Annotated in this window: 181 protein-coding genes, 1 pseudogene, 4 riboswitches and 1 other annotated feature (1 of these 187 only partly in view); of the genes and pseudogenes, 131 read left to right on the top strand and 51 right to left on the bottom strand. The window is 44.8% G+C overall.

All coding sequences use genetic code 11. The features are described 5' to 3' along the window. Positions 1 to 571 precede the first annotated feature (571 nt). Positions 572 to 2,170: a peptide chain release factor 3 gene (locus ACQKMP_RS22695; RefSeq protein ID WP_076285313.1), complete on the top strand. Its 1,599-nt coding sequence runs from the start codon at positions 572 to 574 to the stop codon at positions 2,168 to 2,170. 98 nt (positions 2,171 to 2,268) lie between these two features. Here the strand turns inward: ACQKMP_RS22695 and ACQKMP_RS22690 are convergent, their stop codons facing one another. Beyond that, a complete protein-coding gene (locus ACQKMP_RS22690) occupies positions 2,269 to 2,505 on the bottom strand; it encodes a small acid-soluble spore protein SspI (protein WP_042191747.1) in 237 nt (78 codons plus the stop codon). 136 nt (positions 2,506 to 2,641) lie between these two features. Here ACQKMP_RS22690 and ACQKMP_RS22685 point away from each other — a divergent pair, with 136 nt between their 5' ends. After that, positions 2,642 to 3,301 carry a potassium channel family protein gene (locus tag ACQKMP_RS22685; RefSeq protein WP_076285312.1) on the top strand — a complete coding sequence of 220 codons (660 nt, stop codon included), beginning with the start codon at positions 2,642 to 2,644 and terminating at the stop codon, positions 3,299 to 3,301. Between the two features lie 98 nt (positions 3,302 to 3,399). Beyond that, positions 3,400 to 4,188, top strand: coding sequence for a TrmH family RNA methyltransferase (locus ACQKMP_RS22680; protein ID WP_042194519.1), 789 nt, complete (start codon positions 3,400 to 3,402; stop codon positions 4,186 to 4,188). Between the two features lie 72 nt (positions 4,189 to 4,260). On the opposite strand, the gene ACQKMP_RS22675 is transcribed toward ACQKMP_RS22680, so the two are convergent. From ACQKMP_RS22675 to ACQKMP_RS22655, 5 genes are all read right to left on the bottom strand, one after another. Beyond that, positions 4,261 to 6,021 carry an ABC transporter ATP-binding protein gene (locus tag ACQKMP_RS22675; protein ID WP_427471175.1) on the bottom strand — a complete coding sequence of 587 codons (1,761 nt, stop codon included), beginning with the start codon at positions 6,019 to 6,021 and terminating at the stop codon, positions 4,261 to 4,263. Beyond that, positions 6,021 to 7,778 carry an ABC transporter ATP-binding protein gene (locus tag ACQKMP_RS22670; RefSeq protein ID WP_427471173.1) on the bottom strand — a complete coding sequence of 586 codons (1,758 nt, stop codon included), beginning with the start codon at positions 7,776 to 7,778 and terminating at the stop codon, positions 6,021 to 6,023. The genes ACQKMP_RS22675 and ACQKMP_RS22670 overlap by 1 nt, the downstream gene beginning before the upstream one ends. Before the next feature lie 376 nt (positions 7,779 to 8,154). Then, the gene (locus ACQKMP_RS22665) at positions 8,155 to 9,234 is read right to left on the bottom strand and encodes a HAMP domain-containing sensor histidine kinase (RefSeq protein WP_427471171.1); all 1,080 of its coding nucleotides are present in this window, start codon (positions 9,232 to 9,234) and stop codon (positions 8,155 to 8,157) included. Next, positions 9,231 to 9,902, bottom strand: a complete 672-nt coding sequence (locus tag ACQKMP_RS22660; RefSeq protein WP_042191734.1) for a response regulator transcription factor — start codon at positions 9,900 to 9,902, stop codon at positions 9,231 to 9,233. The genes ACQKMP_RS22665 and ACQKMP_RS22660 overlap by 4 nt, the downstream gene beginning before the upstream one ends. A 78-nt stretch (positions 9,903 to 9,980) precedes the next feature. Then, positions 9,981 to 10,964 (bottom strand): LacI family DNA-binding transcriptional regulator, encoded by a 984-nt coding sequence (locus tag ACQKMP_RS22655; protein ID WP_427471208.1) that lies wholly within the window; start codon positions 10,962 to 10,964, stop codon positions 9,981 to 9,983. Positions 10,965 to 11,077: 113 nt separating this feature from the next. On the opposite strand from ACQKMP_RS22655, the gene ACQKMP_RS22650 reads away from it, so the two are divergent. The 23 genes from ACQKMP_RS22650 (at position 11,078) to ACQKMP_RS22540 (ending at position 42,585) form a co-directional block, all read left to right on the top strand. Next, complete coding sequence (locus tag ACQKMP_RS22650) at positions 11,078 to 12,490, top strand: glycoside hydrolase family 1 protein (RefSeq protein ID WP_427471168.1); 1,413 nt, start codon at positions 11,078 to 11,080, stop codon at positions 12,488 to 12,490. 207 nt (positions 12,491 to 12,697) lie between these two features. Beyond that, the gene (locus ACQKMP_RS22645; RefSeq protein WP_427471166.1) at positions 12,698 to 14,563 is read left to right on the top strand and encodes a beta-glucoside-specific PTS transporter subunit IIABC; all 1,866 of its coding nucleotides are present in this window, start codon (positions 12,698 to 12,700) and stop codon (positions 14,561 to 14,563) included. A 278-nt stretch (positions 14,564 to 14,841) separates the two neighbouring features. After that, the gene (gene licT / locus ACQKMP_RS22640; RefSeq protein ID WP_042191726.1) at positions 14,842 to 15,681 is read left to right on the top strand and encodes a BglG family transcription antiterminator LicT; all 840 of its coding nucleotides are present in this window, start codon (positions 14,842 to 14,844) and stop codon (positions 15,679 to 15,681) included. Positions 15,682 to 15,886: 205 nt separating this feature from the next. After that, positions 15,887 to 16,909: an ABC transporter substrate-binding protein gene (locus ACQKMP_RS22635; protein ID WP_427471165.1), complete on the top strand. Its 1,023-nt coding sequence runs from the start codon at positions 15,887 to 15,889 to the stop codon at positions 16,907 to 16,909. Positions 16,910 to 16,917: 8 nt separating this feature from the next. Then, entirely contained in the window at positions 16,918 to 18,975 is a 2,058-nt protein-coding gene (locus ACQKMP_RS22630) for an iron ABC transporter permease (protein ID WP_427471163.1), read from the top strand. 229 nt (positions 18,976 to 19,204) lie between these two features. Continuing rightward, positions 19,205 to 21,862, top strand: coding sequence for a stalk domain-containing protein (locus tag ACQKMP_RS22625; protein ID WP_427471162.1), 2,658 nt, complete (start codon positions 19,205 to 19,207; stop codon positions 21,860 to 21,862). Positions 21,863 to 22,105: 243 nt separating this feature from the next. Next, the gene (locus ACQKMP_RS22620) at positions 22,106 to 23,032 is read left to right on the top strand and encodes an EamA family transporter (RefSeq protein WP_427471206.1); all 927 of its coding nucleotides are present in this window, start codon (positions 22,106 to 22,108) and stop codon (positions 23,030 to 23,032) included. Positions 23,033 to 23,191: 159 nt separating this feature from the next. Next, entirely contained in the window at positions 23,192 to 23,980 is a 789-nt protein-coding gene (locus ACQKMP_RS22615; RefSeq protein WP_379425255.1) for an isocitrate lyase/PEP mutase family protein, read from the top strand. 7 nt (positions 23,981 to 23,987) lie between these two features. Further along, positions 23,988 to 25,052 (top strand): bifunctional transcriptional activator/DNA repair enzyme AdaA, encoded by a 1,065-nt coding sequence (locus tag ACQKMP_RS22610; RefSeq protein WP_427471159.1) that lies wholly within the window; start codon positions 23,988 to 23,990, stop codon positions 25,050 to 25,052. A gap of 193 nt (positions 25,053 to 25,245) precedes the next feature. Then, positions 25,246 to 26,778 carry a response regulator transcription factor gene (locus ACQKMP_RS22605; protein ID WP_427471205.1) on the top strand — a complete coding sequence of 511 codons (1,533 nt, stop codon included), beginning with the start codon at positions 25,246 to 25,248 and terminating at the stop codon, positions 26,776 to 26,778. Positions 26,779 to 26,803: 25 nt separating this feature from the next. Beyond that, positions 26,804 to 28,609 carry a sensor histidine kinase gene (locus ACQKMP_RS22600; protein WP_042194513.1) on the top strand — a complete coding sequence of 602 codons (1,806 nt, stop codon included), beginning with the start codon at positions 26,804 to 26,806 and terminating at the stop codon, positions 28,607 to 28,609. 15 nt (positions 28,610 to 28,624) lie between these two features. Beyond that, positions 28,625 to 30,163, top strand: a complete 1,539-nt coding sequence (locus ACQKMP_RS22595; protein ID WP_427471157.1) for a response regulator transcription factor — start codon at positions 28,625 to 28,627, stop codon at positions 30,161 to 30,163. A 115-nt stretch (positions 30,164 to 30,278) separates the two neighbouring features. Further along, entirely contained in the window at positions 30,279 to 31,982 is a 1,704-nt protein-coding gene (locus tag ACQKMP_RS22590) for a sugar ABC transporter substrate-binding protein (RefSeq protein ID WP_042191712.1), read from the top strand. Between the two features lie 84 nt (positions 31,983 to 32,066). Further along, positions 32,067 to 33,035: an ABC transporter permease gene (locus tag ACQKMP_RS22585; RefSeq protein WP_042191710.1), complete on the top strand. Its 969-nt coding sequence runs from the start codon at positions 32,067 to 32,069 to the stop codon at positions 33,033 to 33,035. Between the two features lie 59 nt (positions 33,036 to 33,094). After that, positions 33,095 to 33,997 (top strand): carbohydrate ABC transporter permease, encoded by a 903-nt coding sequence (locus ACQKMP_RS22580; protein ID WP_143759544.1) that lies wholly within the window; start codon positions 33,095 to 33,097, stop codon positions 33,995 to 33,997. Positions 33,998 to 34,044: 47 nt separating this feature from the next. Next, positions 34,045 to 35,577 (top strand): glycoside hydrolase family 43 protein, encoded by a 1,533-nt coding sequence (locus ACQKMP_RS22575; protein ID WP_339798550.1) that lies wholly within the window; start codon positions 34,045 to 34,047, stop codon positions 35,575 to 35,577. Positions 35,578 to 35,605: 28 nt separating this feature from the next. Further along, a complete protein-coding gene (locus ACQKMP_RS22570; RefSeq protein ID WP_427471153.1) occupies positions 35,606 to 36,625 on the top strand; it encodes an endo-1,4-beta-xylanase in 1,020 nt (339 codons plus the stop codon). A 111-nt stretch (positions 36,626 to 36,736) separates the two neighbouring features. Beyond that, positions 36,737 to 37,531: a Nif3-like dinuclear metal center hexameric protein gene (locus ACQKMP_RS22565; RefSeq protein WP_339267117.1), complete on the top strand. Its 795-nt coding sequence runs from the start codon at positions 36,737 to 36,739 to the stop codon at positions 37,529 to 37,531. Between the two features lie 84 nt (positions 37,532 to 37,615). Then, a complete protein-coding gene (locus tag ACQKMP_RS22560) occupies positions 37,616 to 37,789 on the top strand; it encodes a hypothetical protein (protein WP_170880375.1) in 174 nt (57 codons plus the stop codon). A gap of 221 nt (positions 37,790 to 38,010) precedes the next feature. Further along, positions 38,011 to 38,195, top strand: a riboswitch (cyclic di-AMP (ydaO/yuaA leader). Positions 38,196 to 38,301: 106 nt separating this feature from the next. Further along, positions 38,302 to 39,111, top strand: a complete 810-nt coding sequence (locus ACQKMP_RS22555) for an alpha/beta fold hydrolase (RefSeq protein ID WP_379425244.1) — start codon at positions 38,302 to 38,304, stop codon at positions 39,109 to 39,111. Between the two features lie 153 nt (positions 39,112 to 39,264). Further along, complete coding sequence (gene selD / locus ACQKMP_RS22550; protein ID WP_427471151.1) at positions 39,265 to 40,326, top strand: selenide, water dikinase SelD; 1,062 nt, start codon at positions 39,265 to 39,267, stop codon at positions 40,324 to 40,326. Between the two features lie 57 nt (positions 40,327 to 40,383). Next, positions 40,384 to 41,421, top strand: coding sequence for a tRNA 2-selenouridine(34) synthase MnmH (gene mnmH, locus ACQKMP_RS22545; RefSeq protein ID WP_427471149.1), 1,038 nt, complete (start codon positions 40,384 to 40,386; stop codon positions 41,419 to 41,421). 51 nt (positions 41,422 to 41,472) lie between these two features. Beyond that, positions 41,473 to 42,585, top strand: a complete 1,113-nt coding sequence (locus ACQKMP_RS22540) for a cysteine desulfurase family protein (RefSeq protein ID WP_379425242.1) — start codon at positions 41,473 to 41,475, stop codon at positions 42,583 to 42,585. Between the two features lie 140 nt (positions 42,586 to 42,725). Here the strand turns inward: ACQKMP_RS22540 and ACQKMP_RS22535 are convergent, their stop codons facing one another. Beyond that, positions 42,726 to 44,711 carry an exosporium glycoprotein BclB-related protein gene (locus ACQKMP_RS22535; protein ID WP_427471147.1) on the bottom strand — a complete coding sequence of 662 codons (1,986 nt, stop codon included), beginning with the start codon at positions 44,709 to 44,711 and terminating at the stop codon, positions 42,726 to 42,728. Positions 44,712 to 44,950: 239 nt separating this feature from the next. Beyond that, positions 44,951 to 47,185: an AraC family transcriptional regulator gene (locus ACQKMP_RS22530; protein ID WP_427471146.1), complete on the bottom strand. Its 2,235-nt coding sequence runs from the start codon at positions 47,183 to 47,185 to the stop codon at positions 44,951 to 44,953. Positions 47,186 to 47,685: 500 nt separating this feature from the next. Here ACQKMP_RS22530 and ACQKMP_RS22525 point away from each other — a divergent pair, with 500 nt between their 5' ends. The 3 genes from ACQKMP_RS22525 (at position 47,686) to ACQKMP_RS22515 (ending at position 51,146) form a co-directional block, all read left to right on the top strand. Beyond that, on the top strand, positions 47,686 to 48,564 hold the full coding sequence (locus ACQKMP_RS22525; protein ID WP_143759548.1) for an ABC transporter permease: 879 nt from the start codon (positions 47,686 to 47,688) through the stop codon (positions 48,562 to 48,564). Positions 48,565 to 48,575: 11 nt separating this feature from the next. After that, positions 48,576 to 49,469: a carbohydrate ABC transporter permease gene (locus ACQKMP_RS22520; RefSeq protein WP_042191692.1), complete on the top strand. Its 894-nt coding sequence runs from the start codon at positions 48,576 to 48,578 to the stop codon at positions 49,467 to 49,469. Between the two features lie 75 nt (positions 49,470 to 49,544). Then, positions 49,545 to 51,146 carry an extracellular solute-binding protein gene (locus tag ACQKMP_RS22515; RefSeq protein ID WP_042191689.1) on the top strand — a complete coding sequence of 534 codons (1,602 nt, stop codon included), beginning with the start codon at positions 49,545 to 49,547 and terminating at the stop codon, positions 51,144 to 51,146. A gap of 73 nt (positions 51,147 to 51,219) precedes the next feature. Here ACQKMP_RS22515 and ACQKMP_RS22510 read toward each other — a convergent pair whose 3' ends face one another. After that, positions 51,220 to 52,101: a helix-turn-helix transcriptional regulator gene (locus tag ACQKMP_RS22510; RefSeq protein ID WP_042191687.1), complete on the bottom strand. Its 882-nt coding sequence runs from the start codon at positions 52,099 to 52,101 to the stop codon at positions 51,220 to 51,222. Positions 52,102 to 52,261: 160 nt separating this feature from the next. Here ACQKMP_RS22510 and ACQKMP_RS22505 point away from each other — a divergent pair, with 160 nt between their 5' ends. The 4 genes from ACQKMP_RS22505 (at position 52,262) to ACQKMP_RS22490 (ending at position 63,970) form a co-directional block, all read left to right on the top strand. Continuing rightward, positions 52,262 to 53,659, top strand: coding sequence for an MATE family efflux transporter (locus ACQKMP_RS22505; protein ID WP_042191684.1), 1,398 nt, complete (start codon positions 52,262 to 52,264; stop codon positions 53,657 to 53,659). A 470-nt stretch (positions 53,660 to 54,129) separates the two neighbouring features. Continuing rightward, positions 54,130 to 54,843 (top strand): DUF3153 domain-containing protein, encoded by a 714-nt coding sequence (locus ACQKMP_RS22500; protein ID WP_052404417.1) that lies wholly within the window; start codon positions 54,130 to 54,132, stop codon positions 54,841 to 54,843. 132 nt (positions 54,844 to 54,975) lie between these two features. Further along, entirely contained in the window at positions 54,976 to 55,986 is a 1,011-nt protein-coding gene (locus tag ACQKMP_RS22495) for a ketoacyl-ACP synthase III (RefSeq protein ID WP_042191683.1), read from the top strand. A 463-nt stretch (positions 55,987 to 56,449) separates the two neighbouring features. After that, complete coding sequence (locus tag ACQKMP_RS22490) at positions 56,450 to 63,970, top strand: S-layer homology domain-containing protein (protein ID WP_427471142.1); 7,521 nt, start codon at positions 56,450 to 56,452, stop codon at positions 63,968 to 63,970. A gap of 113 nt (positions 63,971 to 64,083) precedes the next feature. On the opposite strand, the gene ACQKMP_RS22485 is transcribed toward ACQKMP_RS22490, so the two are convergent. Continuing rightward, positions 64,084 to 65,100 (bottom strand): LacI family DNA-binding transcriptional regulator, encoded by a 1,017-nt coding sequence (locus ACQKMP_RS22485; protein WP_339798534.1) that lies wholly within the window; start codon positions 65,098 to 65,100, stop codon positions 64,084 to 64,086. 307 nt (positions 65,101 to 65,407) lie between these two features. On the opposite strand from ACQKMP_RS22485, the gene ACQKMP_RS22480 reads away from it, so the two are divergent. Beyond that, positions 65,408 to 70,663 (top strand): carbohydrate binding domain-containing protein, encoded by a 5,256-nt coding sequence (locus ACQKMP_RS22480; protein ID WP_427471139.1) that lies wholly within the window; start codon positions 65,408 to 65,410, stop codon positions 70,661 to 70,663. Positions 70,664 to 70,722: 59 nt separating this feature from the next. Here ACQKMP_RS22480 and ACQKMP_RS22475 read toward each other — a convergent pair whose 3' ends face one another. Further along, the gene (locus ACQKMP_RS22475; protein ID WP_042191677.1) at positions 70,723 to 71,283 is read right to left on the bottom strand and encodes a GbsR/MarR family transcriptional regulator; all 561 of its coding nucleotides are present in this window, start codon (positions 71,281 to 71,283) and stop codon (positions 70,723 to 70,725) included. A gap of 259 nt (positions 71,284 to 71,542) precedes the next feature. Between ACQKMP_RS22475 and ACQKMP_RS22470 the strand changes: the two genes are divergently transcribed. The 8 genes from ACQKMP_RS22470 (at position 71,543) to ACQKMP_RS22435 (ending at position 80,012) form a co-directional block, all read left to right on the top strand. Further along, entirely contained in the window at positions 71,543 to 72,739 is a 1,197-nt protein-coding gene (locus tag ACQKMP_RS22470) for a quaternary amine ABC transporter ATP-binding protein (protein ID WP_042191675.1), read from the top strand. Further along, the gene (locus ACQKMP_RS22465) at positions 72,739 to 73,572 is read left to right on the top strand and encodes an ABC transporter permease (protein WP_042191673.1); all 834 of its coding nucleotides are present in this window, start codon (positions 72,739 to 72,741) and stop codon (positions 73,570 to 73,572) included. The genes ACQKMP_RS22470 and ACQKMP_RS22465 overlap by 1 nt, the downstream gene beginning before the upstream one ends. 15 nt (positions 73,573 to 73,587) lie before the next feature. Beyond that, positions 73,588 to 74,457, top strand: coding sequence for a glycine betaine ABC transporter substrate-binding protein (locus ACQKMP_RS22460; protein ID WP_042191671.1), 870 nt, complete (start codon positions 73,588 to 73,590; stop codon positions 74,455 to 74,457). Between the two features lie 264 nt (positions 74,458 to 74,721). After that, the gene (locus tag ACQKMP_RS22455) at positions 74,722 to 75,333 is read left to right on the top strand and encodes a TVP38/TMEM64 family protein (RefSeq protein ID WP_427471136.1); all 612 of its coding nucleotides are present in this window, start codon (positions 74,722 to 74,724) and stop codon (positions 75,331 to 75,333) included. A 145-nt stretch (positions 75,334 to 75,478) separates the two neighbouring features. Then, positions 75,479 to 76,561, top strand: a complete 1,083-nt coding sequence (yunB, locus tag ACQKMP_RS22450; RefSeq protein WP_427471134.1) for a sporulation protein YunB — start codon at positions 75,479 to 75,481, stop codon at positions 76,559 to 76,561. Between the two features lie 69 nt (positions 76,562 to 76,630). Beyond that, positions 76,631 to 78,085, top strand: coding sequence for a hypothetical protein (locus ACQKMP_RS22445; RefSeq protein WP_427471132.1), 1,455 nt, complete (start codon positions 76,631 to 76,633; stop codon positions 78,083 to 78,085). Further along, positions 78,082 to 79,284 (top strand): hypothetical protein, encoded by a 1,203-nt coding sequence (locus tag ACQKMP_RS22440; RefSeq protein ID WP_427471130.1) that lies wholly within the window; start codon positions 78,082 to 78,084, stop codon positions 79,282 to 79,284. The genes ACQKMP_RS22445 and ACQKMP_RS22440 overlap by 4 nt, the downstream gene beginning before the upstream one ends. Further along, positions 79,281 to 80,012 (top strand): glycosyltransferase, encoded by a 732-nt coding sequence (locus ACQKMP_RS22435; RefSeq protein ID WP_042191661.1) that lies wholly within the window; start codon positions 79,281 to 79,283, stop codon positions 80,010 to 80,012. Before ACQKMP_RS22440 ends, ACQKMP_RS22435 begins: the two co-directional genes overlap by 4 nt. Before the next feature lie 26 nt (positions 80,013 to 80,038). On the opposite strand, the gene ACQKMP_RS22430 is transcribed toward ACQKMP_RS22435, so the two are convergent. The 4 genes from ACQKMP_RS22430 to ACQKMP_RS22415 all read right to left on the bottom strand — a co-directional run bounded on the left by ACQKMP_RS22430 (position 80,039) and on the right by ACQKMP_RS22415 (position 87,437). Then, a complete protein-coding gene (locus ACQKMP_RS22430; RefSeq protein WP_427471128.1) occupies positions 80,039 to 81,988 on the bottom strand; it encodes a glycosyltransferase in 1,950 nt (649 codons plus the stop codon). Positions 81,989 to 82,002: 14 nt separating this feature from the next. Continuing rightward, positions 82,003 to 83,424, bottom strand: coding sequence for a tetratricopeptide repeat-containing glycosyltransferase family 2 protein (locus ACQKMP_RS22425; protein ID WP_427471126.1), 1,422 nt, complete (start codon positions 83,422 to 83,424; stop codon positions 82,003 to 82,005). Then, entirely contained in the window at positions 83,421 to 85,463 is a 2,043-nt protein-coding gene (locus ACQKMP_RS22420; protein ID WP_427471125.1) for a glycosyltransferase, read from the bottom strand. Before ACQKMP_RS22420 ends, ACQKMP_RS22425 begins: the two co-directional genes overlap by 4 nt. A 153-nt stretch (positions 85,464 to 85,616) precedes the next feature. Further along, the gene (locus tag ACQKMP_RS22415) at positions 85,617 to 87,437 is read right to left on the bottom strand and encodes a DUF6385 domain-containing protein (RefSeq protein ID WP_339798518.1); all 1,821 of its coding nucleotides are present in this window, start codon (positions 87,435 to 87,437) and stop codon (positions 85,617 to 85,619) included. A 481-nt stretch (positions 87,438 to 87,918) separates the two neighbouring features. On the opposite strand from ACQKMP_RS22415, the gene ACQKMP_RS22410 reads away from it, so the two are divergent. From ACQKMP_RS22410 to ACQKMP_RS22395, 4 genes are all read left to right on the top strand, one after another. Next, complete coding sequence (locus ACQKMP_RS22410; protein WP_339798516.1) at positions 87,919 to 88,455, top strand: hypothetical protein; 537 nt, start codon at positions 87,919 to 87,921, stop codon at positions 88,453 to 88,455. Between the two features lie 18 nt (positions 88,456 to 88,473). Then, entirely contained in the window at positions 88,474 to 89,055 is a 582-nt protein-coding gene (locus tag ACQKMP_RS22405; RefSeq protein ID WP_042191651.1) for a hypothetical protein, read from the top strand. 151 nt (positions 89,056 to 89,206) lie between these two features. Beyond that, on the top strand, positions 89,207 to 89,872 hold the full coding sequence (locus ACQKMP_RS22400; RefSeq protein ID WP_427471122.1) for an alpha/beta hydrolase: 666 nt from the start codon (positions 89,207 to 89,209) through the stop codon (positions 89,870 to 89,872). A gap of 263 nt (positions 89,873 to 90,135) precedes the next feature. Further along, complete coding sequence (locus tag ACQKMP_RS22395; RefSeq protein ID WP_427471120.1) at positions 90,136 to 93,123, top strand: carbohydrate binding domain-containing protein; 2,988 nt, start codon at positions 90,136 to 90,138, stop codon at positions 93,121 to 93,123. 125 nt (positions 93,124 to 93,248) lie between these two features. On the opposite strand, the gene ACQKMP_RS22390 is transcribed toward ACQKMP_RS22395, so the two are convergent. Further along, positions 93,249 to 94,280, bottom strand: coding sequence for a LacI family DNA-binding transcriptional regulator (locus ACQKMP_RS22390; protein ID WP_076285269.1), 1,032 nt, complete (start codon positions 94,278 to 94,280; stop codon positions 93,249 to 93,251). Positions 94,281 to 94,401: 121 nt separating this feature from the next. Between ACQKMP_RS22390 and ACQKMP_RS22385 the strand changes: the two genes are divergently transcribed. Next, positions 94,402 to 96,102 (top strand): alpha amylase N-terminal ig-like domain-containing protein, encoded by a 1,701-nt coding sequence (locus ACQKMP_RS22385; protein ID WP_427471118.1) that lies wholly within the window; start codon positions 94,402 to 94,404, stop codon positions 96,100 to 96,102. Positions 96,103 to 96,272: 170 nt separating this feature from the next. On the opposite strand, the gene ACQKMP_RS22380 is transcribed toward ACQKMP_RS22385, so the two are convergent. Continuing rightward, the gene (locus ACQKMP_RS22380) at positions 96,273 to 97,346 is read right to left on the bottom strand and encodes a M23 family metallopeptidase (RefSeq protein WP_042194496.1); all 1,074 of its coding nucleotides are present in this window, start codon (positions 97,344 to 97,346) and stop codon (positions 96,273 to 96,275) included. Positions 97,347 to 97,640: 294 nt separating this feature from the next. On the opposite strand from ACQKMP_RS22380, the gene lipA reads away from it, so the two are divergent. Then, positions 97,641 to 98,546 carry a lipoyl synthase gene (gene lipA, locus ACQKMP_RS22375; protein WP_042191639.1) on the top strand — a complete coding sequence of 302 codons (906 nt, stop codon included), beginning with the start codon at positions 97,641 to 97,643 and terminating at the stop codon, positions 98,544 to 98,546. Between the two features lie 351 nt (positions 98,547 to 98,897). After that, positions 98,898 to 99,524: a YutD family protein gene (locus ACQKMP_RS22370; protein WP_081383019.1), complete on the top strand. Its 627-nt coding sequence runs from the start codon at positions 98,898 to 98,900 to the stop codon at positions 99,522 to 99,524. A 127-nt stretch (positions 99,525 to 99,651) separates the two neighbouring features. Here ACQKMP_RS22370 and ACQKMP_RS22365 read toward each other — a convergent pair whose 3' ends face one another. The 4 genes from ACQKMP_RS22365 to ylbJ all read right to left on the bottom strand — a co-directional run bounded on the left by ACQKMP_RS22365 (position 99,652) and on the right by ylbJ (position 104,596). After that, the gene (locus ACQKMP_RS22365; protein ID WP_076285267.1) at positions 99,652 to 101,091 is read right to left on the bottom strand and encodes a S41 family peptidase; all 1,440 of its coding nucleotides are present in this window, start codon (positions 101,089 to 101,091) and stop codon (positions 99,652 to 99,654) included. Positions 101,092 to 101,111: 20 nt separating this feature from the next. Further along, positions 101,112 to 102,296 carry a stalk domain-containing protein gene (locus ACQKMP_RS22360; RefSeq protein WP_427471115.1) on the bottom strand — a complete coding sequence of 395 codons (1,185 nt, stop codon included), beginning with the start codon at positions 102,294 to 102,296 and terminating at the stop codon, positions 101,112 to 101,114. 157 nt (positions 102,297 to 102,453) lie between these two features. Then, entirely contained in the window at positions 102,454 to 103,257 is an 804-nt protein-coding gene (locus ACQKMP_RS22355; RefSeq protein ID WP_042191633.1) for an NAD kinase, read from the bottom strand. Between the two features lie 76 nt (positions 103,258 to 103,333). Next, positions 103,334 to 104,596 (bottom strand): sporulation integral membrane protein YlbJ, encoded by a 1,263-nt coding sequence (gene ylbJ, locus ACQKMP_RS22350; protein ID WP_427471113.1) that lies wholly within the window; start codon positions 104,594 to 104,596, stop codon positions 103,334 to 103,336. A 412-nt stretch (positions 104,597 to 105,008) separates the two neighbouring features. On the opposite strand from ylbJ, the gene ACQKMP_RS22345 reads away from it, so the two are divergent. Next, positions 105,009 to 105,392: a globin gene (locus tag ACQKMP_RS22345; protein WP_042191628.1), complete on the top strand. Its 384-nt coding sequence runs from the start codon at positions 105,009 to 105,011 to the stop codon at positions 105,390 to 105,392. A 36-nt stretch (positions 105,393 to 105,428) separates the two neighbouring features. Further along, a complete protein-coding gene (locus tag ACQKMP_RS22340) occupies positions 105,429 to 106,139 on the top strand; it encodes a DUF2225 domain-containing protein (RefSeq protein ID WP_076285264.1) in 711 nt (236 codons plus the stop codon). Between the two features lie 92 nt (positions 106,140 to 106,231). Here ACQKMP_RS22340 and ACQKMP_RS22335 read toward each other — a convergent pair whose 3' ends face one another. Further along, positions 106,232 to 106,462, bottom strand: coding sequence for a hypothetical protein (locus tag ACQKMP_RS22335; RefSeq protein ID WP_042130921.1), 231 nt, complete (start codon positions 106,460 to 106,462; stop codon positions 106,232 to 106,234). Continuing rightward, on the bottom strand, positions 106,459 to 106,650 hold the full coding sequence (locus ACQKMP_RS22330; RefSeq protein WP_042130920.1) for a YycC family protein: 192 nt from the start codon (positions 106,648 to 106,650) through the stop codon (positions 106,459 to 106,461). Before ACQKMP_RS22330 ends, ACQKMP_RS22335 begins: the two co-directional genes overlap by 4 nt. 118 nt (positions 106,651 to 106,768) lie before the next feature. Between ACQKMP_RS22330 and ACQKMP_RS22325 the strand changes: the two genes are divergently transcribed. Continuing rightward, positions 106,769 to 108,568, top strand: coding sequence for a M3 family oligoendopeptidase (locus tag ACQKMP_RS22325; protein ID WP_042191623.1), 1,800 nt, complete (start codon positions 106,769 to 106,771; stop codon positions 108,566 to 108,568). A 361-nt stretch (positions 108,569 to 108,929) separates the two neighbouring features. Continuing rightward, positions 108,930 to 109,340 carry a hypothetical protein gene (locus tag ACQKMP_RS22320; protein WP_042191621.1) on the top strand — a complete coding sequence of 137 codons (411 nt, stop codon included), beginning with the start codon at positions 108,930 to 108,932 and terminating at the stop codon, positions 109,338 to 109,340. A 149-nt stretch (positions 109,341 to 109,489) separates the two neighbouring features. On the opposite strand, the gene ACQKMP_RS22315 is transcribed toward ACQKMP_RS22320, so the two are convergent. Then, complete coding sequence (locus ACQKMP_RS22315) at positions 109,490 to 109,720, bottom strand: alpha/beta-type small acid-soluble spore protein (RefSeq protein WP_042130917.1); 231 nt, start codon at positions 109,718 to 109,720, stop codon at positions 109,490 to 109,492. 202 nt (positions 109,721 to 109,922) lie between these two features. After that, positions 109,923 to 110,897 (bottom strand): aldose 1-epimerase, encoded by a 975-nt coding sequence (locus ACQKMP_RS22310; protein ID WP_042191618.1) that lies wholly within the window; start codon positions 110,895 to 110,897, stop codon positions 109,923 to 109,925. 134 nt (positions 110,898 to 111,031) lie between these two features. Next, positions 111,032 to 111,271 (top strand) — a binding site (T-box leader). A gap of 61 nt (positions 111,272 to 111,332) precedes the next feature. On the opposite strand from ACQKMP_RS22310, the gene trpS reads away from it, so the two are divergent. Further along, positions 111,333 to 112,319, top strand: coding sequence for a tryptophan--tRNA ligase (gene trpS / locus ACQKMP_RS22305; protein WP_042191616.1), 987 nt, complete (start codon positions 111,333 to 111,335; stop codon positions 112,317 to 112,319). 1 nt (position 112,320) lies between these two features. On the opposite strand, the gene ACQKMP_RS22300 is transcribed toward trpS, so the two are convergent. Together ACQKMP_RS22300 and ACQKMP_RS22295 are read right to left on the bottom strand one after the other, a co-directional pair. Beyond that, on the bottom strand, positions 112,321 to 112,509 hold the full coding sequence (locus ACQKMP_RS22300; protein WP_042130914.1) for a hypothetical protein: 189 nt from the start codon (positions 112,507 to 112,509) through the stop codon (positions 112,321 to 112,323). Between the two features lie 108 nt (positions 112,510 to 112,617). Next, complete coding sequence (locus ACQKMP_RS22295) at positions 112,618 to 113,619, bottom strand: metal-dependent hydrolase (RefSeq protein WP_042191614.1); 1,002 nt, start codon at positions 113,617 to 113,619, stop codon at positions 112,618 to 112,620. Between the two features lie 241 nt (positions 113,620 to 113,860). Between ACQKMP_RS22295 and cyoE the strand changes: the two genes are divergently transcribed. Together cyoE and ACQKMP_RS22285 are read left to right on the top strand one after the other, a co-directional pair. Next, entirely contained in the window at positions 113,861 to 114,793 is a 933-nt protein-coding gene (gene cyoE, locus ACQKMP_RS22290; RefSeq protein WP_042191612.1) for a heme o synthase, read from the top strand. Between the two features lie 17 nt (positions 114,794 to 114,810). Continuing rightward, the gene (locus ACQKMP_RS22285) at positions 114,811 to 115,434 is read left to right on the top strand and encodes an SCO family protein (RefSeq protein WP_427471108.1); all 624 of its coding nucleotides are present in this window, start codon (positions 114,811 to 114,813) and stop codon (positions 115,432 to 115,434) included. 124 nt (positions 115,435 to 115,558) lie between these two features. On the opposite strand, the gene ACQKMP_RS22280 is transcribed toward ACQKMP_RS22285, so the two are convergent. After that, positions 115,559 to 115,906: a DNA primase gene (locus tag ACQKMP_RS22280; protein ID WP_042191609.1), complete on the bottom strand. Its 348-nt coding sequence runs from the start codon at positions 115,904 to 115,906 to the stop codon at positions 115,559 to 115,561. A gap of 130 nt (positions 115,907 to 116,036) precedes the next feature. Beyond that, complete coding sequence (locus ACQKMP_RS22275; RefSeq protein ID WP_427471106.1) at positions 116,037 to 117,224, bottom strand: MFS transporter; 1,188 nt, start codon at positions 117,222 to 117,224, stop codon at positions 116,037 to 116,039. 270 nt (positions 117,225 to 117,494) lie between these two features. Between ACQKMP_RS22275 and ACQKMP_RS22270 the strand changes: the two genes are divergently transcribed. The 13 genes from ACQKMP_RS22270 to ACQKMP_RS22210 all read left to right on the top strand — a co-directional run bounded on the left by ACQKMP_RS22270 (position 117,495) and on the right by ACQKMP_RS22210 (position 131,881). After that, positions 117,495 to 117,932, top strand: a complete 438-nt coding sequence (locus tag ACQKMP_RS22270; protein WP_042191604.1) for a hypothetical protein — start codon at positions 117,495 to 117,497, stop codon at positions 117,930 to 117,932. Between the two features lie 60 nt (positions 117,933 to 117,992). After that, the gene (locus ACQKMP_RS22265) at positions 117,993 to 119,138 is read left to right on the top strand and encodes a transglutaminase-like domain-containing protein (RefSeq protein WP_339243427.1); all 1,146 of its coding nucleotides are present in this window, start codon (positions 117,993 to 117,995) and stop codon (positions 119,136 to 119,138) included. A 266-nt stretch (positions 119,139 to 119,404) separates the two neighbouring features. Next, entirely contained in the window at positions 119,405 to 121,480 is a 2,076-nt protein-coding gene (locus tag ACQKMP_RS22260; protein WP_427471104.1) for a peptidoglycan D,D-transpeptidase FtsI family protein, read from the top strand. Between the two features lie 26 nt (positions 121,481 to 121,506). After that, positions 121,507 to 123,612, top strand: a complete 2,106-nt coding sequence (locus ACQKMP_RS22255) for a peptidoglycan D,D-transpeptidase FtsI family protein (RefSeq protein ID WP_427471102.1) — start codon at positions 121,507 to 121,509, stop codon at positions 123,610 to 123,612. Positions 123,613 to 123,687: 75 nt separating this feature from the next. Continuing rightward, positions 123,688 to 124,443 (top strand): Cof-type HAD-IIB family hydrolase, encoded by a 756-nt coding sequence (locus ACQKMP_RS22250; protein WP_427471100.1) that lies wholly within the window; start codon positions 123,688 to 123,690, stop codon positions 124,441 to 124,443. Between the two features lie 36 nt (positions 124,444 to 124,479). Next, a complete protein-coding gene (locus ACQKMP_RS22245; RefSeq protein ID WP_042191598.1) occupies positions 124,480 to 124,965 on the top strand; it encodes a DUF456 domain-containing protein in 486 nt (161 codons plus the stop codon). Between the two features lie 27 nt (positions 124,966 to 124,992). Further along, a complete protein-coding gene (locus tag ACQKMP_RS22240; RefSeq protein WP_042191597.1) occupies positions 124,993 to 126,621 on the top strand; it encodes a putative polysaccharide biosynthesis protein in 1,629 nt (542 codons plus the stop codon). Positions 126,622 to 126,699: 78 nt separating this feature from the next. After that, positions 126,700 to 127,044, top strand: a complete 345-nt coding sequence (locus tag ACQKMP_RS22235; protein ID WP_042194485.1) for a thioredoxin family protein — start codon at positions 126,700 to 126,702, stop codon at positions 127,042 to 127,044. Positions 127,045 to 127,133: 89 nt separating this feature from the next. Beyond that, the gene (locus ACQKMP_RS22230; RefSeq protein WP_042191594.1) at positions 127,134 to 128,111 is read left to right on the top strand and encodes a COX15/CtaA family protein; all 978 of its coding nucleotides are present in this window, start codon (positions 127,134 to 127,136) and stop codon (positions 128,109 to 128,111) included. Between the two features lie 109 nt (positions 128,112 to 128,220). After that, positions 128,221 to 128,955 carry a Cthe_2314 family HEPN domain-containing protein gene (locus ACQKMP_RS22225; RefSeq protein WP_042191592.1) on the top strand — a complete coding sequence of 245 codons (735 nt, stop codon included), beginning with the start codon at positions 128,221 to 128,223 and terminating at the stop codon, positions 128,953 to 128,955. A 100-nt stretch (positions 128,956 to 129,055) separates the two neighbouring features. Next, positions 129,056 to 129,195: riboswitch (SAM riboswitch) on the top strand. A gap of 100 nt (positions 129,196 to 129,295) precedes the next feature. Beyond that, positions 129,296 to 130,312 carry a methionine ABC transporter ATP-binding protein gene (locus ACQKMP_RS22220; RefSeq protein ID WP_076300346.1) on the top strand — a complete coding sequence of 339 codons (1,017 nt, stop codon included), beginning with the start codon at positions 129,296 to 129,298 and terminating at the stop codon, positions 130,310 to 130,312. Continuing rightward, the gene (locus ACQKMP_RS22215; protein ID WP_427471095.1) at positions 130,312 to 130,971 is read left to right on the top strand and encodes a methionine ABC transporter permease; all 660 of its coding nucleotides are present in this window, start codon (positions 130,312 to 130,314) and stop codon (positions 130,969 to 130,971) included. Before ACQKMP_RS22220 ends, ACQKMP_RS22215 begins: the two co-directional genes overlap by 1 nt. Before the next feature lie 58 nt (positions 130,972 to 131,029). Next, entirely contained in the window at positions 131,030 to 131,881 is an 852-nt protein-coding gene (locus ACQKMP_RS22210) for a MetQ/NlpA family ABC transporter substrate-binding protein (RefSeq protein WP_427471093.1), read from the top strand. Between the two features lie 156 nt (positions 131,882 to 132,037). Here the strand turns inward: ACQKMP_RS22210 and ACQKMP_RS22205 are convergent, their stop codons facing one another. Next, a complete protein-coding gene (locus tag ACQKMP_RS22205; RefSeq protein WP_042130899.1) occupies positions 132,038 to 132,286 on the bottom strand; it encodes a NifU family protein in 249 nt (82 codons plus the stop codon). An 81-nt stretch (positions 132,287 to 132,367) separates the two neighbouring features. Here ACQKMP_RS22205 and ACQKMP_RS22200 point away from each other — a divergent pair, with 81 nt between their 5' ends. Continuing rightward, a complete protein-coding gene (locus ACQKMP_RS22200) occupies positions 132,368 to 132,622 on the top strand; it encodes a YuzB family protein (RefSeq protein ID WP_427471091.1) in 255 nt (84 codons plus the stop codon). Between the two features lie 68 nt (positions 132,623 to 132,690). Here the strand turns inward: ACQKMP_RS22200 and ACQKMP_RS22195 are convergent, their stop codons facing one another. Then, on the bottom strand, positions 132,691 to 133,752 hold the full coding sequence (locus ACQKMP_RS22195) for an NAD(P)/FAD-dependent oxidoreductase (protein WP_427471089.1): 1,062 nt from the start codon (positions 133,750 to 133,752) through the stop codon (positions 132,691 to 132,693). Between the two features lie 49 nt (positions 133,753 to 133,801). Further along, a complete protein-coding gene (gene mqnE / locus ACQKMP_RS22190) occupies positions 133,802 to 134,908 on the bottom strand; it encodes an aminofutalosine synthase MqnE (protein ID WP_076285245.1) in 1,107 nt (368 codons plus the stop codon). A 372-nt stretch (positions 134,909 to 135,280) separates the two neighbouring features. On the opposite strand from mqnE, the gene ACQKMP_RS22185 reads away from it, so the two are divergent. From ACQKMP_RS22185 to ACQKMP_RS22160, 6 genes are all read left to right on the top strand, one after another. Then, entirely contained in the window at positions 135,281 to 135,640 is a 360-nt protein-coding gene (locus tag ACQKMP_RS22185; protein WP_042191575.1) for a HesB/IscA family protein, read from the top strand. Positions 135,641 to 136,029: 389 nt separating this feature from the next. Continuing rightward, positions 136,030 to 136,887, top strand: a complete 858-nt coding sequence (locus ACQKMP_RS22180; RefSeq protein ID WP_427471087.1) for a tyrosine-type recombinase/integrase — start codon at positions 136,030 to 136,032, stop codon at positions 136,885 to 136,887. 97 nt (positions 136,888 to 136,984) lie between these two features. Then, the gene (locus ACQKMP_RS22175) at positions 136,985 to 137,173 is read left to right on the top strand and encodes a hypothetical protein (RefSeq protein WP_427471086.1); all 189 of its coding nucleotides are present in this window, start codon (positions 136,985 to 136,987) and stop codon (positions 137,171 to 137,173) included. A gap of 51 nt (positions 137,174 to 137,224) precedes the next feature. After that, the gene (locus tag ACQKMP_RS22170; RefSeq protein ID WP_427471084.1) at positions 137,225 to 137,677 is read left to right on the top strand and encodes a tyrosine-type recombinase/integrase; all 453 of its coding nucleotides are present in this window, start codon (positions 137,225 to 137,227) and stop codon (positions 137,675 to 137,677) included. A gap of 302 nt (positions 137,678 to 137,979) precedes the next feature. Continuing rightward, positions 137,980 to 138,540 carry a hypothetical protein gene (locus ACQKMP_RS22165; protein WP_427471083.1) on the top strand — a complete coding sequence of 187 codons (561 nt, stop codon included), beginning with the start codon at positions 137,980 to 137,982 and terminating at the stop codon, positions 138,538 to 138,540. A 75-nt stretch (positions 138,541 to 138,615) separates the two neighbouring features. Then, a complete protein-coding gene (locus tag ACQKMP_RS22160; protein ID WP_427471081.1) occupies positions 138,616 to 139,683 on the top strand; it encodes an acyltransferase family protein in 1,068 nt (355 codons plus the stop codon). Positions 139,684 to 139,837: 154 nt separating this feature from the next. Here ACQKMP_RS22160 and ACQKMP_RS22155 read toward each other — a convergent pair whose 3' ends face one another. After that, positions 139,838 to 140,041, bottom strand: coding sequence for a hypothetical protein (locus tag ACQKMP_RS22155; protein WP_427471079.1), 204 nt, complete (start codon positions 140,039 to 140,041; stop codon positions 139,838 to 139,840). Between the two features lie 126 nt (positions 140,042 to 140,167). On the opposite strand from ACQKMP_RS22155, the gene ACQKMP_RS22150 reads away from it, so the two are divergent. The 8 genes from ACQKMP_RS22150 (at position 140,168) to ACQKMP_RS22115 (ending at position 144,414) form a co-directional block, all read left to right on the top strand. Continuing rightward, entirely contained in the window at positions 140,168 to 140,290 is a 123-nt protein-coding gene (locus ACQKMP_RS22150; RefSeq protein ID WP_427471077.1) for a hypothetical protein, read from the top strand. Beyond that, positions 140,287 to 140,781 carry a prophage endopeptidase tail family protein gene (locus ACQKMP_RS22145; RefSeq protein ID WP_427471075.1) on the top strand — a complete coding sequence of 165 codons (495 nt, stop codon included), beginning with the start codon at positions 140,287 to 140,289 and terminating at the stop codon, positions 140,779 to 140,781. Before ACQKMP_RS22150 ends, ACQKMP_RS22145 begins: the two co-directional genes overlap by 4 nt. After that, positions 140,759 to 142,285 (top strand): phage tail protein, encoded by a 1,527-nt coding sequence (locus ACQKMP_RS22140; RefSeq protein ID WP_427471073.1) that lies wholly within the window; start codon positions 140,759 to 140,761, stop codon positions 142,283 to 142,285. Before ACQKMP_RS22145 ends, ACQKMP_RS22140 begins: the two co-directional genes overlap by 23 nt. Positions 142,286 to 142,740: 455 nt before the next feature. Next, positions 142,741 to 143,043, top strand: coding sequence for a hypothetical protein (locus ACQKMP_RS22135; RefSeq protein WP_427471071.1), 303 nt, complete (start codon positions 142,741 to 142,743; stop codon positions 143,041 to 143,043). 66 nt (positions 143,044 to 143,109) lie between these two features. Then, the gene (locus ACQKMP_RS22130) at positions 143,110 to 143,286 is read left to right on the top strand and encodes a hypothetical protein (RefSeq protein WP_427471069.1); all 177 of its coding nucleotides are present in this window, start codon (positions 143,110 to 143,112) and stop codon (positions 143,284 to 143,286) included. 18 nt (positions 143,287 to 143,304) lie between these two features. Continuing rightward, on the top strand, positions 143,305 to 143,619 hold the full coding sequence (locus tag ACQKMP_RS22125; RefSeq protein WP_427471068.1) for a hypothetical protein: 315 nt from the start codon (positions 143,305 to 143,307) through the stop codon (positions 143,617 to 143,619). Positions 143,620 to 143,660: 41 nt separating this feature from the next. Then, a complete protein-coding gene (locus tag ACQKMP_RS22120) occupies positions 143,661 to 143,966 on the top strand; it encodes a M15 family metallopeptidase (protein ID WP_427471066.1) in 306 nt (101 codons plus the stop codon). A 193-nt stretch (positions 143,967 to 144,159) separates the two neighbouring features. Beyond that, positions 144,160 to 144,414 (top strand): hypothetical protein, encoded by a 255-nt coding sequence (locus tag ACQKMP_RS22115; RefSeq protein WP_427471064.1) that lies wholly within the window; start codon positions 144,160 to 144,162, stop codon positions 144,412 to 144,414. A gap of 318 nt (positions 144,415 to 144,732) precedes the next feature. On the opposite strand, the gene ACQKMP_RS22110 is transcribed toward ACQKMP_RS22115, so the two are convergent. Together ACQKMP_RS22110 and ACQKMP_RS22105 are read right to left on the bottom strand one after the other, a co-directional pair. Beyond that, the gene (locus ACQKMP_RS22110; RefSeq protein ID WP_427471062.1) at positions 144,733 to 145,047 is read right to left on the bottom strand and encodes a hypothetical protein; all 315 of its coding nucleotides are present in this window, start codon (positions 145,045 to 145,047) and stop codon (positions 144,733 to 144,735) included. A 5-nt stretch (positions 145,048 to 145,052) separates the two neighbouring features. Then, on the bottom strand, positions 145,053 to 145,472 hold the full coding sequence (locus ACQKMP_RS22105; RefSeq protein ID WP_427471060.1) for a hypothetical protein: 420 nt from the start codon (positions 145,470 to 145,472) through the stop codon (positions 145,053 to 145,055). Positions 145,473 to 145,837: 365 nt separating this feature from the next. On the opposite strand from ACQKMP_RS22105, the pseudogene ACQKMP_RS22100 reads away from it, so the two are divergent. Both ACQKMP_RS22100 and ACQKMP_RS22095 read left to right on the top strand, forming a co-directional pair. Continuing rightward, positions 145,838 to 145,936: pseudogene (locus tag ACQKMP_RS22100) on the top strand (iron-sulfur cluster assembly accessory protein); the annotation flags it as partial. A gap of 101 nt (positions 145,937 to 146,037) precedes the next feature. Further along, a complete protein-coding gene (locus ACQKMP_RS22095) occupies positions 146,038 to 146,490 on the top strand; it encodes a GNAT family N-acetyltransferase (protein WP_076285244.1) in 453 nt (150 codons plus the stop codon). A 67-nt stretch (positions 146,491 to 146,557) separates the two neighbouring features. Here the strand turns inward: ACQKMP_RS22095 and ACQKMP_RS22090 are convergent, their stop codons facing one another. Then, the gene (locus ACQKMP_RS22090; RefSeq protein ID WP_042191571.1) at positions 146,558 to 146,767 is read right to left on the bottom strand and encodes a hypothetical protein; all 210 of its coding nucleotides are present in this window, start codon (positions 146,765 to 146,767) and stop codon (positions 146,558 to 146,560) included. 330 nt (positions 146,768 to 147,097) lie between these two features. Here ACQKMP_RS22090 and ACQKMP_RS22085 point away from each other — a divergent pair, with 330 nt between their 5' ends. Both ACQKMP_RS22085 and ACQKMP_RS22080 read left to right on the top strand, forming a co-directional pair. Beyond that, positions 147,098 to 147,760 carry a YheC/YheD family protein gene (locus ACQKMP_RS22085; RefSeq protein WP_042191569.1) on the top strand — a complete coding sequence of 221 codons (663 nt, stop codon included), beginning with the start codon at positions 147,098 to 147,100 and terminating at the stop codon, positions 147,758 to 147,760. A gap of 314 nt (positions 147,761 to 148,074) precedes the next feature. After that, positions 148,075 to 148,218 carry a sporulation histidine kinase inhibitor Sda gene (locus ACQKMP_RS22080; RefSeq protein ID WP_036685584.1) on the top strand — a complete coding sequence of 48 codons (144 nt, stop codon included), beginning with the start codon at positions 148,075 to 148,077 and terminating at the stop codon, positions 148,216 to 148,218. Positions 148,219 to 148,349: 131 nt separating this feature from the next. Here ACQKMP_RS22080 and ACQKMP_RS22075 read toward each other — a convergent pair whose 3' ends face one another. Beyond that, complete coding sequence (locus ACQKMP_RS22075; protein ID WP_094877850.1) at positions 148,350 to 149,324, bottom strand: NAD(P)/FAD-dependent oxidoreductase; 975 nt, start codon at positions 149,322 to 149,324, stop codon at positions 148,350 to 148,352. A 331-nt stretch (positions 149,325 to 149,655) separates the two neighbouring features. On the opposite strand from ACQKMP_RS22075, the gene ACQKMP_RS22070 reads away from it, so the two are divergent. Together ACQKMP_RS22070 and ACQKMP_RS22065 are read left to right on the top strand one after the other, a co-directional pair. Beyond that, entirely contained in the window at positions 149,656 to 150,849 is a 1,194-nt protein-coding gene (locus ACQKMP_RS22070) for an NAD(P)/FAD-dependent oxidoreductase (protein WP_042130890.1), read from the top strand. Between the two features lies 1 nt (position 150,850). Further along, positions 150,851 to 151,129, top strand: coding sequence for a hypothetical protein (locus ACQKMP_RS22065; protein WP_042191567.1), 279 nt, complete (start codon positions 150,851 to 150,853; stop codon positions 151,127 to 151,129). A gap of 57 nt (positions 151,130 to 151,186) precedes the next feature. Here the strand turns inward: ACQKMP_RS22065 and hemQ are convergent, their stop codons facing one another. Beyond that, positions 151,187 to 151,939, bottom strand: coding sequence for a hydrogen peroxide-dependent heme synthase (gene hemQ, locus ACQKMP_RS22060; protein WP_042191564.1), 753 nt, complete (start codon positions 151,937 to 151,939; stop codon positions 151,187 to 151,189). 415 nt (positions 151,940 to 152,354) lie between these two features. On the opposite strand from hemQ, the gene ACQKMP_RS22055 reads away from it, so the two are divergent. The 3 genes from ACQKMP_RS22055 to dnaI all read left to right on the top strand — a co-directional run bounded on the left by ACQKMP_RS22055 (position 152,355) and on the right by dnaI (position 155,454). After that, entirely contained in the window at positions 152,355 to 152,651 is a 297-nt protein-coding gene (locus ACQKMP_RS22055; protein ID WP_042130887.1) for a YuiB family protein, read from the top strand. Between the two features lie 289 nt (positions 152,652 to 152,940). Continuing rightward, the gene (locus tag ACQKMP_RS22050; protein WP_042191562.1) at positions 152,941 to 154,479 is read left to right on the top strand and encodes a DnaD domain protein; all 1,539 of its coding nucleotides are present in this window, start codon (positions 152,941 to 152,943) and stop codon (positions 154,477 to 154,479) included. 18 nt (positions 154,480 to 154,497) lie between these two features. Beyond that, entirely contained in the window at positions 154,498 to 155,454 is a 957-nt protein-coding gene (gene dnaI, locus ACQKMP_RS22045) for a primosomal protein DnaI (RefSeq protein ID WP_042191560.1), read from the top strand. Positions 155,455 to 155,620: 166 nt separating this feature from the next. Here the strand turns inward: dnaI and ACQKMP_RS22040 are convergent, their stop codons facing one another. After that, positions 155,621 to 155,776: a YqzM family protein gene (locus tag ACQKMP_RS22040; RefSeq protein WP_143759540.1), complete on the bottom strand. Its 156-nt coding sequence runs from the start codon at positions 155,774 to 155,776 to the stop codon at positions 155,621 to 155,623. A gap of 358 nt (positions 155,777 to 156,134) precedes the next feature. Here ACQKMP_RS22040 and trxA point away from each other — a divergent pair, with 358 nt between their 5' ends. Together trxA and uvrC are read left to right on the top strand one after the other, a co-directional pair. Continuing rightward, positions 156,135 to 156,452: a thioredoxin gene (trxA, locus tag ACQKMP_RS22035; RefSeq protein WP_042130884.1), complete on the top strand. Its 318-nt coding sequence runs from the start codon at positions 156,135 to 156,137 to the stop codon at positions 156,450 to 156,452. Positions 156,453 to 156,573: 121 nt separating this feature from the next. Then, positions 156,574 to 158,526, top strand: coding sequence for an excinuclease ABC subunit UvrC (uvrC, locus tag ACQKMP_RS22030; protein WP_427471055.1), 1,953 nt, complete (start codon positions 156,574 to 156,576; stop codon positions 158,524 to 158,526). A 106-nt stretch (positions 158,527 to 158,632) separates the two neighbouring features. On the opposite strand, the gene ACQKMP_RS22025 is transcribed toward uvrC, so the two are convergent. After that, the gene (locus ACQKMP_RS22025; protein ID WP_339243419.1) at positions 158,633 to 160,318 is read right to left on the bottom strand and encodes a CPBP family intramembrane glutamic endopeptidase; all 1,686 of its coding nucleotides are present in this window, start codon (positions 160,316 to 160,318) and stop codon (positions 158,633 to 158,635) included. A gap of 314 nt (positions 160,319 to 160,632) precedes the next feature. Continuing rightward, positions 160,633 to 160,814: riboswitch (cyclic di-AMP (ydaO/yuaA leader) on the top strand. 134 nt (positions 160,815 to 160,948) lie between these two features. Here ACQKMP_RS22025 and ACQKMP_RS22020 point away from each other — a divergent pair. Next, on the top strand, positions 160,949 to 162,244 hold the full coding sequence (locus ACQKMP_RS22020) for a TrkH family potassium uptake protein (RefSeq protein WP_339271789.1): 1,296 nt from the start codon (positions 160,949 to 160,951) through the stop codon (positions 162,242 to 162,244). A gap of 13 nt (positions 162,245 to 162,257) precedes the next feature. Beyond that, positions 162,258 to 162,926, top strand: a complete 669-nt coding sequence (locus ACQKMP_RS22015; protein WP_042191554.1) for a potassium channel family protein — start codon at positions 162,258 to 162,260, stop codon at positions 162,924 to 162,926. 72 nt (positions 162,927 to 162,998) lie between these two features. On the opposite strand, the gene ACQKMP_RS22010 is transcribed toward ACQKMP_RS22015, so the two are convergent. Next, positions 162,999 to 163,901, bottom strand: coding sequence for a LysR family transcriptional regulator (locus ACQKMP_RS22010; RefSeq protein WP_427471053.1), 903 nt, complete (start codon positions 163,899 to 163,901; stop codon positions 162,999 to 163,001). 401 nt (positions 163,902 to 164,302) lie between these two features. On the opposite strand from ACQKMP_RS22010, the gene ACQKMP_RS22005 reads away from it, so the two are divergent. The 8 genes from ACQKMP_RS22005 (at position 164,303) to ACQKMP_RS21970 (ending at position 171,012) form a co-directional block, all read left to right on the top strand. Next, positions 164,303 to 164,968, top strand: coding sequence for a succinate dehydrogenase cytochrome b558 subunit (locus tag ACQKMP_RS22005; RefSeq protein ID WP_042130879.1), 666 nt, complete (start codon positions 164,303 to 164,305; stop codon positions 164,966 to 164,968). A 68-nt stretch (positions 164,969 to 165,036) separates the two neighbouring features. After that, a complete protein-coding gene (gene sdhA / locus ACQKMP_RS22000; RefSeq protein ID WP_042191550.1) occupies positions 165,037 to 166,779 on the top strand; it encodes a succinate dehydrogenase flavoprotein subunit in 1,743 nt (580 codons plus the stop codon). Between the two features lie 75 nt (positions 166,780 to 166,854). Then, positions 166,855 to 167,619: a succinate dehydrogenase iron-sulfur subunit gene (gene sdhB, locus ACQKMP_RS21995; protein WP_427471050.1), complete on the top strand. Its 765-nt coding sequence runs from the start codon at positions 166,855 to 166,857 to the stop codon at positions 167,617 to 167,619. Between the two features lie 188 nt (positions 167,620 to 167,807). Next, a complete protein-coding gene (locus tag ACQKMP_RS21990) occupies positions 167,808 to 168,599 on the top strand; it encodes a DUF3891 family protein (RefSeq protein WP_076300337.1) in 792 nt (263 codons plus the stop codon). A 19-nt stretch (positions 168,600 to 168,618) separates the two neighbouring features. Continuing rightward, positions 168,619 to 169,563 (top strand): metallophosphoesterase, encoded by a 945-nt coding sequence (locus tag ACQKMP_RS21985; protein ID WP_427471048.1) that lies wholly within the window; start codon positions 168,619 to 168,621, stop codon positions 169,561 to 169,563. A gap of 31 nt (positions 169,564 to 169,594) precedes the next feature. Continuing rightward, complete coding sequence (locus ACQKMP_RS21980) at positions 169,595 to 170,137, top strand: GNAT family N-acetyltransferase (protein ID WP_339243413.1); 543 nt, start codon at positions 169,595 to 169,597, stop codon at positions 170,135 to 170,137. A 174-nt stretch (positions 170,138 to 170,311) separates the two neighbouring features. Beyond that, complete coding sequence (locus ACQKMP_RS21975) at positions 170,312 to 170,536, top strand: nitroreductase family protein (protein WP_427471046.1); 225 nt, start codon at positions 170,312 to 170,314, stop codon at positions 170,534 to 170,536. Continuing rightward, positions 170,512 to 171,012 carry a nitroreductase family protein gene (locus tag ACQKMP_RS21970; RefSeq protein WP_427471044.1) on the top strand — a complete coding sequence of 167 codons (501 nt, stop codon included), beginning with the start codon at positions 170,512 to 170,514 and terminating at the stop codon, positions 171,010 to 171,012. Before ACQKMP_RS21975 ends, ACQKMP_RS21970 begins: the two co-directional genes overlap by 25 nt. A gap of 99 nt (positions 171,013 to 171,111) precedes the next feature. Here the strand turns inward: ACQKMP_RS21970 and ACQKMP_RS21965 are convergent, their stop codons facing one another. Both ACQKMP_RS21965 and ACQKMP_RS21960 read right to left on the bottom strand, forming a co-directional pair. Continuing rightward, on the bottom strand, positions 171,112 to 171,921 hold the full coding sequence (locus ACQKMP_RS21965; RefSeq protein ID WP_042191541.1) for a histidinol-phosphatase: 810 nt from the start codon (positions 171,919 to 171,921) through the stop codon (positions 171,112 to 171,114). 69 nt (positions 171,922 to 171,990) lie between these two features. Continuing rightward, a complete protein-coding gene (locus ACQKMP_RS21960; protein ID WP_042191539.1) occupies positions 171,991 to 172,893 on the bottom strand; it encodes a LysR family transcriptional regulator in 903 nt (300 codons plus the stop codon). Between the two features lie 252 nt (positions 172,894 to 173,145). Between ACQKMP_RS21960 and ACQKMP_RS21955 the strand changes: the two genes are divergently transcribed. From ACQKMP_RS21955 to ACQKMP_RS21935, 5 genes are all read left to right on the top strand, one after another. Further along, positions 173,146 to 173,601, top strand: a complete 456-nt coding sequence (locus ACQKMP_RS21955) for a chemotaxis protein CheX (RefSeq protein WP_042130872.1) — start codon at positions 173,146 to 173,148, stop codon at positions 173,599 to 173,601. A 28-nt stretch (positions 173,602 to 173,629) separates the two neighbouring features. After that, complete coding sequence (locus ACQKMP_RS21950) at positions 173,630 to 174,406, top strand: SDR family NAD(P)-dependent oxidoreductase (protein WP_076300333.1); 777 nt, start codon at positions 173,630 to 173,632, stop codon at positions 174,404 to 174,406. 97 nt (positions 174,407 to 174,503) lie between these two features. After that, positions 174,504 to 176,006, top strand: a complete 1,503-nt coding sequence (locus ACQKMP_RS21945) for a DEAD/DEAH box helicase (RefSeq protein WP_427471041.1) — start codon at positions 174,504 to 174,506, stop codon at positions 176,004 to 176,006. Beyond that, positions 176,003 to 176,749: an ABC transporter ATP-binding protein gene (locus ACQKMP_RS21940; RefSeq protein WP_042191531.1), complete on the top strand. Its 747-nt coding sequence runs from the start codon at positions 176,003 to 176,005 to the stop codon at positions 176,747 to 176,749. Before ACQKMP_RS21945 ends, ACQKMP_RS21940 begins: the two co-directional genes overlap by 4 nt. Before the next feature lies 1 nt (position 176,750). Continuing rightward, a complete protein-coding gene (locus ACQKMP_RS21935) occupies positions 176,751 to 177,971 on the top strand; it encodes an ABC transporter permease (protein ID WP_339243410.1) in 1,221 nt (406 codons plus the stop codon). Between the two features lie 142 nt (positions 177,972 to 178,113). Here ACQKMP_RS21935 and ACQKMP_RS21930 read toward each other — a convergent pair whose 3' ends face one another. From ACQKMP_RS21930 to ACQKMP_RS21920, 3 genes are all read right to left on the bottom strand, one after another. Next, a complete protein-coding gene (locus ACQKMP_RS21930) occupies positions 178,114 to 178,233 on the bottom strand; it encodes a YjcZ family sporulation protein (protein ID WP_212567871.1) in 120 nt (39 codons plus the stop codon). A gap of 148 nt (positions 178,234 to 178,381) precedes the next feature. Then, positions 178,382 to 179,683, bottom strand: a complete 1,302-nt coding sequence (locus ACQKMP_RS21925; protein ID WP_427471039.1) for an aminotransferase class I/II-fold pyridoxal phosphate-dependent enzyme — start codon at positions 179,681 to 179,683, stop codon at positions 178,382 to 178,384. Positions 179,684 to 179,861: 178 nt separating this feature from the next. Then, positions 179,862 to 180,479: a pyridoxamine 5'-phosphate oxidase family protein gene (locus ACQKMP_RS21920; protein ID WP_042191524.1), complete on the bottom strand. Its 618-nt coding sequence runs from the start codon at positions 180,477 to 180,479 to the stop codon at positions 179,862 to 179,864. Between the two features lie 143 nt (positions 180,480 to 180,622). Here ACQKMP_RS21920 and ACQKMP_RS21915 point away from each other — a divergent pair, with 143 nt between their 5' ends. From ACQKMP_RS21915 to ACQKMP_RS21895, 5 genes are all read left to right on the top strand, one after another. Then, positions 180,623 to 182,128, top strand: a complete 1,506-nt coding sequence (locus ACQKMP_RS21915) for a PLP-dependent aminotransferase family protein (RefSeq protein WP_427471037.1) — start codon at positions 180,623 to 180,625, stop codon at positions 182,126 to 182,128. 171 nt (positions 182,129 to 182,299) lie between these two features. Then, positions 182,300 to 183,085, top strand: a complete 786-nt coding sequence (locus ACQKMP_RS21910; RefSeq protein WP_042191520.1) for a helix-turn-helix domain-containing protein — start codon at positions 182,300 to 182,302, stop codon at positions 183,083 to 183,085. Between the two features lie 547 nt (positions 183,086 to 183,632). Continuing rightward, positions 183,633 to 184,376, top strand: coding sequence for a 2,3-diphosphoglycerate-dependent phosphoglycerate mutase (gpmA, locus tag ACQKMP_RS21905; RefSeq protein WP_042191518.1), 744 nt, complete (start codon positions 183,633 to 183,635; stop codon positions 184,374 to 184,376). A gap of 202 nt (positions 184,377 to 184,578) precedes the next feature. Then, a complete protein-coding gene (locus ACQKMP_RS21900) occupies positions 184,579 to 185,574 on the top strand; it encodes an ABC transporter substrate-binding protein (RefSeq protein WP_340972722.1) in 996 nt (331 codons plus the stop codon). A 695-nt stretch (positions 185,575 to 186,269) separates the two neighbouring features. Beyond that, positions 186,270 to 193,106 carry a glycoside hydrolase family 3 N-terminal domain-containing protein gene (locus ACQKMP_RS21895; RefSeq protein WP_427471034.1) on the top strand — a complete coding sequence of 2,279 codons (6,837 nt, stop codon included), beginning with the start codon at positions 186,270 to 186,272 and terminating at the stop codon, positions 193,104 to 193,106. A 73-nt stretch (positions 193,107 to 193,179) separates the two neighbouring features. On the opposite strand, the gene asd is transcribed toward ACQKMP_RS21895, so the two are convergent. Continuing rightward, positions 193,180 to 193,971, bottom strand: a complete 792-nt coding sequence (asd, locus tag ACQKMP_RS21890; protein WP_042191516.1) for an archaetidylserine decarboxylase — start codon at positions 193,969 to 193,971, stop codon at positions 193,180 to 193,182. 86 nt (positions 193,972 to 194,057) lie between these two features. Beyond that, positions 194,058 to 195,152, bottom strand: coding sequence for a YheC/YheD family protein (locus ACQKMP_RS21885; RefSeq protein WP_427471032.1), 1,095 nt, complete (start codon positions 195,150 to 195,152; stop codon positions 194,058 to 194,060). Between the two features lie 239 nt (positions 195,153 to 195,391). Here ACQKMP_RS21885 and ACQKMP_RS21880 point away from each other — a divergent pair, with 239 nt between their 5' ends. From ACQKMP_RS21880 to ACQKMP_RS21860, 5 genes are all read left to right on the top strand, one after another. Continuing rightward, on the top strand, positions 195,392 to 200,809 hold the full coding sequence (locus ACQKMP_RS21880) for a WIAG-tail domain (RefSeq protein WP_427471030.1): 5,418 nt from the start codon (positions 195,392 to 195,394) through the stop codon (positions 200,807 to 200,809). A gap of 207 nt (positions 200,810 to 201,016) precedes the next feature. Beyond that, a complete protein-coding gene (locus tag ACQKMP_RS21875; RefSeq protein ID WP_331281393.1) occupies positions 201,017 to 201,859 on the top strand; it encodes a glycosyltransferase family 2 protein in 843 nt (280 codons plus the stop codon). Beyond that, the gene (locus tag ACQKMP_RS21870; RefSeq protein WP_427471028.1) at positions 201,856 to 202,839 is read left to right on the top strand and encodes a glycosyltransferase family 2 protein; all 984 of its coding nucleotides are present in this window, start codon (positions 201,856 to 201,858) and stop codon (positions 202,837 to 202,839) included. Before ACQKMP_RS21875 ends, ACQKMP_RS21870 begins: the two co-directional genes overlap by 4 nt. Beyond that, entirely contained in the window at positions 202,836 to 203,573 is a 738-nt protein-coding gene (locus ACQKMP_RS21865; protein ID WP_042191509.1) for a glycosyltransferase family 2 protein, read from the top strand. The genes ACQKMP_RS21870 and ACQKMP_RS21865 overlap by 4 nt, the downstream gene beginning before the upstream one ends. Before the next feature lie 47 nt (positions 203,574 to 203,620). Next, complete coding sequence (locus tag ACQKMP_RS21860) at positions 203,621 to 204,352, top strand: sugar phosphate nucleotidyltransferase (RefSeq protein WP_042191506.1); 732 nt, start codon at positions 203,621 to 203,623, stop codon at positions 204,350 to 204,352. Positions 204,353 to 204,529: 177 nt separating this feature from the next. On the opposite strand, the gene ACQKMP_RS21855 is transcribed toward ACQKMP_RS21860, so the two are convergent. Beyond that, positions 204,530 to 205,408, bottom strand: a complete 879-nt coding sequence (locus ACQKMP_RS21855; protein WP_042194468.1) for an AraC family transcriptional regulator — start codon at positions 205,406 to 205,408, stop codon at positions 204,530 to 204,532. Positions 205,409 to 205,678: 270 nt separating this feature from the next. On the opposite strand from ACQKMP_RS21855, the gene ACQKMP_RS21850 reads away from it, so the two are divergent. The 6 genes from ACQKMP_RS21850 to ACQKMP_RS21825 all read left to right on the top strand — a co-directional run bounded on the left by ACQKMP_RS21850 (position 205,679) and on the right by ACQKMP_RS21825 (position 213,153). Further along, positions 205,679 to 210,838: a glycosyl hydrolase family 8 gene (locus ACQKMP_RS21850; RefSeq protein WP_427471025.1), complete on the top strand. Its 5,160-nt coding sequence runs from the start codon at positions 205,679 to 205,681 to the stop codon at positions 210,836 to 210,838. 204 nt (positions 210,839 to 211,042) lie between these two features. Beyond that, complete coding sequence (locus ACQKMP_RS21845; protein WP_427471023.1) at positions 211,043 to 211,330, top strand: nucleoside-diphosphate sugar epimerase; 288 nt, start codon at positions 211,043 to 211,045, stop codon at positions 211,328 to 211,330. Between the two features lie 24 nt (positions 211,331 to 211,354). Further along, the gene (locus ACQKMP_RS21840; RefSeq protein WP_042191502.1) at positions 211,355 to 211,699 is read left to right on the top strand and encodes a hypothetical protein; all 345 of its coding nucleotides are present in this window, start codon (positions 211,355 to 211,357) and stop codon (positions 211,697 to 211,699) included. Continuing rightward, entirely contained in the window at positions 211,696 to 211,998 is a 303-nt protein-coding gene (locus tag ACQKMP_RS21835; protein ID WP_339243398.1) for a hypothetical protein, read from the top strand. Before ACQKMP_RS21840 ends, ACQKMP_RS21835 begins: the two co-directional genes overlap by 4 nt. Before the next feature lie 4 nt (positions 211,999 to 212,002). Continuing rightward, positions 212,003 to 212,419, top strand: a complete 417-nt coding sequence (locus ACQKMP_RS21830; RefSeq protein ID WP_076285968.1) for a hypothetical protein — start codon at positions 212,003 to 212,005, stop codon at positions 212,417 to 212,419. A gap of 206 nt (positions 212,420 to 212,625) precedes the next feature. Beyond that, positions 212,626 to 213,153 carry a GNAT family N-acetyltransferase gene (locus ACQKMP_RS21825; RefSeq protein ID WP_042191497.1) on the top strand — a complete coding sequence of 176 codons (528 nt, stop codon included), beginning with the start codon at positions 212,626 to 212,628 and terminating at the stop codon, positions 213,151 to 213,153. 61 nt (positions 213,154 to 213,214) lie between these two features. Here ACQKMP_RS21825 and ACQKMP_RS21820 read toward each other — a convergent pair whose 3' ends face one another. Next, positions 213,215 to 213,694: a DL-endopeptidase inhibitor IseA family protein gene (locus ACQKMP_RS21820; protein WP_427471020.1), complete on the bottom strand. Its 480-nt coding sequence runs from the start codon at positions 213,692 to 213,694 to the stop codon at positions 213,215 to 213,217. Between the two features lie 258 nt (positions 213,695 to 213,952). Further along, positions 213,953 to 214,051: riboswitch (purine riboswitch) on the top strand. 67 nt (positions 214,052 to 214,118) lie between these two features. Between ACQKMP_RS21820 and ACQKMP_RS21815 the strand changes: the two genes are divergently transcribed. The 3 genes from ACQKMP_RS21815 to ACQKMP_RS21805 all read left to right on the top strand — a co-directional run bounded on the left by ACQKMP_RS21815 (position 214,119) and on the right by ACQKMP_RS21805 (position 218,971). Beyond that, positions 214,119 to 215,456, top strand: a complete 1,338-nt coding sequence (locus ACQKMP_RS21815; RefSeq protein WP_339243393.1) for a 5'-deoxyadenosine deaminase — start codon at positions 214,119 to 214,121, stop codon at positions 215,454 to 215,456. Positions 215,457 to 215,654: 198 nt separating this feature from the next. Further along, on the top strand, positions 215,655 to 217,547 hold the full coding sequence (locus tag ACQKMP_RS21810; RefSeq protein ID WP_427471018.1) for an LTA synthase family protein: 1,893 nt from the start codon (positions 215,655 to 215,657) through the stop codon (positions 217,545 to 217,547). Between the two features lie 8 nt (positions 217,548 to 217,555). Further along, positions 217,556 to 218,971, top strand: coding sequence for a hypothetical protein (locus tag ACQKMP_RS21805; protein ID WP_149644976.1), 1,416 nt, complete (start codon positions 217,556 to 217,558; stop codon positions 218,969 to 218,971). Between the two features lie 147 nt (positions 218,972 to 219,118). Here ACQKMP_RS21805 and ACQKMP_RS21800 read toward each other — a convergent pair whose 3' ends face one another. Next, positions 219,119 to 219,880 carry an AAA family ATPase gene (locus ACQKMP_RS21800; RefSeq protein ID WP_149644975.1) on the bottom strand — a complete coding sequence of 254 codons (762 nt, stop codon included), beginning with the start codon at positions 219,878 to 219,880 and terminating at the stop codon, positions 219,119 to 219,121. Between the two features lie 514 nt (positions 219,881 to 220,394). Here ACQKMP_RS21800 and ACQKMP_RS21795 point away from each other — a divergent pair. Together ACQKMP_RS21795 and ACQKMP_RS21790 are read left to right on the top strand one after the other, a co-directional pair. After that, a complete protein-coding gene (locus ACQKMP_RS21795) occupies positions 220,395 to 221,411 on the top strand; it encodes a CgeB family protein (protein ID WP_081383023.1) in 1,017 nt (338 codons plus the stop codon). 51 nt (positions 221,412 to 221,462) lie between these two features. Further along, a protein-coding gene (locus ACQKMP_RS21790; protein WP_042194464.1) for a CgeB family protein crosses the window boundary here: on the top strand, positions 221,463 to 221,632 show its beginning. The gene runs 946 nt beyond the window's last position; the window shows 170 of its 1,116 coding nt (coding positions 1-170); the start codon lies at positions 221,463 to 221,465; the stop codon falls past the right edge of the window.

Genomic DNA, 221,632 nt, shown 5'->3' with positions numbered 1-221,632 from the left:
AACGTAAACGAGCCAAATGTATGCGAAAAACCGAATACAATGTGCCGCCAGTAACGTAAACGAGCCAAATGTATGCGAAAAACCGAATACAATGTGCCGCCAGTAACGTAAACGAGCCAAATGTATGCGAAAAACCGAATACAATGTGCCTCCGGTAACGTAAACGAGCCAAATATATGCGAAAAACCGAATACAATGTGCCGCCGGTAACGTAAACGAGCTAGCGCTGTTATCTGCCCTGAATCACCCGGGAATGGGCTTGTTATTAGGGAATAAGTGCAATAAGGACGCAGTTCAGGCGTTTTTCTTCTTGAACTATGGGAACTGGTGAACAGGATATAGACCTGATTTGGGAGATATTTTGCTGCAAAAGCTTTTTAGTAGATAATGTCTGCCGGATTTTGATATACTTTAGAGGATGCTTTCACTTGAAGCGGACTGGAGCTAGACCTAAGATAGCTATTCATTCAGAAATGAAGGGGTATGAACGATGAGCAGAGCACCGATTTGAAGATAACCCCAGTGTAATTGAAGCAGAAGCAGGAATTTTATATATGAAGGGATATGTGTAATGAACAAAGCAATAGATCAGAAGCTGCAAAAGGAAGTGGACAGACGCAGAACCTTTGCGATCATTTCCCACCCGGATGCGGGTAAAACAACTTTAACGGAAAAACTACTGTTATTCGGTGGTGCTATCCGTCTGGCGGGAACGGTTAAGGCCCGTAAGGCGAACAAGCATGCAACGAGTGACTGGATGGAAATTGAAAAGCAACGGGGGATTTCTGTTACTTCCTCTGTGATGCAATTTGATTATTTGAATCACCGCGTGAATATTTTGGATACACCGGGTCACCAAGACTTTAGTGAGGACACCTACCGTACACTAACAGCAGCGGATAGTGCGGTCATGCTTATCGACGTGGCAAAAGGTGTGGAAACCCAAACGACCAAGCTGTTTCAGGTATGTGCTAAACGTGGGATTCCAATCTTTACTTTTATCAATAAGCTGGACCGTGAAGGACGCAGTCCGTTTGATCTAATGGAAGAGCTGGAGCAGGTACTGGGTATTCGCTCTGTGCCTATGAACTGGCCGATTGGTAGTGGACGTGAGCTGTGCGGCGTATATGACCGGATGAAGAATCAGGTGGAGCTGTTCCAAGGTGACGATCACTCCGTAATCAAGGTGCAAAAGGTTGACGGATATCGTGATCCAATCATTCGTGAAATGGCTGGGGAATATCTGCATGATCAACTGTGTCAGGATCTGGAGCTGCTGGATGTAGCAGGCGATGCTTTTGACTATGAAAAAGTACTAAGTGGTGAACTCACACCTGTGTTCTTTGGTAGTGCAATCAACAATTTCGGCGTACAGACTTTCCTCGATAATTTCTTGGATCTGGCACCGAAGCCTGAACCACGCCGTAGTACTACAGGTTTGGTAGAACCAATGAACGAGAAGTTTACTGGCTATGTGTTCAAAATCCAAGCCAATATGAACCCGGCTCACCGTGACCGGATTGCTTTCCTGCGTATTGTGTCCGGGAAGTTCGAACGAGGTATGAGCGTGAAGCATGTACGTGCGGGTAAGGACATTAAGCTGGCCCAGCCGCAACAATTCTTAGCGCAAGACCGTGATATCGTAGAGGAAGCTTATCCGGGAGATATTATCGGGTTGTTTGATCCAGGTATTTTTAGAATTGGAGATACACTGAGTCAGGCCGGAGATTTGGAATTCGATGAGCTGCCAACATTCTCACCAGAGATTTTTGCTAAAGTGAGTATTAAAAATGCTTTGAAATCGAAGCAGTTCCAAAAGGGTGTCGATCAGCTGACTGAAGAGGGTATGATTCAAGTATTCCGTACGGTTAACTTTGACGATATTCTGCTCGGTGTAGTTGGACAGCTGCAGTTTGAGGTGTTCGAGTACCGCATGAAGGGTGAATATGGTGTGGATGTTCAGTTGCAGCGTATGCCATACCAGTTCGCGCGTTGGATCGTAGATGATGCTAAACCGGATGCGAGTAAGTTCCGAATTAACTCTACGCTCGTTACAGATAAGAAGGGCAATTTTGTCGTGTTGTTCGAGAATGAATATGCTATGCGGACAGCGATGGATAAGAACCCGACAGCTACGTTCCTAGAGATGGCTCCAAAAGCATTGCTATAGTAAGGAAGCTACAACTTTCTGATTGTTAATAAAAACCTCCGCCTTCAGCGTGCAATTGCACAATGAGAAAGCGGAGGTTTTTGACTAGTTGCGGCTAGTTATGACGTGATATTCCCGGGAGTAATCGTCTCCAGGTGATCATGGAGCATAGAAACCAAATTATCTTGCTTAGCGGTGTCTAAGTCCTTCCATATCATTTCAAACACGGCGCCAAGTCCCGGGAGTGCTGCTTCCGGTCCGTCTACCGAGCCTTCGATCATATGCCGCAAATCTTCTTCAGATTGACCATGCACTTTATGAATAATCGCCTGGCGTAAGTCAATAGTAACCGACATAAAGTACCTCCTTTTTGAAATATAGTGATATTCACTTCGTTTTAATGTACCCTGTATAGGTGCTGGAAATTCAAGTTTTTGTTCGTGTATGCTATACTGTTTTAGATATAGAAATGCTACGGGAGGTACATAAGACATGGCCAAAAAACAATATGCCATCATTGGCATGGGGCGTTTCGGATCCAGTGTTGCGAGAGCACTCAGCGGTATGGGGTTTGACGTACTTGCGATTGATGCGGACGAGCAGCGGACACAGGAAATTTCAAATATAGTAACACACGCAGTATCTGCAGATTCAACGGATGAAGAAGCGCTACGCGCACTTGGTATTCGCAATTTTGATGTGGTGGTTGTGGCTATTGGAGAGGACATTCAGGCAAGCATTCTTACAACTTTAATCCTGAAGGACCTTGGTGTACCAGCAATTATCGCAAAAGCAAAAAGTGAGCTGCACGGCAAAGTATTAGGGAAAATCGGTGCAGACAAGGTGATTTATCCTGAACGGGATATGGGAATGCGGGTTGCGCATCATTTGGCTTCGCCTAATATATTAGATTATATCGAGCTGTCGCCTGACTATAGTATTTTGGACATGAAGGTATCCGGATCAATGCTCGGGAAAAATCTACAAGAGCTCGATATCCGTGCAAAATATGGATGTAACGTAATGGCTATTCGCCAAGGTGAAGAGATGAACATCTCCCCTCGCGCAGAGGATCGCTTGATCGATGGGGATATCCTTGTAATCGTTGGGCATAAAGATAACCTGACGAAGCTGGAGATCGCGTATCAGTAGGTGGTAACGTAATCATCAGGTTTATAGGGGAGTAGAAGAACAAATAGCAAAGATATAAGAGCAAGAATAACTGGCAAGGCATAAGAAAGGAAGACTTTATGGAAATCATGTCTCCGCAAAATACGCGGGTTAAAGAGTGGGCCGGGCTGCAAGAAAAAAAGCACCGTGACAAGGCTCGTAAATATATCGTAGAAGGCGTTCATCTGGTACAGGAAGCGCTGCTGGCTGAAGCAGATGTGGAATGCCTTGCTTATGACCTGGACAAGGGAATGCCCGCTGAACTGAAGGGGCTTCTTCAGTCCGTTCAGGGCATGGATGTGATCGGCGTAACAGCGGCGATCATCTCGAAATGCAGCAGCACTAATACACCGCAGCCGGTGTTCGCCATCGTGCGGAAGGAACAGCAGGCGGTAGAGGCTATCCTAGCGAAGAAGGACAGCCTGGTAGTTGTCCTGGACGGTGTCCAGGACCCCGGTAATGTCGGCACCATCATCCGCAGCGCGGATGCAGCGGGAGCAGACGGAGTGATCCTCGGCCAAGGCTGTGCCGACCTCTACAATCCGAAGACCATTCGTTCCACGATGGGCTCGATGTTTCATCTCCCGGTGGTGGAGGGAGATTTAAGTGAGATTTTGCCACAGGCCCGGGAACGCGGGGCATTGCTGGTAAGTACTTCGCTGCAGGGAGAAGAATCGTGCTATCAGCATGATTTTCACGGCAGTCAGTGGCTGTTGATTGGCAGTGAGGGCAAAGGCATTTCGCCGGAAACTGCGCGACTCGTGGACAAGAGTATCATCATCCCGATGGCAGGCCGCGCTGAATCACTAAATGCGGCGATGGCCGCGACGATTTTGCTGTTTGAGGGAATGAGACAGCGAGAGGCTTAAGTTGTTTCTAAAAAAGGAACGGACGATAAAAAACTGCAAGCTCATGATTGAGTTGCAGTTTTTTTGTCGTTTTTAAGAAGCCTGCTCAAACTGGCTATTGTAGAGCTCTGCATAGAATCCGTTCTGAGCCAGCAATTCTGCGTGGCTGCCGCTTTCCAGGATATCGCCGTCCTTCAGGACCAGAATCACATCAGCATTCTTAATCGTTGAGAGCCGGTGTGCGATAACGAAAGAGGTTCTGCCTTCCATAAGCTTATCCATTGCCTGCTGAATCAGCAGCTCTGTACGGGTATCCACTGAGCTTGTAGCTTCATCAAGAATGAGCATTGGCGCATCTTTCAGCATCGCACGAGCGATGGTCAGCTGCTGCTTTTGTCCGGCGGACAGATTAACTTTATCGTTCAGTACGGTGTTGTATCCGTCACTTAAGGATTTAATGAAGCGGTGCAGGCCAACGGACTTGCAAGCCTCTATAAGCTTCTCGTCTGTAATGTTCTGCTGATTGTAAATCAGGTTCTCTTTGATGGTACCCTCAAACAGCCAGGTATCCTGCAGGACCATACAGAACAGATCATGAATGTTCTCTCTCGTAAGGCTGCTGATCGGCGTATCATCGATGTAGATTTCTCCACCCGTTAATTCGTTGAACCGGATGAGCAGATTGACCAACGTAGTTTTGCCTGCGCCGGTAGGACCAACGATCGCCACTTTTTGCCCAGGTTTTACATCTGTCGAGAAGTTATTGATAATCAGTTTTTCTGAAGTCTCATACGCAAATTGTACTTGGTCAAATTTCACTTTACCTTTAGCAGTTGGCAGTGTGTTCTCTTTGTGACTCTCGTCTTCCATTTCCTCAGCCTCCAGAAATTCGAACACGCGTCCGCCAGCTGCAGATGCAGCTTGCAGGCTCTGCGCGGCCTGGGCAATCTGAGACAACGGCTGGGTAAAGTAACGTACATACATAATGAAGGCGACGATAACCCCAAATGAAATCGTACCGTTCATGGCGAGTACACCTCCAACGATACAGACGGCAACGAATCCAAGATTACCAATAAAGCCCATCAGGGGTGGCATCAGCCCAGAGAGGAATTGTGCTTTGAAGGCGCTGTTCTTCAGTCCCTGATTTAATTCCTGGAAGGTAGTGCGCATCTGCGCTTCGCCATTATACGCTTTAACTACATTATGTCCTGTGTACACTTCTTCGACATGACCGTTGATTTTACCTAAATACTCCTGCTGGCTAGCAAAATATTTCTGCGATTTCTTCATAATGACCACCATAAGGCCAAAGCCGATGATCGTTGCCACGATAGCGGTAAGGGTCATAATTACATTGGTCTTCAGCATCATGACAATCGAACCGACGAACATAGCTATGGCGGTTACGACATTACCAATACTCTGATTCATCGATTGCCCGATGGTATCTACATCATTCGTTACCCGGGATAAAATATCACCTGTGGCCGATTTATTATAGTAGGAGATTGGAAGTTTGTTCATTTTATGAGCCAGATCAGTTCTTAATTTCTTCGAGACCTTCTGGGTAATAATCGACATGATCAAGCCTTGCAAGAGTGACAACAACGCACCGACGCCGTAAATTACGACGAGGGTAATACCAATGGTAGTAATGCCGTCCATATCGATACTGCTGGCAAGACCAGCTGTAATTTTGTCGGTGATCTCGGAGAGTTTGTCCGGACCGAATAACGTGAGCACCGTTCCAGCTGCCGCACAGATTAGCGCAATCACTATAACCGGAACATATTTACGGCAGTAGCGGAGCAGCTTGCTCCATGTATTCTGGCCTTTATTTTTGGTTTTCATTATGCAAGCTCCTCCTTCGTAAGCTGAGAATAAGCGATTTCCTGATAGACGTCGCAGGACTGCATTAGTTCGTCATGGGTTCCCATACCTGCGATTCGTCCAGATTCCAGCACAATGATCTTGTCGGCATCTTTAATCGTACCAATACGCTGTGCAACGATCAGCATCGTTGAATCATTCGCGTCTTTCTTAAGCTCACTGCGTAGTTTGCGGTCAGTCTTATAGTCAAGCGCGGAGAAAGAATCGTCAAAGATTAATATTTCTGGACGCCGGGCAATCGCTCTGGCAATCGACAGCCGCTGTTTTTGTCCGCCAGACAGATTCGTTCCGCCTTGGGCGATATGGGCGTCATAGTTCCCCTCTAGCTTTTCTACAAATTCAGAGGATTGGGAAGTGTACACCGCATCTACAATATCTGAACTGAGGACCTGACCGGATCCGTTCTCACCAAATGCAATATTGGAGGACACTGTTCCGCCAAATAGAACAGCCTTCTGAGAGACATAGCCCATTTTATTCCGCAGCGCTTGCTGGTCGTATTCTCTGACATTGATACCATTTACCAGCACTTCGCCTTCTGTAGCATCATAGAAACGGGGAATGAGGTTAACAAGTGTACTTTTCCCGCAGCCTGTAGATCCGATAAAAGCAACCGTCTCCCCCTGCTTCGCCGTGAAGCTGATGTTCTCCAACACATATTCCTCTGCATCTGGATATTTGAAGCTAACCCCCTTGAATTCAATCTCATCTTCTCTCTTCACAGGGAATTGAGTTACTGATCCATTCTTCAAGCTAGGTACTGTGTCTAGCACTTCATTGATACGTTTAGCCGATACTTGAGCACGGGGCAGTAGAATAAAGATCATAATCAGCATCATAAAGGCCATAACCACTTGCATGGCATAAGATGAGAATACGATCATATCTGAGAACAAGCCCATCTTGGCAGTACCCTCAGCTGCTTGAATGAGCACTGCACCCACCCAATAGATGGAGAGACTGAGTCCACTCATAATCAAAGTAATACTCGGCATCAATAGGGTCATCACATTGTTAGCAAATAGGTTGGTACTGGTAAGCTCGTTGTTAGCTACAGCGAACTTCTGTTCTTGATATTCCTCGGCATTATACGCCCGGATGACACGAAGACCGTTAAGATTCTCTCTGGATACACGATTCAGATTATCTGTAAGCAGCTGCAGCTTTTTAAATTTCGGCAGGACGAGCACGATACAGACTGCGACAATAACTACTAGCAATGCGACCGCGGCACCTGTCGTAAGAGTCCACTCCCAGCTTTTGCCCGAAATCTTGAGTATCGCCCACACTGCGAGGATGGGTGCTTTCACAAGTAGCTGTAAGCCGATCACAATCAGCATTTGTACTTGCGTGATGTCATTCGTGGAACGGGTAATTAGACTGGCTGTTGAGAAGTTACTGATCTCCTCCATCGAAAAGGATTGTACCTTATCGAACAATTTGGAACGCAATCTTGCAGACAAATCGGCTGCTATTCTTGCAGCAATGCCCGCTACAACAACCGAGGTCGCCAGACTGCCAAGAGCACAGAGTAGCATCCAACCTCCTGCGACAAGGATTTCATTCATTTCGCTTCCTGGTGTCTGGATCAGCCGGGTAATATCACTCATGTAGTCAGGCAGTTCTAAATCCAGCCAGACTTGAGCGATAATGAACATGAGACTGATACCGAATAAGAACCATTCTTTGGGTTCCAGATTCTTGAGTAATTTCAACATAAGAATGACTCCTTTGCATTATCGTTGCTATGATCTTAACGGAGAATGATAAACTGAAAGTTAACTTTTGCTATGAAAAGAAAGAAGAGACCGTCCCTTAAGCCATAGAATGACTGCTTGGGGTGATCTCTTCTGTTTGAGCAGATATACTTGAACACATTAGCATTTTATAAAAAAAACACATAATCTATGAATTCTTCAATAAAGTCTGCGCCAGTTTCACTTTTCCTTTTTTGATACATTGTGAATCCAACACTTTCATACATCCGTGGAGCAGGGTTTAAATCGTCATTCGTGGTTACAATAATTTTTGTTACATCATTCTATTCAAGGAGAATTCCCCGGTTAAAGCCGCTCAGTTTTTTGAATTGTACACTCATTTACTGGTAACCCCCAATTCTTTATTTACCTTTTTAAAATCGGGGAGCAGCACGGTAAAAGTGGTTCCTTGCATTGGAACACTGTCGCAGGTGACGGTTCCGCCGTGCAGCTCAATGATTTTTCGGACAATCGTAAGCCCCAGGCCATTACCGGCAGTAGAGTGAGAGGTATCTTGCTGATAGAACTTGTCGAATACCTTGGGAAGTGCACTTGGACTGATGCCTGCTCCATTATCACGGAACGTAATTTCAACCTGATCTTTCATCTTCCTCATAGTAACTTCGATTTCGCCGTGCTCGGGAGTGAATTTAATCGCATTGTCCAATAAATTCAGCCAGACCTGGTTCAGCATCACTTTATTCCCAGGTACCATATAGTCCTGTACGTTGGCTTTGAAGGAAATATGCTTTTTCGTAAGTTTAGTATGCAGTAGCAGGACACATTGGCGAATTTGTTCTCCGACATTGAAGGGCTGCCGGTCGGTTAATATGGCCTGTGCTTCCACTTTGGAGAGGTTCAATACATTGGAGGCCAGTGTAGCCAGACGGGTAGATTCCTCGATAACAATATCCAGATATTCATTCCGTTCATCCTTACTCAGCTCGTCATCCTTCAGGATTTCAGCGAACCCTTTAATCGACACAATTGGAGTACGAAATTCATGGGAGAAATTGTTTACAAAGTCTGTTCGCAGAATTTCAATGCCACCCAGTTCCTCGGCCATCCGGTTAATATTCTCGGAAAGAATCTTGAATTCCGGAGGGTGCTTGAGCTGCAGCCGCATGGAGAAATCGCCTCCGGCCAGTTGGTCAATGGCATCAATAAATGTGCGGATTGATTTCAGCATTCTGCGACTGGTAATTACTGATGTGACGGTGCCGATAATAATGCAGGCGATCAGTATAATCAAGGTGAGAATTTTTTTGTCCTGAAGAATCCGCTCATCAAGTAGGCCGAAGGCCAAGGACAAGTAGGTCAGAATTCCGGTGATTAACACTGTAATGAGGAAAATAATGAATACAGCAAGCGAGAAGTAGATTGGCAGACTGATTTTGCTGCTTAGCTTTTTGATCATTTTCTCACCGCCTTGTATCCGAGACCGCGGACGGACACAAGTTCGAATTCCGGATAGTTTTCAAACCGTTTCCGCAAGCGGTTGATATGTACATTAACCGTAGTGTCCGTAGTCTCGCTGTCCATCCCCCAGATTTCGTCCATCAGCTGGATTCGAGTGAAAATGCGCTCCGGATAGGATAAAAGCTTATAAAGGAGATGGAATTCCTTCTGGGGAAGTGTCTGTTTTTCATTGTCTCGAGTTACTGTTAACGTATCGAAATCAAGAATAATTTTACCGACTACAAGCTTACGGGCGCTTACAATCTGCGAGCGGCGTAGAAGGGCTTGTATTCTCAACAGCATTTCTTCTGTATCTACAGGTTTGGTCATATAATCGTCGGTTCCGAGGCGAAAGCCTTTTTTCTTATCTTCTGGGAGCTGTTTGGCCGTGGCCATGAGGATCGGGATCATGTTGTTCGCATTCCTTAGCTCCTCGGCAAATTCATAACCATCCATCCCCGGCATCATGATATCGAGAATAATTAGATCAATATGCTGGATTTCAAGAACTTCCAGTGCCTGGATTCCATTCTCGGCGGTTAACACTTCATAACCTTCCCGTTTCAGGACAGCGTTCATCAACTTTCTGACATGCTTATCGTCTTCCACAACGAGGATCTTAATCATGGTTTCACTCCAATAGGTTCTGGTTTTGACCGCTTGTTCCCATAATTCTAATTGATAAAAGTGCTAAAGACAAAATCCTTAGCGGTTGGGCAAACTAGTTGTCTCCCGTTGAATTAGTTGAAACGACAGCGGCTGCAGCTCCATGTCCCTACCAAGCAGCGCTGGAGCCAACAGAAGAAAAGCATTCTCCGCTTGTCCCGCAATCGGATTCAGAATGGTCGTGATTCCAAGAGTTCGCGACAGCTCTGAATTATCAAAACCAACGATGGCGAGATCCCCGGGTACGTCCAATTTGTGCCTGCGTGCTTCGTTGAGAATACCTGCTGCCACCAAATCATTGGAGCACAGAATCGCATCTGGCCGGTCTGTTTCATCCATAAGGGAGCGCAGCAACTGCTCTCCGTCGTGGATACTGTAAATCGTAGAGTAATACCATTTCTCCATAACGGGCAGATTATATTTGGTCATGCTTTGCTCATAGGCCAGGCGTCTACTGTGGGTATTAATGCTGCTGGGACGGCCAAAAGCATTGGCGATGCGCTTATACCCTCGCTCTATCAAATGCTCCAAAGCGAGTGTGTATCCATCATGTTGGTTCATGGCAACGGACGGTATTTCAGGATGGTCCATACGCTGCCAGGACACGATGGGTCCGTATTTGCAGTAGGAAGAGATAACATTCTGTTCATTGACGGAGGTCAGGATGAGCAGGGCGTCGACCCGTTTCATTTTGAGATCTTCAAAAGCCTGAAGCTCCTTCTGCTTATCCCCGCCGGTAGTATAAATAATCGTCTGGTATCCGTAACGACCTGAAATTTCGACGAAGCTGTTCATAAAACTCAGAATAAGCTCGTTTAGGTCCATGGTGATCATGCCGATTTGTTGTGTTTGACCTTTGGATAAAGAAATGGCATTTCGGTTAGGAACATAGTCCGTTTCTTTCATGATGGCGAGAATTTTCGCACGAGTCTGCTTGCTAACATGAGGCGATTGGTTCAGGACGCGGGACACCGTGGCTTTGGAAAAGCCCGACAGCTTAGCGATTTCGTCAAGAGTGGACATCGGTTTGTTCTCCTTCACATGATTAGTACTTGACATGTAACGCGTTCCAAGGTTTAGGATTCGAATTAGAGCAGTAATCCTATACTATCACAATAGCAAAGGCGGGAAAAAATATGGAATTGCAATTTCCAAAAGGATTCTTATGGGGCGGTGCTGTAGCAGCCAACCAGCTTGAAGGGGCGTATCAGGAGGATGGTAAAGGATGGTCCACCCAAGATGTTATGCCGAAGGGGATTAAGTCTGCGCCTACAGAGGTTCCCACCGACGATAATATGAAGCTGGTGGGAATCGATTTCTATCACCGATATAAAGAAGATATTAAGCTGTTCGCGGAAATGGGCTTTAAAGTATTCCGGACGTCCATTGCCTGGTCCCGGATTTTTCCAAAAGGGGACGAGCTGGAGCCCAATGAAAAAGGTCTGCAGTTTTACGACGACCTATTCGATGAGTGTCATAAATACGGCATCGAGCCACTGGTGACTATCTCCCATTATGAAACTCCGCTGCATCTGGCAAGAGAATATGATGGATGGGTTAACCGTAAGATGGTGGATTTTTATGAGCGCTATGTGAGAACGATATATAATCGTTACAAGAACAAGGTTAAATATTGGCTGACCTTTAACGAGATTAACTCCATTCTTGAGTTCCCATTTATGAGTGGCGGGATCAATACGCCGTTAGAGAAATTGAGTAAGCAGGATCTGTATCAAGCTATTCATCATGAGTTCGTAGCAAGTGCTCTGGCTGTGCAGATCGGACATGAGATTAATCCAGACTTCCAAATCGGGTGTATGGTGCTTAGCATGCCGATTTATCCGCTCACTCCGCATCCGGACGATTTGATCAAGGCGATGCAAAGTGATCACAAAAATATGTTCTTTGCGGATGTTCATGCTAGAGGGTATTACCCCGGCTATATGAAGCGGTTCTTCAAAGAAAATGGGATTCACATTCATTTTGAGCCAGGGGACGAAGAGATTCTGAAGCATACTGTGGATTTCATATCGTTCAGTTACTATATGAGCACTTGTGAAACGGCTGATCCAGAGAAACAGATCAGAGGAGAAGGGAACCTGCTGGGTGGGGTGCCTAATCCGTATCTGGAAGCGAGCGAATGGGGCTGGCAGATCGACCCGCAAGGCTTGCGTTATGTTATGAATATGTTCTACGACCGATATCAGAAACCGCTGTTTATCGTGGAAAATGGTCTTGGCGCTGTCGATCAGCTGGTATTAGATGGGAACGGCGAAAAGGTAATAAACGACGACTATCGGATCAATTATTTACGAGATCATCTGGTTCAGGTCGCGGAGGCTATTGCCGACGGAGTGGAAGTCATGGGCTATACAAGCTGGGGCTGCATCGACTTGGTTAGCGCAACGAGCGCCGAACTAAAGAAACGTTATGGCTTCATTTATGTGGACCGTCATGACGATAGCTCGGGCACTCTTGAGAGATTCCGGAAAAAGTCCTTCCACTGGTACAAAGAAGTGATTGAATCCAACGGGCAGAACCTGTTCTAGTATGCCGGTTGACATCATGAATTGAACATGTTAATTTGTAAGTAACAATTAATCGGATATAGGATTGCTACTGCATAGCAGGCAAAACCTAAGTTTCATTTATGTTTACGGGAGATTTCTCTCTCGTGCATGAATGTGATTTAGGTTTTTTTGCGTTCATTCCTTCTCGATTGATTAATATATCGGTTACCAAAGGGGTGTAGGATAATGAGTTATGAACAGCTGGGTAAAGACATCATTCAATCTGTCGGTGGAGAGAAAAATATTAACAACGTAATTCACTGTGCTACTCGACTAAGATTCACGCTTAATGATGAACAGAAAGTTGATAAAGAAAAGCTGGATAAAATGGAAGGGATTATTGGTGCAGTTAGCAAAGGGGGACAATTCCAAGTCATTGTGGGTACCCATGTTGCTGATGTTTATAAAGAGATAAGCAAATCCATATCTCCTAATAGTAATTCTGGCGATAATACGGTTAAGAAACCTATAGGAACCTTGATTTTTGATGTGATTTCTAGAAGCTTCTCGCCTTTAATTGGTGCCTTAGCGGGTGCGGGTATGTTGAAAGCGCTATTAACTGTACTGACTTCGTTAAATGTTTTAGCGGCAGATGGAGAGACTTACAAAGTATTAGCCGGCGCTAGTAATGCTGTGTTTTACTTTCTGCCAATTTTCCTAGGCATTACGTTATCGATTAGACTTGGTGTAAATGCTTATGTAGGGGGCGCTATCGGTGCGGCTTTACTCGAACCTAATATTACGGGATTAGCCAGTGTTGAATCTCCACATTTTCTAGGTATTCCTTTAGTAATGTCGGATTATTCATCGAGCGTTTTTCCGATTTTCATCGCCATCTGTATATATGCTTTACTAGATAAGCAACTAAGAAAATTTATACACAAGGATTTACAATTGTTCCTGGTACCTATGTTATGTTTGATGTTGATTGTTCCTTTGACCATTTTGGTTTTCGGACCGTTTGGAGTAAATGTAGGGAATCTAATCGGAGACGCTATTGTGTTCCTCAGTAGTAAGAGTGGTATTATTACGGGTGCAATTGTGGGGATTTCCTGGACGTACCTGACCGTGCTCGGTTTGCACTGGGGACTCGTTCCGATTATTCTTGAAAACATTGCTAAGGGTGGAGATCCGATCTATGCAATGGCAGGTATGGCTATTTTCGCCCAACTTGGTGTAGCCTTAGGGATTTTCTTGAAAACAAAAGACAAAAAGTTGAAAACATTGGCCGGAAGTACCTTTTTACCTGGCGCGCTCTCAGGGGTAACTGAACCTATTATTTACGGATTGTTGACACGTTACAAACGGACTTTTATTTATGTATCTATTGCCGGTGGTCTAGGTGGAGCGATGTCAGGTCTTGCTGGTGTAAAAATGGAAGTATTCGCATTTGTGAGCGTATTAAGTCTTCCTGCATTCTCACCTTTGGCTATTCAAGCGATCATAGCTCTTGGGACGATTATATTGGCTACGGTGATTACGATGTTCTTTGGTTTTGAAGACAAAAAGAAAGCGAATGCTGTGGAAGAAACATCGAATGGTGTAGAAGAAAAGACGAATACTGAAAAGAGCGAAGTTATTCTCCCACACGCTGTGAAAAGTACAACTATTGTAAGTCCTCTAGCTGGTAACGTAATCCCTTTATCCTCAGTAGATGATGCTGCATTTGCTTCTGAAGCAATGGGCAAAGGGATGGCAATCGAACCTTCAGAAGGTAAGCTGTACTCCCCGGTAAGTGGGGTTGTATCCACCATTTTCAGAACAGGTCATTGTATTGCAGTCGTATCGGATGATGGCGTTGAAGTTCTGATCCATATCGGTATAGAAACTGTGAAGTTAAAAGGGAAATACTTTGATGTGAAAGTGGAAGAAGGAGCAACGGTTAAACAGGGTGACCTACTGATTGAATTTGATCTCGAACAAATAAAAAATGAAGGCTATCAAAGCACAACGCCAATCATTATTACCAATACAGCTAACTATAGTGATGTCATTGGCACCAAGAAAGCGGCCATCAAACCGGGCGAAGATTTGATGACGGTTGTAGTTTGATTTAGTGGCTGGCCATAAGAATTAAAATGAAATCGATCTCTTAGTATGGATGCTGAGAGGTCGATTTTTTATGAAAAACATAATAAAAATATAGCTAGCTGCGCATAATGGAAAGGATTGTTAGATGCTTGTCGATTAAATAAGTCCATGGTATGATTTTTATAAATTAATAATTGTGGATTGTTACTGGTCGTGCAGGCAAAACCCGAAGTTTAGCCATTTGTTAATGGTTACTTTTGGTTTTGCCTTTTTTAATTTCTGGTACAAGGGGTTGCCGTATGCGGATCGAAAAAGTGTTAAACAACAATGTTGTTACTGTCATAGATGATCTTAATTTTGAACTGGTAGTCATGGGAAGAGGACTTGCCTTTAAGAAAAAACAAGGGGACTATCTAGAAGAAGACAAAATTGAAAAGATCTTCACTTTAAGCAATCAAAAGCTTTCAGATAAGCTAAAAACACTGCTTTCTGAGATTCCAATAGAGCATATGGAGCTTTCAGAAGAGATCATCAATTTCGCCAAGCTGCAACTAGGTAAAATGCTGGATGATAGTATCTACATCAGTCTGACCGATCATATCAGCTTTGCGTTAGAGCGATTCTCAAAAGGGATGAAGATTAAAAACGCCATGCTATGGGAGATCAAAAAGTTCTATAAGGAAGAATATGAGGTTGGGAAAGCAGCACTTCAAATTATTCATTCAAAGTTTGGCATTATGCTTCCCGAGGATGAGGCTGGACATATTGCTCTCCATCTGGTGAATGCTGAACTGAATGAAGAGATGCCGAATATGGTCAATATTACGAAGATTATGAATGACATCTTAAATATAGTGAAGCATCATTTTAGACTAGAGTATGATGAGGAGTCCCTCGCTTATTATCGGTTTATCACTCACTTGAAATTTTTTGCCCAACGTCTCATCAACGGCACTCCACCGCCGGATAATGAGAATGGCTTATTTAATTTAGTGAAGGAGCAATACAAAGAAGCTTTCGCCAGCGTTGAAAAAATAAAAATCTATATTGATAAAACATACAATCGTGAATTAACAAATGATGAAATGCTGTATCTCACCATACACATTGAAAGAATTACAAACCAAAAAATGGAGTAGCAAACATCCTAATGATCAAGGAAGCCCTTGATTTATTAGGATTTTTTTTAGAAAAAAGTCCAGCTATATTAAATTTTAACTTTGACTTTCGGTGGAATCACGTATAAGATAACTATTATGTTATCTATGATAATCATTATCAATAGAATGATAACAATTATCATAGAATATAACTTCGAGCGTTATATACAGGGGGATAAAGAGAATGCACAAAAGGTTAATTAGTTTATTTATGGTTATTGCTATCATATTGGTAGTATCGGGCTGTGGTACTAACCAAAAGAATAATTCAACATCAAACACGGGAGCAAATGACAAACCAGCTTCTGAAAACGCAAGTAGTGAATCTACAAACGGTCCGATCGTATTAAAAGATTCTAAAGGCGAGGTTAAGCTGGATAAGCCTGCGCAAAAGGTTGTAGTTCTGGAGTGGACATTTACGGAAGATATTATTGCGCTCGGAATGCAGCCGGTGGGGAATGCCGATAACGAGAACTACAAGTTATATGTAACTTCTGAAGTGCCACTCGATGCAGGCGTAACGGATGTTGGTTCACGTGACGAGCCGGATCTAGAGACCATTGCTTCATTAAAGCCAGATTTGATTATTGCGAATACGGGCGGACACGAAGGAATTTATGATCAATTAAAAGGCATCGCTCCAACACTGATTTTCGGTCTGTATCCGGAAGAAGGACAAGGCAATCAGTATACGTTGATGGAAGATACTTTCAAAACGATTGCAGCGGCTGTAGGTAAAACCGCGGAAGGCGACAAGGTTCTTGCTGACCTGGATGCACATTATGCGGAAGCGAAGGCAAAGCTGGCTGAAGCAGGTAAAGAAGGCTTGAATTACGTGCTGACGCAAGCTTACAGCTATCAGAATGCGGCAACATTGCGTCTTTTTACAGATAACTCACTTGCTGTACAAACATTGGAACGGATTGGTTTGAAGAACGACTGGAAACCCGAAAAATTCGAAGCTTACGGATTCACTACATCAACGGTTGAAGCATTGCCGGCTGTTCAGGATACTAACCTGATGTATATCGTTCAGAAGGATGATAATATTTTTACGAAAGAACTGAAGGATAACTCCGTGTGGAACGGCCTTAACTTTGTGAAAGAAAATCGTACCTTCGGATTGAGCAGTACTACTTGGGTGTTCGGCGGTCCGATATCCTCTAAAGTTATCGTGGATGAAGTTATAAATACATTAACGAAATGAGTGCTTTTATGAACGGGAAGAGCAGCAAAGAAGCCTCAAGCGGAATGACTTGGCGAATCATTGGAATATTTGGGGGCGGCCTTGCCGTCCTCTTTGTTCTGTCCATTCTAAGCCTAGGCTTCGGGGAAGCCAAAATTCCTGCAGCTACGGTATTGAAGGGATTGCTAAATCGCCAGGATGTGATGGAACATAATCTGCTATGGGATATCCGGATGCCGCGTACGGTGATTGGCCTACTGGCTGGGGCCGCACTAGCTGCGGCTGGAGCATTATTGCAAACGATAACGAAGAATCCGCTTGCTTCCTCAGATACATTGGGGATTAATGCTGGAGCTTATTTTATGGTTGTCCTAGGTATGGTTACTTTTCCAGCTTTGCAGCATGAGTTCCCATTTTTGCTTGCAGTAGCAGGGGGGCTGCTTGCTGCACTGGCTGCCTATTTGTTGAGTGGTGGTAAGGGGGCCACGCCTGTCCGATTAGCTTTGTCAGGTATGATCGTGTCTATGGTTCTCGGCGCGTTTACATCGGCCCTACATATTTTTAACAAGAACGAAACGCAAAACCTATTTTTATGGGGCTCCGGCTCACTGATTCAGCTAGATTGGGACGGTGTTAAGTATGCCTGGCCTTTTGTTATTCCATTGCTAATAGCAGCTATGCTCGCAGGTAGGCAGTTTGACGCGTTGGAGCTTGATGAGTCCACTGCTCGTTCACTCGGGCAACGTGTTGGATTGGCACGGGGGTTAGGTCTAGGTTTATCTGTATTGTTGGCTGCGGTCGTGGTCAGCGTGGTCGGTCCGATCGGATTTGTGGGTCTGGTGGCTCCTCATCTGGTTCGGCTTAGCGGTATTCGAAAGCATCACCTGCTCATTCCTGCAAGTGCGCTGTGGGGAGCACTGCTCATTACGGCAGCGGATACGCTTGCGCGTATGGTTCGTAGCAGTGTAGGTGAGATGCCAGTTGGGGCGGTTATGGCGATTATTGGAGCGCCTTGGCTCATATGGCTGGTGCTCACCAAGATGAAAAATATATCGGGTTCAGGCTCAGGTCAGTCATCTATGAATATAGGTGGAACTGCGCTTCGGATGCGCTTTGTTCCGGCGGTGATAACCATGACCGTACTGCTCGTTGCGGTTATCCTTGTGAGTTTGTCACTTGGGGGAACGAGAATACCGATTAGTGAGCTACTGAGCAGTCTTATCCACAGCAGAGATGGATCTTATTCCGTCCTGCTGAATTTACGGCTTCCGCGTACACTCGTTGCGGCTGGAGGCGGTATCGCGCTTGCCATTAGCGGTGTCTTGATTCAAAGCGCTGTCCGAAATCCGCTGGCTGACGCCTCCATTATTGGTGTGACCTCGGGTGCTGGATTGGGGGCGTTAACCGTAATGGTCGTTTTTCCGGCATTGACGGTATTAGCAGTCCCTATTGCAGCAATTGCGGGTGGTGCTTTGGCTGCAGCCTTTGTGTTTGTTATGGCATGGCGTAGAGCCTTGAATCCATCGGTCCTTATTCTGCTTGGAATTGCAGTATCGGCAATTGCTTCTGCGGGAATACAGGTCATGATCGTCAAGGGCAGTTTATGGAGCAGCAGCTCCTTAATTTGGTTAACGGGTTCGACTTACGGACGAAGCTGGAATCAATTTAATAGCTTGTTTATCTTCCTGATAGTACTCGTTCCTTTTGCTTATTATTTGGGACGTAGATTCGATTTACTAGCATTTGGCGATGAGAGTTCAACAGGTCTGGGCCTGCCCGTTCGCGGAACTCGGCTTTGGGCGATGATTATCGGTGTGATGCTTGCAGCGGGAGCCGTTGCAAGTGTAGGAACCATTGGGTTTCTCGGACTTATGGCGCCGCATGCGGTACGGATGATGATTGGGCATCACACAAGACGATCTATTGTTCTGTCAGGATTACTTGGCGGATTGATGCTCGTGATTGCGGATACGCTGGGAAGAACCATTATGGCGCCGAAAGAAATTCCATCGGGTCTTATAATAATGTTGATCGGAGCTCCGTATTTCTTGTTCTTGATGTACCGATCTCAGGCTAGAAAAGTGTAATACCCTTGGGACGCTACAGAATATGATGATTCGATAAACGTAAGGAGAGAGAGTGGTAATACCACTCTTTCTCCTTTTTTTTCTCCGGGTGCTTAGCTCTTCTTTTATCAAGGTTTGATTGAAGTTTAGATTATTTTTTTGTAACCTATAAATCATGAAACTTTTATATACTTAGAAGCGTCAGATGAGTAGGTAAAAAATGTATTCGTCATTCCAGGAGGGTGGATCTGTGAAGAAGTTATGGATTTCAATTTTAGTAGTTTTAGTAGTCTTTCCGATGATGTTTCAATCCTCTGTAAAGGCTGCTACTCCGATCAGTATTATTATTGATGGGGTTCGATTGTCTACAGATCAAGCACCGGTGATGGTGAATGGACGGACGATGGTGCCGCTGCGGGCTATTTTTGAAGCCTTTAATGCCACCATCAAGTGGAATCAAAAAGCACAAACTGTAACGGCAACTAAAGATGATACAACGATTATGTTAAAGATTGGCTCAAAGACCGCCACCATTAACAATAAGGTTGTAACTCTAGACGTGCCTGGTTTGAATCTGAAGGGGAGAACGATGGTCCCAACAAGGTTCGTCAGTGAAGCACTGGGCCATGAAGTAGGATGGAACCCCAAGACGCAAGTTGTAACTATAACAACTTCAGCCTCTAACGTTGGAAATGCAGGCCCAGTATCCAACGTAGTAGCGCAGGATGTGAGTGATTTCGGTGATGGTCGTGATCTTCAGGTTAGTTTCACTCGAGCGGCAAATGAGTCACTAGTGGATCATTACCGTGTTTTGATTGTGAAATCAGGGAATATTCTCAACTTGTCGTCCGCACAAACGATAACCTCTTACAATTATTCTACGGTATTACCAACAGGTACTAATCCTTCGATTCAATTGACTTCTGCTTCGAGGACTGTTGATGGTGATTCAATTAAGAGTAATCAAGCGTATGTGGCTTATGTCTTGACGGTTGGCAAAGGAAGTAATGCCAGTGCACTTTCTAGTGGATCCTCCACTATGACTCTAGTGAATAAGACTGTAGCGGCAATAAATAATGTACAAGTAAATGATATAAGCGATTATGGGGATGGAAGAGATTTATCGGTAAGCTTCAATAAGCTGTCAGATGAGTCGAAGGTAAGTTCTTATCGGATATTTGTTGTCAAAGCTACTAATTATTCGAATTTTAATTTAGCTACAGCAAATAATGTGACCAGTGCTAATTACACGTTAGTCAGCAAGACCGGTAATAATATCACGCAAATTTTATCTTCAGGAGCCAGAGATGTGGACGGAGCTCTTGTTAAAACTGGCGTGAGCTACAGAGTGTTTGTCATGGCAATTGATAGCAGTAATGCAGCAAATAATGTGTTGTCTTCTGTTTCATCTGCAATTACGCTGTCCAACATAGGGGTTTCTAACTTAAGTGTTAGCGACGTTAACAACTATAATGATGGCCGAGATTTGAGGGTATCATTTACTCATGCGACGGACGAAACCTATATTAGCCAGTATCGTATCCTGGTAGTTCCGACGTCATATTACAGTAGCTTTAGTTTAGCTGAAGCCAATAATATATCCAGTGCCTACTATACAGCAGTGAGTACAACAGGTACTACAACCAATCAAGTATTGACTTCATCAACCAGAGATGTACGTGGAGCTTTGATAAAGAATGGAGTCAACTATAAAGTATATATTTTATCTATTGGAAGCAGTAATACTGGCAATGTGCTTTCGTCACCTTCATCGGTCATTACGTTGTTGAATGATTCTAGTGTGAGTATCGTCTCAAACTTGAGTGTCAGTGACGTTAACGACTATGGTGATGGCCGAGATTTGAGAGTGTCCTTCACTCATCCGACGGACGAAACCTATATTAGCCAGTATCGGATTATGGTAGTACCCACATCCTATTACAGCAGCTTTAGTTTAGCTGAAGCGAATAATGTATCAAGTAGCAACTATACATCGGTGAGTACATCTGGATCTTCTACCAGTCAAGTATTGAATTCGTCAACTAGAGACGTTCTCGGAGCTTCGATAAAGAATGGAACTAGCTATAGAGTATATGTGTTATCCATCGGAAGCGGGATTTATTGGGATTCGAATGTGCTCTCCTCCGCTTCATCGGTCATTACTTTGTTGAATGATTCTAGCGTAAAAGCCGTTACAAACTTGAGTGTCAGCGATGTAAATGACTATGGTGATGGACGGGATTTAAAGGTGTCGTTTAGCCATGCCACAGATGAAACGTACATTAACCAATACCGGATTATGGTGGTGCCTACGTCCTATTACAGCAGCTTTAGCCTATCCGAAGCGAATAATGTATCCAGTTCTAACTACACTTCGGTAAGTACATCAGGTAACAGTACCAGTCAAGTATTAGAATCCTCAGCCAGAGACGTACGAGGCAATTTGATTAAAGATGGAACCAGCTATAAAGTATATGTGCTATCTATTGGTAGTGGAAATTATGCCGGTCCCAATGCATTATCCTGGGAGTCATCGGTCATTACGTTGTCTACGACTAAGAGCCCAGTGATCTCTGTAACCAATGTAACGTATAAAGAGGACAATGGGAGAATCCTGATTAGTTTCGTAAAATCAGCCAATGAGTCCAATATTTCAGAATATCGAGTATTGGTGGTTCCTTCCAAACAAGGTTTTGGTTCTGCGGATGCTATTGAGGTGAGGTCCTCGTATTATACGTCAGTAACCCCTAACGGGACGAATCCTTCCATATTCACTGCGACAAGGGATGTAAACGGAGATTCAATTGTTAAAGGTGTCAAATATAAGGTGTATGTTCTTGCTGTAGCCAATAATAGTGGTGTACAGAATGGTGGTCTTTCAAATTCTACAGAAGAATTTGAAATATAACCGAAATAAAGTTATTGTAAACATTTCAAGTTGACACCCTGTGTGATTTATCATATTATAATTCGTATTGTTATAAGTAAATAAACCAAACTCTATCCAGTGGATGGAGTGGCGGAATTTTGTCAAAGATGTATTCTTTGGTTTCAGTCGCCCCTTGTCATTTCGATGACAAGGGGCTTTATTATGTGATTTGGACGGTTCAATAGGATGGTTCAACAGAAAGGAAAGAAGATTACGATGAATATGAAGTTACTCAAATATGCTTTACTAGTATTTATAGGAGCATGTAGTTATGGATCGCTGTCAACGATCGTCAAGCTTGGAATGAACGATGGATTTAGAATGCAGCAACTGGTCGGGTCGCAATACTTTTTTGGATGGTGCATGCTGCTCTTGTTAGTTGTATTATTTTCCCGAAAAAAACTCGGGTTAAAAGTAGGTGCTTCGTTATTAGGCGCCGGGATTACCATTAGTATGACGGGGATTTTCTATGGATTTGCCGTTGAACAATTACCTGCTTCGATTGCGATCGTTCTCTTATTCCAATTTACTTGGATTGGTGTGATTCTGGAGGCTGTTGTAGATAGAAAATGGCCTAGTCGTGAGAAAATAATTTCGATGGTTATCCTTCTGATAGGAACAATTTTAGCTGGGGGGATTCTAGAACCTAGTGTAGGCGAAATGACTACGAGTGGTATTGTTTTCGGTTTGATGTCTGCGGTGTCGTTTGCCTTGTATATTTTTGTTAGTGGAAGAGTAGCTACTCAGGTACCTGCTGTGAATAAAAGCTTGTATATGACTACAAGTGCAATGATTATTATTATGGTTGTTTTTTCCCCTTCCTTTATTTATGACGGAGCACTTACAGATGGACTTTGGAAGTATGGTCTTCCTTTAGGGTTGCTTGGCATAGTTATTCCTGTGCTTTTCTTTTCTATTGGTGTTCCGAAACTGGGATCAGGTCTGGGAACGATTCTTGGTGCGGCGGAGTTGCCGGCAGCTGTAGTAGCCTCCGTGTTAGTCCTGCAAGAAGAAGTATCCCTACTTCGCTGGGTTGGAATTTTCGTTGTTCTGATCGGAATTGCTGCACCACAAATCATACCGATGCGAACAGGGGAAAAGTCACCCAAACCATCCTCCAAACCATCACTTCGTAAGGTAGAACTTTAAACTGTATACTAACATCGATGGTATGATCAGGTCCTTATAGGATGAGATCATCAATCGGTGTTTTTTTTTGCGAAAAAAGATTGGTGTTAATTTTTCTGGTATGGCGAATCATTGTCTATTATATAGTGGTGCTATTCTATTTAATGGAGATGACCACTGATGAACAGAAATGACTATGACTATTTTAAGTCTTTGCACGATCAAAAAGATCCGCTAATGCTATATAACTGCTGGGATGTAGCTTCGGCTAAAGCGATAGAAAAAGCCGGTTCAAAGGCTATAGCCACAAGCAGCTTCGCTATGGCGGATTCATGGGGGTATTCGGATGGTGAACAGCTCTCATTTGAGCAGCTACTGTGGGCTGTTACGAGAATAGCAGAACATGTATCTGTGCCATTGACGGTAGATATTGAAGGTGGGTATGCTGTAAATGAAGAGTCCTTAGCCAATAACATAGAACAATTATTCCAGCTAGACATCTGTGGGATTAATTTTGAGGATCAAAAGGTGAATCATCCGGACGATGAATTATGGGCAATCGAGGAACAAATTCATCGTATTCGAACTATACAGCAAGTGGCAGCCAAACTTCAGAAGAAGGTGTTTATTAACGCCAGAACCGATCTCTTTTTCAAAAATGGGAAGCATTCTTTGGATTTAGTGAATGAAGCAATTGAGCGTACCTGTGCTTACGCTGCTGCTGGAGCGGATGGAATTTTTATACCAGGACTCACCGATCGAAACTTGATTGAATATTTTGTGCAGCAGTCGCCACTGCCTGTAAATGTTATGGTGATGGATGGTATGATTTCAAATGCTGAATTGCAGGAGCTTGGCGTAAAAAGAATTAGCTATGGTCCATATAGTTACTTTCAAGCACTGCATCATCTTCAAGACGATACCCGGTCCATTCTGCAGCCACCCGCACATTATTTAGAAATGAGCTAACGACACTATGATCACGAATAAACAGCAAATCGATAAATATTATGAGATGTTAGTCGAAAAAAACTCCAATTATGAAGGTGTATTTTTTGTCGGCGTAAAAACAACAGGCATCATGTGCAGGCCAACTTGTCCGGCTAAAAAGCCATATAAAGAAAACTGTGAGTTTTTCGCAACAGCCAAAGAAGCCTTGTTAGCTTCATATAGACCGTGTAAAAGATGCCAGCCTTTGTCCAATCCGACAAAAATGTCCTCAGAAGTAAAGCTTCTTGTTGAAGCTATAGAGCGTAATCCGGAAAGGAAATGGACAGATAAAGATTTTGATGAGCTGTCGATTAGTGCAAATACTGCACGCAGACAATTTAAGAAGCAATTCGGAATGACCTTTATTGAATATGCACGTTCCAGACGATTAGGACTGGCATTCAAACATATCAGGAATGGGGATTCTATCATTAACGCACAACTGGATAGCGGGTACGATTCGAGTAATGGATTTAGGGATGCTTTTTCAAGAACGATGGGAACGGTCCCGAATCACTCTAAGCAGGTTAAAGTGCTCTACTGTACCTGGATAGAAACGATATTAGGGTCTATGCTTGCGATCTCAGATGAAGAGTGCCTTTTACTGCTGGAATTTGTGGATCGAAAGGGACTTGAGAACGAAATTAAGAAATTACGTACTCGCTTGAATGCAACTATTTTGCCTGAAAAGGTTCCTGTGCTAGAGCAAATTGAAGAGGAATTAAGTCTTTATTTCGAAGGACAACTTACAGAATTCAGAACACCGATTCGTTATTTAGGTTCTGATTTTCAGCAAAAGGTATGGAATGAACTTCGAAGAATTCCTATAGGCCAGACGGTCTCTTACAAGGAGCTTGCAGAGAACATAAACAACCCTTCAGCTTGTCGAGCTGTAGCCAGAGCTAATGGAGCGAATCAATTATCGATCTTGGTTCCGTGTCATCGCGTGATCAATAGTAATGGTGAATTAGGGGGCTATGGCGGCGGCATTGCAAGAAAAGAATGGTTGATCAATCACGAGAACAGCCTTAGTTCGAAGGTAGCTTATTAACTAAAACCATACTGAACTCGATGTGTCTGAAAGTCTGGATACGTCGTTTTTTTATGCTTTTGCCAGATTTAAAAGTACTGTTTTAAGCAAAAGAAGGAAAAATTATGAATTCACAACAATATCCAATTGTGTTAGCATAATATATATTTTCATAAGAAAGCGAGCCTTATCTTAGGAGATTGGAGTGAACATCATGCTGAAGGTTCTGATCGTGGATGATGAGCCCTGGGTGCTTGAAGGGCTGAGAACGATGATTAACTGGGAAAAATACGGCTTTGAAGTGTGCGGGGAAGCCCGTAATGGTTCAGAAGCGATGAGACTTATCCAAGAATATAAACCGGAATTGGTCCTAACGGACATTAATATGCCGGTTATTAACGGTCTCGAGCTTATCGCAAAATTGAATGAAGTGATGACAAAGCCTCCGAAATTTGTGGTATTGACTGGGTATGATGACTTTAAATATGCACGTACGGCATTGCAGCAACGAGTGAATGACTATTTATTAAAACCTATTGATGATGAAGAAATAGAGTCCTTATTAAGCAGGATTACGCCTATGATTCAAAATGAAATCGCTTCCAATGAGGAGCTTGATAAGAAGCAATTCTTTGTCGTAAACAATATCGTCAACCGCCTAATACAAGGCGAGTATAACGAAAATTTAGAGCTTCTAACCCAGAGCACGTTGAAGCTTCAAGCGAATGCAGAGTTAATGTGTATTCTTATCGAACCAGCCACATCTTTGAATCCATTTCTTCCACGAACCGTCGACTACTTTCCTCAGGAAAGTATACATTTCTTTCAAGATCGATCGGGAAGAACAGGGATCATTCTTGAGTCTGCTTCTATTGGGAATGAGAGTCTGGACGCTATCGTCAACCAGATTCGTTCGGATTTCGCTGAACAATTATATGAACCGGTACTTCTAGCGATTAGCACTAGAATGGTAGGCATATGTTCGATTCGAGAAATCTATATGCAAGCACTTGATGTATGGAAACGCAAGACACATCAGCAGAAGAAGGGGGTTTTTCATTATTGTGAGCTTAGGGCTCTAAAGAAGAATGAACACCATGAGGATCACTTCAAACTGCTGCTGGATAAGGTTCTGGCAAACGATATAGAACAGATACAGCCATGTGTAAAAGAAACGTTTGCTTTTTTCGTAGAGAATCTATTGACGATTGAAATCGTGCAAGCCCAAGTGGCTCATTTGGAGCTTACAATTTGTACACTTATAGCCCAAATGAATGGTACTCCAGATACGATGATGATAAAGATTCAGCAAGAATATGGAAATTTAGGGGAGTTAAATGATTATTTTGCATTAAGCCGTTATGTTCAAAGTCTATCTATGCTGGCGACGGTCTATTTATCTGAATTAGAGCAGCAGAATGAACAAAATACGATTTACAAGGTGATTCAGTATGTGGATCGTGAATTTCGGAATAAATTGAAGCTTCAGGATTTAGCGCGGCAATTTCATATCAATTCTACCTATTTGGGACAGCTTTTCAGGAAACAAACGGGTCAGGGCTTTAGTGAATATTTAAATGCCAAAAGGATTGAGGAAGCCAAAAGTCTGCTTAAGCGAACGCAGCTGAAAATATCGGATATTGCGGTGCAGGTGGGATTTTCAAATACAGACTATTTTATAGACAAGTTCAAGCTGATTGTAGGGGTAGTCCCATCCGTCTATAAAAATGAAAATAAAAACCAATAGCTCTAGGGGAAGCAAGGTGTTTCGTATGGAGAGAAAAAAATTTAGATTTAGAAAAGTAGTCAATGACATTCCACTGAACTATAAATTTTCCCTCATTTATATTATTGGTGTGCTTCTCCCTATCATTATTATCAACCTTGTTTTTTTGGATCGGATTTCCGATTTGATCAAATCCAGAGAACAGCAAAACTTAGAAATCTCTTTAGAGAGGGCCAGAAAGGATATTCAGGATTTCATTGAGGGTGGAGTAGCAGTTAGCTATACGCTGTCCTCCGATAAGAATCTGTATGAATTGCTAGAGCGGAGGTATGGGAACATGATTGAATTTTATGACACCTTCGACGAACAGCTTCGAGATCGGATGAACAGTTATATGCCAGTTAACAATCAGCTTGAACGAATTACTGTATTTACGAATAATGACTCTATTGTTTCCGGGAGTAACTATCAGGTCATCACGGACAAGGTAAGGGAGAGTGAGTGGTATAAGCAGTTCAGTGCTGCGAATAAACATATGTTTCTTGCTGCTTATCAAATGAGCTCAGCGCCTAATGTGGCTTCTAATGCCCCGTATTTAAGTGTAATTGAACGAATGGATGTATACAGCTCACTGAATACCTATGAGAAGCTGCTTAGAATTGACCTGGATATCAGTAAAATATATGACATTATAATTAGAGAAAAGGATTATTTGAGTCTTTACCTGGTTAACGGGCAGGATGAAATCATTATGTCTGCTCAGAGCGGGTATCAGAGAGGTACGAAGGATCCTTATCCTGTATTCGAGCTTCAGGATGATGAGCGCAAGGAAGACATACATATTGTACCCGTTGGCGGGGCTAGTTATATAAAAAGCTGGCGAATTATAGGGGTTACGCAGGGGGAGCGTATTGCTCAGGCCATTCTGGAGATTCGAATTTATGCGGGTATTTTGGCGTCCATTGTCACCTTGCTCACAACCGCCTTTCTATATGTGATGTTAAGATCCTACAATTATCGGGTGAAACGGTTGTCTAGGCATATGCAGAAAGTAACGAATGAGAAATTCGATCTTATTCAAATCGATGAAGGACAAGATGAGATTGGTGACTTGATTCATAACTTTAATAGAATGACCACTAAAATTAATTCTCTAATTAACGATGTATACAAACTAGAGATTCAAAAGAATAACCTGGAGATGGAAAGAGTAAGGGCTGAACTGAATTTTTTGCAAAGTCAGATGAATCCCCATTTTCTCTTCAATACTTTAAATGCCATTTTAGTGGTCTGTACCAAAAATAATTATTCAGACGTTACAGACATCATTAAGAGTTTATCCAAGTTGCTCAGAAGACTACTTAGCTGGAAAGAAGATCTCGTTACATTGGAAGAAGAAATGACGTTCATTGAGATGTATCTGAAAATAGAAAAATTCCGGTTCAGAGATAAATTTGATTATCAATTTGAGATCGATGAGCAGTCGCTGCAATATAAAATTCCAAAGCTAAGCATGCAGCCTTTAGTAGAAAACTCCTGTAAGCATGGTCTGCAGGCCATAGAAGGACTCGGTATCATTAAAGTAAAGACGGAAATCGAGGATAGTCGTTTGCAAGTTACAATTTCAGATAACGGTAAAGGGATCGAACCAAGCCAGCTTAAAGAAATTTTATTTAATGTTCAAAATGAAGAAGCCTCCTCAGGAACGAATATCGGAATCCGCAACGTGTATCGCAGACTGGAGCTATATTATGAAGATCAGGTTCGCTTTGAAATCAGCAGTGTCCCAAATGAAGGGACCGTTGTCACGTTTGGCATTCCGCTAAAGCTCCTGGAACGAAAAAATAGCTAGAAGGTGAGGGAGCCTATGAAATACAAAGTATTGTTGATCGATGATGAGCCTAGTGCTCTTGAGGGGATGCAGCTATGGATAGACTGGCAGGCGCTTGGATTTGAAGTATGTGGAACCTCCAGTAATGGCAAAGAGGGCTTACAGTTAATAAAGCAGCTACTGCCGGATCTTGTCATTACCGATGTAAATATGCCGCTAATGAATGGTCTGGAAATGGTTTCCGCCTGGCAGCAAGAGGAGACTAAACCGATTAAGTTTGCCATACTAAGCGGTTATAGTGAGTTTGAATATGCTAAGACAGCTATACGTTATGGCATTAACCATTATCTGATGAAGCCGCTTTTCGAAGAAGAGGCGTCAGAAGAATTGAAGGAGATATATCGGGAATTAGAACAGGAGACTCAGAAGCGAAGCTTAAATCAAATGGCAAACTCAGAGGAGGTTGTCTCTCTTCTTAAGAGCATTCTGAATGAGAAGGCAGAAGATAAGTCAGACTTTACAGTACTTACACGTCTATCGGAAGGCAAAAGCCTTTGGAATATTTGTTTACTGCAGACAGACCCGACGATGTATACGGAAATTAGAGAGAAAGCAGTAGCTCTCCTAACGAATACGGAATCGATGTTTCTGATCGATCTGGAGGCTTATTGCTTTGGAATCGTATACGGCTATCCTTCGGAGTCTGATGAGGGTGCTGTAATATATCATGCAGTAGCTCCCTTGCTGAATGAACACCCTAAGCAAGCCATGTATATTGCAGTAGGGGATAGCGAGGGCTCTTTGCTTCAAATTGCGAATAGCTACCGAACGGCGAAAGAAGCGCTAATGTATTATTTTTATAATTCGGATCATTCAGGATTCTTGACCTATCAGGGAACCAAAGATAGTCAATTCAGCTATCACTATGATCAAATTCAACTGATGGATGACTTAATGAGACCCATTAACACACTGGACATAAAAGGCTTTAAACAAGCTGTGGGCTTGGCCTCTCGTAGTTTTCGTGAGATGCGCATCGCTCCAGAGGTTGTGAAGAAGATCGTTATTCATATTATGTATAAGATCGTTGAGTTTACTTCGAAAGCTAGTGAAGTTCAAGTATCCTCCTTGTTAACCCAAATAACAATCCCCGAAATGCGGGACTCGATGATGAAATTGAACGATTTAATGCGTAATCTTTTATCATGTGGTGAGGCGAGTATTGATATTCTTATAAAAGAACAAAGCCAAAAATCACAGGGGATTGTACAGGAAATCAACAACTATATTGAAGCGCATTATCACGAAAATCTTACAATTAAAAAGCTGTCGGAGGTATTCTTCCTGCATCCAGTATATCTGGGACAATTATTGATCAAGAAGAATGGCATTCATTTTAATGAGCAGCTGCATGACCTCCGGATTAAGGAATCAGCACGTTTACTTCAACACAATAAGTTGAAAAACAGTGAGATCGCAGAGAAGGTAGGATATTCCAACTATAGTCAGTTTCTCAAACAATTTGAAAAGAAGATGCATATGAGCCCTAATGAATTTAAACATACGAATACCTAAACTTTTTGGGGGTATACCTTTAGTTCTGGCGTATTATCAGTGGCATCATCACCTCTATAATTTAACTTGTAAGGGCTTACAATATGGTTTCACCAACAAAATATGGAGGTGCTTTATGGGGGGCAAGTCAATATCAAAGTTCAAACTTAGTCTGATTGCTGTGTTATCCCTAAGTTTTGCTCTAGCAGGGTGCGGTGGAAATAACAGCGGTAATACTGCTAAGGGGGAAAACAAACCGGCAGAAACAACAGCTGCAACTGCAGCTGGAACCGATGACAAGAAGGTAGAGCCTTTTGAAGTTAGTATCTTTCTTGGAGAAGCAGGTCAGCAACCCACACCAGATAACAAAATTTACAAGATGATCAAAGAAAAAACAGGCGCATCATTCAATTTTGAATTCTTGGCTGGAGACCTTAAACAGAAGCTTGGCGTTATGATTGCCGGTTCGGATTATCCAGATCTGATGAGTTCCAATACCCAACTGACTGCAGCAGGTGCATTTATTCCTCTCGAGGACTTAATTGAAGAACACGCTCCGAATTTGAAAGCGCATTACGCAGCTTACTGGAACATGATGAAGGATCCCAATGATGGACACATTTATACACTTCCAAACTATGGTGCGTACAATGGTGAGATGAATACAACCTATTACTCTGGCCCAGCTTTCTGGATTCAGAAAGCTGTACTTAAAGATGCCGGTTATCCAACGGTTAAAACTTTGGACGAGTATTTCGATCTTATCGTGAAATATAAAGAGAAAAATCCAACCATTGATGGTCAACCAACAATTGGGTTTGAGATTCATAACAAAGACTGGAGAAACTGGGGATTGTTTAACGCTCCTCAGCATCTGATCGGTCATCCTAATGATGGCGGAGTAGTAGTTAAGGATAACGTAGCAGAAATCTTTGCGGATAAAGACTATGCAAAGCAGTACTATAAAAAACTTAATGATATGAATGCGTTGGGTATTATTGATAAAGAAGCATTTGTAATGGATTATGACCAATATTTAGCTAAATTGTCTAGCGGAGCCGTACTGGGAATGTTTGATCAGCACTGGAACTTTGGTAAAGCAGAAGATTCACTCAAGACACAAGGGAAAGATATGAGCACTTATGTAGGTCTGCCTCTTGTGTATGATACTAACACCAAAGATTATTATCTGGATCGTCCTGCTCTTAACTTGAATAATGGATTCGGGATTACTGTCAATGCTAAGGATCCAGTGAGAATCCTTAAACTTATGGACACATTGATTCAAGAAGATTGGCAAAGAACCCTCACTTGGGGGATTGAAGGCGAAGATTATCAAGTGGTAGACGGTCGCTTTATAAGAAACCAGGAGCAACGGGATAACGCAGTTGATGCTACATGGAAGCTAAGTAACAAAGCAGAAGCTTGGTATGCTACCGCTCCGAAAATGCAAGGGTACTTTGCAGACGGTAACTCAACGGATGCGGCAGCCCAACCAGAAGAATATAAAGCAGGGTTGGAAGCGTATGACAAGGAAGTTCTTGACGCATATGGATTCAACAGTTATGTAGATTTCTTCAGTAAGCCTGGACCGAACCCAGTGGCTTATCCTGCTTGGTCGATAGATCTTGTTGAAAATTCTCCAGCAAAAATTGCCGATACGAAGATGGGAGAAGTTAAGACCAAGTATCTGCCAAAAGCAATCTTGGCTAGCCCTTCCGATTTCGATAAAGTTTGGACTGAATTTGTTGGAGAACTTCATAAAGCGGATATTAAAGCTTACGAAGACAGAATCAATGAACAGCTTAAATGGAGATTTGATACTTGGAGTGTTAAATAGTTAGAGCTTGCTTAAAAATCAGAAAGTGGTGGCTTATTAGCCAACCACTTTCTGAAATATATGGATGATGTGGGGAGAAAATATATGGATGAGATTTTAACGGGAAAAAAAGTTAACCGGCATCCTAAAAGAAAAAAGAAGCAACCGATTACTCTGACCTTGATTAAGAATCAGAAACAGCTGATTTGGATGTCAGTTCCATTGCTGCTGTATATTGTACTATTTGCGTACGTACCTGTTTGGGGATGGACAATGGCTTTTCAGGATTATAAACCAGCTAAGGCATTTGGCGAACAGACATGGGTCGGCTTGAAACACTTCAAGTTTCTATTTACGGATGATACCTTTTTAAGGGTACTACGAAACACACTGGCTATGGGATTAATTAATTTCTTTCTAGGATTTATAACCGCGATAACATTGGCCTTACTTCTTAATGAAATCAAAAATGTATTTTGGAAAAGAACCGTGCAGACCATATCCTACCTACCTCACTTTCTTTCCTGGATTATTGTAACAGGGATTGTAGGTGTCTCCCTCTCGGTTAACGACGGGATTATCAACATCGTGCTCATGAAATTACATCTTATCGATTCACCAATCCTTTGGTTGAGTGAAGGGAAGTATTTCTGGGGTATTGTGGGTGCTTCAACCGTCTGGAAAGAGGTTGGATGGAGTACAATCATCTACTTGGCTGCTATGGCTTCTATAGATCCAGCTTTATATGAGGCTGCTGAGATTGATGGGGCTAACCGGTACAAAAAAATGTTCAATGTAACATTGCCGGGAATTAAACCAACCATTGTAATCCTGATGATAATGTCCATAGGACATGTATTGGATGTCGGATTTGAGGTTCCGTACTTGTTAGGGAACGGGCTTACTGTAGACTGGTCGGATACGATTGATATATTTGTATTGAAATACGGGATTGGGCAAGGGAATTACTCCTTAGCCACTGCGGGAGGCATATTTAAAACAGTCGTAAGTGTAACGTTACTGCTTTTAGCTAACTGGACGTCGAAGCGGCTAGGGGAAGAGAGGCTGTTATAATCATGGAAAAAACTCAATTAATACCTCAGAAATCTCCAAAAAGTAATAGTAGAAAACGTATGAGAATTATAGGGATCGAACCAGTAGTGTTCGGTACCTTCAATACTATCTTTATGATATGTCTAGTCATTGTTACCTTGTATCCATTCTTGAATACTATAGCAGTTTCCTTAAATGAGGGAAATGATACCATCCGCGGCGGCATTTATCTATTGCCTAGGGAGTGGACTATACAGAACTACAAAGCTGTTTTTGCCTCTGGTACAATTATTCCTGCTTTTTGGATTTCGGTAGCACGAACAGTGATATCTACGATCCTGAATCTATTTTTAACCACAATGCTTGCTTATACTTTAAGCCGGAAAGAATATGTTTTCCGCAAGCAGATTACCTTTGTTTTCGTCCTAACCATGTATTTTAATGCGGGTCTGATTCCAAATTATTTTCTAATTAAGGATCTTCATTTGCTTAATACATTTTGGGTATATGTAATACCGACTATGATAAGTGCATTTAATATGATCGTCATCCGTACTTATATTGGTAGCATACATGAAAGTCTTATGGAATCCGCGAGAATCGACGGTGCCGGGGAATTTAAGATTTTCATGAAAGTAGTCTTCCCTTTATGTAAACCTGTTCTGGCTACCATCGCCCTTTTTGTCGCGGTAGGTGCATGGAACTCATGGTTTGATGCTTTTATCTACACCTCTTCCCGCCAGCACTTGAGTACATTGCAGTATGAATTAATGAAACTAATACAATCTAGTATGAATGCGAACAGTAGCGCAAGTGTAGCTAACGGGGCAGGGGTAACTGCGGAGTCAGCGGGGTCAATGGTAACTCCAAAGTCCATTCGTGCAGCCGTTACTATCGTTGCTTCGGTTCCGATTCTGCTAGTCTATCCATTCATGCAAAAGTACTTTGTAGTTGGAATGAACGTAGGAAGCGTGAAGGAATAAGTAGCTTGCACCCACTATTAAATAATAGGAAGGTTGTTTGTTGAATTATGACTCCATCTCCAATCACATACACGAACCCAATACTTCCAGGTTTTTATCCAGATCCTAGCATCACTCGAGCAGGGGATGATTTCTACTTGGTGTGTAGCTCCTTCGAATATTTTCCTGGGGTGCCTATCTTTCACAGCCAGGACTTGATTCACTGGACACAAATTGGTCATGTATTAGATCGTGTAAGTCAGCTAGATACACGTAAGAGCAAAAGCTCTGGAGGTATATTTGCTCCAACCATCCGGTATCATGAAGGAACGTTTTACATGATAACGACCGAAATACACGGGAAGGGGAATTTCTATGTTACGGCTACGGACCCAGCGGGTCCGTGGTCAGACCCGATTAGTATTCCTTATGGAGGAATTGACCCTTCCCTAATGTTTGATGAGGATGGAAAGGTATATGTAACCACCCAGCAGGGAGCAGATTATGATTCCCACGCTATTCAATATGAGATAGACATTGCTACAGGAGCAGCATTAACAGAACCTGTTGTCATCTGGACTGGGGATGGTGGACCTTGGACGGAAGGACCACATTTGTACAAAATTAACGGAATGTATTATATCATGTCTGCTTCAGGCGGCACGGCAAAGGAACACCGAGAAATTATCGGTCGTTCTTCCTCCCCTTACGGTCCTTTTGAAAGATTAGAGCAACCGATATTGACCCATCGCGGGACTGATAGTCCCATTCAGTATCTAGGACATGCTGATCTGATCGAAGATCGTAACGGGGATTGGTGGGCCGTATTCCTTGGAGTACGTCTAGTAGATTCCAAGTATACAGTGCTAGGAAGAGAGACCTTTCTTGCCCCTGTAACGTGGAATGAAGACGGATGGCCGATGATTGATAATAATGAGGACACTGTCGGGCTGGAGATGAAGGTTCCGCGTGTACCGGGTCATTCGCCAAAACCTGAGACTAGCGGAAGATATGATTTTGATGACCCTGTATTGCCGTTGGGATTATCCTTTCTGCGGAATCCGGCAGAGGGAAGCTGGTCACTAAGCCAACGTCCGGGTTTTCTAGCTCTTCGAGGGCAATCGAAAGACCTTAATGAAGTGGGTCAGGTAGCCTTTATAGGCAGAAGACAGCAGCATACTTCAGCTGAATGGAGTACATTACTGGATTTTAACCCTACCGTGGACGGTGAAGAGGCTGGACTCTGTGCTAGATTGGACGAGAATGCACATTATGAAATTGCACTATCGCAAAGAAATGGACATAGAGTGATTACAGCTTATTTAACTGTTGATGGAACAACACATGTGGCTGCAGAGATTCCAACGATTGCTGGATGTTTATATCTGAAAATTCGGGCGGAGCTAACGGAATACACTTTACTTTATTCTTTGGATGGTCAGGAATGGATCGAGCTATCTAGGGCTCTAGCCTATCCATTATCCCCTCAAGCTGTCAAAGGAAACGGATTTACCGGTGTTCTTGTTGGCTTATATGCGACAGGTCATGGTAAAGTAGCTGAGGTACCTGCCCACTTTGATTGGTTCGATTATCGGTCATAATGAATAGCGTTTGTTAGGAGGGAACTTGTTGAGACAAGCTAGTGATTTTACAGAGCCTGCACTAAAGACAGTGTTCGCAGAGGATTTCAAGATTGGCGCAGCCGTCAACCCATTAACTATCCAATCACAGGAGCATTTGCTTGCTTATCATTTCAACAGTATTACCGCTGAGAACGAGATGAAATTTGAAAGTCTGCATCCACTTGAGGACACTTATAACTTTAGGGCAGCAGACCAGCTGGTTGCCTTCGCCAGGGAACATCATATGGCGATGCGCGGACATACCTTGATTTGGCACAACCAGACAACGGACTGGCTGTTTGAGGATAAGGGCGGAGGACCTGAAAGCAAAGAGATTCTGCTTGCACGAGTCAAATCACATATTCAGACCGTTGTAGGACGTTATAAGGATGATATTTATGCTTGGGATGTTGTCAATGAAGTTATAGCCGATGAAGGAGAAGAGCTTCTTCGCCATTCGAAGTGGCTCGACATTGTTGGCCCGGATTTTATCGCCAAAGCGTTTGAATTCGCCAATGAAGCTGACCCTAAGGCATTATTATTCTACAATGACTATAACGAATCCCATCCATTAAAGCGTGACAAAATCTATAAAATGGTGAAGTCGCTATTGGAACAAGGCGTGCCGATCCATGGCATCGGATTGCAGGCACACTGGAATTTATACGATCCTAGTCTGGATGATATTCGTGCAGCGATCGAAAAATATGCATCGTTAGGACTTCAGCTCCAACTGACAGAGCTGGATGTATCCATGTTCCGTTTCGATGACAAACGAATGGACTTAAAGACAGTACCTGCTGAGCTGCTCGAGCTTCAAGCAGATCGATATGAAGCGATGTTCGCACTGCTGAGAGAATACCGGGACGTGATTAGTTCGGTCACGTTCTGGGGAGCAGCGGATGACTATACCTGGCTGGATGATTTCCCTGTTCGTGGGCGGAAGAACTGGCCGTTCCTATTCGATGAAGGGCATAAGCCGAAGCCAGCTTTCCATCGAATTATCACCTCTGCCACGAAATCATAGAGTGGGCAAGCTGCTCAAATAATGAACTGTGAACCCGTCCTTATATCGATTAAGGGCGGGTTATTTATACGTTGATAGATTAGTAGAATAGATCTCAAAGGGCGGATTAAAGTGAGCGTGACAATTAGAAGGATTCTGGAAGATTTAATAGGAGCCATGGAACAGATAGATGGGACTGTGGATACTCTTAAGCCGGGGAATCCAGAAATGGTGATTACAGGGATGGTTACGGCATTTTGCGCTACGCAATATGTTGTGGAGCGAGCGGTTGCTATGAACGCCAATTTGTTGATCACACATGAAGGTGTGTTTTACAGTCATCATGAGACGAGTGAGTGGTTAGAGGATGACCCTATTTATCTTGCGAAACTGAGTTTAATCGAGCGTTCTGAACTGGCTATTTTTCGTTATCATGATTATTGGCATAGGCATCAACCAGACGGGATCATGGTGGGCTTGCTACGAGAGCTTGAATGGTCAGCCTATGTGGTTGAGCAGCAATCGACTGCTACAATCCTATCGATTCCAGCTATGACGGTAAGTGAAGCGGCACAGTATATAAAAAGAAAGCTAGGTATCTCCTATTTACGTGCTGCCGGAGACGTATCCCAGATATGCAGACATGTGGGGATATTAGTAGGTTACAGAGGAGGTGGGACGATGGCTATTCCTCTTTTTAATCAGCACAATCTTGATTTAATTATTGCTGGCGAGGGCCCCGAATGGGAAACTCCAGAATATGTGAGGGATGCTGTCCACCAAGGCAGATCAAAAGCGCTGATTATGTTAGGTCATGCGGAAAGTGAAGCTCCAGGAATGAAATATTTAGCTGAAGTTCTGGCACAGAAATACCCAATGATTCCTACTTATTTTATTGCTGAACAACCGGTCTATCAGCTGGTTTAATTCGTATAAACCGAAATGAAGAATAAATTTGCATATTATGGAGAAAATGATTGGAAACTAGGTCACTGAGAAAGGAGTGTTTCAATGGAAATTCCTTTGGAGGCTGATGAAGTGTTAAGTCGTATCAAAAAGCTTCAAACCGATGGAAGCTCGATCAGCAAAAAACAAGTGAAGCAAAGCGATCCTGATCTTATGAGAAGTGCGCTGTTCTTTTTTCCGAGCTGGGAGCATGCATTGAAAAACGCCGATCTGTTGTAGCCATATGATTGTATAACGAAGCCGAGTGGTTCAGGGATTGATCTCTGATGGCCGCTCGGCTTTTTTTAGATATATTGAGTAAACAAGAGCAAAAGAAAGAGAAAACGAAGTGTATGCTCAATATGAAATGAAAAGCATGGCTTTCAACATTATTTTGCCCACGGCTCAACTTTACAAGAAACCTTACACGGAGTATGATTCATCACATAACTGACAATTACATAAGAAGTCCGCTTAATTTCCGTTAAGGAAAGCGGGGGAACCAACAACTGGGAACCAGTGTAACAATCGGTACTAGTTATGGGGTGAATCCTGTTCCAGGTGCATAAATGCATCCATGCAGGTAGGGCAACTCTCACTGCCCGAATCCGACAGCTAACCTCGTAAGCGTATGGAGAGAGGATGAATGGCGTATTTGATGATGAATAGCCACAGAGAATCCCTCTGTGGTTTTTTGCTGCGTTAAAAAGCAGATATAGTTGTAGAACCTATCTATGAAAGAGGTGTTAACTTTGCCTATTGCTAAACTGAATGGAACTTCGCTCTATTACGAAATCAATGGAACAGGGGCTCCGGTTGTGTTTATCCATGGACATGGATTAACACATAGTATGTTCAAGCCACAATTGGAGTATTTTTCTGATAAATATAAAGTGATTCTGTGTGATTTACGGGGGAATGGCAAATCAGGTGAATTACTGCAGGCCCCAAACGAGATTATTGAAACCCAATGTCTAGATATAATAATGCTATTGAATGATTTGGGTATTCGTGAGGCTGTTTTTGTTGGGAGTGCCTATGGGGGGCTCGTCGTTCAGCATATTGCGAAACAATATCCAGAGCGAGTAAAAGCGATTGTTGTCGCGGATAGCTTTTGTAGAAGTCATGCGTCAACGATAATCGGTAAAATCCAGCTTATGGCTGCTTATTGTAGTTGGTTAATGTATTACGCTCCAAGTGAGCTTGTACTGCCTTCGATTCGTATGATGTACCGGGAACGCTGGAATCTGGCTTATAACGAGATTAGAAGAGGACTTCTCGATAAACGTCCACGGGAATTGTATCGGCAAAGGCTGGCTACGAGCCATGTGGATTACACTAGATGCTTAAAGTCTTTTAAGCGTCCCGCCTTATGTATTGTAGGTGACTTTAGTGAATTTGGAGTTAATTGTATGAAGGATATGGTGTCTCAGCTGCCACATGCTCAGTTAGTGATCATCCCTAACGCATTAGATCCTAGTAATCTGTGTCAGCCGGAGAAATTTAATGCTATACTTCAGCGGTTTTTGGAGAAACAGCAGGAAACTCAGCAGATTAGTTGATCTTAGTGGTAAGTGAGAAATGAGAGGCGTCCCATAGCCGGGGAGTATGTACTGGCTACGGGGCGTTCTTCTGTATGTCTGTATTTTGTACAATGCTGTCTACTGATGTAAGATTAAAGATATTCGATATTAACTATCTAAAGGAGCTGAGTCATGATGTCTCAAGCCGAAACCATAAAATTGACCTCATTATCTTCAAAAGGGGGCTGCGGCTGCAAAATCGGTCCCGCCGATCTCATGCAGGTTATTCGCAGTCTACCACTAACCGTTCCTAATCCGGATCTACTTGTAGGTCTGGATACCAGTGATGACGCTGGGGTATATCGATTAAGTGATGATCTAGCGTTAGTGCAAACTGTTGATTTTTTCACGCCGATCGTGGACGACCCTTATTCCTTTGGGCAAATTGCAGCAGCTAATGCGTTAAGTGATATTTATGCTATGGGCGGCAAGCCGCTTACAGTGCTTAATATTGTGGCCTTCCCTATTTCTGTTTTGGACAAAAGCATTCTCGGTGACATTTTGCGCGGTGCAGCAGATAAAGTGCAGGAAGCAGGAGCAACGCTTGTGGGCGGACATTCCATCGACGATAAAGAGCCTAAATTTGGATTGGCCGTTACGGGCCTTGTGCATCCGGACAAAGTAAGAACGAATGCAGGTGCGCAGGTAGGAGACAAGCTGATTTTGACCAAACCTATCGGTGTGGGCATCTTAACGACTTCTATTAAAAAGGATCAGCTATCCCCAGAAGAAACTACACGCCTTACGACAGTCATGTCTACACTGAATAAAAAAGCGGCTGAAATCATGGAGCCCTATGATGTACATGCTTGTACAGATGTTACCGGATTCGGGTTGCTTGGACATGCCTCGGAAATGGCAAAGGGGAGTAATCACGGACTGATTATTCGTCAAGGCGATGTACCGATGCTGCCAAGAGTAAGAGAGCTCGCGGAGCAGGGCTTTGTTCCAGGCGGCACTAAGAATAACTTTGCCCATTTGGAGGGCAGTATTCTTTATCCGGAAGAGATGGACCAATTAAGCCGCTATATTCTGTGTGATGCTGTGACTTCCGGTGGATTGCTGATCTCTGTTGCTCCTGAACAAAGTGAGGATTTGCTAAAAGAGTTAGTAGATGCAGGTGTAGAAGCAGCATTGATCGGAGAGGTAACGGAAGAACATCCGGGTCAGATTGCAGTTATAGCTGCGCAATAACGCTGGAGTTCAGCTTAGAGGCGACCTAAGAAGTTAGCCACCAGAGGAGAGAGCGCATTGTTTCAGGATATTACATTGGAAGAACTAAGAGTGTTAAAGAATAAGAAGCAGATCACCGTTATCGACGTTCGATCTCCTTCTGAATATAAAGATGCAACGCTGCCGGATAGCTTGAATATTCCCTTTTTTGATGATGAGGAACGGGCTGAAGTAGGTACGTTGTATAAACAGACAAGTGTGCAGGCTGCGAAAGAACGCGGTTTGGAGATTGCTGCTGCGAAGCTACCTTCCTTTGTCAAAGAATTTGCTGCGATTCAAGGGGACAAGGCTGTATTCTGCTGGAGGGGAGGTATGCGCAGCCGTACAACTGCGACCGTACTTTCTTTAATGGATATTCACGCTTACCGATTGATTGGCGGCTATAAAGCTTACCGTAAATGGGTACTCGATGAACTGGAGTCCTATGAATTCAAGGCGAAGCCTTATGTCGTTCATGGAAATACGGGTACAGGTAAAACAAACCTGCTGCACCGCCTGAAGGCACAGAGCTATCCTGTTTTGGATTTGGAAGGAATGGCAGGTCACCGCGGTTCTATCTTTGGCGAGATCGGACTTCATGCAAACAATCAAAAAACGTTCGATAGTCTTCTTATGGAGGAATTAATTAAGCTTGGGGATGCTCCTTATGTACTGTTTGAAGCGGAGAGCAAAAAGATTGGGAAGGTCGTAATGCCCCCATTCATGGCCGAGCAGAAGGGGATTGGAACACAAATTTGGATTGAGATGCCACTACAAGCCAGAGTGCAGCAAATCCTTGAGGATTATCGACCAGAAGAATATAAAGAACAGTGCATTTCAGCATTTCGAAGTATCAAATCGCGAATTCATATCCCCATTGCGGCGGAAATCGAGCGATGCTTGCAAGCTGATATGTTCGGAGAGGCTGTTGCGCTGCTGTTAGAATACTACTATGATCCTAAATACGATTATACGTCTACTCAGTATGAAGGCATTGAGAGAGTTACCTTTAAGGTGAACAATTTGGATGAAGCTGAGGCTGCGGTAATCTCTTTTTTAAGTAATCAGAAGGTATAAGCTTTAGGTATCGTAAAGTATGAGGGGTTTAGAGGAGGCTCGGCTTAACAAATGATCTATTTAGACTATAACGCTACAACACCTGTAGATAAGGAAGTAGCAGAGGTTATGATTCCTTATCTTTATGGTCATTTTGGCAATCCTTCAAGCAGTCATTCTTTGGGACAAGAAGCTAAAGTCGGAATCGAGCGAGCAAGAACACAGGTGGCTAATTTCCTGAATTGTACGCCGGGTGAGGTGCTTTTTACAAGCGGGGGCAGCGAGTCGAATAATACCGTCATCAAGGGCGTCGCCCAAACATATCGACATAAAGGCAATCACATTATTGTGTCTGCTGTGGAGCATCCTGCGGTAATTAAACCGTGTCAGTATCTGGAGCAGTTGGGCTACACGATTACTTATGTACCTGTTGACGCGTATGGAATGGTGCAGGTAGATGATGTGAAAAATCAGCTTACAGACCAAACTATACTAGTCTCCATTATGCACTCTAACAACGAAACGGGCACGATTCAGCCGATCAAAGAAATAGCTGAGGTCTGCCATGAACGGGGTGTCCTTGTACATACCGATGCTTCGCAGTCCGCTGGAAAAGTAGAGCTTGATGTGGCTGAGTTAGGGGTGGATTTTCTAACGCTGGCAGGCCATAAATTATATGCGCCAAAAGGGATTGGAGCATTGTACATCCGAGAGGGCATTCACATCGAGCCATTAATTCACGGAGCTGGTCATGAGCAGGGGAGACGTGCCGGAACGGAAAACACCCCTTATATTATTGGATTAGGAAAAGCCTGTGAGCTTGCTTCGGACTCTCCATCCAGAGAGCGTGTGAAAGAAGTAGCGGATTATTTCTACGATAGATTGCAGAAGGCATTTGGCGACAGAATTCACCTGAATGGTCATAGGCATAAGCGATTGCCCAACACGCTTAACGTTAGTTTTCTTGGAGCGGTGGGTCACGAAGTGATTGCTTCGCTGGAAGATGTGGCTGCCTCAACAGGCTCAGCTTGTCATTCTGGAGAAACATTGATTTCACCTGTTCTAAAGGCAATGAATGTCTCAGCAAGTATTGGGCAGGGAGCGGTTCGTTTTAGTGTGGGACGGTATACGACTAAAGCGGAGATCGATGAGGTTATCGGTAAGCTGAAAGAGTATTTGTTGTGAGTGGATTGCCAGGGATAGCTAAGTTTGCTCAATAGCGTCTCTCCGGATCGAAAGATTAAGAAATTTTAATCGAATAATATAACAAAAGCATCTGTTACTCCTTTAGTGGGGAGGGCAGATGCTTTTGTTTGTGTTAGTGATTATACAATAGTAAAGCCTGCACTTGCATAACCAGTGACTGTATTTACAAGGGTAAGACCTGTAGCAGTGGCTGAGAATACCATAAGAAGACGTGTCTGCGGTGTTACAGCAAAATTGATACCATTCGTAATTCCGCTGACAAAAGTTCCTAAATTAATAGTACCAGTGATAGATGGAAGTGGTACTATTGCACCTGGAATAGGAGTAAATGTGTTATTTGGTGTGGCCGATTGGTACAATTGCGCTGTTACATTTATCGTAGTACCAAGAAGCGATAAAGCAATGGTATTACTGAAGTATGCAGCAATAGATGTTATCACTCCTGAACGAGGAACGGACATTGCAAAGTTGATAAGAGGTCCAAGAACAGTACCTGTCAAATCTATATTTCCACCAACAAGAGAAATGCCTGTGGCTGAACTTCCGAAGCCTATAAGGCTTGTTGTTCCCACCAAACCACCTAAAACCGTGGTCATAATAATTGGTCCACCAGATGCCAGTGGAATGATTGCGCCATCACCGGTTGCCCCAGTAACTCCTGTAACTCCGGTAACCCCCGTCGCACCAGTCGGACCAGCAAGCCCGGCAGTACCCGTAGCCCCCGTCGGTCCAGCAAGTCCGGCAGTACCTGTAGCGCCTGTCGGTCCAGCAAGTCCGGCAGTACCTGTAGCGCCCGTCGGTCCAGCAAGCCCGGCAGTACCTGTAGCCCCTGTCGGACCAGCAAGCCCGGCAGTACCCGTCGCACCAGTCGGCCCCGCAAGCCCGGCGGTGCCTGTAGCCCCTGTCGGACCAGCAAGCCCGGCAGTACCTGTAGCGCCTGTCGGTCCAGCAATTCCAGCTGTACCTGTAGCGCCTGTCGGTCCAGCAAGTCCGGCAGTACCTGTAGCGCCCGTTGCGCCAGCCAGCCCCGCAGTACCAGTAGCGCCTGTCGGTCCAGCAATTCCAGCTGTACCTGTAGCGCCCGTTGCGCCAGCCAGCCCGGCAGTACCCGTCGCACCAGTCGGCCCCGCAAGCCCGGCGGTGCCTGTAGCCCCTGTCGGACCAGCAAGCCCGGCGATGCCTGTAGCCCCTGTCGGACCAGCAAGCCCGGCGATGCCTGTAGCCCCTGTCGGACCAGTTGCCCCTGCTCCAGGTCCTGTCGGTCCCTGTATTCCTTGCGCGCCTTGAGGACCCTGAGGACCTTGGAGTCCTTGGAGTCCTTGAAGTCCTTGAAGTCCTTGAAGTCCTTGAAGACCTTGAGGACCCTGCGCCCCTTGAGGTCCTTGCGCTCCAGTCGCGCCTGTCGCTCCACCAGCAATTAGTAAATAATCTGACGAACTACCTGGTGTTCCTTTGGGTCCGGCAACAGTAGCTATATAAGTGCTGCCATTAAAGGTTACTACTTGACCCGCTGGATACAATGGGCTTTGTGCCGGATTAAAGACTACAATACCTTGCAGCCCTGCACCAGTGGCTCCTTGAGGTCCTTGAGGCCCTTGAGTTCCTTGAGTTCCTTGGGGTCCCTGAGGACCTTGTGGCCCCGTCGCACCCTTAATAGGTAAGCCGAGCGCTTGTGAAATAGAAGCTTGAATATGTCTGATTTGAATTACCAACTGATCTTTGCAATGAGAGTCAATCTTCGTGGCGAGGATAAAAGATAATAACTCGGCTAACAGCTGTTGAAGATTAGTACCCACGCTCACGACGGAGAAGGGACTGACCTCAGTAGATACAATAGTTATTTCTACTACAGAAAGAAGCTCCGTTCTAAAAGGGCTGCATATCCTAGCCTCATGCAAGAATTCCATGAGCTCTCTTAACACTCTTTGAAGATTGGAAATATGAAGTGTAGTGGGATTCGTAAGTGCGGGAGGTACCACTGTAGCAAGCTCTGTGACTATTTTTAATAGTGCAGCACACTCTCTTTTTCTGACAGGACTGCTTATTCTTCCTTGTTTGTTTAGGATAGCGTCACCTTTGAATGGTCTATGATAATGATCTGACATCCTTCTGTATCTCCTCCTTGAGCTTCTCCTTTTCATACCTTTAAAAATTGGGAACCTGCCCAATCAGCATATTCAGAGAAGCTGAAGTTGTTACAGTAATCGCTCTGGAAGTCGATACACATGAACCTACATTAAAAAGGCAAGCCACCGCTAATACAGTAGCCTGCCTTTTTTTGATAGAGTAGTTTAGTAGTGTTATTGATCTGTACTCCGTTCGCATTCTCACTCAGCCTTCAGTTTTATGAACGAGTATTAGAACGCCTGTATTCCATCGGCGTGATGCTGAAGTTGCGTTTGAACATCCGATGGAGATAAGAACTGCTCGTGAAACCGGTCATTTCAGCAATATCCGATACGGACAGATCGCTCTCTTTCAAGAGGCGACATACTTCCTGCATTCGTACATCCATGATGACATCCACAATAGCTGTCATTGTTTGCTGCTTATAAAGACGGCTGACATATATAGGTGACAGGTTAAGCTCATCAGCAATCTGGTTCAGGCTCAGGCTGGGGTCCATATAAGATTGATTGATTTTTTGGTTAATTTGACGGATCAGATCACTTTGCTTAGAGCTACGTTTATCGACCTGTAATTCCTGAATATCATCGAAGAGTTGGTAAAAAGCTTCTTCAAGCTCCTTCATCGTCTCGTAATTCTCAAGTGAAGGTATCTTGAGGATATCTTCCATAGATGTAGAGCTGAGCTTTTTGATATTATCGATGATTCTCTTAATTGTTAGCGTCACCCTGGATAGCGTTAGTTCTAGTATATAGTAGGGGTATTGGTCCAATTCGCGCACGATGTCAGAGAAATGACTATGGGCTTCGTCTGTTCTACCACTGGTGAGGGCATCGACCAGCTTTTTCTCGTTATCCGCAGGGTAAGAGTATAGGTTATTCTGCAATTCGTTAATCTTCTCTGCGTTGATTAGGCAGCCATGCCCATAAAAAAGTCTATGTTTAGAAGCTTCTTTGGCCTGGCTATATAGGTGGTTCAATCGATCTGGATTATCACTAACGGGACTGTACACTAGCGATAATCCTATTTTCAGATAATCGCAACAAGCCACACGGATTTGTCGTAGCAGCACTTCGATCAATTCCGAATCGAGATGTTCAGTGGACGTCATACTGCTAAGCAGCATAACAACACTATCGTCGTTCATATCTACGCTTTCCACTTGATAAGTCTGACCGCAAATTTCCGAAGCAATATTCATGATCGCGAACTTGTATGCAAGTAGATAAGCACCTCGCTCTTGTCGCAGGGTATTGTATTCATCAATACGCAGCAATACTAGCCGATAGCTCTCGTTTAAGCCGAAGGCAATACTCAGCTGCTCCAAATCAGTTGGCCGGCTGCTGTGGGGTGATTTAATACCGAGAACAAGATTACGTAAAGAATTCTGTCTAATCGTAAACATACTGTTGCGCTTGTCAGCTTCAAGGCTATTCATTCGGCTTACAATGGAATCAATAGGAAGGTAGAGGCGTTTGGATAGCATTCTAGAAATGATAAGTCCGAATATTAAAATAATCAAAGAAATCAGTAGTGTTGTATTACGGATTTGGTTGGTCTGTTCTGTGATCACATTATATGGAGTAATGCGAACATACTGCCAACCAAGAGAATCTGGTGAAGTATAGGACACTAATGATTTCTGGCCTTTAAAAGGAGCTGTGAAATAACCTGCGGAGCGGTCTTTAACTTTATGCTCTACCCAGCTGCTTTCATCCCCTGAGAGCTTCTCCAATGTCAGCTTGTTCCCCGATAGAAACCGATCTTGGTCATCAAGAAGATAAGTGTTACCACTACCGGCCGTATTGCTGTTAGCCAACTCCTTGTTTATCCAAGCTGCTGATATATTAACAATAACTGCAGAATTGATGGCGCGGTCCCAGTTGATCGCATCATAGCAGAGATAAGTATAGACAGCGATAGCTTCTGATTTGGGTTCGCCGATGGAATAGGTGCGTGGGATCGGAGTGAATGTTTTGTAATCCTGATAATGATTCAACATCTGTATGATTTCAGTGTCCTCTAACTCTCCTGTGGAGTACACACCATTCTGCCCTTGCGCCGCTGAGATATATATAGTGTCATTATTCGGATTATAAACATAGATGGATTCAATGTATGGCATGGAGTTCAGATAGTTTCCGAGATCCGACATTGCAGCCGTAACCTCGTAAATGGAAGGTTTGTTGTAGAACAACAGATGGGAAATAGTGGAGGTCCTGTATAGCTGAAATGAAAGCGTTTGAGCTACTTCAGCCATGTTGACTACTTTTTTGCCAGTCTGAGTTAGATCTTTTAGATCGGAACGGAAGGTCTGAGTCTTTTCGACGCCGATGTAGTATGTATAGTACACGATTGTAGAGACCAGAAGAGTTAACGAAATACATAGTGTAATCGTTGTTAGCAGCTTGCCATACAGCAGTCTTTTTCTCCGTATATCATTATTCTTCATAATAGCCCTCCCCCAAAATATATGCGGCTTATTGGATAAGGCTCTGGATGAACTCTAGATATGAAGTCCTCTTATTATAATTGCCCTAGAGTGAACAGAACAGTGGAGTAACACTAGAATGTTGTATTTTACCAATATATAGCTGTGAAGAAAATAAATATTTGTGCACTTATCATCATTATTTTCGGGATATTCGAGTGCATTCCCCTATGTACACTGGCATTAACACTATTCATCGTTTCTTCATAAACATCCTTATTGTTCAACAGCGATTTCTCCAGTTTGTGCAGGAAAGCTATGAAGCTTCACTTCTGTGTTCAAAAGAACCACCCTATAGTGGAATTATGCAGTTTCTACATTAAAGGGAGTGAGAGACCTTGAGCCAAACCTCATCCAAAGGAATCTCAACCGTCGAACTTGGCATCCAGGCCGATGGAAGAGCACGCTTACGGACGACAAGAAAGAAGAAGGGATTTATTTATGAACTGATACACAATCGGATGATGTTTCTGATGCTGCTGCCCACCTTGATCTTTTTCTTAGTGAATTCTTATTTTCCAATGGTAGGTATCTATTATGCGTTCACTCAATTTGACTTCAACAGCAGTATGTTTAATTCCAAGTTCGTCGGCTTGCAGAATTTCGAGTTTCTCTGGAGATCCGGCACACTGGTGAAGCTGACGATGAACACGATAGGTTACAACATCGCTTTTATTGTACTTGGGAATGTGCTGGCGATTGCTTGTGCGATTCTCTTAAGTGAACTGAATGGGAAATGGTTTAAAAAGATTAGCCAATCGATAATGTTTCTACCATATTTCGTATCCTTCGTCATTCTAAGTGTTATTGTCTACAACCTGTTCAATTATGACAGCGGTTTCTTAAATACAATGCTTACACAATTTGGGCTTGATCCGGTGGACGTTTACAGCAAACCCTGGGCTTGGATTTTTCTAATTATTATCTTCTATCTATGGAAGAATCTCGGTTATAGCATGGTTATCTATCTAGCAGCGATTACAGGGATCAGTGATGAATATTATGAAGCGGCTAAGATCGATGGCGCTAATATTTTTCAGCGGATTTGGTATATTACAGTGCCAATGCTGAAATCAACCTTTGTGGTGCTGCTGCTCTTTGCGCTCGGAAGTATTATGAAAGGGCAGTTTGATCTGTTCTATCAATTAATAGGAAACAACGGGCTTCTCTATAATACGACGGATATTCTCGATACCTACGTCTATCGCTCGCTTAAAGTAACGTTTGATGTGGGCATGGCTACTGCTGCCGGGGTCTATCAGTCCTTGTTCGGTTTTGTCCTCATCATGACGGTTAACTATATTATTCGCAAAATAAATGATGACTACGCCCTGTTCTAGGAGGACAAGAAATGAAAATTCAAAAGGATAAATATACACGGATGCTTCATGCAATCGCCTATGTGGTCATCATTGGACTGTCGGTTGCTTGCCTGCTGCCCTTTCTGCTAATTATATCCGCATCATTAACCAGCAATGAATCTATTATCCGGGATGGCTATCATCTGATTCCGGGGCAGTTCTCTCTTGAAGGCTACAAGACGGTGTTCATTTTCCCGGATGAAGTACTGCGTGCTTACACGGTCACCATCGTCACCACTGTAGTGGGAACGACATTAGGACTCTTCTTCATGACGATGGCTGGTTATGTGCTGGCCCGCAAGGATTTCAAATACCGCAATACCTTTTCCTTCTATATATACTTTACGACCTTGTTTGGTGGAGGACTTGTTCCTTGGTACATCATGATTACTAAATACCTCGGTCTGCTGGATTCCTATGCTGTATTGGTGCTACCAGGCCTGATGACACCGTTCTTAATTATTTTAATGAAGAATTTCGTTAAATCAGCAGTCCCTGAGGAGCTATTTGATTCTGGGAAAATCGATGGGGCCGGTGATTTCAGAATCTACTGGCAGATCGTCCTCAAGCTCTCCATGCCAGGGATTGCTACAGTCGGATTGTTCCTTGCATTGTATTACTGGAATGACTGGTTCACATCTTCACTGTTCATTAATGATACCCATAAATATCAACTGCAGTTCTATCTGTACAATGTTATCAATTCAGCGCAGTTCATTGCACAGATGGGCGCTGGAACTGGGGTGTCTCTGGCTACAGAAGTCCCTGCTGAGTCTACCAAAATGGCCATGGCGATTGTTGTGACTGGACCAATTCTATTTCTGTATCCATTCGTTCAGCGTTACTTCGTCAAAGGGTTGACCATCGGAGCTGTAAAAGGTTAGAACCGTAACCTTACCCCTACCCGGGTTTAGGTAAAGTCGGCTAACATAGAAGCATAGTGAAAAGGGAGGATTCAGATGAATAAGCTACGGGGCAAAAGCATGTCTATTCTGCTCACGTCAGTACTGAGCTTGGCTCTACTGGCAGGCTGTGGGGGGAATTCTAGTTCCACGAACGGGGAAAATGCAGCGGTAAAAGAGAGTAATAGCGGCGGGAATACGGCTCAGAGTACCAATGCTGAGACTGAGGAGAAGTCGGGGCTGGATACATCGAAGAAGGTCGAGCTGCAGTTTTATATGCTGGGCGATGCTCCGAAAGATCTTTCAAGTATTGAATCGCAAATTAACAAGATGGCTGAAGAAGATCTGAATGCAACCGTTAAATTCAACTATACAACTTGGACAGACTGGGATCAGAAGTACAAATTGCTACTATCTTCTGGACAATCGATTGATTTGATTTTTACTGCGGATTGGACACAGTATCAAGCTTATGCTAAAAAAGGAGCTTTTTTGGCTATAGATGATTTGCTGCCGACGGCTGCTCCAGCGCTCCAGCAATTTGTACCGCAGGATATGTGGGATGCAGTTAAGATTGATGGCAAGATTTACACTGTACCCGCGACCTATAAGGAATATGTAACTAACGGTTTCGTATGGCGTGAGGATCTGCGTAAGAAATACAATCTGCCTGAGCCAACAGATCTGGCCAGCTATGAGGCTTATATGGAAGGGATCAAGAAGAATGAACCGAAGATGTCGCCGGCATCCTTTAACAGTGATGTGAGGGGCAATCTGCATGATGTCTACACTACACTTACCGCGATGGTCGGAAGTCCGCTGCCTTATGGTATCGGAATCAAGTACAGCGATCCTTCGAAGGCTTATCTTTACTGGGGCTCGGAGGAACATAAAGAAGAACTGCTGACCATGAGACGTTGGCAGGAAAAAGGCCTAATCTCCAAAAATGTATTGAACGTGAAGGACACTCTTCAGGCTCCGGTTATTGCGGGTAAAGCGGCATCCATCTTCGGTGATAACCCGACTCGCTTCAACGATACGCTGATGAAAGTTAAAGCAGCTCATCCAGATTGGGAGTTGGGTTACTATCCTTATGGTCAAACGATCGGTTACGCAACACCGGTGCATCCTATTCATAATGGATTTGCTATTCCGAAGGGCAGCAAGAACCCGGAACGTGCATTAGCCTTTTATGAGAAGATGGTTTTGGATAAACGTTATAACCAGCTGACACAATACGGTGTTGAGGGAAAAAATTATAAGGTTGATGCAAACGGCTATTATGAGCTTATTGGAGATGCTTCTACGAACGGCTTCACTCGTGAAGGGATGAACGGCTGGGCATGGCGGAACCCGGAATTTATGTTATTCGACAAATCCTATGATGGCGTCAAAGAGATTTTCGCTGAGCTTGATAAGATTCAGAAGCCGGATATCTTCACAGGATTTGCTGAAGATTACACCTCTTATCAGGCTGAAAAAGCGGCGCTGGAACAGGTAGAAAAGCAATACCTGTATCCGCTGCAAGCCGGATTGGTAGAGGATGTTGATGCGGGTCTAGCTACCTTCATGGAGAAGGCTAAACAAGCCGGCCTTGAGAAAATTCAGGCGGAATATATCAAGCAATGGAATGCTTACGTACAGGAGAAGGGTTTGTAATAAAGAAGAGCAAGGGATGTTCCTTAAGCCATAAAGGCGGGGGAATATCCCTTTTTTTTTGTATTCTAGGAGACTACGAGAAGCGCTGGCGGAATTCCCGCGGAGTGGTTCCCTCAATGCGGACGAAGCTGGAGCTGAAGTAAGGCGCTTGATTGAAGCCGACCTCCTCGGCGATCCGGGCAATCGTGTAACTGGTCTGCATCAGCAATAGCTTACTCTGCTGAATTCGGTAGTGCAGCAGATAATCCATAGGTGCACAGCCGTATTCCTTTTTCATGCAACGAGCGATATATACAGGATGAAAGTTCAGGTTCTCCCCTAGCTGCTGTGCTGTGATGCGCTCACGGAAATGACTGCGCAAATAGGAGGCAGCTTGCTCTGCACATATTTTGGAGGGAGAGGGACGCTCATGGCGCAGAGAGGCAGATAATTGCTGGAGAACCTCTTGGAATAGCAGCTGCTGCTGAAATGGAGTATCGCTCAAATGGGAATTAGGCGCTAGTTGATTCAGCTGCGAGAGCAGTTCCTCCATCTTGGACGGTTGCAGCAGAGAGGTATATTGGGGCAGCTGTAAGGTAAAAGTGCGTATATTAAATTCGTCTGAATGAAGAGGATGCTCCACTCTGTTGTGTTCTGTCTCTGGTGCTGTAGCCATAGCCTCGGAGATATTCCAATCGCCCACTGTCTGAAAATGCAGCCAATAATAAGAGGTGTGTTCCTTGCAGCTGTCCGTACTGAAATGATGGCTATCTGGACGAAGAAGCAGTGCCTGACCTGCACGTACCTGAAAGGTGAGACCTCCTTCATTCATATATAGGCAGCCCTGCTTGACTACAAGCAAATCAAATACCTTGATATTGTGGCGGCTCATGTGGTAATGCCCTGGTGAGAAGGTATGCAATCCACTTACGATATAATAGGGCATTGGCGGGACGGTAAAATTAATAATGTTCATGGAGAGATCTCCTTTTATGAGGTTGAAATAATGAAATTATTGGTTTGAAATCTGTACCATCACCAAAAGTATATCATCTATAATTTAGTCTGACCTAAAGAAAAAATATGCTGTTTCTTAGGTCCAGTATGCATGTTTGGTTTAAGGGGAGGTTTATTTAGTGAAAAAAGAAAGACAGGGCTTTGGACTATGGGTATTGGCTTGGCCTATATTTATAGAGGTGTTTCTACAGACCCTGCTAGGTACGGTGGATACGCTCATGGTCAGCCGTATTTCAGACGATGCAGTCGCCGTAGTCGGCATTTCCAATCAATTGTTTGGTGCGTTGACCACACTTTTTACCACCTTTGCGGGCGGAGCGGGGATCCTGATCGCGCAAAGAATGGGTTCAAAACGTTTCAGCGAAGCGCGTACGATTGCAATTATGGGCGTATCGGTTAGTCTCATTCTTGGTATTGTCGTGAGTATCATCCTGTTCTTCTATGCGGGTCCAATAGCGGGGATTCTAAATATATCGCCTGAGCTATTATCACTGTCCAATATCTATATCTCGTATGTCGGTGGCGGTCTGTTTTTGGTGGGGATGATTGCTTCCCTTGGAACAGCGATTCGTAATACAGGGAACACCAGAGGACCAATGTACACAGGGGTCATCATAAATGTCATTCACATTATTCTGAACTATACCTTTATATTCGGGATGTTCGGTCTGCCACAGCTAGGGCTTGCGGGAATCGCAATCTCAAGTATTATCAGTAGACTGGTCGGTGTGATCATGCTGTATACCATGTTTAGAGGTTCCTTCGAGATTAAGATTAGACTTAGGGATTTCCGTATATTCAACGGCAAGCTATTCAAGGAAATTATAAGGATTGCTTGGCCTCTAGGGATTAATTCTTCCTGCTGGGTGTTCTCTCAGTTGATTGTCTATTCCTTTCTAGCCGCACTGGGCGCAGAAGCGTTAGCCGCACGGACTTATCTCAATACCTTAGAGTCCTTTTGCTTCACGTTAGGGTATGCAATCGCGCTGGCTGGACAGATACAGATCGCGCATTTGTTCGGGGCAGGGAAGCTGAAAGAGGCTTATCGTAGTGCATATCGCACGCTGTATATCGGCTTGGCTATTGTATCAGCGAACATGTTACTGCTATTTCTTTTCGGCAGGAATCTGCTAGGTTATTTTACTTCCGACCCGCGGATTATTGCGATTGGGATTTCCCTACTGGCCCTAAATCTCCTACTGCAACCTTGCAAAATGCTGAATATGGGCATGGGTAATGCGCTGAACGCCATCGGCGATACCCGTTATACGATGTATACTTCCATCGTGTCTATGTCCATTATTGGCGTGGGATGTTCTTACTGGTTTGGAATCAGCTTAGGCTGGGGGCTCACAGGGATCTACTGCTGTATGATTGCTGATGAATTTGTGCGGGGGATGCTTGTTCTAATGCGCTGGAGAGGGAGGAAAGTTATCCGTCAGGCGGATATCGGTTTGAGTGAAGGGAATGCCTCACTACATGGAGCCGGGAAAAGAAGTACTTCGTTAACTATATGAGCGGGACTCTATAAGCCGACCATGGTGGGCAATGGAGTGTAATGATGTCTTTTTGCACCAATAGTGTCTCTGGGGTCCGATAGTTGCCCAAAAGAGCCGTTTTTTCGAAAATAGCGACTCTGGAGTCCAATAGAAAGTTTGAGAACTGCAAGTAACATCGAGCGACAACAAACATCAAGCATTCCAAGCACCACTGAGCACCCTAAGTGCGCCAAGCACTAATCCCCATCTGCTGCGCAATCGCCCACCGAGCTGTGGGTGTTTGGGGATGTTTTCGGAGAGAGGCTACCCATGAGTAAATAATTACTTAAGGGTTAGCCTCTTTTTTGTGCGAGTATAAAATTAAGTTTGATGGTTCTGAAATTTGATTATTCATTCATATAGAATTTGATTCTATGATATAAATGAGTTAGCCTTTAGAGCATGGGTACCTGTTTTATGAATACATACTACTGAAGGGTTTGAGGAAAATGCCGTTAAAATGGAGAGGCTTGACGATCCTAACACTGCTCTTAATGATGATACTAATATCGGGATGTTCTAATGGTACCGTTCACGTCACGGTGAATAAGAATCAAAGCGTAGATTTAGCAATGAATGTGAAATTGGATTCCCGAACAGAAGCATTGATCAGCGATAAAATGGAGAAGAGTCTGACAGATAAATTGAAGGAGGAAGGGATTCAGCTAGAAAAACGACAAGAAGGTAAGTCTACAGTCTATGAAATCCAGAAAAATTACGCTTCATTTGAGGATATAGGTTCAACCTCTATGGGGCTGGATATTGTGGATCTACAGCTCGTTACTAAAAAGAATTTGTTATATACCACGTATGATGTTGAGGCACAGCCTCAATTTAATAGCTATGTGGATACTATTATGGATAACATGGGGACATTGAGTTTATCAAAGCCGATTATTCGGGCGGTGTTGAAAAACTTTGCATTTGATTTTAAACTAACGTTGCCAATAGATCTAATTGGTGATAATAATGCAGCTGTTGATGAAGGCAGAACACTTACCTGGAATGTTACGCTGGGGGATACGGAGCCGATCAAAATGCAGCTTTATGTGCCAAATGTATGGAACATAGTGATCGTGTTAATCATCCTAGTGGTGGTGATCATTGCTGCGATTCTATTTTTCGTCAGAAAAAGAAAACACCGTAAAGTAAATCGTGCTTAAATGGTTCGAGATATGTATTGATAGTGCCGGGAAGCCATGCTGCTTTACCGGCTTTCTTTACTTTATAGCAGGTGTAGAGTTATAATTAGTACCAAGTACTAATATCAGATACTAAATGAAGAGGTGATTGGAATGACAGGTGCAAAAATTACAGCTATCGGAACTTATGTCCCGGAAAAAAGACTGACGAATGCCGATCTTGAGCAGATGGTGGATACTGATAATGAGTGGATTGTGGGGCGGACTGGAATTCGTGAACGCAGAATTAGTCGGCAGGATGAATACACAAGCGATTTATGTGTATCGGCAGTACAGGATCTAATGAAACGTTATGGAAAAAACGTTGAGGATGTGGATATGGTCCTTGTAGCTACTAGTACACCTGATTTTTCCTTTCCCTCAGTAGCTTCTTTGATTCAAGACCGCTTAAATATTCCGCAGACTGCAGGAGCTATAGATTTGAGCGCAGCCTGTGCGGGTTTTGTATATGCACTTCATACAGCTCATAGCTATGTTGCTTCAGGGATGCACCGTAAGGTTCTAGTGATTGGTGCGGATACGATCTCCAAGATTACAGATTATACTGATCGCAGTACATGTATCCTTTTTGGTGATGGGGCTGGTGCAGTGCTTGTGGAGAGTGATAAGCAATCGACGGGATTTCTAGGCTTTCAGCTAGCTAGTGATGGCAGCGGCGCGCATCATGTGTATCGCACGGGTCTAGCCCATACGGTGAATAATATTGAACTGGTAGATACACAGATGCTCGTACAGAACGGACGCGAGGTATTTCGTTGGGCGGTCAGAACCGTTCCTCTCGGTGTACAGCAGCTGCTTGAAAAAGCAGAAGTGGGTCTGGAGCAAATCGATTGGTTTATTCCACACAGCGCAAATATGAGAATGATTGAGCCGATTTGCGAGCGTATGAACTATCCGATGGAGCAAGTGCTGCATAGTCTTGTGAATTTTGGCAATACTTCTGCCGCAACAATTCCCTTAGCTCTTGATTTGGGCATTCGTGAAGGCAAAGTAAAGAACGGGCACAAGATTCTGATGTATGGCTTTGGTGCGGGGCTGACGCAGGCCGGTCAACTGGTAGAGCTGAACTTGGATGAGCAAGTAGGGGAGCCAACTTTATTGTGAGTTGTTCAGGTAAACATAAATAATAAAACTTTGTTAAAGCAACGACCGTTTCTCGGTATTTTTTCGAGGAACGGTCGTTTTTGTTTCATTACTAAAAGTATTTTTGGGCATATATTATGCATGTATTAGGCTACTATTGTGATCATATTCGGCTAATGATATGCAGATGTTATTCGTTTATTAGGCATCTTTTGGTATTGAGTTAGGCGTTTTGACCCATATCACAGCCTTTGGATGCATCTTTTGAAGTTTACAGATATTTAATGCTAGGCAAATAATCCATACCTACAATAAACACAGCAGACCCCAGTCTACCAAAAAAAATAGTATGGTATGTACTTTGAATAGGATGAAGAAAGGAGGAGTTATCGAATATATCCGAGATAAGGGTAGTTAGCTCTTTTGTCGATGGAGAGTTCTCATGGGATTCAAAACTATAAAATAATGCTTGGGAGAGATGATTTTGTTCAGAAAAGGTAGGAAATTTGTTGCATTATTACTGGCACTCACAGTGATTTGTTCCACTATGCCGAATATCACCCCTGTGTTTGCAGCTGAAGAATCTGAGATTCTATCTGTAGATCAACCAACGACTTCTGTACCCACCGGCCGATATGAAGAAGCACAGACGATCCACCTCACAACTGCAACGCAGAATGCTGACATTTACTATACACTCGACGGCACACTTCCGGATGTTCATAGTTTAAAATATAACGCGCCGATCTCGATTTCCAAAACAACGAATTTGTCTGCCATTACGATCAAAGATGGTGTAGCTAGTAAAGGAGTAACCTTCTCTTATATCATCAAGACCAAAGAAAAGCCATTACTCCAGTTTGTAGCGATGTCAGACGTACATGTGGGCTCGCATGCTTCAGCAGATGCACGTTATACCCAATTCTTTGATACGATAGGGTCGATTTTTCCGAACCCGGATGCGATACTCGTCGTTGGCGATATGATTAATGATAATGGGAACGACAAGCCTAATGACCATGTGATGGTTCGGGAAATTTTTGAGCAAAATTTAGCTAGAAAGCAGTGGAATAACACCCAGATCCGAATGGCTATAGGTAACCACGATTCCACCGTTGCTAAAGTCAACGAACATTATCCCACGGACTGGTTCACAAGCCAGCCGAATGGCTATTATGAATCTGAAATCGGTGGCTATCATTTCTTATTTTTAAACGGGAACAACTACAACTCAGATACAGGTCAGCGTAATTGGCTAAAGGGTAGACTTGCAGAGCTCACAGCTGATCTGAAGAATCAGAATACCCCCATCTTCGTGAATGTGCACCAACCTATATCGAATACGGTAATGGATGGGCAACAGGCATCGAATCCTAATCTTTATACGGATCTCAAAGACTATCCTCAAGTGATTACCTTCTCCGGACATTCCCATCTGAATATTAGTGATGATCGCTCCATTTACCAGAAGGATTTCACTTCAGTTAACCTTGGCTCCATGTCTTACATTGAATCCGATCGCGGTTACTCCCAAGTGACTAAGAAGGGACTTGAAGGACGTTTTGAATTTCCTGTCAGTCAGGCCGACTTCGTTGAGGTATATGCGGATCGGGTTGAGGTGGATCGGATTGCGTTTAACGCAGATCCTGGAGATATCTACACAGACGGTAAATGGACGGCTGAGCCGCAGCCTCCATTCAACAGTGCGGGTACAGTTGCTGGAGACAAGTGGGTCATTCAGCTAAAAGGCTCAACGAATGAAGCGATTAAGAGCAATTTCAAGTACACTACGGCTAACCGTAATAAGGTTGCTCCTATATTCAATAGTGAACTCGACATAACGAATCAGGATACGGTACCTTTACTTTCCTTTAAGCAAGCGAAAGATGATCAATCTATGCATCATTATGAAATCAATGTTATCGATAAAAGGTCTGGAGTTAGCAGCAAATCTGTGAATGTATTCTCTGACTATTACTTTTCCCCGGTTCCGAATGCAATGAATATTCCACTCGAAGGACTTGCACCTCAAACTTCATACATTGTTCAAGTGACAGCTGTTGATGCCTACGGGAATCGCTCTGCAACGCTAGAGCAATCGTTCACAGCCGGCAATGAAGCACCTGAACTGACGCCAATTGATCCATCGACCATGTGGAAGGACCTAGTGGTCGATATGAGATTGGATGGTAACCTATCCGATGAAGCTAAAGATGTGACAGGGCTTGCAAGTCTAGCAGGCAATGTAACGTATGTCGATGGTAAATCCAATAAAGCTGCGCTCATTGCAGCGGGTAATAGTAATTATATTGATTTGGGCAAGCGTGATGATTTGAAATTCGGAGCAGGAAGCTTCACCGTGTCTTTCTGGCACAAAGGCAATCTTTCCGGGGATCAGACTATCCTTTCCAATAAGAACTGGAATAGTGGCGGTAATCTAGGTTGGTATATTGGACCTGCCTCCACCAATGGTATGACCTTAAATATTAGTGATGGAACGAAAAGAGCGGATATTACAGCATCAAGTGTAGGAACGGAGTGGCATCTCTTTACCATTACAGCGGACAGAACAAACAACTTAGCAAAAGTTTATGTAGATGGGACGGAGAAGGCATCGGGGAGTATTGCCTCGCTTGGTACTCAAAGTGTAGATACAACCTTTAACACGCTGATTGGTGTGGATGGCAACAAAGGAAATGGCGGAGCAACGATTACCATAGATGATCTGAGAATCTGGAAGAGATCGCTCACTGCCACGGAAAACAAAGCTTTGTCGGATTCCTATAAGGGTGTTCAGCTCTTTAACTTTGAACAGCTCACCACATTAATTCATGATGCTGCTTCCTTCCAAATGAACAGCGATAAAGTCAGTGGTGTATCTTACCCGAAAGAACAGCTAGACGAGCTTGCGAAGCAAATTCAGAAAGCCAGACAACTGACGGCAAGTAATAGCCCAACCGAAATTGACCTTGCTTATGTCGAGCTTCAGTGGGTCTATAAAAAAATACAACAGGCAGCAATATATTCCTTTATTCCTAAGAACGCATTCACTATCAACTCCTTTAGTTCTTATGCGGACAATGAAAATGCCAATGCTGCGAACATCCTAGATAACGATACCGCTACGATTTGGCATTCCAAATGGCAGGAGCCTGCAGCCTCATTTCCACATTGGGTGATTATCGACATGAAGGGTAGTAAGAACTTAACTGGTATTGGGCGCACTAGCCGCTTAAGTCAGACGGCTCTGGAATTTCCAAAGGATTTTGAACTCTACGCCTCGGATCAATTATCGGATTTGACCGATCCGGCGTACCTGAGCAATCCGGCGAATAAAGCGATCGGCACATTCCAGAAAACCTGGAAAGGCACGAGCTATCAAGACTTCAATATTTTGGATAAAGCGATACAAGGTAGATATGTGAAATTTGTTGTCACGAGCACCTATAACCCAACCGCTTTATTCACCAGTATGAGTGAAATCGATTTTACTGGTAGCTCAGTGCTCTCTGCGGATACACTTCTACAGATGTCCTTCGAGAATAATTTGGAGGATCAATCTGTAAATGCTATACCGGCAACACCGGTTAAAGATCCACAGTTCGTGAAAGGTCGCGTCGGACAAGCCTTGAGTATCGATTCCAAGAGCTCAGCGCTGCAATATGTTGATCTTGGCAAGCCAACAAGTCTGCAATTCGGCAAGGACAAGAACTTCTCGTTCGCATTTTGGGTTAAATCGCCTTCTGTCTCAGGAGACCCTGCGATTCTATCCAACAAAAATTGGGATTCCGGTGCAAATGTAGGTTATGCCTTAGCGCTGAAAGGAAGTGCACTCCAATGGAACTTTAATACATCCGGCGAATCGCGTGCAGATGCCCAAATTCCAAATGTTGTAGATGGCACCTGGCATCATATCGCCATATCGCATGATCGTGCTTCAGGGCGAGTTGATTTTTATAAAGATGGTGTTCCTGTAAATGTGACCAAAGTTAATGGCACGAACTATCAGGGTATAGCAAGCACCATGACCATTGCAGGTCGAACGGGTACGCTGGATACAGGATTGTCAACCATGATCGGAAATGATGGTACAGGCAATTACAGCAATGCGCTGCAAGTACAGCTTGATGAGCTTCATATGTATGGAAGAACATTAACCGCGCAGGAAGTTTCTAATATGTATAACAGTGCTCCACCGCTTGCTTCCATTGAGGATTTTTCAGGTTCATTAAATCTGATTGGAGCTAAGCACACGGTTCAAGGTACGCAATTCCGATATAATCTAGATTTGCGTACACCTGATATGACGACTAAAGTGGACAAAGCTGTCGTTGAGATAGCCTATGATCCAGAACAGTTCGAATTTGTCAGCGCATCTCGCGCAACGAAGACAGACGCTTCGATCCCTGGTATCGTTAGACTAGAACTGCCAGGAGGTAATGTCTATAACATCGAGAATCCGCTGGAGTATGCAAAGTCCAGAATCTCGGAGCTCAAATTCAATACGCTTGGTGCTTCCGGCCAAGGCATCATTGAAGTTAAGCATGCGGATTTCTATACTGGATCAACAAAACTAACGATTAAGGCATTTGAATCGGCGCCTGCCGTTATTCAGATCCATGCTAAAGCTTCCGAAGATCTTAATGCAGATGGTTATGTTACGATAGGTGACCTTGCACTTGCGAAAGGCATTTCGGATGAAGAGCTGGCAGATATGGCAACCCAAGCCCAATACCAGCCCTATAAACGTGTAGTTGTCATCGGGATTGATGGTGGGGGTGTAGCGGTCTCCAAGGATGCGCCTTATTGGGAGACGCCTAGCTCCAAGAAAGAAAAGGTAGGCGATCGCCTGCAAATTCCAGCCATTCGGAACATTATCGAGCATGGAGCTATTAGCTATACGGCTAAAACTACTTTACCTTCCAGCTCATCCCCAAACTGGGGTTCGATGATTAATGGTGTTGGTTATGAAAAGCATGGTCTATATAATGACGATACCGCAGCCTACACATACAGTGAATCATGGGACTACCCAACGGTATTCAAAAAAATTAGGGAGGCATTGCCTGCTACTAAACAAACGGTATTCTCCACCTGGAGCAACATCGTTCAGGGGCATATTGAACCTTCTGTTGGTGTCGAAGGTTATTCCCTAGGAGATGAAGCTGATGTAGCGGCGTTCACGCAATACGCTGCTAGCGGCAAAGCGAAAGATACCTCGTTAATTTTCTTCCAATTGGATGATATGGATGGGGCGGGCCATGGTGATGGATTCTATACGAAGTCGTATTATGAGCAAATAAAGAAGACGGATAAGAACATCCAGACCATCTATGATGCTTTAAAGAACAATCATTTGTTGGAAGACACGCTCATCCTCATGCTGCCTGACCATGGTGGGGGTAAAGAGAATGCAGACGGAACTTTGGGCATGGCAACAAGTCATGGGCAAGATGAGCCCCTTGCCACCACAATCTTCTTCGCGGCGAATGGTAGAACAGTAGCCACCGAAGACGGGAAGGAAAAATTATTGCAAGGTGGGAATACAAGAGACTTGGCTGCAACAGTTCTAACTGCACTTGGCCTGAACCCATCCATTGGAGATTCTCATGTCATTGACGGTATGTTCATACCTCAAACCGAACAGAAACAATCGGGTGCTGCGGACTTGCGATTCACAAAATTAGTTGATGCTGCTACACAAAAGGTTAACGGTTATGAAGTATCAATCAACAATGCGACTTCAGATGTGACAGCCATCGATTTGAATGTAGACTCCAGCAGTCTCATCTTCTCATCGATTGAACCGGCTCAACCTGGCGTTAAGATTGTGCACAAAGAGACGGTTAATGGAATGACAAGAATCATTCTAACCTCAACGAATGGCATTCAAGCAGATGCTCCGATTCTTAAGCTACGAGTATCATCACAAGAAAAGGCTACTGCTGTACAAATTACGCAAGCGATGATTGCAGATGCGAAAGGGCATGAAACGATGCCGAATTTGACCACTGCAACTAAAGAAGTACAGATCTCTCAGGCAACACTAGTAGATCTTCAAGTAAACGGTCAATCGTTGATCGGCTTCACACCGGATCAAATGAACTATGCGATTCGTGTACCGAATAATGTTTCGGTCGCAGAGGTCACTTATAAGGTAGCAGATCCTTTACTAAGCGTTCATGTCATAGGTGGTAAATCTCTGCAAGTAGGCGAGAATCTGGTGGAAGTGCATGTCCAAGCTCCAGACGGCAGCTCGAATGTGTATACCATTATCGTCATCCGTGAGTCAGAATCCTTACCTAACCAAATTCTGCTGTCCGATCTACGAATGAATGGGGAAACTCTACCAGCTTTTGCACCTAGTACGTTGAACTATAACGTAACGGTTCCCTATAGTACGTCGGTAACGGATATTACCTATACGGCATACGATCCGACTAGCGTAGTTAAGATTACGGGTAGTGGAGCCCTTGAGGTTGGTAGGAACGTCGTGAAGGTTACCGTGACAGCTCAAGACGGATTACAAAATATTTATACGATCATCATTACGCGTCAGCCTGAAGCGGAGTCTTCAAGCAATGCAGATCTGGTAGATCTTCGCGTTAATGGAACTACGATTCGTGGATTTGCCTCTGGGCAATACAACTACGAACTGACTGTACCTTACTCGACAACCGTTACGCGAGTAACCTATACAGCAGCGGATCCTATGGCTACTGTATCGATAACAGGCAGTGGAGATTTACATGTCGGCACTAATATGATCACCGTAACTGTGACAGCTCAAGATGGAACCAAACAGATTTACACTATTTCTGTTATGCGCGAAAATGATACCTCGACAACACCACCAACGGGTGGGGGGAACCCAGGATCAAGCGTTACGCCGCCAGTGGTGGTGAAGCCGGAGCTGCCTGCAGGGGCGGTTGTTATCCCAGATGAACTCTTAACGAAGAGTGCTGAAGGAAACATCATTTTGCAGCTTCAAGCGGATAAGAATCAAGTTATGATTCCGATCGATCAACTCGATCAGATCGGCAATAGGGATCTAGAGATTCAAGTGAATGGGGTTCGTGCCGTTATGTCCTCCAAAGTATTGAATGAGCTTCGTAAGCTTCTGCCATCAACTGCGAAGACAGCAACAATACTTTTGAAGATGGAAGCCATTCAATCGAGTCAACTTACAATAACTCCACCGTATTCACGGGTTAGTGACATCATGGACTTCTCATTACTCATGTCAGATGAGTCCGGTAATAAATATTCACTGAAGCAATTCCCTGTACCCGTGAAGATAACACTACCGATTCTAAATGGAACCAATCCAGCTCTAGCGGGTATTTATCGTATTGAGGAAAATGGAAGCTTTACCTATCTAGGGGGGACGATGAATCCATCCAAAACCAGTCTTACCGTAGATTTAAATCATTTTAGCCAATACGTTGTTCTTTCGTTCCAAAGCAGCTATCGAGATGTACCTGAAAGTCACTGGGCATACAAGACTATTCAGGAACTATCTGCTAAACAAATTGTGAAGGGACAATCTGACTCTATGTTTAACCCATCGGGTTCCATCACAAGAGCAGAATATGCAGCTCTCCTCAGCAGAGCGCTTTCCTTAACTGCGAATCGTCCGACTTCATTCCAAGATGTAGTCGCTGGATCGTGGTACGAAGAGGCGGTCAATGCAACCTTTGAAGCAGGTATTATTCAAGGCGTATCCGAGGATCGTTTTGACCCTAATCAACAGATTACCCGTGAGGAAATGGCAGCTATGCTGGTAAGAGCCTATGCATATCGTACGGGCGTTAAGCCGGAAGCAAGCTCATTCCATGCGACTAATGACAGCTCTAAAGTTAGTTCTTGGGCAGTAACCTATGTACAAGGTGCGCTAGAAGCTATGCTTCTGACGGGTCATCAGGATGGTAACTTCCTTCCGCAATCGATGACAACCCGTGCCGAGGCAGCTCAAAGTATTTCAAATCTACTTGCGAAATTCTAAAATGAAATTGTAAGTTCCCTACATGAAAAATCCCCTCAATTTAGACAATGCTTAGACATCTTATCGAGGTCTGAGACGTTGTAAACTTTGAGGGGATTTATTCATGTTATACCTTAAAATTTCAATTGGCTTCCGCAGGACTCGCGCACAACAAGCACTGGCTCCACAACAAATGAACCGCCACCTGACTGATTGTTAATCAAGTCATAGAGCATATGGGCAGCGAGGATACCAAGTCGTTGTTTGTTCTGACGGATGGTAGACAGTCTTGGTGTAGTATATTTGCAGGCTTCGATGTCATCACAGCCGATGATGGCGATATCCTCAGGGACCCGGAGGTCATGTTCTTTTAATGCACGGATGGCTCCTAAAGCCAGCAAATCAGAGGCAGCAAAAATGGCCTTTGGTAAACTGCCGCTTTGAATTAATTGTTGCATAGCTGTATACCCGCTGGACTCAAAGAAATCGTCGCCATGTACAAACCAACGCCGGTTCAAAGGGAGACCGAAACTTTCGATAGCTTTGGTATATCCTGCTTCCCGTAGATTGGATATTTCTGAATCCGCGGCACTTCCTATAAAACCAAGCTCCCTATAACCAAGAAGGTAAAAATGCTCTACGACCTTAGAGGATATTTGGAAGTTATCTGACATAACAAAGCCTGACTTCTTCCCTTTTAGTTCGAGATCTACCCCGATACAAGGGATACTGCTCACGTCCAGATCGTGGATCGTTGGCTCCATCTTCTGTCCAGATATAATGACACAGCCATCCACATTAAAATGAACAGCGCGCGCGAAGTAATCTCCGCTGCTAATAAATTTTTCGTTCGAAAAGAAGATGAGATCGTATCCCAGTACACCCATTTGTTTCTTGAAGGAGTTTAATACCTCAACGAAAAAAGGGTGCGTAAATTCTACATTAAGCTCACCCGCAAAAATCACACCGATCAGATTCGATTTTTTGGTTGCAAGTGTCTTGGCGGAGTTGGATGGTGAATATCCAGTTTGCTCGATGATCTCCAGGACTCTTTTCTTGGTCTTTTCCGAAACATCGCTGTAATTATTCATAATTTTCGAAACGGTCGAGACAGAAACGCCTGCCATTTCGGCAATCATTTTGATATTCATATGTAGTATAAGCCACCCTCCGCTTAATAGTTGGAATATGGGGGAAAGACTGTAGTAGAGCGGTTATTTATGAGTTTTTTTGAATGGAGTGAAGAGTAAAACAGTTGTTTTAAGTCTATTCTTATTACCGAAACAAGTCAAACGGATATTTTAATACTGAGATATATTCCGAAAAAAATAATGTAAAAAAATTCAAAATTATATCTTTACAAATATGAAAATCTAAGCAACAATAACATTGTCGAAACCGATTTCGATTCTTCGCTTGAATTACGAATATTACGAAATTCGAGGAGTGATGTTTAGGATGAAGAGGAATTTCACGGCAGCAATAGCTGCTATGCTCCTTGTCACCGGGCTGCTATCACCGGTTGGGAGCATGAATGCTTCAGCGGCAGAGCCATTAAAGGGAAACTCACCTGATTCAGCGGCAACGAAAGTGGAAAATGAAACAATCGATGTATTGAAAGCGTTTACGGATGTATCTCCAAGCCATTGGGCTGCAGGTCCATTACAGCGTTGGAGCGCAAATGGGATTATAAGTGGATATGACGATGGGTCGTTTCGACCGGGTAAGGAAGTCACAAAGGCAGAGTTCGCAGCTATTATGAATCGTATATTTAATTATCAGGAGCAATCGGATAAGCTTCCAGCGGATGTGCTGGCTACAGACTGGTATAAGAGTGAAATTGCCAAAGGGATTACAGCTGGATATTTAAGCAGTGATAAGAATAACAATATTTATCCTTCACATGCGCTTTCGCGTGCTGAGGCGGCACTATCCTTGGAGAAAGTGTTTCGTTTCAATACGGACAAAAGCAGTACGGCAGCATTCACTGATCTGAACGGAGTCAATGATGAAACTGCGAAAGCGATAGTAGCCCTAACGAGTGCTGGCTTTATTAAAGGTTACCCTGGAGGTTTGTTTAAGCCTGAGGGCGGAATTACACGTGCAGAGCTTGCTCAGCTTGCTGATCGAATGGTTTCGGGACTCATCTTAAAATCTGGAGAGACTTCGCTTGGAACAGTAAAGGGCAATGTAATCATTAATCATGCCGATGTGGTTCTTAAAGATACTGTCATCCAAGGCAATCTTTATTTAACGGAGGGGATTGCCGAAGGGAATGCGAAGCTTGAAGGTGTAAAGGTAACAGGGACTACGTTTGTACGCGGAGGCGGTGAGCAGAGTATTGGCTTACACAATACTTCTCTTGGGCCGCTTCAAGTAGCTAAACCTAACGGGAAGGTTCGAATTTATGCCAGCGGTTCAACAGCTGTGGGTACTGTGCAGCTGCAATCCGGAGCTATCTTGGAAGAGAGTAGCGATCTTACGGGAGTAGGCTTTGGGGATGTTGAGATGGACGTCGTTCCTCATATTATCTCACTTCGTGGGATATTTGCAGCGGTTCGCTCGGCAGACTCAGCAGTCAGCGGTTCTTTGCTAAGAATCTCAGGAACTGTTGCCAGTCTTACGGTGGGCAGCTCAACGCAATTGACTCTGGAGAACAATGCACAGGTGGTCGCGTTAATCCTGACTGCGAGCGCTGGAGGCACAACGTTTCAAGGTAGCGGTAGCGTAACCTCAATAGATAACAAAGCCGATGGAGTAACGATTGGTGGCTCGCCATTAAAGAAAGGAAACACTAGTAAAACGACACTGCCAGTAGCAACTTCAGCCTCAAGCAGTTCTGGTAATGGAGGTCCAATATCAACGCCAACCTCTACACCTGAAGCAACAGCTACAGCAACTACTACACCAACCGAAACACCAACACCAACACCAACACCAACACCAACACCAACACCAACACCAACACCAACACCGACACCGACACCGACACCAACACCGACACCAACGCCAACGCCAACACCAACACCAACACCAACACCAACACCAACGGCAACACCAACACCGACACCGACACCGACACCGACACCGACACCAACACCAACACCAACACCAACACCAACACCAACACCAACACCGACACCGACACCGACACCGACACCGACACCAACACCAACACCAACACCAACACCAACACCAACACCAACACCAACGGCAACACCAACCAATGATCCGTGGACGCTGGTTTGGGGAGATGAATTCAATGAAGGAAGCATTGATCCTACGAAATGGACCTATGACCTTGGAGATGGTTCGCAATTTAACAATCCAGGTTGGGGCAACAACGAGAAGCAATGGTATACAAGTGATGAGAAGAACGCAAAGGTACAGGATGGTAATCTAGTGATTACCGCGCGTAAAGAAGCAGTAAGTGGCAAGGAGTACACTTCTTCGCGACTTAAAACGAAAGGTCTGTTTAGCAAGAAATATGGGAAATTCGAGATTCGGGCTAAAGCGCCTACCGGAAAAGGGTACTGGCCAGCGATCTGGATGCTGCCGGAGAACTACGAGTACGGAAATTGGGCTTCCTCTGGTGAGCTTGATATTATGGAGGGCTGGGGCAGCCGTCCTAATACGGTAGCGGGTACCATTCATTACGGCGGCGAATGGCCTAACAATGTATACTCTGGCAAAGAGTACGTGTTCCCGGAAGGCTCCACGATAGAACAATTCCATACGTACTCCATTGAGTGGGAACCGGGAGAAATTCGCTGGTATGTAGATGGTGAGCTGTTCTTGACCAAAAATGACTGGTACAGCATCAGCAATGGCCAGCCTGCGAATAATGCTTATCCAGCACCGTTCAATCAGGAGTTCCACCTGCTGTTAAATCTGGCTGTCGGCGGCAACTTCGATGGTGATCCAACACCAGAAACCGTGTTTCCAAAATCGATGCAGGTTGATTATGTCAGAGTCTATGAACTGACAGGCCGAGAGTATCGTGAGCCGGTACCAGTTACGCTGGATAAGGAGCCTTACTTGGAAGGCTCAAAGCTAGCACTTCCTGACGGAAACCTTGTCTATAACAACAACTTCACGGAGCAGGTCCCGGGAGATGATGGAATGGGCATACCGAATACTTCACACTGGGTTTTGTTTAAAGAACCAGGAGCTGATGCTACAGTTTCCACTGTACCGATTGGAGGACACAACTTCCTAAAGGTAAATATCAGTAATGCTGGGGGCAATGCCTACTCCGTTCAACCTCAAGCGATTGTATCCGTTGCTAAAGGTAGATTCTATAAGCTCAGCTTCGATGCCAAAACAGATGTGTCACGTAATATTAGTGTTAAATTAACGGGGGGAGAATCACGTGGCTTTGCGGCTTATTCTCCAGCGCTTAAGGCAGAGCTGACTTCCGAGATGTCCCATTACGAAACGATGTTTCAAATGAAGGACAACTCTGACATTGCAGCACGGATAGAGTTCAATATGGGAACTAACGCTTCACCAGTTTGGTTAGGTAATGTCCGTCTGGAAGAGGTAGATAGTATTCCTTTTGATCATGATGGAATAAAAACACCGCTCGGTAGCGGTAATCATCTGTACAATGGCACTTTCGATCTTGGTGAGCCCAATCGGATGAGCTATTGGCACGTAGAAACAGCCAATGGTACAACGTCCACTGCCAATGTAGATGATACAGGAAAGCTGAATCTGCAGATTGGCGGCAGCGAAAGTGGCGAAGTTCGATTGCTTCAGAAGGGAATTCAGCTCATACAGGGCCAAGATTATGAGCTTACCTTTAATGCTGCAGTATCCTCTGCACGTACTGCCACAGTTCAGCTTCTTGGAAAAGACGGCAGCGTACATGCGCAGCAGTCAGTTAATTTAGCCCAAGGTGAACAACAAATAAAAGCAGTCTTCACCAACCTTGCAGGTACAACGGATCATGAGGGACAATTTGTGTTACTTCTGAACGGTGCTACCGGTACAGTCATCTTGGATAACTTCAAGTTGCTGCGCACGAGCTTTTATTATGATCCATCACTTGTCTACTACCCGCTTGTGAATGGTGAATTCAACACTGAATTTCATGCCTGGGATCGGCTGTTGACGGAGCAGGGCGGACAGAGCACTGCTACTGCTACAGATGGAACAGCGAAGTTTAACATTACGAATACGGGTAGCCAGCCATATTCCGTGATGTTGTTTCAAAATAACTTGAAAGCTGCAAGCGGAATAGATTATGTGCTAGAGTTTGATGCCAGTTCAACCATTGCCCGAAAAATCGGTGTGAATGTTGAAAATGCGTCTTATCAGGCTTCGTTTACAAAAATTGTAGAGCTCACACCAGCAACGAATCATTACACATTCGAATTCCGTCAAGGCAGTAAGGACACATTGTCACTTAAATTCCTGCTTGGAAAGGTTGAGGGAATTAGTATTCCTCAAAGTCATGATATTATCATCGATAATGTGAAATTTGAAATCAAAAATGCACCGGCCAAACCGCAGGAATTACTAAGCGATAGCAGCAATAACAGAGTTTCGCAGCCGATTGAACTAACCTTCATAGACCATGAGGATTGGAGAAAGAAAATCATTGCAGTGAAGGTTACTGGTATAACACTTGAAACCGAACAGTACACCATTGAGCCTGGAAAAATCACAATCGATGCAGCAGTATTTCCATCCGAGGGCAGCTATACAATCACTGTAGAAGCTGACCATTACGCAAATGCATCTGTGCTTCAGACGATACTTGCTAACGATAACAATCTAGTCATAAATGGCTCGTTCGGCAGTGGTAAGACGGGTTGGTCTACATGGTCTGGAGAAGGTGGTGTTTCTGCGTTTGAGGTAAAGGATGGCGTGGCAGAAATCTTGATTACGTCGGCAGGATGGGAGGCGTGGCATACACAATTCTACCAAGAGGGTATCCCACTGGAAGGCGGAAAAACGTATGAGGTGAGCTTTAAGGCGAAATCAACGGTTCCGCGGCAGATCATCCTAGAATACTCCAATACTTCTGCAGCTTCCGCTCAAGCTAAGTTTGATATTACTGCCGATTGGGCAACGTATGGCGCACAATTTACGGTGTCCAACAGCAATCCGCTGAAGCTGAATTATCTGATCGGCAAATCGCTGGGCACTGATCCTACGGCTAACAGTACGCCACATACGATTTCTTTTGACGATATTGTGGTCCGGGAGGTACAAGGTGGTCCGCCAGTGAACCCACCAAGCGGTACGCTGGATAATGGAACCTTTGATGTGGATTCTAAAGGGTGGAGCCAGTATTTTGATGGAACTGGATCTGCTGCTGTAAAAGATGGGGAATTTGCGATAGATCTGACGGGCACAGGGCAAGCTGCTTACAGCGCACAAGTGGATTATGAAAACCTGAAGCTTATTCAGGGAAAGACGTATACCTTGAAGTTTAAGGCCCGTTCTACGGTAAACCGTAATATTCAGGTAGCTGTGGAGCATAAAGGCGGGGATTACAACAAATATATGGAAGCTGAGCTTATAGCTTTGACCCAAAGTATGAAAGAATTCAGCTACACATTTACCATGAACGGTGCTACAGACGCAGGCGCTCATTTGGTATTTTTACTAGGGCTTATTGATGGAAACAGTACGGAGACGAATAATGAAATTAGTGCGGGCAGCACGATCTATTTGGATGATGTAAGCTTAATCGAAGGTTAAACGAAAAAAACGGCAGTGTTTTCCTTTTTACAGGAGCACTGTCGTTTTTTGTTTTGGAATTAAGATTCTTCTTTAGGGATAAATTCGAAGATCTTACCATTCTCAAAGGATTCTATTAATTTTAGCAACCAGCGGTAGTAATTAATGGATTCGGTAATCTTCTCTTCATCTGTATTTAAGAGCTGCATAAGTTTACTATCGTCACTATACTCTTTTTTCATATCGTTAATTTCTGCAAGTGATTTCGCTAGTGAGATCATATTTCCTTCGACGGCTTTTCTCCATTTAATAGAGAAGTAATCACTGAAGTTCTGATGCCAGTCAGGCACAGTGGTAAACAGGTCTTTGCGAGTCCCTCTCCCCCAAACTTTATCGATCATTTTCAGATCTAGGAGGGTACGGACTCCCGTACTCATGGACGTTTTGCTCATTCCCATTGTTTTGCTAAGCTCGTCCAGTGTCACTGGACCTTGATTGAAATACATATAACCGTATAAATGCCCAATGGATAAAGTGATGCCGTATAGGTCCATATTTTTACCGATAGAGTCTATCACGCGTTCACGGGCCTTACTAATCTTCTCTATTTGTTCGGGTGTTAACCCTTCTAAATCGTTCATGATGTCCCTCCTGAGGAATAGGTCGATAGACTGCTGCAACCTTATACAATGTATTGTAATCAAATCCCCCTCCATAAGTAAAGAAATCATGAAGAAAGGAATTTGGTGTAAAACAGAGTATTCTATACATAAAGTACGTAAAGTTAAAACTGTACACTAAATTTTATCCGTATATGGTGTTTGCATGAATTTTCAATAGTCCGGTACACTACTATAAGTGAACTAAACCCGGATATATTTTCGGGAGAAGGAGGACGGCATGGCTATTATAGAGGTGAAAAAGCTAACCAAAGTATTCGGTCATGATGCGGGAAAGGCGATTCCATTATTAGAGCAAGGGTGGTCGAAGGAAAAGATCGCTCAGGAATTAAAGTTGACGGTCGGAGTCAACAAAGCCGAATTCAGCATTGAAGAAGGAGAAATATTCGTCATTATGGGATTGTCCGGCAGCGGTAAGTCAACGTTGGTTCGTTTATTGAACCGTTTGATTGAGCCTACAGGGGGACAAGTCCTTTTTAAAGGAAAAGACGTTGTTAAAATGAACCCGGAGGAGCTTCGGCAATTTCGGCGCAAGAACATCGGCATGGTGTTTCAGAAGTTCGCATTGTTTCCACACCGGACGGTATTGGAGAATGCGGAATACGGACTTGAGGTTCAGGGCGTAGATAAAAAGAAGAGAACTGAACGGGCCATGGAGGCATTGCATCTAGTGGGTCTAAAGGGATGGGAGAATCATCGCCCGGATCAACTCAGCGGAGGGATGCAGCAGCGTGTAGGACTAGCAAGAGGACTTGCTAATGACCCTGATATCCTGCTCATGGACGAAGCCTTTAGTGCACTGGATCCGCTGATCCGTAAAGACATGCAGCAGGAGCTGCTGGAATTGCAGTCCAGAGTGAAGAAGACGATTGTGTTCATCACTCATGATCTAGACGAAGCCCTGCGGATTGGTGATCGGATTGCATTGATGAAAGACGGTGTTATCGTGCAGATTGGTACGCCGGAAGAGATTCTCATTCAACCTGCCAATAAATATGTAGAGCGGTTCGTGGAGGATGTGGACTTGTCCAAGGTGCTAACAGCAGCTCATGTGATGCGGCAACCGGAAACGGTTAGACCTGAGCGTGGACCTCGGGTAGCACTTCAATTAATGCGTGATAGCGGCATATTCAGCTTGTATGTGGTAGACAAAGAAAACAAGCTCTTGGGTGTTATTACAGCTGAGGACGCAGCACAGGCACTAAAGGATAATAAATCCATCCTAGAGGTTACACGGCGGGAGATTCCTCGTGTATATCCAGAAACGCTGCTCAATGATTTCTTTGAACTAATATCTGAGACACATTTGCCTGTAGCCGTCGTAGATGAAGCGGATAAATTAAAGGGCATTGTGATTAAGGGAGCCGTTCTTTCCGCACTCGCGGGTAACGCGGTACCGGAAGGAGAAGGATCTTAATGGACATTCCAAAACTGCCTTTAGGAAAGGCCCTCGAGTGGTTGGAAAACTGGCTAACTACGTATTGTGGCCCCTTGTTTGACTTTATCGCTACAATAATCGGTGGAATGGTTTCTGCAATTGAAGGTGCGCTGACCTTCCTGCCTGCATTAGTGCTTATCGTACTTATTGCAGCTTTGTCTTATTGGATTGGGAAATGGCGCATGGCTTTATTTGCGGTAATCGGACTGCTCTTAATCGATAATCTCGGATTATGGGGACCTTCGATGCAATCTTTAGCCCTTGTTCTAACCGCCTCGATATTGGCTGTAGTAATCGGCGTACCGATTGGTATTTTGTGTGCGCAGAGAAATGCGGTTAGAAATACAGTTACGCCTATTTTGGACTTTATGCAGACGATGCCGGCATTTGTGTATTTATTGCCAGCGGTATCTTTTTTCTCACTTGGGGTAGTTCCAGGTGTAATTGCATCGATCATCTTTGCGATTCCACCGACAATTCGTTTGACCAATCTCGGTATTCGTCAGGTTTCAGAGGAGTTAGTTGAAGCAGCCGATGCTTTCGGTTCAACACCAACTCAGAAGCTGGTTAAATTGCAGCTGCCGATCGCACTGCCAACGATTATGGCAGGCGTCAATCAGACGATTATGTTATCACTCTCGATGGTTGTCATCTCATCTATGATCGGTGCGCAAGGTGTAGGTGCCTATGTATACCGCGCGGTATCGCAGGCTAAGACAGGAGATGGGTTCGAGGCGGGGATTGCTATCGTTATTATAGCTATTCTACTCGACCGTTTAACGCAGAACGCACTAAAACCAAAACAGAGATAGGGGGTTTAAATAGATATGAAGAAAAAAAATATAGGTATATTCCTGTTAGTGATTATGATGATTACTGTTATTGCCGGATGTTCATCCACTAGTAAAGAAAAAGTGAAATTGGCATATGTGGCATGGGATTCCGAAATTGCGAGTACTTATGTTGTTAAAGAAGTACTTGAAACTAAGCTTGGAGCTACCGTTGAAATGCTACAGGTAGATGCAGGCCCAATGTGGGCAGGGGTTGCTGATGGTAGTGCGGATGCTATGGTCGCAGCTTGGTTACCAAGCACGCATGCAGCTTATTTAGAGAAGTATGGTTCGAAAATCGAAGATTTAGGTGCTAATTTGAACGGAACTAAAGTTGGTTTAGCGGTTCCAGCGTACATGGATATTAATTCTATTGAAGACTTGAAGAACAGTGACCTGGCAGGTAAATTGAGCAATCGAATTATCGGAATTGAGCCTGGTGCTGGTATTATGACGACGACTGAAAAGGCTATTGCGGAATATGGTCTTAGTGAATATACGCTTCTAGAAAGTTCATCGGCAGCGATGGCTCAGGAGCTGCAAAAAGCCTATGACAACAACGAGCCTATCGTTGTAACGGGTTGGACACCACACTGGATGTTCGCCAATATGGACCTGAAATATCTGGAAGATCCAAAAGGTGTATATGGTGCGGATGAGCAAATCCATACGATGGTTCGTCAAGGTCTGAAAGAAGACATGCCGAATGTCTATAAGTTCTTGGATCAATTCGAGTGGACAGCAGAAGACATGGCGAAAGTAATGGTTGAGGTTCAAGGTGGGAAGTCACCAGAAGAAGCTGCTAAAACTTGGGTAGAAAACAACCCGGATAAAGTGAATGCATGGATTCAAGGTGTAGAATTGTAAGTAGATAGAATTCTGTGGTATGATGTGAAGAATCAATGGATTACAAAAGTGTAACTTGTACGCTAACCACTGTTCTTTACAAATGCACTTCATAAGCAAAATCATTCAATAAAACACCCCGGAAGGGGTGTTTTTCTTGGGAATATAAGCAAAGTATTCAAAGGTATATCTATACTTTGCTTATATTTTAATGCTCACACTTATGCTTTAGCGAAGTAAATCAGGAGGCAGCTGCTGCAAGGAGTCAAGAGAGGAGACTGCTTCATGACAGAGACCATAAATACCTGGATAGATTGGCTGCTGCAAACGCTTGGCCTTAGTGGACCCTCTATTTTATTTGTGACGATTCCATTGGCGCTGTTGCAGAGTATATTAGGATTTTTTCCGTTCGTAATTTTGATTGTCCTCCATGTGTCAGTATTTAACGTTATTGGAGGTATGATAATTAGTTGGCTGGCTTGTAATCTGGGTGGAATACTGATGTACTTCCTCATTCGACGATACCTTTACAATTGGTTTGATCGAAAATGGAGGTCCAAGCTGAAAAGGTATGACAAATGGCAGCGTTACTTGGACCGATATGGAATTTGGACGCTGGTCCTTCTACGTACGATTCCCATTATTCCGAACAATGTAATCAATTTTATGTCCGCTGTTTCACCGATAAAAGCATCATCTTTTATTTGGGGAACCGTGCTTGGGAATCTGTCTTACATTTGGCTATTCGGTACGATCAGCTCAAGTCTAATTGTCCCTAGGGAAGAATGGAATGGATATATTACTTGGTATGCCGTGTTTATCGCTATTCTAATCGGTATCTTTATACGGCGGCACTGGGACCATCTACAGGAAGATAAACGGAGTAGAATGCACTAATATTAATTGATCATCAAATAAATGAAGAACGTTTCTTTGGCATTATCCGCCGGAGGGAACGTTCTTCTTTTTTGTCTTCTTTCCGAATACCTTAAACTAAGTGGAGGTGGCTTGACCTCTACGTAAGGTGGGAGGGACTATCGCAATGGGGAGATTAAGAAAATGGGGGAACCGAGGGCTAAGATTACCTGATCTAGGTCAGCTTCGGCTGCCAAAAATAAATGGGGGCGGGACGCCGAGGTTCTCTGGAAGAAGCTCCGCGTTCAAGTCAAAACCTAGTAGGGCAGCGGCAAGACCACAGAATGCACGCTTTGAAGCTAAGCGAAGTAGAAGTCATATGAGATCATCCAGTAGGGCAGAGAGAAAGATGACCGTTTCCGGCGGAAACACGCGTAAGCCAAGAAGCCGGCGCAAATTTTGGTTGATTGCATCCTTGGTATTGATTGTGCTTGTGCTACAAGCACTGCGATACGTGGAGCTGCACATGAAGCCACCTATCTTGCATTTAGCGCAAATTCGTGTGAAGCAAATCGCAACAGAGTCGATAAATAAAGCGATTACTTCACAAGTTGCGAACGGAGGAAATGCGGAGGAACTGATTGATTGGAAGACCGATAAGAACGGGAAAATATCAGGCTTTATGTTGAACTATGCGGAGCATATGCGTATTACTTCGCAAGCAGCAGAGGTAATCCAGACCACGTTGCAGGATTTGCATAATCAGACAGAATATATTCCGCTCGGTCAGGCACTAGGTAGTCCTCTCATCGCCTCTTATGGACCTGATATCCCGATCAAGATTGAACCGCAAGGTGCTGTTAAGGTTGAACTCAGCACTCGCCAGCAAAATGCCGGAATTAATATGATTTTAGTTGAGGTCTATATCCATATTGTTACGGAGGTAGCGGTGGTTATTCCTTTTGACATGGAACCCCAAGTAGTGGATACGGAAATTCCTGTGTCATATTTGATGGTCGTCGGAGACGTGCCTATGTATTACTACGATAATCAGGGTCAGCCTGTCGGAGCTAATGGCAGCAGTGCCCCGGGAATTGCTATTCCTGCACCATCTGTAAGTGGAGATAAAAATGGAGTATCAGATCAGAGCAAGGATACCCCTGGGAATAGCCAAGAGGATAGCAATTCATCACCAGCTGCACCCAATTCTTCGAATACAGGCGCAGCTCATACAGAAGAAGGCGGCAAAGGTGTAAATGGAGGGAATTAAGGGATATCGTGCTTAACCGCTCATAGACTATAGGTAGAGTTGCTTTAAATAAATGGAGCGTGAGTCCAAATGTCACATGAATCGCTGAATATGGAACGCTTGGCAGGGAGATATGGTTTCCTTGAACGTGCCGGACTTTTACCCTTGCCAAGTGAAGATGGGATTTCTATTGTAGTTGAGCTTAGCCGTATGGAATGTGCCAGGGTCTGTTTACCCCTGCTGCTGCGCCACTCAGGAGTGGCTGTGCGCATTATTGCTGTTTCAATGACGCCCGATTTCCCCATGGAGGTATTAGCAAGACAGTTCTCGCCAGAGGAACCAGTGCTCTTCCTACCCTATGAGAAGGAGGAGTATATGCCGAACCTAGCTCTGGCCCATATCGAGACCACCTTTGCTGTTCTGCTTGAAGATTCGATTATGGTATCGCCTGGCTGGTTAAGCGAGTTAATGTGGGCTTCCTTTGATGATGCTTCCGTTAGAGTCATTGCTCCGCGTTCTTCTACCGAGAGAGGGGAAGGGAAGAAACGGCTTCACTTTGGTACTCATCATGAATTAGCTGAGCATGTAAGCTACAGTCTTGGGCGGTATCAAGGCGAATGGCGCGAGGTGGAAGTGCTAACCGGATCTTGTCTTCTATTCACTAAGGAATTGATTCAGCGAATTGGCGGCTTTGACACCTCGCTTCAAGCGCGGCATCTCATGATAGCTGACTGGTGTCTCCGAGCGCGGCAGATTGGAGCGAAACTGGCACTGAGTGAAGCTGTGTATGTTCATGCTATCCAGTCACTGGATAGATACCTGAGAACGAAGGACGAATCCAAACAGACGAATGGCTGGCAGACATACTACAAGAAATGGGCACTTGAAAGCGGGATAGAGAACGAAGGACTTTTAGTACCACCTACTGAATCCTTAAAATTTCCACAGCCGGTTATACCATTGGGCAGGATACCCTTAGCTTCTCCGTTGGTAACGGCCTTAGTGTATTGTGATGAAGCTTGGGATTGTGATGAGCTGAAGGAGCAATGGATAGCTGCACGGGAGCAGCAGAGCTACAAGTATATTCGCTGGATTTGGATCAGAGATACTTTGGTGGACGCTGCTCCTGAGTTTCCGGTTAGCGAACATGATGTAGTGATAACGGTTCATGGTGAGGATGTATGGCTACGGGCGTTAAAGAACGCATCTGCATTATATGAGAGTGAGATCATTCTGTATTTGTCCACTTCTATCCAATATGAGAAACATTATATTGAGCGGGTGGTGAAGGCCATAACCCAAGGCTCCGCTGATCTGATCGTAAGTTTATCGACTGAAATGGAGGAAGCGGGGGTTCATTTGCTTTCAGGGGGAGATTCAGCGCTCACGCTACCTCTTGAACGTGTTGCTTACAAAGGAGGGATCGTGCCTGGGATGATTAGCAATAGGAAGCTTACTTCCCGTCAATTGCTGCTTCACCCTAATGCTTCTCTGGTAATAGGCTATATTGGGGATTTGTCCGATTCCAAGGAGGCACACCCATGAAATATTTAATTCTAAGCGGAGGTTCTTGGGAGGACTACGAATATAAAAGATTGCTAGAGCTTCTTCCCGACCGGGAAGGGGTCTGCTTTGCTGGACGAATGACCAGTGAGCAGCAGACTAACAATCAGATTAGGGCAGTTGCGGCTGCAGATATTTATTCTTTGAACATGAAGCAATACACGATTCTTGTCTCTTCTCCTTATTGGCTCACAGAGGTTCTCTCCTTGCAGGCAGCTTATGTAGTGGCTCTGCTAGAACGTTGCCCGGAAGAAGAAAAGAAGTGGTTATGGGATAAATACAGCGGTTTGCTTGGCGCAAAGGCTGACCTTGTAGCCACCCGATCTGAACGGATATATCTAGAGCAGAGCTTACGCAGGGAAGGTGTGCTCTATCTCGGCGGGGATCAGCAGGAATCCTATGGAGCTACCTTTCAGGGAGATCGGCTGTATTTTCTTACGGATTATGAGGTACTGTGGAGGAAGGCCATAGTGAACTTGTGGCAGGATTCAACGATATCACCTGCTAATTGGGTTACTATACAGCTTGAGTTGCGGGCGGATTATTACATTTCCATGTGTGCTAAGCTGCCCAGTCAACCTGTTGTACATTACTTGGCAGCTTCCTATCTGTACTTGTTGGGGGATCCCGTAGCAAACCGCTATCTGACGCAATCCTTTGAGCTCATGGTGCTGTATGAATATTTAGATTGCCTTCATTCACATTTTCGCTTTTTTTCGGCTATAGAGGGTAAGACTGGGGATTTGGAAACAGCTGTTCAACAATATACGATTACGGCATTTACAGCTGAGGAGAAGCGGGATGCGGAAAGACTGCGGGGCTGGCTTCACTCCGGGCAGTACGAACTTGTCCGGGCAGAGCTGTTTCGCTTGAATGAGGATGAAGCTGCGGCAGTACGAATTCTGAGTTCGCTCACTACCTCAGAGGCGAAGCTGTTATTGATTCAGAATTATATTCGGACCTTCCAATGGGAAAAAGCGCTAGAGCTTCAGCAAGATTTGGAGGGAAGTGTAGATGGGGTTATAGAAGGCACAATACACTTGCTACATGGCAGACGGCATGAGGCTATACGCAGCTTCTTGAATGCGGCAGGGCAAGACAATCAGGCGTGGCCGCTTTTATCAGAGATGGCAGATCTAGAAGAGGCGGTAAAACGATTGAAAAGGAGAGTGGAGGGATGAGTAGTCATAGATGGCCTCTCCGCAAAACAGCAGGTAACCGCTTGACCGCTATGATGCAGGTTCGAAACGAAGCTGGAAGGTATCTGGAGCAGGTACTTGAAGAACTGAGTGAGTTTGTGGATGATATTGTAGTTGTTGATGATGGAAGTACAGATCATACGGCACAGTTATGTCGTTCTTTTGCCAAGGTTACGAAGCTTGTGACACTGGAGACCTCCTTGTTTAATCGGGAGTGGGAGCTAAGGCAGATATTATGGGATTTGGCGGTATCTACGAATCCGGATTGGCTCCTGTCTGTAGACGCTGATGAGTTCTATGAAGAGACAGCTAAACGGGAGATGAGACGGCTGATTGATCAGGATGTGTATGACTGGGTATCTTTCCGGCTATTTGATTTCTGGGGTGGTACCACCCATTATCGTGAAGATGAACATTGGAATATCCATACGAAGCATACTCGTACACTTGTCCGATATTTGCCGAATTTTCATTATTTCTTCCCGAAAATGGATCATCATGTTCCTAGGCTGCCGCTTTCTTACTCTGTATTACCGGGTTTTCTTGCCGAACTGCGGGTGAAGCATTATGGATGGGCGGTTCCGCCGGAAGAGCTTCGACTTAAATATTCGCGTTATATGGAGCTTGATCCAGAGGGGCGCTGGGGGAGTCTGGAGCAGTACCAGTCCATTCTAGATGCGCAGCCCCATTTGATCGAATGGAAAGAATAGCTCTGAAATCCGAATCTGCCAGTCGGTTAGGTCTGACTGGCAGATCTGACGAGCAGCCCCCATGGGATTTGAACTGAGGAAATCCCATGGGGATAAGCTTTTGCCGCGAGTATGAGCTTGTAGTATGAGAGACCGACTGCAGCGGTAGTTCCCCCGATTCTGCGCAAAGCCATTTCATCTGATTGAGCGATCTTTGGAGTTTCCCCACAGGAGCAAGCTATTGCCACATATAATAGCCATTCGGCACAGTCCGTCGAGGCATTATAATGAGGGGTTTGACTGAGATAGATGGAACACCACTGTTTCTTTACGGGGATAGGAGCCTCAAGCAATCCATAGTATAAGGGCTGCGGCAGCTTGCACCACTGGAATAAAGAGCCCTCTGATTGTCGATAAAGCGATAATACACTATCCCAAGCACCGACCTGAAGCAGCAATTGCATAGCGTAGCTCAGATCAGGAAGAGCAGGCTTAATGTCAGAACGACCTGTTAAGATATGATGAATTGTTAGCATCCCCGGTCTGTATGGCGATATGGAGATAAGCCACTTCATGGCTGATTCAGTATCTCCAGCACGGCAAGACAAAGCCCAGAGATAGCCGAGTATAGATGAACGTTCGGAGAGAATAGATGGATTATGAAGCAGCTGCTCAAGCGGTGCTAGGGTGTGTTCCCCCTCTTGCTGCTGAGTACAATCAAGGAAAGCCTGCACAATGGTTTGAACGGCTAACGGTAGCTGCGAAGCAAAAGAGAGAGTGACCAGCCATTCAAAGTCACGAGCATTGAGCGCCGCGGGCACAAGATAGCCTAAGGTAATTGGTGAGAGAGCGTGGATATGGCAGCGGGTCAATGCGATCATACTTAACCTCTCTCCGGATAGCAGGCTTAGTGGGACAAGCTGTTTCCACGCATCCGTATAATCTGGTTTGAATTGTATAGCATCCTCGTAGTGTTCCCGCGCGTTTGGATATAGAAATAACTTCTCGCATACTCTGCCCGCTAGTAGTTCTGTTCGATACGTTCCACTTCCCGAAGAAGATGGATATGGATGTGCTGTATCTCCGCTCTTCAGTGCTTGCTGCAAGAAGTGTCTAGCTTGTCTAAGCTGTCCTTGTTCGAGCAACAAAGCAGCATAGCCCTCTAATAAATCAGTGAAATCAGGAAACAATAAGCTCCCCGCATGAAAGACTTCCTCAGATTCCTGCTGCCTGTTACATCGTTGTAAGGCATAGGCAGTCTTTAGATAAATATCGGAGGCATACCCGGATTGGGTTGGAACATCAGCGAGTAATGGAAGAAGTACATCTGCCGCTGCATGATATTGTTCCTGTTGATAATGCTCTACCCCTAGTGCATAACGAAGGATTAGATGGTTCGGTTGAAGCTGCAGACCACTATTGATGAGAGCTAAATTGCGCTGGTATTTATTTTTGTGCTGTAGTTCATCCTCTAAATAACCGTAGTGATAAATACGCAATTCAGCGTAAGCGATCTCCCCCGCAGGAAGCTCCCAAATGCTGCTGGCCGTCTCCTCATGAATGATTCCACGAAAGATGATTCTTTTATCGTTTCTGAACAGGCGGCAGACATGATCGGTAACAAAATCCGCTTCAGGGGCGTCACCGATATAGTGGATAATGGGTAGGCAATATCCGTGAATATGCGCTGCGTCCAGCAGGTGCTGGAGCTGCTCCCTCCTCCAATGATCTACAGCCTCATCGGCATCAAGTACTAGAATCCAAGAGGAAGTTGCATGCTTCAGACTTAGGTTTCGTGCTTTCGAGAAATCATTCTCCCAAGTCATATCGATGATCTTTGCACCGAACTTAGTTGCTATGTCTATGCTATTATCCTCAGACCCGGTATCCACAATGATGATTTCTGATACGATTCCTTGCACAGAAGACAGGCATTTCTCCAGGTGGTTCGCCTCATTCTTAATGATCATACAAAGTGTGATATCGGGTGTGGTCATAGGAAACGTCCCTCCTATTCTGAAACTTTGGGAAGCGGAAGAGCTAGGCGTACTCTTTTGACCGCTGGTGAATAGGTAGCAGAAGAGGATAGTGAAGCAAGCAGACGATCCGCTAACAAAATTTGTGAACGCCCCTGCTCAGATGCTTGAATAAATGCCACTTCTATAGAAATGGGCTGCTCTGTGGCATTTATCAGCTGTGCGGCTGCTTCATTACATCCCTCACTCTGTAATAATTCTAGGAGAATCCTGTTCTTAGTCATTGTGTAGTCTGGCAAATGAGCGTGGAACCAAGCGTAAATCTCACTCTCACGACCTGCACATTTCAGGGCTCGCAGTAGCCGGGCAATGACGGGAGTAGGTTCGGGATCAAGCTGTGAGGTTTTGGTGTAACAAGCAATGGCTTCAGTCTCATCACCCATCTCTTCACATAGTTGACCCAGCATATAATACGTTAAATATGAACCGAGTCCAGCCTCAGTATGGTAGCCGGGAGGAGCAGCTCCGATGACCAGCGCTTGTAGCAATGCTACTTTGGCTTCTGCAAAGGCACCTAATTGTAAGAGTAGAGCCCCTTTGATATGAGCTAAGTCTGGGTAATCCGGATGTGAGCTAATCCCACGGTCACAAGCTGCAAGCGCCCCAGGATAATCTTTTAATTCTGCAAGCGAGCGAATTTTATATTTGTGCAGCAGGTGGATGTAACTTGTATCAGGCGGTGCCTCTTCTAGTGATTGTTGGATATGTTTTAGAGCAGGTTGATACTCCCCCAAACGCATATACTCAACAGCCATATTAAAATGGTGGAAAGGATCTTTAGGATTTAACCTTAGCTGCTCTTTCAGCAGCTCAACATTTCGTTTGATTTTATCTTTCTTGACGACTACCCCTTCTGCGTAACCATAATGATGGATGACTACAGTGGTCAAATGCATCGGTGCCTGGGGTGTAGCTGTTATGATAGCCTCAGCGATCTGTTCGTGAATGATACCACTAAACCGGTACTTAGGGCGATTACGAAACATCCGAATAATCGGATTGACGGTGATCGTCTGTGAAGCGGGGGTTAGCCCTTTATGATTATGAATGCGTAGGAAAAATGCCTCGTACTCCATATGCTCGGCACATAGCAGTAATTCTCCCTTGCTCTCCTCACTTAATTCCTCATCTCCATCTAGAACGAGAATCCAATGTCCATGGGCCTGCTGGAGACCTGCGTTGCGGGCAGCAGCAAAGTCGCCGCTCCAAGGGTGTTGTATGATTTTGGCTCCGAAGCTTAGGGCAATTTGAACTGAAGCGTCGGTGGATCCAGTATCGACTACAATGATCTCATCAACGACTCCGCGTACGCTTTTTAAACATTGGCTCAAGCTATCTCCTTCGTTCTTAACGATCATGCATAAGGAAATTAGTGGCTTTCTTCTTGAGCGGTTCATAGGGATGACCTCCCTTCGCTCTGACGGAAGCTCCACTGAGTGTGCCAAGGTGTACGATTCAGCAAGGTAATGGATTTACGGATAGCTCCGATATCCTCCTGCAATGGGCCATGAGCATGGGCATCCTTTAAACTTTGTAGAGCATCTTCCATACTCAGCTTCGCTTGCTGAAGATAACAGAGGGATAAGCCGATCCTTGCGGATTCATGCTCTGGCTCTTGTTCCAGCGCTTGCTGAAACCATTCACTGGCTTCGGAATAATGCCCTTTGTCAAAGATCATCTCACCAATATAAAAAAGCACGCTTGCATCGGCGATCTTATCACGAACAAGTACAATAAATTCCTCTCCTGCGGCCTGCCAATTCCCTTCTTTATATAATGCTGTGGCAAATTCAGATCGATAAGCAGGGAACAGGTCCACTAAAGTATGACTAAGTGTGAGCTGATGCAGCTTTACGGATTGCCCGATGAGGTCGGAAAGGAATGAGGAATATAAGTGATCTAGCTCTATTTCTACCGGACATGCCACTTGTTGGCGTTGGGATCGCTCAATGTATTCCAGTCCAGAACGAAGTTCACCTGATGTATGGTTGAGCAAGTCCTTTTTAAATTCTCCATATCGTTCCCATTGGCAAATGGCCCAAAGAGTATACCACTGCTTTTGATGCTCTAAACCAAGGTGATCTTGGGAAGCTAGTAAGGTCATCTGCCCTATAGCTGTACTCGCGTCTTCTAGCTTGCCGGTGATGATGAGTGATGAGATGATTCTATATGCAGTATCCAATTCCAATGGAAAAATATCTCGGGATAAGGTAGTTATGGTCTCATAAGCATTTATCTCATATAAACTGTCAATGATCGCGGATCTACTGATTGAGGTAGTTGGGGGAACGAGTTGGATCAGTAAAGTGGCGATTTCCTCATCGGGTACAGCTAAGCGTTGAAAAGCAGCAGCAATCCCCTGCAAGGCGGGCGTATATAAAGAATGGTGTTGAAGTGCACGATGAAAAAATCTCGCAGCATCCTCAAGAAGACCAAGCCGCTGTGAGATTAAACCCATCCGGTATAGGGGGCGAAAGGTACTCATTCCTTGTTCACATACATATTTTCCGCTAAGCACCTCATGCTCAGGAATGGACTCTGCATGTTGATAAGCTAATAGCGCACGTTCCAAAAGGCCTTGGCTCTCCAAAGATTGCCCTAACAAAAAATGTAAATCAGGATAGTCGCCATAACGTTCCAGTTCAATCATCAGCAAGGGGTCAATCGCATTCATTTTTCCTTGAGCATGATAAATTTTACAGAGATCCCTAATCATCGTGGGACGATAGGAGGCTTCGAGTACTACATGGTGAAGGCCTTGACGAAGCAACATCTCAGCTTCCAGAAGACGACCGTCCTGACAGAAGTTTACTGCCAAATTATAGGAGTGGAAAGGATCATCCGGATATTCGGTTAAAGCGAGGAGCAGCAGGTGTCTATTTCGATTGATTTTATCTTTTCGTGTCATGATTTCAGGTAAATATCCAAAGTGTATAATCTCAAGTTGACTGTGCTCAATCGCCGAGAGGTTATGTTTGCTAAGGATTGAAGTGTCAATTCCCTCATGAATTCTTCCACTATATTGATAACCCTGTCCACTTCGGAATAAGCGGACTGCACTGTGTTTTACCTTATCTTCAGGTCGTTCGCCAACCCAATTATCAATGTTTACAGTAAAAGCCTGAGCTTGTGTGTTCTGCAGAAGGCTGCGGAGTTCTGTAAGTGGGGTCTGCAAGCACTCATCGGCATCAAGGATAAGAATCCAATTTGTTGAGGCATGAACGAGCCCTTCATTACGAGCTGCCGCGAAATCGTCTGTCCATTCCCGTTGGAAGACTCTAGCCCCGTGCGCTTCGGCAATAGCTATGGATTCGTCGGTAGAGCCTGTATCGATCATCACAATTTCGTCAGCACCAGCTACGCTTGCGAGACAGTGAGGCAGGAGATCAGCTTCATCTTTTACGATGAGGTGGACGCCAAGCGTAATATTATTCACGGTTGTTCCTCCTTGAAAAGCATTATGTGTTTGTTGCACATATGTATAGCTGCTGACACAAGCATAAACGCCTTCGGCGTCCTTATAGTTAAAGAAAAAGCACATGGATATCCATGTACTCTTTCTTGTTACAACATATGATGGTCATCTGGATTACGTGCCCTGAGCATTGAAACTTACATTGATCGTGGATGCAGAGCCTGAATTGGCTGATTGATAGGATAGGCGGGTATATTTCAGGAATCTGGCTGGCACTATGACATCGATAGAGCCTGCTGCTAAAGGATTATCTCCTGTGGTATCGACGAAATAGTTCGTTCCATCAGCACTGATTTCCACACGTGTGTTGACCGGATTTGCCCCTGTATTGTTAATGAAGAAGGAATACGTTCCCAGTACGCTCGTAGTAACGGCTGGTAGAGGTGTATAGGTGTTAGCAGTCGCAATACCTGTAGTGGTCTGTTCTATAAAGCTGCGTTGTGAAATAGAAGTGACACTACTTAGTGTACCAGCTGTGATTGTAGCTCCGAGCACACTAGTGATGGTGCCGTTAAGGATGTTGGTGACTGTACCTGCGGAAGATAGAGTACCAGCTGTGATGGTGGCACCGAGTACGCTGGTAATGGTGCCGTTTAAGATGTTGGTGACTGTACCTGCAGATGACAAAGTACCGGCAGTAATCGTAGCTCCGAGTACGCTGGTGATAGTCCCGTTAAGGATGTTGGTGACTGTACCTGCGGAAGACAGAGTACCAGCCGTGATGGTAGCTCCGAGCACGCTGGTAATGGTGCCGTTTAAGATGTTGGTGATTGTTCCTGCTGAGGACAAAGTACCAGCTGTGATGGTGGCTCCGAGTACGCTGGTGATGGTGCCGTTTAAGATGTTGGTGACTGTACCTGCTGAGGACAAAGTACCAGCTGTGATGGTAGCTCCGAGTACGCTGGTGATAGTCCCGTTAAGGATGTTGGTGACTGTACCTGCGGAAGATAGAGTACCAGCTGTGATGGTAGCGCCGAGCACGTTAGTGATGGTGCCCTCAAGGATGTTAGTAATAGTACCTGCGGAGGACAAAGTACCCGCGGTGATCGTAGCGCCGAGCACGCTAGTAATGGTGCCGTTAAGGATGTTTGTAACTGTTCCGGCGGAGGATAACGTACCTGCTGTTATGGTTGCCCCAAGCACACTAGTGATTGTACCGGCAGTAATGGTAGCACCGAGCACGCTGGTAATGGTGCCCTCAAGGATGTTGGTAATAGTACCTGCGGAGGACAAAGTACCGGCAGTAATCGTAGCGCCGAGCACGCTAGTAATAGTCCCGTTAAGGATGTTGGTAACTGTTCCTGCGGAGGACAAAGTACCTGCTGTTATGGTTGCCCCAAGCACACTAGTGATTGTACCGGCGGTAATGGTAGCTCCGAGCACGCTGGTAATGGTGCCCTCAAGGATGTTAGTAATAGTACCTGCGGAGGACAAAGTACCGGCAGTAATCGTAGCGCCGAGCACGCTAGTAATAGTCCCGTTAAGGATGTTGGTAACTGTACCTGCGGAGGACAAGGTACCCGCAGTAATCGTAGCACCAAGCACGTTAGTAATGGTGCCGTTAAGGATGTTGGTAACTGTACCTGCGGAGGACAAAGTACCCGCGGTGATCGTAGCACCAAGCACACTAGTAATGGTGCCGTTAAGGATGTTGGTAACTGTACCTGCGGAGGACAAAGTACCGGCAGTAATTGTAGCGCCGAGCACGCTAGTAATGGTGCCGTTAAGGATGTTGGTAACTGTACCTGCGGAGGACAAAGTACCCGCGGTGATCGTAGCGCCGAGCACGCTGGAAATGGTGCCGTCAAGGATAATCGTTGTTAGATTTCCGCTTGGATCTGTAGTGAGTGGATGATCAATCAGCGAGGCATCCCGGCCGAATATAAGCGTTCTTAGATTATCAGGATTCGCTTGAAAAGAGCTATAGTTAGGCAAAGTTCCTCGTCCTTTCCTTATAAATGATTGAGTTATACCAAAAGACTGGGCTTGGACGTATACACAATCTTGATTGCCAATACCTTTTGAATGTAGCGTAGAGCCGGAGACTAACAGGGTGATCTCCCTGATTCTTAATTGTGTAAGAGATCATCGTTTTAGCTCCGCTTTTTTTGTTTTATTTTGCTGCGCTTTTTAAGCTCCAGGCCGTAATGGATTTCATTCACTTCCTACGGCTTTCTGGAACTCAATCCATGAAAAGGCTCAAACCGTCGTTTGAGCCCTGAGCCTAAAAATAAACCGCAGTCCAATAAACCGCAAACCGATAGGGACAATCCTTAGCCATTCGAATGGTGTGATATTAATATATGGTGGGAAATAGGGGGTGATTGGGCAAAAAAAGCAATATACGCACATTCCCACAACCTGTTACTGAGTGTGGCATAAAATAGAATAAGCTTAAGTACGGGGAGGATAACTCATGCCGAACGACTCAGTATTCAATCAGAGTAGCCAGCCACTTTTTACAGAACAAGTCAATACGTATGTTGCACCTGGTATAGATTCAGCTCCTGAGGGGGGAGCAGCTAAGGCGGGGTTATTGTTTGGAATCCCATTTACTTCTACGGTAACGACGGCTGCCCCGTTAGTTATTCAGATTAGTAATCCGGGAGGAAGCGGACGTACCTTATATGTATCCCGTGTTACTGCCAGCTCAGCGACGGCGGCGGTTACTTTATCACTACTTCGGAACGCTACGGTCACCGGAACCACCGTTACACCGATTAATTATAATTTTGGCAGTGCGTTAACCAGTGTTATGACGGTAAGAACCTCTACAGCTGCGCCTACTGGAGGTCCGGCTACTCTAGTATCTCTATTGCTGGCGGTCGGTCCGGTCATTGTTGATTTTACTGGACAAATTGTTGTTCCTCCCGGAAATTCCATCACTACCTCCGTAACGATTGCATCGGGGTCATCAGCGGCGACAACGTCTATCAGCTGGTGGGAATATTAGAAACAGGAGGGGATAAATATGCCTAATCAATTTGTATTTAACGACAACGATCAACCGCTTTATGTGGATATGGTGAACACCTTCCAAGCGCCAGATATTAGCGCGCCGCCTGAAATAAGCGCTTCGCAGGCTGCAGTCTTGTATTCAACTAACACATCTGCGTCTAGTTTGGTCGTACTTAGTCTAATATCCGCAATAGCTTCTATTCGGATTAGTAATGCTTCAGGCAGTGGAAAAACTGTTTATATCTCACGTATAAGCGGCAGTATTGGCGGTTCTTCTCTACTATCCGCAATGTCGGGTAGCTTTACAATTGTAAAAGGAGGGACGCTAACTTCACCAGCAACCTTAACGCCAACGAATAATAATTTGGGCAGCTCGGCGACGAGTGCGATGACCGTTCAGTCTTCCACAGCAGCCATTAGCGGGGGAACGACGCTTTTCAATTATCAATTGGCACCGGGGGCTTTCACACAGAACTTTACGGGCAGCATCATTGTCCCGCCTGGGACTGCTATTTGTGCTAACGTAACCTCATCCAGCTCCGCCGTAGGTTTAACGATTACCTCAGCGTTGGGTCTTCTTTGGTGGGAACAATAGCGTTCTTGCTGCGAACCATTCACAGAGCTGAACCTTGACATCACTTGGGTTGAGGTTTTACATAAAAGGGTGGAATGTATAGAAAATAAAGGGGATTGGCATTATACAATAAAGTTGCATGTCAGATTGGAATGTGAAAAGAGGGACAATTATGGAAAGTTGTTTATTTATTCATGGCTTTACCGGAGGTGAGCATGAGATCTCTCCCTTGTCCCAGTTTATGGAGCAGCATAATTACCGTTCCAGAACGTTTACCCTGAAAGGGCATGGGGGGAGCAGGAATGATTTATTGCATTCGGATCGACATGATTGGCAACAGAGTGCTGAAGATGAATTGACAGAGCTGTTAAAGACGGATGAAGGTGTTCATCTGATCGGCTTTTCTACCGGTGCCCTTATTGCTTCACATCTTTCTGTACGGTATAAACCCTGGATCAAATCCCTTACTTTATTGTCCACTCCCGTATTTCCGCTGAATCCTGTGGAGATTCTTAAGACTCTTGGGAGCTTTTCCATGCTAAAAACGTATATTAATAAATTCACTTCAACGCCCCCAAGGGCGACGAGAGAGTTTCAACGATTGGTCCGGGAGAGTTTTTTAATCTATCCGCATATTGAGACTCCAACCTTGATCGTGCAGGGTAAGCGAGATCATCTTGTGAAGACTCGAAGCGCTGACTTCCTGCAGCATACGATTCCTACAGCCCAAAAACAGGTGATAATGGTGGATAACAGTGGTCATATGGTTTGTCATTGTGAAGATAAGGACCGGATTATGAATGAAGTACTGCATTTTATTCAGAGTGTAGGAAGCTAAGCATATAAGGTGAATAATGAACCCCAAAGAGCCCCCAATAAGGAGGCTCTTTTTCTTGGGGATTTTATTTTTTATAGCTTGACAACGCATTCACAATCATGGTAATTTTTAGTTGGGAAACCGGTTTCCCTAAAATTATTTGTTTTTTGTGTTAAAGACGTTAAAAACATTAGAGACATCACTGGGCGGGCTTGGTTTTTAATCAAGGAAGTAGGTTTTAGAGTGTTGTGAATACGCTTTAATAAGAGAGGGAGATGCACACAATGAAACGTAGGTTATGGTATGTACCCGTTCTAATTACATCTATTCTTCTTTCTACCGTGATTAATTTGTTTGTCTTAACACCGCAAAAAGCTGAAGCGGCAAGCATCGGCACGATTAATGAGAACGACACTATTTATCAGATTATGGTTGACCGATTTAATGATGGAGATACTTCCAACAATGCTACTGGTGCGGCAATTCGCTATGGAGAAAACTCTGAGGAAGATTTCCGTTATATGAAAGGCGGAGACTGGCAGGGGATTATCGATAAGCTATCATATATTAAAAATATGGGCTATACCGCGATTTGGATTTCCCCAGTGGCTGAGCCACAAATGACTAACCGGGAAAACAATGGTACCGGTAAAAATACAGCCTATCACGGATACAACGTTAAGAACCCTAACGCTGCCAATCCATACTTCGGAACGAAGGAGAAGCTGAAAGAGCTTGTGGATTCCGCACATGCGCTTGGCATCAAAGTAGTGATTGACGTTGTGCCAAACCACGTCGGTGATTATATGCTAGGTTCCCAAGCCTATTATGATATCCCATCATTGCAGCCAGTGGCTCCGTTCAATAATCCGGCATGGTACCACCATAATGGAGATATTAACTGGTCTCTAGCGGATGGAAGATATGATCAGTGGGTGCAGGATTACTTAGAGAATCATGATTTGGGCGGGCTAGATGACATTGATTTCGATGTTCCTGCGGCTAAGCAGGCGATATTCGATTCCATTAAAGGCTGGTTTGATTATACAGGCGCTGACGGTGCGCGTGTGGATGCTGCCAAGCTGATGAAGCCAACAGATATTGGTGAGCTACAAAATTATCTGGGCGTTAATACATTTGGCGAGAATTTCGACGGAAATGCTGAATTTGTCTCACGTTGGGTCGGAAACAATAAGGAATGGGGCATGCTCGATTTCCCAATGTTCTTCTCCGTACTTAACAGCTTTGCTTATGGGCAGTCTTTTGAGTCCAATATCAAAAGCACCTTGGCACAGGATTCCTACTACAACGGGAATGCCAATCACATGGTTACCTTTATCGACAATCATGACCGCAACCGTTTTCTAACGGAAGCCGGGGGAAGCGTTGATAAGCTGCAGAATGCTTTAACCTTTATTTTTACAGTTCGTGGAACACCGGTTGTCTTCCAAGGAACAGAGCAGAACAAAGGCAATGGCAACAGTCAGATCATGACAGGAGGTATTGCGGATACTTGGAACCGTTGGTCTATGGTGAAACGGGATGCAAGCGGAAACGTGATTGAGAACTATTTTAATGAAAATGCCAGCACCTACAAGCACGTAGCCAAACTTAATGAAATTCGTAAAAATAACCCAGCACTACGTACAGGTACTCAACGTGAAATGTGGGCTGCACAGAACTTATATGCCTTCTCACGTCGTATCGACACTGGAACTAATCAAGGTCAAGAAGCTATCTCTGTATTTAGTAATCAATCTAATGGTTCGCAAACGGTAACCATCCCGCTACGTGCCGAGAGTAGTTTGACCGCAGGAACAGTTTTGTATAATCAGCTGAATACTGCAGATACAGTGACTGTACAATCAGGCGGAGTAACTGGAAAGCAAATTACTGTAACTGTAGGTGCGAATTCAGCCAAAATCTATGCGAAACAACAACAACCATCAGAAACAGTTCCTCCAACTACTCCGACTAATGTAACGGCAACTGTTCAGAATGCATCTAGCGCTTTGATCAGCTGGACGGCTTCTACCGACAACGTAGGCGTAACTGGATATGAAGTTTATCGTAATGGTGTCAAGGTAGGCACAACGGCGACTACATCCTTTACGGACAATGGTTTATCCGCTAGCACTACCTATAACTACACGGTAAAAGCATTTGATGCCGCAGGCAATCTATCTCTTCTTAGTGCGATTGCGTCTATTACAACACCAGCAGGGAACAGTGTCACGATTTACTATAAGCAAGGTTATACCTCGCCTTATATTCATTATCGCCCAGTAGGAGGTACATGGACGACATCTCCGGGTGTGGCTATACCTGTATCTGAAGTAGCCGGATACAACAAAATAACGATTAATATCGGTTCCGCCAGCCAGCTTGAAGCATGCTTTAACAACGGCAGTGGCACATGGGACAGTAACGGGGGAAGCAACTATCTATTCGGTACTGGAACCTGGACTTATACGCCAACAGGAAGTATTACATCGGGTGGACCAGTGACACCAACGCCAACATCAACAGTAACACCGACACCGACACCGACACCGACACCGACACCGACACCGACACCGACACCAACAGTAACACCAACAGTAACACCGACACCAACGCCGACAGTAACCCCAACGCCAACGGTAACCCCAACACCAACGACTACACCGACTGGCAACACTGCAACGATATATTATAAGAATACGGCTTACAGCAGCTCTTACATTCATTACAAGCTGGATGGGGCGACAGTCTGGACGACGGCTCCTGGTGAACAGCTTCAAGCTTCTTCTTTCCCAGGATATAAGTCGATCACAATTCAGCTGGGCACTGCAGCCGGACTGACCGCAGCCTTTAATAATGGCAGTGGTACATGGGATAACAACGGCAGCAGTAATTACCATTTTGATGCTGGAACCTGGAGTCTTGTGAACGGAAGTATCAGCGCAGGGGAACCTCAAGCAGACAGTGTGACGTTTCGTGTAAATGTTCCAGCGTCTACTCCGGCGAGCGGACCTGTGTATCTTACCGGTACCTTCAACAGCTGGAATGCAGCGGATCCAGCCTATCAACTGACTAAAGGTAGTGATGGGGTGTATTCCATCACACTGAGCTTACCAGCAGGAACAGCGGTGCAATATAAAGTTACGCGGGGCGCTTGGACTAATGTAGAGGTAAACTCGAACGGATCGGACATTTCCAATCGAACGCTTACTCCAGCAGGCGGCGCACAAACAGTGAACCTGACCGTGCAGCGTTGGAAAGATCTATAAGTTACTATAAGAGTGGATCAAAATACCTTTCACATGACAAGGAGCGGCCCCCCGTGTGGGGCCGCTCCTTGGTAAGTAGTACGAAGCTTTTTCATTGTAGAAGATACAATAGAAAAGTAGTCCAATTATGAAGTTGCTCCAGAGAATTTAGCTCTCATCGTGGATTCACGAGGAATTAGTTCTGGCTCTAGTAGCAAATGCTTGTGGGGCGCATCATTGCCACGAATGCGCTCCATCAGCAGCTGCCCTGAAGATACACCCAGCTTAAACGTATCGATATTAAGCGAAGTTAAAGGAGGTGTTGTATAACGGGACAGCGGATATTCATCGAAAGCGGCGATGCCGAGTTCAGATGGAACATCAATTCCGAGTGCTTTTGCGGCTTGAAGCACCCCAAAGGCTACATAACTGTTCATACACACCACAGAGTCTGGCCGTTCTTCACGCTGCAAAAGCTCAAGGGCAGCATGATAGCTATCATGTTCATCAGCCTTGCAGTTAATGATCCATTGCTGAGGAACGGTAAGGTCAGCCTGCTGTAATGCGCTTAAGTATCCACCTAGGCGATGTGTATAAATTTTTTCCTGCTGCTGCCCGCCTATGAAGGCTATCTTTGAATAACCTTGTTCGATGAGATGCTCGGTCAGCATGTTGCCGCCTGCTTCATTATCGAAATCAACCCAACTTCCGGGGGTCATAATCTCTCCAATGGAGATGTAAGGAAACTCCAGTTGATTCAGTTCTTCAGATAGCTCTTCAGTCAGCACGGAGTTGTTGGCAATAATACCGTCGACACGTTTGCTAAACACAAGCCTATTTAGAAAATGGCCTTCTGGACTGCTATGTTGCACATTGGAAATGGTCAGCTCGTATTTTAAAGGTGCAATTACGCTCTCGATTCCACCAATAATGTTGTAGAAGAATTGGTTCAGAAACTCACTTTCTTTAGACATATCGACCAGTAAGCCAATATTGCAGCTGCTTTGTCTAGCTAACCCAGTTGCGATACTGCTTGGCGTGTAGTTCATTTGCTTCATAATCTCTCGAACCTTTTGTTTCGTTTCCTGTGATATTTTTGGGGAATCATTTAGTACTTTAGATACAGTAGATTTAGCCACATTGGCTGCTTTAGCAATATCAGAAATCGTTACTTTCATCGTCGTCCCTCATAACTTGAAAACGGTATTTGTAACCATAATAACACAAATTTAGCAGTCTCTCTAATGATGTATGAACAGATAGATAGAACGATAAAAGTATAGAAGGAGTCCATAAGTTATGCCTCAATCATGGTTTGTATATCATACAAGTGAAGATCCATTTGCCTATCCTGTAGGTACAGGGACCCTGAAGCTCAGATTATTTACACAAGCTGGACAGCAATTATCCTGTACCGTAATCCACTCGGATCGTTATGATTCTCCGGGGCAAGAAGTTCCTTTGCAGATGGAGCGGATTGGGTCGGCCGGTATTTATGAGATTCACGAAGCAATTATTCAGACCAGCACTAGAAGAAGCAGATATCTATTCCATATAGCGAATGCTGCGGGGCAGTATATCTGGTATGGAGAGAGGGGCGCGTCGGAGAATCGGGAACGAGCAGGTTCTTTTCAATATGCATATCTTCACCATTCTGAGGCTTTGAAGTTACCGTTATGGAGCCAGGATGCGGTGACCTATCAAATTTATCCTAACAGCTACAATGGTGGAACTCTAAAAGGCATTATGGACAAAATACCTTATCTACAGCAGCTTGGTGTGAACACAATTTACATGACGCCTGTATTTGAGTCTCCTTCCGAGCATAAATATAACACCTCCGATTATTATAAGATCGACCCTGCATTTGGCGATGTAGATGGATTGAAGACGCTGGTCAGTGAGGCACATCGTCATGGAATTAAGGTCATTTTGGATGCCGTGTTTAATCATTCGGGAGATCAATTCTTTGCTTTTAAAGATGTCATGGAACAAGGCGAGCAGTCTCCTTATAAAGATTGGTTCTTTATTCGTTCTTTTCCCGTAACACAGACGCCTGCCCCGAATTATGAGACATTCGCTAAAGCTGAAGCGCATATGCCTAAGCTGAATATGGATCATCCTGACACGGCTAAATATATGATAGAGGTTGCTAAGTATTGGATTCGTGAAACAGAAATAGACGGCTGGCGTCTTGATGTAGCGAATGAGGTCAACCCGGCTTTTTGGTCCCGGTTTCGGCAAGAGCTAAAGTCTGAATTTCCTGAAATTTTACTCATTGGAGAGATAATGCATGCATCTGGGCCTTGGCTTAGAGGGGATCAATTCGATGGTGGCATGAATTATGTGCTTCGGGATGCCGTGCTGGAATTCTTTGCAGAGCAGTCAACAGGGCCAGATCGCTTTATGGAGCAAGTACTCCATCAGGAGGCGTTGTATAATGACCAGGCGAATTCGGCTATGTTTCAATTGATTGGCAGTCATGATACGTTGCGTTTTCTTACAGCGTGTAAGGAGGGGGGACGTGGCTGGGACCGCGAGAGTACGGCAATACAGCGCATGAGGTTGGCAGTTTTTTTTCAGATGACTTATATCGGTATTCCGATGATCTATTATGGGGATGAGGTTGGGATGGAAGGAGCTACGGACCCTCACTGTAGAAAAGCTATGGTATGGCATGAGCAAGCTCAAAATACAGCGCTGCTGAAGTGGTATCAAGAGCTAATTTTCCTAAGAAAAAGCTGTGATATTCTACGAAAAGGTAAGTTTCGTCCTTGGTTCACGGATGAAGTCCGTAATGTCTTCGGTTATACACGGGGAATGGATCAAGAGAAGATAGGTTTAATTATCAATAATTCTCCGAACGCGTACGAGCTTGAGCTTAATGTATATCGTTCGGATAAGAATTTGCTTACCGATTTACTGTCAGGAGCTACTTTTAAAAATAATAACAAGCTTATAGTGAGCATTAAACCGTTTGGATGTTTAATGTTGTACTAAAATAGTATAAGGCCTCTCTTCAAAAGAAGGGGCCTTATTCATCAAGAAACGGGTGTCATCTCCAAAGGATGGCGAAGCCGTTTCTTTTTTTAAATATAAGAAAGTATAAGTTTCACGCTATACATTATCCTTATATTTCTCGCATAAACGCTGACCGTCCTTTAGGGACGCTAAAGGCGTTTTTCCTTGTTTGTAGCACTTTTTTTATTTTTGTTCTTTAAGTCTCTATACTCCTGATTCTCCCATTGTTTTAGCAACGGAAAAGGGTCAAAAGCCCATTCAGTAATCCCTCGGTCACGGTAGATGCCAAAATGTAGATGTGGCGGGAATTTCCCTTGTGTTCCTGGATTTCCGTAACCTGAGCTGCCAACCCAGCCAATGATTTCACCTGGTGAGACGATATCTCCACGAGAAATGGATTTGTTATACCCGGATAAATGGGCGTAATAATGGTAACGGTTCTCGATATCACGAATTCCAATTCTCCAGCCACCGTAGCGGTTCCAGCCTTTAGTTTCCACTAAGCCAAAGCAGGTGCTGCGTACCGGCATACCTTGCGGTGCAAAGAGGTCAGTCCCTTCGTGAATACGTGCCCCACCCCAGCTTCTGCCGGTTCCCCAAGTGCTACGATAAGAATAAGAATTACTTAAGGGAAGTGGAAAAGCATTACCTGATAGGTCAAGCCGACCAAAATGTTCATATAGCTTGGCGAACTGAGCTATGCGCTGAGAGGCACGACCATTGTGATAATACTCCCAAATGCCAATGCTGAAATCATTAGCTGAATCACCATATTTTTGCAAGTGTCTAGCCATACTATATAGAACATCAGCATCATTCTCTGGATCGGCGATTCCATCTCCTGAGCCATCACGGCCGAAGCCGTTAAAGAAAGTGATGGATTCAGGAGAAGTATCCTCCTGATCCGGGTTGAGTGGACCGGACCATACGGGTGCTGGAATCATGATTCCAGTAAGACGGTTGGTGACGGGTTTGTCTGAGGAACCTTTTTTGGCGATGGTGCGTTCATATTGATCAATGGCTGCGAATCTAAACCAAGGGATTCCAGTGGCTGCACTCAGTTGATCATAAATCCCCCTACGGGCAGACCATATGGATTCTTTGCTAGCATTAACAGAATTGCCGCTGCTTTCCACCGGTTGGACTGTAGCCTGTACTGCAGCTGCTGGAACGGGAAGGCCTAAACCACCCCAAAGGATAGCGGCCGCGGACAGACATAACATAGTTCTCCGGTTATTAGTATTCTTAAATAGGGCCAGCAAGATAACAGCCTCCTTTTGTCCGGGCGTAGAATTGAATGTAGGCACTTCGGATAAAGCTTTTATTATAGATTGAAGCAAAAGGCTACTTTTTATCCGTTCTTGTCTAAAGGTACCAGTAAATTCTTCGCCGGAATCGAAGTTGAGATGCCCTGCATATTTCACAAAAACAGGCAATTGTAAAGCGCACATGGTATAATATGAGGCAGCATCTTTCATCTGCAGCATCACATTCAGGAGGAAGCGGGGTTTATTATTTTGACGAATAAAACAGCAAAGCAGCCTAAGCCGGATTGGATTAGAATCAAGCTAACTACCGGTGATAACTATCAGGAAATCAAGAGCATGATGCGTTCTAAAACTTTACATACCGTATGTGAAGAAGCTAGGTGTCCGAATATTTATGAATGCTGGGCAAATCGAACGGCTACCTTTATGATTCTTGGTGATATATGTACTCGCGCATGCCGTTTCTGCGCTGTGAATACAGGGTTGCCGACAGAGCTGGACCTGCAGGAGCCTGAACGTGTAGCAGAAGCTGCAGAGGGAATGAACCTTCGCCATTGCGTGGTGACCAGTGTGGCCCGTGATGATCTTGCGGATGGTGGCGCTCAGATTTTTGCTGAGACGGTAGCGGCAATTCGTAAACGCCTTCCGTTATGTAGTGTTGAAGTATTGATTCCAGATTTCCTGGGAGAACGGAATAGTCTAGAGATTGTTATGAACAGTAATCCAGACATTCTTAACCATAATATTGAGACGGTGGAACGGATGTCAGACCGTGTACGGGCTAAAGCGAAGTATCGCCGTTCGATGGAACTGCTGCGCAGAGCCAAGGAAATGAAGCCGGATATTCCTACCAAATCAAGCATTATGCTTGGAGTCGGTGAAGAGTGGGATGAGATTTTACAAGCAATGGATGATTTACGAGCCGTAAATTGTGATATATTGACTTTAGGACAATACTTGCAGCCTTCTCCAAAGCATTTGAATGTGGAGAAATATTATCCACCAGAGGAATTTGCGCTGCTTAAGGAAGAGGGATTGAAGCGTGGCTTTAGCCATGTGGAATCAGCTCCGCTTGTTCGCAGCTCTTATCGTGCGCATGAGCAGGTGAAATCTGCCGCTCAAGCTCGTGAGGAGCGCACGGTTTCTTCTAGTTAATTTTTTATTTTTCAAGGTAGCAGAGGGTAGAAGGAGCGAAAGCGATCTGAAGCCCTCCGCGCTTAGGCTACACACATAAAAAAACGTTGATTTGAGTCATTGGAGAGAAATGTTGGAGCTGTAGGAGCGTTAGCGTTCGCCTGAAAGCTTTCCGAAGGAAAGCTAGCATCGTAAGCATACACTGTTGATTAATTTCATCGCTGAATGCGGTTCAAATAAAAGAAATTAATCAACAACAGCGACCGAAAGCCCAATATTTCTCGGAAATGACGGCATAATCAACGCACCCTCCCCACAGAAAGGCAGGCGACAAAAGGTTTGATCGTTATAGGCGGAAAAGGCTACGAACTAATGTTAGATCATAAGGATGGTTGGAATCCGGAGGCGTTTCGCGGAAGATATAGCGAAGTGCTGGAAAGATACGACTACATTATTGGTGACTGGGGTTACAGTCAGCTGCGTTTGAAAGGTTTTTATCGGGACAACCACCCAAAGGTGAATCGGGATACAGCGATTTCTGGCATGGTCGATTATATTAATGAATATTGCAATTTTGGCTGCGCATATTTTGTGTTGCATAAGTTAAAAGAGGTACCACAAGAAGGTTTGTTCAAGGATATTCTGATCAAAGAAATACCAGAGCCGAGTGAGGAAGAAGATTCGGAGCTAGAAGCTGAAGATAATGATGGAGCGGCTATAGATAAAGAGCTCTCCTCTAAAGAAACATCATCTAAGCAAGGTTCGAATTCATCTGCTGCATTTAAAGAGATGACTTCTGCTAAGGATAGACCTCTGAGAGAACATCAAAGCCGAAATCACCGGGGTAAAGATTCGCAAGGGAAGAAATCCAAAAAGGAATTTCAAAGCAGACCACCACAAGGTCAATCCCAAAAACCCCAAAACACACAAAAGCCTCAAAATAATCAAAATACACAAAACACACAAAACACACAAAACATAGAAAATCCACAATCGTAACGATGAAAGCTGACCATAAGTAGAGTCCTTCTACGAATGAGACAGCTTTTTTCTTTTGAATAGATATGCACAAATAATAAAGGCAGCAAACCCCATCTCTGGAGAATTGCTGCCTTTTCTTATGGATTTATTTTATAGATAATTTCAATTGCTTCTGTGTAGCATTGTAACTCCATACGAGTGCCGGAAACTTCTTCTTAAAGGCATTTAATTCAATGTAGGTCTCACCATTCTGAGATAGCGCCTCTTTGGAGGAAAGCGTAAAGCCGGTAGATGTGCCTGTTCCGCTCTTTACGATGACCTTCTTGTTCTTCGCATCCCAGGTGATCTCGCCCTCGACAAGCGCAGCCAGCACCAGCGATGAAGCATAAGTTTTATCGCCCTGCTTCACAAGACCAACATTACCAGCAAAAGGAACCCCGTTGATATTTAAGATATGATGATCTCCGGTGACTTCTAAAGTCTTCATTCCAGCAATCTGCAGGGCAGTAATCAACTGTGCAGTTTTCCCTTTTACCTCAATATCCGGTGCGAGACCGATGTGATTAAAGTCTTCTTTTTTAGGTGTTAGATATTTCTGCGTGGTCAATTTCAGCATGTCGCCATTAGACACTGGAAGTAGGCTTTGAATACGCGCTTTGCCGTAAGAACGAGTGCCTACAACAGTAGCCAGCTTGTTGTCGCGCAGGGCGCCCGTAAGAGCTTCTGACGCACTTGCAGTGTATTCGTTGGTTAGAATTACGACGGGCACACCGATTTTGCTGCCACTAGTAATCGTTACAGGAGTTAACGCGCCACTTTGATCAGAGGTATACATCATGATGCCTTTATCCATAAAACTAGAGGCAATGTTGTATGCCGAATCCATGTAGCCACCCAAGTTATCACGTAAATCAAGCACCATGGATTTCATTCCCGCTGTACGCATCTTCTTCAGCATAGCGGCGAATTCTTCATCAGAATTCTGTGTGAAACCACTTAGCGAAATATAGGCAATCTTCGGACCAATGAGGGTTCCAAAAACGGAAGTCGAGTTCAATTCATTTCGGGTGACAACATAAGATTTTGTGACACCATTTCTGAGGATCAGCAGGGTGACCTTAGTGCCCGCGGCTCCACTTAGTTCCGAATCATCCGTTTCGTCAACAGGTATTCCGTTGATTTTGAGAATCGTATCGCCGCGTTTCAAGCCTGCCTTTTCAGAAGGAGAACCTGGAGAGATTTCTTCGATGTAGAGCTCTGTTGGCGTATATTGAAGTTTAACACCGATGCCAACGTATTCGAGATCAACCGCATGTTCAAATTGCGCCGCTTCCTCGGAATTGAAGTATTGGCTGTATGGATCATCCAGTGTGTTCACCATGCCGTCAATTGCTCCGCGAATCAAAATATCTTTATCTACATCTGAAAGATTATAGTTCTCCAATAGCTTCATTACTTCATTAATAAGATCACTGTTGTCTGTGGAAGCTTTAGCGGCATCTGCAGCGGAAGCCAGTGGAGCAAATGTAATAGATAAAGCTAGACAGCTGGTTAACAGTGCACTTATTATTTTTTTTGATTTCATGGAATCAAACACCCTTTTTATTAGGATTTCACAAGTTTATTGTAGATGCTATATGTGTCATCGATTGTCCATACACCAGTATCCGACTTGGATAGAATATAGATAAGGCCTTGCTCATAAGTCTCCTCTTCACTAGCTTCCTTGTCTTTGCTTTCTACATATATAGCAGCTTCTTTGGCACTGTAATAATAAATATTTGAAATGCCTGGAGTATAGGTAATATCATACGAAGCAAAGAAATCATCCAAATCTGCCTTGAGAGAGGAATCATATTCTTCTCCATATGAAGTCATCGTGGAAAGAACTGCTGTAGGATTCTGTTCGTTCATTGCTTGATAATACTTGCTAATAGTACCTTTGATGGCATCCGCATCGTTTTGAGGGATGTTGGCTGCTGGTTTTATACCTTGTTCATGAGTAAGGAGAACGGTCGAGCTTTGGGATTCCACGGATGAAATCTTCCAGCTTCCGTTCTTGCGGACCAGGGTATATACGTATTCATTCTCTGTATCTGGAGTATAAGTCCCACCTATTCTGCGTGAACTTTCAAGCGTATACACAGTGGCTTCGTCAGCTGTAATGTCGAGGATTTCCAAGCTATCAATAGTATTCTTTATGTCAAAAGCTTTAAAAGATTCATTGAGTTCGGCCACTGATTCCGTGTAAGAGTACTCCGGATCCATAAGGGAGTAGAAGCTAGTCGCTTTTTCTTCATTGAAATATTGATTAGACAAACGGATTAATGCTGTAATGGCTGCTTCGTCCTTACCTTTGGAGACAGGAGTAGTAATTTGTACACTTCTACTGGTAGAATTCCAGACAGCTGTGCCCCCGGTTGCCTCTGCGATAAAACGCAAAGGGATGTATGTAGTGCCGGCTGAGGAAACTGGTGCAGTGGTTAGTTTTTTAACGGTTCCGTTAACAGTAGCGCGGTTACTGCCAATTTTGAGGGTAATCGCAAGATTTGAACTTTTTCCTGTTATCGTTCCAGTTTTGGCATCCCAGAGAACTTGAAGTCCAAGCTTCTCAAAGACAACCCGGAAAGGTACAAGTACAGAATTGTTCGCTAAGTATGGGGATCCAGCGGTGAAGGAAACCTTACTTCCGTTAATATAAACATCAATTGGTTTCGATGCTGCAAAAGCCGGGACCGCAAGTATGAGGGCCAGTAGACTTATGCTTAAGAGGGATAAAAATCTTTTCAACAGTACTCTCTCCTTTTATGTAACTCTTTGTAAAATAGCCTCATTATACCATTTGGCTTCTCTCTCAGTCTATCAGTTGGTGTTAGTTTTGTCACACAAAAAAGCCGGAGAAATGGATATCTCCAGCCACTGAAAATCGTTGGATCGAAGGTTAATCTTAAACTAAAAAAGCTTCACGTACACGGTTCCAGAACGGAAAAGGACGGTACCTGGCGAAACTGACCTTCTTGTCCGATACTTGGCAGCGTACTGAAATCAGATCATCTACTGGGATATTGTTATGATCTATCGTGAGTAGTAAGCGCTGATCCTTACATGAAAGAATATCGCAATGGTGATGCTTCGGCAGTAGTAATGGCGACCCCATTGTTCGAAATACGCGGTTGTTAATTGAGGCGATTTCGGCAATCTGCAGCGCTTCTATAGATGGGTGAACCATGGCTCCCCCAAGGCTTTTGTTATAGGCCGTGCTACCAGAAGGAGTAGAAATACAAAGCCCATCACCCCGGAACATTTCGAAGGTAACATCATTGATGTCAACTTGAATCATTATAGTTCCATCTACCCCTTTAAGGGTAAATTCATTTAGGGCAATGTGGGACGAAGAACCGGATTTCTTGTGAATTTCCAGCTCAAGCAACGGATATTTCACGATACGAGGTTTCTGAGGCTCAGAATCCTCGGTTCCGCACATGTAGTCGATTAAGGTGGGTAGCTCTTCCGCTTGCCAGTCCGCATAGAAGCCTAAGTGTCCTGTGTGCACACCTACGAAGGCTAGATTGGGGATTTGATCGATAAAGGTATGAAAAGCGTGCAGCATTGTGCCGTCTCCGCCAATAGAGATGACGATTTCGGGAGACTCGGCATCCAGTTGCAGGTCCCGCTCCGCCGCCAGCTTGTGAAACTGCTCGGCAAGTTTGATTGATAGTTCATCACCGCGGTCCAGAACATAATATCTCAAGATGTACAGGCTCCTTTTGTATAATTCAGTCATACACCGATCATAATCAATCTTGACCCGGAACACAATATGTTAATCAACTTCGCCGTACCCATCGAATCATTGTCATGAATACAGGGATAAGCAGTGAGACTAGAATTGCAGCAGTTAATAATAGGCTCAGCAGGGCGAGGCTTGCCGTAATCCCTGAGGCAGAAGGAGTAAAGGCAGCAGAGGCTGGTAATGATACCCATGCGGTAGACAGTCCTGTGTTCATCACAGGGTTCCAGAGCAGCAAGACCAATCCTGATGCGAGTATGGCGTGAATTAGCCGTGCAGTCAAAAATGGCAGATACCGCAGCCCGGTACCATTCAGAATACTTGCCACCTGGGCATGTACAGATAATCCGCCCCAAGAGAGAATGAAGGCAGCTGCCGCTACCTTGAACTGAAGCGGGATGGAAGCTGCGGCTTCACCTGCTGAACGGGCACCGATCGTCACCTCAAAGAATCCGCTAATGAGAGCCTGAGCTAGTTCTGGAGGACCACCTACAAGGGACACAAGATGTCCTGTCATGATAAAGAGGGAGGATAGGATACCGGCACGGGCTAGCAGTTCCATTAGCACATTGAAGAATACAACCAAACCGCCTACGACAATAATAAGCTTTAGCGAGGACTGGATTGCTCCCTTTAATAGCTCCCCAAAGCTCCGTCCATCTTTGCGCCGAGCCTCTTCCATGGCAAGAAGTGCTGCATGGATTCTTCCAAAACCTTTTTTGGCTGGAACAGAGGGGGCAGTAGAACTAGTTATGGATGGGTCTTGGGAGGGGGAGCTCTGTTCTTTGCGTCCATGGAACGACATTAGCAAGCCAACAATCAAACCGCTCCCATAGTGGGCGAGGGCTAGGATGAGCCCCAACGATGCGTCTCGAAAGAAACCAACGGATACTGCACCTAACAGAAAGATTGGGTCAGAGGAGGTTGTGAAAGCGACTAATCGTTCGCCCTCTACTCTGCTAATCAGATTCTGTTCCCGCAGCTTAGCGGTTAATTTAGCGCCAACAGGATATCCTGATACATATCCCATCGCAGCGACAAACCCGCCGCTACCTGGTATACCAAAAAGAGGGCGCATCAATGGATCGAGCAGTGCACCGAAGAGATGAACGATCCCTAGGCCTAGCATGATTTCGGATATGACGAAGAATGGAAATAGGGAGGGGAATAACACATCCCACCAGATGGCCAGGCCTCGTAAGGCTGCGCCAAGGGATGCCTCCGGATGAAGCAACATCAGCAGCATACAGCCTGCCAATGTTAATCCCAGCAGTGGGCCGCCAATCTTTTTAAAAGTCATAATTAACGCCTCCTGATCTATGGTTAGATGTATGCGAAAAGAAGGACAAACAGCACAAAAAAAATAAAGGAAGCGGTTACATAAATCGGTGCTTTTTCGTTCGAAATATGATATTATGTAAATAAGAAATGCACCCTCTGTTACAAGAATAAATGGGATGGAGTGATGGCGATGAGCGTTGTAGCCGGAGTTCTCGTTTGTGCTTTTGTATATGTGATCCGGGTCTCTCTCGTCCCTTCAGGTGATGAAGAATTTCGGACCTACTGACAATAACCTCCAGGCGCTAAACTATAGTTTAGCGTCTTTTTTCTGCCGTTTAGGGGCACTTTCGACGGATATCCGAGCCGTGCTTTTTTTTGGTATAATAAAGTAAGAAACGTTTCATTAATATGGAAGAGAGCTGGTAACCTCAATGAATCCAAATGAGAGTATATATGAGAACCTAGGAGGAGCTGAGGCGCTACATCGATTGGTGGAAGTGTTCTATGCCAAAGTGCAGCTTCATCCGCAGCTGGGTCCGTTATTTCCTGAAGACATTTCTCCTGTTCTGGAGAAGCAGTATCAATTCCTGACACAGTTTTTTGGCGGTGGCCCATTGTATTCAGAACTGCATGGACATCCCATGATGAGAGCAAGGCACATGCATATTCCCATTACTCCAGAACGTGCTGAAGAATGGTTGCAGTGTATGAAAGAGGCGCTTGAGGAGACCGGCGTAGAAGAGCCGCTACGTTCGTTCGTCCTTAGCCGCCTTGCAGGTCCCGCACATCATTTTGTTAACATGCCCCAGGAATAATAAGGGACAGGTTGATCCTGAAAGGAATGAGAGTACTTGCCAGAGTTAATACCCCTATATTCTATTAAGGTCAAATGTTGCAATTGTGAACATGAATTTTCAACCTCTCGCGTACGCCCTAGCCTAAAAAAGGCTATCCGCCGCGATGCTGATTTTTGCGCATATTACAAAAACGAGAATCCGGATTATTATGTTGTACGTGTCTGCCCGAGTTGTGGGTTTGCCTCTACAGAAAATTCAGCGGACAAGCTGACGGATCTGCAGCGAAAAGCATTTAATGAACAGGTAGGAAAACGATGGAAGAGCCGTGACTTTGGGGATAAACGAAGCTGGGAAACTGCACTTGAGACCTATAAACTGGCGCTTTTATGCGCTCAAAGTATTAACGATAAGGATCGAATTATTGCAAGTCTGCTTCATCACATTGCCTGGTTGTATCGGTATCAAGGGAATACGGAACAGGAACAACGCTTTTTGCGCTATTCATTAGCTGAATATGTGAAGGTATACGAAAAAGACGGAATAGCTGGCAATGATGCCCGGCTCATGTATCTTATCGGCGAACTTAACCGGCGCATCGGAGAGTTCTCTGTGGCTGTAATGTGGTTTTCCCGCCTGATTAATGATCAGAAGATTATGGATGCTGCGATGATTCGAGCTGCCAGGGAGCAGTGGGTTGTGCTAAGAGAGCAAATGCGCGGCGAAGCTGTAGATATTGATGCCGATGGATTGCCTTCAGGTTCTTAAAGCTTCACGAACAACAAAAAGCGCAGAAGAGAGTAATGCTCTCGTCTGCGCTTTATAAAAATGGTAAGATTGGGATTTAGATGACCTTCTATTTATCGGACTGCCCGATCGAATAGGAGGTAATCTCCGTCGTTATCTACAACTGTGGGACTGGCGCTGCAACATGGGAAGACAAGTAGTTTTTTCTTGCCGTCACGAACGATTTGCAATTCTTTTGGCTTCATAGGGAGAAGAACATTCTCCGAGTTGCAGAAAGGGCAATACTGCACATACATATCGCCTAAAATAATGTCATAAGGCCAGGTATGACTAAAAGGAATCATTGTGAATCCTTCCCAGAAGGAGACTCTTCATTTCCATCCTCAGCTTGCGGTGAATTCTGCTTTTTGGATAGCTCAGCTATTTTTTGTAGCAAAATATGTTGGGGCATATGCATTAAGTGTTCCAGTGGAACGCCTAGTTGCTTGGATAACGTTATGGCTGTTTCCGGTGAAATTTGTAGTGGCTTCATATGGATGCCCTCCTAAAGTTTATCGGCTATGAATGTTCCGGTATCGTTATTCACTTTACCATGGTGTTAAGTCAATTACAAAGAAAACCAAATGAGAGCAAAGGAATGGTGAGAAGACATGAAACAACCATTATCACTGACTTGGGAACTTGATTCCATATTTCCTGGAGGATCGTCCTCTACTGAGTTAGAAAGCTTTTTAAAGAATCTTGAACAAGATATTGCAGCCTTACAGGGTCTGGTGAAGAATGCTGTAGCTCCAACGGATGTTGAGTCTACAAAGGCGCTGGACGAGGTTATAGAACTGCTTCAGAGCTGTTCAGGAAGACTTGTGGAGGTCTCTTCCTTCGCAGACTGTCTGGGCGCTCAGAATCAAATGGACAAGGGTGCGGTAAGACTGGCGGCTCGAGTGACAAGTATGCGTGCCGGATTCGAAGGCATTAGCTCACAATTCAGTAATGTGCTTCGTCAGACTACAGACAAGGTATGGGCAGAGTGGATGGCACGTCCGGAGATTGCTCCATTAACGTTCGTGCTGAGCGAGAGCCGTGACTTGGCCCGTGAGAAGATGAGTCCAGAGTTGGAAAGCTTAGCGCTAGAACTAGCCGTTGACGGATATCATGGATGGAGCGGGCACTATGATACGATTGTAAGCTCGATTAAGATCCCATTTGAGGATGAAGAAGGAACAAAGCTCCTCTCCGCAGGTCAAGCTTTTAACAAGCTGGATGATCCAGATCCGAAAGTACGTCAATCCATGTTCCATAAATGGGAAGAAGCATGGACCGAAGCAGCAGATAACTGTGCGGATACCTTGAATCACTTAGCAGGCTTCCGTCTGAAGCTCTATAAAGGAAGAGGTTGGGAAGATATTCTGAAAGATCCGCTGAGCATCAATCGCATGTCACAAGATACTTTGAATGCGATGTGGGACGTGATTACGAATAGCAAGCCTGCACTCGTGACCTATCTTCAGCGTAAAGCTAAGCTGCTTGGACTGGATGCTCTTTCTTGGGTAGATGTCGAAGCGCCAGTGGGTAAATCTTCAGGTAAAATCCCATATGATCAGGCCGCTAAAGATATCGTTACCCAGTTCCGCAAATTTAGTCCGAAGATGGCAGAGTTTGCAGAGCGTGCTTTTGATAATAACTGGATTGAGGTTGAGGATCGTCCGGGAAAACGTCCTGGAGGTTTCTGTACATCCTTCCCTGAGAGTAAGGAATCGCGGATTTTCATGACTTATAGCGGTACAACTTCTAATGTTTCAACCTTGGCACATGAGCTGGGACATGCTTATCATTCTTACTTGCTGGATGATCAACCTGTATTTAATCAGAACTACGCTATGAACGTTGCAGAGACTGCTTCAACCTTCGCAGAGGTCATTGTATCTGACGCTCAGGTTAAAGCCGCTAGCAACGCTGAAGAGAAACTGGCGTTGCTTGAAACGAAAATTCAAAACAGCGTAGCCTTCTTTATGAACATTCACGCTCGGTTCTTATTCGAGACTCGTTTTTATGAGAAACGTAAGGAAGGCCTTGTAAATGCTGAAGAGCTGTCTGAATTGATGGTGGAAGCACAGAAGGAAGCCTTCTGTGGGGTGCTTTCGGAATACCATCCTCATTTCTGGGCTTCTAAACTGCATTTTTATATCACAGATGTGCCGTTCTATAACTTCCCTTACACCGTTGGCTACATGTTCAGCACAGGCTTGTATCGACTGGCTCTGCAAGAAGGAGCGTCCTTTGCAGACAAATATGATAGCTTGTTGCAAGATACTGGTGTGATGACTTTAGAGGATTTGGTACTTAAGCATCTGGGTGTGGATCTTACGAAGCCGGACTTCTGGCAAGGCGCTACAGATCTGATTGTAGCTGACATTAATGAGTTCTTGGAGATGACGGAGCAATTAGTTTGAAAAAGTCTAAACTAAGACAAATTTAGCGGTAGAAAAAACAATAATTTTTCAGCATGAACACGCAAAAGCCCCTGATACAGGGGCTTTTTTTAATGATAAAATGTCGAAAAATCACGATTTATAAAAAGAAATATGCGATTAATCTATGGATTTCGCGCATCTATAGGGATAATAACCCAATTTTGCCGAATAATGTTGTTTGCCATTTGTTAGTAACCTATAATGAGTCTTAAGCCTTATATAAGGCACGCTAGAGTACCACTTGGCTGAACTCACAAAAATAAGCAAGCGCTTACGAAGTCGGTTCTGCGAAGTGCACTCAAATCAAGCTATGCTCACAAAACTTTTAGGAGGAGAAGTAATGCTTAAGACGGAACAACTATCATTAGCGAGACAGATGGATATGGTGTTTAAGGAGCTGCAGGAAGAATTATCGGGATTAACTTCTGGTACGGTTTTTGTGCAAATACGAAATAACATGATCGGAAAATTCGGGATACGACATAATCCTCTTTCTGGGCGAAGCGGGGTATTCACTGATGCAAAAGAAGGGATGACAGATGGACAACAGTCTTCTTTTCGACTAATGGCGCTGGAAAGCCTGAAATACAAGCGGCGTTGGACGCATGGTGAGATTTCTTATGAATTCGCCATTAGACAGGGAATGGTGATTGTAGATGCTACGTTGGAGTCCAATTATAATATGGCGAATCTAATGATTCGATCGCCTCGTAATGCCTATGCTGAAAGTTCCGAACAGTTTTTTGGTTAAGCGTTGTTTACATAAAATTTCAATAATTGTGAAAATCAAAAACCCTCCCACAGCTTCAGAAAGAAGTGTGAGAGGGCTCAAAAGCTACTCGGCTTTAGGCTTTATGCTTGATATCGCCCTAGCCGGATAAAACACTTAAGATAACGTTGTTACTGACGACCAGACAGTTGTTGTTCTGCCAGTTGTACTAGACGTTTAGTGATGTAACCGCCCAGAGAACCAGTTTCGCGAGAAGTGTAGTTCCCGTAATAACCGTCAGCTGGGATCGTTACTCCAAGCTCCTGTGCTGCTTCATATTTCAACTGTTGCAATGCCGCAGTTGCTTGAGGAACGACCAGGTTATTGGAACGGCTGCTACGACCTTGACCTGCTTGACCCATGTGTGTCACCTCCTTCGCCCGTTGTGAAGATAGTATGAGCGCTAAGAGGTTAATTCATGCATCACTTCGAAAGGTTTTAAGGATGGTAATTATTAGTGAAATAAAAGTGAGGATAGAAATCCTTTATTACTAGGGATTACACAAAAAAATCGGTCTTCCCTTACGTAATCGCAAGGCAAGACCGATATAATGTATATCTGCTTTAAATCTCAGGATAGATCATTTCCAGCACGGTGGATAGATTCTGACTTTGACCGGGTTCTACCGTTAAAAGACCTGTGAAGGAAGCATCCTCGGATACATTCGGTGCATTCGCGAGCCAGGTATAGGGCTCAATACACAGAAATTGATCAGCCGGTCCTTTGGTATATAGCACCCAGTGACGGAATAGATTCTCGTCAGCAGTATAACGAAGGCCATAACCATCATCACGTAATAATAAGGCTTCTACAGGCTGTTTTTCTCCAATACGTAGAGCAGTATCAAAATTAGTTCCCTGCATGTTCATTCCGGTGTTCAAGGCTTCCAGATCACCAAGTGGAATCAGATTGCCGCTAGGGAGCAATTCTTCGTTCAGTTCATAAATACTATTTACTGGGAGCTTAAGATTCCAGCGCTCAGGTTCTCCATCAATCATAAACCAGGTGTGATAACCGATCCCAAAAGGAATTCGATGATCTCCAAGATTAGTAACCTTTAAAGTTTGGGTAAATCGGGCTTCCTGAAGCCTAAACGTCATTTCGAATTTAAGTGGGATAGGGAATTGCTCCATCCAGTGTGGATCATCTTCCGTTCGGAATTCAGTAGTGACCGCGCAACCATCCTCATCTTCTTCAATATCGCTGACACACCAGGCCTGAGTTCGGTGTAGACCATGAATATGATTGTCATTAGCGGTATTCTGGTCAAATTGATAACTTGTACCCTCGAATTGAAATTGGCCCTTACGAATTCTTCCGGGTGGAATTAATAGCGGCATGCCAAAATGGTAAGGTTTTTGCATAAAGAAAGCTTGATCGCTTTCATCAGGCCGCCGTAGAATTTCCCGTTGTTTCTTGACATCAAACAATGAAATCACGTTATTTCCTAGTCGCGGCAAAAGCGTGACTTCCAGTTCACGGCTGTGCAAAATATAAGTATCATAACCGCCCCACTGCCCTTTGGTCACCTGTTTCATGAGATATGCTCCTTTATCGTAACTGTAATCGAATAGAACATGGATAACCTTATCATAACAGATTTATACGGTAGTGGTTAAGTGATTTGACAACTTCTCTTTATGGTTCTATGATGAAGGCATTAATTCATGATGATAATGTGATGACGGGGACAAGTAGGCAGGCATTGCACCTTCAGAAAGCCGGTGGTTGATGCGAACCGGTAGGACAAACCTGATGAATGGACCCCTGAGCGCCGAGCTTGAACGGGAGCTAGATACCCTAGTAGACCGGCCGGATCTTCCCCGTTAACGGAAGACTAAGGCTGTTTTTTTCTTGTCCAAACTAGATTAAGCAGCGAATAAGGGTGGCACCACGGTCTCACGTCCCTTGCGGATGAGGCTTTTTTTGCGTTCTCGGAAACTTAGAAATGACATCAAACGGAGGTCTATATTATGAAAAAAGTAATGTCAGGCATTCAGCCAAGCGGTTCACTTACATTGGGGAACTACATTGGAGCACTGAAAAATTTTGTGAAGCTGCAAGATGATCATCAATGTTTCTTTATGGTTGTCGATATGCATGCAATCACTGTAGCACAAGATCCTGCGGCACTGCGTGAACAGTCAGAATCCGTAGCGGCCCTCTTTATTGCAGCAGGAATTGATCCTGCACGTTCTAATGTCTATATGCAGTCGCATGTGCCACAACACGCTGAACTGGGCTGGATCATGACGACACTTACAGCAATGGGCGAGCTGGAGCGTATGACCCAGTTTAAAGATAAATCATCAGGTAAAGATTCTGTTGGCGCTGGTTTATTCGTCTATCCTTCCTTGATGGCAGCAGATATTCTTGTTTATAATGCGGATCTTGTGCCAGTTGGAGAAGATCAAAAACAACATTTGGAGCTGACTCGTGATTTAGCTGGTCGCTTCAATAATCGTTTTGGCGAATTCTTTACCATTCCGGAGCCGTACATTCCAGAGGTGGGTGCACGTATTATGTCTCTGGATGATGGCACCAAAAAAATGAGCAAGAGCAATCCTAACGCAGGCAGCTACATTGCTCTGTTAGATTCACCGGACGTAATCCGTAAAAAAATCAGCCGTGCAACGACTGATTCAGGACGTGAAGTAATTTTTGATCCAGCTAATAAGCCAGAGATCAGTAATTTGATGAGTATTTATTCCGAATGTTCTGGAATGACACTCCAGCAAATTGCCGATCGTTATGAAGGGCAAATGTATGGCGGCTTTAAGAAAGATCTTGCTGAAGTGGTTGTATCTACGCTTGAGCCTTTACAACAAAGATATAATGAAATTCGTAGCTCGGGTGCGATTACAGATATTCTTGCTGAAGGTGCTGGTCGTGCACGTATTGTTGCAACTGAGACGTTGAATGGAGTTAAAGAGCGGATGGGATTTCTGCCAGCTCGTTAATCTAATCAGCGCTTAGGCTTTCCTGTTTGCGTCTGATCTTGGCCTTGAGGATAAATCCCCAGCCAATATTCATGACACAGAGAAACCCGAGCAGAAGTGCCAACCAAAAGCTATAACTGATCGCGATTGAAGCGGCAGTAAGAATAAGAATAGAAGAACAAGCGAACCAAAGTGAAAGTCCTTTACCCATTAAGAGAGCCTTCCTTTCTATGTCTGCTAAAATGAATCCCGGAGTATGATAATAATACTCCGGGATTTTTTGTGATTATAGAATAGATCTCTGCGTAAGTCTACAGTTTCATCGTAAAGAACCAGGGTCAATGGAAAATCGTTTGTCGAGCTTCTCGCTGCTAAGCCAACCTACATAAGTATTTAAAGGTCGATATTGATTGTCCATCACTAATACAGCCACAAACGGGTATTGTTTGCGATGTAAATAACGTACGTCCCCCCAGCGCACCATATATCCTGAAGGGAGTTCCTCGACTTCGGCTACTGCATAAGAGGTGAAGTATAGAAAGGACTGAATATCAGGGTGCGACTTGGAAATCTCCACAGCAGGATGAGTCGAGCATACAGCATGTTTGAACCATTCCAGTCGGTTATTGACTAACTGCCCAACATCATAGCTGCCATCTTTTTTCACCTTGACTACGTTCCAGCGCTTTAGTGAAATTGTAGGGATTACAATATAACGTTCGCCGGCACTATGATGTAAATCCTTAAGCTTAATATTACGCGTGAGACGTGCGTGAACGACGGTTCTCCAAATATAATAAAGAATAGTACAGGCATACAGTGTAATAAATAAAGGTTGCGGTGGAATGATCCCGGTGATCCAGAGAAGGATGGCTGCGATATGGCTACCAAATATAAATGGATCAAAAATGTGGATGATGTTCCATGCAATCCATTTCTCCGTGAATGGACGTGCAGCCTGAGTGCCATAGGTATTAAATAGATCAGAAAATACGTGAACACCTACACCAATGAAGCTCCAGAGCGCAATATGGCTTAGGGCTTGTAAATCAGTAAAACCAAATAAGGGGCCTAACACGAAGGAAATCAGCGCGGGCCACAGAATTAGAAAGGGTAGGGAATGTGTGATTCCTCGGTGATTTCTAATATACATTGCATTGTCCTTCAGTCGTAGCGCAGTATCGGCATCAGGAGCCTGAGAGGCGAGCACTGTTGCCAGCATAACAGCCCCGGCCAGTTTCGGATCAGAAGCAACGATGGGATCAACGAAGGAAAGCCCGGCTAAGCCTAGGCCCATAACTAAATGTGTAGCAGTATCCATTGGTCAGTTCTCCTTTGTTGTTCGGAAGTTCTCTATTTAATAATTACCCAAATACAGCCCTGGTTATTAAGGGGATTGAAATAAATACAAAATAAATATTGTCACGTAATTGTCGAATTCATGAACTTACTGTTCCATGACTGTCAAAGTCTTCACGGGTTTGTTATGATAAAGTTAACAGCGAAGTTAAAAAACTTCGGTTAGAACGTTACATGTTCGTTTAGAAGGAGGATCATTAGGTGTGGACAATCATATAACATTTCAAGCTTCTTCCGACTCTGCAGCCATGTCTGCAAAATCTCCACCGGAAGGTGCTAGCTGGCGTGATTTCATTGCTGTAACAAAACCCGGTATTATCCGATCTAACCTTATTGCCGCCTTTGCGGGATATTGGCTGGCCTCGGGTTGGGATGTTCATTACGGCAGATTAGTTCTGACTCTGCTCGGTACTATGCTGGTTATGGCTTCGGCCTGCGTTTTTAATAACTATTTCGACCGGGATCTGGACATGAAGATGGAAAGAACCCGTGAACGGGGGCTTCCTACAGGACGACTAAAACCAAACACTGTGTTATTATACGCCATTGGGCTTGGTATTGCAGGTTTGATCGTGCTGTTTGCTTTTTCAGGTATGCTTGCCGGTCTGTTTGGAATTGTTGGTATGTTCGTTTACGTAGTAGTATACACGCTTTGGTTGAAGCGGACATCAACATGGAGCACCTCCGTAGGTGCGATTTCTGGAGCAATGCCCCCGGTAATTGGTTATGTTGCGGTTTCAGGAACGGTTGATCTAGGCGCTTGGCTGATCTTTGCCATGTTGTTTCTATGGCAACCCCCTCACTTCTGGGCGTTGGGCATTAGACGTAAAGAAGAATATAGAGCGGCAGGATTTCCATTGTTACCTGTAGTTAAAGGGACGCGACGTACGAAATTTCAGATGATTCCTTATGTAGCCCTTTTGCTGCCTATTCCAGTGTTAATGTACGCCTACGATTACGCAGGCATATTTTTTCTAATCATTTCATCAGCGTTGTCCTTGGCTTGGTTAGTATTGACCTTGATGGGCTTTAAGGCTAAAGATGATGAAGTCTGGGCGAAGAAGAATTTCCTCTTCTCCATTAACTACCTGACAGTTAGTTTGATCGTACTTGTATTGAATACGATTCACGGTTAAGAAGAGGGAGGGTATACGTGTCCGTGCAAACCTTTAAGCGTTATAAATGGACTTGGCTTCTGCTAATACTTGCTTTGATTATGGCTGGTTATCTGGCAATTAACTCTTTGAATTTAGGAAAAGAGAAATTGCCAGTAATCGGAGAAGTGCAGGACTTTTCTCTTGAAAATGTGAATGGAGACCAGGTTACTCTGGCTGATACACAAGGTAAAGCACGGCTGGTATACTTCTTTTTTACACAGTGTCCGGATGTATGTCCTATAACTACGTTTTTGTTATCTCAGACACAGAAGATTCTGGTCGAGGATGGCAGTTTTGGTAAAGATACGGGGTTTGTTTCTATCTCTTTTGATCCGAAGAATGATACTCGGGAAGCTATTAAGACTTTTGCAGACCGGTTTCAGGCGAATTATGATGGATGGTATTTCTTGCGGGGGGATCAGGAAGAAGTTCGTAAGTTAGCGACGGATTCTTTTAAAGTACTAATCGCAGGGAATTCCAAAGAAAATTTCGTACATGCCAACCGTATAGCGTTAGTTGACCGGAACAATCAACTTCGTGCATTGTATGACGCAGGAGATACGGAGAACGTAACTCCTGAATTTCTTGCCGATCAGCTGACGGAATTGGCTCGGGAATAGAACATAAACATTAAAAACGCCTTTTTCGAATCCCTCTTTATTGAGCGGATAACGAAAAAGGCGTTTTTTTAAATATACGATAGTATAAGTTTCATGCTATACATTATCCTTATACTTGTTTCAGCTAAAATGGAAGTGGTTCAGGGTAGACGATGAAATCTTCCAATCCGGCTTTTTCGAGCTGAGTGATGTTGTATTCATCAGGCGTACCTTCCACACCAGCATATCCGCGACGAGTATAAATATGATCGGCATCAGGGAAGGCATCCCGGAGCACACTGCGTATTTTTTTGCCAGAGCTATCGTTATCCAAATAAAGGTATACTTCTCCATCTCCTACTTGTTGCCGGAGGGATTCTAATTTTAGTGTATTTAATGTACCAAAGGTACATAGGATTTCTACTTCCGGTACCAGCACGCGCCGTAATCTGCTGCGATCGTTCTTACCTTCGACAATAATCGTTATGGACATTAGCTGACAATCACCTCCGGGAATGGTCCAAGCTTCAGGCTCATTATAGTTTACCGAAGGATCGTCATTTTTAACAACTGTTTCTGCAGGAAAGTCTTCATTCCCCGGGAAATGTCGTAAAAGCAAAGAATCATGCGGCTCGCCCGTTCCATTTGGAAGTGAGGTTCGATAGTTTACCAGTGTTTTTAGGTGGAAGAAGAAGCAATGCTACCATTAGTAGTAGAAAGGCTATGAAGTAAGGAGAAACGAAGGACCTTAGCTGTCCAGCAGCCACGGGCCCAGCGAATGCACCGAGTGACATGGTTATCGACTGCATGGAGAAAGTCCGACCCATTCGCCCAGGGCCACCGAGACTAATAAAGAGTGATGCCATTGCAGGAAACAACACTCCTTTGGCTGCGCCGAGCATAAAAAGAATCGCAGCAGTCGGAATCCTGTGAAATGAGGCGAGTGCAAAGAAGCTGATGGCCATTCCCAGTAATGCTGCTGCTATTCTTCCCCCCGGAGAAAGACGGTTCAGGAAGAGCATGCTGAGCGTTACCAAAGCACCTAAACTGAGGAGTGACAGTAGGATACCAGTGGAAAGAATACTGTTGCTCCCTGTTTGAGATAGCGGGAGCTCGAAAAAGAGAACGCCTTGTGAACAGGAAACGAAAAAAGGTAAAAGGTAATACCGTTTGGATACCAGATCATCATCTTTCGTTGGTATAGAAGGTTTATCTGGAACTTTTAATGCTGATTGCGCTGAGCTTAGCGGCTTTAATATATGTCTCGAAGGTGCAGGTACACTAAAAAAAGCCATGATTCCTGTTGCGATAAGGAGCCATCCAAGTGTGGTGAAGGTGCCAGAGTAGCCGGCTTTTGCTACGATAAAAGCTCCCGCAGCAGGCGATACAACTGAAGCTAACGTATGAACGATACCATGTCCGGACATATATTTACCCTGCTCTGTGGCATCCGATGACAAAGAAGCGAGTAACGTCATACAGGCTGGAGAGAGGAAAGCGAGCACGAATCCACTTGCTGCTCTTAGCATCAGCAGATGCCATGGAAGCTGTACATGAGCTTGCAGCAGTAGGATAGCTCCCGCTGCGACAAGGCTGAAGACGATGTAGCGGCGGGAGCCATTACGATCGACTAGTACGCCTGCAAGCAGATTGCCGGGAAGGTGGGTCAACGAGTACATGCCCATCATCCAGCCAATAAAGGTGGGTCCCGCACCAAGAGAGATGGCAAAGGGCGTAAGGACGGGATACTGAGCATGTAAATCGAAGAACGCCAAAAAGAGAAATAAGTATAGCCACAGCGCAGTTTTCACAGGGAAACACCTCCGAGAGCCACCTACAGCACAAGTGAATGCAGGACGGCGTAATAATGAAGAACCAATTCTTAAGCACTACTTGTACTTTACGTGGGACAGAGAGGGCTTATACCGCTTTTTTAATTCCGCTAGTAGGTATACCTTTTACGGAGGGTGGAACCATGAATTATGATGGGTATTCATGTATAATAATTAATATTGGCGTTATGTCTATGGGAAGAGAGAATCCTTGGGACGAAACTAGGCGATAGGGGTGTTGTGAGATTGATGGATCCAGAGGTATGGTCACAGTTTATAAGGGAAAATTGGCTAGTTATTGTAATTGCGCTTGTCCTGCTGTTTGCGGTTGTTAATTTGGTTAAAACCGTTCTGAAATGGGCGATTGTCATCGTGATCGTTGTAGGTTTGTTCATCTATAGTGGTGTTACAATGGACCAAATTGGTAACGCTGTGAATAAGGTGGCAGATGGAACGGTAAGCACGCTAAAGAAGGAAGCGCAAGAGGTTATGCTTAAAGAAGCGCAGGATGCGAAGTACACTTCAAATGGAGACGGGACCTTTACGATTACAACGCCGAATATTGAAGTGAAGGGCGCAGCGGGTGAAGATAAAGTAGAGGTTACTTTCCGGGGTGTGAGTCTTGGGAAGTGGAGTGTTACAGATACGACAAAAACATTTATCGAGGAAGCCCGAAAACATCAATAACAGGCTTGGACTCAAAAATAAACAAGCGAGCAAGCACGCGACTGAAAGGAGAGAGCGGATATGATAAACGGATGGATGACTAGTGTGAGTGATGCTAATATCATCTCCATCGCCCTCCTGCTGGTTGTAGTCTTCTCTCTATTGCAAGGCTGGAGCAGAGGTTTCTCAAGCGCTACCGGAAGATTATTTGGGCTGCTGGGAACAGGATTATTTACTATAGCATCTTTGGTATTAGCTATCCCAGCTGCGGCCTACCTCAATCCCTATGTAGAGACTTGGGCATCGGGGATTAGTCTTCCTGATACGAAGCTTACACAGTGGCAGCAAATTTATTATACGGCGGTGTCTGTGTTATCAGAATCACCGCTGGTTCGATTTCTATTGTTACTCCTGATTTCTTATCTGTTAATTCGTATGCTCTTAGGACTGTTATCCATGTTGCTACCTTTTCCACAATTGCGGCGTACTAAGAAGTTTAAAGACAGAAAGATTACGCAGGTAAGCCGTATGGGAGGAGCAATGGTTGGATTAATTATCGGCTTAATGCGTAGTCTGGTAATTGTTCTTGCTCTTTTCATCTGTGTTGGATTAAATCCGGAGAGTGGATTTAGTCGTTATGTGGAGTCCTCTCCAATCTATAGTCAGAGCGCTGCTGCTGTATTTGAACCTATTGTTGGTGAGACTGTGCAGAAGAAACTTCCAATTCTGACGAAGACCGTTGCAGCAGAGATGAATGATATCCTTCGCAGAAAATATGAGGTTATCGATCATGAAATTCCTCAGGATATTATAGGAGCAGCAGAAGACATTGTTGGACAAGCGCAAGAAGAAGAGAAAAAAGCGAGACTTCTCTATGATTGGGTAGGTACACGCGTGACTTACGATTATGCTAAGGCTGACAATTATTTGCAAAACAGGGTCTGGCATGAACAGACACCACAGGATACATTCGACACTCGGCAAGGGGTGTGTATAGACTATGCCCGACTGTACGCTGTGATGGCTCGTTCACAGGGCTTGCAGGTACGGGTTGTAACAGGTCAGGGTTATGATGGGCGTGGCGGATATGGTGCACATGCTTGGAATGAAGTATATATAAGTGATCGGCAAGCTTGGATTCCGCTGGATCCGACTTGGGCTAGCAGTGGAGATTGGTTCAATCCGAAGGATTTTGATGAAACGCATATTAGGGAGAACGCCCTCTGAGTGAGGGCGTTGAACTCCTGGGGTGTGGTACAATAAACTCAAGTAACGTCAGTTCTAAATTAAATGCGAGGGCATGCTCACAATAAGCAGCTAAGAACTCACCTTCATCATAAGAGTAATGTCGCAGGCAAAGGGTTGTCAGACATTTTTTTAAAATATAAGAAAGTATAAGCTCTATACTTTATGTCTTATATTTCTCGCTTAAACACTTACCTTCCTTATAAGGACGGTCAATGCGTTTATGCTTGTAGAAGGGGAGAAAGCTGGTGAGTTTGTTTGGTAAGCAGCTCCCGCCTAAGGACGGGGTATCTTCAAGAAATTCTGTAGGTTTGAGACTGAATATTTTTTTCTTCGGCACTTTTTTTATTTTTTGTATTATTATCGTACGTCTTGCAGGTTTACAGTTTACTGAGGGAGCTCTGTTGAGTGAAGAAGAAACGAGCCGGGAAACGAAAATTGTTCCGCTCGCAGCGATGCGTGGGATTATTTTTGCTGCCGAAGGAGAGCAGATTGCCTATTCAACACCTACGGAGTCGCTTTACCTTACATTAACTAAAGATTACACAGCTAGAACGACAGATAAAGTAACGGGTGAGATCTCACTTACGGAAAAGGCGAAGAATAACTCCGATATGCTTGCGGCAAGGCTTGCGGCTGATTTTGCTAAATATGGAGATCCGAATGCACCGAAGCTGACGCAGCAAGATATCTTGGATTCATTAGATTTAGATTTCAAAAAGTATTTAGGTTATGTGCCGCGACGGATCAAGACTGGATTAATTCCAGAGGAAATAGCCTATTTCATGGAGCATAAAGACAATTATCCGGGGCTAACGATCGTGGAGGAGAGTGTTCGTCACTACGATAAAGATACGGTAGCGGTGCAGACAGTCGGCTTTGGAAAGCCGTTTAAATCGACTGAAGATATAGCGATGTATAAGAATGTCCGTAGTGAAATGAAAAAAGATTCTCCCCCTGGACTTATGTATAAAGCAGAAGAATATGTGGGGTTTGATGGTCTGGAAATGCAGTATCAACGAGAGCTACGAGGAGAAAATGGTTATCAGGTCATTTCGGTGACTCCTCAGAATATGGCTGAGAAGGTTGAACAGAACGTTGCTCCTGTAAAAGGTAATAATATTTGGATGACCATTAATAAGAAGATTCAGATGAAGACAGAACAGGCCATATTGGATCAGATTAAATGGCTGCATACCAATGCTGTTCAAGGTGAGACGCATCCAGATGCTTTAACCGGATACGCCGTAGCAATGGAAGTGGAGACTGGAAATATTGTCGCCATGGCAAGCATGCCGGATTACGATTCAAATGTATGGACTAAAGACTCCTTACCAACACCTGTTTGGAATAAAATAATGAATAATCATCTAAACGGTACGATTACTTCGAATTCATCTGGTAGATCAGGTCATGATTTTAGTTCACTTGTGTTTATGGGATCTACGATCAAACCATTAAGTGTGTTAATTGGTTTAAAGGAAGGTTTCTTTAATACCTCAACAACCTATTCAGATGTGGGCATTACTTATTTCGGTAAGGATAATAAATCATCCGTAAGAAATTCATCGGGTCACGTATATGGTTCACTAGATCCGGCCAAGGCGATTATGAATTCCTCTAATGTATTTATGATTGATATGGTGGGTAAGCAGCTTTACAAGAAATATCCGGGGGATAAAGGCATTGAGGTATGGGACAGATATATGAAAGAGTTCGGGCTGGGTGTATCTACGAAAAGTGGTCTCCCAGGTGAATCAGCGGGCCAGATTAACTATACTGATCTTAAGGCTGCAGGCAGCTCGCAGGCCGCACTTATTTATGCTTCTTTTGGCCAACAGGGCAGTTATACTACATTGCAGCTTGCCCAGTATGCTTCTACTCTTGCAAATGAAGGAGTGCGTATTAAGCCTCAACTCGTTAGCAAGATCACGGATGCGCAAGGTAAGGCGGTTAAGGAATTTCAAAGAGAAGTGCTTAATACGGTAACGTTTGACAAATCCTACTGGAAAGAGATCAAACAGGGGATGAGCAGTGAAGTTAGTGCCTTTGATGATTTTCCTTATGATTTTGCACGTAAGACAGGTACCTCTGAAAAAACAGACAGAAAAAATATAAACCGTGATAATGGGGTATTTATTGCATTTGCTCCGCGAGAAAATCCGAAGCTAGCCGTAGCGGTTGTTATACCAGAAGGGGGCTTTGGCTCCAAAAGCGCTGCTCCGGTGGCTCGTAAAATTTTTGACGCCTATGATTGGGAGTATGGGCTCGATGGTGTGCCAAAAAAGAATGTTGCTCCTGCGTCAGACCCCGTTCAAAAATAATTAGAGAAAAAGGAGAGAAATAAACTGTGAGTTTTTTTCGTAAGCAGGCCTCACCTCCAGATGAGACCAACAGTAAAAGTTCCATAGGCCTGCGACTCAACGTGTTTTTCTTTAGCACGTTTGTTATATTTTGCGTAATTATTATACGCCTGGCTGTGTTGCAATTCGTGGAAGGACCAACTTTAACTGAAGTGGAGACAAGCAGAGATACCAAAAATGTACCCCTTGCATCCATGAGAGGTGTAATTTATGCTGCTGAAGGTGAGAAGTTAGCGTACTCTACACCGGTTCAATCGCTGTATATTACGCTCAATAAGGAGTATACCGCTAAGCAAACAGATAAAAATACCGGTAAAACTACCCTAACTCCAGAAGCTAAAGCCAAGTCAGATGCATTGGCAGCCAAGCTGGTAACTGATTTCAATAAATATGGTGATCCAAAAGCTGAGAAGATGACAGAAGAAGATGTTATTGACGCACTGGATTTATATTTCCGGAAATCACTTGGCTTTATGGCACGGCGAATTAAGGCGGACCTGACTACTCAGGAAGTAGCCTATTTCATGGAACATAAGGGAGAATACCCAGGCCTTGAAATTGTCGAGGAAAGCATTCGTCATTACGATAAAGATACGGTTGCCGTACAGACGATAGGTTATATCAAGCCTTTTAAATCAGCAAACAGCCTTAATATTTATAAGAATATCTTAAATGCTATGAAGAACAATCCGGAGCCAGGACTAACTTACAAGGACGATGAATTTGTCGGATTTGACGGCCTGGAGCTGCAGTATCAGAGAGAGCTTCGGGGACAAAACGGCTATCAGGAAATCTCCGTCAATCCACAGAACATGGCAGAAAAAGTCGAACGTGTAGTCCCTCCTGTGAAAGGCAATGACGTCTGGACAACCATTAATAAGAACATTCAGATGAAGACAGAGCAGGCGATTATGGATCAGATTAAGTGGCTGCATTCCAATACTGTACAGGGTAAAACGCATCCTAATGCTTTAACTGGTTACGCTGTAGCGATGGAAGTCGATACGGGGAATATCGTAAGTATGGCGAGTATGCCGGACTACGATACGAATATTTGGACATCGGGATCCTTATCCACTGATGTTTGGAACAGTATTATGGACAACTATCAGAACGGTACCATTAATCCGATTTCTTCAGGGACGTCAGGTAATGGACTTAGGTCTGTACTGCTATTAGGTTCAACGATTAAACCTTTGAGCGTACTCGTGGGTTTGAATGAAGGTCTCTTTACAACCTCAACTTACTATCCGGATAGAGGTTTCGCGACTTTTGGTAAAACAGGTCATGAAACTAAGGTAAGAAACTCTGGAGGACATGTGTACGGTTCTATGGACCCTGCAAGAGCGATTGAGAAATCCTCGAATGCGTTCATGGTGGATATGATCGGTAAACGATTGTATGACAAATACAAAAGCAAAGGCGTAGATATCTGGGATAGGTATATGAAAGAGTTTGGACTTGGTGTATCCACGGGAAGTGGTCTGCCAAATGAATTCTTAGGACAGATTAACTATACCAATATAGAGGCTGCGGGTAGTGCCCAAGCGGCACTTGTATATGCTTCTTTCGGCCAACAAGGTAGTTATACGGTGTTGCAGCTTGCCCAATACGTAGCTACACTTGCTAATGAAGGACAGCGGATCAAACCTCAGCTAGTTAGCAAGATTACAGATGCTGACGGAAAAGTAGTCAAGGAGTTCGGTCGTGAGGTAATAGATGAAGTAACAGCCTTCGATAAATCCTACTGGAAAGAAATTCAACAGGGTATGCGAAGTGAAGTTAGTGCTTTTTCTGATTTCCCTTATGATTTTGCTCGTAAGACGGGAACATCCCAACAAGTGGCGAAGGGTCAAATTCGCGATAATGGTGTATTTATTGCCTATGCCCCACGAAATAATCCTAAGCTGGCAGTAGCCGTAGTCATTCCAGAAGGGGGCTTTGGTTCCCAGAGTGCTGCGCCGGTCGCACGTAAAATTTTTGATGCTTATGATTGGGAATATGGACTTGATGGCGTTCCGAAGAAGAGCCTACAGTCAGGTAATAATACGAATGATCCTGCGAATGAAGGAACGACTACAGGTACTCAGTAACTTTGACTCTAAGGGAATAATGATTAAAAATAAACAGCTGCTCTATTGAGAGCATAAAAGAATGGAGGGGTGGCAATGACTGCCAAATACCGCCTGCTTGCTTTGGATATGGATGGAACCCTACTGAATGATGAACAGATTATTACACCTACAACGGTGAAATGGCTTCAAAAGGCGGTCGACGCAGGCGTTCATGTCTGTCTGTCGACAGGCCGGGCTTTTACAAGTGCATTTCCATATGCTGAGCAGCTTGGACTAGAAACACCTATGATTACTGTGAACGGTAGTGAGGTATGGCGAGCTCCACATGAAATTTATCGGCGATCATTGATGGACCCTATGCTGGTACAGCAAATGTATGAACTTGCTAAAGAAGATGACATCTGGTTCTGGGCCTATTCTACGGAAAAAGTCCACAAACAGGATAACTGGGATGGGGATGTAACGGGTAAAGAATGGCTTAAATTCGGTTATCACACCGAAGATGATGAGCTTCGTCATAAGCTGCTGCTTCGTCTTCAAGATATGGGTGGATTGGAGATTACGAACTCCTCTCCACATAACCTGGAGATTAACCCTCTAGGAGTGAATAAAGCAGCCGGAATCATGGAAGTCTGTAAGCTGCTAGGACTAGACATGTCCCAAGTTATAGCGGTTGGTGACAGCCTCAATGACCTTGCAGCGATTCAGCAGTCAGGGCTTGGGGTTGCCATGGGCAACGCTCAGGAGACGGTTAAAGAAGAGGCTGACGTTGTGGTGGCTTCTAATAATAATGATGGAATTGCAGAAGTCATTCAAAAATATATTTTTAATGAAGCTATTGCGAAGTGAATCCATAGAGCATATTTGCTATTAGGAGGTTAAGTGTTGACGATCCTGGGTTGGATTCTTATTATTGCTTTATTTGCCGTAGGGCTAGCGGGGGCTGTGTACCCTATACTGCCGGGTGCGCTTGCGATTTATCTTGCCTTTTTCGTATATGGCTGGTTCTTTTCTTTCGAGCCTTTTGGTGCCTGGTTCTGGATCATTCAAACGCTGATCGTTGTAGTTTTATTTATTGCTGATTACGTTGTAGGGGCTTGGGGCGTTAAGAAATTTGGCGGCTCACGTTCATCGATTATCGGGAGTACGATTGGGCTAATCATTGGTCCTTTTGTAATCCCAGCCTTTGGACTTATTATTGGTCCGTTTCTGGGTGCCTTTATAGGAGAATTGATCGTGGGTTCTTCACCAGCTAAAGCTGCCAAAGTAAGTGTAGGATCAATACTTGGGTTGTTTAGTAGTACTGTTGTCAAAATTGTGCTACAAATTATTATGGTCGTCCTCTTTTTTATATGGGTCGTCCGGTTTTAATTTTAACAGTGAAGAAGGGGAAATGGTTTGTCCAAGAAAGAGTCTTTCGTAAAAGGCACGCTTATCCTTGCTGCTGCAGCTTTGGTGGCAAGGGTACTCGGGCTTGTTCAGCGGGTGCCGCTGGATCATATTTTTGATGATGTGGGGAGAGCATCATTTGGGGTATCGAACAATATCTATTTAATGCTGCTCACCGTGGCTACAGCAGGTATTCCAAGTACGCTCAGTAAAATGGTCTCCGAGCGGTACGCTCTGAATCGTCCTGAAGAGGCGAGACAAGTGTATCATGCAGCATTGCTGTTTTCAGTAGCAGCAGGGGTAATCATGACGGCCTTGCTGTACATAGGCGCTCCGTTCTATGCGACACATATTGCTGATGTACCTGAATCAGCGATGGCAGTTAGGGCTATTGCACCTGCGCTTTTACTTTTTCCGGCAATTGCCATGATGCGTGGATATTTTCAAGGGCGCAACAACATGATGGCTGGTGGTATTTCACAGATTGTAGAGCAGTTCGCTCGCGTACTAGTCGCTATTTTACTAGCTTATATTCTATTACAGCAGGGGTATAACAATACAACTATAGCTGCGGGAGCATCCTTCGGTAGCGTAATTGGTAGTATTGCAGCATTTGGTGTCATGATTTATTTTGCAATCAAGCTGCGCCGAGAGGATAAACAGCAAGGATTAAATTACAACACCACTCAAAAATTGCCGATTTGGGGAATTTACAAAGATATTTTTACACTATCAATTCCGATCGTGCTCTCTTCACTTACGATTCCCGTAGTGAATGTGATTGATACTTCTTTGGCTGTTCCACTGCTTATTGATCAGATGGGCAGAGAGAGTGCAACAGCAGCTTTGGGTATACTAACCACGCGTGCTCAAAGTGTGGCCGGAATTCCGCCGGTACTAGCCATTGCGCTAGGTACCTCGCTGATTCCGATCATTTCAGCTGCCTATGCCCGTCGTGATGAGGGACACTTGAAGAAGCAAATTACACTTGCTTTGCGGATTTCTATCCTGACAGGGATGCCAATTGTGTTGGCACTTGTGGCAGCAGCTTATTCTGTAAACGGGTTATTGTTCAGCAGCTTGGACGGAAGCGGAATTGTGGCGATGCTTACGATTGGAACGATCTTTCAGATCACCATGATGACAACGAACTCCATCTTGCTCGGTATGGGCAAATCACGCATTTCAATGTATTATGTGCTAGTGGGTATTATTGTTAAATTAGTCGCAAGCTTCTTACTAAGTAAGATATTTGGGATCTACGGGATTATCGGCGCAACAGCACTTTGTTTCGTAGTTATTACTATTCTTAACTTACGGATGCTGAAATCCATTGTACCTTTCGAAATTATGGGTAAACGGTGGGGCGGCTTCGCAATTGCGGTTCTGGTGTCCGGTGGTATTGGTTTTGGACTTAACCAAGCTGGAATTCTGTTAACAGATCTAATGCCTGCACGTCTGGCATTTCTGATCACTTGTCTTGTTGTAGGGGCCGCAGTTGTTGTTATTTATCTGGTCATGCTAATTGTACTGGGTGTGCTTACTAAACAGGAAATCTCCAGTTATCCGCGTGCATTGCAGAAATTGCTCCATCCGCTGATGAAATTGCAGCCTGCGCGTGTTCGTATGAGAGAATAAGTTTGACTTCTGCATGACATTTTGCTTCACTTAAAGAATAGAAATTTGACAGATATGGAAGAAAGGACTGAACAAGCTATGGACAAAATTAGTTCTCCTGCTGAATTTCAGGTAGCCATTCAATCTCCTCGATTAACTGTAGCCATCTTCAAGGCGGACTGGTGCTCGGATTGTAAATTTATCGATCCTTTTATTCCTGAGGTAGAGCAAGCCTATGCAGATCGTCTAACGCTGGTTGAGGTTGACGTTGATGCTGTGGGTGACGTTAGTCAGGAACAAAATATTATGGGTATTCCAAGCTTTGTCGCGTATTCCGATGGACGTGAATTGGTTAGATTCGTTAATAAATTACGTAAATCCCGCGAGGAAATTGAGAATTTCCTGGATAAAGCGGTTCAAGTGCATCAAAGCCTTCAACAGTAATTCCGGAAAACCACCGCTTTCGCCTGTTCGAGCAAAAGCGGTGGTTTTTTAAGATGCTTCTTCATTACTAAAAACTGCGGGTGATATTTTTGTCGACAAATCAGTTGAAATGGCTTAGTTATCTTACTTGCCTTATCATGTTCCTCGCTGTACTAGGGGGAGCGGTTGTAACGAAGACTGGATCGGGATTGGAATGTGGAAATGAATGGCCGCTCTGTCATGGGAAATTGATTCCGGCCTATACTGTAGGCTCGATGATTGAATACACCCATCGCTTGTTTAGCGGATTGGCAGGGTTATTGTCACTTGCCTCGATGATTGCCTTTTGGCGTTATGCTCGAAATCGGCGGGACTTGTTAGTATATGCATTCATGACGTTGCTATTTGTAATTGTTCAAGGTGGTATGGGAGCGCTTGCAGTGATTAAATCCCAATCTGCTGCTGTAATGGCACTACATATGGGCTTTTCTTTGATCGCTTTTTCAAGTTCTCTAATGCTGGCTCTAGGAACTAAAAGGCGACATGAAGCAGGTGAGTACGATCCTAAGATGGAGCTTCAGAAGCAACCCGTCAGTAAGGCTTTCCGCAATTTAACCTGCTTTACGGCCTTTTATTCCTATGTTGTTGTTTATATTGGAGCCTTTGTTAGTCATACGGATTCGCGCGGTGGATGTTCTGGCTGGCCGCTCTGTAACGGTGAATGGGTTCCCGAGCTTTCCGGGGGAGTAGGTATTGTTTTTACGCACCGGATTGCGGCTTTGATCTTATTCATTCTTACTGCGGTGCTTGGACATTTAGCTTTTTGGAAACATAAGGATTACCCAGAGCTAAGAGCTCTTGGCGTAGCGGCTGTTCTGCTGTGCTTGATGCAGGTATTTAGTGGAGCTGCTGTTGTTTACACACTAGATAATGAAAGATTGTACATATTTGCCGCTTTGGCTCATATTTTGTTGATCGCTAGTTTGTTTGGTGTCTTATGTTATATGAGTGTAAGAGTCTGGCAGCTGAATCGCGCGAGAAATGTAGTTGTTGAAAAAAATCCAACGAATCCAATGACACCGTTGTAACACCCTTGGTAGAAAGTTCCCACCGTGGATAGAGTCGCTTTACCTGCGGAATAATAAAGTGGAAATCGGTATATCGTGGTGCTGGACAAAACTTTAGGAGGACTGGGATATGCTGCGGGTTATACTTGGAGAGCCGCCTCGAAAGAACAGCGGTGTATTGGCTGACGCGATGGAGAACATGGCCACATTTGCAGCCTTACTGCGCAAGGAAATGAACGCTCATGAGGATAATGACCATGAATACCGCAAGCTGGAGATTTGGACACGTGGACTGATCTCCTCATTGGATGAATTGGAGCAAAGCTGGTTCGCAGCTGCTTTTTACCGGAAATCGGTAATCGCTGGTTATATGGACGATATGTCACCAGTGGAACAAGGCGATTATGCGCGGTATGTTTATTTTTATAAAGATGGATTTATTCGTGTGTTCTCTCTTCTGGACAAGCTTGGGACGGTACTGAATCATTTTTATGACCTCAAAACCTCCAAATTAAAAACGCACTTTTCTTATTTTACAGTACTGCGTCAACTTCAGTTATTGAATGTGCATCCTGCATTAGCGGATCAACTGGAACAGATCAAGAACTCTTATCGTGATCCACTGGAGAATCTACGCAAGCGTAGAAATGCTGAAATTCATTATATGAATTCCGAAATGCAGGATGATTTATGGCAGCGACATCAAGGCTTGCATGACAAAATTCAGCTTGAGGATTTAGATAGCCATCTTGAGGATTTAAAGCAGTCCCTTGAAATGAACTGTAAAACATTAATCGCGGCATTCAGCTACAGCAATGAACAGCTGCGTAAGGAAATAAGCAAGGCAAAGCGTGTACAATCCTAAGCGTTCAAGATATTTCCTTTTGACAAAAAACAAGAAACTTACTATACTTATGCTTGCATTAAAGTCTGTACGAATTCAAACATAAAATTTCATACTCTATATCTTATCGAGAGTGGCGGAGGGATAGGCCCGATGAAGCCCGGCAACCGATTTGTATACAGCGCGATTAGCGTTTTGTACAAATGTCATGGTGCTAATTCCTACAATGACGCAAGGTTTGTGGTCGTTGGCAGATGAGAAGGCATTGTCTAAATAAACACACAGAGCCTCTTGCGATCTGCATCGATCGTCGGAGGTTTTTTTGTATGGAATAAGTGAATTATAAAGGGGGCGACGAGCGTTGATTAATCTAAAAGGAATAACAAAGGTATATGGAAAAGGCAGCCATGCGGCTACAGCACTTTCCGGATTGAATTTGTCTATCGAAAAAGGTGAAATATTCGGAGTTATTGGCCATTCTGGAGCGGGGAAAAGTACATTGATCCGTTGCATTAATCTGTTGGAGCGTCCGACAGAAGGGGAAGTTTGGGTAGATGGCATTGAACTAACCAAGCTTACTCAAGGTCAGCTGCAGGAACAACGGCGCAAAATTGGGATGATTTTTCAACATTTCAATCTGCTATCTTCTGCGACGGTGTACGATAACATTGCTTTTCCTCTGCGACTCACAGGCACTTCGAGAGCAGATATTGATACTAAAGTGAAAGATTTGCTTGCCTTAGTGGGGCTTGAAGAACACCGGGATAAATACCCCTCCCAATTATCAGGCGGACAAAAGCAGCGGGTCGGCATCGCACGGGCACTTGCCAGCGACCCTGATGTGCTGCTGTGTGACGAAGCAACCTCTGCGCTTGATCCACAAACGACAGACTCTATTCTTAAGCTATTGCTCGATATTAATAAACGATTCCATCTGACCATTGTGCTGATCACTCACGAAATGCACGTGATTCAGAGCATCTGCGACCGTGTTGCGGTCATTCATGGTGGTGGTATCGTTGAGCAAGGTAAAGTCACGGAGGTATTCCTGAAGCCGCAGCATGAGGTCACTCGCGATTTCATTCGCAGTGAATCACAGAATGAGGGGCCCCTTCGTACGGCGCTTGACGCTGCTGCTGGGGACAACTCTCAGGCCGTCAAAATTACTTTTTTCGGAGAGAAGACCTACGGCTCTGCACTTTCCAATGTAGTACGTGAGACAGGTGTTAGCTTCGCCATTCTGCATGGTACCATTTCAACGATAAAAGACGTACCTTATGGACAAATGATTGTTCGATTCGAAGGTCCAGCTGAAGCGATCGCTGTGACGATAGCCGAACTAACCGCTCAAGGCCTTGAAGTGGAGGTGATTTCGTAATGAATTTCGCAGACTTAAACTGGCAAGAAATGATGGATGCTACAGTTGCTACCTTGCAAATGTTAATATTCTCTGGATTGTTCACAATTATTCTTGGTTTACCACTCGGAATTCTATTGTATTTATGGGGAAGATCGAATAGTATAGTAATCAGAGTAATTTACTCGGTCTTATCGTTCGTTGTAAACATCCTACGTTCGGTACCGTTTATCATTTTGATGGTAGCATTAATTCCATTTAGCAAAGCCGTTGTTGGAACTTCCATCGGAGTACTCGGTACGATTCCACCGCTCGTGATTGGTGCAGCTCCATTCTTTGCTCGCTTGGTGGAAACGGCATTAAGAGAAGTGGATCGTGGAGTAATCGAAGCGGCGCAAGGGATGGGAGCATCCACGAATCAGATCGTTATGCGTGTTCTTTTGCCAGAGGCTCGTCCAGGTCTTCTCTCTGGGGTAACGATCACACTGGTTACATTGGTCTCCTATACGGCAATGTCCGGGATGGTAGGCGGCGGCGGGCTAGGGGATCTAGCGATTCGTTACGGATATTACCGATATGAGAAGGAAGTTATGATTATCTCTGTAGTCTTGATGGTCATACTGGTGCAACTGCTACAAATGGCCGGTGATCGACTAGTACGACATTTCACACGGAAATAAGGTACGTCCATATATAGCCTTATTCATACAAATACCAAGGATAAGAGGGGGATTTAAAATGAAAAAATTACTACTTACTTTTTTTAGTCTGACACTGGTTGTGGTGCTGGCTGCTTGCGGCAATAACAATAATACTTCTAACTCGGCTGCTACTAATGCACCGAAAAATGGTGCTGCAACTGATGCAGAACCTGTAAAATTGGTGGTTGGTGCTTCACCTGTTCCACACGCTGAGATCCTAAAAGCTATTGCTCCATTGCTTGAAGCGCAAGGAATTACATTAGAAATCAAAGAATTCACTGACTATGTTCAACCAAACGTTCAGCTTTCAGAGAAGACTCTGGATGCCAACTTCTTCCAACATCAACCTTACCTGGATGACCAGAATCAAAAGAACGGTTCGGATCTAGTTTCTGTGACAGCCGTTCACGTTGAACCTTTTGGTGCTTATTCCAAAAAAATCAAATCCATCGACGAGCTGGCTGATGGTGCGAAAGTAGCTATCCCGAATGATGCTACAAACGGTGGTCGTGCACTGATCCTGCTTGCCAAAAATGGACTGATTTCATTGAAAGATGATACCAACATCACATCTACCCAAGCAGATATCACTGAGAATAAGAAAAATCTTAAAATCATTGAGCTAGATGCAGCAATGTTAGGTCGTCAATTGGATGAAGTAGATCTTGCCTTGATTAACACTAACTATGCTTTGGAAGCTAACCTAGTTCCTACTAAAGATGCATTGTTCATCGAGGGAACGGATTCCCCTTATGCTAACATCTTGGTAGCTCGTCCTGACAATAAAGATTCCGACGCAATCAAAAAGCTTGCCGCTGCACTGAATTCTCCAGAAGCTAAAGCTTTTATTGAAGAGCAGTACAAAGGCTCGATCATTCCAGCATTTTAAGACAGAAAGCTAACTTAGTCTCTAATTACAGCATAAAACCCGCTGCCTAATGGCATGCGGGTTTTATGCTGTATGTTGTAGGGGAAGGCTAAATCCTCTATAATAAGAAAATCCCGATCTCCTGAAGAGGAGGATCGGGAATGATATTGAATGGGATTAGAATACTTGCATAACTTCTTGTACGCCTTCTACTTCTTCAAGAAGGGCGCGTTCAATCCCGGCTTTCAAGGTGATCGTGGAGCTTGGGCAGCTGCCGCAGGCACCCATAAGTTTCAACTTAACGATGCCGTCTTCTACATCGACCAGTTCAACGTCGCCGCCATCGCGTTGCAGGAACGGACGAAGCTTATCCAGCACTTCCAATACTTCATCATACATTTCGGTGCTTTGTGCATTCTCACTCATTTCTCAATCACTCCTTTCGTAAGTTCATTATAGTACAAAAAGTTAAAAAATAAAATGGTTAGGCGGAATAGGGAGATCATCATGAGACCAATTATTGAATTTTGTGCCAGTAACATGGGTCACGGAACAGACAAGCTAATGCATAAGCTGGAGGAAAATCCAGATTACGATGTGATCGAATACGGATGCCTGAACAATTGTGGGGAATGTTATTTAACCCCGTTTGCCATGGTTGAAGGGGACATCGTTGCAGCAGATACTGTTGACGAGCTAGAAAAGAAAATTGATACTAAAATCAAAGAGCTAGAGGATTGGTTTAATATGGACCTTGATTAAATGCTTTTTGTGGAAAATAAAGGGTTGCTCTTTTTCGTATTTATAACGGAAAAGAGCAGCCCTTAGGTTTATCCTAAAGTGCGTTTTGACATCCAGAGCACCCCGCTCTTAAGGATACGGGGAACCCGTCCTTTGACTGAGCGTTGGCCCATCAGACCAAATCCAGCTTTCTTGCCTAGTGAGCCTAAGGTACCCTTTAGACGAATAGGATGAAGCTTAGGGGGCTCGCCGCGCCACATGGCTTGAATAACCTGAGCAACCTGCTCACCCTGCGCTCCTGCGGCTTGTGCGCTTGGAGCGAATGGTAGGCTGGCACAGTCGCCAATTACATACACTTCTGGATAATCAGGTACACGATAATATTCATCCAGAATGATTCGTCCTCCGCGATCCTTCGGGACTGATAATTCCTGAACAACCTTCACCGGTTGGATCCCTGCGGTCCATACCGTAACATCTGAAAGAATTTCCTCTGTACCGTTAAAAAGCGCATCTTTCTCTACATGGGATACGGAGACACGTCCAAGTGTCTGTACTTGATGGTGGTGAAACCATTCCTCCACGTACTGTGACAGCTTCGCAGGGAAGGCAGATAAGACACGTTCACCGCGATCCAGAATAGCAATATTAAGATCTGGTCGGCTCTCCCGAAGCTCTGCCGCCAATTCCACTCCACTTAGTCCTCCGCCTACAATGTTTATTGTTCCATAAGGCTTCACATCGTTTAAACGTTGGTAAGTTTCGCGTGTTCCTGCAAAGGTCTGGATACTGCAAGTATATTGATCAGCTCCAGGGATGTTATGGTAATTGTCGGTACAACCTAGTGCAATGGCAAGTATGTCATAAGACACAGTCTCGTCAGGCTCCATTGTAACGATTCTACTCTCCAAATCAATGGAACTCACCTCACCGTAACGGATAGTGAGACGGGGATGAACCGGAAACTGGATCCGCAAGTGATAGTCAGTTACTGTACCTGCGGCAAGCGCATAATATTCCGTTTTGATTCCTTGATAAGGCATTCGGTCAATTAAGATAATTTCAATATCCTGTGGAAGGTGATTATTGAGCAATTCTTGAATTAGGGCCAAGCCGCCATAGCCGCCGCCCAGAACGAGTAGTGTTCTCATGCTGACCGAACTTCCTTTCCAATATAGGATAACGGATCTAGGTAGTCTTTTATTCGTATACCTTTATCGCATTGTAGAACGTGTCGCGTTCTACTGGAATTCGTCCAGCACCTTTTACTAACCAGATCAATTCATCGCGAGTGAGGCCTTCAGGTGTTAAGGCACCAGCCGCATGGCTAATGCGTTCTTTAAGAATAGTACCATGGACGTCAGAAGCACCGAAGTTCAGTGCAACTTGAGTAAGCTGAGGACCGATATTAATAAAGTACGCTTTGATGTGATCGAAATTATCCAGCATCAATCTGCTGATCGCAATCGTCTTCAGATCCTCATAAGCGGAGTTGCGGCGCATAATTCCTGCATTCTTGTTCTTAGGCTGCATAGATAATGGAATGAATACCATAAAGCCATTGGTTTCATCCTGTAGATCGCGGATCTGCATCATGTGCCGGATACGATCTTCATGAGATTCAATCGAGCCGTAAAGCATAGTTGTATGTGTCTTCATGCCAAGCTGATGTGCTGTTCGGTGAACTTCTAGATATTCTTCCACATTAGCCTTATCTACACGCATTTTTTTACGGTATTGATCGGATAATATTTCTGCGCCGCCACCAGTAAGTGTCTTAAGTCCTGCAGCACGCAGCTGCTCGAGTACCTCACGAATACTCAATCCGCTAATTCGGGTGAAAAAATCGATTTCGGCTGCAGTGTATGCTTTTAAGGTTACCTCAGGGAAACGTTCATTCAAGGCTTTTAAAGAATCCACGTAATACTGGAAAGGAACCTTGTCATTATGACCGCCTACGATATGGAATTCGCGCACACCTGGATGAATATGCTGTTCGACATATTGCACCATTTCCTGACCGGAAAGGGTATAAGCACCCTCTTCTCCATCATCTTTGCGGAAATTGCAGAATGCACAGTGAGATTCGCAAACATTGGTGAAATATAGACTCATGTTTTCGATAAAATATACCCTGTTGTTGTTCTTTGCAAGATTGACTTCATTTGCTAATTGGCCAATCGTAAGTAGGTCGTTACTTTGATATAAATAAACGCCATCTTCTAAATTCAATCTTTCGCCGCCGCGAACTTTTTCAATAATGTTCATCATTCGGGCGTCTGTTTGGGGGGTGAAAAGAGTAGACATATTATGAATTCCTCCTGAAAGTTTTACGGGGTCCATTGCCCGCAGATAATTCCCAGACTTACCCAGATGGTAGCTGTTCATTCATGAAAATAAAGCGGAGGGTTATCCTCCGTGACAAATTTCCGAATTTTTACTTATGTTTGCCTTCCTTATTATAAACCTCTCTTATAAGGGGATCAACAGCTGGATATGGATGGTTTATTTTGGTGCGATAGGTCAGGCATAAGGCAGTTGTGACTTGAGGGTAATGAAATAGTCGGTTATACTGAGTTTATTAAGTAAATATTTTTAAGAAAGTAACTTTTGGCCGGAAGGTCCCTTAAACATAAGTTTTTCTGTTGAAGTAAGTTTAATTTATAGGAGGATATGATCATGATTAATATTAGCGAAAAGGCAGCAGAACAATTAAAGGCGATGCTTGCTGAACAAGAAGTGCCGAACATGTTCCTCCGTATTGGAGTAACGCCCGGTGGTTGCAGTGGATTCTCTTACGCTATGGGCTTTGATGATAATGAAACCGATCAGGACGTATATATGGACATCCAAGAAATGAAGGTTGTCGTGGAGAAAGAAAATCTTCGTTACCTTGATGGTCTCGAAATTGATTTTGAAGAATCCGGCATGACAGGTGGCTTCACCATTAATAACCCGAACGCTACTGCAACCTGTGGCTGTGGCTCAAGCTTCCGTACAGCTACGGATGCAGGTAAACCGAACGAAGAGCCTTGCTAATCGCGCTATATCAACGTTTTTACTCCGTTGATCTGAACGGTAGCCTCTCGCGAACATGCGTTTGGAACTGCGGATTGTACCGGTGAAAATGAACGTTAACAGCCCCGAAGACCCGGAGTTAACAACCCGGAAATAGACGTTTGTGGGTTGTGGATTACGACCTCTACGACGTATTTAGTCCGCGACTAATGCGTATTGGAGGTCGTTTTTATGTCGTTAAATAAACGTACACGGCGCGTTCCAAACGGAGCCCGCACGCTAAGAGAGTTTTCGAAGATAACTCTAGATCAAGCGCGTTAGACTTCGCTATTAATGCAAAACGAGCGGAGGGGCTGCGCGATCGCACGTTACTAGATTGCGGAAAGCATTACGGTTACTTTATAAAGTGGTTGAACGATAAGTATCCGGAGGTAGAATACGCGGGGGATATAACGACTTCGATGGTGCGGGATCATATCGCGTTTATGAAGTACGATCAGGTGCGCTATGAGGGACACAAGTATATATGGGAAGAAAATCAGCGCATAGGCCTGTCAGATACGACGGTTAATATCCGACTTCGTACGCTTAAGGCGATATTTAATCAGCTTGATCGCGACGAACTACTTGAAATCAATCCGTTTACGAAGGTTAAGCTCATACGCCAGGACGTGGACTTAACGAATTGCCTTACGGATGATGAAGTTAAGGCGATACTAGCGCAGTCAAATCAGCGGGATTTCGTAGGTTTTGGGGATTATGTGGCGATTGTCACGATTTTAGATAGCGGACTTAGAATTTCAGAATTACTAAAAATAAGCGTCACGGATATCGACTTTCAAACGCGATTTATCGTTCTACCTGGCGAGATGAACAAAAATAGAAAGCCGAGAATGGTTTCAATATCGGCACACACTGCGAAATTACTACTGCAACTAGTAGAAGAGAATCGTCAATTTTTTACGACAAATCGCATATTCATGTCATCGTTTGGTGAGCCTGTAACCGCTACGCACTTCAATAAGCGGCTAAAGTATTACGGTGAGAAAGCGGGAGTCACCGGTAAGAAAATGACAGCGCACGTCTACCGGCATACGTGGGCGCGTGCTATGATATTAAACGGGGCTGACCCCTGTACCCTTCAAAAAATGGGTGGATGGTCCGATATTCGTACGATGCGTCGCTATATTCAAATGGATATTGATGATATGCGGAAGAGTCACGATGAATATTCGCCAGCAGACAGGTTCATTAAGAGACGGAAATAAAAAAAGCGCCCGACTCCGGATTATATCGGGGTCGTGCGCTTTCTCTGTTTGCAGTTATGTGGTAGCCTTTCGAGGACACAACGAGGAGGTTACATATATGGATTACAAGGAAAAAAGAAAATTAATGCTTGAGGCACGGGAGGCAAAAGAGATGCCGGACATGCACTCCGCATCGACTATCTTCATTAAATCACGCAAGCTAAAGAATTTGTCAGAGAATACGATAGCCTCGTATAAGCAGTCGCTCACTATGTTCCACGAATTTTTAGACGAGAATGGCATCTAAAAAATAAACGAGATAATCGTTGAGGACATTCAAGGGTTCATTCAAACGAGAATGGACGACGGTAACAGCGCGCCGACGATAAATAAGTACATACGGAGTTTGCGGGCGTTCTTTAATTTCCTTTGCAGCAACGGTTACTTAACGGAGAATCCTATCGAATCTGTGGATAAGCTCGCGGAAGAAAAACGAGTACTCCGGACACTGAGCCGCGATCAGGTGACGGCGTTACTTGATGAACCTAACCGTTCAACGCCAGCAGGTTATCGCAATTACGTGTTTTTACTCTTAATCCTTAATACCGGGATACGTTTAGAAGAAGCGTTATCGTTTGGTGTTGAGGACATATACTGGCAGGAGCGCGTCATTAAAGTTTTCGGAAAGGGGAGTAAGGAGAGGTATATCCACGCCGAGAAACTCGTAGATAGATTCGCGGTAATCAAACAACGCAGCCGGTTCGTATTCAAGCGCCTTCCGTTCGTGATATGTAACGGAAATAGCACGTAATGCGACGTAGATCGAGGCGTCATCCCCTGGAAGGACTACGCGAGATTCCGAACGATCGCGCATGTAGGAGAGTATTTGCTGGATAATTGTACGGTCGCCACCCGTTTGATACGCGGCTACTGCTTGGCGAAAGTCCATCCGTATTCCTCCTCCGTTTATAGAAAAAGGGCATCCGCAAATCTGCGAACACCCCTCGTCCTAATCGTCTCTTACTTCTCGCTCTCCTCTGCGCACACTAATAGTGTCGGCTACCTTACGTGGCATACTCGTTTATATACAACCAAACAAAAGGAGGCGTCGTTATGGATCAGCTAACGAGTGCCTTTTCTTCTGGTTATCAAGCGGATAGGATTGCTTTTAATAATTGCGAATTTCAAGTTACCAATGCGCCATTGCTAGTGGAAGCAACTTGTACAAGCGTTTCGTTCGACGTTTCGAATCCTGTATTCCATGGGGGATTACCCTTTATTTATTTGCCGTACCTCGAACCAGCATACATTAAACGGATAAGCATCTTCGGTGGGCGAGTAGGCACTAACGTTAAACCTATTGATTTACCAGGTAACGCGTACTCTCCAAATATAACAAGGATTAATATACCTAACGTTTATTTAACGGAAAAACATGAACTGAGCGTCCAAAGTGCTAAAACAACAAAAACATATTATATAGCTCATGGTTTATCCTCTACTCCAAACTATATTAATGTGGCTAGTGGATCTGAGGATATTGGGAATACTAGAATATTAAAAGTTGAAAGAGAAGCAACTAATATTATTATAACGTTGGCTTCTTTTCCAATTGTAGGGACAAATAATTTAATTTTTTATTATGAAGCAAAGGCCTACAATCACTACCAATAATTGATAGATTCGAGTATGATAATAACGTTAATACCGGGTAAGTAAGGTATAAAATTAACAGGATGGGGATAACTAATGTCTAAGACTTTTCGCTATAATATATCTTTGCTTAGAGTGTTCGCACTAATTATGGTGGTTTTAGGACACACATTAATGTATGATAGCCCGGTTATGCTTGGTGTCTATAAAATAATTTATTCTTTTCACATTCCTCTGTTTGTATTTGTGTCTGGGTATCTTTTTATAGATTCTCAAACGAGGATACAAAAAGAATTTGTGTCGATATTTATAAATAGATTTAAACGCTTAATAATACCTTGTTTTATAGTTGCTCTACTTTGGATCATCCCTTCTCATATTTTTATAACCAGAGATTTGGGTAGTTCATTTTCCGAGATTTGGGTAAAAATTATAGACATATTGTCAGGCAATGTTGAACATCTATGGTTTCTATTAATGCTATTTTGGACAACAATTATTTTTTACCCATTAAGTTTATTTTTTAAAAGCAAATACGCACCTTTCGCAATACCCTTAATTGGAATTGTGTTGGCATGGATATTTGTAAATACCAGCCTGTATACGTTACCTAATTTCTACTCTATTTCCCAAGTGTCAAAGTATTTATTTTACTTTTATATGGGGGCTGTACTTTGTGAATATCGGGAGAAGATTGACGTGACTATTCGGGGAAATCCATTGCTTACTGTATTTATTTTGGGGTTATTGGTGTGGAATAGTCAACTATATATACTTGCTAATTTCGATACTTATGTCGGGGCTTGGTTCATCATATCCCATCTAAAGGCATATTTTGTTGTTTCGACGATAACAATTTTATTTCTATACGCTGTCGCAGTTTCCATTGAGCACATATTTAAAACTTTCTTTGAGAGAAGCAAGGTGATTTCCTTTCTAGATAAAGAAAGTTTAGGGATATATTATTTCCATATCCAAATGGGGACGATAGTAATACCGTTAATTAATAAAATAAAGTTCCAACTTACTGTATTTAATAAAATATGTATACTCTTCTTTTCTATGATATTACTGTCATCAATTATGATTATAGTATATAGAAAAATTAGGATGAGGTTGAGACATATAAATAGAAATTCAAATACTTCTATTGACTTGAATTAATTAATATTAAATTACGTTTTAGGACCAAACTGGGCACCATTACGCAAGCCTCCGTAAGAATCACACACGGAGGTTTTTGCGTTATTCCACACGAAAGGAGACGCACGCCTATGTCGTTTCTCGGCGCATTTAATCGCGCACCCTTTAATCGCCCTTACGTTATCCAAACGTTCTCTAACGTTACGATCGCATCCGAAACGGACGTATCTGCACGTTTAAACGCGGACTTCGCGGTCGGCATCGTATTTGACACCGTGACGGAATTTAACGGAGCTCCAACGCGCGATATCGCATCCGCAGCAGTATTCGAATCGGCTACGGAGTTACTCACGTCAATGATCCGCGAACGCCTGCACACGGCGGGCATCCGGTCAGCTACGCAATTTAACGCATAAGTCCGCTATATGCATGTCGACAAGCTCGCGTTTACTGGCGGCTTCAGTCCCGGCGATAAACTCGTCATGACGTTAAGAAGCAGACGATTATGCTAAACGGAGTCAACGCGATTCACTTGCTAGACGGAGATTTCTTCGAACTCGGCCTCGAACTGAACGAAGTCACCTACACAGACAACGAAGCAGCTCGCGAAATCCTAACGCGCATTTGATTAAAGCTTTGCAATCGTACGACCGTTTCCGCAAGCGCATCGGCATCCTACGCGACGCTTACGACATCACACGAACGCGGCGGATTAACACAGATTATACGCTGACTTTTACCGTCCCGATGACGTCCGATGATTTCCGCGATAAGTTGCCGCTAAAGGGTCATGTAATGGATGAGCGCGGTCAATATTACGTAATTAATAAGCGTGAACGATCGCGCGAAGATCGCAAGCTTATCATAAAGATATCGTGTTCACACGTTATATTTAAAATCGCGAACTATAAATTTCCGTACGCTTCGTACATAAAGGAAGGCTACGGAAATCATATTACGCAATTAACAGCGCTCATCTCGGCGGCAACCGGTGGGCGTTTTTCTATTTCCGTCGATGATACGTTTGATCTCGCTGACGTTAAAGCGTTCGGCGGCGGCAACTGTCTCGAGGCGCTCAACGCGGTCATTAACCTATATGGCGGAAGTTGGGCCGGATAACTTTGCGCTTCACTTGCGTAAAAAGATCGGCAATCCCGCGTCAGACTATCGGATTCAAGTAACACGGAATTTGATCGCAGCATCTTTTACGGATAGCGCATCGTCATTATGTACGCGGCTTTATGCGGAAATGAAAGATTCGCGGACATTGATCGGTCAGCCTGCGTCGATATTAACCGCGGATGAACAAGCGCGACTTAGCGTGATACCTGGTGCAATTACTGACGGAATCTTCCGCGTTAACTATCTCGTATCTCCGTATGCGGATGTGTGGGCTTCGGATAGCGTTCCGTTTTACGACGACTTGTTAACGGAGCAAGACGTAACCGATTCGCTTAAGCTCGTAGCTGCCGCGAGATTACGCTTATACGAACGCGAAGTACCGGCGCTTGAGGTATCCGTTAGCGCTGCAGATTTATTTAAGATCGACAAGCAAGAAGCGCGTCCCGGCCTCGGCGATACAGTGATGCTCGTAGATCCAACGCTCGGCTTAACGGGCATCACAGCGCGAATTACGGAAATGACGGAGTATCCGTATGCGCCCGATAAACATACACAATTAACGGTCGCGAATGTAATGAAACGTGACTATACACGTATACTTGCGGACTTGGAGGCAGGACGGTGCGCTATAGAGAACGTATTTAGCGGCGGAAGAATCAGAGCGGAAGTATTCGAAGAGTTTGCGCGGCTTGCGGTTAACGAGATCAACGCGAGTAAAACGGAGATTAAATACGATGAGCGCGGAATCGTTCTGCAGTCGAAAACGGACCCATCCGATCAAGTTATACTGACGTCAAACGGACTTATCTTAACGACGGATGCCGGAGCTACAGCACGGATAGCGATGACGGCGACCGGCATAGCAGCGGAGGTAATCGCGGGGCAACTCGGTAGTTTCGTATCGATGGTTATCGGCAGCGGTAATAACGTAGTCAAGATTAATACGAACGGTATCAGCGCAGGGCATGACGATTTTAGCTCCGCGCCTTTCCGTTTAGATATGGCGGGCAACGTCGTGCTCAATAAGCTGACCGCTAACTCTGCGAATATTCTATCGTCCAACTTTACGAATGGCGCGATTGTCGGTTCGTCAATTAACGTTGGTAACGGGGTATTCACGGTAGACACCGCCGGTAATATGCGAGCGACGAGCGGTGACTTTAGCGGATTCATTAGCGCATCCTCCATTACCGGTACGACTATTACGGGCGGCACGATAACGGGTGCTAAGATACAGACGTCTGCCTCCGTTTATCCGCGCGTAGTGATCGATCCGACAAGCGTGGCGTTCGGCGTATATGCGGACCCAAATAACGGGATTCAGATACCAGCGTTTGATGGCGGCATGAGTAAGATTATATTTAACGCAAACGGTAATCAGTCTACGATATTCAATTCGCCCTCCTCCGGATTCATCGTATCTGGATACTCAAGAGTAGGATTATCAGGCGGAGAGGTTGATTTGATGCCGTCGAGCGGATATGTGCGAGTCCCTTCTTAGTCTAAGTTTTTCAGTAATTCGTCTCTAGGAACTCTGCAAAGTGAGCTTGACGCATTATGGAACGCCCTTTCCAATAAAGCAGACCGAAACCACTCACATACTGTATCTATCCCGAATCATAACCACGGAAATCCAGCTAATGCAACAAGTGGCGGCGGAACGTTTACGACATCTGCTTCGTAATGGTACTATTAGGTAAATGCTATTACGGAGGTTATCAGGTGAAAAAGTTTATTTCCGGCGTCATAGTTGGCGCGTTGCTATTTTCGGGTGTAACTGTCTTTGCAGATTCGGCAAGTCTTATTGGTCAAAAAGTTTAAGGATTATTTACTATAGAGAAGAATGGCAAGAAAGTTGATGACGCTATCATCATCAACGGCACTGCCTATGCGCCTGTTCGTTCGGTTGCGGAAGCATCGGGCGCTAAATTAACCGTCGAAGGGAAGGAAATCATAATGGGCGAAGCGACTAAGGGAGTCATAAACGAAAAGTCTCTATCAGAACTAACGAGCAAGCGGGAGACTCTCGTTACTAGTAGCGCGAAACTTGAAGCTAGTATTAAAGGTAATGAAGAAAACAATATTCCCTTTCATGAAAACCTTTCTAAAGAGCTAGTTAATAACGGTACCTTAGGCGCACAGAATCAAGAAGCAGCGGACGCTTATAAACAACAAGTGAGGGAGGACAAAGTAAAGCTTACCGAACTTCAAGCGCAATTAACTGAGATCGACGCTAAGATTGCGCAGCTCGGCGAATAATATACGCAAAATAACGAAGAGTCTCGCATCCATTGCGGGGCTCTTTTTACGTAGAGGAGATGTTATATGAAAGTACGCGCATTACTCGAATGTACGATAGATACTGCTAACCCAGCGCCAGAGCTCGCCGCAACTATTAGCGCAGTCCTAGCCGCACTACCTAACGCTGAATCCCGCCTATCTGTACTCCAAACGCTCGACGACGAAATCTGTCCGCGCATTAGCGGATTATCTTGCGCCTGAAACGGAGGCGGCTTCGTTATGGACGGAACACTATGGGCGGAGGTCGCCAAGAACGTAATATTTGCGGTAGCAGCCGCAGTTATCGCGTGGACATTATGGATAGAGATGCGCCGAATGTCCGACGAAGCTCGCGCGCGTGAAGAACGCATAAGTACGGAAGCCAAGTCGGAACGCGAGCGGATGCACAGCGAAGCAATTGCGCGTGAGGATCGCTTGATGAAGCTGGCGGAAGGACTGACGGATCGATTCGAAGCGCTGGCCGGTCAATACGAGAACCTGGCGCTCGATGTCCGCGATATTAAAACGATAGTACACGGAAAGGATGCTGCGTAAATATAGGCAACAATACGCCACTAGGCGTAACAATTGAACAGGTGCGTGCGAAATCCGCCGTTAAGTTGGTCGGGCTTATTCCGTGTGTCAAAGCGGCAGCCGAAGCGCTTATCGATCGGTCATATACGCTAGGTATTCCGATCGTCTTTACGCAAGGGTTACATACGTTTGCGGAGCAGAACGCGCTATACGAACAGGGACGCACGAAGCCGGGAAGTATCGTAACGAATCCGCGCGGAGGATATTCGAATCATAACTTCGGCGTGGCGATTGATTTCGCGTTACTTACGAACGATGGGAAATCCGTATCTTGGGATACGAAGCTAGACGGTAAATCGGAACGGTAAAGCAGATTGGAACGAAGTAGGTACGCTGGCAAAGGCGCTCGGCTGAACGTGGGGAGGCGATTGGAAAACGTTCCTTGACCTGCCGCATTTCGAAATGACGTTCGGATTATCCACCGCACAGTACCGCGCGGGTAAATGTCCGACACAGGCGCAGATAAACGCGATACTGAAATTAATCGAAGGAGATGACTCAATGATTGCGGAGCAGTTTAGCGCGTTACAGAAAACGGTGGAGGAACAGGCTGCGGTTGTACAGGCACAAGCTAAACGGATTGAATCGCTCGAAGGCAAGGCGAAGTTGAGCGCAATTCCGGTATGGGCAACACAGGCGTGTGTTAACGCTAAGCTGGCGGGCTTTGTTGATACGACGGCGGACGGTAGCTACGATTTCTACCGGTTCGTGACGTTGCTAGATCGCGCAGGAATGTTCGTAAAGGAGGCGAAATAATACGATGAGCAATAACGATTTAAAAAGGCCAGTTCTTATGGGTTGGATACCGTAGGGACTGCGCCTTTTTTTATTTAGAATTACTCTAGAATGCTGTTTCAAAGGTGCTCGATATTTTATTTATCTGAAAAATTTAGTTGTAACCTGAGTATCTGGAAGTTCCAGTTCGATTACCTCTCTTCTATTCTCATACCCATAGATTAATTTTCCGTCTAGGTGGGTAGAGGGGAGGTATAATTCGAATTCAAAATTATTATCACCAACTAAGCTAATAGTTACATCTTGAAATTCTGTTGATAAAACGGAATTCTAGTTTTATTATCTTTTCTTTTCTTTATATTTTTTTACTTTTACTAAATCTACAAATGCCTGTTGCACCGTAGGCTTCTTATGGAGAGCGATTTGTTGAATAGTAGCAACAAATTTATTACGGTCTCTTTCCTGTATAATCCCATAAATGTCTGGAAGATTAAATTTATCAAGAATTTTGTCTTTAAATGAATTTAGCTTTTGAAAGTCATCTATTCTGAAGCAAATCTTAGTTGGGTCTATAGCTCCGTTTATATGAGAAAACTCAAAACCAGGGAGAAGTATGGAGTGATAATCCCTAGCAGTTGCCCATGTTGCTCCCATCTCATTTAAGTATGGGGTACTGGAGTAGTAATTGTCAGAGAAAGTATAGATAATACAAGAATGTTCTGATTGAATTGGTCTTTTAGGTAATCGTAAATTTTTTCACCGAGTGGTATTCCGTAGCCTTCAAAGGAACTACAGAAAATACTCTCTTTGTTTTTTGGAATTCCAATGTCATTGAGAAGCTGAATGATTTGCTCAACATACTCAACGTAAGAGGAAGAGTGACTTATAAATATTTTTTCATATGTTTGTCCTTCAAAAGCTTGACTGATATCGTTTGAGGATGCATCAATAGGTAACTTTTGTAGAGCTCTTAAAACGCCCATCATATTTTCATAATGTGTCTCACCGCGGTTATAAGCTACCTCAGCAGCTTTTTGGAATTTTTCATTAAGAGGGCTATCTTTAAAATACTTATTCATAAAAACTAAACTCTGAGAAATCCAGAATTGATAATCTTCACCGGTTATGTATCCACCGAACTCTGTTCTTGTGTACCCTTTTCCTTTATTAGTGGCCCCGTGGTGATTAGGTCTTCTAAGGTGGACATCATTGATTCTGTTATCATAGAAGTTTTTCCCCAGTACAAGTAATTACTATCTATATTACCATATATTGAGGAACAGTTGTTTACAAAACATGTGTTATTAGGGTAAGATACAGTTAGCGAGATTAGGCGTTGTAGAGGCGCGTAATTAACAAGTGGTTGTGCGGATTAACAATCCCCGACACCGAATTAAAACGTTGATCTGACGCGGTTTTAAGCCGACCGTTAGCCTAACGTCGCTTCACCATTAATAACCCGAACGCTACTGCAACCTGTGGCTGTGGCTCAAGCTTCCGTACAGCTACGGATGCAGGAAAACCGAACGAAGAGCCTTGCTAATCGCGACGTTACGCCTTCAAGCCCCATGTTGAGTTCTACAACACGAGCTTGGAGGCTTTTTTTATTCTCAATGACAAAAGTCATCACAAGGAGCTCTAAGCATGCTAATTAGGAAATTAAACGCAGAAGAACAACCACCCTTACATTTGTTGTTATTAGCCGATCCTTCCCTAAGTCTTGTTGAAGCGTATTTAAAAAGAGGGCAATGTTTTGTAGCTGAAGTGGAGAATTGCATTATAGGTGTCTATGTTTTGCTACAAACGAGACCTGAGACAGTGGAGCTAGTAAATATAGCCGTTGATGAGAATCAGCAAAGTAAAGGGATAGGAAAGCAGTTGGTCTATCATGCGATTCAGAATGCGAGATTACTTGGTGCGAAGACGATTGAAGTGGGTACGGGGAATTCTAGTGTAGGACAACTGGCTCTTTATCAGAAATGTGGATTTAGAATTACCGGAATCGATAGAGATTTTTTTATCAGACATTACAGTGAAGAGATTGTTGAAAATGGGATCAAGGTAGTGGATATGATCCGTCTTACGCTAGATATATGAGTGACATACAAACAAAAGCCCTCCGATGGAATTCCTCGAGAGGGCTTTTGTTTGTTCCTGCGTACAATTAGGCTGGAATAATAAACTTGTAATTAATCATAAACACGATGAGCCCTGCGGCTCCAAGGGAAAAGGCAATACAGCCAGCACCCAGTGCTCTGCGCCTGTCTTTAATGAATTTAAAGCCAATAGCGCAGATCAGTATAGTCGTTCCAGCCAATACGATGGACATCCCAAGCATGGCCACCCAATATAATACCTCGAAAAACTGAGCCATTCCGAGCCCTCCCCGCGCTGTTTTTTAGCGAGCCTCTAATTCATTATTATATAGTAGGAATTGAAAATGTAACCGCTATTAATAATACAACGATTTTGAAGATTATTCTAGTTATAGTGAACTCATCCATTGCGATTTAGATGTCGAATGTTCAGAAATGAGGTTCTACAAAATCTGCAATCTAACCTGCGAGGTTGAGAATGTTGTCGATACAAGCTCTAAGCCCTTTTTGCTAAGAGCTTCCTCCTACACGGACAATCATACAAGAGGGTGGGGCCTTTTCTGAGTAATGTATAGGGTAGGCTGGAATGTGAAAGGAGGGAAAGGACGATGTCGGGAAGACAATTGGCTAGCAAATGGTTGAAGACAGAAGCATTGCTCAGTGACGCGAGGGTTTCTCATTATATACCAATGACGAGGGTGTATTCGGCTGACTCACTGTTAGCTATGCTCCGGAGATACGGAAATGTTGTTATTAAACCAATAGTTGGCGGTGGAGGCTACGGTGTAATTAAAGTGTTTCGGGATAGTCGAGGTTATGGATTTACTTATATGGACAGAACTCGAATTTACAAGGACTTTAGATCCATGAGACGAGCGCTTCATTTCGTCAAGGTTAGACGTAAATATTTGATTCAACAGGGGATTTCTCTCGCCAGAATTGGTGGGCGTCCTATTGATTATCGGGTCAAAGTAGTGAGAAATGGTGGTGTTTGGGAGTTTCGCTCTATGGTGGGAAGATTGGCCCGGCCTGGCCTGTTCGTAACTAATTTATGTAAAGGTGGCACGATGCTTTCTTGTCGAGAAGGACTTCGCAGATCCTTGCCTCGAATTAAAGCCTCAGCGAAGAAAGCAGAAATGCGCAGGCTAACGCTCGTATGTATCGAACTGATGGAGCGGCATTTCCCTGGAATAGGGGAACTGGGTTTTGATTACGCCGTGGATTATTCAGGTAAAATATGGATTCTGGAGGTTAATACAAGACCTCAGTAAATTAACAAAAATTTTAGAATTGACGATAATAGAGTAGTAAGATAAAATTGCGTTTAGTTGCGTTCTTTTGGGGTAAATTATATTGTAATTTATTTACAATAAAAATATATTTTTAGCTGTATACAAGTGGTTCAGTCCTGTGTATAACTATTATCCCCATATTCCACTGTGCAGGTATCACCTTTGTAACGCTTACGCACATATTATACACAGGATTTCCACATGTACTTGTGGATAACACGAACGCTTGTTCGAAAAATGATAGTTTGATATGATAGATTCAGATCCAAATACAGGAAAGGTAGATGAACGTTATGGTTGAATTGTCCGATGAGATGCTTCTAGACTCTTACCATAGAGCGATAGAACTGCAACTTGAGCATGATTTCATCGCTCTTCTACTCGTTGAGATTCGCAAACGAAACTTACACTCTCCAGTTCATGCGGTTCTTCATTAAAAGAGCGCAAAGTATACCTTTGTAGCTGGCTACATATAAATAAACCGCGAGTCACAAACATAAAAGGGTATCCTGATAGGCTAGTATTGATAGGCCTGTCAGAATACCCTTTTTTATTGTGGTAGATAGAATTAGAGTTTCATATTACTACTGTGTCCTGGTGAAAGCTTGGCTTCCGGATCGATGTAGACTTTTGCATTATTCACAGCCGTTGGGGCTTCGCCGAATCCTACAGCAATTAGCTTCAGCTTACCTGGATATGTGGTAATATCGCCAGCTGCAAAGATTCCCGGAATACTCGTTTCCATACGTGAGTCAACAACAATGGAGTTCCCTTCAATATCGATGCCCCACTCTGCAATGGGTCCCAGAGAGGAAACAAATCCGAAATTGACGATTACACTGTCGACTTCGATTTCTTGTGTTTCCTTGGTCTTGATATGAGATAAGGTAACCTTAGTAATAAACTCGTCACCATGCAGTTCTGTAATTTCAGTAGGTGTAATTACGTTAACTTTGGAAGCCATCAGATTCTCTACGCTGTGCTCATGCGCACGGAATTTATCCCGGCGGTGAATCAGGGTTACTTGCTCCGCGATCGGTTCCAGCATTAGTGCCCAGTCTACTGCGGAATCTCCACCACCGCTAATCAGAACTTTTTTATCTTTAAAGGCATTTAAATCATTTACAAAATAATGAAGGTTGGCTTTTTCAAACCGTCCTGCGTCTGGCAGTTCTAAACGACGAGGTTCAAAAGCGCCTACGCCAGCTGTAATGATAATAGCTTTACTGTGATATTCTGCTACATCAGTTGTAACTACAAAATGGCGTTCGTCCCGTTTCTGAACAGAAATTACTTTCTCCTCCAGCCGGATATTCGATTGGAACATATCCATTTGCCGTGTCAGGTTGTCAACCAATTCTTGTGCAGTTACTTTTGGAAAACCTGCTACATCATAAATGTATTTTTCAGGATAAAGTGCAGCAAGTTGTCCTCCCAATTGGGGCATACTTTCAATAAGTGTTACGGATGCCTGACGCATCCCACCGTAAAATGCGGCAAACATGCCAGCTGGACCGCCACCTATGATTAAAAGGTCGCTCATAGGAACGCCGGATTGCTCTTGTGTCACGGGATATTACACCTCCGAGTTGATATATTCATTTTGCCATACTTGTATTCTTTCTTATTATAAACATTGTGACACATACCTGCAAAGAAAGACTTTAGAACACAATAAGAATGTGACGTTTTTTAGTATTTTAATGTTTGATTAATAGTACACTAAGGTTTACAATGGATATGGTCAATTTAGAAATCCTTTAAGTTTGATTGGAATTTCTTCTAAATATAAGTGTATAAATTCACAAAAAGGACCGTACATTGTTTCAATAAAAAATACAAAGACAGATTTACCTCTTGGAAGGAGCCGGAACATGAGTAGTATTCCCAAAATCGTAATCTTAGGCGCGGGCTATGGGGGTATTTTGACCGCACAGCGCTTACAGAAGGCTTTGAACTATAATGAAGCGGATGTCACGCTCGTAAACCGTCACGAGTACCACTATTTTACTACCCATCTACATATGCCTGCCGCGGGTACAGATAGTATTGAACACACTCGGGTGTCTATTTCTAAACTAATCGATGAATTCAAGATCGATCTCGTTAAGTCATCTGTTCAGGAAATTCGTACCCAGCAGAAAAAGATTATTTTGGAGGATGGTACTCTTTCGTATGACTATCTCGTCATTGCTTTGGGCGGAGAGCCTGAAACATTCGGTATTCCAGGACTTGATAAATACGCACTGACGATCCGGAGCATCAACTCCGTTCGTTTGATTCGTGAACATATTGAGTATCAATTTGCCAAATATAAGAACGAGAACAATGCACAGGAGCATATCAATTTCGTAGTCGGTGGTGCCGGCTTTAGCGGAATTGAATTTGTGGCCGAATTAGCTGACCGCATCCCTGGGTTGTGCAAAGAATTTGACGTTGATCCAAGCATGGTAAATATATATAACATAGAAGCTGCTCCAACAGCTCTGCCTGGATTTGCTCCTGAACTTGTTGAGTATGCGATGAACTTGCTCACTAAGAAGGGTGTTACATTCAAGATGGGCGTTGCGATCAAGGAATGTCTACCAAACGGTGTAATTCTGGCATCAGGCGAAGAGATTAAGGCTTCTACGATTGTCTGGACAGGCGGAATTCGAGGGAATCGTCTGATTGAAGCTGCAGGATTTGAAGCTATGCGTGGACGTGTGAAAGTAGATGAATATTTACGTGCACCAGGCCAAGACAATATCTTCATTATTGGAGACGGCTCCTTGATGATTAACCCAGAAGGGCGTCCTTATCCGCCAACGGCACAAATTGCTATGCAACAGGGAGAGTGCTGTGCACATAATTTGGTGGCTGCGATCCGTAATCAACAACCCAAGAAATTTGCATTCAGCAATAAAGGAACAGTAGCTTCTCTAGGTAAAGGTCAAGGGATTGCTGTAGTTGGCAGCAAAACTTACAAGGGCTGGACTGCAGCTCAATTGAAAAAAGTTGTGGATATGCGCTATTTGTTCATTATCGGTGGGATTCCGCTGGTTCTGAAAAAAGGAAGATTCTTATAAGATGCGTCACTGCAGCGTGCAGGTGCGTGGATTGCTGACCCGAGAAGAATTGGACCGATATAACGGACTGATTGAGGTTGGATCTTATCTTGAGGATCAGAATCAGTACGATCTAGCGTATGTTGTTCAAAAGGAAATTGATCTGCTCATTCTCCCTGGCATTGAACGCTTAAAGGAAAAAGGGCGAGCGCGTGACAGGGCTACGGCTGAATATTTGGAAAGTCTGCGTGATGATGAAGATGACAGCGAAGAGGATGAGGAAGCAGGAACTTCGTTATAGCATTTAAAAAGGGTGAGTCTCCATAAAGATCTGGAGACTCACCCTTTTTGTTAACAATTACAATTTAAGCATTTCTTCAAAAGAATCCTCAGTCAGCAGGTTGCCGACATAGAAAGGTCCGAATTCGCCGTAGCGAGCACTGACTTCATCAAAGCGCATTTCGTAAACCAGCTTCTTGAATTGCAGCGGATCTTCAGCGAACAGGGTTACGCCCCATTCCCAATCATCAAAACCTACGGAGCCGGTAATAATTTGTTTCACCTTACCCGCATAACCACGTCCGATTAATCCGTGAGAAGCCATCAGCTCCCGACGTTTATCCATATCAAGCATATACCAGTTATCGGCGAGCTCGCGTTTCTTGTTCATTGGGTAGAAGCAAATATGCTTCGCTTGCGGCAAAACAGGTTTTAGACGTGCGATAACATGCGGATTCTGCATAGGATCACTACCATCGCTGCCCCCCGCAAGGTAATTGCTTAATTCAACAATACTTACGTAGGAATAGGCTTTAGTTGTATATTGAGCAAAAGCGATTTTGTTAAAGGCCGTCTCAAGCTGGTTCAGATCTTCCAAGCTTTCGCGCAAGAACATCATTACGAAATCGGCCTTCTGGCCAACGATGGAATATACCGCGGAGCTGCCTTGTTTGGCTTCTTCGACAGGACTCCATTCTTGCATAAAAGCATGTAATTCTTCCAGAGCAACGGCACGTTCTTCATCATCTGCTGCCGTCCATGCGGTCCAGTTCAGTGAGCGGAAGTCATGCAATGCATACCAGCCTTCCAGTGTCATAGCGGCTTCGTTCATGATCTCACTCCTTAAAAGTTTTACGAAGCATAGGCTCCGCTTGAATAACGTCGCGTAAAACTTGCATCGGAAGCATACGCTTTGTTTTACGAAGCATAGGCTCCGCTTGAAATAACATCGCGTAAAACTAACATCGGAAGCATACGCTTTGTTTTACGAAGCATAGGCTCCGCTTGAAATAACGTCGCGTAAAACTAGCTACGAAGCTCCTGCATCATAGACTATGTATGATTTATTAATCTATATGCATTGTATCGCAATCAAGTTGCTTAGAGCAAATGATGACATTCCGATGTAAGAGAATTAGACCTGATTTTGAATAAAGTTCATTGCTTCGTGACATTTTTTCTAGTAAACTTACTACTAGCTCGTATAAGATGTGCGCTTCTTTATAGAAAGGGGTAGTGACGGTAAGATGGGGTTTATTCCAGTGTTTATCCTAACCGTTTTATTCTTTGTGATGATGTTTGGTATTGGATTTATTCTTAACATGTTAATGAAGACAACCTGGTTTCCCGCTTATCTATTCGTACTTATTATTCTACCCGTCGTAGTCTATTCCATTTGGGATAGAAGCGCGATGTCGCTCTGGGAGCATCTCTCCAGTTTCCACTTTGTTGATTACTTAACTGGTGTCGCTGGTCTTGCAGGTGCTATATTGAGTGGATGGACCATTCAAAAACTGCGCTTTGGCGGTTACAAGATGTTTTAAAGATTTAATCGGAAGACCTGCGGCTCTGATGTGAGAGTCGTTTTTTTGAACATATAAGCTTTTAGTTCTACGCTAAGAATCATTTTGAAATTCAGCGAGAAACGGAACCTTCCTCTTCCAGAGGACAGTGAAGCCGTTTCTTCTTGTTTAATAGAGGTAGATAATCGTATGAAAAAGCTGATTATAGCGAAAAGAGTCGGAATTGGTAGTTTATTTACATTTCCGGCGACGTTTTTTATGATAGAATAGAATCCTGTATGAATTCGTGAAAACAAGGGGGTATCCGTAGATGCGCATGAGTAACTTACATCATTTCACCGAACATCATCGGTACTGCGTTTCCCGCGAATTTGGTCTTAGTGTTATAGATGGACGTATGCTTAGCTCTGTGTATCAGCCTATGGTAGGAGCTTTTGCAATCAGTTTCTATCGCTTGCTGGTTGAACATGTACCAGCAGATAGCATTGGCTATTCTGGAGTGGAGCAACAGCGCAGATTATTTATGACGCTAGGCGTTGAACCAAATGAGAAAGGCCGCAAATATTTAATAGATCAGGCTTCCCGGTTAGAAGCGGTAGGTCTGCTACAGACCTGTCGAATCTATGTGCCGGAAACCGATGATTACTTATATGAATATGAGCTTATGCCGCCGCTATCGCCAGCTGACTTTTTTGCCACTCAGCATTTGACGTTGCTGTTACGCGATAAAATCGGCAAATTTGCTGTGCTGTCCTTACGGGAACAATTCTGGAATCGAGAGCCAGAAGAGTGGAGTCGCAGATCCATAGGCAAAGAGAATATCTCCGTGCCTTTTTATGATATTTTTCAACTTAATACACATGTCATTGATTATGAGCTGGAGCAGGCACTTGCAGAAGTAGCCACTGTGCGTCAGCCTGGTATGCGTGAATCTGGAGAACAAGCGATTGGATATAGTGATATTATTTTGCGTTTTCCAAGGGAGTCCGTGAACCGGGCTCATGTAGAAAAACTGCGTTTTGACCATACTCAAATGGGTGTTATTAACTATGTAGCTCATAAGTACGAACTCAGTCCGCAGGATTTATGTCGTCTGCTGGATGAAGATGGCGTGTTCTCACCGGATGGCGAGGTTATTCTGGATGCACTGCAATATAAAGCGAGCCAGCATTTCAGGCAGGATATGAAACGACAAGAAAAGCGTGAAGTTGCTGCTGCTAAGGTTGTTTCCATCCGTTCCAGTGCCTCTGAAGAGAATGATGATTCTATAGCACCACCGGAGCAATCTGTAGAGATGGAGTATTATGTAGAAGTACCACCACAATTTTTGTCCAAATGTGACATCCACCAATATAATATGATGCTGCGGAACGAACCTTATACGCGGCTGCTTCAAACTTTTTTCCCAGGTGCAGTACCCAGTCATTTGATGGATATGTTCGAGAAAATAGATTTGAACTATAAGCTAAGCGGTGAAGTAATCAATGTACTTATTCATTATTTAATGACTATGGTAGCCTCAGGTGGAGAACAGCGAATGAACCGCAATTTTGTGGAGGCTATCGCTTCCAATATGCTGGTTAAACAGGTGAACACCTACGAAAAGGCTGTAAAATATATCAGGGATCAGTCCAAAGTGAAAGGCAAGGGAGCTACAACTAACACGGCGGCAGGATCTCGATCACGTTCATATGCCAAAAATACAGGTCGATCCGCTAAACCGGAAATTCCGATTGTGCTGGACGATGGAAGTGCCGGAACGGTATCGGAAGAGGAATTCGCGGCGATGATGAAGAAAGCGGCAGAAATTAAAGCCAACAAGAAAAAAGGCGTTTCCCAAGCGCCGTAATGAAAGAGAGGTGGAACTATGGAGTCTATGGGCGATGTGCTTCGTTCGATCAACAATCCAACTCTACGGCAGCGTCAACGCGATCTTGAACAGGAGTTATTCAATCATCCGCTTGTGAAGGCATTACAGTCTGAACATCCTGAGTTAGATGATTCGCGACTGCGGCTTCATATGAGCCGCCTGTATCAATATGTAGAGGAAAGCCGCCACTGTGCGAACTGTCCGGGTCTAGAGAAATGTCCGAATGATTTCCCTGGTCACTTTAGCAAACTTACGGTAGAGAGCGTGAATGGTTCGGCGGACTTATATGAACGTAAGACGGCATGCCGGCTTAAAGTGGCACAGGATAATCAGGATAGCATCCGCAAACGTATCCGTAGCTTTTATGTGGACGAGCGTGTGCTCAATGGCGGTTATGATGAAATAGATATCATGGGCAAGGATCCACGCCGGGTCTCAGCGGTTAATAAAATATTTGATTATATCACGAGCGTTAAAGAAGAGGGTCTAACCTCGCGCGGGATTTATTTACATGGAACTTTCGGAACAGGCAAAACATTTCTGATGTGTTACTTGCTTCATGAGCTTGCTGTTGCCGGCTATACTGGAGTTATCGTATATATGCCAGATTTTATCGAGGATTTGAAGTCGATCATGATGGACGGCCAGAAGATGAAGGAAACCGTAGATACGTTGAAAAACTGCGATTTACTTATTTTTGATGATATTGGTGCGGAGAACTTGAATCCATGGGCGCGTGATCATGTGCTTGGTGCGATTTTGAATTATCGGATGAACCGTAAGCCAACCTTCTATACCTCGAATTATCCGCTCGATGGATTGGAGAAACATCTTAGCTTTACAAGCAAGGATGGCGAGGAGATTTATAAAGGCCAACGTTTGATGGATCGTATTGCTCCTTTTGTGGATGTCATTCCACTGCATGGGGAGAATCAACGGGGGACGATTAGATAAACTCGAAATATTCATAACCGTAACATTCAAAAGAGCAGCGATTCTCCTTTTATTGGAGGATCGTTGCTCTCTGTTTTTTTCTTATTTACTCTCAAAAAAAGAAGCCGCCCCCTAAGTAGCATTCACTACTTTTGAGACGGCTTCTGTTTATATTGCGATGATTCCCTTACTCCGAAATGAACTTAATGATAACCATGCCGAAAAAGACAACGGTCATAAATGCAGTCATTCCGAAAAATCCATTCATTAAATCGCCTAGATCATTGCGGGGTTCTTCGTTGATATGTTCTCGTGGGTCCCGTGCTTGCGCGTTGACATCCATAGCTTCTGCCTCCTTACAGGGACTATGCCTGTATTGTTAAGATGCAAATTGAGTTGACCATTATGAAATAAGTCATTGACGTTTAATGCGCTTTCTTAGAGTATACCGAAAGGCTGGGGAGATTGTAAAGAAAAGAGTAACGTAAATAAAATTAGTTTGAGGGCAATATAATTGTATGTGATATATAACATATCCCTTAAAGATATGTTATACTGGAATTGTGTCGGTAAGTGGTAATTTGGTTATCATATTACATGAAACAATTTATTAACTTATATTTTCGGAGCAGCTTCCATAAACTAAGCTTTGGTTTAGAGTGGATTAATGTTTCGTAAAACTTTAGAGGAGGAACAATATCATGGCTATCGTGAACGTGTCTGACCAAACCTTCAGTAACGAAGTGGAAGGTCAAGGTACTGTAGTAGTAGACTTCTGGGCTCCTTGGTGTGGTCCTTGTAAGATGATTGCTCCAATCTTGGACGAATTGTCCGCAGAACTGGGAGACAGCGTGAAGATTGCAAAATTGAATGTGGATGAGAATCCGGAAACGGCTTCCCGTTTTGGCGTGATGAGTATCCCAACCCTGATCTTCTTCAAAGACGGTCAACCGGTAGATAAAGTTGTGGGATTGAACTCCAAAGAATCCCTGAAAAATATCGTAGCTAAACATCAATAATTGTTAAATGCTACTGTTCGGGCCTCGGCCCTGCCGCTCAGCGCCTTCGGTTCATTCCGGAGGCGTTTTGTGTGCTGAATGCCAATTAATTATGGGTCCAATTTAGCTGGAGGGGATCATTTTGGACAATATCCGCAACAAACTGGCTCTATTACCCGACCTGCCCGGGTGCTATCTGATGAAGAATGAAGAAGGCACCATTATTTATGTGGGTAAGGCGAAGGTGCTTAAGAACCGGGTTCGCTCTTATTTTACAGGCAGTCATAATGGTAAAACTCAGCGACTTGTCGCTAACATTGCTGATTTCGAATATATTGTTACGTCCAGTAACATGGAAGCGCTCATTCTTGAGTGCAATCTGATTAAGAAGCATATGCCGCGTTATAACGTACTTCTGAAGGACGATAAGACATTTCCTTATATCAAAATAACGAATGAAACTCACCCTCGGCTTGAAGTCACACGCCGGGTGATTAAAGATAAAGCAAAATATTTCGGCCCTTATCCTAATGGTTATGCTGCACAGCAAACGAAAAAGCTCCTCGATCGTATGTATCCGCTCCGTAAATGTGGCGTAATGCCAAAGGAAGTCTGTCTTTACTATCACATGGGCCAATGCTTGGCGCCGTGTGAGAAGGAAGTGCAGAAATCCGAGTATGAGCAGATTACGCAAGATATCGCTGCTTTTCTGAGCGGAGGTCATGATGCGGTTAAGAAGGATCTACAGCAGAAGATGCAGGAAGCTGCTGAGGAATTATATTTTGAACGGGCGAAGGAACTGCGGGATCAGATTATCCATATTGATGCATTGATGGAGAAACAAAAGATTAACACCACAGATACTAAGGATCGTGACGTATTTGGTTATGCGGTAGACAAGGGATGGATGTGTGTACAGATACTGTACATGAGACAAGGGAAGATGATTCAGCGCCACTCCTCTGTCTTTCCGTTCTATGGGGAAGCCTACAGTGACTTTATGTCTTATGTGACGCAGTATTACAGTGATAATCCTGCTCTGCCGCAGGAGATTCTTCTGCCGGATGTGCTTGACGAGGAAGCAGTGGTTGATAAAGAAGCTAAACCGTCGATTATCATTGCTGCTCCAGCCGAAGAAGATCTACAAAAGGGAGAAGATACCCCCGAATCACCTGAAGAAGTTGAGGCCCGTGAAATGGCCGCTGCGGAAGCATCAGCAGCAGGTGTCGTTGATGCTGCAGGTGGCGCCTCTATTCTACAGGAGTGGCTCGGCACCAAAGTGCTAGTGCCACAGCGTGGCCTCAAGAAGCAGATGGTCGGTATGGCCTGCCAAAATGCTACAGTCGCAATCGACGAGAAGTTCCGGCTTATTGAACGAGATGAAGTACGTACCTCTGGTGCTGCAATGAGCTTAGGCGAGAGCTTGGGGCTCGAACGCTTAAGCCGGATCGAGGCGTTCGATAACTCGAATATTCAAGGGACTAATCCGGTTTCTGCGATGGTTGTCTTCATTGATGGCAAGCCCGCACGAAAAGAATATCGTAAATATAAGGTTCGTACGGTGGTGGGTGCGGATGATTATGGAACGATGCGCGAGGTCATCCGGCGGCGGTATGAACGGGTGCTGAAAGAGAACCTGCCGATACCAGATCTTATCGTAGTCGATGGTGGTAAAGGGCAGATATCCTCAGCTATTGATATTCTGGAGAACGAGCTGGGGTTATTCATTCCGGTCTGTGGTCTCGTTAAGGATGATAAGCATAAGACGGCTCAGCTTTTGGTTGGAGATCCGCCTGAACCTGTCGCTTTGGCTCGGGATAGTCAGGAATTTTATCTGTTGCAACGGATTCAGGATGAGGTGCATAGATTCGCCATCACCTTCCACCGTGAACAACGTGGGAAGTCCATGGTTACTTCTAAACTGGACTCCATACCAGGTATAGGCGAGAAGCGGCGCAAGGCGCTGCTTAAGCATTTCGGATCGCTAAAGAAAATTAAAGAAGCCTCCATAGAGGATTTTAAATCACTTTCTATTGGCGAAAAGCTGGCTAGTCAAATTCTTGAGGCGCTCAAGGATGAAGAGCCAGCGACATAGGCATTCGAAATACTGGAATGATGTATACGTAAATATAAAAAAGGTGTCACAGCAGTTTTCTGCTGTGACACCTTTTTTTATTATAGGTTATCCACCCGTTGCTTCTTTAAATTACAGATGTAGGTTCAACCGGCTTAGGTTCTGATTTTTGCGGTGGATTAAACCGATAGACGATGTAGGCGACTATGAACGGCATGATAATCGCGAAGATACCGGCCCCTACATTCACGCTTTCCTTCATAAAGATCAGCGTAGCGCCCATCAGAATGCTGTCAAACACGACGTGACTGAACATGACGGCAATAAAGCCGTAACGAAGGAAAATATAGCTAAAGAGCAAACCGATCACGGTCAGCTCAATAGGACGGGAACTGATGGGATAGATCGGATACAGCGTATGGCCAAACGCCCAAACCAGCGTGGTGATCAGGCAAGCAATGAACGTGCTACGGAATACTTTTTTCAACATAGGAATTCCGAAAAAACGATAAATAGCTTCCTCGGATAAACCAGCGAGCCATGCAACGATGGGCAGCAGCCAAGCATATCTCATGTTGTAAGGAGATTGAGTAGCGTCAGTAGTGGACCAGTTCTGCAAGGTAAATGATAATACGATGAACATAAGGGTCTGCACCCCTAGCAGCACGAATGCCCAGACGTATCCAGCCCGGATACTGTCCAGAACATATTTTCCATAGCCAGGCTCTTTAGCACGAGGCCATGGGTTCATCCCCTCTTCTTTTTTCCATAGGCCGTCCCCTCCAACTAAAGAAAAATAGAGCAGGGAGGACATTAGGAGGCTATATAAGGCATAAATGATGAACATTATGACGGAAGTTATCTGAGCCTCGAGTCCTTCGCCTGAGGATTCTGGGAGCATATTATAGGTGCTGATCATCATGATTACAAAATAAGCTGAGCTTAGGAATATTCCACGCTTAAAGGAGGTATGTTCTCTTCTAAGTATGCTGTAGATGAGTGCCAGAATTCCTAAAGCTAAAGTAGGCAAACCATAGCCGAATAAAGTAAACTTTTCCGCGAGAGAGGTCTGGTCCTTTACATAGGAGGTATGCCAGGCTGGAGCGGTGAATCCTGCTTTAAAGCTGGATACCTGTTCGCCAGTGAAATCGAAATAATAGTGTAATAAGGATTCGCCGATCTGAACGGAACGATCTGTATACACGAGCCCGTAGTTTCCCGTATTCGATTCAATTTGCAGCTTGGCGGGATTTACATCCCATTCCTGAAGCCAGGGACGGGCAAGATTTTCTTTTTGTGCAAGTGATAAGGTAGTACCCTTGTCCTCTTCTTTTGCACTGGTGGATACATTGTTTGGTAATCCGGTACCTGATCCTTCTGCTCCTTGTGTGAAAGCGACAACTGCACCAGTATACATATTGAGGTCAACGGAGATTAGTGGCTCTTGTTCCGCTGAAGGACTAAGTGTTACACGGAAAATGTCAAAAGGATATCGTTGATCCAATTTCTTTTTTGTATAGTCCTCCAAAAGCTTCTCGCGGGACATATAACCATAAAAGGAAGAGTCCGTATCGTACAGTACATTCCACTGATCGGTTGGTGCTTTGGTGTAGTTCAGCTTTTGTTCTGCGAATGATATGGCTTTGTCGCGGGCTTCCGCCTTACTGATGACAGTAGTATCTTCCCCGGCAGGGCTATTTAGCACCGAGGGAGCAATTTGAAACATAATAAATAGAATAAGACCGATAATGCCCGAGATGATGAGCCTCTTGGAGAGGGCACGTTGCTGTAAGGGCTGGCCAACGGGATTCATGTAACGCCTCCTTGTAAACTGACAATGTTATGTTCCATTATAGTATTAGTGCCATGATAGTTACAAAAATCATCGTATATTCTTTTTATGGGTAATAGAGATATTATAGAATAGGTAACTGAATATATACCATGAATTTAAGGTGATTCTTTCTTCATTTTTCATGAAAATCGATGCAATTGCAGGGAAAACACGGAAAAGTGATGAGAAAAGGCACTCTTAGTGGTACATCCTCTCCAAACCGCATTTTTCATATGAATCACCATTAATAGTGTCTTTGTGATTTATCGAAATAACATATATAATTTGTATGCAATTGTATATAGCCGAATTTCAGGTGAAAACGGGGGAACCATAAGAAGTAATGAAAAGATGAGTATACGCCATAGGCGTTGTCTTTATTCATCAGGGGTGAATTTCGTTCTAGGAACGAATAGGGCAGCCTGCACAGTCCGAATCCGTCAGCTAACCTCGTAGGCTAATTTACTGCAGGAACCAAGGGTAGCATTGGTTTTCCAGTGCTTTTTTTGTTGGAATTCTTTAAATTTTGATAAGAGGGTGAGCGTAGTGGCTTCACAGTTTCGCAGGGTTTCTGAATCAAAGTTCCTGAAGCTCTCTCCGCCTCAGATTATGGTGCTTGGTTTTGCATCGATCATTCTGATTGGAGCCTTGCTGCTAATGCTTCCCATTTCGAGTACCAGCGGGAATGCTGTTAGTTTTATTGATGCGTTGTTTACTGCAACATCGGCCACCTGTGTGACGGGACTTGTGGTGCTGGACACCGGGACGACATTCACCATTTTTGGGAAAACCGTAATTATGGTGCTTATCCAGGTGGGCGGCTTAGGGTTTATGACAATGGCGACCTTATTTGCCATGATGATGAAACGCAAAATTTCCTTGCGGGACAGACTGATCCTTCAGGAAGCAATGAACCAAGGCTCAATGGAGGGGATTGTTCGACTGATCCGGAGAGTACTTATTTATTCCTTGGTCATCGAAGGCTGTGCAGCGGTGCTTCTGTCCTTACGCTGGGCGTTTGATATGCCACTGGGAAAGGCCATTTATTTTGGAATATTTCATGCGGTGTCTATGTTTAATAATGCTGGATTTGATATTTTCGGGGATTTCCGGAGTTTAACCGATTATGTATATGACCCGCTAGTGAACATCGTGGTGATGTTTCTGATTGTCTCTGGCGGTATTGGTTTTATTGTCATGTCGGATCTGGTGGAGTTTCGTGTCAAACGTAAATTATCTTTGCATAGCAAAGTTGTACTCTCCACCACTGCAGGGCTTATTCTTATCGGCGCTTTAGTTATTTTTATATTTGAATTTACGAATCAGCGCACACTGGGGAATTTAAATTTCGGCGGCAAAATATTATCGGCATTCTTTCAGTCCGTATCGCCCCGAACCGCTGGCGCCAATACGGTGGATATTGCCGGACTGCGGCAAGCCTCACAGTTCTTTATGGTTATTCTTATGTTTATTGGTGCATCTCCAGGATCAACAGGTGGCGGGGTCAAGACTACAACCTTTACGATTATGATTGGTGCAGTAATCGCGATGCTGCGCGGACGTGAAGATGTTGTACTGTTCCGTTACCGATTGGCGCAGGAGCGTATCTATAAAGCGTTGACGTTAACATTACTCGCTTTGCTATTGGTCCTCACGGTGTCGATGTTACTGTCCACAACAGAGGATAGTAATTTCTTAGCGATATTATTTGAGACGACCTCAGCTTTTGCCACGGTGGGACTAACCATGGGGCTGACACCTGAACTGTCTATCTTCGGCAAGATTCTGATCTGTCTGACCATGTTTGCAGGTCGGCTAGGTCCATTAACATTAGTGTATGCGCTTGGACCTAAACAGGGTAAACCATTGTATAAGCACCCAGAAGGTAAAATAATTATTGGATAGGAGTTAATCCGAAATGAAAGCACAGCAATTTGTAGTAATCGGTTTAGGCCGCTTTGGCTCAAGCCTTGCACTTGAGCTGATGGAAATGGGCTACGAGGTGCTCGGCATTGATCACCATGAGGAGCGTGTGGAGGAAATGAGCGATCACCTGACGCATGCGGTAGTGGCTGATGCTACAGATGAAGGAATTATGCGCTCGCTCGGCGTACGGAACTTTGACTGTGGGATTGTTGCGATTGGCGACAATATGGAACGAAGTATTCTGGCGGCGATTTTGTTAAAAGAGATTGGAGTCAAGCAAGTAGTAGCCAAGGCGATCTCGATCCTTCATGGTCGTGCGTTGTCCAGGCTGGGCGTGGACCGGGTTATTTTTCCGGAGCGGGATATGGGCATTCGTGTGGCACATCAGCTCGTGACACCCAATTTGCTGGATTATATTGAACTGTCCAAGGATTATAAAATCGTCGAGCTAACCGTTCCGTCTTGCATGAACGGGAAAAGCTTGTCAGATTTAAATACAAGAGCGAAATATGGCTGCAGTATTGTTGCCCTGAACCGGGAAAGTGGAATTATAGTGGCTCCAACGGCACATGATCATTTGAGTGAGGGCGACGTTATGGTACTCATTGGTTCTAATGAAAGTATTGATCGATTTGAGGATGAAGTTGTAAACCAAGATTAAATAGATAAGCCCTCCGTCCTTTACATGGGACGGAGGGCTTTTTTTAATTAAGGTTGCACTCAGAGGTATGTACTATTTCTCTCGTTCCGTCAGAAACATCTCTTCTGTGACCTGCACGAGGCTACGGGCCGCTGTGCTCAGGCTTCCATCGTCACGGTAAATCAGACAGGTAGTTCGCTGAGTCTGCTCCAGCTCCTTAATATGCAGAGAGACCAGCCCACCACCGTTTAACAGCTGCGGACGCAGATAAGACTTGGGCAGTAACGCTGCCACATTGACTGTCGGCAGCAGCCGCACGATGGCTTCGAAGGAGTCAATCTCCATCCGAACGTCTGGATCAATTCCACAGCGCTGGAACAGATCGTCTGTTAGACGTCGGTACCAGGTGCCTTTGGAGAACAGGATCATAGGCAGTCGGGACAGATCATCCATGGTTAGCTTGGCAGATTGATTCAGAGGATGATATTCAGAAACAACCAGTCGAAGTTGATCCTCAAACAGAGAAATACAGCGCAGTCCAGGTTCTTGAATAGAGGAAGCGATCAGACCTATATCTGACTTTCCTTCACTGACAGAGGAGACAATTTCATGTGTTCGGCCTGTGATTAGCTTCAGCTCCGCAGTTGGATATTTCTCCATATATGCGTTAACTAGTGGAGGCAGAGTGGTCTGCAGTGAGGTAAGTGACGCCCCTAAGGTGACGAGCTTAGGCTCGCCTTCTTTGTATTTAGACAAAGCCTCCAGAAATTTAGAGCGCTGCTGCCGTTGTTCAAGTGCGTAGGAATAAGTAAGACGCCCAACCTCGGTTAACTCCAGACGCTTGCCATAACGATTAAATAGCGCGACACCCAACCGTTCTTCCAGCTTGGATATTTTACGAGATAGGGCAGGTTGGGACAGATTGAGCTGGCGGGAGGCCCGATTCAAGCTGGAGTGCTCCACAACCGCTGCAAAAACATCTAAATCGTCAAACATATTTATGTTCCTCTCGTAGTGCAATCTATAAACAGTAGTGACGAAATTCATAGCCATGAAGACAATACTTCTTGCTCCATAAGGAAATAAAAGATTTGTCGGAAAATGTTGTTTCTCTAAATGAGAATTATTATCATATAAAATCTATTCTTATGCGTTTATTGTATAACGTTTAATAATTAGATTGCAATTCCCTTATAAGGGAAAAAGGAGTAACATGAAAAGTGACACAAGATATTCACATTTTGTGAAAAAGAAAACAAAGTCCGGGAAACCAAGGATAGCGGTAAATATAGACGTTTTGTCATGACATAGTCTACGTTATCCTGTGTCAAATGTAGTTCCGGCGGTGAATACACAATAATGAAAACGCTGTTTTAATCGGAAAGGGGTTACTTTGTATGAAAGGATTTTATTCCAGAAAGATTCATTCCTTGCTAGGCGTTATCCCGCTTGGAGCTTTCTTCATTGAGCACATGATGACGAATTTTGCGGCTGTAGAGGGTGGCGCTTCCGGTTTCACTGACAGCGTGATATGGCTGAATAGCCTACCGCTTGTCTTCTTCCTGGAATTGTTCGGTATATGGCTTCCTCTGCTGTACCATGGCGTATACGGACTGTATATTGCCTATCAATCCAAGCCGAACTTGAACCGCTTCAACATTGAAAGAAACTGGCGTTATACGCTGCAACGCATTACAGGAATTATTACCTTTATCTTTATAGTCTGGCATTTGTTCCAAACCCGGGTTCAGGTGGCAGTTGGTAGTGTAGAGCATGAAGAGCTGGGCGGTCTGATGCATGATATCGTGACTCAACCACTGATGTTGACACTGTACATTATCGGTATCGTTGCAGCATGCTTTCACTTCTCAAACGGCCTATGGTCTTTCTTGATCAGCTGGGGAATCACGGTAGGACCTCGTTCACAGCGGGTATCCTCTTACCTTTGTCTCGGTATATTTGTTCTTGTAACGTTTATGTTCCTCATTTCGCTAGTCACTTTCCGTGATGCTGAATTTCAAACCGCAGCTTCCATAGCTCAGTCCATAAAGACTTTCATCTAAGTAATTATCCTCTCAGGACTAGATTCCAGAATCCTTTCTGATATTTTCAATAAAGGGAGTGAACTATCATGGCAACAGCAAATATCATTATCGTGGGTGGCGGTCTGGCCGGCCTGATGGCTACCATCAAGGCAGCGGAGTCCGGTGCACATGTTCAATTATTCTCATTAGTGCCTGTAAAAAGATCACACTCCGTTTGTGCGCAAGGCGGCATCAACGGCGCGGTAAATACGAAAGGGGAGGGCGACTCCCCTTGGGAGCACTTCGACGATACCGTTTACGGCGGTGACTTCCTGGCGAATCAGCCACCGGTCAAGGCGATGTGTGAAGCAGCACCGGGTATCATCCACCTTATGGACCGGATGGGCGTAATGTTCAACCGCACTCCTGAGGGATTACTCGACTTCCGTCGTTTCGGCGGAACGAAGCGTCACCGCACTGCATTTGCTGGCGCAACGACAGGTCAACAGCTTTTGTATGCGTTGGATGAGCAGGTGCGCCGCTGGGAGTCCGAAGGTCTTGTAACGAAACGTGAGAACTGGGAGTTCCTCTCGGCCATCGTTGACGACGAAGGGGTATGCCGCGGCATAAGTGCCCAGAATCTCAAGACGATGGAGATTGAGACTTTTCCTGCAGACGCTGTTATTTTGGCTAGCGGCGGGCCGGGTATTATTTTTGGTAAAACAACGAACTCCGTAATTAATACGGGTACAGCAGCAAGTGCAGTGTACCAACAGGGCGTACATTATGCCAACGGAGAATTTATCCAGATTCACCCAACGGCTATTCCGGGAGATGACAAGCTCCGCTTAATGTCGGAATCAGCACGTGGTGAAGGCGGCCGCATCTGGACTTATAAAGATGGAAAGCCGTGGTATTTCCTTGAAGAGAAATATCCAGCCTACGGTAACTTGGTGCCGCGCGATATTGCTACACGTGAGATTTTTAATGTGTGTGTGGATCAAGGGCTGGGTATTAACGGTGAGAACATGGTGTATTTGGACCTCTCTCACAAGGACCCGAAAGAGCTGGACGTGAAGCTTGGCGGGATTATTGAAATTTACGAAAAGTTCATGGGGGATGACCCTCGTAAAATACCGATGAAAATCTTCCCGGCTGTGCACTATTCCATGGGCGGTATGTGGGTTGATTACAACCAAATGACAAACATTCCTGGTCTGTTTGCGGCAGGCGAATGTGAATATCAATATCATGGAGCGAATCGTCTAGGCGCTAACTCTCTGGTATCTGCCATTTACGGCGGTATGGTTGCTGGACCAAAGGCTGTTGAATACATCAAAGGTCTGAAGAAATCGTCACAAGATATCTCTTCTTCTGTCTATGATAGCTTCCACAAAAAGCAGACGGACAAATATGAGTCTCTGCTAGCGATGTCAGGTACAGAGAATGCTTATGTGATTCACAAGGAACTGGGCGAATGGATGACCGCCAATATGACGGTTGTACGGCACAATCCGAAGCTGGAAGCGACCATTGGCAAAATCAAAGAGCTTAAAGAACGCTATCGCAATATCAATATGAACGATACGTCACGCTGGAATAACCAAGGTGTAGCTTTCACCCGTCAGCTATGGAACATGCTGGAGCTGTCCGAAGCGATGACACTGGGAGCGCTTATGCGCAATGAGAGCCGCGGCGCTCATTACAAGCCGGAATTCCCGGATCGTAATGATGAGGAATTCTTGAAGACCACGAAAGCAGCTTGGACTGCAGACGGTCCGCAAATCTCTTACGACGAAGTCGATGTCTCACTGATCCCTCCACGGGTCCGTGATTATTCGAAGGATTAATCTTTCCCAGCAGTGAAACAGCTTGCGAGGCAAGCTTAATGAAATAAAATTAGGCAATTTGAGGAGGGAACCATTATGGCGGAAACTGCTACAGCTCCCAAAAACGTAAAGTTTATCATCACCCGCCAGGACGATCCACAAAGCTCATCTTATGTTGAGGAATTTGAGCTCCCTTATCGTCCGGGTATGAATGTAATCAGTGCTTTGATGGAAATTCAGCGTAACCCTGTGAATGCCAAAGGTGACAGCACCGTTCCGGTATGCTGGGATTCCAACTGTCTAGAAGAAGTATGCGGAGCTTGCTCGATGGTGATCAACGGCAAACCTCGCCAAGCCTGCGCAGCGCTTATAGACAATCTGGAACAACCTGTACGCATTGAGCCAATGAAGACATTTCCGGTGGTGCGTGACTTAGTGATTGACCGTACCCGGATGTTCAACGCACTTAAACGAGTAAAGGCCTGGATTCCAATCGATGGTACGTATGACCTTGGGCCGGGACCACGTATGCCGGAGAAGAAACGGCAGTGGGCTTATGAATTATCTAAGTGTATGACTTGCGGCGTATGCTTGGAAGCTTGTCCGAATGTCAACGAGAAGACGGATTTTATCGGACCCGCAGCCATCTCTCAAGTACGCCTGTTCAATGCTCATCCTACGGGTGAAATGAATGCGGAAGAAAGATTGGACGCATTGATGGAAGATGGCGGTATTGACGGTTGTGGTAACTCACAGAACTGTGTGCGCGCTTGTCCAAAAGGTATTCCTCTTACCACCTCCATTGCAGAAATTAATAAGCAGACGACAAAACATATGTTCAAACGCTGGTTAGGTGTGTAATAAGTAGTACCGCCGGATCTTTAATATTGAGCTATCCTCAATGGTGGATTTATATTCGCTGAGGATAGCTTTTTTGTTTATAATTGGTAGAGATTAGGAAATTAGTCTAGCTCAGAAGAATGAATAGCATATGCTATAATATCCATTGTTAACGTACGTTAGGTGTGGAACAACAGGGAGGAATAATCGTGATTTGTCGGGAGCATGATGGAGCAATTGTAATGGTTAAACAGCATGATCACGGGAAGTTAGCTGGAGAGCTTGCCATTTGGTTTAAGGAAGAGCATGTGCCAGAAGAAGGACGCCGGGATGAGGTGCTTTGGGCGGTAGCTGAACATGACCGGGGCTGGATTGATCTGGATGAGACGCCCTTTTGGAACGATGCGGAACACGCGCCTTACAGCTTTATTGATTTTCCTGTAGTGCCGAAGCTGACCTTTTATAAGCGAGGACTTGATGAGATCGAGGCGCGGACACCTTACGGAGCGCTTTTGTGCAGCTTGCATTTTGAACGACTCATTAAGATTTCGGGACTGGATTATCCAGAACTGACGTTATATCAAGAGCATGAAGAGGAACGTAGATCCCGTATTCACCGAGAACTGGAAGTATCTAAACCGATTGGTGAAGATGAGCTGTATTATGATGCCCGTCTTTTGGAATTCTGCGATGACTTATCTCTATATTTGGCTTTAAATGAACCAGGTAGCCCGAAATCTGAGGAGCATCCATGGTGGCGTGAAGGATTCTCTGGCAGTGAAGATTTCAGTTTTACGTCAGGTCGTACGATAACCGTGGAGTGGAAAGATAAGTCAACGTTAGTGCTGGATCCTTTTCCCTTTCAGAAGACGGTGGAAGTAGCCTTTATGCTGAAACGAGTCCAACAATCAGAAATTGCTAAGAGAGGCATCGCACCCGCATACCGTGATACGCCAGAGGAAGAATGTAGAATTGTACTGACGGCTCTAAACGAAAGCTGAAGGGAAGGAGAAACTCCGTATGAAGATACAATCGTCTGGGGCTTCTCCCAATAAGAAAAATAATCATTCAGGTAAAGACACCCACTCTAGCGCCTCTGGACGTCGATCTAAGGGCAAGACAACTATGACCCGCCGGCAATTCCTGGTTCGAGGTGCGGCTACTGTAATCGGCGCAGGCTTGCTCACAAGTGGTTACGCTTGGCAAGGGGAGCCCAACTGGATTCAGGTTACTAAGCTGAAGTTGTCCTTCAAAGATATTCCCTCTGCTTTTTCAGGCATGAAGGTTGTCCATTTCAGTGATACTCACCTTGGGTTTAATAAGGATGCCCGTGATCTGGCTCGACTTGCAGAGCGTATCGCTAAGGAGGAACCGGATCTTATATGCTTTACAGGCGACATCGTAGACAGCAACCCTGAGGATCTTGTAGATGCCATACCTGTATTGGCAGAGCTGAATGCTCCACTAGGAAAATATGCGGTGCTAGGCAACCATGATTTCAAGAATACGAAGCGGATTATCGAGTTATTTACATCTGCTGGTTTCCGGGTGCTAAGGAATGAATCTTATCTTCTAAAAAGAGGCGGGGCAGTTATGGCTGTGACCGGACTGGACGATCTGCTGCATGGCGAGCCTGACCCTGTGAAGGCACTCAAGGGTGTGCCTGCAGGAACCTTTACCGTTCTGATGATGCATGAACCGGATTATGCTGATATAGCACAGGCTCATTCCTTTCACCTACAGCTATCCGGGCACAGCCATGGAGGACAGATTCGCCTGCCGTTTGTAGGTGCGCCATTCACCCCTTATGGGTCTCAAAAGTACATAAATGGATTGTATTATACAGATACCAAGCGCATGCCAGTGTATGTGAATAGAGGTTTTGGCGAAACAGTCATGCCTTTTCGTTTTCTATGTAGGCCTGAATTAACGGTGCTGACATTGCACCGTTCATCGGATGAATAGGCTGATATCTTAGCTGCATGGAGGAGAGAGTATGAGCACTTATGAGGCAGTATCGTTCCAGACGCAACAAGGTGTGGCGGTTGACCTTAGGATGATTCCGTCCGAGGATGCCTGTCATTTGCAGCAACTGCTCTCCCACCCAGAAGTGCAGGCTCATATTCAAATACGCACCGGAGCTGGATCAGAACTTGCTCAGGTGGAGAAGCTGGTGAACCGGATGTTATTCGCATTCGATCCTTGCGCATTACATGCGGGTATCTATTTGAAGGAGCAGCAGAAGTTAATCGGTATTGTTGCTTTACAGCATTGGAACCGCCGTGAGGGCAAGGCCACTTTAGGATATATGCTAGACCCGGCGTACTGGGGAGGCGGATTGGCGACAGAGGCGGTTGGCTTATTTTTAAATTACAGTGTTCATACGCTTGGAATCACACGGATCGAAGGGCGCTGCCGAGGAGATAATATTAGATCCGAACGTGTGATGCTTAAGAACGGTATGATGCTGGAGCGAGTGATGCCCAGAGTAGGCTCCTTGGACGATGTAATGAAAGTATTCACATTGTTACACAAATGAAATAATGCCGTTATGAAACTCTAACAGTGTCCGGTTAAACTAAGTACATGACCCCCTTTTAAAAATATACTGCTTTGGGACCCGATGATTCGGGTCCATTTTTTTTGTCAGGACCTAATCCGATCGTTTATGATTAACAAACAGTCGAATGAATTGAGAAGGAGGCGTAACATCTTGAATGATGTAATACAGACGTTAATGAATCACCGTTCTTTCCGGCAGTATTCTGATCTACAAGTGGAGCCGGATAAGCTAAAGATAATGATCGAATCCGCCCAAGCAGCGCCCTCATGGGTTCATGGACAGCAGGTCTCCATTATAGCTATCAAGGATCCTGCACGTAAGCAGCAGCCCCCGTCTTTCTGGTGTTCTGCATGGACTTCTATAGAGCGAAATTAGCAAGTAAAGTGGAAGGCAAGTCTTTTGAAGCGGTAAAAGATGTAGATGCTCTGCTCGTTGGAGCTACAGATGTTGGTATCTCAGTGGCTAACGCGATTGCAGCGGCAGAATCCATGGGACTCGGGATCATCCCTATTGGGGGTGTCCGGCGCAATACAGCAGGCGTTATTGATTTGTTGAAGCTGCCGGAGTACGTATTCCCTATCGTCGGGCTTTGTGTCGGATATCCAGCCGAAGAGACCGCACAGAAGCCGCGGCTGCCGCTGGAAGCGGTGTTTCATGAGGAACAATACAATCCGGATGTGGAAGGTCTCCTGGAGGCTTATAATCAAACCCACCGTGAATATATGCAGCAGCAGGGATTAACGGAGAGAGATTGGACGAGCACGATTGCTCATTTTTACGATATCAACCCGGAATATGGGGATGCGAAGCGCACCCTGAAGCAGCAAGGGTTTACCTGCGACAACCTATAAATAAACGACAATGCACCAAGCGGAGATTGGTTTAACGGAGGGTAACCCCACCCCTAAACCAATAACGCTTGGTGCATTTATTCGAAATATAAGAAATCTTTACAGTGAAACTTTAATTTTCTCGCGCTGCTTGTAATAAACCCAATGTGTAAAACCTATTGCTTTTAGCTGTGCAGCTACCGCATCTCGGTCTTCTGCGACTCGGGACGGCTTATGCGCATCCGAACCGAAAGTAACCTCAACGCCAAAATGATGTGCGCGCTCCAGTATATCTTCTGATGGATACCAACCGCCAACCAGCTTGGTTCCGCCTGAGGTATTAATTTCGATCGCCACGCCGCATTCACTAATTACTTGCAGACAGTCATCAATTGGCTTTGGAGCAGGGATTTCTGAAAAAGCAGGATAATTTCCCTTCATCGCATCAATGTGTCCGAGAATTTGAAACATGCCACTGCGGGCGGAATCAGCAATCAATCGATAATAATCAGACTTCACACGAATCTGTTCATTTTTGCTAAGCCCTTTCCAGCGACCCTTGTTAAAGATACTGACGCCACCAACACTATGTACCGATCCAATCACATAATCAAAAGGGTAGGCGGATAATGTTTTGCGGTAAAGCTCGGCATGCTCAGGGAAGTAGTCTGATTCAATACCTAGCAGAACGTCGATTACACCTTCGTATTCTTTTTTGAGGGAGAGGACTTCCTCAACATAGTTTGAGAATTCGGACTTACCCATAGCAATAAGAGGAAAAGCTTGCTCGGAAGGGCTTCCGAAATATGGGGTGTGATCAGAAATGCCTATTACCCCTAAACCTGCTGAAATTCCGGCTTCGATATAATCTCTAATCGTTCCATCAGCATGGCCACAGCGAAAATGATGTGTATGCAGGTCAAATTTCATCAAGATCAACTCCTTTAAACAAGGTTATGCAATTAGCTCAGAAGTATCGATTCCACTATTGGGTGTTTTTTATTCAGACCCAATAAATTGTGTCTCCGGCATACCTTTGAGATCGCTGAGAAACTGTCTCATGGCTGAGTTCACGTATTTTCCAGACTTCGTTATGACGCCAACAGGATGCGTGACTTCCAATTCAATAATAGGCACAATTTTGAGGGAACCGGCTCGCACCTCAGCGGTCACTGACTGCTTGGAAATAATGGCTGCACCTAAATCGAGTTCTACCATCCGTTTCACTTCCTCGCTGCTGGTCAGTTCCATAATTACCTGTGGCTCTATGCCATGCTTGGAGAATACCTCGTCGGCAAATTTACGGCCCACTGTATCCGGTGAGAGCAGAATTAGCGGGGTTTTGTTTAGGGCTTCTATACCTGCAGTCTTAACTTGAGCCAGGGGGTGTCTAGGTGAGACCACCAACTCGAATGTATCATAATAAAGAATGGAAGTAGTCATACTCGGACTACGTCCGATCAAATAGCCAATGCCGACATCGACAATGCCATTCTCGACATGTTGATAAATTTGAGACGAGGACATAGAGGAAATAGATGTTTTGATATGAGGGAACTGGTCTTTAAAATAGGACAAAATACGCGGTAAAATTTGAATGGCGATAGAGGTAGTAGTGCCGAGAATAATATGTCCTTGGGGATTATCTTCAAGGTCCGCAAGTCTCTGTTTAAGCTCCTCCACAATCGTCACAATTTGTTCCGCATGCTCCAGAAATACAGTTCCTCGATCGGTTAACGTAACAGGCTGGTTCCGGTCAACCAGCTGTGTTTTGAACTCTTCTTCAAGGCTCTTGATTTGTGCTGAAACCGCTGGTTGGGTCAAGTTAAGCAGTTCTCCGGCCTTGCGAAAGCTCATCGTTTTGGAGATCGTTATTAGTGTCTCCAGCTGGCTGATGTTCATGGAATACCTCCTTTGGACAAGCAAATATGAAAGTGATGGGGTGAAATATACGTTCCATGTTGGCATTTGATTTAAATTATAGGAGATAATACCCGACAGAGCAATGTTGCAACATAAACAAACTTGGGTACGAATTCGACATGTACATTAATTTTTGCTGAATTGTGCCGATATATAAAGTATAATAAATCCATATTACTTGGGACTTTTGGTATATGACTAAAGCACGATAAAGGGGGAGACAGGACTTTCATGAAAGCAGAAGTAATTAATCCGTTTTTAGAATCTGCACGGACAGTTATAGAACAAGTGATTCAGGTCTCGCCTTCCACTGGGAATTTAGGCATCAAAGAAATTGAACTGATCGATAATCATATATGGATTCAAGTGGGAATGACAGGCCAGCTGAGCGGAAATATTATATTTGGTATCGCAGAGCAGGTAGCCTTGCGAATGGTATCGATTATGATGGGCGGCTATGTGATTACGGAGATGGATGAGATGGGTCAGAGTGCAATTTCAGAGCTGGGCAATATGATCAGTGGAAATGCTAGTACGATTCTATATAATCAGGGGGTTTCAGTGGATATAAGTCCTCCCCAAATTATGAAGCTTGAGAGCATGTCCTTTTTGCCTCGCAGAGCACTTAGTATTCCATTGTTGATGGATGGGGTTGGAGAGATGGATATTCAGGTGATGATCTCTTAGGCAAGAGTTAGGAGCTGAAATACTTTTTATGGTACTTAAAGATAAGGTTGTTGTGATTACAGGAGCATCCAGCGGTATTGGTGCATTAACCGCACAAATGCTTAGTAAGCAAGGTGCGATTCCGATCCTTTTGGCACGTTCCGAAGCGAAGTTGAAAGAAACGGCGGCCGGTATTCCGGGCGTTTTTGGACTGTATACATGCGATGTAACAGATGCCGACGGTGTACAAGAGACCTTTGCTCAAATTTTGGCGACTTACGGCAGAATTGATATTTTGCTAAATAATGCTGGGTACGGTAAATTCGCCGCTTTTACAGAGATGGAGCCTCATGAGTTTGATGATATGATGGATGTTAACTATATGGGGATTGTTCGCTGTACGAAGGCTGTTGTTCCACATATGTTAGAGCGGGGAAGTGGCCAGATCGTAAATGTGGCTTCTATGGCAGGGAAGATCGGTACAGCCAAATCGGTAGCCTATACAGCCACCAAGCATGCTGTTCTCGGATTCACGAATGCACTTCGTCAGGAGCTGCGGAAGAGCGGAATCATCGTCTCGGCTGTGAACCCTGGTCCCATTGCCACTGATTTTTTCAAAACGGCTGACCCTTCCGGCAATTATGAAAAGAGTGTAGCTCGGATGATGATGACACCAGAACATGTCTCTTCCAAGATCGTAAAAGTCATGGAAACTGGCAAAGAAGAGATTGATCTTCCGGGTCTGGCAGGGTTTGGTATTCGGCTTTATGGTCTGTTTCCTCGCCTGGCGGACAAGCTTACTTATAATGCGATGAACAGAAAATAGAGCCTGCCGTCAGCATTATTGGCCTTCCATTTGGTGGAGAGGCCTTTTTGGCATATAATGAAGATATTATCTCAAGCGAAAAGGATGAATTACACTTATGAATAAAGCTTCTTTTGCGGCTATCGGCATTCAGGAAGACCTAGTTGCCCGATTGTCGGAATTCGGTATTAACGCTCCATCCCCGGTACAAGAGCAGACGATTCCACTTCTGCTGGAGGGAAGAGATGTTATTGCTGCTTCCCAGACTGGAACGGGTAAGACCTTGGCCTATCTGTTGCCTCTGCTTCAAACGATCAATCCGGAGCAGAAGGTGGTCCAAAAGCTGGTGCTCGCCCCTACACAGGAGCTGGCGATGCAAATCTTACGTGAGGCGGAACGTTATGGCGAACACCGTGGGATTCGAGTAATGGGTCTTATTGGCGGGGCAGCCATCAAACGCCAGATTGATAAACTGCGTGAGCATCCACAGCTTGTTGTGGGAACCCCTGGCCGGATTCGCGAATTGATTGGTCTTCGCAAGTTAAAGATGCATGAAGTCAGCACGATTGTTCTAGATGAAGCGGACCAAATGTTTCAGCTAAGCGGGGCCGGAGAGGTAACGAAAATTGTTAGCAGCGCACTGCGTTCACGCCAGCTCGTTATGCTGTCTGCAACCATTGGTCCGGAGACGAAAGCCTTGGCAAATCGTGAAATGAAGAACCCGGCAGAGGTTGGAATTGCTCCTGGTGTCATGACAGCAGAGAGTCTAGAGCATCATTACGTTGTAACGGAAGAACGCAACAAAATAGACATGCTGCGTCGGGTCATCCGTCATTACAATCCAGAAAAGGCGATTGTGTTCGTGAATGCGACTGATGATATTGCAGAGGTAGAGGCTAAGCTAAACCATCTTGGACTGACCGCAGCCGCACTTTACGGTGATGCTGATAAAGTAACGCGCAGTAATGTACTGTCACGTTTCCGCGAAGGGAAATTCCGTGTGCTTGTTGCCAGTGATGTAGCTGCCAGAGGACTGGATATTGAGAATTTGTCACTGGTAGTAAGCTTCGATCCTGCCTTTGATTCCGAGCATTATGTACATCGTGCGGGTCGTACGGGTCGGATGGGAAAACGCGGATTATCCGTAACGATTGTGACAGAGCAGCAGACCTTTATTATGCGTAAATTTGCGCGTGAACTGGATATTGCCCTTGAAGAGCGGGAAATGGTCGGTGGCAAGGTGCTAGCAGCAGATGAAGCGCGCAACGCTTTGAATAGTGGACGGGGACGAAATGAGAGCAGCGGACAACGCCGCGATGCTTCTTCTCCGCGCAGCAGTAAGCCACAGGCGCGAACATCTGGGAATGCAGGAACTCAGCCGTCTACAACCAGCACAGAGCAGCAACCTGTTAAAAGACTGGCTACGATCCAGACAAGTGAGGCAAGTGTAGAACCACAGCGCGATTCTCAGCGCAGTGTGAACCCTTCTGCAGGCGCGCGTGGAGGTGCTACTCCTGCACGAAGCAAACGCAGCAGCAATGCGGAGCGTGAGAAGAACCGTAAGAATAAAGGAGCACCAAAGTGGTTGAAAGACAAAACTCCGAGAGGTGACGGTCAATGAATAATTCTCCCGTATTGCAAATTACGGGCCTCAGTGGTGGATACAGCCTGAATAAGCCGGTGCTGCATGATATTGCACTTCAGGTACAGCCTGGCGAGATGGTTGGTTTAATTGGTTTAAATGGAGCAGGAAAAAGTACGACCATGAAGCATATTCTAGGATTGATGTCGCCCCATAAGGGCGATATCACAGTAAAGGGTAAGACTCGTGCTGAAGATCCCATCGGATATCACAATGCTTTGAGTTTTGTACCTGAATCGCCTCTTCTGTATGATGAAATGACAGTACGTGAGCATGTTGAATTTACAGCAAGAGCATATGGGGTAGAACAAAGTGACTACGAAACTCGCACCTTACATCTAGCCAAGCTGTTCCATATGGAAGATAAGATGGACACGTTGTCGACTCATCTATCCAAAGGGATGAAGCAGAAGGTCATGATCATGTGCGCTTTCGTGGCACGCCCTGCGTTATATGTGATCGATGAGCCCTTTTTAGGACTGGATCCGCTCGGGATTCGCTCTCTGCTTGATTTCATGATGGATCTGAAAAAATCAGGCTCCTCTATTCTGCTTAGCTCTCATATTCTTTCTACCATTGAGAATTATTGCGACCGCTTTATTGTGCTGCATAGAGGTAAGGTGATTGCTCAGGGAACGCTGGCAGAAATTGCGGCAAGCACTGGACTACAGGGGCTGACTTTGGAGCAGCTGTTCTACGAGCTGGTTCAGGGAGGGAAATAATATGGATTTGAAAGAGCTGCGGCGCACGCGGCGAGGTCGATTCATGGGAAGTATGCTTCCTTATGTGGGATATATCATTCAAAGCGGCGTAGCTATGGTCTTCCTCTTTGTGTTGATTGTCTTCTCTGCTTGGTATACATCGTTGTTACAGAATGTGCCTGAAGGTATTCCCATCCGCTGGATTATGCTTGCAATACTGCTGCCTGCAGCAGTAAATAGCAGCTTCCGCACCTATTTGCAGACTCCGGATACGATCTTTCTATTGCCTCAAGGACATCGAATGAAGGAATATTTCGCACCTTCGTGGGTGAGTGGGAACGTATGGAAGATTGTTCGATTGTTATTTGTACTCATTACCCTTTGGCCGTTGTACATACGTACAGATGACTCGCCTAAGCGGCTGTTATTTACAATATTGATTCTGATTGCTGTGAAGCTAATCGCGAGTTACGGCTTATGGAAAGAGATAGCTATGCTGTCGCGTCCGATGGCAGGCATATTCACTTTCTTACGCTGGGCAGTAGGAGGATTAATTATTGCCGCTTGGTTGTGGCAGCCTGCCGGTAGAAGCCTGATATTTATGGCGCTATTAGCAGCAGCCTATCTTGTTGCACTATCCGTACCTGGACGCCACGCCGTACCTTGGGAAAGACTAATCGCCATGGAAAAAAATCAAGGTGGACGCGCCCTGATGGTTCTGGGTTGGTTCGTGGATGTACCGGGCCGTGAGCAACGGGTATATCCTCGTCGTTATCTTTCCAAATGGGGGGCTCGGCTGCCTTGGCGTAAGGATACGGCTTACCGCTATCTGCTGACCAAAAGCTTCGCCCGAGGAGATATCTTCGGAATCATTATGCGGATTTCGGTACTGGCTTTGCTGCTGAATTGGTTGAACCATGACAGTTACTTCGGTACAGCCATCTATTTGTTCTTCCTGTTCATTATTGGTGTACAATTGTCGGCACTCCGCAAATTGCATAGTGAGTCTTTTTGGCTGACAGTATATCCTTTTCCTGAAGGCAGTAAGGCGGATAACACAACGCAATTCGTATTCCGCGCGCATCTGGTAGTGGCACTGATTCTTGGTTTACCTTTCTTAGCCTCTATAGGCGACCGTCTACTACCAGTGATTGGTACATTTGTAGCAGGGGTTCTGGTATCCTTTCTGTTTAAGGGATACTTGTCCCGCAAAGCGGCAAAGATGGCTGACGAGGATTTGTAGGGAGTTACTTCAAAATAAAAAAAGGCTTTCTCAAAAGTAGAGGATTCTACGGATGAGGGAGCCTTTTTTTGCGTGGGGAATGAGGTGTACCACTGGAAAAGGGAAAGAGCTCAAAGCTCTCTCCCGGGACTGTCATCTCTAGTTAGACAAAGAGTGAACGGCTGATGATTACCAGCAGGATAAAGAGAACCAGAATGGCGCCAGTGCTTGTGAATCCACCGCCACAACAACCGTTAAATCCGCCTCTTACTTCTTCGCTCATGTTCATTCCCCTTTCGGTGTGTGTTGTACTTGAGTACATCGTATTGTATGTGCGGAGAGAGAAGCATGTATAGGCCAATGCCGGAGGAGTCCAGAAAAAAATCAGCCCCGTAGAAACGGAGCTGATTGGAAGGAATATGAAAGATTTGTTAAGCTTTTTCCAGATCACGAACGCCTGCGTATACAAGATCAAACAGATCTTCGAGCTGTTCTTCTTCGATACAAGAGAAAGCAATCCGCAGATCTGTTTCACCCAGAGCGATAGTGCCCAGTCCGTAATTATGAATCAGGTGAAGCCGAAGAGCTTCAGCCGAAACAGTATGCAGCTTCAGACACATGAAATAGCCGGAGTTAAAAGGATAATACGTCCATACATCATCGCCGTATTTGCCGCTATCGAGCAGCGTTTTTACTTTATTCGCACGGCCCTTCATGATTTGGAACTTCTCTTCCTTCTGTTCTTCGAATTGTGGAGATTTCAATGCATCCAATACGAAGGTCTGTGATGGGTGTGCACCACTGGAAATAGTGGCGCGAATGATGCCTAATGTTTTTTGCTCCAATGCAGCCAGCAAATCCTTGTCTTCCGAGGCATAAGTGATGAAGCCAACACGGAAGCCCCAGACGAATTCTTCTTTAGTTGCACCGTCAATTTTGATTGGAAGCACACGTGGGTGCAGATGAGCAAGCTTACCGAATAATGATTCCTTTAGTGAGTCTTCAAAGAACAGTCCGAAGTAAGCATCATCACTTACGACAACCACGTTAATACCTTCCTCAGCCGCACGAAGGATAGCTGCGACGATTTCATCGCCTTCCTTAATCCCTGGAGTATATCCTGTAGGATTGTTAGGGAAGTTCAGCAGAACGATCGCTTTTCCGCGTTCTTTTTGAGCCAGTAGCGCTTCTTCAAGACCCGTACTGTTAAAGGTCATTTCTTCTGTAAAAAGCGGATAGTTAACGGTCTTCCCATGGCGGCGAATTCCGAAAGTTAGTTCATAGTTCTCCCAATTCTTATCTGGGTAGATGATAGCGTCACCTGGCTCAGCGAAGAGGTCAGCGACAATGCTAAGCCCATGAGTCAGGGCGTTGGTTACAACAGGATTGCTGATGGTTTTACCTTCTAGCGATGGATTTTCGCGCAGCATCTTTTCACGCCATACAGTACGCAGCTCTGGTTTACCTGCTGGAGGAGCGTAGCTATACAGATCCTTAGGGCTGTAAGCGGAAAGCTTATCCTGAATGACACCGAGGTGCATAGGTACACCGCCTTCGGTAGCAATGCCGATGGTTGCGTTGTATTTCTTGGCGTGAGCTCCTGCTTCAGCAGATTGACTCAGGATACCCTCCTTAGGGAAGTAAATTTCTTTGCCAAGCGTAGAGAGCATATCATATACATGTTCATTTCCTGCTTTGATACTTTCGTTTAATTGTCCAGCTAGTGGATTCATCAGTTTCATCCTTCCAGGGTTCTTTGGGGATACATACTGTTAACATTGCCTAACATTATATCACCGCCACTTGCAACCGTCACTTGGAAAGATACGTTTTTTTAAAATTTAAGGAAGTTTAAGTTTTACACTATACGTAGCGCTTATTTTGAACGAGAAACTGGTTTATCCGTATCTATTATTCGGAGTGATAGGGGCAGTATTTTTTCATCATTTCAATGGTTTCTTCATCACGTGGATGATTTCTTTCAGATAGGCCGGAAATGACCCCAGAACGTCCTTCTTCTTTTAGATTTTGCCCAAACTTAAACTTCGCCGTTATCTCATCTGGGGTAATGCGCACTACCGCGACGCCCTTTAGACGGGGACGGTATTTAGGGTCCTCTGCATCTATCTGATTATAGCCGCCCTCGGGCTGGAGTTTTTTCATAAATAAGGAGAGTACGATGGCTTTTTCGCTAATGTCTTCGACGGGCTCGGCTATGCCGTAGGCGGTAACACTTTTAAAATATGCGGTTGCTGGGCAGGCCATCTCTGGATCGCTAAAATAAGACGGAATCAGTGCATACTCATCCGCTACGGTAAAGCAGACCTTCTGCTGATTGCGGATCGCCTTCATTTTGCCGCCAGCATGACTACCGTGGAAATAGAAACAACCATCTGTATATACAAAATTCAGCGGTGTCACCCGCGGTAGCCCCTGTTCATCGCTTGTACCGAGAAAACCGAAGCTCATTCCGTCTAGAAAAGAGATCAATTCTTCCTCCTGATCTACTTGAAATTCTTTTCTGCGCATAGGGTTCACGTCCTTATTCTTAATAGTGTAGAGCATTTGCTCCGATGTAGATGTTCTTTCAAGAATAGTAGAGTAGTTGACAATTAAAAAGGACCAATTAAGATAGTTTTTAATGGACCACTTGCTGGCCAAGGAGGGAAACAATGAATATTACGCTGGCATTCGATCAATATCTGGCGATACACCGCTACAAATATTTAGCGTTATATCATGCACTTCGCGCTGGAATATTGGAGGGAACTCTCCCGGGTGGCACTCAGCTGCCGTCTACACGAAGTCTGGCTATGCACTATGACTTGTCGCGCGGATCGGTCTCGCAGGTGTATGAAATGTTGCTCGCTGATGGTTATGTAAGGACGGTGACTGGACGGGGGACATTCGTATCAAAAGATAGCTTTGTTTCAGCTTCTGGAGATAATAAGCGTGAAAATGTGACTTCGGGTGAGGTGGCAGATGCTGCTGGGGGAGGCTCTGCATCTGAGAGAACGATCCCACTTTCGGCATGGGGAGAACGACTGCTCACGCGCCCGACACCCTTGTATGAGCAGCGTAGCAAGAATGTTGTAAGCTTCCTTAGCGGCGGTATGCGGATGGAGCACTTTCCTTACGCCGAATGGCGCAGTGCGCTAACGTATGCTGGAGGGAAAGAAGGCGGTATGCTGCAAAGCACTTGTCCTCCCGAAGGAGATGAAGGGCTTCGCAAAGCTATCGCTGCGCATCTGCGGATTACCCGCGGGATTCGTGCGGATGTAGAGCATATCGTATTGTTTAGCGGTTCGATGCAAGGCATCGTTATTTTGACCCAGCTGCTGCTGGATGCAGGGGGCGAAGCGGTTGTCGAGGATCCGGGTTTCCATGGGATTCGCCGAGCGGTAGAGATCAATGGGGGACGATTGCTGGTAGGAAAGCTGGATGATAGCGGTCTAATTCCGGAGGATTGGGATGCGCGTCTGTTGTTTGTTACACCAAGTCGCCAATTTCCTACAGGTGTGGTGCTCCCTTTGGAACGGAGGCGTATCTTGCTGGAATGGGCGCAGCGACATGAAGCGGTAATCATTGAAGATGATTATGACAGTGAGTTTCGGTGGTCAGGACGTCCAATCGAGCCATTAAAAGCGCTAGATCGCGGAGAACGGGTCGTGTATATTGGCTCCTTCTCAAACACGATGTTCTCTGGCCTTCGGCTTGGCTTTGCAGTGCTTCCACCTTCTCTGGTAAAACCGACGATCGCCGCTAAGGCGCTATATGAGCCTTTACCAGTCGGACTGCTGGAACAGCGGGCATTGGCACGGTTTATGAATACTGGCGGCTATGGCCGTCATCTGCGTCGGATGACCCGCATTTATGGTGAACGCGGTCGCATCCTTAGGGCGATGCTGTCGGAACAGTTTAATGAGCTGTTTGAGCTGCTGCCTGGCGATGCGGGGCTGCAAGTATATGGGCGGTGGCTACGCAGTAGAGAAGAGTTCGTGGCATTCCGGGCGGCAGCGCACAGGCGCGGCACGGATTTCAGAGATGTGGCGTTATATCAAGTTTCGCCGGGGGAGCCAGCCGCATGTTTTGCTTTTGCCCATCTGAATGCTGTGGAGCTGGAGGAAGGAATAAAGCGCCTGCTTTTGGCGTGGGAAGATGTACAAACTGCAACATGACAAGGTATGATGGTGGGGATGGGAAGCAAAACGAAGTGAATGCTAACGATGCAAGTTTTGCGGAGTAACTCAAGCAGATTATGCTAACAAAACTATGTGAATGCTTACGAAGCAAGTTTTGCGGAGTAACTCAAGTAGATTATGCTAACAAAACTTTTAGGAGGGAACGTTATGCTGCACGCATCGCCATCCTCTTTTGTTATATTACCTGCCTTGGCGAAGATTGTGTGCGAACCAAGCTGGAAATGGCAAAAAAGAGAGAAGTCGCTGCAAAATTATGATTTATTCTATGTATGGAGCGGGGAAGGGACGGTTATTCGTAACGGGGAACCCTTCCAAGTGGGCAAGGGGAGCTGCTTCTTGTTCCGTCCGGGTGATCATACAAGCGCTACTCATAATCCGCAAAGACCACTTGTCCTTACATATATTCATTTTGATGTCACCGGAGAGGTGACGGATGTTCCACTGCCCTATCGCGTACTTGCAGAAACCGTTGAATTTGAGCATCTGCTTGCTCGTTACGTCCGGCTGTTCCTAGTGGATACGTACGCGGCTGAGGAAGAAGGGCAGCTTGTTCTAAAGCAACTAATGATTCATCTGCTTAGGGAGGACCGAGTGAAGCCTGTAGAACGTTATGCTAGCAACCATTTAACAGAGATTATTCATGAAATAGCGAACTATGTGAGCCAACATCCCGGGATTTCGCATCGCGTAGAGGATCTTGCTGCACGTGCAGGGCTGTCGCCGCGGTATTTTTCAATTAAGTTTAAGGAGCTTACTGGCTCTTCCGTTCAATCTTATGTCATTCGAGCTCGGATTGAGCGTGCTCAGCATTTGCTGCTCTACGCTGGAATGAATGTTACTGAGGTAGCGGATGCACTTGGATACCGTGACATTTTCTTTTTCAGCCGCCAGTTCAAGCAGTATACCGGAAAAAGTCCATCTGAGATCCGCTGATTTGCATTCGTTGTTTCAGTTATTTCATCCAAGGGTAAATACTTTGCAGTTTAGTTTACAGAGAATTTACATAACTTCTTGGAAGGGGAGACGCAAGGGATGATGATCAGACGCCGAATCTGCAACACCGATTGTAAAAGTGGAGGCGCAGGGCTTTTTAGAAACCGTTTGAGAAGATTAAAACAATCGAGTGCTTTTGCCATAGATAGCTGGTTCTAAACTGAGCAGGTATACAATCGCTGGATATGACCAAAGACTTTAAATAACCGGGGCCAACAGGCTTCCGGTTTTTTTGAAATATAAGACATAAACGCATACCGTCCTTATAAGGATGCCGCTAGGCATTTATGCTTGGCAAACTGAAGGATTTATCGTTCCTCTCGTTGTATTTGATACAATAGAATAAATCTCCTGTGAGGGTAATTTTGCATTCTGTTGCATATCTTACATTCAATTGCCCAAAAAACGCCCATACTAGAGATTATCACGGTGATCTATTGCATGATGTAACAGAGTTCCAGAGCATATAGGTGGGAGGAGAGATAAAATGTACGAAATCGTACTGATACGTCATGGTGAAAGCCAGTACAATGTGCAGAATTTGTTTACGGGTTGGAGTGATCCGGATTTAACCGAGAAGGGTATTCAAGAGGCTAAGGCTGCTGGCAAGCTTTTGAAGGATGAAGGGTATACATTTGATCTTGCTTTTGCATCAGTACTCAAACGATCGATCAAAACACTCAACTATGTTCTCGATGAAATGGATCTGCTGTGGATTCCTGTGCAAAAGTCCTGGAAGCTGAATGAACGGCATTATGGTGCACTTCAGGGACTTAGTAAAAGTGAAACGGCGATAAAATACGGTGAAGAACAATTGCATCTCTGGCGACGGAGTTTATCGGTTCGGCCTCCACTGCTTGAGCTTAATGATCCTCGGTATGCCAGAAATGATATTCGTTATAGCAGTATTCGTCCGGAGGATATTCCGCGAGGCGAGAGTCTGGAAGATACTGTTCATCGTGTAGGTGATTTCTGGAGAAACCGCATCGTTCCCCTTGTACGTAAAAAGGAACGGGTGCTCATTTCAGCCCATGGCAATACACTTCGAGCGTTGATCAAATTTATGGAGGATATTGATGAGGCAGCACTGCTGGAGCTCAATATTCCTACAGGAGTACCACTCGTGTACAAACTGGATGAGGACATTAATCCAATCAGCCGCTTTTATTTAGGAGATCCGGAACAGGTTGCGGCCAAGGCGCGTGATGTTGCTAAGCAAGGACATGTGTAATAGGCGTAACAGATGTAAAGAGAGCATATAATGACTTGAAAAGATTAAGGGACAGCCATGGGGCTGTCCTTTTATTTTTAGTGTGTAGTAGATGTTAATGCATTCTCCATTGCCAAGATTAGAATAATATTATATAGTTACATTGATAATGATTATCAATATCAATGTAACTATATAATATGTCGATTGGAGTGAATTTATTTTGTTTAAATCTCCAAAAACTTATCTATTGCTTGTGTTTACTTTGGTTATAACGTTACTGCTAGCAGCTTGCGGACAAGCAGTTGAGCATACTACCTCCTCAGTAGACGGGACAGAGAGTGCCGTATCTTCATCAAACAGCAATGACTCATCCAGCGAAGTGGACATGGTTACATATCAAGCAAGTAACGGAGATATTCAAGTACCCAGACATCCGAAGCGGATTGTCGATTTAACCTCCTTCGACACTGGATACTTCTTGGCGTTAGGTATCAAACCGGTTGGTGTTATGAATGGTGTCTTAAACAGTCCCTACTTTGAAGGAATGCTGGAAGGCGTTCAAGGCCTTGGAGATGAACCATCTCTTGAACACATTTTAGAGCTGAACCCTGATCTTATTGTTGTATTCTCCGGAATGGAAGGACTCGACAAGCTGGCCGAAATAGCGCCAGTAGTAGCCATTCAATACGGTGCAAAAACTATCAGAGAACAAATGCTTGATTTCGGTACATTAACGGGGAAAGAAGCCGAAGCTAAAGCTTGGGTGGAACAATGGAACAAAAAAATCAAAGAATTGAAGCCTCAGGTGTTAGCAGCTGTAGGTGACAAAACCGTTTCTATCCTAAATCCGTTTTCCGGTGGTCTATTCGTATTCGGTCACAGCTACGGGCGCGGTGGAGAAATTATTTATAATGAATTTGGTCTGAAAGCACCTCCTGAAGCGCAGAAAGAAGCTATAGACAGCGGCACTGGTTGGGCAACAATCTCCCTTGAGAAGCTGCCTCAATTTGCTGGAGATATTGTATTCACATGCCCATGGGCTGGCGATACGAGTGATCCGAAAATCGTCTATGACAACCCCTTATGGAAGCATCTTCCTGCCGTAAAAACAGGCAACGTATTCCAACTGGACCCAACCGCTGATACATATAGTGATCCCGTTACGCTTGAAGCGCAGTTAAATTACATTACTGAGAGTCTTTTATCTGCAAAATAATTCTACTTCAACGAAAGTCCACGAGCTTGCATTTGGTTTTTATAGCAGGGAGAATCGGCATTGAGCGATGCTGATTCTCCCTGCTATTTTTAATGTAACTGTTTTATAATGGGCCCATCTTAACTTCGGTTTATAAGTTTAGCTATCGGCCGAGTGAGTCTTTTTAGTTATTTTGAAAAACTTGAATTCTGTGATACATGAGTATATTCAATAAATCTATGAGGATTTTCTATGTTAGGATGATATTTCTGATGATAGTATTCAATGTAAGTTTAAAAAGTAAAGGAGGAATTAATGAACATTTTCGCACGTTTTAATTTGTAAGTATGAGTTAGGAGAATTATGCGAAAAATCTAAACCGGTTTAGATTTAATCAGTAACACACTTGATGCTTGAATAAGCCTTACTCCACAGCGGCTAGCGCTCTTAGAGAATAACTCCTTCCTGAAAGTAAAATCATCCTATCGGTTTATGAAGCAAACGTTTATGCATTAGAAATTTTTAATTGAAAACTCGCTCTTTACGATGACCCATTATCCTAAGCTGTACCTTAATCGAAAGGAATGGTGATAAGTATGAGGAAAAATTGTAATCGCTTACTTAAAATATTGTTTTGCTGCATTCTAATAACCTCAATCATAACGCCTAGTACCAGTTCTCCCGTTTTGGCTAAGGTTCTCCCGGGATTAGCGGATGTGTCCAGAGAAGTGGCCGCTGAAGGTATTGTGCTGCTGCAAAATCCGGAGTATAAACCAGCAGGATCACAAGTAAATGAGAATGAACAAGTGCTCCCTATCAAGATGAGTGAAAATGTATCGGTATTTGGCCGCATACAAGCGCATTATTACAAGTCAGGCACAGGATCTGGCGGTGCGGTAAGAGTAGATTATGTGAATGGGATTCTGGAAGGTCTTCGGAATAATCCCAGTCTCAAGTTAAATGAAGATCTGGCGAAGGTTTATGCCGACTGGATCAAAAAGAATCCTTTCAACAATGGCGGTGGTGGCTGGGCAGCAGAGCCATGGTCACAGGCAGAAATGCCTTTAACCGATGAAATTGTGGATGCAGCAAAAGCAAAAACGGATACAGCTGTGGTCATCATCGGCAGAACAGCCGGTGAAGATAAGGATAATACGGACGTCAAGGGTGCCTATAAGCTGACAGACCTTGAAGTAGACATGCTTAACCGGGTCTATGCCAAATTCGACCGAGTGGCCATCGTATTGAACGTAGCCAACGTTATCGATATGTCATGGGCTAAAAACTATCCCAAAGCTGCTATTTTGTACACATGGCAAGGGGGGATGGAAGGCGGTAGCGCAGTAGCCGACGTACTGACCGGAGATGTTACGCCAAGCGGAAAATTGAGCGATACGATTGCAGCTACACTTGCTGACTATCCTTCTACTGCACATTTTGGCAGCAAAACTGAGAATTCTTATAGTGAGGATATTTATGTAGGCTACCGCTATTTTGAGACCTTTGCTCCGGATAAGGTGCTCTATCCATTTGGGTACGGACTGTCATATACCAATTTTAAGATCACGACTGATAATGTCAACGCTGGTGAGAATGAGGTTGCAGTGACTGTAACTGTTCAGAATACAGGTAAGGTGGAAGGCAAAGAAGTTGTACAGATTTATTACGGTGCACCACAAGGTAAACTTGGCAAGCCGGCCAAGGAGCTTGCTGCTTTTGCTAAGACCCGGCTGTTACAGCCTGGGGAATCACAGTCGATCACCATCACGTATGACACCAAAGATATGGCCTCATATGATGATAGTGGAATTACAGGTCATGATTCATCTTATGTCCTAGAAGCTGGTGACTATAATATTTACGTAGGCAACAGTGTAAGTGACAGCGAAAAGCAAGGAGTATACAGCCTTAATGCTTTGAAGGTTGTAGAAACCCTGCAGGAAGCGCTCGCACCAACTAAGGAATTTGATCGTATCAAACCAGGACAACCGAATGAAAATGGTACTTTTACGACCGTCACTGAAAAGGTACCGACACGGACTACCGACTTGGATGAAAGAATCAAGCAAAATCTCCCTGCGTCCATTGCACAAACTGGGGACAAGGGTTATACCTTATTGGATGTATACAATCAAAAAGTGACTATGGATCAGTTCATTGCACAATTGTCCAATAACGATTTGGGGGCCATTATTTTAGGGGAAGGAATGTCCAGCCCTAAAGTTACTGCCGGTACCGCTGCGGCTTTTGGTGGTGTCACTAAAAATCTGCTGAAATTCGGACTCCCTATCGACAGTGCTGCCGACGGTCCTTCAGGAATCCGGATGGAGACCAATGCAGAGAAGGCGACCAGTATCCCGAACGGGACGATGCTTGCCTGTACGTGGAACACCGAGCTGAATGAAAGATTGTTTGATCTTCTCGGTAAAGAAATGCTGATTAACAATATCGATACGCTGCTTGGACCGGGAATCAATATCCACAGAAGTCCCCTGAACGGAAGAAACTTTGAGTATTTTTCAGAGGATCCGTTACTGACAGGCATCATGGCTGCTGCGCAGACAAGAGGTCTTCAGAAGAACGGTACATCGCCTACTATTAAGCATTTCGCAGCGAACAATCAGGAAACGGATAGACATCTTGTGAATGCACTTGTCTCTGAAAGAGCGCTTCGCGAGATTTATTTGAAAGGTTATGAAATGGCAGTGAAGAGTGGAAAGGCGCGTTCAGTGATGACGTCCTATGGTCCGGTAAACGGAACTTGGGCTTCCAGTAACTATGATCTGAATACGACCATCCTCCGCGGAGAATGGGGCTTTGACGGGATTGTCATGACAGACTGGTGGGCGAAGATGAGTGAGGATCAGGGCTTCTATGCCACTACCAATCGTTATGATGAAACCAACGGCAAAGCCATGGTCCGTGCCCAAAATGACCTTTACATGGTAATTCCGAACGATTATGCAGAAACGCATAAGAATCGGAATAACAGTACCTTTAATACGATGACATCGCTTGCTAACGGCAGTCTGACCCTGGGAGAATTGCAGCGTTCTGCCAAGAATATCACGAGCTTTTTGATGAAATCTCCAGCCTTTGCAAGAATGGCAAAGATTGATTATGTAGTCAATTATACGCCGGGAAGAGATTGGTTCCGGGTGAATACGGACAAATCAGGAGATCCACAGCTCTCTGATATTACGGTTGGCGGCAAAAAGATCAAAATATTTAATCCATTGAAACTCGACTATAAAGCCTTTGGTGAAACGACTGAAACTAGCAGCTATCCTGAAGTCAAAGCTACGGCGATAGCTGGTGTAGACGTAAGTATACGACAAGCCGATAAAGATAGACCGGCTGCTGTAATTACTGCTTCGGCCGGAGGAGAGAAACGGATCTACAAGGTTATTTTCTCTTCGGAGGAAGGCTTGGAACCGATTTTTGAGAATCCGACCTATGCTTATTTAAAGAATATCTCGATTGATGGTAAGCCGCTTGAGGGGTTTGCACAGACTAGGTTCAGTTATGATGTAGGTCTCAGTAACGGGGCTACTTTACCTGAAGTTACGTTTGAAACGAATGATGGTGTAAAAGCAACGGCCAACGTAGATCTCATCAATAAAAGAGTGACGATCAAATGTATCAGCTCCGATCAGGCGAATTCTTATGTGATACAGTTTGGTACGACACCACAGAGCGATGAGTTCGATAGTACAAATCTAAGCAACTTCTGGACGATTAATAAAGAGACTGCTACCAATACAGAAAACAACAAAAATTGGTCTTTGAACACTGCTCTCGGCAATTTGAGAATCATCGCTGAAAGAGGCGACTTCTGGAGTGATCATGCAGATTTGAAGAACTATTTCCAGCAGGAGGCCTTCGGCAACTGGGAAGCAACAGTGAAAATTAATATGAGCAAAGCACCAAATCAAAATTATAACGGCGTCGGCATCACGGCTTCACAGGATAACAATAACTATATCTGGGTGAAGTATGAATACAGTAGCGGCAAGATCATCGGTATGACCAAAGAAACCGGAGGTACGGAGCCTGTTACCATCGGACAACTGTCTGCCAGCCAGCTCACCAGTATTTTTGGAGAAAAGAAAGAGCTATATTTACGTTTGAAAAAAATAGGCAACAGCTATTCCGGTTATGTCAGCGCTGACGGCAAGGAATATATTTCACTTGGCAGTACAACTGCGAATTATGCCAATCCGAAGTTTGGATTACTTGCATCTAATGGAAGTCAGAATCTCACAGATCCATTTATTGTTGATTTTGATTATGTCAGAATCAACAGTGATGTAGCTTTGGCAGTAAAGAAGATTGGGAAAAATACTAAATTGAAGGTAGCTGAGACGGAATTTGCCTCCATTACTCCGATAATCACGCCAGTAAGCAGTAATGATGTAGACGGCGGATTATGCTACACCAACACAAGTAAGGGAGAAGCCATCTCCTATAAGGTAAATGTAGAGAAAGAAGGCATGTACAAAGTCACATCACGAATTCGCTCTAGCCAATCGGATGTCGCCCAAATGTCCTTTGGCATCTATGATGGCGATAAGCTACTGGGTACCTTCGACCTCACCACGACTAAAGGGGTATGGAAAACCTTCAGAATCCCTGATATTCAGCTGTCGGCGGGTGAGCATACCCTTAGAATTGTATTTGAGAGTGCTGGTATTGACCTGAACTGGTTAACCTTCCAGCTGAAGCAGGACAATGTAGACACATCGGCGTTAGAAGCGGATATCAAGGCTGCTCAAAATATCGATATGAATGCATACACAGCTTACAAAAAGCTCAAATTCAACGCTGTGCTGGATGAGGTTAAGGCTGTTCTTGCTGAGCCGATTAACGACGAGGTTGTTGCAGAAGCCATAGCTTCCTTGAAAGCGGCTATAACAGATTTGAGCATATCGTCTATGCCAATCAATATTGCTCCGAGAGAAACGCTGAAAGTAGAGAGCGGTATTAGAATCTATCCTTATAATGCACCATGGATTTATGCAACGAATACCCAGTTCAGATTCGAAAGTGGTACGGACGCCATGAGTTATGTCAATTCTAATGACCTTGTTTATTTCGGTCAGGTTGACTTGACTAATCTTGTGGAAGTAAGAGTGCAGTATGCCCGTGAAGGCGGATCGTCTCCATCTTTTAAATTCTATACAGAGGCTGACAATACGGGTAAACCAGTTAAAAGAGCTGTTACACAAGGAAGAGCATACGCTGATGCTTACAGCGGCGGAGGTTCTTTTGAACTTGGTAATGAATTTGCAAGCATTAGTTTTGCTCAGAAAGCAGGCGCTGCTTGGGGGAATTATGGAATGGCAAGCACTAAACAAACGCCTGGAAATTCTTACATTGATCATTATTTGACAGCGGAAACCTTCCTAGACAGAACCAAAGTGACTGGAAAACAAAATGTGTATATGATTTTTAACGGATTAAATGCAAATTTACAATATGTTGAACTCATTTATGCTGATCCGATTGAAGTCACCTTCGATCAGAATTATCTGGACTCACCGGCTCCTATCAAAGTAACCGCATTTAAAGGTGAAGCATTAAGCACCTTACCTCGGGTACCGGAACGTGAAGGCTACATTTTTGCTGGCTGGTTTGATAATAAAGAAGGGACTGGTAATGCATTAACCGTAGAAACGGTAATGAACATAAGCACGGTGTATTATGCCAAATGGACAGAAGATCCCCATGCTAAAGAAATTATATCGATTGTTCAGCCGCAACTGCTGAGTGTGCCGTTCGGAACTGCTGCAGGAGAATTGAATTTACCAGCTACAGTGGAAGCTACATTGGGCAACAAAAGGGTAATTCACTTGCCTGTACAATGGGATAGTAAAGATTTCAACGGTGGAAAAGCGGGGAGTTATACGCTGGCAGGTAGCTTTGAGCTTCCTGAGGGGGTATTGAATAGTACCCATCAAACTGTTTCTATTACAGTGGTTGTACTGCCAGAAGGCACTAAACCTATCCAGATTACTAAAGTTGAGAAGCTGGAGGGCAAAAATGTTGAATTTGGCACCGCTTTTGATAAGTTGGAATTGCCGTCTTCAGCTACAGTAACGCTTGATACGTATGAGCAGAAGGAACTTGTTGTTAAATGGAGCCCTGCTGGTTATAACGGCAATGTGGAAGGATCATACGTGCTGAGCGGTACTATGGTATTAGAAGAAGGAATGATCAACCCTAATGATCTGAAAGCTTCCATCACCATTCAGGTAATGCCGGAAGTGATTCGTGTCGCTGAGATTGTCACAGTGCAGGATTTGGAAAGTAAGAGCGTTCCATTCGGCACTCCATTTAATGGATTGAAGCTACCATCATCGGTCATAGCTACTTTGAACAACGGTGAGACAAAGGCGATATCCATCGATTGGAATAGTGAAGGTTACAATAGCGATAAGCAAGGAGCTTATATGCTGAAAGGAACGCTAGTACCTCTGGAAGGCGTCAGCAATCCCAAAGACCTGAAGGCATCCATTACGATCGAAGTACTGGCGGAGGTCATTACGATACCGGAAATCACGGCAGTGCAAGCACTAGCAAGTAAAAGCGTTGCTTATGGTACCAGCTTTGACGCACTGGAGCTACCTGCTTCAGTATCAGTAACTTTGAATACCGGGATGAATAAGGTCGTATCTGTTCAGTGGAACAAGGAAGGCTATAACGGTAATACGGAAGGAACGTACACCATCAAGGGGGATCTGATCTTCCCTGAGGGTATAGCTAATCCACTTGGCCTGAAGGTACAGATCTCTGTGATCGTTAAACCTTACAGCGGTGGAGCTGGTGGTCAACCAAGTACACCAACACCGACTACCCCAGCGGTACCTTCAGTACCATCGATTCCTGGAGAAGTCGTAAAACCTGGAGAACAGCAGCCTCAGCCTCCAAAAACAGATGGAAAAACGAAGACACCGGAGCTAATCAGACAAGAGCTTAAGAATAAGTTTAAAGATGCTACTCTAATTCCTAGCTGGGCAGAATCTGCGATTGCAGCGCTGGTGGAGAGAAATATTATCGGCGGACGCACAGACGGAAGCTTTGATCCAAGTGGGAAGGTAAACCGTGCCGAGTTTGTTGCCATGGTAGTAAAAAGCTTCAACTTTAGCATGGGCGAGAATCAAAAGCAGTTTACTGACGTTCTGAAAGATGCTTGGTATCAAAACTATGTTGAGATTGGGACTTCTAATCAACTGATCAATGGTATCGGTAATGGTATGTTTGCTCCTAATAGCAGCATTAGCCGTCAGGACCTGTGTGTAATTCTATTTAATGCATTGAAGAAACTGAATGTTGAATTGCCGCAAGCGACTAACCATGACTTCCCAGATGATGCTTCTATTGCGGGTTATGCTAAAGAAGCGGTCTATGTCTTCAAAGATCTTGGTATTGTAAATGGAGGCAGCGGTGGAGAAATGGATCCGACAGCTTCGGCCTCAAGAGCTGAAGCAGCTGTGATCATCAACAATGTACTGGATTACTATGCTAGCGTAACAAGCTCTAAAGTGAAATAAACAAAACAAGGGTATCCCGGCGCCGATTTTCAATCGGTTAGGGATACCCTTATTTTGTTATTTCGTAGCTTTACTAAAGCGGCCGATGTAGCGTCCCCAGCAATTCCCCCATCTTTACCTTCGTGTTGACCTCAAGCTTGGGTCTCGGGGTAAAAGTACCGCTCTCCATAAGCAGTACTACAGTGGAGCCGAACTCGAAATAGGCTAGATCATCGCCGATTTGCCACTCGGTAGCGTTAGCATCCGTATACCCGATGCTGCTGACGTTCATCGCGCCTACCTTTACTACTGCGGTTTCTCCGTAGTCTCCGGCGATATACGTGATAAGACGTTCATTGCGATTCAGTACGCCCTTCATATGTCGCATGCCGAAATCGTTGACAGGATAGGCTCGTCCACGAATATGATCACTCTCAACCTTATGTCCAGTAAGGGGAGAGTGAATCCGGTGATAATCCGTAGGACTTAGATAAAGGACGAAGAAAAAACCTCTCTTGTATAGCTCCAGATGCGGAGAATGATTTAGTAGATCCTCGATCTTATAATCCTGCCCTTTTACATTCATAATCGTACCAGAGGAAATGTCACCCATAGCAGTAATCATTGCATCTACGGGACTAACTAAAGCGTCAGCATCGGTTGCAATAGGCCGCATGCCAGGCTTCAGCCGGCGGCTGAAAAACTCATTAAGAGTGAGATATTCTCCAGGATTCTTCTCCGCTTGGGCGGAGGGGATTTGATAAGTCTTAATAAATACCGGGATTAGAAAACGGCTGAGTCTACTATGAGAAAAAGACCCCATTAACCGTGAAAGCCATCGGTGCGAGGATAGCTCGGTCATTAGCCGCAGCAATTGTTTTACCATGCCCATCTCCCTTCCATAATACAGCAGTACGGTCGTATGTGGCCGCCATCTGCTCTGCATTATATTGACATAGAATAGGAGACAAATCAATAACTGTTATATATGAGGCTGTTCTTTTCTAGTAAAAAACGTGCGTATCCCATAGGTCTTCGGTAACTCTCCTTCCAAATCTCCGTAAGGCCGGCTTTGTGAAATCCATAGCGTTGGTCGCGGCCATTGCATTCTATGAAGAAGATGCGACCATCATTTGTAATGCCTATATCCAGTCCGATATCGGCCAGCCCTGGAAGGTCTTGCTCGAGACAACGAGCTATAACAAGGCTAAGTGTTTCGACAGCTATACGGATATGGGCCGCTATTCCTCTAGAGAAGGCTTTTTCCAGCGCAAAGGAAGAGCTTAACGCTTCTCCTCCACGGGCTATATTAGAGACAAACCCCCCAGGGGGTGCTAGTTTAGCAAAGAGACCGGTAACCTGCCAATCGCCTCCCCAGCCGCGTTGAACGGTGACGCGTAAATCAAAGGGACGTCCTCCAATCTCAGCAAGGGGAATACGCTCCTGCACGAGATAAGGGACAGAGGCAAGGCGTGCCCGGAGCATTTTTGGCAGCGCCCCCTGATATACGGGAGTGCTTATCCAGCGCCGCATGGAGGGGGAGAGATAATTTAAGCTCCAGTGCTGAGGCCCTTTACGAACCAGTCGCATGACCCCATTCCCAATGCTTCCACGGCAAGGTTTAAGAATAAGATCGGGGTAACGATTCATCATTTGTTTGAGTCCAGATACGCCAGTTGTTGCTGGCAAAACCTCACGCAGCTCTTCATGCTGCTCAAGCAGTTCATGGATCTCATCCTTGCCGTATCGATTGCAAGTATTGTACACCAAAGGATGGTGCCGCAGCAGACGTTGCATTCCTGGGCTATTCTGGCTGTATATGGCTCGGTTATGGATGACAGTTGGCGTAGGAACTACTACGCTTTTATATCCATGAGATCCCTTTATATAGGCGGCGCTGAAGCCTGAGTCTGTATCGATGTCCGCGAGCTTCAGAAAGCAGGGAACTAGGCCGTATGCAGCGGCCGCCTCTTCATAGTTGGATAGAGACTCCTGTCCTGTTTTTAGCCGGGGAACGCCCCGGTGCATATCGGCATTTAGTAGTATTCCAACGAGCTTATGCCCCATGTTTGTTCCTCCTGTTTCTTCGGTCACGTGATTCCCGCTTTTACTACTCTTGTCATTGTATGTTTGTACCCGCATGTCAGGGTGGACGAATGCGCGGCGGCAGAAGCCTTTTTTTAAATATAAGAAAGTATAAATTTCATCAGAATCTTATTAAGGGCTTATCGCAAAAGGGTGTCATCAGCCTATACCGCTGCATATGATGCCTAGGAGAAACAATAGATGGAAGGAGGAGACTGCTTGTGAGGGGTTCCAAAAAAAAGCAGCCGCGCAGTCCACAAAAACGACTCTACTATGTAGATAATCCCAATATAAAGGAACTGAGCATGCTGGAAAGCAAAGGCAGTTCTAAGGATTCGGGGAGCAGCAATGACGGAGTCAGTAAAGCAGAGCTCGCTGATGTTCAGGTAAGTGGAGGAGCAATCGCTGAAGTCGTTCAAGAGGAATCAATTTTCGTACCAGTTCTGCAACCAGAGCCAGAGCCAGAGCCAGAGCCTATAGTGGAAGAGCAGCTTCAGAAACAGGCGGATAATCTTCCTGAGACGATTTGGTTCGCTCCTGAAAAAGAGCGGTTCCAGCCCGTTTATACAGATGATCTATCGGATGCAGCAGTTACAGGAGCTAAAATCGCTCCACGTACCATTGACGGTTCTAAGCTGAAGTTCGGCATTATTGGTACACCATGGTTGCAAGATTACGCTGTACAGAGCATCAATATCGCGGACAAGGCAGTTACTTCTTCGAAAATCGCGCCTGAATCCATTGTGGGTGAACATTTAGCTGAAGGAAGCGTAAGTGGCGGTAAACTGCTGGATCATTCCATCAGTGGAGAGAAGCTGAAGAACGGTAGTATTAGTCCAGAGAAGCTGGCTGATCGGATTATCGGCGGCGGTCAAATTGCGGATAAATCAATTGAGAGCCGTCATTTGAGCGATCTGATTATTACGGCTGATCTACTGGAAGATGGAGCGGTTACTGGTGAGAAAATAGGAAGCAGCAGCATCACAGGCCGCCACATCGCAAACGGGAGTATAGACCGTTCCAAGCTAGCTGATGCAGCGGTATCTGGCGATATAATAGCCGATGGTGAAATCAGCAGCTCCAAACTGGCTGATGCTGTGATTGAGGGTCGCCATCTTAGCGATGCTTTGATAACCGCTAGACATTTGGCTCCGGGAGCGATCGGACCAGGGCAGCTTGCCAGCAAGCTGATCGGCAAGGAGCAGCTCCAGTCGGGTGTAATCGAAGGCGCACATGTAGCGGATGGTGCTATTGGTTCCAAGCAGTTAGGTGCAGAAGTAGTGAGAAGCATCCATCTAAGTGCAGAAAGCGTACACGGTTCCCATATCAGCGACGGGGAAATAACGAGTCGCCATCTAGCTGACCGAAGTATCTCCTTTTTAAAGCTAACAGAGGGTGCGGTAGGTACTGCACAGCTGGTTGAGCAAGCGGTCACCTCATCGAAAATCGCTGATCAAAGCATACTCGCACATAAGCTAGCAGATGAAGCTGTAACCACCAGACATATTGCCAAATCCGCCATACGCGGACCGCAAATCGCTATGCAAGCTGTTTCCTCTAATCATCTGGAACGTGAAGCTGTGAACCACTCCCATATAGCTTCGGAAGCGGTGGGCTCGGAGCAGCTTATGGATGAGGCTGTTCATACGGATCATCTGTCCTCTGGTGCTGTCACTGGAGAAAAGCTGGCCTCAGAGTCTGTGGGTGCGGAGCACCTGCGTTCACAGAGCGTAACTTCCGCCAAGTTAGCGGACGGAGTGGTGAGCTCGGCTAAACTAGCAGCAGGATCGGTCATTGGAAGCACGATTGCTCGTGAAGTGGTAAGTGGTGAGCATATTGCTTTTTGTGCAGTGGAGGAGAAACATCTAGCAGATGCCAGCGTGAGCGGTCGTGCCTTGCAGGATGCTGTAGTGGATAAAGATCATCTTGCCACTGGAGCTGTGGAACGGAGACATCTCGGAGAAAATAGTGTGACTACTGCTGCGATTCAGTCCGGCTCGGTTTCGGGAGATAAGCTGGCTTCTGCTGCGGTGAGAGAGATTCATTTGGCCGCTGGGGCAGTGCAGCCACATCATCTGGCAGATCATGTGGTGACATCGTTAAAGCTGTCCCCGGAAAGTGTATCGACGGATAAGATTAGTGATTTATCGGTCACATCGGCTAAGCTTGCTGATGGAAGTGTGGATTCCAGTAAATTAGCAGTGTCGGCAGTTCAGGCAGAGCATTTATCTGTGAATGCAGTTCATTCAAAATCCATTAGCGATAGTGCGGTTCAGAGCAGACATATGAATCCGGGAAGTATCGGCGGGGCGCATATCCGGCCGTTGTCCATCGGAAATGGTCATATCATTCCTAATTCCATCTCTTCGATTCAAATACAGGAGGGCAGCATTAGCGGGTCTAAGCTGGCCAAAGGGGCTGTGGATTCCCAGCATCTTTCACCGGGCAGTGTAGACGGAAGCCATCTATGCATGGATACGATTGAAGGACGTCATATCGGGCATGGTGAGATCAAGCTGGCTCATCTAGCTGAAGATGCACGTAGCTCCGACTTGCTGCCAGAGGGCAGTATTACCGGGGAGAAGCTGGCGGAAGAATCCGTAGATTCTATTCATCTTGTACCTGCAAGTGTAGACGGAACTCATCTGAGACTGGGTGCAGTAGAAGGTCGTCACATTCAGCATGGTGAGATCACACTAGTTCATTTGGCAGAAGAAACGTTTAGCTCTGAGCTACTGCCTAACGGTAGTATTACCGGCGAGAAGCTCGCTGAGGAATCCGTAGGTTCTATTCATCTCATGGCCGGAAGCGTAGATGGCAGTCATCTGAGCTCGGATATAGTGAAGGGACGTCATATTGGGCACGGTGAAATCACCTTAGCTCATCTAGCCAAAGATGCACGTAGTGCAGACTTGCTCCCAGATGGCAGTATTACTAGAGAAAAGCTGGCGGACGAATCTGTGAATTCAAGTCATTTAATACCTGGAAGTGTGAATGGCAGTCATCTGGCTCCAGATACAATAGAAGGACGTCATATCGGGTACAGTGAGATTACGCTGGCTCATCTAGCCAAAGATGCACGTAGCGCAGACTTGCTTCCAGACGGTAGCATTACCCGAGAAAAGCTGGCGGACGAATCTGTGAATTCAAATCACCTAATACCTGGAAGTGTGGATGGCAGTCATCTGAGTCCGGACGCAGTGGAAGGCCGTCATATCCGAAATGGTGAAATCACCTTAGCTCATTTGGCAAAAGAAACACGCAGCTCTGAATTATTACCAGACGGTAGTATCACCAGTGAGAAGCTGGCCGTAGAATCCGTAGATTCAAATCATCTAGTACCAAGAAGTGTAGATGGCAGTCATTTGAGCCCAGGTGCAGTTGAAGGCCGTCATATCCGAAATGGTGAGATTACGCTGGCTCATTTGGCAGAAGAAACGCGCAGCTCAGAATTGCTGCCGGACGGTAGCATTACCGGTGAGAAGCTGGCAGAAGAATCCGTAGATTCAAATCATCTAGTACCAGGAAGTGTAGATGGCAGTCATTTGAGTCCAGACGCAGTGGAAGGCCGTCATATCCGAAATGGTGAGATTACGTTAGCTCATTTGGCAAAAGAAACACGTAGCTCTGAATTGCTGCCGGACGGTAGCATTACCGGTGAGAAGCTGGCAGAAGAATCCGTTAGTTCTATTCATCTTGAACCTGGAAGTGTAGGGAGTAGTCATCTGAGTTGGGGTGCAGTAGAAGGCCATCATATCGGGTATGGTGAGATTACAATGGCTCATCTAGCACCAGAGACACGCAGCTCAGAATTACTGCCGGACGGCAGCATTACCGGTGAGAAGCTGGCAGAAGAATCCGTAGATTCAAACCATCTGGCACCAGGAAGTGTAGATGGCAGTCATTTGAGCTCAGGTGCAGTAGAACGACGTCATATCGGGTATGGTGAGATTACCCTGGCTCATCTAGCACCAGAAACACGCAGCTCCGATTTCCTGCCGGATGGTAGCATTACCGGTGAGAAGCTAGCAGAAGAATCCGTAGATTCAAACCATCTGGCACCAGGAAGTGTAGATGGCAGTCATTTGAGCTCAGGTGCAGTAGAACGACGTCATATCGGGTACGGTGAGATTACCCTGGCTCATCTAGCATCAGAGACACGTAGCTCCGAATTGCTGCCAGATGGTAGCATTACCGGTGAGAAGCTGGCAGAAGAATCCGTAGATTCAAACCATCTGGCACCAGGAAGTGTAGATGGCAGTCATTTGAGCCTCGGTGCAGTAGAAGGACGCCATATCCGTTACGGTGAGATTACCCTAGCTCATCTAGCATCAGAGACACGTAGCTCCGAATTTCTGCCAGATGGTAGCATTACCGGTGAGAAGCTGGCAGAAGAATCTGTAGATTCAAACCATCTGGCACCAGGAAGCGTAGATGGCAGTCATTTGAGCCTCGGTGCAGTAGAAGGCCGCCATATCCGTTACGGTGAGATCACACTAGCTCATCTAGCATCAGAGACACGTAGCTCGGATTTCCTGGCAGACGGCAGCATTCCCGGTAAAAAGCTTGAGGGTGGATCCATCTCTGCTTTCCACTTGGCTCCAGGTAGCGTGTATGGGGGGCATTTAGCGGGTGGTACGATAGATAGCCGCCATATCCGGCAAGGAAGTATTAACCTGAATCATCTGGCGGAAGAGGTCTTTAGCGCAGATCTTTTGCCGGATGGCAGTATCACAGGTGAGAAATTGGAGGGTGGATCTATCCAATCATTCCACCTGGCTCCTGGTAGCGTCTATGGCGGTCATTTGGCAGGGGATACGGTAGATAGTCGCCACATTAGATCTAACAGCATTACCCTAAAGCATCTGGCAGAGGAGGTTCGTAGCTCCGAACTGTTGCCGGAAGGTAGCATTACCGAAGAAAAACTGGCCGAAGGTTCAGTGAATGCTTCACATTTACAGCCATGGAGTGTGTACGGAGAGCATCTTGCTGACCAGATCGTGGCAGATCGGCATTTGCAGCCCGGTATCATCAAACTGGAGCATCTTGCGGATGAAACACGCAGCTCTGCGTTGCTTCCTGATGCTAGCATCGATGGAGTAAAGCTGAAGGCAGGAAGTATTGAGTCCTCTCATCTGGCTGATGGTTCGGTAGGGACGACAGAGCTTCAAGATGAATCGGTGGTGGCTTCCAAAATCTCTTCCTTCGCTATTCAAGCCCGTCATCTAGAGGAAGAAAGCGTTCAGGATTATCATATTGCTCCTGGTGCAGTAAACGGTGCTCATTTGGCAGTGAATTCTGTAAATGCTGAACATCTATCCTTCAGTCCGATTCAGACTGCAGGTAAGCGAGAAGCGCTTCAGCAGTTTGGAATGACAGCATTCATGTTCAATGGGGATGCTGAGAGTGTGGAAGTGACCGTATCGTTCGATGAGAACTTTGGTCATACCGGTTATGTGCTCGTCGCCATGACGAATCAACCATATTTCTATGCTTCCTTGAAGAGCAGAGCCAACGGAGATGCAGTGATACAAGTGGTGCGCTTGCGCGAAACTCCGCATTTCTATGGGGTCATCTCTTGGATTGCTATCGGCGCTCCGTTAGCCAAACCGGTAGTGGATGATCGTGTGTTTGATTAATTCGCAATGATGATGTACAAAATGCTAAGCGCAGCCGATGGCTGCGCTTTTTGTTGTGTTGTCCTCCTAGCAATTAAGAGGGTGAGTACATTTGTCCTGTTTTCCACATGACAGGAGACAAAGGCCGTTACCCTGTTCGGCGTAGTACATAAACTGTGATGTAACCCTCAGCCTGACGAATAGGCTCTGTAAGGAAGGTGGATGAGCATGAAGCCCAAACGTACTTCTGCCCGCCGCACGGGACGGCGGGTCTCTCGGATCAAACGGCGGACTTCACGCCCAGTGCGGCAAGTCGCCGCAATCCCTATCGTTAACCATCCAAATCCCTATGTTTCGGTTATTATTCCTGCCATGAACGAAGCGAAGACCATTGCGGGAGTGATATCCGGAGCTAGAAGGGTCCATCCGCGCTGCGAGGTTATTGTAATCGTCAACGGATCAGCCGATCAAACGGCAGAAATTGCCCTTTCGCTTGGTGCGCATGTTATTTCCTATGAGTTGCCGCTGGGACACGACGCTGGTCGCAGTGTCGGAGCAGAGGTAGCTAAGGGAGAGGTTCTCTTGTTTACCGATGGAGATTTAGTGATTCCTGCCTCGGGGCTACGTCCTTTCGTCACCGCCATTAGTGGTGGCGCAGACATAGCGCTTAATGATTATTCCGGACCGGTAAGGAGACTTTCGCCCCATCCGGTGGTGCTTTCCAAACATGCACTTAATATTTTGCTTGGCCGTCCGGATCTAAAAGGATGTTCGATGACGGCGGTTCCGCACGCAATCAGCCGAAGAGCGCTTGAAATCTTAGGGAGTCAATCATTATCTCGTCCCCCTCTGGCACATGCTCAGGCAGTTCTGAGTGGTTTACGTGTGGTAGCTGCTCACAAAGTGCATGTAGGGAAACTGAATGCGGTCAGACGTAAGGAAGATGGCACAGATCCTTTGCAGCAGTTGATTACAGCAGATCATATGGAGGCTGTATCCCTCTTGCTTGAACACCGGGGAATCAGGGCGGGGTTCAGCGACGGAACCCGGCGCAGAGAGATGGTGAGATGATGGTTGCTCTGTTACAAGTATCTGGTAGCTCTGCCGTTCGACGAGGAACAGCAACTCGTACGGTAAAGAAACGTTCAGCATCTAGTCAGGCCAAAACAACACTGGCACCCCGCCAAAGGGTAGCGAATCGTTCGGTAAAAAGAGGCATCCCTACCGCTCGGCCACCGATTCTGTCTCGGCAATCAAAGGTAGGTCGCGAATTGCTGAATTTACCGAGCTTACGTGGGACCTTGTCAGTTATTATCTCCGCGCGTAACGAGGAGCAGACCTTGGGACGTCTGCTGCAACAGGTATCGCTCTTGGGACCTACTGAAATTATCGTCGTGCTTAACGGTTGCAGCGATAGCAGCTTTCCCATTTCCAGACAACATCGTCAAGCTATAGTTGTGCATTGTCCGGAGTCAGTTGGACATGATGTAGGGCGGGCTATTGGTGCGAAGCTGAGTCGAGGAGATACTCTGCTCTTCCTGGACGGAGATATGGTTATCCCTGCATCTCAGCTCGGATTATTCACAGCTGCTGTAGATGGTGGAATTGACGTGGCTCTTAATGATTTGGATCCACTGATGCCTTCTTTTGGATTATGCGATGATGTTACTCGCAGCAAGCTGTTTCTGAATTATGCTCTTGGACGGTACGATCTCGGAGTTAGCTCTATGACGGCTGTCCCTCACGCGCTTTCCCGGAGAGCACTTGAGACTATAGGCTACCGTGAATTAATAGTTCCTCCTAAAGCCCAAGCTCGTTCTGTATTAGAGAAGCTAAGGGTGGAGAAAGTTGGAACGGTGAATGTGATTAAGCATAATCGGCTGCGTCAAGCGAACATAGGCGCTGGAAATGCTGTGGAGAAATTGATCATAGGGGATCACGCAGAGGCTCTCCTTGAGGTGCTTTCCCGTCGAGATGATGGGGGCCTACTTAATAGCGAAACGCAGCGTGAATACCGCAGACAAGTAGCCGCTTGGAGGAACCGGATATGACGATGACTAGTATTATTATTCCGACCTACAACGCGTTACCACTGCTGCGGTCCTGTGTGGAATCGATACGTGCGTATACTCCACTGCCTTACGAGATCATCGTTGTAGATAATGCTTCATCAGATGGAACGGATGCCTATTGCCGCGCGAATCGTATAACGTTTATTTCATTGCCTGAGAATCGAGGCTTTCCATCCGCCTGCAATTTGGGTCTACTGCTAGCATCAGGGGATGAATTGTTACTGCTGAATAATGATGTGGTGGTTTCCCATAGATGGTTAACTAATCTGAAGAGATCGCTATATAGTGCTCCTGAAGTTGGTATTGTTGGGCCAGTGACAAACTATGCGAGTGGACGTCAACAGGTGAAGACTGATTATGAAAGTCTGTTAGATTTTCATAAGGCTGCAGAGATAACTAACCGTTCCAATCCTCAAAAATGGTTGGAGACTAAACGTTTGGTAGGATTATGTTTTTTATTCAAAAGAGAGCTACTTACTTCCGTAGGTCTGTTGGATGAGAGATACTCACCTGGACATTACGAGGATGATGACTATTGTTATCGCGCCAGGCTAAAGGGATACCGATTGCTCATCGCAGGGGATTGCCTTGTACACCATGAAGGAAGTGCGAGCTTCAAGCAGGTATACCACACCGGGCTACAGGAGCTGGTGGAACGAAATCGTAAGCTCTTTATGAACAAATGGAATGTGGATCCAACGAGTTTCATATAAAGTGCAGATCCGAAGGCAAAGGACTTAGATAAAGAGGAGGAAAGTAAGTGAAAGGAGTCATACTGGCGGGCGGAACAGGATCCAGACTTCAACCGCTGACCCGGCTTATGAACAAACATTTGCTTCCGGTCGGCAAATATCCTATGGTCTGTTACGGCATAGATCGGCTTCGCCGGGGAGGGATTACCGACATTCTTCTGGTCATCAGCAAGCAATCTGCTGGTCTGTATACGGATTTTTTAGGCAGCGGTGCAGCATTTGGTGTATCTCTGACTTATAAGATTCAGGAAGCTGCTGGAGGCATTGCAGAGGCTCTCGATTTAGCAGAAGGATTCATTTTCCCTGGGGAACGGTTTGTCGTATTGCTTGGTGATAATCTGTTTATGGATGATCTGACACCTTACGTGGAGAGCTATCTCCGGCAGCCTGAAGGTACAGCCAAGGTATTGCTGAAGCCGGTGGACGACGCACGTAGATACGGTGTTCCCGTGTTCGATAGTCAAGATTCCGCATGGATTGCTTATATCGAAGAGAAACCTGAGCATCCCAAGACCAAATTTTGCGTAACAGGTATTTATATGTACGATGAAGCTGTGTTTGACATCATCCGCCAAGTATCCCCTTCCAAGAGGGGGGAACTGGAGATTACCGATGTAAATAATATATATGCTGCTAACCGCAGGCTCAGCTATGATGTTCTCAAGGATTGGTGGAGCGATGCGGGGACGTTCCAGTCTCTGCGGGAGGCGGGAGAGAAGCTGAAGGATGCACTGCCATAAGTGGCAGCGGTAACGTGGAGTGGCCGGCCTTGGGTCGGGCACTCCTTTTTTATAAACTATAAGAAAGTATATCCTTCACCATACTTTGCTTATATTCTACGAGAAACGGGGGTCGTCCTTATGGACGGCTCCCGTTTTTTCTTGATTAGCGCAGCAGTCCGGACGAAGGAGCTGATCTCAAGCTTGCGTAGAGATATTATCTTCATCAACCCGGTTCTGTTTGCGGTATTTGAGCGGTGAGGTTCCGGTCATGGTTTTAAATACTCTTCCAAAATGGGTCAGGTTACCAAATCCTGCACGCTCAGCGATTTCCGAAACGGTTAATTTGGAGTCCTGCAGCAGAGAGCGGGCTTCTTTGAGGCGGGTGTTATTTACATATTCGCTGAAAGTAAAACCGGTTGTGTCCTTGAACGTTCGGCTTAAATGGGAGGTGCTTATGGAGAACCTGTCCGATATGTATTCCAGAGACAGAGGCTCAGCGAAGTTACCGTTGATGAAATGGATGATTTGGGAAATTTTCTTATGGGTCCGGTTCGTTTCTACAAAATGCTCGTTTTGATCCGGAAGCTTTTTTCGTTGGATGAAGATCAGCAGCTCCATCAACAGGATTTTCCGATAGTAGTCGAAATTTGGAGGTCTCTTGGTGTCTTCATGAATCAATTTGCTAAAAAGATTCTCGACAAAGATCTGGTCGTTGCCGCTTAACTTGATCGCATTTGATCTGGAGTGAAAGCAGGAGAAGAGGTCGCATGGAAGAGGGCTGTCCGCAAAAAAGTCGCGAAGGAACTCCCTTTTAAACAATAAAGTAACTCTTTCGTACATCGTACCATTTACATTAATCAGTCTGTGCAGGTCATTAGCGTTAATGAACAATAAAACCCCGCTGACGATTTGAAAGGTTCGGTCTTCTATAAAATAGTACAGCTCTCCAGACACTAAGTAGAGAATTTCATAAGCATCGTGATAATGATTTGAAGGCATACTTGAGACATTTTTTTTCTCTCGGCTAATGTGAAAGGGATCAGACTTATAGAAGTTGATTTCCAGGGGTGTCATCTCCAATCCGGCGGGAATGATCCTCGCAGAAACATGATCCATACCTGAATCAATCGTATCACGTTCATTGACCTGTTGAACAGGATAGAAATTAAATAGCGGTAAAAGTAGAAAATCATTAACAATAACAAAATATGCAGAGATTGAATAGAAATGAATGCGCTATATTTACATATAAATCGTATTTAAGGAGGGGAAAAGAAAATCAGGGTCCGCTGCAAGTGAAAGTTAAAGCGCTTAAACTATTATCTGCGAAAAGAGGGAACGAGAGTGCAAAAGAAGGGTCATTTGAAAAGAAGGCTGCACCAATCCATTTCTTTGTTGCTCGTGCTTATACTGCTGCCATTCCAGATTGCAAATGCTGCACCTGCACCAGATGCTGTCGGTTCAGATTCAATAACCGGTGTAAAGACGATTGCCGAATGGGTGTTTGATGAGGCCGCTGAAAATGTGGGGGTAATCTCGGCTACATACGGCATCTATGAGACAGCGTCTACTTTTCGCAATGTAGGCGGTGTGTTCGAGGATGTGGATGTAAGCAAGAAAGCGATCAGCTATCAGGGCTGGGACAATGGAAACGGGAAAAAGTATTGGCTTGCTACCGTGTCTACAACCGGGTTTGAGAAGATCACCTTATCCTCTGAGCAAAATTCATCCGGGTCAGGTCCGCGTGATTTTAAAGTGCAGACGAGTGTAGACCGACAAACGTGGGAGGATGTGCCGAATACGAATCTTAAAATGGCCGTCTCCAGTTTTGATTGCCCGGGCGATACCTGCAGATTGGTGAATACTCCCCTTCCGAACAGCAATGATCGGGAAATATTATATATTCGCTGGATCGTCAGCTCCGATAGCAACACCAGGGGGAATGATGAGGGCATAGGGGGTTCAGGTTCCAGTAGAATCCGAAATATCAAGGTGTCCGGCGAGCCGATCCCGGGGAAAGAACCTGTCATTCCTACCGTAGATCTTGTCCAGCAGCCTGTAGACGGTTCTGGAAATGTGTCTCCCGAAGCTCCCGTTGAAATCAAATTCAACAAGGCCATTGCCCTTGATCCGGGTTATGCTGTCCGATTTTCCGATGAGAACGATCAACCGGTTGATGGGGTTACACTTGAAGTCTTAAACAGAGATACTTTGCGGATAAACCATCCTCCGTTGACTTATGGGAAGTCTTACACAGTAACTATACCCAAGGAGCTTATCAAGGGGGCAGATCTTGTGCCGCTAGTTCGGGAAGTTTCCTGGAGTTTTGGCGTTCAGGATTCGCCTCTTGCTCCAAAATCCATCAATATGACATTTAACGGAGATCCAAAGACGAGCATTGCTTTGGCCTGGTACACGGATGCAATGACGGATACCGTGGTACAGGTTATAGAAGCCTCAAAGGTTATGGGGAACATTTTCCCGGAGAACGGGGCTTTGACTTATCAGGGAGAGGCCGAAGAAATTGAGACCTTTATGAGTAAAAGCGACAGAAGTACGAACCATAAAACGAAATTTATTAGTCATAAAGTCATTGCAGACCAGCTTCAACCGGGAACAGCTTACAAATTTCGGGCAGGTAACGGCAAATCAGGTGATTGGAGCTCTATCGGCTCGTTCACTACCGATGCTGCCGGCCACCAGCCTTTCCGTTTTATCGCCGGTTCCGATTCACAGGCTTCCAGCAAGTCTGACTTTGAGCCTTGGGGTGATACCTTCCGGAAAGCAGTTGATTATATAGGCGACCCTAAATTCCTGATCAGCGCCGGAGATCTGGTGGATAACGGTGATTTGGAGGAGCAGTGGCAATGGATGCTCGGAGCAGCCCAGAATCAATTACTGCAAGTACCATATGTGCCTGTACTTGGCGGTCATGAGGTCATGGATTATGACGGAGACGAGACGACACCGAATAACAACTTCTACAACCATTTCAACTTGCCGAAACAGGTTGTTGCGGATACTCATGAAGGCTCTGTGTATTCTTTTGAATACGGTGATGCACTCTATCTTGTCTTCAATTCGCAGTATTCGGGGGCACTTGCAGAGAATGGGAAAGAAGTGGAATGGGCAGATGACCAATTCTGGGACCAAGTGGCCTGGATGAAGAGTACGGTCGCCCGCAGCGACAAGAAGTGGAAGTTTGTTACTTTTCACAAAAGCCCCTATGCAGCAGGCGACAACTCTGCACAATGGGAAGACGATCGCGTCCAGTTTTACAAGAAATACCTGATTCCTGCCTTTGACGAGATGGGCATCGATATGGTGTTCGAGGCCCATGATCATATGTATATGAGATCCTTCCAAATGTACAATGATGAAGTTATTCCCAGGGAAAAACTGACATTTGATGGAGAGGGCAATGCGCTCAACCCCAAAGGCACGGTCTATCTCATGTCTAATGCATTCGGAAATAAATTCTATTATAAGAACAATCAATATGTACTGGATGAGAATGGAGAACCCCGCGAGATTCAGGACGAAAACGGGAATCCGGTTCCTTATGATGATTACTTTGCAGCTATCGACGAACAGCCGGAGAAGAAGATGTTTACGGATGTTTCCATCACTGACCGGGTGCTTTCCTTTACAGCGTATACCGCAGCCGTAGCGGATGAGAATCAGCCGGACACCGTTGGCGACGGCCTAAAAGCATATGACAAGTATGGGATCAAGCGAACGGACACCAAGCCGGACCCGGCGGAAGCGGTGAAGGTGAAATTGAACGGCAGCAAGGCGGCTCTGACCTGGAGTGCACCTTCCGCAAGTACAGAACCTGTAAGAGGATTCCGGATTTATGAGAAGAATGACAAGGTGAAGACACACTGGAGCATATATGTGCCAGCAGCGGAAGGTCAAACGGAATACACCTACACGGTAGATGATATCAATCCTGCGAAAAAATATGAATTTATTGTCAAAGCGGTCGGCACAAGAATCAATTCAGATCCGGTCGAAGTCAGTACAATCGAAGGTCCAAGCGAGTCGGAGCCGCCTTCAGCACCTTCAGATTTAAAAGGAACTGCTGTTTCTCCTTACCAAATCAACTTGAAATGGACGGCATCGGCCGGCAATATTCAGGCAGCGGGCTACAACGTATACCGCAACGGCAGCAAGGTCGGCACGACGAAGGAAATATCCTACGGCGATACCGGGTTAACTCCGGATACGGCCTATAGTTATACTGTGAAGGCCTATAATGCAGAAGAGAAGGAATCGCTGGCGAGCAATACCGTTCAAGTAAAGACCAAACCTTCATCCACTGGAGAGGGTGTCCATAAGGCATTTCCGCAGCATACGCCTTATGTGGCCGGCTCCATTAAGCCGAATCACTTGACTCAGGCCCAACTGGACGCTACGGTGGGCAGATTATATAACGAGTGGAAAACAAAATATCTGAAACAAAATCCATATCAGTCAGACCAGTATTACGTGTGGTATAGCGACGGAGATTGGTTTGAGAATAACGAGATTACAGTTTCAGAAGCGCATGGCTACGGAATGCTGATTACCGCTTTGCTCGCGGGTCATGATCCGGAGGCTAAGAAGTATTTTGACGGGATGTATCGCTATTTCAGAGCACATCCAAGTGAAATCAATCCCGATTTAATGGCATGGCAGCAAGCGGATACCGGCACCGAAATTATTGATATCAATGGAGTGGATTCGGCAACCGACGGCGATATGGATATTGCTTACGCTCTTCTGCTTGCCGACAGCCAATGGGGCAGCAGCGGGGAAATTAACTACTTGTCCCAGGCCAAAAAGGTAATCAACGCTATTATGAAAAGCGATGTCAACCATTCCGAGTGGACATTGAAATTGGCGGATTGGGTCAGTGACAATGATTCCATGTTCGGCAATGCTACACGTCCTTCCGATTTTATGCTGCAGCATCTGAAAGATTTTAAAAATGTATCCGGAGACCCCAATTGGGATCGTGTTACCGATAAGACCTACAACATCATTAATAGTCTGTATGAAAATTACAGTCCCAAAGCCGGTTTGTTGCCGGATTTTGTATTCAAGGATGATACGGATGGGCAATACAAACCGGTAAGCCAGAAAATATGGGATACCCCGGATGGATACTTCCTGGAATCGGAAAATGACGGGGATTACAACTACAACTCTTCCCGTATTCCCTGGCGGATCAGTACGGATTATCTCCTGACAGGTGATAACCGGGCTAAAGAGCAGCTCAGCACGCTGAACCGCTGGATTCGGGCCAAGGCGGATAATGATCCGGCCAAGATCCTTGCGGGATATAAGCTGGACGGCACGGAAGCAATCAATGATTATGCAGACACATCCTTCTCCGCACCGATGATGGTCAGCGCCATGATCGATTCATCCAATCAGGAGTGGCTGAATAAATTATGGGATTATAATGCGGCTGTTTCCACCGAAGACGATTTATATTTTGGCAATAATCTGCGTCTGCTCAGCATGATTGTGGCATCCGGCAACTGGTGGACACCAACCATCGTTGATACTGAGGCTCCCATGGAACCAACAATAGAGAGAGCGGAAGCGGTATCCAGCTCTGCCATTGATCTAAAATGGACACCTTCCACGGATAAATTGGGAGTAACGGGATACAGGATTTACCGCAATGACGTTGAAATCAAGACCCTGGAGGCAACAGAATACAGAGATAGCGGTTTATCTGCGGATACCCAGTACAAATACTATATTATAGCTGTTGATGCAGCAGGAAATACGTCCAAGATAAGCAATGTGAGAATCGTATCTACATTAAAGGCCAGCGGGGACGGTGGCTCGGGCAGCGGTGGAGGTGGTAACCCGACTCCAACGCCAACGCCGGCAGCTCCGAAGCCAAGTGAAGGTCCGTCGACAACACCGGCACCAACACCGGAACTGCAGCCAAAGAAATCTGTTTTCAGTGATATCGGTAGTCATTTGTGGGCCAAAGAGGCTATTGAAGCTCTGGCGGCTAAAGGAATCGTTCAGGGGACGTCGAGTACTTTCTTTGAACCGGGCGCCAAGATGAAAAGAGCGGACTTTATATTGCTTCTGGTCAGAGCGTTTGATTTAAAGGCTGGGTTTGAAGTGAGCTTTGCGGATGCCGATCAGGACGCATACTATTATGAAGCGCTGGGAATAGCCAAACAATTGGGCATTGCCAGCGGAGTTGGCGGCAACAGGTTCAATCCGGGAGCAGAGATTTCCCGGCAGGATATGATGGTATTCATCGTAAGAGCATTGCAGAAGTCAGGAAAATTAGCGGAGACCGGTTCCATCTCCGACCTTGGCAAATTTGCGGATGCCTCTAAAGTGGCTGATTATGCCGTAAAGGCAGCAGCCGTACTGGTCAGGGAGGGCATTGCCCTTGGTGACGGGAAATTGCTCCATCCAACGGAAGCTGCAACCCGCGCCGAAACGGCGGTTCTCATTTACAGAATCATCAATAAATATTATTAATCCAAAAGGCCAACAGCCCGTTCCAAATGGACCGGGCTGTTGGCCTTTTATTTTCCATTTACACGGCCTGTTGCAATTTTCTAAAGTATCCTGAGTTCGCCAATCCACTTGTTTAGAGACGTAACTTGCCTTTATATCCTCGGCACCGTCCCGGCTTCTGCCGCATATGCTGTAGCAGGGCGTTTGAGCAAAGGAGACATGAAGGTGCAGAGTAAAATAACAAAAGTCCTGCAGCACATGGCCCATACGCACGAACAGATGGCGCGGATACTAGATGCCGAGCGCCACGTGGCTGTCCGTATGTCGCAAATTGTCCACGATCTGCCAGATGCAGATCCCGGTTTTGACGGTATCAGCGGGATGATCGAAAGCTCAACTCAAGTAAACAAGAATATTATTGCTTACTTGAATGCACTTGCAGATCTGGAAGAAGCGATGGCTGAAGGGGTAGGCAGAGTAATTAAGGAATTGAACGGCCAAGAAGAAGAGTAACGCTATAGGAGCAGGAGGCGGATGATGAGCAGAGAAAAGGCTTATCTGCAAATGCTGGAGTCGACCGCCACTATCCAGTGGAACATTGCAATGATTCTGGAAGCTAAGGCGGTTGAAGCTGAAAAGGTAAAACAGTGGGCACAACATCATATCCACGCTAGAGCTTTCGAATCTCATGAAGAGCAGCTGAAGGAATCCCTCTCCATTCACGAAGTTATCGTGGAAATGGTCGAAGGGCTGACTAAACTGGAGAATGGACTCTACAGCAATTTAAAAGCAGTGCTGGGCAGTGGTGAAGATGATGGTGGCGGGGAAGGTTTTGGAGACATGTCAGGTGATGGGTTCAGTTTTGGAGAAGACAGCAAATGAGCGGGGGCCGTCTCTCTGAACATGCCGTCAAGCTGGAGATGATCCGCTCCATTTCGCGCAGTCAGGCTGCTTTGGCGGCCATCTTGGAGAGCATCGCCGAATTGACGGGGCAATCTGAGCTGACGGCCCGCAAATTGAGCGACAATATTAGAATCTTAAGTGGGTATCAGAGCGCGATGTGCCGGATGATGTCCGGGATTTCACTACATCAACCGAAACGGGGAATTCCTGCTGCGCCATGGCTGAGCAAGGCATACGCCGTAGGAACCTCCAGAGATCATGGAGCACAGGAGGAATAGAAGCATGAAGAAAAAGAGCCTTAGAACATTACGTTCAGGCAGAACCCGCAGACGCACACTGTTGCTCTCGCGGAAAACGAAAGTGCGTAGAGGTCTAGCCCGCAAACCCCGCAGAGGACTTTCTCGGAAAGTCGTTCGTTATGGAAAGACGAAGAAGGGGCTTTTGGTACGAAAGAAAAGAAGACTCCGCCGCAAGCTTGTTCGAAAGGTGAGGGTTATACAAGCACCAGTTCATGTAGTGCCGGTTATCGAGGCTCCACCTGCCCCGCAGGTCATTCCGCTCCCCCCGGACCTTGGCGTTTCGCCGGAAACGCCACCGGCAGACGCCTTTCAGCAGGGGTACACAGAAGCATACAACGTGGGGTTCGACGCCGGTTTCGCCAAGGGTTTCGAGGACGGGCATAAGCTGGAGTTTAATTGAGCAGCGGCAGGTAAGTTAAGAGGAAGGGACCCGGAGATCTAATCTATGACGTGTTATTCTGATCTTTCGTGTCCCTCAGCTTAGAGGGATTGCATCCTCTCTGGAATCATCCTACTATCGGAATTTGTCTCCGAATATGATAGACTTCTAAAACGAGAATCTATTCAGAGGTTTTCAGATGTCGATAAGAAAGAGGGGATAGCAGGATGCAAGTAGGAAATGGAATCAGAAAAGCTAGACAGGATGAGATCGAAGAGATCATGGAATTGATCTCAAAATGTGTACAAGTTATGCAGGCCGCTGGAAGCGACCAGTGGGATGAGAGCTATCCGAATAAAGAGATTATCGAACTGGATATCGCACAGGGTACCTTATATGTATGTGAAGAAGATCAAGCTATCGCGGGTATTCTTGTACTGGATGAGAATGCTTCTGAGGAATATAAGAAGATCGAGTGGAAGCAAAATCAAGGGCCACATCTGATTATGCATCGTTTAGCAGTTCATCCACATATTCAGGGAAAAGGGATTGCGACTAGGCTAATTGCTTTCGCGGAGGATTACGCAGCGCGTAATGGTTACACAAGTATTCGGCTGGATACTTATGCGAAGAATACTAGAGCATTGGAAATCTATCCTCGCCTTGGTTATGACCATAGAGGTGAAGTGGGTTTTCCGAACCGCACGGCGAACTTTCCAGTATTCGAGAAGGTGCTGAAACCGGAACATAGTTAGGAAGCTTTAACATAAAAAAAGGTTCAGAGGGTTAACCTCTGGACCTTTTTTCTTAATTCCCTTAACGGCATGTCTGATATCGAGTATCGGTTTTTTTTTGATCCCGGTTAAGGATAAGAAGCCTTCTACCGGATACGCCGATCAGGTAACGAACGTTAACGATATCTTCATCGCTCATATCATCAATGGACAGAACTGCTGTAAGGCGTATTCTTGTTGATGTGCGACCCGTAACGGTGAGTCTTCTTGGGATAAAAGCAATGGTTCCTGTATCTCCCGATATTACATAAAGCCTGTTGTTTCTAGAAACGGTTTTTAAATTACAGAACATGGTGTTGCTCATTGTAATGCCCCAGTACTTTCGAAAATACGAAATAACCTTAGCTCTGGTACTGAATCTAACCGGCAGACGATAATAATCGGCGCCATCAACGCGGATCACTCTACGAGAATCGGCAGAATCGTAGACCTCGAACCATACTTTTTCAGCAGCGGCGATGAATGCTTGCAACTCATTTGGGGTTTGAGAAATTGTTGGCATTTGATCTCCTCCTCACTATTACTTTATTAAAAGCGAAGCTATCGGTTCGGGTGATAGGACGAGTATAAAAGCGGAACTTAAGAAACATTGATAAGTAGTGTGGAAAATCATAATTTAAGTTAGGTTTTTTTACATATGAATAGAGAAAATCATTGTTTTTAATTGTGAATAGATCTAATCAAGAAATTTGTGTTAGTTTAAATAACTTTTGTTGACATTAAACCTGTCTTTGTCTTATGATTGATTTATTCAAATTTGGAATAGAATAGCTTCTCTTTTCGTATATCCTTAATAATTGGTTTAAGGGTCTCTACCGGAAACCGTAAATTTCTGGCTACGAAAATATGCTACGGCATATTTTTGTGGTCTTTTTGTGTTACACCGTGAAACGGCAAACGAATGAACAATGAGGGGGATAAGGACAATGGGGAACATTCTGATCAAAGATGCTGAGATCATTACAATGAACAAACAGGAGGAAATTATTGTCGGGGATGTTCGAATTAAGGATGATATCATCGTAGAAATCGGCATTGGTCTGATCCCGCAGGGAGACGAAAAGGTCATCGATGCCACGAACCGTACGTTAATTCCCGGTTTTGTTCAGACGCATATTCATTTATGCCAGACGTTATTCCGTGGGAAGGGAGATGATCTGGAGCTTATGGACTGGCTGCGTAAACGGATTTGGCCGTTAGAGGCAGCGCATGATGAGGAATCCCTTTATTATTCGGCGATGCTCGGTATTGGAGAACTGATTTCCAGCGGAACTACTACGATTGTTGATATGGAGACTGTTCACCATACGGACTATGCTTTTCAGGCCATTGCAAAAAGTGGAATACGTGCTTTGTCCGGTAAGGTGATGATGGATCAAAAAGGAGGAGATGTGCCTGAAGCACTGCAGGAGGATACCGCTTCTTCTTTACAGGAAAGTGTGGATTTGCTTGAAAAATGGAATGGCTATGGCAATGGAAGGATTCAATATGCGTTCTCTCCGCGTTTTGTAATATCCTGCACCGAACCCTTGTTAACCGAGGTACGAGATCTCTCCGCAAGGTATGATGTGAAGGTGCACACCCATGCTTCTGAGAATTTAGGGGAGATTGAGATTGTACAGGCGATGACCGGGATGCGTAACATCGTCTATCTGGACCATCTAGGATTAGCTAATGAGCGCTTAATACTGGCGCATTGTGTATGGCTGGATGTTGAGGAGCGGCGCATATTGCGGGATCGTGGAGTTCATGTAAGTCATTGCCCTGGCTCAAATCTGAAACTAGCGTCTGGAATTGCTGATACACCGGGGATGCTCCATGATCATGTGTCACTAAGTCTGGGTGCTGACGGTGCACCGTGTAATAACAATCTGGATATGTTTAATGAAATGCGGCTCGCAGCAATTATTCAGAAGCCTCAACATGGACCTACGACGATGGATGCCCGCAGTGTATTTCGTATGGCAACTATAGGTGGGGCAAAAGCGGTAGGGATGGAAGATAAGATCGGCAGTATCGAGGTGGGTAAAAAAGCAGACCTAGTGCTCCTGAATCTCTTCAATTTCCATACCTTCCCCTCCTACGACGTTGATCCCATCTCTAGAATTGTATATTCTGCTACCCGGGCAGATGTGGAAACTACGATTATCGACGGGGAGATCGTGATGGAAAGAGGTCTGCTGAAGACTGTAGATAAGGAAGTTGTGTTAAATGAAGCGAACCGTTCTATTAAAAGATTGCTTAAGTATACTTCAATCGTCTGAAGATTGATCAACTCATAGTTAACAGGGATGTTCCAATGCCGAAAGGGCAGCGGGGCATCTCTTTTTTTGAGTGGAAGATAATTCTACCATTTTGATAAAAAAAGTAAGTATTGTTATACTAGAACAACCTGATATTTTACAAATTACTAGAATAGATTTGATATTTCGAACAAATGAACATGTAAGAGGGGATTAAAAGTGAAAAAGCAAGGGCCGGATCGCGCCCATTTTTTTATCGTTGTTATATTGTTATGGTTAAAGCTGTTGTTTCTGAGAGTGTTGTTCTTTGATAGAATTGCTTGGGAATGGATTGCAGCGGATGTAGCGCCAGTCCTTTTTATTATGGGGATTTTAACGGTGATTACGCCATCTAGGGTGAGAACAACCGTCTATTGGATATTTAACGGCTTTTTATCGCTGTTGCTGTTCGCAGCCACTGTATATTTTAATCACTTTGGTTCTGTTCCAACCTACCTGGCCTTATCTGAAATCAATCAGGTATTTCAAGTGAAGGCAAGTGTAGAATCTACCATAAAGAGTATTGATTACTTATTCTTCGTGGATTTTGTCATCTTCGCTATCTATGGTTTGATTCGCAGATGGAAACAAGGAAAGACCTACCCGCGTGAACGCTTTAGTTCCCGGAAGACAGGATTCGTGCATGTGGTGGTGATTCTGGTATCCATTATTGGAGGCTTTTCTTTATCGGCATATTCTGTCCACTCTGCACGGGGGATTACAAATGAGCTTGTACAGGCGGAAACTGCCGGATTTCTAAATTATGAAGTCGTTGCTGCGATTAAGATTAATGAAGATAACAATCTCATTGGAACGGGTGATATTAAGGATACGATTGCGAAGGTTGACGCCCTGCAATCTTCCTATCCTTATAGTGACAAGCCAGCGGGTACGACTCCTGATTATTTTGGCTCACAAAAGGGTAAAAATGTAATTGTGCTACAATTAGAAGCTTTTCAGAATTTCCCACTACATCAATCCTTGGATGGTCAAGAATTGACGCCAGTCATGAATAAGTTAGCGGATGAGGGCTTTTATTTTCCTCATGTTTACCAGCAGATTGGTCCAGGGAATACATCTGACGCTGAATTCATGAGCAATACGTCTATTTATCCGATTGGTACTTTAGCCATGTCTACCGGATTCGGGGACAGAGAATTGCCAAGCTTACCACGACTGCTAAGGGATAAAGGGTATGAGGCATACACCTTTCATGTGAATAAAGTAGGGTTTTGGAATCGGAATGAGCTATATCCGGCGCTTGGGTTTAATGGTTATTATGACAAAGATTATTTTACGAATGATCATTTTAATGCGTTTGGTGCTTCCGATGAACAGCTGTATATTACGGGTGTCGAGAAATTGACAGAGCTGAAGAAGAAGGGAACTCCCTTCTACGCACAGATGGTGACAGCATCCAGTCATCATCCTTTCAAAATCCCAGATTCCTTTAAGAAAATCACTGTGCCTGATAATTTGAAGGATACGATGCTTGGTGATTATTTGACTGCTATAAACTATACTGATTATGCCATAGGTACTTTAATAGAAGGTTTGAAAGAAAATGGATTGTGGGATAACACTGTTCTGGTCATGTATGGCGACCACTTTGGCCTGCAGCCTCAGGATGTTCCGCCAGAGCAAGTGGAAAGTGCACTTGGTGTTCCATATGATTCCCGGATCAGCCGCTTTAATATTCCACTCATTGTGCGTGTGCCGGGAATGGAGCAAGGGAAGGTAGTAGAGCGTACGGGGGGACAACTAGATATCCTTCCTACGATAGCTAATTTAATGGGTGTTTCACTACAACAAGAAGGTTATACAGCCTTTGGTCATGACCTGCTCAACATTGATCGTAATGTGTTAGGGATGAGGTATTATTTGCCTTCCGGCTCCTTCTTTAATGATGACATTCTCTATGTCCCTGGAAAAGGATTTGTAGATGGTGAAGCTGTGTCGCTGGATACGCTCAAGCCGGTAACGGACTTCTCGAAATATCAGAGCGATTATGAGTATGTATTGAAGCTAATGAATTTGTCCGACGAATATGTGAAGCTGTTACCACAGAGATAGGGGGAATCATGAAAAAGTTCTGGAAACCGGAGTATCTCGTAAGCCTTGCCGGCTGCGGTCTCATTATTTATCTGCTATTCGTAGGACCTTTTATTGGGGTTGCTGATAATGGAGATTTCCTGCGTATGATGAATACCATCGGTCTGAACTACTATGATACTGCAGCATCGTATACCGACCAGTTTTTTAATTTTAGCCATTCTCGTTTTGCGTATGAGAATTTGTTTAGGGGCTTCTATCCTTCTTCACAGATTTTGATTGTGCTTGTACCGAGGTTGATCGGCGGGCTCATCCATGGCAGCTTTTTTGATGTTAGATTGCTCGGTGCAGTTTACGGTCTTCTTTTACTGGTGGCGACCTGGCTGCTGGTGAAGTACAATGCTCGCGGCTCTTATGTTACGGGGCTGCTGCTAGGTGCAGCTATTTTGTTTGTATTCTATGATATTGGGTATTTGGCATACTTTAACTCCTTGTTTGGAGAACCGGTATCGATGGTGTTTATGCTGTTGACCTTTGCACTGGGGTTAAGACTCACTAGCCAAGAAAAGCCTACGACTAAGGGGTTAACCTTATTTTTTATTGCGATACTGTTTCTGGTCACCTCCAAAATTCAGAATGCGCCGATTGGGATTGCCTTTGCATTGATCTTCCTGCGGTTTATGACGCTTGATGGTGAGCGAAAATGGAGAAAGCTGGCCTTACGCTTTTCGATTGCGATATTTCTGGTATCCATCGTTATGTACGTGACGGCGCCAAAAGAGCTGAAGCATATTAACCTGTATCAGACTGTGTTTTTTGGGATATTAAACGAATCACCAGATGTGAAGGGAGATTTGCAGGATCTCGGATTGCCGGAGCGGTTGGAGGTACTTGCGGGCACGAATTATTTTCAGACCGATACAGTGATCAAACAGGATGATCCTTCGCTGGTACCGGATTTCTACGACCGGGTATCCCATAAGGATGTATTGTTCTTCTACTTAAAACATCCAGGACGGTTAATAGATAATATGGAATATGCTGCTAGTAACAGTATGGCGATTCGTCCTTATTATCTAGGGAACTATGAGAAGAGTGAAAATAAGCCAGCAGGTGCATTATCGTACACTTACAGCGGGTGGAGCGAATTCAAGAACAAGCATATTCCCCATACGCTCGGATTTCTCACTATATTCTATCTGGTGTATTTTGCCGGGGCGGTGTTCCAATATTTCCGTAGTCGGGATGTTCGGGGAAGAGTTGCTGGTGAACTGCTGATGTTATTAGGACTGATAGGGATTTTCTCCTTCCTGGTTCCGATTCTTGGGGACGGAAGGGCTGACATCGGTAAGCATTTATTCTTGTTTAATGTGTGCTTCGATATGATGGTTGTAGTCATGTTCGGATGGGTTGTACACAAGGTAGTGGGAATTGTAAGACGTTAATTTATGGAACAAATCAAACAGCAAGTTTCCGATTATGGAGACTTGCTGTTTTTATTAAAATATAAGAATTTATATGTTCCATGTTGTAAATTATCCTTATACTTCTCGCTTAAATGCTTACCGTCCTTATAGGGACGTCGAAGGTGTTTATGCTTGTTCATCCTCTAATAGCTCACGCAGCATACCCTGGCGGTCATTCATAAATGCTTTGGTCACGGTGTAGTGCTCTGTTTCCTCCAAGGCGACAGACCTTATGCCCTCACCTTCTAGAAGAAAAATCTCAGCTCCCGGATAGGACATTAGAATGGGAGAATGGGTCGCGATAATAAACTGTGAATCCTGTTGCACTAGCTCATGCATACGCACCAGCAGAGACATTTGCCGTAGAGGAGATAGAGCGGCTTCAGGTTCATCGAGAATATAAAGACCACGTCCTCCGAAACGATGAACGAACGCTGCGAAAAAAGACTCTCCGTGAGACTGCTCGTGCAGAGACTTGCCTCCATAGGAGTTCTTGATTGGTGGACCAAAACTAGGCTGTTCATCTAATTCATCAATGTAGGAAGCCACATTATAATAGCTCTCCGCGCGTAGAAAAAAGCCGTCCTTCGGACGTCTAACCCCTCTAGCAATTCTAAAATACTCATAGAGACTCGAATGTGAGGAACGAGTGTTAAAAGAGAAGTTAAGTGTTCCACCTTCAGGGTTAAAGCCCCACGCAGCAGCAATTCCCTCTAGCAATGTAGATTTCCCTGTGCCATTCTCCCCGACAAGAAAGGTTACTGGCTTTTGAAAAATAAGCCGATCCAGTGTTCTTACGGCTGGCAGATGAAATGGATAGGTTTGGAATGATGGAACCTGATCACGAAGCAGTTCTGCATGGCGCAAGTACAACGTGGTGTTATTCATAGTGTCCCCCTTGTGAATGCCATAAATAATCATTTCCGCTCAGATATGACGAGATGTAAGTCTCAAGCTAGACCTTTATAGTGTGTGTTCTAAAAGTACGGTTTTCAGCACCGAGAAGATTGAAAGAAGGTAGAAACTGAGGAGCGGAGCGTAGTGAAAGCTACGTGAGCACCGGAAGTTTCGCCTGAATTCAATATTCGATGTCGAGTAAGCTTCTTGGGCTACTTCGTGATCAAAAGCGGACTTTTTGAACAACCTCTTATAGTATACCAGCATCCTGTAAGTGTATGAAATCTTCTAAGGTTCGGGCAAGCCGGGCAAAAGACAGGGGACATCTGCCAATTTAGTTCTAGTAAAGACAGATGTCCATGAGGCGAGTGCTGACTCCGCATATAGTTATACTGTCTTGAGAATACGACGGGGCAGGGTGAAGGCCGTGAAAGCGAGAAAGAGAAAAAAACACAAGCATCCGCGAGAATATCGCGACGGTTATCACGAAGGATATCGTCTTGGCATGTGTGAGGCTGTGCAGCGTCTGAATACTCCAGGGGTCGAAGCTTGCCGACCATTTAAGTTAATGTATGTTCCTCAAGGATTTCAGGCGATCGACACTGGCGTAACGGAGGCGCTGCAGCAGCTTGTAAGTGAGCTTGTAATAAGTACTCCTGAAACGATGCTGGAAACCGCGGCACGGGAAATGCCTGGGGCAGTGCTAGTGATGAATGGGCTTCATGTATTCCCGGAAAATCATTTAGAACAGATTTCGGAGATAAGAAAGCTAGGCATCCCAACCGCCATTTGGTTTGTGGATGATCCTTATTTTACAGAGGACACTTCAGTCATTTGCAAGCATTATGATCACGTATTTACACATGAGCTGGGTTGCGTAGAGTTTTATCAATCCCTTGGGGTGTCATCGGTTCATTATTTGCCACTGTGTGTCAATCCAAAGATGTTCTACCCACGGCGTACCGGCCCGCAATATCAGTATGACATTGTATTTATTGGTAATGCATTTCGTAATCGGACAGAGCTGTTTGACGAACTGGCACCTTATCTTAAGGGAAAAAAAGTGCTTATCGCTGGGGGGTTCTGGGAACGCCTCGCAACCTATGATCAACTTACACCTTTTATCAGTAATGGCTTTATCCCGCCTGAGGAGACAGCCAACTACTACAGTGGCGCAAAAATAGTCATTAATATTCACCGCCCGTGGGAAGAGGGTCAGGATAACCGGAATAGCTACCGCCTTCCTTCACGCTCCATTAATCCGCGCACCTATGAGATCAGCGCCTGCGGTACTATGCAGCTTACGGATGTTCGTGAGGATTTGGGAAATTATTATCGGCCTGGTTATGATCTGGATACTTTTGGCTCGGCTAAGGAACTGCAGCAGAAGATTGAGTACTATTTGAAGCATGAAAAAGAGCGGCGAATCTATGCTTTACGGGGATTACGGACTACCATGCGAAACCATACATTCACTGCGCGTTTGCCTCATTTGCTGAATGTAATTGCTTCACGTGTATGAAATCTATAACGGGATAAAGGAGCGAGGATTATGAACAATAATGAATTTATTATGCCTACCCCCCCATTACCTCTTACACCTCCGGAGGAAGAAAAGCTGCGTGGTCGTCTGAGTGGTTTTAAGGGGGGGTATGATGAGGGCTATTTACGGGGGCGCCTTGCGATCCTGAATGGTCGATCTGAAGAAGTATTTCCTGTGCGGAATATTCATGTCATGTATGT

The sequence above is a fragment of the Paenibacillus sp. NPDC101420 genome, from assembly GCF_050277435.1.
In the GTDB taxonomy this organism is placed as follows: domain Bacteria; phylum Bacillota; class Bacilli; order Paenibacillales; family Paenibacillaceae; genus Paenibacillus_AQ.
The sequence above is the reverse complement of the archived record's forward strand: the minus strand, read 5'-3'. Positions and strand labels throughout refer to the sequence as shown.

Bases quoted from the DNA above. Each gene is read 5' to 3' on its own strand.
- ACQKMP_RS22695 (WP_076285313.1), top strand. From the start codon at position 572: ATGAACAAAGCAATAGATCAGAAGCTGCAAAAGGAAGTGGACAGACGC.
- ACQKMP_RS22690 (WP_042191747.1), bottom strand. From the start codon at position 2,505: ATGTCGGTTACTATTGACTTACGCCAGGCGATTATTCATAAAGTGCAT.
- ACQKMP_RS22685 (WP_076285312.1), top strand. From the start codon at position 2,642: ATGGCCAAAAAACAATATGCCATCATTGGCATGGGGCGTTTCGGATCC.
- ACQKMP_RS22680 (WP_042194519.1), top strand. From the start codon at position 3,400: ATGGAAATCATGTCTCCGCAAAATACGCGGGTTAAAGAGTGGGCCGGG.
- ACQKMP_RS22675 (WP_427471175.1), bottom strand. From the start codon at position 6,021: ATGAAAACCAAAAATAAAGGCCAGAATACATGGAGCAAGCTGCTCCGC.
- ACQKMP_RS22670 (WP_427471173.1), bottom strand. From the start codon at position 7,778: ATGTTGAAATTACTCAAGAATCTGGAACCCAAAGAATGGTTCTTATTC.
- ACQKMP_RS22665 (WP_427471171.1), bottom strand. From the start codon at position 9,234: ATGATCAAAAAGCTAAGCAGCAAAATCAGTCTGCCAATCTACTTCTCG.
- ACQKMP_RS22660 (WP_042191734.1), bottom strand. From the start codon at position 9,902: ATGATTAAGATCCTCGTTGTGGAAGACGATAAGCATGTCAGAAAGTTG.
- ACQKMP_RS22655 (WP_427471208.1), bottom strand. From the start codon at position 10,964: ATGTCCACTCTTGACGAAATCGCTAAGCTGTCGGGCTTTTCCAAAGCC.
- ACQKMP_RS22650 (WP_427471168.1), top strand. From the start codon at position 11,078: ATGGAATTGCAATTTCCAAAAGGATTCTTATGGGGCGGTGCTGTAGCA.
- ACQKMP_RS22645 (WP_427471166.1), top strand. From the start codon at position 12,698: ATGAGTTATGAACAGCTGGGTAAAGACATCATTCAATCTGTCGGTGGA.
- licT (WP_042191726.1), top strand. From the start codon at position 14,842: ATGCGGATCGAAAAAGTGTTAAACAACAATGTTGTTACTGTCATAGAT.
- ACQKMP_RS22635 (WP_427471165.1), top strand. From the start codon at position 15,887: ATGCACAAAAGGTTAATTAGTTTATTTATGGTTATTGCTATCATATTG.
- ACQKMP_RS22630 (WP_427471163.1), top strand. From the start codon at position 16,918: ATGAACGGGAAGAGCAGCAAAGAAGCCTCAAGCGGAATGACTTGGCGA.
- ACQKMP_RS22620 (WP_427471206.1), top strand. From the start codon at position 22,106: ATGAAGTTACTCAAATATGCTTTACTAGTATTTATAGGAGCATGTAGT.
- ACQKMP_RS22615 (WP_379425255.1), top strand. From the start codon at position 23,192: ATGAACAGAAATGACTATGACTATTTTAAGTCTTTGCACGATCAAAAA.
- ACQKMP_RS22610 (WP_427471159.1), top strand. From the start codon at position 23,988: ATGATCACGAATAAACAGCAAATCGATAAATATTATGAGATGTTAGTC.
- ACQKMP_RS22605 (WP_427471205.1), top strand. From the start codon at position 25,246: ATGCTGAAGGTTCTGATCGTGGATGATGAGCCCTGGGTGCTTGAAGGG.
- ACQKMP_RS22600 (WP_042194513.1), top strand. From the start codon at position 26,804: ATGGAGAGAAAAAAATTTAGATTTAGAAAAGTAGTCAATGACATTCCA.
- ACQKMP_RS22595 (WP_427471157.1), top strand. From the start codon at position 28,625: ATGAAATACAAAGTATTGTTGATCGATGATGAGCCTAGTGCTCTTGAG.
- ACQKMP_RS22590 (WP_042191712.1), top strand. From the start codon at position 30,279: ATGGGGGGCAAGTCAATATCAAAGTTCAAACTTAGTCTGATTGCTGTG.
- ACQKMP_RS22585 (WP_042191710.1), top strand. From the start codon at position 32,067: ATGGATGAGATTTTAACGGGAAAAAAAGTTAACCGGCATCCTAAAAGA.
- ACQKMP_RS22580 (WP_143759544.1), top strand. From the start codon at position 33,095: ATGAGAATTATAGGGATCGAACCAGTAGTGTTCGGTACCTTCAATACT.
- ACQKMP_RS22575 (WP_339798550.1), top strand. From the start codon at position 34,045: ATGACTCCATCTCCAATCACATACACGAACCCAATACTTCCAGGTTTT.
- ACQKMP_RS22560 (WP_170880375.1), top strand. From the start codon at position 37,616: ATGGAAATTCCTTTGGAGGCTGATGAAGTGTTAAGTCGTATCAAAAAG.
- selD (WP_427471151.1), top strand. From the start codon at position 39,265: ATGATGTCTCAAGCCGAAACCATAAAATTGACCTCATTATCTTCAAAA.
- ACQKMP_RS22540 (WP_379425242.1), top strand. From the start codon at position 41,473: ATGATCTATTTAGACTATAACGCTACAACACCTGTAGATAAGGAAGTA.
- ACQKMP_RS22535 (WP_427471147.1), bottom strand. From the start codon at position 44,711: ATGTCAGATCATTATCATAGACCATTCAAAGGTGACGCTATCCTAAAC.
- ACQKMP_RS22530 (WP_427471146.1), bottom strand. From the start codon at position 47,185: ATGAAGAATAATGATATACGGAGAAAAAGACTGCTGTATGGCAAGCTG.
- ACQKMP_RS22525 (WP_143759548.1), top strand. From the start codon at position 47,686: ATGATGTTTCTGATGCTGCTGCCCACCTTGATCTTTTTCTTAGTGAAT.
- ACQKMP_RS22520 (WP_042191692.1), top strand. From the start codon at position 48,576: ATGAAAATTCAAAAGGATAAATATACACGGATGCTTCATGCAATCGCC.
- ACQKMP_RS22515 (WP_042191689.1), top strand. From the start codon at position 49,545: ATGAATAAGCTACGGGGCAAAAGCATGTCTATTCTGCTCACGTCAGTA.
- ACQKMP_RS22510 (WP_042191687.1), bottom strand. From the start codon at position 52,101: ATGAACATTATTAATTTTACCGTCCCGCCAATGCCCTATTATATCGTA.
- ACQKMP_RS22500 (WP_052404417.1), top strand. From the start codon at position 54,130: ATGCCGTTAAAATGGAGAGGCTTGACGATCCTAACACTGCTCTTAATG.
- ACQKMP_RS22495 (WP_042191683.1), top strand. From the start codon at position 54,976: ATGACAGGTGCAAAAATTACAGCTATCGGAACTTATGTCCCGGAAAAA.
- ACQKMP_RS22485 (WP_339798534.1), bottom strand. From the start codon at position 65,100: ATGAATATCAAAATGATTGCCGAAATGGCAGGCGTTTCTGTCTCGACC.
- ACQKMP_RS22480 (WP_427471139.1), top strand. From the start codon at position 65,408: ATGAAGAGGAATTTCACGGCAGCAATAGCTGCTATGCTCCTTGTCACC.
- ACQKMP_RS22475 (WP_042191677.1), bottom strand. From the start codon at position 71,283: ATGAACGATTTAGAAGGGTTAACACCCGAACAAATAGAGAAGATTAGT.
- ACQKMP_RS22470 (WP_042191675.1), top strand. From the start codon at position 71,543: ATGGCTATTATAGAGGTGAAAAAGCTAACCAAAGTATTCGGTCATGAT.
- ACQKMP_RS22465 (WP_042191673.1), top strand. From the start codon at position 72,739: ATGGACATTCCAAAACTGCCTTTAGGAAAGGCCCTCGAGTGGTTGGAA.
- ACQKMP_RS22460 (WP_042191671.1), top strand. From the start codon at position 73,588: ATGAAGAAAAAAAATATAGGTATATTCCTGTTAGTGATTATGATGATT.
- ACQKMP_RS22455 (WP_427471136.1), top strand. From the start codon at position 74,722: ATGACAGAGACCATAAATACCTGGATAGATTGGCTGCTGCAAACGCTT.
- yunB (WP_427471134.1), top strand. From the start codon at position 75,479: ATGGGGAGATTAAGAAAATGGGGGAACCGAGGGCTAAGATTACCTGAT.
- ACQKMP_RS22445 (WP_427471132.1), top strand. From the start codon at position 76,631: ATGTCACATGAATCGCTGAATATGGAACGCTTGGCAGGGAGATATGGT.
- ACQKMP_RS22440 (WP_427471130.1), top strand. From the start codon at position 78,082: ATGAAATATTTAATTCTAAGCGGAGGTTCTTGGGAGGACTACGAATAT.
- ACQKMP_RS22435 (WP_042191661.1), top strand. From the start codon at position 79,281: ATGAGTAGTCATAGATGGCCTCTCCGCAAAACAGCAGGTAACCGCTTG.
- ACQKMP_RS22430 (WP_427471128.1), bottom strand. From the start codon at position 81,988: ATGACCACACCCGATATCACACTTTGTATGATCATTAAGAATGAGGCG.
- ACQKMP_RS22425 (WP_427471126.1), bottom strand. From the start codon at position 83,424: ATGAACCGCTCAAGAAGAAAGCCACTAATTTCCTTATGCATGATCGTT.
- ACQKMP_RS22410 (WP_339798516.1), top strand. From the start codon at position 87,919: ATGCCGAACGACTCAGTATTCAATCAGAGTAGCCAGCCACTTTTTACA.
- ACQKMP_RS22405 (WP_042191651.1), top strand. From the start codon at position 88,474: ATGCCTAATCAATTTGTATTTAACGACAACGATCAACCGCTTTATGTG.
- ACQKMP_RS22400 (WP_427471122.1), top strand. From the start codon at position 89,207: ATGGAAAGTTGTTTATTTATTCATGGCTTTACCGGAGGTGAGCATGAG.
- ACQKMP_RS22395 (WP_427471120.1), top strand. From the start codon at position 90,136: ATGAAACGTAGGTTATGGTATGTACCCGTTCTAATTACATCTATTCTT.
- ACQKMP_RS22390 (WP_076285269.1), bottom strand. From the start codon at position 94,280: ATGAAAGTAACGATTTCTGATATTGCTAAAGCAGCCAATGTGGCTAAA.
- ACQKMP_RS22385 (WP_427471118.1), top strand. From the start codon at position 94,402: ATGCCTCAATCATGGTTTGTATATCATACAAGTGAAGATCCATTTGCC.
- ACQKMP_RS22380 (WP_042194496.1), bottom strand. From the start codon at position 97,346: ATGTTATGTCTGTCCGCGGCCGCTATCCTTTGGGGTGGTTTAGGCCTT.
- ACQKMP_RS22370 (WP_081383019.1), top strand. From the start codon at position 98,898: ATGTTAGATCATAAGGATGGTTGGAATCCGGAGGCGTTTCGCGGAAGA.
- ACQKMP_RS22365 (WP_076285267.1), bottom strand. From the start codon at position 101,091: ATGAAATCAAAAAAAATAATAAGTGCACTGTTAACCAGCTGTCTAGCT.
- ylbJ (WP_427471113.1), bottom strand. From the start codon at position 104,596: ATGACTTTTAAAAAGATTGGCGGCCCACTGCTGGGATTAACATTGGCA.
- ACQKMP_RS22345 (WP_042191628.1), top strand. From the start codon at position 105,009: ATGAATCCAAATGAGAGTATATATGAGAACCTAGGAGGAGCTGAGGCG.
- ACQKMP_RS22335 (WP_042130921.1), bottom strand. From the start codon at position 106,462: ATGATTCCTTTTAGTCATACCTGGCCTTATGACATTATTTTAGGCGAT.
- ACQKMP_RS22330 (WP_042130920.1), bottom strand. From the start codon at position 106,650: ATGAAGCCACTACAAATTTCACCGGAAACAGCCATAACGTTATCCAAG.
- ACQKMP_RS22325 (WP_042191623.1), top strand. From the start codon at position 106,769: ATGAAACAACCATTATCACTGACTTGGGAACTTGATTCCATATTTCCT.
- ACQKMP_RS22320 (WP_042191621.1), top strand. From the start codon at position 108,930: ATGCTTAAGACGGAACAACTATCATTAGCGAGACAGATGGATATGGTG.
- ACQKMP_RS22315 (WP_042130917.1), bottom strand. From the start codon at position 109,720: ATGGGTCAAGCAGGTCAAGGTCGTAGCAGCCGTTCCAATAACCTGGTC.
- ACQKMP_RS22310 (WP_042191618.1), bottom strand. From the start codon at position 110,897: ATGAAACAGGTGACCAAAGGGCAGTGGGGCGGTTATGATACTTATATT.
- trpS (WP_042191616.1), top strand. From the start codon at position 111,333: ATGAAAAAAGTAATGTCAGGCATTCAGCCAAGCGGTTCACTTACATTG.
- ACQKMP_RS22300 (WP_042130914.1), bottom strand. From the start codon at position 112,509: ATGGGTAAAGGACTTTCACTTTGGTTCGCTTGTTCTTCTATTCTTATT.
- ACQKMP_RS22295 (WP_042191614.1), bottom strand. From the start codon at position 113,619: ATGGATACTGCTACACATTTAGTTATGGGCCTAGGCTTAGCCGGGCTT.
- ACQKMP_RS22280 (WP_042191609.1), bottom strand. From the start codon at position 115,906: ATGTCCATAACGATTATTGTCGAAGGTAAGAACGATCGCAGCAGATTA.
- ACQKMP_RS22270 (WP_042191604.1), top strand. From the start codon at position 117,495: ATGGATCCAGAGGTATGGTCACAGTTTATAAGGGAAAATTGGCTAGTT.
- ACQKMP_RS22265 (WP_339243427.1), top strand. From the start codon at position 117,993: ATGATAAACGGATGGATGACTAGTGTGAGTGATGCTAATATCATCTCC.
- ACQKMP_RS22250 (WP_427471100.1), top strand. From the start codon at position 123,688: ATGACTGCCAAATACCGCCTGCTTGCTTTGGATATGGATGGAACCCTA.
- ACQKMP_RS22235 (WP_042194485.1), top strand. From the start codon at position 126,700: ATGGACAAAATTAGTTCTCCTGCTGAATTTCAGGTAGCCATTCAATCT.
- ACQKMP_RS22225 (WP_042191592.1), top strand. From the start codon at position 128,221: ATGCTGCGGGTTATACTTGGAGAGCCGCCTCGAAAGAACAGCGGTGTA.
- ACQKMP_RS22215 (WP_427471095.1), top strand. From the start codon at position 130,312: ATGAATTTCGCAGACTTAAACTGGCAAGAAATGATGGATGCTACAGTT.
- ACQKMP_RS22210 (WP_427471093.1), top strand. From the start codon at position 131,030: ATGAAAAAATTACTACTTACTTTTTTTAGTCTGACACTGGTTGTGGTG.
- ACQKMP_RS22205 (WP_042130899.1), bottom strand. From the start codon at position 132,286: ATGAGTGAGAATGCACAAAGCACCGAAATGTATGATGAAGTATTGGAA.
- ACQKMP_RS22200 (WP_427471091.1), top strand. From the start codon at position 132,368: ATGAGACCAATTATTGAATTTTGTGCCAGTAACATGGGTCACGGAACA.
- ACQKMP_RS22195 (WP_427471089.1), bottom strand. From the start codon at position 133,752: ATGAGAACACTACTCGTTCTGGGCGGCGGCTATGGCGGCTTGGCCCTA.
- mqnE (WP_076285245.1), bottom strand. From the start codon at position 134,908: ATGTCTACTCTTTTCACCCCCCAAACAGACGCCCGAATGATGAACATT.
- ACQKMP_RS22185 (WP_042191575.1), top strand. From the start codon at position 135,281: ATGATTAATATTAGCGAAAAGGCAGCAGAACAATTAAAGGCGATGCTT.
- ACQKMP_RS22175 (WP_427471086.1), top strand. From the start codon at position 136,985: ATGGATTACAAGGAAAAAAGAAAATTAATGCTTGAGGCACGGGAGGCA.
- ACQKMP_RS22170 (WP_427471084.1), top strand. From the start codon at position 137,225: ATGGACGACGGTAACAGCGCGCCGACGATAAATAAGTACATACGGAGT.
- ACQKMP_RS22165 (WP_427471083.1), top strand. From the start codon at position 137,980: ATGGATCAGCTAACGAGTGCCTTTTCTTCTGGTTATCAAGCGGATAGG.
- ACQKMP_RS22160 (WP_427471081.1), top strand. From the start codon at position 138,616: ATGTCTAAGACTTTTCGCTATAATATATCTTTGCTTAGAGTGTTCGCA.
- ACQKMP_RS22150 (WP_427471077.1), top strand. From the start codon at position 140,168: ATGCTAAACGGAGTCAACGCGATTCACTTGCTAGACGGAGATTTCTTC.
- ACQKMP_RS22140 (WP_427471073.1), top strand. From the start codon at position 140,759: ATGGCGGAAGTTGGGCCGGATAACTTTGCGCTTCACTTGCGTAAAAAG.
- ACQKMP_RS22135 (WP_427471071.1), top strand. From the start codon at position 142,741: ATGGGCGAAGCGACTAAGGGAGTCATAAACGAAAAGTCTCTATCAGAA.
- ACQKMP_RS22130 (WP_427471069.1), top strand. From the start codon at position 143,110: ATGAAAGTACGCGCATTACTCGAATGTACGATAGATACTGCTAACCCA.
- ACQKMP_RS22125 (WP_427471068.1), top strand. From the start codon at position 143,305: ATGGACGGAACACTATGGGCGGAGGTCGCCAAGAACGTAATATTTGCG.
- ACQKMP_RS22115 (WP_427471064.1), top strand. From the start codon at position 144,160: ATGATTGCGGAGCAGTTTAGCGCGTTACAGAAAACGGTGGAGGAACAG.
- ACQKMP_RS22110 (WP_427471062.1), bottom strand. From the start codon at position 145,047: ATGGGAGCAACATGGGCAACTGCTAGGGATTATCACTCCATACTTCTC.
- ACQKMP_RS22105 (WP_427471060.1), bottom strand. From the start codon at position 145,472: ATGAATAAGTATTTTAAAGATAGCCCTCTTAATGAAAAATTCCAAAAA.
- ACQKMP_RS22095 (WP_076285244.1), top strand. From the start codon at position 146,038: ATGCTAATTAGGAAATTAAACGCAGAAGAACAACCACCCTTACATTTG.
- ACQKMP_RS22090 (WP_042191571.1), bottom strand. From the start codon at position 146,767: ATGGCTCAGTTTTTCGAGGTATTATATTGGGTGGCCATGCTTGGGATG.
- ACQKMP_RS22085 (WP_042191569.1), top strand. From the start codon at position 147,098: ATGTCGGGAAGACAATTGGCTAGCAAATGGTTGAAGACAGAAGCATTG.
- ACQKMP_RS22080 (WP_036685584.1), top strand. From the start codon at position 148,075: ATGGTTGAATTGTCCGATGAGATGCTTCTAGACTCTTACCATAGAGCG.
- ACQKMP_RS22075 (WP_094877850.1), bottom strand. From the start codon at position 149,324: ATGAGCGACCTTTTAATCATAGGTGGCGGTCCAGCTGGCATGTTTGCC.
- ACQKMP_RS22070 (WP_042130890.1), top strand. From the start codon at position 149,656: ATGAGTAGTATTCCCAAAATCGTAATCTTAGGCGCGGGCTATGGGGGT.
- ACQKMP_RS22065 (WP_042191567.1), top strand. From the start codon at position 150,851: ATGCGTCACTGCAGCGTGCAGGTGCGTGGATTGCTGACCCGAGAAGAA.
- hemQ (WP_042191564.1), bottom strand. From the start codon at position 151,939: ATGAACGAAGCCGCTATGACACTGGAAGGCTGGTATGCATTGCATGAC.
- ACQKMP_RS22055 (WP_042130887.1), top strand. From the start codon at position 152,355: ATGGGGTTTATTCCAGTGTTTATCCTAACCGTTTTATTCTTTGTGATG.
- ACQKMP_RS22050 (WP_042191562.1), top strand. From the start codon at position 152,941: ATGCGCATGAGTAACTTACATCATTTCACCGAACATCATCGGTACTGC.
- dnaI (WP_042191560.1), top strand. From the start codon at position 154,498: ATGGAGTCTATGGGCGATGTGCTTCGTTCGATCAACAATCCAACTCTA.
- ACQKMP_RS22040 (WP_143759540.1), bottom strand. From the start codon at position 155,776: ATGGATGTCAACGCGCAAGCACGGGACCCACGAGAACATATCAACGAA.
- trxA (WP_042130884.1), top strand. From the start codon at position 156,135: ATGGCTATCGTGAACGTGTCTGACCAAACCTTCAGTAACGAAGTGGAA.
- ACQKMP_RS22025 (WP_339243419.1), bottom strand. From the start codon at position 160,318: ATGAATCCCGTTGGCCAGCCCTTACAGCAACGTGCCCTCTCCAAGAGG.
- ACQKMP_RS22020 (WP_339271789.1), top strand. From the start codon at position 160,949: ATGGTGCTTGGTTTTGCATCGATCATTCTGATTGGAGCCTTGCTGCTA.
- ACQKMP_RS22015 (WP_042191554.1), top strand. From the start codon at position 162,258: ATGAAAGCACAGCAATTTGTAGTAATCGGTTTAGGCCGCTTTGGCTCA.
- ACQKMP_RS22010 (WP_427471053.1), bottom strand. From the start codon at position 163,901: ATGTTTGACGATTTAGATGTTTTTGCAGCGGTTGTGGAGCACTCCAGC.
- ACQKMP_RS22005 (WP_042130879.1), top strand. From the start codon at position 164,303: ATGAAAGGATTTTATTCCAGAAAGATTCATTCCTTGCTAGGCGTTATC.
- sdhA (WP_042191550.1), top strand. From the start codon at position 165,037: ATGGCAACAGCAAATATCATTATCGTGGGTGGCGGTCTGGCCGGCCTG.
- sdhB (WP_427471050.1), top strand. From the start codon at position 166,855: ATGGCGGAAACTGCTACAGCTCCCAAAAACGTAAAGTTTATCATCACC.
- ACQKMP_RS21985 (WP_427471048.1), top strand. From the start codon at position 168,619: ATGAAGATACAATCGTCTGGGGCTTCTCCCAATAAGAAAAATAATCAT.
- ACQKMP_RS21980 (WP_339243413.1), top strand. From the start codon at position 169,595: ATGAGCACTTATGAGGCAGTATCGTTCCAGACGCAACAAGGTGTGGCG.
- ACQKMP_RS21970 (WP_427471044.1), top strand. From the start codon at position 170,512: ATGGACTTCTATAGAGCGAAATTAGCAAGTAAAGTGGAAGGCAAGTCT.
- ACQKMP_RS21965 (WP_042191541.1), bottom strand. From the start codon at position 171,921: ATGAAATTTGACCTGCATACACATCATTTTCGCTGTGGCCATGCTGAT.
- ACQKMP_RS21960 (WP_042191539.1), bottom strand. From the start codon at position 172,893: ATGAACATCAGCCAGCTGGAGACACTAATAACGATCTCCAAAACGATG.
- ACQKMP_RS21955 (WP_042130872.1), top strand. From the start codon at position 173,146: ATGAAAGCAGAAGTAATTAATCCGTTTTTAGAATCTGCACGGACAGTT.
- ACQKMP_RS21950 (WP_076300333.1), top strand. From the start codon at position 173,630: ATGGTACTTAAAGATAAGGTTGTTGTGATTACAGGAGCATCCAGCGGT.
- ACQKMP_RS21945 (WP_427471041.1), top strand. From the start codon at position 174,504: ATGAATAAAGCTTCTTTTGCGGCTATCGGCATTCAGGAAGACCTAGTT.
- ACQKMP_RS21940 (WP_042191531.1), top strand. From the start codon at position 176,003: ATGAATAATTCTCCCGTATTGCAAATTACGGGCCTCAGTGGTGGATAC.
- ACQKMP_RS21935 (WP_339243410.1), top strand. From the start codon at position 176,751: ATGGATTTGAAAGAGCTGCGGCGCACGCGGCGAGGTCGATTCATGGGA.
- ACQKMP_RS21930 (WP_212567871.1), bottom strand. From the start codon at position 178,233: ATGAGCGAAGAAGTAAGAGGCGGATTTAACGGTTGTTGTGGCGGTGGA.
- ACQKMP_RS21925 (WP_427471039.1), bottom strand. From the start codon at position 179,683: ATGAATCCACTAGCTGGACAATTAAACGAAAGTATCAAAGCAGGAAAT.
- ACQKMP_RS21920 (WP_042191524.1), bottom strand. From the start codon at position 180,479: ATGCGCAGAAAAGAATTTCAAGTAGATCAGGAGGAAGAATTGATCTCT.
- ACQKMP_RS21915 (WP_427471037.1), top strand. From the start codon at position 180,623: ATGAATATTACGCTGGCATTCGATCAATATCTGGCGATACACCGCTAC.
- ACQKMP_RS21910 (WP_042191520.1), top strand. From the start codon at position 182,300: ATGCTGCACGCATCGCCATCCTCTTTTGTTATATTACCTGCCTTGGCG.
- gpmA (WP_042191518.1), top strand. From the start codon at position 183,633: ATGTACGAAATCGTACTGATACGTCATGGTGAAAGCCAGTACAATGTG.
- asd (WP_042191516.1), bottom strand. From the start codon at position 193,971: ATGGTAAAACAATTGCTGCGGCTAATGACCGAGCTATCCTCGCACCGA.
- ACQKMP_RS21885 (WP_427471032.1), bottom strand. From the start codon at position 195,152: ATGGGGCATAAGCTCGTTGGAATACTACTAAATGCCGATATGCACCGG.
- ACQKMP_RS21875 (WP_331281393.1), top strand. From the start codon at position 201,017: ATGAAGCCCAAACGTACTTCTGCCCGCCGCACGGGACGGCGGGTCTCT.
- ACQKMP_RS21870 (WP_427471028.1), top strand. From the start codon at position 201,856: ATGATGGTTGCTCTGTTACAAGTATCTGGTAGCTCTGCCGTTCGACGA.
- ACQKMP_RS21865 (WP_042191509.1), top strand. From the start codon at position 202,836: ATGACGATGACTAGTATTATTATTCCGACCTACAACGCGTTACCACTG.
- ACQKMP_RS21855 (WP_042194468.1), bottom strand. From the start codon at position 205,408: ATGACACCCCTGGAAATCAACTTCTATAAGTCTGATCCCTTTCACATT.
- ACQKMP_RS21840 (WP_042191502.1), top strand. From the start codon at position 211,355: ATGAGCAGAGAAAAGGCTTATCTGCAAATGCTGGAGTCGACCGCCACT.
- ACQKMP_RS21835 (WP_339243398.1), top strand. From the start codon at position 211,696: ATGAGCGGGGGCCGTCTCTCTGAACATGCCGTCAAGCTGGAGATGATC.
- ACQKMP_RS21830 (WP_076285968.1), top strand. From the start codon at position 212,003: ATGAAGAAAAAGAGCCTTAGAACATTACGTTCAGGCAGAACCCGCAGA.
- ACQKMP_RS21825 (WP_042191497.1), top strand. From the start codon at position 212,626: ATGCAAGTAGGAAATGGAATCAGAAAAGCTAGACAGGATGAGATCGAA.
- ACQKMP_RS21820 (WP_427471020.1), bottom strand. From the start codon at position 213,694: ATGCCAACAATTTCTCAAACCCCAAATGAGTTGCAAGCATTCATCGCC.
- ACQKMP_RS21815 (WP_339243393.1), top strand. From the start codon at position 214,119: ATGGGGAACATTCTGATCAAAGATGCTGAGATCATTACAATGAACAAA.
- ACQKMP_RS21805 (WP_149644976.1), top strand. From the start codon at position 217,556: ATGAAAAAGTTCTGGAAACCGGAGTATCTCGTAAGCCTTGCCGGCTGC.
- ACQKMP_RS21800 (WP_149644975.1), bottom strand. From the start codon at position 219,880: ATGAATAACACCACGTTGTACTTGCGCCATGCAGAACTGCTTCGTGAT.
- ACQKMP_RS21795 (WP_081383023.1), top strand. From the start codon at position 220,395: ATGTGTGAGGCTGTGCAGCGTCTGAATACTCCAGGGGTCGAAGCTTGC.